Genomic DNA, 230,686 nt, shown 5'->3' with positions numbered 1-230,686 from the left:
TTCTTCCACATTGACGTTTACTTCTCGAAGTTCAGATTTATCTAGTTCTTCATATACTTTATCGACAGTATTCTTTGCATCAAAGTATACTTTTGCCACCAGACCAGCTACTGCCAAAATGAAAAGTCCTAACGTAATACCAACCCACTTCAGCACTTTTCGTTTTTTTGACTTCACTTTGTCTGTGCGTTTTTCTTTTACCACCTTTATGCCTCCTTTTAAATCTCCATATGTTGCTAATTAACTAGTGCTAAATGTAGCATATATTATTTTTTATCGATTGGCTACTCTTTTTGCAACCCCTTTTTTAATGTTTTTTAAAGGTTCTATGTCAAATGTTGGGGTGAAGTGATATTACACGGCACCCCGATTATCCTAAATGAATCCCAATTTTCTTAGATAAATTATTTAATAAAATTTTCGCTTTAAAGTGTTCATAGCTTCTAAAACCATAAGCATTACGCTTCAAAACTTTTGATTTATTATTAATTCCTTCTAAAAAACCATTTGAATATCCAAAACTTAAACTATTTAAAATTTCAACTTGCCAATTTTTTAGCGTTTGAATGGCCTTTAAAAATGCCGGAATATTTGCTTTTTCTACCTTTCGGTAAAAGGCTTCTAATCTTTTTTTTATTTCTATCAAATCATTTGAAGTTTTTGCCCAATCAAACCATTCGCAGTAAGCTTCTTTTAATTCATAGGCTTGCTTTAGTTCCTTCGACATTCCTATGTAACGATTTAAGTACCAACGATTCGTTTCTGTTAACTTATCAAATCGTTTATATAGTACATGACGCATTTTCTTACATTTCTTTCGATCATATGCATGCCATTCTTTTTGAACATTTCGACGTACTTCATCTAGTGCCCAGTAAATATAACGACAATAATGAAAGCGATCCGCAATAATAATCGGGCGATTTAACGCCTTCCTAACTGCTGCTTTAAAGCTTGGATTCATGTCCATAACCACAATTTCTACATCTGCACCGTATTTCATCAAGTAATCCTTAATGGTTTCTTTTCTACGATTTGGTAAAATATCAATTGGTTCATGTGTTTCCGCATTGGCAATAATTAATTGATAAGTTCCCGCATCGGTATCTGCTTTATATTCATCAATCGCGATACATTTTGGTAAATGAACCCCTTCATTTAATTGTTCCTTTACTACTTCTTTAAAGCGACGAATCACTGTTGAGCTTGATGTACCAAGTACTTCAGCTGCTTCTTTAAATGTTTTTGCCTTTATTGAACGGATTCGTACAACTTGATTCCATTCTTTCGAGAAACGTTGATATTTATCCACGAAAGGGGATTTTTCTGAAAAACGTTTCCCACATTGGCATACATAACGACGACGTTTATAAAAAAGGACGGTTAATCGTTCAAACCATTTTAAATGATTAATTTTTTGAATTCGATAATCATGGACTTTTGATGTTATATTCTTGCATGCTGGACATTGATGTTCTTTTTTTGGTATGGAAACGTGTAGAACAATACGTTCCCCCATCTCCTCCACCTTATGAACAGTTACACCTTTTAATCCTGGAATATTCATGTTAAAATTCATTTGCACGTATCACCTTTCATTGCTTGTTTCTCGACAATTCAAGTATATAGAAATCGGTGATTACGTGCTTTTTTATTTATGAAATTTTTTTAAACCCCAACAAATATTATAGAGCCTTTTTAAATTGTCTAACTAGATTATATAGAAATTTTCATCCAAAAGAAAAAGGGAGCCCCCAAAACGGAAGCTCCTTTTCATTTATTTTGCATATTCGACTGCTCGTGTTTCACGAATAACCGTCACTTTTATATGACCAGGATAATCTAATTCTTCTTCAATTCGTTTGCGAATATCGCGTGCTAAACGGTGGGAAGCAAGATCATCAATCTTCTCTGGTTGTACGATAATACGAATTTCACGGCCTGCTTGGATTGCGTATGACTTTTCTACGCCATCATAACCTTCAGAAATTTCTTCTAGTTTTTCTAAACGGCGAATGTAGTTTTCAAGGGTTTCACTACGGGCACCAGGTCTTGCTGCTGATAAAGCATCCGCAGCTGCCACAATAACCGCAATAACTGACGTTGCTTCTGTGTCACCATGGTGAGATGCGATACTGTTAATTACAACTGGGTGCTCCTTATATTTAGAAGCAAGCTCAACACCAATTTCCACGTGACTACCTTCCACTTCATGGTCAATAGCTTTCCCAATATCATGAAGTAATCCTGCCCGTTTTGCTAATGTTACGTCTTCTCCAAGCTCAGCTGCCAGGAGTCCTGCTAAATGTGCTACTTCGATGGAATGTTTTAACACATTTTGACCATAGCTTGTACGATATTTCATACGACCTAAGATCTTCATTAAATCTGGATGTAAATTGTGAATACCCACTTCGAAGATCGTTTGTTCTCCAGTTTCACGAATTTGTTCATCCATTTCACGACGGGATTTTTCAACCATTTCTTCGATTCGAGCCGGGTGAATACGTCCATCTTGTACTAATTTTTCAAGGGCAAGACGAGCTGTTTCACGACGGATAGGATCGAAACCAGATAAAATAACCGCTTCTGGTGTATCATCAATAATTAAATCGATACCAGTAAGTGTTTCAAGTGTTCGAATGTTACGACCTTCTCGACCGATGATGCGGCCCTTCATCTCGTCATTCGGTAAGTTTACAACGGACACGGTTGTTTCAGCAACGTGATCAGCTGCAAAACGTTGTAGTGCAAGTGATAATATTTCACGAGCTTTTTTGTCAGATTCCTCTTTCGCACGTGTTTCCGCTTCTTTCGTCATGACAGCGATATCTGTTGAAAGTTCATTTTCAACTTGTCTTAAAATGATGTCTTTTGCTTCTTCTCGAGTTAAAGCTGCGATGCGTTCAAGCTCTGACGTTTGTTCTCGTACTAACTCTTCCACTTTACTTTCCATCTGTTCAATATGCTGTTGTCTTTCAGCTAGAGCTTCTTCTTTACGCTCTAAGCCTGATTCTCTCTTGTTCAGAGCATCATCCTTGCGATCAAGATTTTCTTCTCTTTGCAATAACCGGTTTTCTTGTTTCTGAAGCTCGTACCGGCGTTCACGGATGTCTTTTTCTGCTTCAGTTCGAATTTTGTGAGTTTCATCTTTTGCTTCAAGTAGTGCTTCTTTCTTAAGCGCTTCCGCTTCCCGCTTAGCTTCATCTATGATAAGCTCAGCTGAGTGTTTCGCACCATTCACTTTTGATTCGTTCACTTTTTTCATATAGAAATAGATAACAGCGGCACCGACGATGAGTCCAAGCAAAGCGGAGATAATGTATTCCATCATTCGAACACCTCCTCTTGCTATATTCGTTTCATTTTCAGTCGGCTCATACATTGACGAAAGTTTTTATCCTATTCAATCGGTTTTTATTGATGATTGAATTGCAACTTAGTTTTCAACATACTGCCTATTTCATTTCATAATTTAGAAATTATACAATTTTAATTGTATAGGTCCATCCCAGCTATGTCAAGGACTCCCGCAAGTAGAGACCTTTTGACTACTAGATAATTCGATAGAGTTTTACCTCATTCCATGTAGCACTTTCGATAAAATACTTAAAAATTAAGATATTTCTTATTATTTTAGGCAATTTCATCTTATTGTATTCACTCTGAGGAGAAAAGGTAGGTATAAAAAAATAGCAGTTGGGAATAATGGACTGCTTTAAAAAATTTTTTCATCGAATAGTATTTTCAAAAAATTTCACTAACAAAAAAAGTTGGAGGAAACATTACTTTCCCTCCAACTTTAATATAGAAAATTAATTTGACGATTAATTATTCTTCATCTAAAAGTAATGCTAATTCTTCATCCATTTCTTCTTCTTCATCATGGGCACCAATTGTATAGGATGTTGCCGCCATGCCGAAGGATTCACGAATTTTGTTTGAAATGTGATCACGAATTTCAGGGTTTGCTTTTAAGAAAGCTTTCGCATTTTCGCGTCCTTGACCTATACGTTCATCACCATAAGCATACCAAGAGCCGCTTTTTTGGATAATGTCTAGTTCTGCACCAAGGTCAACGATTTCCCCTTCTTTCGAAATCCCTTCACCGTACATAATATCAACTTCAGCAGTACGGAAAGGAGGAGCTACTTTATTTTTTACTACTTTAATTTTTGTTTTGTTCCCTACCATTTCAGTACCTTGTTTAATTGTTTCAGCACGACGAACTTCAAGACGGATTGATGCGTAGAATTTTAATGCACGTCCACCAGTCGTTGTTTCAGGGTTACCGAACATAACACCGATTTTTTCACGAACTTGGTTAATGAAGATCGCTAGTGTGTTCGATTTATTAATAATACCGGATAATTTACGTAATGCTTGAGACATTAAGCGGGCTTGGAGACCCATGTGTGAGTCACCCATTTCGCCTTCAATCTCAGCTTTCGGTACTAATGCTGCTACAGAGTCAATAACGATAATGTCAATGGCACCACTTCGTACTAATGCTTCAGCGATTTCTAGTGCTTGTTCACCAGTATCAGGTTGTGAAAGTAATAATTCATCAATATTTACACCTAATTTTTGTGCATAGACTGGGTCTAATGCATGCTCCGCATCGATAAATGCAGCTTGTCCACCTTGGGCTTGAATTTCAGCAATAGCATGTAGCGCCACAGTTGTTTTACCTGAAGATTCAGGACCATAAATTTCTACAATACGTCCACGGGGATATCCACCAACACCTAACGCTGCATCAAGGGCAAGGGACCCGCTTGAAGATGTGGAAATTTGACGATCCGATTGTTCGCCTAATTTCATAACTGAACCTTTACCAAATTGCTTTTCAATTTGTTTTAACGCCATATCTAAGGCCGCTTTACGATCATTACTCAAAATATTTCCTCCTTATTCTATATCAGACCATTTCTATCTCTTTCTTATATTTCTACTATACTTCTTTTTGAGACAACTTTCAAGAAAAAAGCGAACATATTTTCGTTTTTTAACAAAATAAAAATTTGAGCTATTAAAATAGCTCAAATTTCACTTTCCCCAATTAAAAATATTATCTTATATTAAATCTTTTCATAGCCTTTCTCAACTAACAAACGCATTAAGTAGCTATAAGCTAATTTGACCGCGCGAATGCGATTAGAATTTCTCATACCTAAAAGTTGAAGCTTACGGGTAATTGGTTCAGAATTACCGATGCTAAAGCCTATCCAAATCGTTCCCGCAGGCTGATCACCATGAGGTTCCGGCCCAGCTGCACCTGTTAGTCCAACGCCAATATCGGTACCAAACTTTTCTCGAACTTTTAATGCCATTGCAGCTGCACATTCACTACTAACAACACCGTATTGATCAAGTAAAGATTGTTCGATACCTAATTGTTGAACTTTTGCTTGTTCAGTATACGTCACCATACCACCGACTAATGTTCCACTTACCCCTGGAATTTCCGCTAATTCAGACTGGAAAAGACCAGCAGTTAAACTTTCTGCTGCAGCAATCGTTAAGTTATGATGGAGTAACATTTCAACAATTTTCGATGCTAAGGAGTCGTCATTATTCCCATAATGATACTCCCCAACAATAGCTAAAATTTCTGCTTCCTTCGCTCTAATTAATGGCCAAGCTTCCTCTTCTGTAGCCGCTTTTGCGGTAATTCGTAGTGTAACTTCTCCATCTCCAGCAAGGGGAGCAACCGTTGGATTGGTTTGGTTATCTAAAATATCTTGAACTTGTACTTCCAATTCTGCTTCACCAATCCCATAAAATCGTAAAACATGGGAAAGAATGATGCCACCTTCATTTAAACGAGCAGCAAGTTTCGGTTTCGCTTCGAACTGGAACATCGGTTCAATTTCCTTCGGTGGACCTGGCAGTAGTATGTATATACGTCCATCCTTTTCTAGAAGCATTCCGGGAGCCATTCCGTGATGATTTGCTAATACTTCGCTACCTTCTAGTATAAGCGCCTGTTTACGATTGTTTTCAGTCATCGTGCGTCCCCATTGGGCAAAAAATTGCTCAATATAAGATAGTGCCACATCATCGAATACTAAAGGTAATCCTAAGTGGTTAGCAATCGTTTCTTTCGTTAAATCGTCTTTCGTAGGACCAAGGCCACCTGAGAAAATAATTAAATCTGCTCGAGATTCCGCAATTTCAATAGCTCTTTTTAAACGGTCCCCGTTATCTCCAACAACCGTATGATAAAACACATTAATACCGAGCTCAGATAATTGAGTAGAAATAAACTTTGCATTCGTATTGGCGATTTGCCCTAGTAACAATTCTGAGCCAACAGCTATTATTTCAGCATTCATGTTTTAACCTCACTTATTTTGAGTTTACAAAGACACGACGATTTAAATAGAAATATTCCCAACCAGACCAAACTGTAAAGATTAATGCCACATAAAGGGCAATCATATCAAAAGGTATGTTCATTAAAGTGAAAATTGTATTGTGTAATAGAAGGGATGAGATAGCAACAATTTGAGCCCAAGTTTTAATTTTCCCTAATTGGCTTGCAGCTACTACTTCCCCTTCTCCCGCTAAAATTGCCCGTAAACCAGTTACAGCAAATTCTCGACTTAAAATAATAATGATGATCCAAGCAGGAGCCATATGAAGATCTACTAATACAATAAAAGCAGCACTTACTAATAATTTATCTGCTAATGGGTCAAGAAATTTCCCAAGGGTAGTAACTAAATTATATTTCCGTGCAAAATGACCATCAATCCAGTCAGTAGTAGAAGCGATAATAAAGATTAATGCTGCTACAAAATGATTGACTGGCATTTCTGCGCCTAAAAACTCCATTTTTCCCCAGTCAAAATCAAATAGTATTACAATCACAAAGATTGGAATTAAACAGATTCTCGAGACTGTAATCTTATTCGGTAAGTTCATTTGCTAACACCTTTCATTCGAAAGAAAATAGTCATCTGATAAAGATGACTATTGTTCTTCTTGTTGTAATGTAATGATAATATTTTGAGTCGTAATCTTTTGTGCATATTGAAGTTCTACATCATTGATGAAAACTTTAGCAACGGTAGAATCTCCTAATCGAATACGAGCATAGGCATTTGCTGTAGCATCGAATTCCACTACTTCCCCAGCTTTGTATACACGGTCTTCGATTTGTTCACTTCCAGCTTCATCACGGATTCCAACCCATGTGTCACCTGAAACTTCAATACGAATATTCATCGTATCTGTTCCTGAAAGTTCGTAAGTAGTTGTTTCTCCATCGATAGTACCAGAAGAAATCGTTTGAGTTGGTTGTTCTGGCTCTTCTTGTACTGGTTGTTCTGTTTCTTCAGGTTGCTCTTCCTCTTCTACCGGCTCAACAGGAGTCGGCTCCTGTTGTTGATATTCGATTTCTGAATTATTTTCTTCTTCTTCGCCAGGTTGTTTAGCCTTTTGTTGATATAAAAACCAAATGGCTACTAAAATAACGATAATAAATAACGCAACGATGATTTTTGGCATCGTTTCCAATAACCTGCTAGTCGATCTTGAATTTAATTTACGCCGGGTTGGACTTTGGGAAATCGACTGGGCAACCTCTTCTTTTGGCTGGTTTGGAATTTCTTGTTTAAATTCCTCTAAAAGTTCCTCTATTTCCAGTCCAACTGCCTCTGCATATTGTTTAATGAATGCCCGAACATAAAAGCTTCCAGGCATAATGGAATAATTTCCTTCTTCAATTGCGACAAGATACCGCTTTTGAATTTTTGTAATTTCTTGAAGATCATCCAAACTGTAACCTTTAGATAATCTCGCTTCTTTAAGGCGAGCTCCGAGTTCTGTCAACAAAAACACCTACTTTTTTCTAATCAATTTCGTCTTTTGCAAAATCCTCTGACATGCTTTTAGACTGACAACTATCGCTTAGTAGTCAACATACTAACTAAACGAACAAAATGAAACAATGTTCCAAAAAAAGACATCCTTTTTTTGAACAATGTTTAAAAATCGAATCCTCCAAAACCTCCAAACGGGTTGTTTTGAATGTTCATTTCATTTTTTTCAACAAGTTCATACGTAATGATTTCATCTGGATGATGACGAAGTTCAATAATATAGTCAAAATCTTCAATTTTGTATTGGGAGTTTTGTACAAATAAATCAGGATGTTCAATTACTTTAATAGCAGGTACACTCATCACTTCTCGAACAAGCTGTTGATGACGTTCATCAGTAGTTCTTCGTGTGACTGCTCCATCAAGAATAAAAATATTATTGGCATTAAATTCGTCTCCAATTAGCTGATTACGAATTGTTTGTTTAATCATCGTAGACGATAGGAATATCCATTTTTTGTTGGCACAAACACTAGCAGCTACAACTGATTCCGTTTTCCCAACTCGTGGCATCCCTCGGATACCAATTAATTTATGACCGTCCTTTTTAAATAATTCAGCCATAAAATCAACTAAAATGCCTAGCTCATCTCGTACAAAGCGGAATGTATTTCTTTCGTCCTGATCCCGTTCTATATAGTGACCATGACGGACAGCTAAACGATCACGTACTTTCGGCTCTCGAAATTTTGTGACATGAATGTTTTCCATTGTCGAAACGATGGAAATGAAACGTTGAATCGTTTCATCATTCTCTGTTTTTAATAGCATTCCCCGTCTTGCTTCATCTACACCATTAATTGAAACAATATTCACACGTAACATACCTAGGAGTGATGCAATATCGCCTAATAAACCTGGACGATTTACTTGGATCTCATATTCAAAATACCATTCACCCACTAAAAACCGTCCCCTCACCAACGAAAAATATTATTTTTCTTATTAGTTTCATCATAGCGGATTTTATATGTATTGAAAAGTTAGAAAGTAATGATTTTCTCTTAAAATATTAAAATTTATTATACTTATATATGATAATGTAAAAAATAGTATGCTGGCAATGAAAATGTCGAAATTTAGGAAAAAAACAAGATAAGAAAAAAGGAGGGCTAGCCTCCTTAAAGAGAAGTTTGAAGAAATTAGACGATGAGAGTTTTATGATATCTAAATTAGCGGGATTAGGCTTGCCTACTTTAGGCTTAATAAGTAAACAAGCCACTTCGCTTTTTTCACTAAAAACTTATGATATTGACTACTGCATGCGATGATTTTGTACTAATTTAATAATACAATTCGCAAGCGCATGTTTTTCATCGTCAGAAGCTACTCCCCATAAGTCGGATAGTACGCGTTCTTGTTCGTTTTTAGGGTCAACGTTTTTCGCTAAATAATCACCGATTTGTACAGCTGATTTTTCAATCATACGTTTGGACATACCTTTTTCTTGGGCTTCATTAACTTGTTCGCCTAAAAATGATGTCCATCTTTCCCAGTTTTCTAATAGCGCCATTTATATCTCCTCCTCCTTTGCAATTTTATTATGTGCAAATTGGAGAATTATATGTACCATCCTCCATTTAATCGAATAATTTGACCAGTAACATAATTTGCCTGTCCACTTAAATAAAAACTGACTAGATTTGCGACCTCTTCAACTTCTCCAGCTCTTCCTAAAGGTATTTCTTCATTGATTTTCCTTTTTTCTTCTTCATTTAAATGGGCATTCATTCCGGTCTTAATCAGCCCAGGAGCGATGGCATTCACTAAAATACGATTGTATGCTACTTCTTTTGCATAGGACTTAACAAATGCATGTTGGGCACCTTTCACAGCACTATAAACTGTTTCAAAGGCAGCTCCAGCTTCTCCCCAAATTGATCCAATAAATAAAACATAACTTGTATCATGTTGACGGAGCTTATTGGATAATAACGCAAGTAAACGCATTGGGTTTTGAACATGCACTTTCCAAAGTTTATTCATTTCTTCCACTGGCGTATCTTCTATTAAACCGTAAAGTGCATGACCTCCTGCAAAAACAATTGCTTGTAATGAATAAATTTGTGTTGCAAGAATATCTGCTCCATTATCTTCTGAAAAATCCGATTGGACTTCGATAAATTCTTGCTCTGGGAAGTTACATCTCAACTGTTCCACTAACTGTTCCAATGCTTGACGATTTTGATGGAAATGCAAATAGAGCGACCAACCATCACTAGCTAGTCGCTGAGCTATTGCCTTTCCAATCGCACCAGAAGCTCCTACTACGAGTGCGAATTTTTTCATTATTCTTTCCTCTCACTTGAAGGTAAAACTTTAAATACGGTTTGCTGAGACTCTCCTTGAATCGATTCGAAAGCTTGTAACACATCATCAACCGTTAATTTTTCGATGACAGGTACTGCATCAAATAAATTCATTTCATTAAATTTATAACGGGTAAATTGATTTGCGATAAATTCCATAGAATTAAGAGCTCTTAGGAAGAAACCTATTTTTTTGCGTTTTACCCGCTCGATTTTTTCAGCCGTTAAGTTAGACTGAGCATTGTTTATTTCATTTTTAATTTTTTCCGCTAACTGATCCGGTTGACTTGAGTCAGAGCCGATTAATGCAAAGCCATAACCTTTTTCTAAAGAGAAATCATAAGCAAAGGTTTCATCGATTAACCCATTTTCATATACATCTGTATAAAAGTTTGATGCCCGACCAAATAGACACTCTAATGCAATTTGAATCGATAGCTCATGTTTAAGCATTTCCTCGCCGCTTAATTCTGTTTCCTTCGCCTTTAACCCTACATATACTTTTGGTTTTTGAACATCCATTGTCAGTTCGCGTTCTTTAATCGCGACTTCTTTTGGTTCTTCTTCAAAGTGACGCTCAATCGGCGTTGGTTCTGGAAATTCCTTTTCACTTTGATTTTTTTCAATAAACGCCATCATTTCAGTTGGATCGATGGCACCAACTACAAACAATAACATGTTGGATGGGTGATAAAACGTGTTGTAGCAAGTATATAAATGCTCTGCTGTAATTTTATCGATCGATTCTATCGTTCCAGCAATATCAATTTTAACGGGATGATTATGGTACATATTTTCAATCGCACCGAAATATAGTCGCCAATCTGGTTGATCATCGTACATCGTAATTTCTTGACCGATAATTCCTTTTTCTTTATTCACCGTTTGTTCCGTAAAATATGGCTCTTGAACGAAATTCAATAACGTTTCTGTACTTTTATAAATATGATCTGTTGCAGAGAACAAATAAGCTGTACGAGTAAAGGAAGTGAAAGCATTCGCTGATGCTCCAGCTTCGCTAAATTGTTGGAATACATCCCCGTCTTCCTTCTCGAACATTTTGTGCTCTAAAAAGTGGGCAATCCCATCCGGAACTGTTATAGCCTCTGATTCCCCCATTGGGACGAAGGTACGGTCAATCGAACCATATTTCGTTGTAAAAGTAACGAATGTTTTTGAAAAACCTTTCTTCGGTAAAATATATACATCTAATCCGTTTGGTAACTTTTTATAAAATAATGTCTCGTCTAGCTGTTTAAACTCAATCGTTTGCATTGGCTAGGCCTCCTTTCCACTTAAGAAATAAACTGCTTCAAGTTGTACTTGTGAAGCCATTTTTTGAACATCTTCTTTTGTAACCTTTTCCCAACGTTCTTTCCAAAGGTCCACTGAAAATTGTTCATCTAAATCTTTATATTGATCGTAAATATCAATTTGTCCGCGGGCTAAATCAAGGGCTTCTTTTAATTGGTTGATTAGCATTGCTCTAGTTTGCGTTAGTTCTAAATCAGAAATTTTTCCTTTTTTGATTGCTTCTAACTGTTCAAAAATAACGTCTGTTGCCTTTTTCTCATTTGCTGGTTCAATACCAGAGACAACATAAACTAAACCATAATGGGCAGAATAAGAACTTGACGCATAATAAGCTAAACTTTCCCGTTCACGGACATTCATGAACAATTTAGAGTGGGCATAACCACCAAAAACACCATTGAAAATTTGCATTTTCGGGAAATCCTCATCGCCAAAAGTTACAGGAGTACTAAACCCAATATGCAATTTCCCTTGTTTCATTTCTTGTTGTTCTTTTACATAATCTTTTTCAGGTTTTGAAACATCTTTCTTTTTCTCTGCTTGTTTTGGCGTCCGATCTTTGAATGATAGGGCTTCAGTAAATTTCTTTTGAACTGCCTCTACGTCAAAATCACCGACAACGTAAATATCAATTTTATCTTCATTAATCATTTTTTCATAAGCTTTTGTTAACGATGCTGGTGTAATTTCTTTTACCGCTTCAATCGTTCCATTAGCAGAAATGGAAGCCGGATGATTCGGGCGGATAATTTGAGTTAAACGATGTTGGGCATAACGAGTTTTATCATCAAAGATTGACTGGATTCGTTGAATGATCATTTCTTTTTCCCGCTCCACAATAGCAGGTACAAATGATCCATTTTCAAAATTTGGTTCGAAAACGACCGTGTTTAGTAATTCTAACACTTCATTAAATACTTTATTTTCTGCTAAATATTGGTCGTTTACAGTTTCAACATTTAATAAAAGGGTATGTTCATTGCCCCTTTTCGTCGCATCAAAATATAAAACCGTACCGAATAAGTCATCTAAATAACTTCTAAATTCGGCTGATTTTTTATATTTTCCATTACTATGTTGCAAAACGTTTGATAAAACAGCACGTTCTGCAGCATCCTTCGTCGTTAATGGGGTTCTCCATTTTATAGAAAAGTTTACTGTTTTGAATTGAGTTGTTTGTCGGATATGCAGCGTAACACCTTCTGCTAACTTGGTCGATAAAAACAAAAAAATTCCTCCTGACTTATACTCTTGTATAGGAAAACGTACAATCGCCATCAATAATTGGCTTTGTATGTTGTACCAATCGACTATTTTCTACTGTTTTTAACTATTTCTTTTGAAACAAACAGTCGCTATCACTACTATACATGTAGAATTGGTGATTATGCAAAAATAATCCAATTTTGTTTTTTCCCTTTTGAATTTATACATATATACAATAATTTACCCTTCTCAAGCAGATTGATTCATCAAATCGAACAGATTTTTTTCATATAAGTCGTGTCGAACATTAATTTTCGACAATAGAAAAAAGCACCTTTCAATTTGAAAGGCACTTTAATTAAAAAACATATTATCTTTTTCCTTTAATATACGGAACACCACTTGCTTTTGGTGCATGGGCTTTTCCGATGAATCCTGCTAAAGCAAAAATTGTTAAGACATAAGGTAAAATGTGTAAGTATACATCCGGAATATCTTGAATATACGGGATAGAACCACCTACTACACTTAGTGCTTGGGCAAAACCGAAGAATAAAGCTGCACCTAACGCACCTAGTGGATGCCATTTACCGAAAATCATTGCCGCAATCGCCATGAAACCTTGACCACTAATAGTTGATGCACCGAAGTTCCCAGCAATCGCTTGCGCATAAATCGCCCCACCGATACCACCTAGTGCTCCGGAAATCATAACAGCTACATAGCGCATTTTTGTTACATTAACACCCATCGTGTCTGCCGCCATTGGGTGTTCCCCTACAGCGCGTAGACGTAACCCGAATGGAGATTTATAAATAATAAACCAAGCGACAATTGCTACGGCAAAGGCTAATATTGATGTTGCATAAACGTCTACAAAGAACATTTTCCCAATGACAGGAATGTCACTTAATAACGGAATATCGAAACGAGAGAAACGTTCTGTAATCGAATCTGTTTGACCTTTGTCATAAATCATTTTAACTGTAAATACCGCTACAGCAAGCCCTAACAAATTCAGAGCAACTCCAGAAACGGTTTGATCCGCACGTAAAGATACTGCTGCAACTGCTAATATTAATGAAAAAATAATCCCGACCACCATTGCGACGATTAATCCGGCCCAAGGTGTGAAATTTCCTAATTGATCTGCAAAAAATAAGTTGAAAATAATACTACTTGCTGCACCTACAACCATGATCCCTTCAAGTCCAATATTGACAACCCCAGATCTTTCAGTAAATACGCCACCGATTGCTGTTAGAATTAATGGTGCTGCATAGAAAATGGCAGAAGGAATAATAAAATATAGCACTTCTAAAAAGCTCATGTTATTTTTCCTCCTTTCTTTTCTTACCAAAGCGTTCTAGGGCTACTCGAATGATATAACCTGATGCTACAAAGAAGATGATCAGTGCAATCACAATGGAAACTATCTCTGTTGGTACGCCCGCTTCACTTGGCATATTTAAACCACCGTTTTTCAATGATCCAAATAAAATCGCTCCTAAAAGAACACCAAATGGTTGGTTTGCTCCTAATAACGCTACGGCGATTCCATCAAAACCAATTCCTGTCATTGCATGAAGCTTAGACATATTTTCGAAAGTCCCTAACGCTTCCATCGCACCACCAAGACCGGCAAAGGCACCGGAAATAACCATTGCTAGAATAATATTTTTGTTTACATTCATACCCGCGTATTGGGAGGCGTTTTTATTGAACCCTACTGACTTTAATTCGTATCCAAGGGTTGTTTTTTCTAAAATAAACCACATGATGACTACAGCTATTAGAGCTAGTAAGAAGCCCCAGTGTAAACGGGAATAATCCGTAATAGATTCAAAGAATTGAGAACGTAATGAAGCTGACTCATGTATTCTCTCCGTTCTTTCTCCCCCATCAGCGATGACTTGGATTAATGCATTTGCCACATGTAAAGCTGTGTAGTTTAACATAATCGTTACAATAACTTCGTGAACTTGTAGTTTCGCTTTTAACAAACCAGGAATAAAAGCCCATAAAGCTCCTGCTAATGCAGCTGCAAGTAAAGCTAATGGAAGGTGAATAATTGCTGGTAAATCAAATGCTTGACCTACCCATGCAGCCGCTAACCAACCCATAATTAATTGTCCTTCTACCCCAATATTAAATAAACCTGTACGGAAAGCGAAGGCTACAGCTAAACCTGAGAATACATAAGGTGTGATTTGGCGAACCGTTTCACCCATTGTGTATGTATCCATAAAAATACCGTTCCATAATGCAATATAGCCATCAATCGGATTGAAACCACTGACAGCCATTACAATCGCTCCAATGACTAAACCTAATAAGATGGAGATAAGTGGAACAAGTATATTGACTAATCGTTTATTCATTTTCGCCACCTACCTTTTCTTTCTTCCGTTGTAGCGATTGTCCTGCCATTAATAACCCTAGTTCCTGTTCATTTGTTTCCTGCGGATTTACCGTATCAATGATATAACCATCATAAATAACAGCGATTTGGTCAGAAACGTTCATTACTTCATCTAATTCAAATGAAATTAATAGAACGGCTTTTCCTTTATCCCGTTGTTCAATTAAACGTTTATGAATAAATTCAATTGCCCCAACATCTAGACCACGAGTTGGTAATGCGGCAATGAGTAAATCTGGATTACGATCAATTTCTCGTCCGATAATCGCCTTTTGTTGGTTACCACCTGATAAAGAACGGGCTAGTGACATTTCACCTTCACCGGAACGAACATCATATTCTTCAATAATTTTTCGAGCGATTTCATTTACTTTTTTATAGTCGATGACGCCTGATTTAGATATTGGTTTTTTATAATAAGTTTGCAACGCAATATTATGTCCAATAGGAAAATCTAAAACTAGGCCATGTTTATGACGATCTTGAGGAATATGCCCTACGCCGGATTCCGTAATTTTTCTCGGTTTTAACCCTGTGATATCTTTGCCATTTAACGATATTTTTCCGCCTTTCACTTTGCGGAGACCTGTTATCGCTTCGATTAACTCGGATTGACCGTTTCCATCAATCCCGGCAATCCCTACAATTTCACCAGCACGAACGGTTAAATTTAAATTTTTCACTTTATCAATTCCGCGGTTATCTGCCACTGTCAATGAATCAATTTGAAGAACAACTTCCTTTGGATTTGCAGGAGCTTTCTCCGTTTTAAACACAACTTGACGACCTACCATTAGCTCGGCAAGTTCTGTTGGATTCGTTTCGGCAGTTGTAACAGTACCAATCCCTTTTCCTTTACGGATAACCGTTACTCGATCGGAAACTTCCATAATTTCATTTAACTTATGGGTAATTAAAATGATGGATTTTCCTTCTTCGATTAAACGTTTCATAATATGCATTAGTTCAGTAATTTCTTGTGGTGTTAAAGAAGCAGTTGGTTCATCGAAAATAATAATGTCTGCGCCACGATATAAAGTTTTTAAAATCTCTACCCGTTGTTGCATCCCAACTGAAATATCTTCAATTTTCGCATTTGCCTCAACATTCAAACTGTATTTTTCTGATAACGCTTGCACTTCTTTCGAAGCTTCTTTAATATTGATAGTTCCCATCTTTGTTGGTTCACTACCGAGAATGATATTTTCCGTCACCGTAAAATTTTCAACTAACATAAAGTGTTGATGCACCATACCGATTCCGAGATTATTAGCTACATTCGGATCTGTAATTTTTACTTCCTTGCCATGAACTCGGATAGTCCCCGCTTCAGGTTGATATAAACCAAAGAGGACATTCATCAACGTGGACTTCCCTGCACCATTTTCACCAAGAAGTGCATGAATCTCGCCTTTTTTAAGTTGAAGGGTGATGTTATCATTGGCTACAAAATCCCCAAATTGCTTACGGATTCCAAGCATTTCAATTACATATTCCAATGTGTTCACTCCCTTGGACACTTATTTTTCAAAATAGTTTGATAGACTTGTATTTTTAAATTAACACAAGAAAGGTTTTAATTTAACCGGTGATTTATGTAAATTTCTATTAACTTAAAACCTTTCATCTATTAATTCAAATCAGGCAAAAGCGAATGTTCGCACTTTTTTTATTTATCAGAATATTACTACTTTTATCTCTGAACAAAACATGAAGACTAGCGCTCGCTAGCCTTCATATTGCTAAATCTTATTCTGCAGGTTGTTCTGGAACTTTAATTGTTCCGTCGATAATTTGTTGTTTGTATTCTTCAACTTTCGCTAAAGTTTCTTCAGAAATTGCACCACGAGAATCGGCTAAGTCAACACCTTGGTCAGATAAACCGTAAGTAATTGTTTCGCCACCAGGGAATTTTCCTTCTTGCGCTAATTTTGCAACTTCTTGAGCCGCAACGTCAACACGTTTTAATACAGAAGTTAATACAACGTTTGTTGAGTCATCCACTTTACCTTCTTCATATTGGTCACGGTCAACACCGATTACCCATACGTTAGCATTAGGATCTTTTTGTTTACGTTCTTTTGCTTCTGTGAATAAACCGTTACCTACACCACCAGCTGCGTGGAAAATAATGTCTGCGCCAGAATCATACATTCTTTTTGCAATTTGTTGACCTTTTGCTGCATCAGTAAAGCTTTCTGCATATTCAACATCCACTTTAATATTAGGGTCTACTGCTGCTACACCTGCTTCGAAACCAGCTTGGAAACCTCCGATAATTTCACCAGTTACACCACCGATGAAACCAACTTTACCAGTTTTTGTTTCTAAAGCTGCTGCTACACCAGCAAGGTAAGATGCTTCGTTTGCACGGAACATAATTGAAGCTACGTTTTCTTTGTCAGGAACTACTTCGTCAATGATCGCAATTTTTGCGTCAGGTTGTTGATCTGCAACTTCTGCTACCGCATTATGTAATGCGAAACCAACTGCAAATACTAAATCAAAGTCACGACGAATTAAGCTATTTAAGTTTGTTACATAATCAGATTCTTGAGCAGATTGTAGGTAGTCAAAACCACCATCACCTTTTTTAAGGCCATTTTCTTCACCGAAAGCTTGGATACCTTCCCAAGTAGATTGGTTGAATGATTTGTCATCAACACCACCAGTATCTGTTACCATAGCAACTGAGAATGTATCTTCTGAACCTTTTTCAGAACTTTTTTCTCCAGTTTTTTCGCCTTCGCCACAAGCACCAAGGATTGTACCAAGTGCAAGTAAACCTGAAAGCGCAAATGCAAATTTACGTTTTTTCATTTGACTTACCCCCCAAAGGATTTAGTAATTAGCAGGAATTTCTCAGAAATGTTTTACACCCGTTTTCGAATTACATGGAAGCTGAATTTATCAGCTCTAAAGTAGTTTTTTGAATAAAGAACTACTCGATCATTATCATCATAATGAAGTTGCTTTAATACGAGCAATGCTGTTTCTCGGCCACAATTCAATATAGGAGATACTTGCTCATGATAACCTACTGGATCTATGTAAGTAACAGCGTAAGCAACATGAATATCACCTGATTGTTCAAGGGATGAGAATATGGAAACTTCCTTTTTTTGAACAAAGTTAACTGGAAGGTGTTTTGACAGTACTTTATCTATACAATAAACTACTGGTTCACCGTCGGCAGTTCTAACTCGTTCAATGGTTAATACTTGGTCATCTTTGTCACATTGGAAACGATCCATATCATCCTCTGTCGGAATATTCTCAGAGGCTTCAATAAAGATTGTCCCTGGAACCATTCCGGCATTTTCAATCATAGAGGAAATACTCGATAATTGTTCAATACCTGAAGTAAATACAGGTTTTGGATTCACGAATGTCCCTACTCCATGACGTCGAACGATGATATTTTCTTCTTCCAATAGTCGAAGAGCTTCTCTTAAAGTTGCTCGACTTACCCCTAGTTCTTTCGACAAATCGAATTCTGAAGGTAATTTTTCATTTTCTCTATAAATACCTTTTTCAATATCCTCTTTTAATCGATCGATTACTTGGAGATATAAATGACGATGATCAGCTTTTATTGACAATTTCATCACCACCAAACAACACAAGATCAGACATCTGATGTTGAACTTTCCTACTAATCGATTCATAATATACCACTTTTATTGAATAATGAAAATAGTTTTACAAAAAACTGTTGTGTAATAGAGAAAAAGTTTTGATTACTATTAACATTAATATGTCATTTTACATAATTTACCCATTTTCTACATTCGTTTTGTCAATTAGAACTTGTCTTGGACGACTTCCATCCGGCGGGCCAACAACGCCCCGCAATTCCATTTGATCAACGATACGTGCAGCCCTTGAATAGCCTATTCTAAAGCGTCTTTGCAGCATTGAAACCGATGCGGTTTGCATTTCCACTACTAACTGTACCGCTTCATCATATAAATCATCGGTTTCTTCCTCAAAGGATTTTTCTGGTTCATCTGTAGGAATCATACTTTCATCATATTGAGCTTTCTGTTGTTCTATAACAAAATCAACGACCGCTTCAACCTCTGAATCAGATAAAAATGAACCTTGTACACGAATCGGTTTAGATGAACCGGCAGGTAAAAATAACATATCTCCTCTACCTAATAAACGTTCAGCACCACCCATATCTAGAATTGTACGGGAGTCGATGGCAGACGAAACAGCAAAGGCAATTCGTGAAGGAATATTCGCTTTAATAACTCCTGTAATAACATCAACAGAAGGTCTTTGTGTTGCAATAATTAAATGAATTCCGGCTGCACGGGCCATTTGCGCTAAACGTGTAATGGAATCCTCTACATCATGGGAGGCGACCATCATTAAGTCGGCTAATTCATCAATAATGACAACGATATATGGTAATTTAGGATGTTTTTCTTCATTTTCCAAATTAAATTGTTCGATATGATCGTTATACCCCTTAATGTTTCGAGTCCCTGTATGGGAGAACAAATCATAACGGCGTTCCATTTCCGAAACGACTTTTTGTAATGCTTGGGATGCTTTCCGGGCATCTGTTACAACAGGAGCCAATAAATGGGGAATCCCATTATAGACATTTAACTCTACCATCTTTGGATCGATTAACATCATTTTCACTTCATGGGGAGCTGCCCGCATTAAAATCGACACGATAATCCCATTAATACATACACTTTTCCCACTACCAGTAGAACCGGCAACAAGTAAATGGGGCATTTTATTTAATTCCGCTAAAATTGCTTGTCCAGTAATATCACGTCCGAAACCTATCAACAACTTCGAATCAGGTTGGTTATTTTCTTTCGCCTCTAATACTTCTCGCAACGTTACCATCGCAATTTCACTATTCGGTACTTCTATTCCAATGGCCGATTTTCCTGGAATAGGAGCTTCCATCCGAATATCCTTAGCAGCTAAAGCTAAAGCTAAATCATCCTGGAGACTAACGATTTTACTAACCTTTACACCAACATCAGGCATGACTTCATATTTCGTAACAGCTGGACCAAGATGAACTTGAGTGACTCTTGCCTTTACACCAAAACTTAAAAAGGTTTGTTCTAACTTCTTCGCGTTAGCTTGAATCACCGTATATTCACCGCTTTGGTCATAGGCAGGAGGAAGTTGTAACAAATTCATGGAAGGTAATCGGTAATCTGCATTTTCAATGTTTGTTTCCACAGATTTTTGGATAACTTCTCCAATATTTTCCTTATCCACTTCCGGATTTTCTTCCGTAATACGAATTTGTTGCGTTTGCGGCTCTGGTTGTTCCTTCTTTATATTTTGTGTGAAAGCTGAAATAATCGGCTCTTCATCTTCTTCAAAATAGTCTTCAATCGGTTGTTGTTTTTTACGAACGGGTTCCTCCGTTGTTGCGGCTATTTCATTGGAAATCTTTTCGTCCTTCGATTTTGAACGTCTTGGTTTCTTTTCATCTTTGACGATCGTCTTTTTACTTCTTCTTCGTAAACTTCTTTTAGGAAATTTCTTTTTCATTTTCGGCGCATTTTCTACGATAATTGGGACAAGCGCCTTCCCTGTAATTAACACAATTCCGATAAATAAAATAAACCATGCAGCGACTTTAGCTCCCGTTGAATCAAATAATATATGAAACAAACTAAACAGTAATGCACCGATCATTCCACCACCAAGGGCACTACTACGATTATCGATTCCTTCCATTTCGATTAATAATCTCCATGTTTCTCGTAAAACCGAATCGGAAAGTAATTTATTGTTATTATATAATTCTTCAAAAAGTACACTATGGGCAAAAATAGATAAACTACAAATAATTAAAATAGAGCCTTGAATAATACGATCTTTAAAAGATACACCTTGCCTTTGAACCATTAATAATACTGCAATTAAAACTGCAAAAAATGGCACAATGATATGAAGATTTCCAAATAAAAACATCGAAACGGTTTTAATCATCCGCCCGACTACACCATATTCAAAAAATACAATAATGGCAAAAGCGATTAATAAAAGTCCTATAATTTCATATGCAAGGGGGTGTAGTCCCTTTTTTGCTTTCGTACTTGTTTTTTTCACTGCCATTTCCATCACCTACTTTAAAAGTTGTTTCATAGTCGTTTTAAAAGTTAAAAAAGGATTTCCTCGACCGTCAATCGGTTAAGAAAATCCTTTTTGGTTGCGGACAAATTCTTTCATCTATCATTTCCGACTAGAGAATTTATTATTTATTTGTCTACAACGCACCTTATACAGCTGCTTAGTATTCCATAATAATTGGGATAATCATTGGGCGGCGCTTTGTTTTTTGGAATAAATAAGCGTTTAGCGTATCACGGATTTCTTGTTTAATGTTTGTCCATTCAAACGTGTCTTTATTCACATACTTTTCAATAACAGAACGTGCAAGTTCAGTTGCTTCAAGTATTAATTCCTCTGATTCACGCACATAAACAAATCCGCGCGATAAAATTTCCGGGCCAGACGCAATTTTCTTTTGCGCTCGGTTCAATGTAACAACGACAATGAAAATTCCATCTTGGGAAAGTAGCTTACGATCCCTCAATACAATGTTTCCTACGTCGCCGACACCGATCCCGTCAATTAGGACGTTACCAGCTTGAACTCGGCCACTCATTCTCATTTTACCATTTTTATATTCTACGATATCACCTTTGTCGGCAATAAAAATTTGTGATTTTTGCATTCCAACTGATTGGGCAAGTTTAGAATGGGCAATGAGCATTCTATATTCACCTTGTATCGGGATAAGGTATTTTGGTTTCATTAAGTTCAGCATCATTTTTAAGTCTTCTTGACTACCGTGGCCAGATACATGAACTTTTTTATCAGCTGTTAGAACGGTTGCCCCCGCTTTTGCTAAACTATTCATCGCACCAGCCATTTGAATTTCCATTCCTGGTGATGGAGTGAATGTAATGAGAACTGTATCTGTATCTTTTATGCGAATATCGCGATGCTGTTTACGAACGATTTTATCAAGGGCTTCTAACGGCTCTCCTTGATTGCTTGTAACAAGAATGATCAGTTCATCATCTTCGTACTTTTGAATCGTATTAACAGGAATTAACGTCTCTTCATCAATCGTTAAATAGCCTAAGTTTACGCCAATATCGATGACTTTCTCTAAACTTTTTCCAACAACGGCAACTTTTCTTCCCGATTCTTGAGCATGATTAAATACTTGTTGAATTCTAATAAAGTTCGATGCATAAACCGCTACAATCATTCGAGCAGGTGCAGAGTGGAAATATTTAGCTAACTTCTCTTCAATCACGGTTTCACTTGTTGTATAACCTGGACGTTCTGCTTCCGTTGATTCAGAAAGTAAAATAAATACGCCTTCTTCACCTAACTGGGCCATTTTTGCTAAATCCGGTTTAAATTTCCCTTTGGCCGATTGATCAAACTTGAATTCACCTGTATGAACAATAGCACCTTCTGAAGTATGGAACACGATACCTAATGAATCAGGAATGCTATGTGTTGTGTGGAAGAAAGTCACATATGTTGTATTAAAATTCATACGACTTTTATTCGTTACTTCAAAAAACTTCACAGGATGAGGAACTGGTAAGCCTTTAATATGTTCTTTTGCCAATGCAATCGTTAATTTGGAACCATAAACTGGTGCTTTAATTTTTTGTAGTACGTATGCAATGGATCCAATCGCATCTTCGTGTCCGTGGGTTAAGAAAATCCCTTTTACACGATCTTTATTTTCTTCTAAGTAAGTAATGTCAGGAATGACGATATCTATTCCAAGCATCTCATCTTCTGGGAACATTAGCCCACTATCTACAATAAATAGTTCGTCATCGATTTCGATTACGTACATAGATTTTCCGATTTCTCCTACTCCGCCAAGAGGGATTATTCGGATTACTTCGTTTTTAGTTTTTGTCACTTGATTTCCTCCTATAATATCCCGAACGCACAACCACTTAAACCCATTATACGGTGTCCATGCATGAAGCACAAATAAAAAAAGAATATTTTTTATTTAATGCTAAATGCTGCTTATTTTAAATCAGCATGTGCTAGAGACTTCCTTCTACAAGATAAAATAAAGGAAAGAGAGTGCATTCAATAAAAGAAAATAAAAAAGCAAACACCGAAATGTTCGCTTTTTTAAATGAAATCTCTTTTTAAATGGAAAGGTTTAATTCACTTAGTTTTTCTTGGAACTTATTCCAAGTATGATCAAATTTCATTTTATCTTCTTCCAGAAGCTCTACTAATGGAAGTCTTACTTTTTCAACGTTAAAACCTACTTTGGATAAAGCATATTTCACTGGGACTGGATTTGGATTAGCAAATAATTGATGAACTACTGGTAAAAGCGCTTGATGTAATTTATACGCATCTTCATGTCGACCATCTTCAAACGCCCGAATCATCGCCTGCATTTCCTTACCTACCACATGGGCAGCAACAGAAATAACCCCCCTACCACCTATAGCAAGTAATGGTAATGTGAGACCGTCGTCACCACTATAAATATAAGTATCATCCGAAACTTCAGCGAGTATTTTTGTCATTTGATCTAAATTACCGCTAGCTTCTTTCACGATTCTTATATTCGGGATTTTACTTAAAGCGATGGTCGTTTCTGCATGAATATTAATACCTGTTCGACTCGGTATATTATAAACGACGATCGGCAAGGACGTTTCTTTCGCTATGGCTTCAAAATGCGCATAAATACCACGTTGATTTGGCTTATTATAGTATGGTGCAACGAGCATCACGCCATCAACACCTAAGGCATCCACTTTTTTTGTCATTTCAATTGAAAACTCGGTTTCATTATCACCTGTTCCAGCGATAACGGGTATACGTTTATTCACTTTCTTCACCGTAAAATCAATTAATTCGAGTTTTTCTTCAATCGTTAAAGTGGGAGATTCACCCGTTGTACCGCAAACTACAATAGTATCTGTTCCATTGGCTATTAAATGCTCAATTATTTGCTCTACTACATCATAAGCGATTGCGCCATTTTCTTGAAATGGGGTAATCATGGCAGTAGCAATACGACCTAAATCCACTATATACACCCCTTATAGTAAGTTATCCTCTAACATCGCTTCTGCAATTTGAATTGAGTTTAAAGCTGCACCTTTTAACAAGTTATCTGAAACGATCCATAAATGGAATCCTTTTTTATTTGATAGATCTTGGCGAATCCGTCCAACATAAACAGGATCTTCACCTTCTACAAATAGAGGCATTGGATAGTCTTGTGTCGTAATATCGTCTTGTAGCACAATTCCAGGAGCATTTTTCAATACTTCAAAAATCTCATTCACAGAAGCGTCATTTTCCACTTCTATATAAACAGACTCGGAATGTCCAGAAACGACCGGAACACGTACACATGTAGCCGCCACTGCTAGTTCAGGCATATGCATAATTTTTTTCGTTTCGTTTATCATTTTCATTTCTTCGTATGTAAAGCCATTTTCCGTAAATACATCAATTTGCGGAATGACATTACGTGCGATTGGATAATGTTTTTTATCTGATTTTGCTGGTAGAATTTTCGCTTCTACATTTTTTCCAGCTTCCCATTGTGCACTTTGCTCACGCAATTCTTCAATAGCTGAAACACCTGAACCGGATACAGCTTGGTAAGTAGAAACAATGACTTTCGTTAAACCAAATTTTTCACGAATTGGTTGAAGAGCTGCCACCATTTGAATAGTAGAACAATTTGGATTAGCAATAATTCCTTTATGTTCCTTTAAGTCTCCTCTATTCACTTCAGGTACAACTAGTGGTACTTCCGGATGCATGCGGAAGTGACTCGTATTATCAATTACTACCGCTCCACGTTTTGCAGCTTCTGGCGCTAATTTCGCAGAAACTGAACCACCAGCTGAGAATAGAGCTACATCTACTCCTTCAAAAGCGTCCGGTGTAGCTTCTTCAATTGTATAAGTCTTTCCATCGAATTCAATTTCTTTACCTGCTGATCTTGCTGAGGCTAAAAATTTTATATGTTTAATTGGAAAATTACGTTTGATTAGTTGTTCTTTCATCTTTGTTCCTACCGCACCTGTAGCACCTACAATTGCAACTGTTAATTCTTTAGCCATTTACTCATCTCTCCTCAAAAAACTAGTAACATAATGTTGAAAATTGTATCATAAAAAGGAGAAGCTGTGTTAGGATTTTTCATTATTTAGAATATTGTACAAACAAAGGCTGTAACTGCTTTTTATGCACAATTGCAGTTTCTACTGTTTCTACCATTTTTGTGAAATCGGCAATGAGTGAATTCGGTTTATTGTGTGGATCATCTTGACCAAATGGAATAAAGTAAATATTTTTGGAGTTTAATAATTTCATAATGTTTACACCGTTCAAACCTAAGGCATCGTTCGTTGAAATACCTAAAACAACCGGTGAACCATTACGAAGCGTAGCTTTTGCAGCCATCAAAACAGGGCTATCCGTTGAAGCATTTGCAAATTTACTAATCGAATTTCCTGTCATTGGTGCAATAACCATACAATCTAATGGATTTTTCGGCCCGAACGGTTCCGCCTCTACGATAGAAGAAACGACTTTTTCACCTGTTATGGACTCGATTTTTTTTATCCACTCTTCCCCTGTGCCAAATCGTGTAGCAGCTGTTAGCACGGAATGGGTAATGATAGGTACTACCGTTGCACCGGCATTGCGGAAATCCATAATTTTCGGAACTACATCTTCATACGTACAATGGGATGCCGTTATGCCTAGCCCTATTCGTTTACCTTCTAGCAACGATCTCTCCTCCTTAATTGTCCAACAATTGATTCATATAGTACATTTCCAGCATCTTCAGGGAAAAACTTTCCTGGTAATGCGGGTAACAGTTCATATTGCTTTCTTATAATTCCATCTTGTAAACACCCTGGATGGGAGGCTAAATCATATACTGGAATGGTAATCTTTTCGTTAAATTGTTCATCCAGCCATTTAGCGGGTATCGTGTTAATGAAAAAGTCCCCTACCACTTCACCCACTTCGTCTAAATAAACCGCTTCATAACGAAAGGCTTTTGCTTCACTTAATTGCACATCTGATCGTACTGCAATACTTACTTCAGCACCGATACTTTTTAAAATATGGGCAACCATTTTCGCAACGCGCCCGAATCCTGTAATGATAAATTTTTTTCCTTGAATCGCTTTTTTTGTATTGTAAAAGCTTGATACAAAAGCTTCTGCTGTTAATGCTGCATTATGCCAAATGAAGGCTTCATCTTGTAGATAAAAATGAATGTCGTTCTGTTGTAAAATATTACGCCACTCGTCATTCAACTTCCCAGCAAAAATTACTGCTTTAGAAAGCCCAAACACCATAGGTACTTCTATCGATAATGGATGAATCGGTAGCACAACAAAATGAGGTTGAAATTCAAGAACTGTTTTGTTTAGTTCCTCATCCCAAACGCTCAAACTTTTATAATATACGGTTCTATTTTCGTTCGTTAAATTTTTTGCTAACACTTTCATGCGCAAGTCCGTTCCAACGACTAACCATTTTTCTTCGGTCATGTCTCAAACTGCCTTCTTTTGGATGATGTGCGATGGAAAAGAATCCGATCTTCACCGATGAGATGAATTTCTTCCCAAGGAATGAATAACGGTGTTGTCGCCTTTTTCTTTTGGAATGGTATTTTCGCTGATTGTTCGTGCAATTCAAAGCCAAAAATTTTCCCAGTCTTTGGATCAAATAAACATTCCGTTTCTGACAAATAACCGTATCTTACGCCATTTTCCATCTCTATCAGTTCTTTCTCTGCAAGCTCCGATAGCAGCATTGTCTCCCTCCTCCATGAGCTTATTGATACTATATGCAACATAAGAAATGATGGTGACCCCTTTTCACGTATGCAGTTGACAACAACTGTATCAACTGTGTATAGTGTATATATACAGTTGTAAAGGGGTATTAAAATAATGCATATACGCTTAAGCAATGCCAGCGATAAACCAATTTACGAACAAATTACACAACAAATTAAACAAGCTATTTTAACTGGTGTATTAAAACCCGGCGAAGTACTACCTTCCATTCGAAGTCTAGCAAAAGAATTAAAAATTAGTGTAGTAACGACAAAACGGGCTTACAGCGATCTAGAAAATGATGGCTTCATCGAAACAGTTGCTGGAAAAGGTAGTTTTGTAGCAGAACGAAATCAAGATTTTTTACGGGAAGAGCTATTACGACAAGTGGAAGAATCTTTGCAGAAGGCAGTTCAAACTGCCAAATTAGCGGGTATGCCAAAGGAAGAATTAGTAGAATTGTTATCGCTTTTAGTAGAGGAGGAAATACAATGACAAATGCTATAGAAGTGTTGAACTTAAATAAAAAGCTACATCAGTTTCAATTACGAGATGTATCATTCACTTTACCGGCTGGTACGATTATGGGCTTTGTCGGAGAAAATGGTGCAGGTAAAACAACGACTATTAAGTGCCTGATCAATTTGTTAAAAAAAGAGCGTGGTTCAATTAAATTATTTGGCTTAAATCAAGAGTCAAACGACATTGCTATTAAGGAACAAATTGGTGTCGTATTCGATAATATCCATTTCCCAGAAATGCTAACCCCAAAACAAATCAATCAATTAATGGGTGCCGTTTATAAAACGTGGGACCATCATTATTTTTTAAAATTATTGGATCAATTAAAAGTACCCATTCATAAACCGATTAAACAATTGTCCAGCGGGATGAAAATGAAACTTTCCATTTCTACCGCATTAGCACACTATCCTAAATTGCTCATTTTAGATGAGCCAACGAGTGGACTAGACCCTATTGTTCGTGAAGAAATATTAGATTTATTTTTAGAGTTTATGCAAGATGAAGAACATAGTATTTTATTTTCTTCCCATATTACGAGTGATTTAGAAAAAATTGCTGATTATATTACTTTTATTCATGATGGAGAAATTTTATTTAGCGAAAATAAGGATGATTTATTATATCAATTTGGAATATGGAAAGGTTCCCTTGAACAATCAAAGGATTTACCTGATCATTCAAAAATCCGTATGAAAAAATCGCCCTTCGGAGTTGAAATTTTAGTTAAGCGGAATGAAGTGAATAATGCTTTTTATTTAGAAAAACCAACTATTGAAGACATCATGTTATTTTATGTGAAAGGAGACGACATCAAATGAAAGCATTATTATTAAAAGATTTTTTGGCTATGAAGTCCCAGCTTAAAATGATTATTACCATTCTATTATTATTCATTGCTGTCTCTTTCTTCTTACAAGATAGCTTTTACTTGGTCTTATCCATTTTTATATTTGGTACGATTCAAGTAACAGCTTCTTTTACTTATGATGAAATGAGCCATTGGGATCTATATGCAAATACATTGCCTTTGGAAAAATCAGAAATCGTAAAAAGTAAATATATTTTAAGTTTACTTTTAAGTATAGGTACATTATTACTCTTTAGCCCCATTTTACTTTTAATTAATTATTGGACAAATGGGATTCCTCTTATTGATTTTCTTCCAATCATTTGTTTAATGGCCACTGGATCCCTAATCATCATGTCCTTTTTATTACCGATTTACATTAAATTCGGACCTCAAAAGGGAAGACTCTTTTTGTTTTTAATCGTAATTCTTCCAATTATAGGATTTAATGCATCCCTTTCATTTATACTTGATAAGCTACCACCAGTAGAAACATTGCAAAAACTAAGCTATGTTTCACCTATTTTTGGAGCTATACTTTTCATCCTTTCATATATGCTTTCAGTTAAATTTTATGAAACGAAAGAGTTCTAATAAAGAGCGGTTGTTTCCTACACTTTAAGGAAACAACCGTTTCTTAATATTACTTCATCGATTCAAAAGAAAGTGAAGCGAATTTATTTTACCCCTTGCCCAATAATGGATACAGCCGGGTCCCCACTAAAGATGGATTCAATGAGACGGTCTACTTTATCCATTGATACTTGGTCAATTTCAGCTATCGTTTCATCTATTGTTTTATGACGACCATGAATTAACTCATTGCGTCCATTACGACTCATACGGGAATTCGTACTTTCTAAACCTAATACAAAGCTTCCCTTTAATTGTTCCTTTGCATTGGACAGTTCCGATTCCTTAATTCCTTCTGTACGAACTTTTTGTAATGTTTCATTAATCGTTTCGTGCATGATAGTTAGTTGTTGATTATTTGTACTTCCGTAAATAGTGAATGCCCCAACGTCTGCATAACAGGATTGATAAGAAAAGATTGTATAGGCTAAACCTCTCTCTTCCCTCACTTCCTGGAAAAGTCTCGAAGACATATTGCCACCAATAATATTGTTTAAGGCTATAAAACTATTTAAATCCGGATGCTTTATTCCTATAGCAGGATAGGAAATAGCTAAGTGGGATTGTTCCACATCCCTTTCCTTCACGAAGCGACCAGAATGAAATGTTGGATTCGTAAGTGCCGTTTCCATCGCTTTATCAGTACGTTCATAGCGACCGAACAATTTTTCGATATGTAGAAGCAAATCATTTGTTACATTCCCTGCGACCGATATCACAATATTTTCTGGGAAATAGTATTTTTCCATATATTGACGGATTGTATCAGACGTAAATGTGGACAACGTTTCGCTCGTACCTAAGATCGGTAAACCTAACGCATCTGTTGGATACATCACTCGCCATAATTGTTCGTGAACATCATCATCAGGTGCATCTTCACTCATTAAAATTTCTTCTAATACGACTTGTCGTTCTTTATCTAATTCGTTTTGATCAAAACTAGAGTTAAAAAACATATCTGCCAATATCGATACAGCTAATTGTCCATGATGATCTAATACTTTAGCATAATAACAAGTATTTTCCTTAGAAGTAAAAGCATTAATTTCTCCGCCAATTCGATCAAATTCTTCTGCGATTTGTCTAGCGGATCTCGTTTTCGTACCTTTAAACAACATATGTTCAATGAAATGGGTGATTCCATTTTCTTCCGGTAGTTCAAACCTTGAACCAGCACCTACCCAAATCCCTACGGAAATAGATCGAACATGGGGTATTTCTTCTGAAACGATTCGAACACCGTTTTGACATGTATATACTGTAACCAAACTATCTCCTCACCTCTATGATCAAATTCTCTCCAGCAAAATTCACAAATTCAATGTTTTCGCCAATCATTTTGCTAAAAGGCTGTTTCCTTTCTTACGTTCTACTTTTTTAAATAGAAAAACGTTATAGAACAAAGAAAAATATTCGTAGCATTTAATAATCATATGCTAATCTTCTCTAACCTTCAACTTTTGAAAACGAATTTTTCTTTCATACTTTTTATGAAACTATTAAGAAATTCTTCATAATTGTCCTTCCATTTTCTTCAGATTTTTTTCCTACAATGAATTTATCACTTAATAAAGGAATGAAAAACAATATGATTACTGTTCAATCATTACAACACACTTTTACTATTGGAAAAAAGGGTCAGGAAAAAAAGGTGGAAGTATTAAAGGATATCAACTTCCGTATTGAACAAGGAGAAATAGTGGCTATTGTAGGAAAAAGTGGTTCAGGAAAATCGACGTTACTACAAACGATTGCTGGTTTTATGAAACCTGATTCTGGATCGATCATTGTAAATAATACAGAAATTGCTGGTTTTACGGAAAAACAAAGTACTGCGTTCCGATTAGATCATTTCGGCTTCATTTTTCAAAACTTCCAACTGTTATCTTCTCAAACGGTATTTGAAAATGTTGAACTACCTTTAAAACTAAAAGGCATTAGTCCAGCAATACGGAAAAAGAAAGTTAGTGAAATCCTTACAAAGGTTGAACTGGCTGGAGTAGCAGATCATTACCCAAATGAACTTTCCGGCGGGCAGCAGCAACGGGTATCAATCGCTAGAGCTATGATTACAAACCCGCCTATTATATTGGCTGATGAACCAACTGGTAGTTTAGATTCACAAACGGAAAAGGAAATATTAACCCTTATTCAGCAATTGAATGAACAAGATAATATTACGTTTATTATCATTACCCATGATGAAGAAGTTGCTTCCATTGCAGATCGTAAATTTCGAATGGCAGATGGTGTATTAGTAGTAGGAGGTATGGCTCATGTTATTTAAAGATCAATTACAATTTGTATTTCAACATATGAAAAAAAATAAACTGCGCGTTACGATGACAATATTAGCTGCAATGATAGGATGTTCCTTTTTAATTGTACTAGCTTCAGTTGGGTTTGGTATTCAAGAAACTTTACGGAATGATATTCTTTCACAAGAGGAAATTACGAAAATTGAGCTTTATGGGGATGAAACCCTTTCAGAAAAGGATCGAGAATATATCGAGAGCGTTGATCATGTAAATGTCGTTTTAAATAAGGCTGAACTAGATGGTATTGTCTCCACATCCTTTGAAGATCGTAAAGGTGAATCAACGGGAGTTATTTATAATACGTCAGAACTCAAACAACTTCCATCGAATTTAAATGAAGGTCGCTTACCAGAGCAAGCGAACGAAATTGTCGTCGGTTATCATTTTGCTCAAAGTTTATTAAATGAAGAAGATAGAGCAATCATTGAGAAAAAATCAAAGGAGGCTGAAGAACAGGGATCCTATTACGATGGTTCTGAGGAAGGCTATAAAGGTGATATTTTAAATAAGGAAGTAAACCTTCAGTTTTACAATGCTGAGACTGAAGCATATACAGAGCCTTCTACCTTCAAAATTGTCGGTATATTAAAGAAACCGTCCTATGATTGGTATGTTGATTCTTCCATTCAGTTTAGTGATGCTTTATTGGACAAGTTTCCTAACTTAGTCACGTATCCATCCACTTTTATTTATGTAGATTCTGTCGAGAATGTTATGCCTGTTTTAGAGACATTAAAAGATCAAAACTATCAAGTATACTCGCAAATTGAACAATTAGAAGAAATGGATCTGTTCTTCCTTATTTTTAAAATAGGACTTATATTTATAGGAACAATCGCTATTCTTATTGCTTCTATTGGTATATTTAATACGATGACAATGGCTGTTACAGAAAGAACTCGTGAGATTGGTGTGTTAAAAGCAATAGGGGCTTCTCCGAATTTAATTCAACGATTATTTTTAATGGAAAGTACATTTATAGGCCTTTTAGGTACCGTATTAGCTGTTATTGTATCCTATGTAATTAGTTTTGCGGCAAATGCTATTTTACCTTATGTTGTATCCTTTGCTTTATCTGAAGAAGATTTATCAAATTACGAACTTACCTTCTCATTAATTCCAATTAGTCTTGTGTTAGTTGCAGGGAGTATTAGTTTACTAGTAGCCATTATTTCCGGTTGGCGCCCGGCACGTAATGCGACAAAAATTGAAGTCATTCAAGCATTACGTCAAGAATTGTAATACTTAAACGAAAAAATATTCATAAAAATAAGCGTAGACAAAGTATTAGTAACTTAGTCTACGCTTAACTTTTTTATAAGGGATTGTTTTAGGCTTGTTCAGCACGTTCTTTTTCTTCTTTTAGAACGACTTTGCGAGATAAATTTACGCGCCCTTGGTTATCAATTTCAATACATTTGACAAGTAATTGATCACCGATTTTTAACACGTCTTCCACTTTATTCGTACGTTCTTCTTGAATTTCCGAAATGTGTAATAAGCCATCTTTTCCTGGGAAGATTTCACAGAATGCACCGAATTTCTCGATACGTTTTACAGTTGCCATATAATATTCGCCAACTTTTGCTTCGCGTACGATGGATTCGATAATTTCTTTTGCACGTTTATTCATTTCTTCGTTAGCTGAAGAGATGTAAATTGTACCGTCTTGTTCTGTATCGATTTTTACGCCCGTTTCATCGATAATTTTGTTAATCGTTTTACCACCAGAACCGATGACATCACGGATTTTTTCTGGGTTAATATGAACGACTTCAATTTTCGGTGCATATTTAGATAAGTGAGTGCGTGGCGCATCTAATGTTGCAAGCATTGATTCTAGAATAATCATTCGTCCTACTTTTGCTTGTTGTAATGCCTCTTCTAAAATATTGCGGGATAAACCGTCAATTTTAATATCCATTTGAAGTGCTGTAACACCTTTGGCAGTACCAGCTACTTTAAAGTCCATATCTCCAAGGTGGTCTTCCATACCTTGAATGTCTGTTAAAATCGTGTAATGTTCCCCTTTTTTCACAAGACCCATTGCAATACCTGCTACTGGAGCTTTAATCGGAACACCAGCGTCCATCATCGCAAGAGTTGATGCACAAATGGATGCTTGAGAAGTAGAACCGTTAGATTCTAATACTTCCGATACACAACGAATCGCATATGGGAACTCAGACTCATCTGGAATAACAGCAAGTAATGCACGTTCTCCCAATGCTCCGTGTCCAATTTCACGACGTCCAGGTCCGCGCATCGGTCCTGTTTCCCCAACTGAGAATTGAGGGAAGTTATAGTGGTGCATGAAACGTTTAGATTCTTCAAGTCCTAAACCATCGATAATTTGTACGTCCCCTAATGGACCTAATGTACAGATGGAAAGTGCTTGAGTTTGTCCACGTGTAAACAATCCTGAACCATGGGCACGTTCTAATAAACCTACTTCAGAAGATAAAGGTCGAATTTCATCAACTTTACGGCCATCAGGACGGATTTTTTCCTCTGTAATTAAACGGCGAACTTCATCTTTAACCATCTTGTCTAAAATGGATTTTACTTGCTTTAATGTATCTTCATCTGCTTCTTGTTCTTCATAGTGGGCAATAACACGTTCTTTAACAGCATTAATCGCATCTTCACGAGCATGTTTTTCCACCGTTTGAATAGCAGCGTTCATGTCTTCTTCGCAAAGCCCTTTCACTTGAGATGAAAGTTCTTCATCGATTTCATATAATTCTACTGCTAATTTTTCTTTACCTACTTCTGCAACAATTTGTTCTTGGAACGCAATTAATTTCTTAATTTCTTCATGACCGAACATAATTGCTTCAAGCATGATTTCTTCTGGAACTTCTAACGCACCAGCTTCTACCATGTTAATTGCATCTTTGTTACCTGCCACAGTTAAGTGAACAGTACTTTTTTCAGATTGTTCTGTTGTTGGGTTAAGTACGAATTCACCATCGATATAACCAACATGTACACCTGCGATTGGACCATCAAATGGAATGTCCGAAACAGCCAATGCTAAAGATGAACCAAACATTGCTGCTACATCTGTTGGGCAGTCTGGATCTGATGACATGACCATAGAGATAACTTGTACTTCATTACGGAAGCCATCAGGGAACATTGGACGAATAGGACGGTCAATTAGACGAGAAACTAAAATCGCATGCTCTGATGGACGACCTTCCCGTTTAATGAATCCTCCTGGAATTTTACCTGCTGCGTATAGACGTTCTTCATAGTTAACTGTTAATGGGAAGAAATCTAATGCTTTTGGTGTTTTTGACATTGTTGCTGTCGCAAGTACTGCTGATTCACCGTAGCGAATTAATGTTGCGCCATTTGCTTGTTTAGCTAGCTGTCCTACTTCTACTACTAGTTGTCGGCCAGCCCATTCATATGAATAGACTTTCTTTTCGGTCATATAATGAACCCCTTTCTCTTGAAACACACTACGTCACGATTTTATCCCGCTATTTGCGGCACATCCAATGATTATGTAAGGAAGTGTCCGTAAAAAGCCCGATAATCACTTACAACCAACTGATATTTCCATCGATTGATTGTTTCATTCTTATATACCATTAGTAAGTGTATCAAAAAAGCAATTTCTATGCTAAATATTTTCAATATAATTATGGCTTTTTCGTATATTTTTTACAAATTATTTAGGAGATAATATTTCTATCCTTATTTATAAATATTTACTAACAACTTTATACATAAATAAAAAGCGGGAATGTTCCCGCTTTTTTTAAACAGAGTAAAGCTACTCTGCTTTTCTTATTATCGACGTAAACCTAGACGATTGATTAGTTCACGGTAACGTTGAACGTCAGTTTCGCGAAGATATTTTAATAAGTGACGACGACGACCTACTTTTTTAAGAAGACCACGTTGAGAGTGGAAATCTTTTTTATGAGTACCTAAGTGATCATTTAAAGCATTGATTTCAGCAGTTAATACTGCGATTTGTACTTCTGGAGAACCAGTATCTCCTTCGTGAGTACGGTACTCAGCGATAATTTCGTTTTTACGTTCTTTTGTAATTGCCATGTTGAATGGACCTCCTAAATAATAATTTACACCACTAGCACAGCAGTCGTTGGAGAATCGAAATGCCGAGCTAAGGTATAGTGCGCATAGCACTTAAAGAATAGTATCATACTTTTAGTTTACAATCAACTATTACGAAGTGTCTTGAAGTATTCAATTGCTTCGTTTTTATCTCGCTCGATTTGAGCTTTTAAAGATTCGATGCCGTCAAATTTTTGTTCGTTACGAATTCGTTTATACCAACCAACTTTTACTTCTTCACCGTAAATATTTTTTTCAAAGTTTAAAATGTGTACTTCGATCGATAATTGCTTATCGTCCGGATTTTTAAATGTCGGCTTATATCCAACATTACAAACTCCATCATACCATTTATTTTGAACTAAAATTTTGACTGCATACACACCGATTGCTGGAATAAAACTTCCTTCGATGGATTGAATATTAGCTGTAGGGAAACCGATTGTTCGACCACGTTTGTCACCATGAACAACAAGACCAGGTACTTCGTAAGCACGACCAAGTAAATTTGCAGCGCTCTCCATATCCCCTTCTTGTAAATAATGGCGAATTCGAGTAGAACTAATTTTTTCTTCTCCGTCCGTTTGTTTGCTAATAACGGACACGCCATAATCTCCATTACTATACTCTTTCATTATATCCATATTTCCCTTTCCTAAACTACCAAATGAAAAATCAAATCCTGCGGAAACGTGTTTTACATTTAAATCTCTTATAAAATATTGGATAAAATCTTCAGGAGATAGTTTCGCAAAATCGGATGTAAATTGAACGACAAAAACATTTTCCACACCGATTTCCTCAAGAATATCCAATTTTTGTTGCAAAGGCGTTATGTAAAATACCTTTTCTTTACGGCCTCCTAAAACAATAGATGGATGAGGATCAAAGGTCATAACGGCACTTTCAATCCCCAATTGTTCTGCCATATGAATCGCATTTTGAATAACCGCTTGATGCCCTCTATGTACACCATCAAAGAATCCTACTGCAAGAGAGTATGCAGTGGATTCATTTGCTAGATTTAATTGATGGGGGTATTTTAAATGAACAACCTTCATCTGAAAACTTGCCTCCTATAATTAGTTTGGGAACATTTTTTCTGGTTTCATAAAACCTTCTTTTGTTGGATGCTTTACATATACTGCAAGAGCCTTTCCATTCATGCTATATACAATTTTATCATTTTCTTTTAATAATGTATGTTTCGGAAGTACTTGTCCATTTAATATTTGCTTTTCATTAGATTCATCAACTTCAATAAACGGATAGGTAGATAGGGCATACTCAACGGGTAATATGATTTGATCTATCGTTACTTCCTTCATCATTTCTTGTACTTGTTGTAGTGTAACACAATTTTCTTTTTTGAAAGTACCAGAAGCTGTTCTTACAAGGGATGCCATGTGGGCAGGATAGCCTAATTTTTCTCCAATTTGCACAGCAAGGGTACGAATATATGTCCCTTTGCTACATGCAATACGAATGTGGAAAGTAATTTCTTCCCCTGCAAAACTCTCTTCATCATCCAACAATTGTAAGGAGTAAATGGTCACTTTTCTTGTTGGACGCTCAACTACTTCCCCTTTGCGGGCATATTCATATAATTTTTTACCGTTTACTTTTACGGCAGAATACATTGGTGGGGTTTGTTCAATAACGCCCGTTAAACTTTCCAATGTTTCTAACAACTGTTGTCTTGAAATTTTTTTGAAGGAAAGATCCTGATTAACCGTTTCACCTTCTGCATCCTCCGTTGTTGTTGTTTTTCCAATGGATACAACCGCTTCATAGACCTTTCCAGCATCTGTTAAATATTCTGCAATTCGTGTTGCCTGTCCAATGCATATAGGCAAGACACCTTCTACACCTGGGTCTAGCGTTCCAGTATGACCGACCTTTTTTGTTTTTAAAATTTTTCTTAATTGAAAGACGCAATCATGGCTTGTCATGCCTCTTTCCTTCCAGAGAGGTAAAATGCCGTTCATATTGTGCTCCTTAAACTATTTTTCTTGTATTTTTCTATCTATGCATGCTCATCATGATAAACAGAAAAAGTCTACATCGCACAACTTTATGCAGATGTAGACTTCACTAACTTTTATTCCTCATGAAGAGAACGTAACAATGCATCGATTTTGTTTCCATATTCCACAGCTGAATCAAATTCAAATGTGATTTCTGGAGTACGACGCAAACGAATTCGATGACCGATTTCTGTACGGATGAAACCTGATGCTTTTACTAAAGCCTTCAATGTCTCTTCCCGTTCCCGTTCACTACCTAGAGATGAGATGTAAACCGTTGCTTGTTGAAGATCACCAGTTACGGCTACATCAGTAATTGTAACAAACCCAACTCTTGGGTCTTTTAATTTACGAGTAATGATATCGCCAAGTTCTTTTTTCATTTGCTCAGCAATTCGATTTGAACGTAATGACATAATTGTGCCACCTCTTTTTTAAAGTAAGAATGATGCCCCTTTAGGTTCACGAAAATTAAGCCTTGTTTTACTTAATAGATAAGTGATGTAAGAAGGCATCGTTCTTACCTTAATATCATTTAAACTTGTACGCCTCGGCGTAATTTGTCCCTTTTCGGACGAATTATAAATAATCTTTCCAAACCTCGAGTTGTTCCCACGAAGGATTGGATTGAAGGAAGTGAAGTGCATGATTGATTTCTCGCTCTGCACTCATCTTTGATGATGACACACAGACAAGAGCAATTCTTGTCCGTTGCCATACATTTTGATGATCAATTTCTGCAACAGAAACATTAAATTTCTGTTTTGTCCGTGTAATCATTCGCTGGAGAACAGCTCGCTTTTCTTTTAACGAATGGGAATCAGAAATAATGAACTCAACTTCCGCATAGACGATCATTATCGTTTAATTTCTTCCATTATGAAGGCTTCGATAATATCGCCCTCTTTAATGTCATTAAAGTTTTTGATCGTCATTCCACATTCGTAACCTTTTGCCACTTCTTTAGCGTCGTCTTTGAAACGTTTTAATGAATCTAATTCACCTTCAAATACAACGATTCCGTCACGAATGACACGAACGCCAGAATCACGAGTTACTTTCCCTTCTGTTACGTAAGAACCAGCGATTGTTCCAACTTTAGAAACTTTAATTGTTTGACGAACTTCAGCTTGACCAATGATTTTTTCTTCATATTCAGGGTCAAGCATTCCTTTCATTGCCGCTTCGATTTCTTCAATTACTTTGTAAATAATACGGTGTAATCGAATATCTACGCCTTCTGCTTCCGCTGCACGTTTCGCATTCGTATCTGGGCGTACATTGAAACCAATAACGATTGCGTTTGAAGCAGCTGCTAATGAAATATCAGATTCTGTAATTGCGCCGGCACCAGTATGAATAATTTTTACGTTAACACCTTCAACGTCAATTTTCATTAATGATGCGGCCATTGCTTCTACAGTACCTTGAACGTCCGCTTTAACAATAATATTTAATTCTTTTACATCGCCTTGTGACATTTGCTCGAATAAGTTATCAAGTGTCACCCGTTGTTTTTCAGAACGACTAGCTTGAATAGCAGTCATAGCACGGGATTCACCCACTTGGCGAGCAGTTTTCTCGTCTTCGAAGACAACAAAACGGTCACCAGCTTGAGGTACTTCGTTAATACCTGTAATTTCAACAGGTGTAGCAGGACCTGCCTCTTTAACACGTCGGCCAATATCATTCACCATTGCACGGACACGTCCATAAGCATGGCCAACAACGATTGGATCACCAACACGTAAAGTACCATCCTGTACTAATAAAGTAGCAACAGAACCTCTACCTTTATCTAATTGGGCTTCGATCACTGTACCGATTGCTGAACGATTTGGGTTTGCTTTTAATTCTGCTACTTCCGACACTAATAGTATCATTTCTAATAGCGTATCAATACCTTCACCTTTAAGGGCAGATATTGGAACGAAAATCGTATCGCCGCCCCAATCTTCAGGAACTAATCCGTGTTCTGTTAATTCTTGCATTACACGGTCTGGATTTGCAGAAGGTTTATCCATTTTGTTTACTGCAACAATAATTGGAACTTCAGCCGCTTTCGCATGGTTAATTGCTTCTACTGTTTGAGGCATAACCCCATCATCAGCAGCGACAACAATAATTGCTAAATCGGTAATACTTGCACCACGGGCACGCATCGTTGTAAATGCTGCGTGTCCAGGCGTATCTAAAAATGTAATCTTTTTACCGTTAATATCAACTTGGTAAGCACCAATATGTTGAGTGATACCACCAGCTTCACCAGCTGTTACTTTTGTATGACGAATTGAGTCAAGTAATGTTGTTTTACCATGGTCAACGTGCCCCATAATTGTTACAACTGGAGGACGTTCTTCCATCGATTGTTCGTTTTCTTCATTTTGTTCAAAGTACGCATCTAAATCTGTAATATCAACGCGTACTTCTTCTTCTACTTCTACACCATAATCAGCACAGATTAACTCAATCGCATCTTTATCTAACTCTTGGTTAATTGTTGCCATGACACCAAGCATAAATAATTTTTTAATGATTTCTGATGGTTCGCGGTGTAATTTTTTTGCAAGCTCTGCAACAGATAAAGATTCATAAAACGTAATTTTTTCTGGTAATTCTTTAGGTGTTACCGGTGCTTGTGGTTGTTGATGTTTAGGCTGACGGCGTTTTCCCCCGTGAATACCAGGTTTTTTACGTTGATTAAATCCGCCTTTATTGTTGTTACGATTGTTATTATTGTTAGTTTGATTTTTATTATTATGATCCATATTTTTGTTATGGTTACCCTTATTCTTTGGTTTTTCGCCGTTCGATTGAGGCGATTGTCTTTGTTCATTGTTAGTTTGATTTGGTGATTTCTTTTGCGGTCTATTTTGCTCTTTCGTTTGAGACTTTTGAGCATTTGGTGTAGCTTGTTTCTTTTCTTTTGTCTCTTGTTTTGCTTGAGCTTGTGTTCCTTTATTAAACACTGAGTCTAATTTGGAAACAGCATCTCCTTCAAGCATTGACATATGATTCGAAACAGTGATGTTTAATTTTTTTAGTTCTTCTATAACTTCTTTACTTGATTTACTTACTTTTTTCGCATATTCATGAACTCTTATTTTGGTCATCTGCTCACCCCCGATTAATTTTCGTTGAGTAGACTAGACATCTTTTTCGCGAATCCGCTATCTGTAATAGCAAGTGCGACACGTGCTTCTTTACCAATTGCAGTCCCTAGCTGGTAGCGATCACCAAACACATGATACTCAACGTTGTAATACGTACATTTATCTTGAATTTTTTTACTAGAATTTTTTGAGGCGTCAGCGGCTAGTAGTACAAGCTTTGCTTTATTCGTACGTATTTCCTTTACTACTAACTCTTCCCCTGAGACTACTTTTCTTGCTCTTGCTGCCAATCCTAATAGTTGCAGTAGTCTCTGATTCATAAAATTGACTCCCGACGAATGAGTTTAATGAGTTCCTCATAAACTTCATCTGGAATTTTCACTTCTAATTGGCGCTCTAATATATTTTTCTTCCGCGCAGTTTCCACCGCTTCTTCCGATTTTGAAATATAAGCACCGCGTCCGGATTTTTTCCCTGTTACATCGACCGATACTTCTCCTTCTTTTGAGCGAACAATTCGTATCATAGATTTCTTAGGAAGCATCTCGCCCGTTACAACACATTTACGTAATGGAACCTTTTTTTTCGTTGACATGAGATATCACCTTCCCTATATAAAACGAGAAAATTAAAACTTATTCCTAACTGTGTCGTTATTCTTCTTCGTCTTGATAAAGGTCGTACCCAATATCTTCGAAGGAAGCATCTTTGTCTTCTTGAACAAAACGACTTGTCTCGTTCGGATAAATTCCTAATTCACGAGCATCCGTTTCACTTTTAATATCAATTTTCCAACCTGTTAATTTTGCAGCAAGACGTGCATTTTGACCACGCTTACCAATAGCAAGAGAAAGCTGATAATCAGGAACGACAACAGTAGTCGATTTTTCTTCTTCGTTTACGATCACATCTAATACTTGTGAAGGACTAAGTGCATTTGCAACGAAAACGACTGGATCTTCTGACCATTCTACAATGTCAATTTTTTCTCCATTTAATTCGTTGACAATCGTTTGCACTCGCGCACCTTTAGCACCAACGCATGCCCCTACTGCATCGATTTCTTCATTGTGAGCATAAACAGAAATTTTAGAGCGATCCCCTGCTTCGCGAGCAATGGATTTAATTTCTACAATACCTTCGAAAATTTCTGGAACTTCCATTTCGAATAGTCTGCGTAGTAATCCTGGATGTGTACGAGAAACAATGATTTGAGGTCCGCGTGTCGTACGCTCAACTTTTGTAATATAAACACGAATTCTTGATTGAGGTTTATATACTTCACCTTGAATTTGTTCATTAGTAGGTAGAGCAGCCTCCACCTTCCCTAAGCTAATGTAAATGTTACGAGCGTCTTGGCGTTCAATGACGCCATTGACAATATCATCTGTACGATCTACATATTCTTCGTAGATTAGTCCGCGCTCTGCTTCACGAACACGTTGTGTAACAACCTGCTTAGCTGTTTGCGCAGCAATACGACCAAAGTTGCGAGGAGTTACTTCTTGTTCTAATACGTCACCAATTTCATAAGCAGGGTTAATTTCTTTAGCATCTTCAAGAGAAATTTGAAGACGGTCATCTTCCACTTCTTCAACGACATCTTTACGAGAATATACGACCATTGAACCATTCTCTAAGTTTAAATCGACACGTACATTTTGTGCTTGATTAAAGTTTCGTTTATATGCAGTTACTAATGCAGCTTCGATTGCTTCAATTAAAATATCTCTTGAAATGCCTTTTTGCTGCTCCAGAGCAGTTAAAGCATCTAGTAAATCACTACTCATTTTTGTTTTCACTCCTAAATAGCTAGTTTGATGAAAAATCGATTGCAAGTCGTGCTTTAGCGATTTTTTCTTTTTCGATAAATATCGTCATTTTACGTGTTTTAATACGAATTTCAAGCTCTAAACCTTGTTCAGTATATGCTCTCAAATAGCCTTGGAATTCTTTCATGTCCTTAATCGGCTCATATGTTTTCACATAAATAAATTTACCTACTGCTTTTTTAAAATCAGATTCTTTTTTTAATGGTCGTTCCGCACCTGGTGAAGATACTTCTAAATAATAGTTTTGCTCGATTGGGTCCTTTTCATCCAGAACTAAACTTAGACGCTCACTTACAATGGCACATTGATCAATATCAATTCCGCCTTCAGGTGTATCTATATAGACACGAAGGAACCAATTGCGGCCCTCTTTCAGAAACTCTATATCGACTAATTCTAGGTTCAATTCTTCTAAAATTGGTGTAACAAGCTCTTCAATTACTGACGTTACTTTGCTCATAGTATCCTCCCTACGTAATTGTCTGTTGCTTATACATGTTAGATGACAGTAGTTAGTTAAAAAACAGAAATTCCACCAAAAATGGTGAAATTTTAAAGTAGTACCTAAAGGTAAGAAAAATTTGGATTAGCATAACAACAGAAAAGAGCGGGAAAGCCCCACTCTTTTGCTGCAAAACTATCAACAAATTATTACCATAACAATAGCACAAATTATTACTTAATGCAAATTTACGTAAATGTGTTACTCCATTGGTAATAAATCAATTAACTCCTAGCGTTATAGCATCTTTTCTAAAGACGCATAAAAGTAATGGTTCATTTTATTAGAATAAGGAAAGTTGATTCGCATCCGGTAGTCCTTCTAAACATCCTAAAGAATCCATATACTCAATTAATGTTTTCGAAACTCGACCCCGTTGTTGTAAATCTTCTTTCGATAAAAATTCACCATCCTCTCTAGCGGCAACAATTGCTTTCGCAACGTTAGTCCCTAGACCAGGAATCGCATCAAAGGGTGGAATTAATGAATTACCGTCTATTATAAACTCGCTTGCTTGTGAACGATAAAGGTCTACTTTTTTGAAGCTCATACCTCGCTCGCACATTTCTAAAGCAAGCTCTAAAACCGTCAGTAAGTCTTTTTCCTTTTTGGAAGCATCTAACCCTTTTGCATTGATTTCATCGATGCGAGAACGAATCATCGCCGAACCTTGAGTCATCGCAATTAAGTCAAAATCACTTGCACGAACGGTAAAATAGGCAGCGTAATATAAAATAGGATGATGCACTTTAAACCAAGCTATACGTACCGCCATTAAAACATAGGCTGCGGCATGGGCTTTCGGAAACATGTATTTAATTTTTTTACATGAATCGATATACCATTCCGGTACATTTTGCGCCCGCATTTCTACTTCCATTTCTTCGGTTAATCCTTTCCCTTTACGAACGGATTCCATTATTTTGAAAGCAAAACTTGGTTCTAACCCTTGATAAATTAAATACACCATAATATCGTCACGACAGCCAATTACTTCGGATAAAACACATGTACCGTTTTGAATTAATTCTTGAGCATTTCCTAACCAAACGTCAGTACCATGGGAAAGACCGGAAATTTGAACAAGTTCACTAAAGGTAGACGGTTTTGTATCCTCTAACATTTGACGAACGAATCTTGTACCAAACTCAGGAATACCTAAAGTACCAGTTTTACATCCAATTTGTTCTTCAGTTACCCCTAGTGATTCTGGAGAAGAGAAGATTTTCATTACTTCTGGATCATCGGTTGGGACTGTTTTCGGATCGATACCGGATAAATCCTGTAGCATCCTAATAACAGTCGGATCATCGTGTCCAAGTATATCGAGCTTTAACACGTTATCATGAATGGAGTGGAAGTCAAAATGGGTTGTTTTCCACTCGGCATCTTGGGCATCTGCCGGATATTGCACAGGTGTAAAATCATAAATATCCATATAATCTGGAACAACGATAATACCACCTGGGTGTTGACCCGTTGTCCGTTTTACACCAGTACAACCTTGTACAAGTCGGTCCACTTCTGCTCCACGGAACGTCACATTATTATCATTGGAATAACCTCTTACATAACCGTACGCTGTTTTTTCGGCTACAGTACCGATTGTACCCGCACGATAAACATAATCTTCCCCGAACAGTACCTTCGTATAATTATGGGCTTGAGGTTGGTATTCCCCAGAGAAGTTCAAGTCGATATCAGGTACTTTGTCCCCTTTAAATCCTAGGAACGTTTCAAAAGGAATGTCTTGTCCATCCTTTTTATAACGGGTACCGCATTTTGGACAGTCTTTGTTAGGTAAGTCAAATCCACTACCTACCGAACCATCATCGAAAAACTCTACATTTTTACAATTTGGACAAATGTAATGGGGTGGTAACGGATTTACCTCCGTTATTTCCATGAACGTTGCGACTAATGAAGAACCTACCGAACCACGGGAACCAACTAAGTATCCATCGGCAAGGGATTTTTTCACTAGTTTCGCAGAAATTAAATAAATTACGCCGAATCCGTTCCCTAAAATAGACTTCAACTCTTTTTCAATCCGCGCTTTCACAATTTCAGGTAATTCTTCTCCATAAATTTTATGGGCCATTTCATACGTTAAATTCGTAACTTCTTCATCAGAACCTTCAATTTTCGGCGTATAAAGCTCATCTTTAATCGGTTTCACATCACCGATCATATTAGCAATTTTTTGTGAGTTCGTCACAACAATTTCCTTTGCTATATCTGGCCCTAAAAAATCGAATTCCTTTAACATTTCATTTGTAGTACGGAAATGTACAGCAGGTAATTTATAGCGATTTAATGGATTAGCCCCACCTTGAGAACCGACTAAAATTTGTCTAAACACACTATCATTTTCATGTAAATAGTGTACATTACCTGTTGCTACGACCGGTTTTTCCAAACGTTTGCCAAGCTTCACTAATTTGCGAATTATATCTTCCAAATTCCATTCATCATGGATCGTTCCGCCTTCTATTAACGGGGCATAAACAGGTTTTGGATGTACTTCTATATAGTCATAAAATTTCGCAACTTTTTCTGCTTCTTCTGGAGATTTATTCATCATCGTTTCGAATAATTCCCCGTTACTACAACCAGAACCGACAATTAGCCCTTTACGATATTTAATTAGATCCGAACGGCGAATACGCGGAACTCGATAATACGTTTGGGTGTGGGCAATCGAAATTAATTTAAATAAGTTTTTCAACCCTTCATTGTCCATTGCTAAAATCGTGCAGTGGTAAGGTCGAGACTTTTTATAACTTTCGTTTTTATCAATATGTTGATTAAATTCATCGTGATAATGAATGCCTTTTTCTTTTGACTCTTTTAGTAAATGTAACAATAATTCCCCAGTTGCTTCTGTATCGTATATTGCCCGGTGATGTTGAGTTAATTCAATACCATACCGTTTACATAACGTATTTAAACGATGACTTTTTAAAGTTGGATTTAAGAAACGAGATAATTCTAACGTATCAATAACGGGATGTACGACGCCTTGAATACCCGCCTTTTCATAAGCGGTATATAAAAATCCCATATCAAAGGAAGCATTATGGGCTACTACAATCGCATCGCCAATAAACTCTCTAAATTCCGTTATGACCTCGTCCACTTCCGGTGCATCGCGCAACATATCGTCGGTAATATGGGTTAACTCGATAATTTTTGCTGACAACGGTTTATGAGGATTGGCGAATCGTTCAAATTTATCGATTACTTTACCTTCCTTCATTTTTACAGCAGCCAATTCGATAATTGTATCGTACGCTGTTGAAAGACCTGTTGTCTCTACGTCAAATACGACATAAGTTGCATCGTCTAAAGGGATATGTTGTTCGGCATAAGCAATTGGTGAACCGTCGTCCACTAAGTTTGCTTCAACCCCATATATAATTTTTATACCATGTTTTTTCCCTGCCGCATAAGCTTCTGGGAAACCTTGGGCTACTGCATGGTCCGTAATCGCTACTGCAGAATGACCCCACTTCGCCGCTTGTCCTACTAATTGATCAATAGGTGTAACGGCATCCATTTGACTCATTGGTGTATGTAAATGAAGCTCTACCCGTTTTTCCCCTTCAGGTGCTGTATCTTTACGTGATTCTTTATAAACTTCATTAATATCTTGAGCCATTACAACTAAATCCCGAACGAATGTATCATTTTGGACAGAGCCGCGTACTTTCACCCACATTCCTTTTTTCAGTTGGGCCATTCTCTCAGCATCTTCTTTATCCCGGGAGAACATTTTCACTAAAATGGAATCGGTATAATCGGTAATTTTTAATTCTAATAAAGAACGTCCACTTTTTAGTTCTTTTATATCGACAGCAAATACAAAACCTTCTAACACAACACGACGTTCTTCTTCAACAACCCGACGAATTTCCATAATTTCCGTATCTTTAATGATATTTCCTAATTGGAATGGACCGTTATTGACAACAGCTTCTGGATTATCACTTTTCGCTTTTTCACGACTTTGGAAATCTTCCATAGCTTGTTTTGCCAATTGGGCTTCTTCTAATTGGCGTTGTTCAATATATTGTTGTCTTGCCTCAATCATTTCTTCTGTTGCTTCAACAAGTTGGAAATCGACTGAGAAAGAAGGGAAACCTAAGTTTCCGTATGCCTCTACAATTTTTTGTGCATATTTCGATTTCAAAGTAAGCTGTTCCATTTCAGCCATACAATTGACAATCAATTTATTCCCCGTCCATTGAGGGATTTGGTTCATCAAACGATCTTTTAAAGGAGGTGAAGCATCCAATTGTTCCACCGCTGTTAACCAATAATCCGATATCAGTTGTTCTGTCACTTGCGGATTACGCGCTTCAATCATAATCGACGCTTGTGCGATATGAGAAAACTGTTCTGCCATCCTTGTGCGAAATAATTGATACAATTGGAACGGTAAAATATTGTTTAATGTAATGGAAAAACTCCAAATCCGATTTTTTTTATGAACAGTTAACCTAGAAAGTTCTCCTTGTTCAAAAAAAGACATGTAGACATCTTCCGTCAGCTGTAGTTGTTGCAACAAAGTTAAAAATCTTTCCCTTGCTTCTTGGTTGTCTACCACCATACTCACCACCTAGTTTTTACAAATAATTTCAAGTTAATTTTTATACCCGGTTTGAACGGTTTTCAATTTAATGGGAACGGAAATATTCGTTTAAGCGATCAATTAACTCTTCCTTTGCCCACTCAAATATTTCACCAGTCCGTCTTATTTTCACTTCCACAATTCCTTCACTTGCCCGTTTTCCAATCGTTACACGTACAGGTAATCCGATTAAATCCGAATCGATAAATTTCACCCCAGCCCGTTCATCCCGATCATCAAATAATACGTCAAAATGGTATGAAGTTAAAATATGATAAAGTTGAGAGGCTAAATCAAATTGAACTTCATCATGAATATTGACCGGTATAAGATGTATATCGTAAGGGGAGAATTGTTTTGGCCATACGAATCCATTCTCATCTTGATATATTTCAGCCATTACTGCTAGCAATCTAGATATCCCTAGTCCAAAGCTTCCCATATACATAGGTTTTGACTGACCATTTTCATCGATAAAATTCGCATTAAATTTTTCAGTTAACCAAGTTCCGGACATTCGAATATGACCGACTTCAATTCCTTTTTTTAAGCGAATTGTTCCATTTCCGTCTGGAGAAGGATCCCCTTCTTGGATATATCGTATATCTTCATAACTATTTACTGCAAAATCCCTTTCAGGATTGACATTGATATAATGATAGCCATCTTCATTCGCTCCGGCTATTCCATTACGAATCGACTGAATGGCTAAATCGGCAATGACTTTTACATTTACAGGCAACTTAATCGGTCCGATAGAACCTATTGTACAGCCTAGCAATTGCTCTATTTCCTCTTCCGTTGCCAATGTAAGGGATTGGGCTTTTAAAGCATTTCTCAATTTAATAGGATTAATTTGATGATCTCCCCGTACTAAAACAACGACAAACTCCCCATCAACTTTAAATACAATCGATTTCATACAATCCGTTTGTTCTTTCGTAAAGAATGAGCATACTTCCTCGATCGTCTTAACTTGAGGTGTTTCAACCTTTTCCAATGGGTTCATCGGTTTTTCAGAAGATGAATAACTCGTAACTACAGGAGTGATTTCGATATTCGATGCATAATTTGATTCATCGGAATAAGCAATCGTTGTTTCTCCAATATCCGATGCGACGATAAATTCATGGGCTTTTAATCCGTCCGCCGTTCGTGTATCGGCATCAATCATCTCATAATATAAACCAAGTCTACTTAAAATACTGGAATAGACGTCACTCATTTGAAGATAAGTCGCTTCTAAACTTTCTTCTGTAGCGTGGTAGGAATAAGCAGCCTTCATTAAAAACTCCTTACTCCGTAACAAACCGTATCGAGGACGACTTTCATCACGAAACTTCGACTGAATTTGATAGAAAGTAATTGGTAATTTTTTATAAGATTTTATTTCATCACGCATCAGTTGAGTCATAACTTCTTCATGACTAGGTGCAAGAATTAATTGGCGTTCGTTTCGGTCCTTTAATTGGAGCACTTCTTCATCCTTCTCATGAAATCGAAAGGAATGTTGTAAAATGTCCTTCGGCTGTAAGGAAGGTAACGTAATTTCAATTGCTCCTAACCTTTCCATTTCTTCACTTATCATTTTCTCCAACTTGTTTAACACTCGTTTTGCTAAAGGTAAATAGGAATAAACACCGCTTGTACTTTGACGTAAAAATCCAGCACGAAGAAGCATTTTATGAGACTTCACTTCTATATCAGAAGGCATTTCACGTAGTGTTGGGATAAGGGTTAAACTTTGTTTCATTGTGCCCACCTTCTTCTTATAAACTTAATGTACTTTTAAGCATATCATACAAACAACTAAGATAAATATAAACTAAAATTTACAAATCATTCTTACAAATAGATTAATAAAAAGATTTAACCTTATTCACTTTGGATTTTACCATACATGAATAAGGTTAAATTTCTTTAAAAACATTTTGTTGTATTTTCACATTCTTATTGGAATTTGTAACTATCCTATATGAACATTGTCATCTAATTGCCTAGAAGAAAAATCTTTGAATATCGTTCCACGTAACGACGACCATTAGAATCATTAGTAACACAATACCTACAAAATGAACAAGTCCTTCTTTTTGACGATCCACAGGTTTTCCGCGCAAGGCTTCAACACCGAAAAATAACAATCTACCACCATCTAATGCTGGTAATGGTAACAAGTTCATAATTCCTAGGTTAATACTTAATACGGCAGCCCAATTCATTAAGTTATATACTCCATATTGGGCAACGGTTTCAGTCGCTTTATATATGCCTACAGGACCAGATAATGCATCGATTGTAAATTGACCAGTAACTAAATCCCCTAACAGCCCTAAAATAAGAACTGTGTAATCATATGTTTGAGTTACACCGAAGGCGAGGGCTTTCAATGGATTTTTTTCAACTGGACTTTGATACATTACTCCAATTTGCCCATATTCCTTACCACTTTCCTCTAAAGCATCAGGCGTCATCGTTAACTCAATCTCTTGTCCACCTCGTTCGACTAAGAATGTTAACTCTTCACCTGGTTTTTCTTGAACAGTTCCGGAAAGTTCTTGCCAATCTTCAATCGGATCTCCATCAATCGCTTTTACAAAATCTCCCTTTTGCATTCCTGCTTCCGCAGCTGGCCCATTTTCTACGACATCATAAATAATTGGTTCGTAAGTAGGGACACCTTGCATCATTGCGATAAAAGCAAACACGAAGAATGCTAATATAAAGTTAAATAGCGGACCTGCAAAGATGGCCATCGCCCGTTGTCCTACAGTTTTCGAATTAAATTGACGATCAAGTGGAGCAATCATCAGTTCTGTTCCATTTTCCACAACAATAGCTTGTCTAGATACATTAATTCTTACAAATTGATTTTCTTCATCGTAGCCTTCAATCCATAATTCTTTTTCCAAGTCCGCCCGTTCTACTTCCATAAATAGAACATTCGGATTTTGAACATTTTGATTTAAATAAATCTTTTCAGCAACGTTATCACGATTTAATATCAATCCAACTCGATATCCTGGCTGTAATTCGATTTGATCTACATCTTCACCAGCCATACGAACATACCCGCCAAGGGGTAATAGTCGAATCGTATATAACGTCTCCCCTTTCATCATTCCAAAGATTTTGGGACCCATACCTATTGCAAATTCACGAACTAAAATGCCTGCTCGTTTCGCAAAAATAAAATGCCCTAGTTCATGGAAAAATACTAGAGAACCAAAAACAATAATAAACGCTATAACTGTTTGCATATCATCCCACCTTCAAGAGCAGTATACTTATTCTATGCTCGCTCTATCTATTTTACCATGCTCGCTACTGTTTTTCTTGTTTCACTATCTACATGAAGTATAGTTTCTAAATCTGGCATTAATATATTTTGATGATCGTTCATCACTTGTTCGATAATTTCTTCGATTTGTAAGAAAGTGATTTTTTCCTCTAAAAATAACGCTACTGCAGCTTCATTAGCAGCATTCATAGCTGTTAAAACACTTCCCCCTGCCCGTCCTGCGTCATAGGCTAGTTTTAAAGCACGGAATCGGTCAAAGTCGACTTCCTTAAAGTGTAATTGACCAATTTGCGCTAAATTCAATCGATTCCCTCCAACAAGTGGCAATCGATCCGGATAACTTAGAGCATACTGGATCGGCACTCGCATGTCAGGGGTACCAAGTTGTGCAATCACACTTGTATCATGATACTCAACTAAAGAGTGAATAATACTTTCTTTATGTAATAAAACATCGATTTTTTCAAAGGGCATATTAAATAATACATGGGCTTCAATGACTTCTAACCCTTTATTCATCATCGTTGCCGAATCGATTGTAATTTTAGCTCCCATCGACCAGTTCGGATGATTTAAAGCGTCTTTCACCGTAACATCTTTTAATTGTTCCCGTGTTTTATCTCGGAATGAGCCACCAGAAGCTGTTAAAACGAGCCGTTCAATTTGTTTTGGATTTTCACCGTTCATTGATTGGAAAATTGCCGAATGTTCACTATCAACTGGTAGAATCGCTACATTATATTTTCTCGCTTCAGCCATAACTAAATGTCCAGCTGTTACTAATGTCTCCTTATTCGCAATCGCAATTGTTTTTCCCATCCGAATAGCTGCTAAAGTAGATTCTAATCCTACACTTCCTAGAACTGCATTTACAAGAACAGTGGAATCCGAGTGTGTAGCAACTTCAACTAATCCTTTTGTTCCAAACGTAAAATGAATATGTGGGTATTCTTTTTGTAACTGTATGGCATCTTGTTCTTGTTGTACTGATACTAGCTCAGGTTGAAGATCATCGATGATTTCACGAGTTTTTTCGATATTTTTACCAGAGGATAAGGCAACAAGTTGAAAACTATCTTTATTATTCCGTAAAATATCAACTGTTTGAATTCCAATAGAACCTGTTGCTCCTAATAAACTAATTTTTTTCAACATTACTCTTCCCTTCAAGAACATTGTCTTTTATTAATAAGGTTTAACTTTGGTCAATAGGTATTCCTCAGTTTAAGAATACCTATTTGAACAAAGTTAAACAAAATGTATAAAGTGTAATAACGGTAATACAAATAGAAGACTATCAAAGCGGTCAAGAATTCCACCGTGACCAGGTAATAGTTTCCCTGAATCTTTCACTCCATAATGACGTTTAATAGCAGATTCAACTAAATCGCCTAACTGACCAAAGATGGAAGCGATAATCGAAATAAGTATTAACGCAAGCCAAGATGAGGATATCGGATAAATCCATTGCATAATACATGCGAAAATAACTGCCGTTACAATTCCACCGATAAAACCTTCAACCGTTTTATTAGGAGAAATTTCAGGCCATAATTTCTTTTTCCCTAGTTTTCGTCCAACAAAATAAGCCCCTGAATCGGTTGTCCAAACAATTAATAGGGCAAAAATAATGTAAACTAATCCATTTTCTGCGTTACGAGTTTCAATAAAATAATAAAAACCGATACCGACATATAATGCACTCGTTAAAATAAAGCCTACATCATCAAAGGTAAAACGATTTTTAATCATCACTGTATAAATTAATAACAGGATGACACCTATCATTAAAAATTCCAATTTTGAATAAGGGACGATCTCTTCTAACTCAACTGTAGAAAGAGGTAGAAGGATACAAAACATAATGAGGGCCCCGATCATACCTGGTATTGAAAAAATTGAAATATTTTTCATTCTGAGCAGTTCATATAGTCCTACTGCTGCGATCACATATACTAATAACGTAAAAGGTAAGTTGCCATAAATAACGAATGGAATGAATACTAATGCTGCAACTACCGCCGTTATAATTCTTTGCTTCACTTCATTTCTTCCCCTTTCAATCCACCGTAGCGTCGATTACGCTTTTGATAGGCGTGGATCGCTTCCATAAACGATTGATGGTCAAAATCAGGCCACAATATGTCTGTGAACCAAAATTCCGTATAAGCGAGTTGCCATAACATAAAATTACTTAATCGAACTTCACCGCTTGTTCGAATGAGTAAATCTGGTTCTGGTAGATTTGATGTCATTAAATATTGATCAATCATTGTTTCATCAATAGCGTCGATTGATATATTTCCATTATTCACTTCTATCATTATATCCTTCATTGCTCTTACAATTTCAGCACGACTACCATAATTCATTGCAAAATTTAATATTAACCCTGTATTATGTTTCGTTTTTTCCATCGCTTCATCTAAAGCTTTTTTCGTATTGTTAGGTAACCCTTCTTTATCACCGATCATTTGTATTCGAATGTTCCGTTCCATCAATTCAGGCATAAATGAATTTAAAAACATTTGCGGTAAACTCATTAAATAGTCTACTTCCGATTTCGGCCTTCTCCAATTTTCCGTTGAAAAAGCATATAAAGTTAACACTTTAATGCCTAAATCATCTGCAATACGCGCAATTTTCCGCACTGTTTGCATGCCTTCATGATGTCCTGCAATTCTAGGCATGGCTCTTTTTTTCGCCCAACGTCCGTTGCCATCCATTATGATTGCGATATGGGAAGGTAGACATTCATTATCTAGTAGAAATTCTTCAACCCTTGATGACTGCTTTCCTTTTTTTGATTTACTAAATAGTTTCTTTAACATCAGCAATTCCCCCACGTGACAACAATTTGGACGTTTTTTTTATCATAACAAAAACAAATGAATGTGTCTTAAGTTCTTTTTACCTTTTCTTAATTTATTTTGAAATATATGTATACGTATAAATTTATTATATCGTAAAACTAATTATACGAATATGACCAGTTACCTTATTATGTATACTAAACGATAAATTCAAATTTTCTCTCTCTAATGAATATACGAAAGAAAAAGACGTCCTAACTGATAGGACGCCCTACACCTGATTTTGTTCATTATTCAATCTGAAACTTAAAACTTACGTTCGCCAAGAAATAAGAACAAAGAAAGGTTTTCTTATACTGATAAGATTTCTTGTTCTTTATCTTTAGCAATTTGATCAATTTTCACGATAAAGTCATCAGTAAGTTTTTGAATATCGTCACTGTAACCACGTAAATCGTCTTCAGTTATGTCGCCATTTTTTTCTAATTTTTTCAATTCATCGTTTGCATCACGACGGACGTTACGGATTGCAACCTTTGCTTCCTCCGCTTCTTTTTTCACAACTTTTACAAGGTCTTTACGGCGTTCTTCTGTTAAAGCTGGAACTGTTAAGCGAATTACATTCCCATCATTTGTCGGTGTAATCCCGATATCTGACTTCATAATTGCTTTTTCAATTTCACCTAGAACAGATTTGTCATACGGTTGGATAACTAGTAAACGAGCTTCTGGTACAGAAATACCAGCCAATTGATTTACTGGAGTTGGAGCACCGTAGTAGTCAACAGTAATTCTGTCTAACAAAGATGCATTCGCACGACCTGCACGAATAGAAGCTAATTCGCGTGTAAATGCTGTAATCGATTTGTTCATTTTTTCCTGAGCTTGAGCTATTACTTGTTTAGGCATTAAAAATTCCTCCTAACAACTGTACCGATTTTATCACCGAGTACGGCACGTTTAATATTACCTTTATTCATTATAGAGAATACTATTAATGGGATGTCATTGTCCATACATAAAGTGGAAGCTGTAGAATCCATTACCTGTAATCCTTGTTGAATTACGTCTAAATATGTGAGTGTGTCATATTTAACAGCAGTATTATCAGTTTTTGGATCAGCAGAATAAACGCCATCAACATTATTTTTTGCCATTAAAATGGCATCTGCATCAATTTCAGCAGCACGTAATGCAGCTGTTGTATCTGTAGAGAAAAATGGATTTCCTGTACCAGCAGCAAAAATAACGACACGTTTTTTCTCTAAATGGCGCACCGCTTTTCGACGTATGTAAGGCTCCGCAACTTGTGTCATGACGATGGAAGACTGAACACGAGTTTCAATTTCCAATTTTTCAAGGGCATCTTGTAATGCTAATGAATTCATAACAGTCGCTAACATTCCCATGTAATCAGCAGAAGCACGGTCCATTCCCATTTCGCTTCCTACTTTCCCTCGCCAAATGTTACCGCCACCAACAACTACCGCTACTTCTACACCAAGTTCAACTACTTCTTTAATATCTTCTGCAACAGACTTAATAATTTTTGGTGATAATCCGAAGCCAGCTTCTCCTGCTAATGCCTCACCGCTAATTTTTATAACTACTCGATTATATTGTGGCACACTCATAGTAATCCTCCGCAACTCAATTTTATTTAACTAACGCAAGTCTTCCTCATTTTTGAGTCGCAACCTTCTCCATTGAAAAAGATGAGACAAAACTTTCGGAAAACGGCTCTAGCGTTAAAGATATATGCAAAAACTCTTGAAAAATAGGGAACACTGACTCCGTGTCCCCTATCTAACTTTATTGTGTTAAACACACAACCAAATTATTCCGTATGAACGGGCAGCAACACCACTACGATAAACGAGTTGGTATAACTGCCCGTAAAACTCAATAAGTCAACAAACCATACAATAATCGATTTGTTTTCTTATTTCTTATATTAGTTACCTTTAACTTGATTCATTACTTCTTCAGCGAAGTTATCTTCACGTTTTTCAATACCTTCACCAACAGCGTAACGTACGAATGAAGTTACATTACCACCTGTTGTTTTAACGAAGTCACGAACTTTTTGATCTGAATTTTTAACGAAAGTTTGGTCAAGTAAGCAAATTTCTTCGAAGTATTTACCAAGACGACCTTCAACCATTTTCGCTACGATGTTTTCTGGTTTACCTTCGTTTAAAGCTTGTTCTGTTAAAATTTTACGTTCGTGAGCAACCTCTTCTTGAGAAACTTCATCACGAGATACGTATTTAGGGTTAATTGCAGCGATGTGCATTGCAACATCTTTTGCAGCTTCTTCGTTAGTAGATCCTTCAAGAACTACTAATACACCGATTTTTCCGCCCATGTGTAAGTAAGAACCGAACGCATCGTTGTCAGTTTTTGTTTTTACTTCGAAACGACGAAGAGTAATTTTTTCACCAATTGTTGCAACAGCAGTTGAAATTTGGTCAGCGATTTTCACACCTTCAGCGTTAGCAATTTCTAAAGCAGCTTCAACTGATGCTGGTTTTGCAGCTAAAATTTGTTTTGCTAATTCTTCAACAAGTACTTGGAATTTTTCGTTTTTCGCAACGAAGTCCGTTTCAGCGTTTACTTCTAAAATAACCGCTTCATTTCCTTCAGTTAACACGTAAGTTGTACCTTCTGCAGCGATACGGTCAGCTTTTTTAGCAGCTGAAGAAAGACCTTTTTCACGTAAGAAGTCGATAGCAGCTTCGATGTCACCATCAGTTTGTACTAAAGCTTTTTTACAGTCCATCATACCTGCGCCAGTTTTTTCACGAAGTTCTTTTACTAATTGTGCAGTAATTGCCATTTGAAGTTTCCTCCTCGGGTTATCTAATATTAAATTTTTTGTAACATATGCTTTAAAAAAAGGTGATAAGAGGTTTCATCCACTTATCACCTTTTTGTAGGCAGCTAAGAAAGTTCAACACTTCCTTAGCTGCATAAGTGCAACTAAGGCTTATCATCAGAAAACCTGCTGTTTAAGCTAAGTTATCTAATAGTGAATTACTCAGCAGCAACTACTTCTTCAGCTGGAGCTTCAGATTCACCTTGTTTTGATTCAATAAGAGCATCAGCCATTTTTGCAGTTAATAATTTAACAGCGCGGATAGCATCATCGTTTGCAGGGATTACGTAGTCGATTTCATCTGGATCACAGTTTGTATCAACAATACCTACGATAGGAATATTTAATTTACGAGCTTCTGCAACAGCAATACGCTCTTTACGTGGGTCAACCACGAACATTACATCTGGAATACCAGCCATATCACGAATACCGCCTAAGAATTTAACAAGACGTTCGTGTTCTTTTTTAAGTTGAATAACTTCTTTTTTAGGAAGTACGTCGAAAGTACCGTCTTCTTCCATTTTTTCAATTGCTTTCATACGAGCAACACGTTTTTGGATTGTACCGAAGTTTGTTAAAGTACCACCTAACCAACGTTGGTTAATATAGTAGTTACCAGAACGTTCAGCTTCTTCTTTAATCGCTTCTTGCGCTTGTTTTTTAGTACCAACAAATAGTACTTTACCGCCATCTTGGCCAACTTGACGCATGAAGTCGTAAGCTTCTTCTAATTTCTTAACTGTTTTTTGTAAATCGATAATGTAGATACCGTTACGTTCAACAAAAATGTATTTTTTCATTTTTGGGTTCCAACGGCGAGTTTGGTGTCCGAAATGTACACCAGCTTCAAGTAATTGTTTCATTGAAATTACTGACATGAATAGTTCCTCCTAGATTTTTGGTTTTGTTCCTCCGCATTTTTCATCTGTAACAAGCAACTTTTTATTCAAAAAGCACCACTTACTACATCAAAATGCGTGTGTAATTAACACCAATTGATAATATAACACACTGAATATCTATATGCAACAAATTTTACGCATGAAACTTAATCAACAGCTCTATTTCAGTCTTTCCTTTTTGGGTAATTTTTGCGATTTCATCAATCGTCTTCCCTTCTTGATGCAAATTTAGTACCTTTTGCTCAAAATCTGGGAGACTAGATTTGTTGTTTTCCCCTTGATTTTCGACCTCTTTTTGAAAATCTTGAGAATCCTTTTGTTTTACCGTCATCGCTTTTTGTTTCTTATAAGCATTTTCTACTTTCATTTTCGGAATATATGTTTTGGTTTCAACGGCAGGTTGTTGATTTGCATTATCAACTGAACTTTTTTGCGAAGGTTCCTTTTCTTCCACCTTTTCCATCTTAGCCAATGTCGATTCGTTTATTTCATTATTTTTCAACTCTGTTTGTTTTACCTTCGTCAGTTCTTTAATAAAACGATCATTTTCTTCCTTTATCTCAACAAGATATAGGGCAAGGGCATCATCCATTTCCCGAATGAGTTGATCCTGTCGTTTTTCCAAATCTTTAAACTTTGAGACTTTTGTATTTAAAAGAATTATGAAATAAAAACAGATGAGCTGAGAAATTGTCAATATGATAAGTACTATAGCGACCATATTGTTCTCCTATCCACTAAAATCAATAATATTGCCTTTATAAGGATGCTTTGCTTGTTGTTCCTTTTCCTGCTGTTGCTTTTTATCCTTCGACATATCATGTTGATTGTGTTTTTCTTTTTTTTCTCTATCGGAAATTTTATCTGTTTTTTCCGTATCAACAACGGCTAGTTGTTTTCTTTCAATTTCTTTTTTTAATGCTTCATTCGCATTATATTGTTGTTGAATAACATTTTGCTGATGCTGTTCAACCATTTTTCCTGCATCGTAAGTTTTTGGAATAGCAATTTGTAGTTCAAGTCCTTTTAAACTCACAATATTCCCCCTTAGTCATGAATGACTTCGTTTGAAAGACACTTCCGTAATTTAAACAATGCCTTTGAATGAATTTGAGAAATACGGGAAGTAGATAATTCGAGTATCTCTCCAATTTCAGTTAGGGTTAATTCTTCTGTATAAAATAAACTTAAAACCAGTTGTTCTTTTTCATTTAATTTTTTTATATTTCTTTCTAAATCAGAAATCAATTCCGCATGCACAGCTTCTTGTTCAGGCGTTTTCGTTTGATTATCTCGAATAACGAATGCTTTTCCTTCTAACTCTTCTTGATCTTGTTGTTCGTTAATTGATAATACATTAGAAAAGAAATGTTCTTGCACTGTTTGGTATACTTCATCAATCGGTAAATCCATGAACTGAGCGAGCTCTTCAGGAGTCGCATGGCGCATTAGTTGCTGTTCTAATTTTTCAATTTGTGCTTCCATCTTTTTTGCTTTTTCCCTTGCCGAACGTGGTAACCAATCTTCTTTTCTTAAGCCGTCGATAATAGCACCGCGCACTCGGAAGGAAGCATATGTATCAAATTTCAAATCTCTATTTATGTCAAATTTATTTAAAGCATCAAAAAGTCCCATCATCCCCAAGCTCATCAAATCATCTCGAGATACATTTTTAGGAACACCTGCACCTATCCGTTGTACATGATAGGAAACAAGAGGCTTATATTTTTTAATAAGCATGTTACCTGCATGAGGATCTCGATCATTAAGCCAGCGATTCCAAAGGGTTTGTTCATTATCAATTTGCAGTTGTACCATCGAATCCACCTCTCTTACAAACGTTCCTTACTACCAATTATTATATCAAATGTCACAAAAAAACACACTCATATATTAGATAAAATACATTACCTTTTGGACTATTTTTTGCAATTAACTATGAAAAAAGAGCCGTTTCCCCGACTCTTTTCATTTAATTATCAATAATTTGTCTTTTTTATGACGAATTTCCAGGAACATTCTAAATTAGTTCCTTTGAGGTTCATCTCTCAATTCAATCGTCGACAAATCCTTTTCATCTTGAGGCTGTATTTGTATAGAATCATTTCTATCCGTAACCAAATTTTCTTCAGGTGTATGTAATATATAAGCGATTACAAATCGAAAGGCATACATAAGAAGAAATGAAATAATGGCAGCTATAAAAGAACCGATCAGGACCTTTAAAGGTACATCTTTAGATAGCGTACTAAAGAAATAGAGGGAAAACCCGATGATGGCAGCCCAAAAATTATAAAAAATAGATCCAAACATCATATTTCCATCACTCCTTGATTCACCGTTCGAATGTTCAACATACAAGTAGCGGGATTAAACTCAATTGTTCTTCCACTATTGCCTCCCGTATCTTCAGCAATTATCGGAATGCTATTTTTCTTCAGTTCCTTTTTGACAGCTTCGACATTTCTAGGACCAATTCTCATAGTATCTTTAGCAGAAGTAAATTTAAACATTTGTGCACCACCAGCTATTTTCGCCTTTAATCGAAAGGTTTGAACACCTTCAATTTTTAATCTCTCAATTAAAGCTTTTATGCCGGTATCGGCAAATTTAGCTGAATTCAACGTTTCGGCTCTAGCTAAATTGGAATCGGGTAACATTATATGAACTAACCCTGCAATTTTTTTAGTTTCATCATATAACACAACTCCAACGCAAGAGCCTAAACCGGATGTTCGAATTGTATCGGGCGTTTTTACTATATCTAATTCTGCAATTCCCACTTTAACGACTTGATGATTAATAGATTGAATCATGTTATGAAACTCCTAATGATTTAAAAATCGATGTAAAGGATTCAGGATCTGGTAATAAAAAGAAATGTCCTTGAACTTCATTTCGATGCTTTATATCTTCTTCAAAAATAGAAGTATTAATGGCAATAACATGGTCACTAACTTCAGAAATTTCAATTAACCCAATACTAATGATCGCCCCAAACATATCGACACTTAAACCTGGAACGGTTGGATAAATTTTTAAGCCAGTAAAATCAGACAAAGCCGACAAATAGGAACCAGACAATATATTTCCCAACTCTTGCATGGCGGATAAACCGATTTCTGAAATTGGATGTTCATTAAAATTAAAATGTGGATCGTTAATTAACCTTTGAATAAAACGATTTGCTTGTGCAATAGGCAGAATGAAAAACATACTACCGTCCACATCACCTTCTATGCGAAGATAAATACCAACAACGACCGTTTCAGCGCCACCAACATGCTCCATCATGTCATTAAACGACACCATTTCCACCTTTGGCACATGCATATCGATTTTCTTTCTTAACAACTCAGAAAGGGACGTCGCAGCATGTGCAGCACCTATATTTCCTATCTCCTTTAAAACATCTAAGTGCAGCGACGTAATTTTTTCAATTTGTCCCATTACTTTATCCCCACTTTTAACTGAAACATCATTTACTCAGCTGGATTTAATACTTTATCTAGATGCAATAATATTAATAATCGATTTTCCAATTTTGCTACACCAGATATAAAATCAACTTCATTGGAGCCTACTACTTCCGGTTGTTGTTCAATGGCGTTGACCGGTATATCAATTACATCATTTGCTGAATCGACTACAAATCCAACTTCCATCTCATCCGTCGTAATAATAATAATTCGAGTTGTTTCTTCGTTATCAGATACAGGTATTCCGAATCGTTCACGTAAATCAATAATAGGTGTGACAACTCCACGTAAATTAATAACACCCTTTACATATTTCTCCGTCTTAGGAACCCGCGTAATATGCATTAGTTTTTCAATTCCTTGTACATTCGATAAAGGAATGGCATATTCCTTATCTGCTAATTGAAAGACAATGACCTTTAAAATCTCTTGTTCAACAGCATGCATGACCAACACCTCTTTCATTCATCTTCATTATTTCATTAACGCATTGCAATCAACGATTAATGCTACTTTACCGTTTCCTAAAATAGTCGCTCCAGAAATAGCAAATATGTTTGTTAAGTAGTTTCCTAATGACTTCAGAACGATTTCTTGTTGACCGATAAAGGAATCTACTACTAAACCTGCAAGTTTTTCACCTTTACGAACAATGACTACCGAATGGTAATCTTGATCAATTTGTTCTTTTCTCGGTACTTCAAAAATTTCCTCTAAGAAGATAAGTGGCACTACCTTGCCTCGGAAATCAATTACTTTTTGGTTATGAGCATTTAAAATGTCACTGTTTTTAATAATCGACGTTTCAATAATTGATGATAAAGGAATCGCATACGTTTCTTGTTCAATTTCTACTAACATAACGGAAATAATCGACAACGTTAATGGCAATTGAATCGAGAAGATTGATCCTACTCCTTCAGTTGATTCAATTGAAATATTTCCACCTAATGATTCAATCGTCGTTTTTACAACATCAAGACCTACACCACGTCCTGAAATATCAGAAATGACATCTGCTGTAGAGAAGCCTGATGCAAAAATAAGCTCGTTAATTTGTTTATCAGATAAAGTAGAAGCTATTTCCTTCGAAACAATCCCTTTCGAAATCGCTTTATTTAATACTTTGTCCCGGTTAATTCCTGCACCATCATCTTCAATTTCAATGAATACATAGTTTCCACTATGGTAGGCACGTAACGTTACATTTCCTTCTTCCGGTTTCCCGTTAGCACGGCGAACTTCAGGACTTTCAATACCGTGATCTACAGAATTTCGAATTAAATGGACTAATGGATCTCCAATTTCATCGATTACTGTACGATCAAGTTCCGTTTCAGCACCAATGACTTCCAGATTGATTTTTTTCTTTAAATCACGGGATAGTGTCCGAACCATTTTCGGGAATCGATTAAATACCGTTTCAATCGGAATCATTCGCATTGTTAACACTATATTTTGTAAATCGCCCATTGTGCGGCTCATACGCTCAACAGTCTCGTTCAATTCAGCATGTTTCACTTCCGTAGAGATCGATTGAAGTCTTCCTCTATCAATTACTAGTTCTTCGAATAGATTCATTAAAATATCTAGACGTTCAATACTTACTCGAATCGTTTTACTCGTTGCATGTTTTGTAGGAGAAGAAGTTTTTTGGCTAACAGATTCTTCTTGTCCCTTTTGTTGAGGAACGATTGGATTTTCGTTTTCACGAACTTCTTCTATAGTAGTTGCGGCTTCTGCTGAAGCTGATGTAATGAATTTATCCTTCGTTAACTGTGTAATCGTAACTTTCTCAACCTCAGAAACTTTTAAAATTTTACTATGCAGTTCATCTACACTTGTTTGAGTAATTAATGCTACTTTGAAATCTTGATCAAACTGTTCTTCTTCTAATTTGTCTACAGTTGGTCTTGATTTTACAACATCGCCATTTTTTTCTAAAATATCAAAAACCATATATACGCGTGCTGCTTTCAATAAACAATCCGCACGTAATGTAACCGAGATTTCATATGCATTGAATCCTTGTTCGGTTGATTGTAGTATTACAGTCTTTTCAAAGCTGTCATAATCCAATTCGAGACTATTTTGCTCTACTAAAGTCGTAGTAGCCACTTCGGCCGCAGCTAGTTCAACAGCATTTTGTTGAACCGGTTCACCAGATTCAATTCTTTTTAATTTCGCAACAGTGTTCGAAACATCTCTTTTTCCATCTCCACCGTCCGCAATATTCATAACCATCGCTTCCAAATGATCGACCGATTCAAACACAACATCTAGTACATCAGGAGTAACTAGTATTTTTTCGTTACGAATAGCATCTAAAACATTTTCCATTTTATGGGTCAAATCTGCTAAATCTTCGTAGCCCATTGTTGCAGACATCCCTTTTAATGTATGGGCTGAACGAAATATTTCGTTTACAATCGCAATGTCTTCCGGATTTTTTTCAAGCTCTAACAAATTGTCACTGCATGATTGTAAATGTTCTTTACTTTCTTCGATGAACATTTCTAAATATTGATTTAGTTCCACTAGAAAACACTCCCTTTAAGGCATATATTTCATAATCGCTTGAGCAATATCGTCAACATCTACTACTTCATCGACAAGTTTTGTTTCAATGGCAGCTTTTGGCATACCGTACACAATACATGTATTCGCTGACTCCGCAATTGCAATTACATTTCCATTTTGTTTTAAATCGACTAATCCCTTTGAGCCATCGGATCCCATTCCCGTCATAACCACAGCAACTTTATCAAAGTCTTTTATTTTACTCACACTTTCGAACATGACATCTACAGCTGGTCGATGGCCTGAACGTGGTGGTTCATCATTATCCAAAACAATTTCAAAAATTGAACCGACTTTTTTTAGTTTTAAGTGATAACCACCAGGAGCGATATAAGCAACACCTTCTTGTAGTTGCTCACCATGTTCAGCTTCTTTTACATTTATTTGACTTAACTGATTCAAACGATCTGCAAGAGATTTAGTAAATCCTGCCGGCATATGTTGAACGATTAAAATCGGTGCTTTTATCGTTTTCGGTATTTTTGTGATGACCTCTTGTAATGCCCGTGGACCACCCGTTGATGTACCTATTAGTAGTATCTTTTTCGACGAGTTCAAAGGTTGTTTTTGATGATATAACCTATCCACATCGCTAAATCTTTCACTTATTTTAGGTAGAGTAATAGTTGATTGACGGAAAGTCATATCTCGTTTTAAAAGACTCGTTGTAGCATTACCTACAGATGTATTTGGTTGTCCAATCGGTTTTTTTAATTTAGCAACGGAAACATGCACAGCTTGCTCTACTTTATGTACTAATTCTTCTTTAACTTTATGTAAGTCGAGAGAGATTGTTCCACTTGGTTTTGCAACAAAATCTACTGCTCCATTTTCCATAGCTTTTAATGTTGTCTCAGCACCACTTTTAGTTGTACTGGAAAGCATAATAACCGGAACTGGGCATTGCTTCATAATTTCCTTCAATGCATCTAACCCGTTCATTTCAGGCATTTCTACATCCATTGTCACAACATTTGGTTTTAATGATTGGATTTTTTGAATGGCGTCCTTACCATTACGAGCTGTGCCAATCACTTCAATTTTTGAATTATCTGCAAAAAAGTCGCTAATTAGCTTTCTCATAAAAGCCGAGTCATCTACTATTAATAGTTTGCTTTTTGGTGAGAATTCCAATTAATCACGCCCTTTCGAAAAAATACTTCGCAATTTCGATAAGAAGGTAGTCGTTTTTGCTTGACCATGTACTTCTATCATTTGACGATCTACAAATTGTTGCACCATCACTTTCAAAGTTGTTGCAATAGGACTATTAGGGTAAGCAATGGAAAAGGGCACTTGTTCTCGAACAGCTTTTCTTACAGATGTATCTTCAGGTAAAGAACCTAAAATTGAAACTTGTTTATTTAAAAATTTCATCATCGTATTTTCTAGTCTACTCAACGTTTCTATTCCTTCTTCTTTAGAGAAGGCTCGATTACATAATAGATAAAATGTTTTACTTTGATCCCTTAAATGGATAAACTTCATCATCGAATATGCATCCGTTATAGCAGTTGGTTCCGCTGTTGTAATGACAATTATTTCATCAATAGAAGTAAGTAGATCCAAAGACCAACTAGTAGCACCAGCACCCATATCAAACAAAATATAATCGAAGGACTTTTGCAATTGTTCGAAGGCATCGATTAACCCATTAAACATTTCTTCGGACCATTCTATGATAGAAGCCATACCCGAACCGCCGGAAATGTATTGCAAGTTATGGGGACCTTCATACATGACTTCCTTCAATGAAACTTCTCCGAACAAGTAATCTTTCAAACTATAACGGGCCGTTTTACCTATGATAATATGGACATTTCCCATTCCTATGTCCATATCAATCACAACAACCTTTTTACCTAGTTTGGCGAGATTAATTGCAAAGTTGGTAGAAAAATTACTTTTACCTACTCCTCCTTTCCCACTAACTACAGCGATGGACCTTCCTAAAGCACCTTGACTTTCCAGCATTTTCATTCTTAACTTTTCAGCTTGATCTCTCATGAAAATTCTCCTTGAAAGAACAATTCTAGGACTTTTTCAAGATTAGCTTCTTCCATATCTTCTGGTACTTCTTGTCCATTTGTATAGTAAGCAAGTCCTTTATTATATTTAATCATTAAATTGAACATAGTTCCAATAGAATTTGTTTCATCTATCTTCGTAAAGATAAATTTACCTATATTTATCCCATTAAACTGTCGAGTAATTGTATCCATATCCCCTTCCTTTGCCGTTAAAGCAAGGACTAAATAGGATTCAACTTCCTCATCGAAGTTAATCATTTTTTTTAGATCTTCTACATATTTCGCTTCTTTATAATTCCGTCCTGCGGTATCAATGAACACTAAATCGAGATGGGCAAACTTTTCAATGGCAGCTTTATAATCGTTGTCGTTATATACAATTTCAACCGGTGCTTGTAGAAGATTGGCATAGGTTTTTAATTGTTCTATAGCCGCGATTCGGTACGTATCCGTTGTAATGAAGCCGATTTTTTTCTTTTTTTCCAATACCGAACGGGCTGCCATTTTGGCAATGGTAGTTGTTTTTCCTACACCAGTTGGCCCTAATACATTGATATATTTCCGCTCATAGGACAATCCACCCATCGGTAAGTCAGATAAACGGTTCCGAAGGGTGTTCATTGCTATTTCTTTCATCTGTTCCTTTGTTAAAGGTTGATTGGAATGTTTTTGGTGCACAAAAAGCTCATCACTAATTGCCGTGATGAGCTCTCCGTTAAGCTCTTGACGTTTTAAAAAGTCAATAAGGGGCACAACATGCTCCGGTACATCTGATTGAATCGTATGCCTATGCATTGACTGCAACATAGTCTTTAAATCTGCTATTTCATTTTTCAGTTCATTTGTTACTGAATCGTCAATTTGTCCTTGCAAAGGTTGCACTGGCCCTTTTAAATTTTTCATTTGAACTGGTAAATCAGGTAGACTTGAAGAATTTGATTGCAATTCTACCTGGTCCACCCCTGCAAGTACTTCAAAATTCTTTTGTTTAATTAAACCGAATAATTTTTTTGTCACAACAACTTTTGAGTTAATGATGACGGCATCTTCGCCTAAATCTGCACGTACCAATTTCATCGCTTCTGCAATTGAAGGTGCTGTATATTTTTTCATTTTCATTCTACATTCACCACTCCAACACTTTGAATTTCTACATTTGCATCTAATTCATTATAGGACAAAATCGGTATTTGAGAGAAATAACGTTCTGTTAATTGTCTTAAATACATCCGTATTCCTGGTGAGCATAGAATGATAGGAGATTGTTCCATAAAGGATACTCTCTCAACTTCTTTAGCAATTGCTTCTAAAACTGCTTGGGAATCTTGAGGGTTCATTGCTAAGTAATTTCCATGATCCGTTTGTTGAATACTATCTGCGATTAGTTTTTCTATTTTTCCAGGAATCGTTATCACTTTTAAATTTGGACCATCTGAAACATATTGGGACGTTATTTGCTTAGCTAAAGCTTGACGAACATACTCTGTCAATACATCCGGGTCACTCGTTAATTTTGCATAGTCCGCCAATGTTTCAAAAATAATTGGTAAATTACGAATCGAAACATTTTCTTTTAACAGTTTTGCTAACACTTTTTGAATCTCACCAATCGATAAAGGTGTTGGTGTTAATTCGTCTACAAGTATTGGATAATTTTCACGTAAATGATCAACTAATTGTTTTGTTTCTTGACGACCTAGTAATTCATGGGCATTTGCACGAATAATTTCAGTTAAATGAGTAGAAACAACACTCGGTGGATCAACGACTGTATATCCGAGCATTTCCGCATCTTCCTTCGTTTTTTCAGTAATCCATTTTGCAGGAAGACCAAAGGATGGCTCAATCGTATCGATTCCGTCGATGGAATCATCTTCACCTGGACTCATTGCTAAATAATGATCTAGTAATAACTCCCCTTTTGCCATTTCATTCCCTTTAATTTTAATGCGATATTCATTCGGTTGGAGTTGAATATTATCACGTATTCGTACAACAGGAATAACAATACCTAATTCCAATGCTAATTGCCGCCTGATCATGACAACCCGGTCTAATAAATCGCCACCTTGAGCTGCATCGACTAACGGAATTAATCCATAGCCAAATTCAAATTCAATTGGATCGACATTTAATAAATTCACTACATTTTCAGGACTCTTCATTGTATCTGTTGCTACTTCTTCTTCAATTTCAAGTAATTCTTCCGGATCTTCTTGCTTTTTATTATGAATCATATAAGCTCCGCCAATTAAAATAAGTGCAATAGGAATTGTAATCCAATCCGGAATTGGCGTGAATAATCCTAAAAGGAATATCGTTCCCCCAGCGATATATAGAAGTTTCGATTGGGCAAACAATTGTTTTGTAATATCTTCTCCTAAATTTCCATCTGATGCTGCACGGGTTACGACAATACCCGTCGCTGTTGAAACGAGTAAAGCTGGAATTTGGGCAACAAGACCGTCACCGACTGTCAGTTTTGAGAAATGGGAAGCAGCATCTGTTAACGAATAATCAAGCTGGAGCATCCCAATGATAATACCAAACAACAGGTTGATAAAAACCATAATAATCGACGCTATCGCATCACCTTTAACAAATTTCGTTGCACCATCCATTGCACCGTAAAAATCCGATTCCTTTGAAACTTTTTCTCGGCGCTCTCTTGCTTCTTTTTCAGAAATCATCCCGGCATTCAAATCCGCATCAATACTCATTTGTTTACCAGGCATTGCATCTAATGTAAATCGTGCTGCCACTTCAGCGACACGTTCTGAACCTTTTGTAATGACGATGAAGTTTATAATCACTAACAACATGAAAATGACTAAACCGACTAATACATTCCCACCTGTAACAAATTCACCAAAGGTTTCGACCACATCCCCCGCATCCCCATTCGCTAAAATGGCACGGGTTGTCGATATACTTAACCCTAATCGGAATAATGTTAATAACAAAATAATCGAAGGGAATATGGCAAAGTCTAATGCTTCTTTCATATTCATTGTTACTAATAAAACGAGTAAAGATAACGTGATATTAATAATAATTAAAAAGCTTAATAACCATGTCGGTAGAGGGATAATGAGCATGGCTACAATCATTATTACTGCAGCTAGTACCCCTAAGTCGCGAATCTTCATGTTTTTCCCTCCTACTATGGTTTAAATTTTGCGCTTAATACGGTATACATACGCAAGTATTTCGGCAACTGCTTTAAAAAATTCCTCTGGAACTTGTTGTCCAATTTCCACTTGATCATACATCGCCCGAGCTAGTGGTCGATTTTCAACCATGACGACATCATTTTCTTTCGCAATCAGTTTAATCTTTTGAGCGATAAAATCTGTTCCTTTTGCTACAACTGTAGGTGCTTCCATGTTTTGCTCATCGTATTTTAAGGCAATTGCAAAATGGGTTGGGTTTGTAATAACAACGTCTGCATTTGGGATTTCCTGCATCATTCTTCGCATTGCCATTTCACGTTGACGTTGCTTAATTTTCGATTTTATTTTAGGGTCACCTTCAGAATTTTTATATTCATCTTTTATATCTTGCTTCGACATTTTTAATTGTTTTTCATATTCATATTTTTCATAAAAATAATCAAACAATGCAATGAGTACAAGTACAATAGAAGCAGCAATCCCCATCATACCCGTTAACTTTGCAACGGTAGTTAAAGTATCCCATGGACTCTGGAACGATAATGAAAGTACCTCTTCTAAATTCATCCAAATAACAACCGTTGTTACGGTCCCAATAAATGATATTTTCAATAGAGATTTTAATAGATTTACGATTGCTCTAACGGAAATAATTCGTTTAATTCCTTTTATCGGATCAATTTTCTTTAAATCTAATTTCATACTTTCCATTGTAAATAGAAAACCAAATTGTAAATAGTTCGCTGCTATTGCCCCAACTACTGCAATTAACATAAAGGGTAAAAGTATTTTTGCCATCTCTTTTAAAGAATCCGAATACATTTTCATGACAGTTTCTACCGTTAGCGATTCAATGAGCATATTTTTTTGAAAAGCTTGGTTAAGAAAGCCGAATATGCTTTCAATCATTGTTGGCGCAAACATGTATAGAAACAGAAAAAGAATTAATAGCACAAATGCTGCTGTTACATCTTGACTTTTAAGTACTTGACCTTTTTTCCTTGCATCTTGTCTCTTTTTAGGTGTTGCTTTTTCCGTCTTTTCACCAGCAAAAAACTGAATGTCTAATGGGAGTAATAATTTCAAATTAAGCACCACCTAACAATCGCATTAAATCTCGCATTGAAAGTATCATTAATTCTACTAATTTTTCCATAACTTCAATCATTACACCGAGGGAAACGATTAAAACAAGAAAGCCAATGGCGATTTTGACCGGAAACCCAATAACAAAAATATTTAATTGGGGTACCGTCTTAGCTGTTATCCCTAAAGCTAATGTCACTAAAAATAAGGTAGCAACAATAGGTGCTGACATTTGAAAGGCGATGGCAAATACCGAAGCAAATACTTTCATTATAAATTCCACTGTATTTTCATCTCCGAACTTCGGAAACAATTGGTCGATTGGCATAAACTGATAGCTGTAAAAAATGCCATCTAAAATCAGGTGGTGTCCATTAATGGAAAGTAACACAAACAAAATTAAAAAATTTAAAAATTGACCCATTAATGGTGTTTGGGCACCCGTTTGTGGATCGATAATGTTCGCCATAGCAAAACCCATTTCAAAGTCAATAAAACCACCTGCAATTTGAACAGCGGATAAAATGATATGAGCAATCAAACCGATCATTAACCCAATAATTGCTTCTTTTAAAACGAGTAATATGTAATTTCCATCAATCGGAATAGCTGCCGCACTCATCGTGTAATACATCATCCAAGATAATACACATGCTAGAGCAATTCTCAATTGAGGAGGAATGGTACGATACGAAAAAAAAGGGACTGACACAAAAAAAGCAGATACTCTGACTAAAATTAACAATAAGACGGATAATTTAGGGATAATTTCTGTCATTTTATCACCCTATATATCGAGTCAAATTGTTCAAAATGTCAGTAACATATGCTGTCATTTGAGAAATCATCCAAGGCCCGAAAAAAATAATGGCTACTAAAACCGCGATAATTTTCGGAACAAAAGATAGAGTTTGCTCTTGAATTGATGTTGTTGCTTGGAATATACTGACAATCAAACCTGAAATAAGCGCAATCAGTAACAATGGTCCTGAAACGATAAGGACAATCCATATAGCTCTCTCTGCAATTGCAATGACCATTTCTTGGCTCATTCGTATCATCCCCTAAAAACTTTGAAGTAGAGACTTGATGACTAAATACCATCCATCTACTAAAACAAATAATAATATTTTAAACGGTAGTGATATCATAACTGGTGGCAACATCATCATCCCCATTGACATCAGAACGCTAGCTACTACCATATCAATCACAATAAAGGGAATAAAAATCATAAACCCTATTTGAAAGGCAGTTTTTATTTCACTTAAAGCAAAGGCTGGAACAAGCATCGTTAACGGAATTTCTTCCACTGAAGCTGGTCGCTCTGCCTCATTGTAATCTAAAAACAACTCTAAATCTTTTTGTCTAGTATGTTCGGCCATAAACTCCTTAAAAGGTAAGGAAGCTCTATCATAGGCCTCTTCTAAACCAATTTCTTCATTAAATAATGGTTGTAATGCTTGTTCATTTACCTCTTGAAATGTAGGTGCCATAATGAAAAACGTTAAAAATAACGCTAATCCGATAATGACTTGGTTTGGCGGCGATGTGTTTGTCGCTAATGCGGTTCTTGTAAAGGATAAAACGATCACTATTCGCGCAAAGGAAGTCATTAAAATTAAAATACTTGGTGCCAACGATAAAACGGTTAAAACTAAAAGTAATTTAACGGAAGTGGAAACATTCGTTGGATCACTTTCAGAAAAGAATGAAATAAAATCTTGCATTATTTATCTTTCTCCTTTTCCTTCCATTTTTCCAACTCTGTCTGACGGTTTTGTTGCATCTCATTCAACCGTTTAGTTAACAAAGATTTAAAATTACTATTCATCGATTGATCACCATTGGTGGATTCCACTTGTTGTTTATCGTTACTTTTCAACTTATTTATTAACTCTAAAAAGTACGGTTTTGTCGTGGCAAAGCTTTGTTTTTCATTAAAATATTGCACCAATTGTTGCACTTCTTCTTCATCATGAATTTCTTTCAGAAGTTGAACATCCTCACCAACACCAACTATGTATAATTTATCGCCAATATGGAGAAGTTGTACGGATTTTTGAGGTCCGACTGTAATTCCCCCAATATTGCGAACAAGACTATTTTGTTGATAAGTGCTACTTTTTTTATTAATAAATTTTAAGACAAAGACAAGTAACCCTAGTACGAATATTAGGCAGATTAACATTTTAAAGTATTCCCACAGCCCTAATCCAACATCTGCCGAATCAGATTGTTCTTCATCGGCAGATGACTTTGAATCATCACAAAGCTCTGGATTTTGTAAACATTCGTCGGTAATCATTTGATTACCTTGACTTGCATAGGCAAAATTCGCTGGTGTAATAAACAATAATACCAATAAGATAGGAATCAATATCCGAAATTTTGCTAATTGTTTTTCATTCATACGATCAACCTAATGCTTTTTGTATAGCTTCAATTACACGATCAGCTTGGAATGGTTTTACGATAAAGTCTTTCGCACCCGCTTGAATAGCATCGATAACCATTGCTTGTTGTCCCATCGCTGAACACATAATAACTGTTGCTTTTGGGTCGGCGGATTTAATTGCTTTTAATGCTGCTATCCCGTCCATTTCAGGCATTGTAATATCCATTGTTACTAAGTCTGGTTGTAATTCGTTGTATTTTTCTACCGCTTGTGCACCATCAGCAGCTTCTCCAACTACTTCAAAACCGTTTTTTGTCAAAATGTCTTTAATCATCATACGCATGAATGCAGCATCGTCAACTATTAATATTTTTTTAGACATATAATTTCCCTCCAAATAATACTATTTTAAATGATTTAATCGTTCGCTTTGACTCATAATATCCGTAATGCGAACTCCGAAGTTTTCATCGATTACGACAACTTCACCTTTCGCAATTAAACGGCTATTTACTAAAATATCTACTGGTTCCCCTGCTAACTTATCTAATTCAATAATAGAACCAGAAGCAAGCTGTAGAATTTCTTTTACCGAATGTTTAGTACGGCCAAGTTCAACCGTTACTTGTAAAGGAATATCTAGTAACATATTTAAATTGCGAGCTTCATGTTGTGTCATATTCGCATTTTCAAAGGATGCGAATTGGGCTTGTTGCACATTAACCGGCTGTTGCGGTGGCTGATAAGGTGGCATTCCATAGTTATAGTTTGCCGGTTCCTGATAAGTTGTAGCAGCTTGTTGTTCATATACAGGTGGCTGCTGATAAACGGGTTGTTGCGACGATATTGGTTGTTGTGGCGCAACAGGTGGTGCTTCTTGTACAACCGGTTGTTGTACCTGAGGTTGACTAACGGATTCTTCCTGTTCCTCATTCAGCAATGTTTTGACAATTTTCTTCCCAAAATCAAGTGGGAATAATTGCATTAAGTTGGAATCGATTAATTCACCGATTTTTAATCTAAATGAAACTTTCACTAATAGATCTTCGTCCGGTATTCGTTCATTCCCCTCATTTTGAGGAATGTTTAAAATATCAATTGTTGGTGGCGAAATATCTACCTTTTTATTGAATACGGTTGACATTGATGTTGCAGCAGAACCCATCATTTGATTCATTGCTTCTTGTACAGCGCTTAATTGAATTTCACTTAAATCTTGATTTGGATGTAAACCATCGCCACCAAGCATCAAGTCTGCAATGATCGCAGCATCTGATTGTTTAATAACTAATAGGTTCATGCCAGATAAACCTGTAGTATATTCCACTTGTACCGCCACATATGGTTGTGGAAATTCTTCTTCTAATCGATTTCTATTAATCATTGAAACGACAGGAGTTGTAATATCTACTTTCTGACCTAATAAGGCAGATAAGGCTGTTGCTGAACTTCCAAAGGATATATTCCCTACTTCTCCTAAAGCATCTTGTTCGATTGAACTTAAGTAGTCTTCAACACGAAGTGGTGTCCCATCTGTAGTAATCTCAGTTGCAGAGTCGTTATCGTCTAACGATTCGCCCCTTAATAATGCCTCAATTTCTTCTTGGGAGAGCATACCATCACTCATCTTCGTCTCCTCCTTCCAAAGGGTCGATAATTTGGATTGCCATTTTTTTGTTTCGTTTTCCTGGTTGTACTGTAAATTTAGGAATACTGCCAACCTTTAAAATGAGAGGTTCATCTATTTTTTGATCTAATTGAATAACATCCCCTCTACTCATATAAAGGAAATCTTCAACGGTTATATGAGTTGAGCCAAGCTCCGCTATAACCGGTAACTCCGCTTGTTTAATTCGTTTTTCTAACATTTGTGACTGTTCAGGGGAAGCTTCTTTTGTATTCGATTGCATCCAATATTGAACAGACAAATTATGAATAATCGGTTCAAGGACAACATGGGGGATACAAATGTTAATCATCCCTGTTGTTTCTCCTATAATCGTATTTAAAGAAATTACTACGACCGTTTCGTTTGGTGATACCATTTGTAAAAATTGCGGATTCACTTCAAGTTCCACTAACGTAGGATCAATTTCAGCAATCGTACTCCAAGCTTCCCGCAAATTATCAAAGGAACGTTCAAATAAACTTGTCATAATTTTTTGTTCTATTTCTGTTAAATTGTCGACATTACTATAGCTTGAACCACTTCCCCCCATTAAACGATCTAACATGGAGTAAGCGATATTTGGATTAATCTCCATCAAGATATTACCATCTAACGGCGGTACTTCAAATACATTAATTAAAGTCATATTCGGAATTGACCTAACAAACTCTTCGAATGGAATTTGGTCTGCCGATGCAACGGTAATTTGCACATATGTTCTTAACTGTGCTGAAAAATAAGTCGTTAATAATCTCGCAAAGTTTTCATGTATTCGGGTCAAACTTCGGATTTGATCCTTCGAAAAACGAAGAGCACGTTTGAAATCGTAAACTTTCACTTTTCTAGTCTCTTCTTCTTTTTTCATGTCATCCGCGGACATTTCACCCGTTGATATTGCTGAGAGCAGCGCGTCAATTTCGGATTGGGATAATACATCTCCTGCCATTTGCCCACCTCCATTTCAAGATTTACATAGTTCTAATGAATCCCATTTACTGGATGATGTAGGAGGTAATGTAAACTTGTTGAACTTCACCATCTTGCATCAATTCATTTATTTGGGTTTTAATTGTCGATTCAAAGGTTGCTTTCCCTTGCTTCCCATTTAAATCATCTTTTTTCATTTCTGAAAGCTGTTCAATCACTAAATTTTTCGTTTGGAAATCTCTTTTTGTTAGTTCTTCTGCAGCTTCCTTACTATCTGTTTGGATTTTTAGAGATAATCTAACAACACTATTATCAGCTAAGTTTGTCGTTAACTCCGGTACATCCACAGATGCCTCCAAAATTTCATCAATGGAAGGTTCTTCAGATGCTGCTGTTTGTTTATTCAATTGTGTTAATACGACAAACAGGACAACACCTATTAACGTAATCGTTACTAAAATAATAAGCATTATGGTTAATAACTTATTTTTCTTCATCGTTATCACCTCGTAAATGGGGGTTGGATAATACTTGAATATTTTTATAAAAATGAGCTACTCTATTTCGTATTTCTTCTTCACTTTCTAACACGATAAATTTCCGTCCAGTCGTGAGCGTTATCGTTGTGTCAGGAAAGGCTTCCACTGATTCTATGTATAAAGCATTTAATGAAAAAGGTTTACCATTCAATCTTGTCAATTCAATCATTGAAATGGGGCCGGGTCTTTTTTAAAGAGTGCCGGCCCGACCCTCCTTTACAATGAAATTAGTTTTCTATCTTTATCGTTTTAAGTTTACAAGTTCTTGTAAAATTTCATCGGAAGTTGTAATAATACGAGAGTTCGCTTGGAAACCACGTTGTGTAACGATCATTTCCGTAAATTCTTCAGATAGGTCTACATTTGACATTTCTAATGCGCCTGAAACAACTGCTCCAATACCTTGTTGAGTTGCGATTTGTACGCTTGGATCACCAGAGTTTTGTGTCATTTGGTAATAGTTATTCCCAGTCTTTTCTAAACCACCAGCATTCGGGAATTTTGCCAATAACAATTGACCTGCAAATTGAAGTTTACCATTTACATCAACATATGTAACGGTACCATCTTGTCCAATACTCATCGATTGTGCATTTGTTGGAACTTTAATTGGTCCGTAGCCATCCACATCTATTGCACCATCTGCATAAAGACTATCAGTCCCAATTGCGGCAGTTGCTTCCGCTTTGTCCGTTTCTGCATTACTTACAGATTCTTCAACTACTTGATCATAAAGTTGATCATTTGAAACACCTACTAAATATTTACCATCTGAATTTACTAAGTATCCGTTACGATCCATATAGAAATTCCCTGCACGTGTATATAGGACATTATTGAAACCAGAATCCGCAGCGATTTCGCCATCCGCATTTGGTGCTTGTGTTGAATCACCTACCATAAAGAATCCGTCGCCTGAAATCGCTAAATCAAGAGTTCTTGCAGTCGTTTGAAGGGAGCCAGTTCCATGGATTGTATCGATCGCAGCAATTTGTGCACCTAATCCGATTTGTTTCGCATTCGTACCACCTGTTGCTCCTGTAGGACCAGATGCACCAGCAGTCGTTTGTGAAATTAAATCTTTAAATACGACTCTCCCTTTTTTGAAACCGTATGTATTTACGTTTGAAATATTGTTCCCGATTACGTCAAGCTTTGTTTGGAAGTTTTTTAAACCAGAAATACCTGAATACATAGAACGTAACATAAGTAATTGTTCTCCTCTCGTTTTCCAATTATTTTTCATGTGTTGCCTCTGTCATTCAGCAACACTAGGCATCCCTAACCTTTAGTTAAAAACTAACTCGGTCCTGCCTATCATTTAAAGTACAATTGTCCCATCAATATTCGTAAACAATTGCTCCTTTGCTTCTGTGCGTTCCATCGCTGTAATAACGGTTGCATTTTTTGCACTTACAATCAACGCAGCTTGCTCCATCAAGACTAATGGTTGATTCACACCTTTTGAACGGGCTTCAAAAACTTTGTCCGTTACAACTTGCCATTGTTGTTCAGAAATTTGAATATTTCTTTCTGTTAATCTTTCATTTGCGTGTTTACTAATTTTAAGCTCTCGATTGCTCGTTGCTTCTTGTAAATGACTTACAAAAGATTGTTTTATTTGGGGCGAAGTTGTTTTATTAGGTTGAATTTGAACTGTTGGTTGTAATGGCAAGTGTTGAATTCCAATACGATTCACCTTTGTCACCAACCTTATTCATTTATCAATTCAAATTCATCTCTTTGTAATCTTTCACCATTGTTTAAAATGTACTCAATTAATGTATTATTTGTTGTTACTGATTCGATTGTCGCTTGTATCATTTTTCCATTAGATGAGTATTGAATCGTTTGACCGATTAATTGGCTTGCTTTCACTAATGGATTTTCTTCTTCTGTACTTGAGGTAGCATCCGTATTTAGGATAGATGAAATATTGCCAGCTGTAATTTCTTTCCCATCATCGAGAATGAAGACAGCTTGTCCATCAACAAATTTCATTTCATTAATAATGCCTGTACCTTCATTAATGATATAATTACCTTCTTCATCTTTTTCATCTGTTATTTCATGCCATTTTACTTCTTTTCCTACAAATGTTGTATATGACATCAATTGCGTTTGAATTTGAGACATTAATAAATCTTCCATTGCTGTTGTCATATTTTGCATTTGTTCTAAAGAAGAGAATTGAGCCATTTGCGAAATAAACTCTTTATCATCCATTGGTTGAGTCGGATCTTGGTTTTGTAATTGGGTGATTAATATTTTTAAAAAGGCGTCTTTACCTAGACTGGAATTATCACCCGTTTCACTATATTTTGTAGTCGGGGTTGGTGTTAAATAATAATCATTTGTAATACCCGTTGTAGCCAATTGTTACACCTCCTCATTTATTAAATAATCTTGAAAGGATTTTTTATCTTGGTCGTCTTGCTCATCTTGATCGGTATCATCTTGTTCAGATTGTTGCTGTTTAAACAAATTGTCAAATTGATTTTGATCGCGGGAGTTACGGTCTGTTTCTTGTAAACTTTGGGCGATATCAATTCGATCCATTTGGATATTTTGTTGAGCAAAGGCTGTTTTTAATTGTTGCAACTGACTATCCAGCAATTCCTTTCCGACTGCGGTTGATGTTAGTAATCTAGCAGATAAAACACCGTCTTGTTGCATCAGTTCAATTCGAATAGATCCTAAGTTTTCAGGATAAAGCTTTAATAGTAATTTCATTGTCCCTTGACTATTAGAAAATTGACTTCGATTGATTAAATTTTGAATCTCTTTTGCTAAAGCCTCCGATTGAGCTCCCTTCTCTACAGGAAGTTGAATATTGAAGGTTTTAGTAGTATTTGTCGATGTTGTTACTGTTGAAATCGAACTTTGGGCTGTTTCATGAAGTTGAGTGTTCTTCGTTACTTGTTTAACAACCTGTTCAAATCCTTCTATTGACACTTTGTTCGCCACAGTTGTTTCTGTCCTTTGTGTCATGAAAGGTTGAGTTGTAGTTTGCTTATTAGCCAGTTCTTTTATTTGTTCATTGAACAATTTTAGAAATTCCGTCAATTGGGTAATTTTAGTTGATTGCACACCTAACAAATCGGAATGCCTTCCAACGACTTCGGATAATTTTAGTAATTCCAATAATTTTTCAGCTTGTTTCGATGTCACTTGATGATCACCTTGAAACGCAGCTATTAACTGTTGAATAAGCACAGGGCCTTCCTCTACTACAGTATCTATTAACTCCCATAGATTATTAGTATCGGTCATGTCATTCCCTTTTACTTGTTGCATCATTTCTAGCAATTCATTTACATCAATATTTAATACAGCAAGTAAATCGTCTAAATTCATTAGTTCATCCATGGCTACCGCTTTTCCATCCTCACCAACTTGAACCATCAATAGCCCTTCATCATGGGAGATTCCTAATAAATCCATAACCTCGTTAGGTGATTGGGAATTTAATAATTCAGCTATTTTTTGTAAGTCCACACCTTCTGTTACTTCCTCTAGAGTACCCATATCCTCTGCTGTAGATAAAACTGCTTTTTGGAATATATCACCAAAGTTATTATTTTTTACCCCTTCTAATTGGGAAGTAGATACTGTTTTAGCTGATGATGACGTCACCAAATTTGCACTCTTTGTTGGCACAGTAAGCTGCATTATTCCAATATTCATTGTTTCACCTCCTTTGACTACAGCTACTTATTATTTCGATAAAAGTTCCGTGTAGCGCGCCGCATCAGCTGGTTCCATTTTTGATAAAATGGCAGATAACGTTTCTGGTTGCATATTTGATAAAATCTTCAACGCTTCATCATCACTCATTTCAACAATAATTGGCGCTGCCGATTTGGCTGACATTTCCTCATAGGATTTTAAAATGTCTTCAAATTCCTTTTTAGTTTCACTTTGTTCCTGCTGCAATTTTTCAATTTCATATTGTAATTGCTCTTTTTCAGCTTCATCGGTTTGTTTTTCATCTTTTGCTGTTTGCAATTGGGATTGGAGCTGTTCAATTTCTGCCTCTTTTTCTTTCACTTGCGCTTCCAATTCAACAATTTTTTGATCATAATTTTTTGTTGTTTCTTCCGTAGAAGCTTCCTCTGACTTGAATGAATCAATCAGTTCCGATGCTTTTTCAAAAACATTGAAATTCGTAAATGAAGCAATCCCTAGTAATATCGCAATAACAAATAACAATGGAATAAAAACTAAATAAAATAATTTTTGAAAAATTCCAGGGGATTTTTCTTCTTCTATTAGTTGATTTGTTGGTTTGTTTTTATTCAATTTTTCTTTTGCCATGAAATCACCTGATTTCTTTCTTAAAATACTGTAGGGAGGAGAGTTCATCTAATTGAAGCATCTCCATTCTCTCTTCATGCGTCTTATAGGTTTCATAATCTTTATCACGCATTTTTTCAAACTTTCGTACTTCCAAGTTTTTTTCGAGCAACTTTTGTTCATACCAATTCATTTTGGCACGAGCTTGAACGACTTTCTTTTGTACGTCTGCAATCGTATGCTCCAAACTATCGATGAAAATTGAAAAGTGATAAATTTCATCAATCGTAGCCCCTACTGTTAGCCGTTCATTTTGATAAGTAATTAAGTCTTCTTTTTTCTTTAACAATTCATATAATCTTGTAGCAACTTCTTCAAAATCTCTTACCGATTCTTTATAGGCTACTTCTGTTTGTTGTTTTTCTTGTTCCCGTAAAGTTAATACTTTTTCGAAACGATATGTATATTGAACCATTACTTACCACCACCATTTGATAAAGCGATCATTTCATTAACAGTACGTTGAAGTGAGACTTTCTCTTTATAACTTTGTTTTAAAAAGTTTGTAATAAGTGGCTCATATTGAATGGCTTCATCTATTTCCTTCGATGTACCTTTTTTATATGCTCCAATATTGATTAAATCTTCTGATTTGGCATACGTATAGTAAAGTTCTCTTAATCGTTCAGCCGCTTTTACATGTTCTGGATGGGAAATATGATTCATTAAACGACTGACACTTTTCAAGACGTTAATAGCAGGATACTGACCTTTATTTGCCAAGGAGCGATCTAAAACGATATGTCCATCCAATATTCCTCGTACTGTATCAGCAATTGGCTCGTTCATATCATCTCCATCAACTAATACAGTGTAAAAGGCTGTAATCGTCCCGTTTAAATTGGTACCTGTACGCTCCAAAAGTTTCGGCAATATGGAAAAGACGGAAGGGGTATACCCTTTCTGAGCAGGGGGTTCCCCTGTAGCTAGTCCAATTTCCCTCTGTGCCATAGCAACCCGAGTAACGGAATCCATCATCAGCATGACATTTAAACCCCGATCTCTAAAGTACTCAGCGATAGCCGTTGCAGTAAAAGCACCTTTTATACGCATTAAAGCCGGTTGATCGCCTGTGGCTGCTACGACAATAGACCGTTTTAACCCTTCTTCCCCTAAATCTCTTTCGATAAATTCTCGAACTTCCCGTCCACGCTCACCAATTAGAGCTATTACATTAATATCTGCTTGGGTATTGCGTGCAATCATTCCAAGTAAAGTACTTTTCCCTACACCGGAACCAGCGAATATCCCAACCCGTTGACCACTACCTACCGTTAACATACCATCAATGGCCTTCACACCGACTTCAAGCTGTTCATGAATTGGCGGTCTTGTTAATGGATTTGGTGGTTCTTTTTCCGTTTGAACGGTAACTAACCCTTTCGGCAAGTTTGATCCATCAAATGGGTTCCCCATCGAATCTAATACTTTCCCTATTAATTCAGGGCCTACTTTAATTTCAAGGGGTTTCCCAGTTCCTTCTACAAGACATCCAATCGAAATTTCCCGAATGGACGTGTAGGGCATTAAAATGACAAATTCATTATTAAAGCCAACTACCTCAGCTAAAATGACTTGGTGTCCGTTTTTTGATGAGTTTACATGAATTTTACAAACATCTCCGATAGAACTTTCAGGACCTTGGGACTCAATCATTAATCCTACAACACGGTTCACTTTACCAAACTTCTTGAATGTTTCAACATTTGGAATTTTCTTTATTAATTGAGCCGCTTTCATCCTATCATTCCTTACCTTCTAAAATTTCGTTCAACTTTATGCGAAGTACGTTTAACTGCTCATCAATTGACACAACAATTCGTCCGTGATTTGTTTCAATATAACCATCAGTATCGTTTAGATCCTCATCTACGAAAATAAGAAATGGAACATCGGTTGGAAACATTGCTACTAGCTCATCTCGATTTTGTGTTACTAATCGATGATAAGTTGGTGGAACGTATAATTTAATTTCCTTCATTTCACGAGCTTCTTTTAGCCCCCGTTTAATGATGGATAAATACACATTTTCATCTTTTTCTAATGCCGAACCTATAATTCGTTCAGCTGATGTTAAAGCAATGTCTAAAATAACTTGCTCTTGTTCTTCGATGTACTTTTGAGCATTAAGGCGAGAATCTTCCACTACTTCATTGGCTACTTTCAAGGAAAGTTCCATATCCGCTTGGGCTTTTTTCATTCCCTCTTCATAACCTTTTTGGAATCCTGAGTCATAAGCATTTTGTTCAAGAACTAATTTTTCTTCATCCCATAATTGCTTCGCTTGTTCCAGCTTTTCCAACTGAGCTTGACGATATTGTTCAAACTCCTGTTTCTGTTGTTCGATTTGCTCCATTGCTTGGGAAATTAATCTTTCTCTCTCAGAGTAAACGTCTGAAATGGTCATTGTATGTTGATGAATTGAATTTCCATCTTCGAAATCAACAGTAAATAAATTTCGAAGTTGGATTTCAACATCTTTTTTCTCTGGTTGGACGGCATTTGAACGGATGATTCTAGACAATGACGTCATCTCCTCCACCACGAGCGATAATGATTTCCCCTGCATCTTCTAATCGGCGAATAACTCCAACAATTCGTGATTGAGCATCCTCCACATCACGAAGACGAACAGGTCCCATTATTTCCATTTCTTCTTTAAATGTCTCAGCCATACGTTGGGACATATTATTGAAAATAATTTCCTTCACTTCTTCACTACTTACTTTCATAGACAGAAGTAAGTCTTCATTTTCACAATCCCGGATAACTCGTTGAATCGAACGATTATCCAACGTAACGATATCTTCGAAGACAAACATTCTCTTTTTAATTTCTTCAGCAAGTTCTGGATCTTGAATTTCAAGCGCATCGAGAATTGTTTTTTCCGTTTGACGATCAACACCATTTAACACTTCTACTACTGCATCTACGCCACCAGTTTCTGTGTAGTCTTGAGTAACAGTAGAAGAAAGTTTACGTTCTAATACAGATTCAATTTCGCTAATTACTTCAGGTGAAGTCGAATCCATCATCGCAATACGTTTCGCGATATCCGCCTGTACCTCTTGGGGCAAGGAGGATAAGATAACTCCGGCTTGCCCTGGATCCAAGTATGATAAAATTAACGCAATTGTTTGCGGATGTTCATTTTGAATAAAGTTGAAAATTTGGGCAGGATCGGCCTTTCTAGCAAAATCAAAAGGTCTTACTTGTAAAGAAGAAGTTAAACGGTTAATAATTGCTTGCGCTTGTTCTTCTCCTAGTGCCTTTTCTAAAACGGTTTTTGCGTAACCGATTCCACCTTGTGAAATGTAATCTTGAGCTAATGCGATATTATGAAATTCTTCTATTATATCTTCTTTAATACTAGGTTCAACTTTTTTTACACTTGAGATTTCTAACGTAAGACGTTCGATTTCTTCTTCATTTAAATGTTTATAGACAGAAGCAGAAACTTCTGGTCCTAGAGAAATTAACAGTAAAGCTGCCTTTTGTTTCCCTGTTAACCCTTTTTCTTTCTTGGACAAGGTCGAACCCCCCATTAATCTTCAGTAATCCAACTTCGCAATAGTTTAGCAAAGTCTTCTGGTTTTTCTTTCGCCATTTTTTCCAGTTGTTTACGGCGAATTGTACCTTCTGTTTCTTTTTCTTCATTGATATCATCTACGATTAAATCTTCTTGTTCTTCAATAATCGTATATTGTTCTTCTTCTTCTCTTTTCTTTTTCGAACGAATAATGAAGAATACTAACAATAAAATAACCGCTACTAATATTCCACCAACAACCCAGATCCACCAAGGAATCGTAGGAGTTTCTTCAACAGCTGTAGCGTCATTACCATAAAACGGCTGAACGGAAACGACAATTTTTTCATCGATTTGCTCATCAGTTAATTCACCAGCCGCTTCTTTATCAATCGTTGTACGTACAATTGTTGAAAGTATTTGTTCGATATCTCCTCTGACATCTTCAGATAAAGATGTAGCATCATCTGGTACTGGTGGTTCAACCATTACTTGAATGCCGAGGTCACGGATTTTATATGGACTTTCTTGGATTTCTTTTGTAATACGATTCACATCGTTATTAATCGTTTCTTCTACCCGTTCGTAAGTTCCGTCTCCACCAGTAACTTCATCATAATTTACGAAATTATCTGTTCCTGTTTCCGCTTCTGGTGTCCCCGAAGCTGCACCTGTACCGGAATAAGTTTCAGTAATACGTTGAGCACTAATTTCAATACCTTCCATATTTTCTTCATTTACAGGCTCAACAATATTTTCTTGGCGATTTTCTTGTTTAAAGTCTATATCCGTCGTAACAGAAACGACGATTTTGTCATTCCCCATTAACGTGCCTAACATTTGTTGAACTTGTCTTTGTAAATCACGTTCAATCGACTTTTTCACTTGCATTTGTCCTTCAACAGAATCAACAGAACCTGAACCATTCGAAGCTTGTTCTAAATCAAAATACTCGGAGTATTGGTTAGTAATTACGATGTTATCTGTACTTAAATTTGGAATACTTTTTGATACGAGATTATATAAAGTTTTAATTTGTTCATCCGTAAATTGATGACCTGGTTCTGTATCCAATACGATGGATGCACTTGCCTGTTGTGTAGCATCGTTTACAAACACACCTTGCTCAGGCATTGTAATCATTACATTGGCATTTTTGATACCATCAATTGTTTTGATTAAGTTTTCTAATTCAGTTTGTGTAGCCGCAAGATTAATGACATTGAATTCATTGTCCGTCATCCCAAAACCAGCATTTGAAGTAAAGAATGAAGTATTAATTTCACCTGAATCTGGATATCCTTGAGCTGCAAGGGAAACTGTTAATGAATCCACTTGATCTTCCGGCACTAAAATATTCGTACCACCAGGGGCAATTTCGTATGTAACTCCTTGGGCACTTAATACTTCTGCTATTTCACCAGCTTCACTAGCTGATAGTTCCGTAAAAAGTGGCACCATCGTTGTTCTAGTTAAGAAATATGTAAGTATACCTGCTAGGGCAACAACACCGATTAATGTACCGAATATTGCCCCCTTCTGTTTTTTTGTTCGACTCTTCCAAAATTGGGTAGAGTCTGATTTCACTTTTGAAAGTCGTTCATTCATTATGTATCCTCCGATTATTGTGTATACACCAACAATTTATCGTCAAGATTTAAATAGTCATGCGCATAATTTCTTGGTATGCTTCAACTGCCTTGTTGCGTACCTCCATTGTTGCGTTTAAACTAACACTCGCTTTTTGTGCAGCAATCATCACTTCATGTAGTTCAACATCTTCACCTTTGATCAGTTTTTCCGTCATAGCATCAGATGTAATTTGTTGATTGTTTACAGATGCAATCGCATCCTTTAATGTATTTGCAAAAGATTGTTGTGCCTCATATGACGTTGTCGGAGTTGTTAACTTAGTTTCATTTACTTGTGATTGTGTAGGCATAATCGATACTGGATTTATCGCCATCATAACCACCCCTTTCTACTCAACTTATTTCCCTATTTCTAATGCTTTTGTCAACATTGATTTATTAGCATTAAACACTGTGACATTTGCTTCGTAAGAACGAGTTGCTGATACTAGATCAACCATTTCCGTTAATAAGTCAACATTCGGCATTTCTACATATCCTTCTTCGTTTGCATCTGGATGTGTAGGGTTAAAAACTAATTTAAAAGGAGTTTCAGTATCTTCATTAATTCTCGTTACCTTCACTCCATTACCAGCATTATCCTTTTTCCCCATTGCAATATTCAGAAAACTAGAGAACTGACCATTATCCTCTGTTAACGTCACCGATTTACGACGGTAAGGTTCCCATTCTCCATTTACTTGTCTTGCACGAGTCGTATCAACATTGGCAATGTTGGATGAGATTACGTCCATTCGTAAACGTTGTGCAGTTAATGCGGATGCCGTTGTATTCATACTTGAGAATATAGACATCGTTATTTACCTCCCTTGATGACATTATTTAACGTATTAAATTTACTCGATATACGTTCAACTAGCGCATTATAGTAAATTGTGTTTTCCGCTAAACTTGCCTGTTCCGCATCCATATCTACACCATTTCCATTACTACGATAGTTAAAATTTTCATAACTATAGACACCTGGAGTAGACGTTTTTATATCAAAATCGTAATGTCTTGCATCCGTACGATAAGCGGAAATTGTTTCACTTTTGGCGTCCGTCAACATTTGCTTAAAACTGACATTTTTCGCCTTATAGTTCGGTGTATCAACATTTGCTATATTTTGAGCAATCGTTTTATTTTTTAACGATGCGTAATTTAGACCATTTTCTAAACTACTAATAGTTCCTCCGAATAAGCTCAAACTCTTCACCTCAAGTTTTAAATTTATGTTACAAAACATTTCAATTTAATAACTTCATTTTAATGTATACTATTACTTAAGTCTATTAACATTTAGTGTTTTTTTATAGTAAATAGGGACTATTTTTATTTAAAAACCGCAACAAAATATTTACAAATTACTAACTTACTACTTAATTCGACATTTTTTACGTGAAATTCCACCCAATTAATAATATTATCACTTTTTTGAAAATTAGTATATTAATTGTACTACTAGTAAAATTTCCATATAAAAAATAAGGTTTTGTCTCTTTTTTGAGACAAAACCTTATTTTTTTATTTACGTTTATTTCATTTTAATTTCAGCTAATGCTGCTAAAAATTTATCATTCAATACTTTTATATAAGTCCCTTTCATACCTAACGAACGAGACTCGATAACACCAGCTGATTCCAATTTACGTAAAGCATTAACGATTACTGAACGTGTAATTCCAACGCGATCTGCAATTTTAGAAGCAACTAATAAACCTTCATTTCCATCAAGTTCTTCAAAGATATGTTCAATTGCTTCTAATTCACTGTACGATAATGAATTAATCGCCATTTGAACAACAGCTCTGCTACGTGCTTCCTCTTCAATTTCCTCAGATTTCTCACGTAAAATTTCCATACCTACTACTGTCGCACCATATTCAGCTAAGATTAAATCGTCATCTTCAAAGCTATCAGTTAATCTTCCTAAAATTAAAGTACCTAAACGTTCTCCGCCACCGATGATCGGAACAATTGTAGTTAAACCATTTTCAAATAAATCACGGTTTTCTGTTGGGAAAACAGTATGTTCACTATTAATGTCGATATTAGGTGATGTTTCTGTAATTTCGAATAAGTGTTGAGTATAGTCTTCAGGGAATTGACGTTCTTCAAACATTTTTTTCATACGAGCATTTTCAATTTGTTGATGAATTGAAATACCTAAAAGTTTCCCTTTGCGGCTTACAATAAATACATTACAGTCTATTATATCTCCAAGTGTTTCTGCCATTTCTTTAAAGTTTACCGGCTTCCCAGCTGACGCTTGCAACATAGAGTTAATCTTACGAGTTTTTGCTAATAAATTCATTTTTAAAAAATCCTCCTAATAGGGTACATAAATTAATTCACTTAATATTCTAAAGGTTCCTAAAATTTATTGTAACTAATTCAGCTTGAATTATAAGATAAATTGTGACAAATCTTTGTTTTTCGATATTTTTTCCAGCTTTTTATCGACATACGCTGCCGTAATTTCGATATGGGCTGGCGAAATTTCGGATGCTTCGAAAGATAATTCTTCTAATAAACGTTCCATAATTGTATGAAGTCTTCTAGCACCTATATTATCTGTTTCCTGATTGACTTCCGTAGCAATTTCAGCAATTCGGTCAATCGCATCATCTGTAAAGTTAATCGTAACGTCTTCCGTTTCTAATAATGCCTTATATTGCTGGATAAGAGATTGATCCGGCTCTTTTAGTATGCGAATAAAATCTTCCTTCGTTAACTTATCGAGTTCAACACGGATTGGGAAACGCCCTTGTAATTCAGGAATTAAATCACTAGGCTTCGACATATGAAAAGCACCTGCAGCAATAAATAACATAAAGTCTGTTTTAACCGTGCCGTATTTTGTCGTTACCGTTGAACCTTCCACTATCGGTAAAATATCTCGCTGTACACCTTCACGGGATACATCTGCCGAAGATGATCCACGACTGGCAATTTTGTCTATCTCATCGATAAAGATAATCCCTGATTGCTCTGCACGACGAATCGCCTCTTGGGCTAACTCATCAGAATCAATCAATTTGTTGGCTTCCTCTACCGTTAAAATTCGACGGGCGTCCTTTACTTTCATTTTACGTTTTTTTACTTTTTTCGGCATAAGATTAGATAACATGTCTTGCATACCTGACGAGCCCATGTCCATTCCCATTCCCGGCATTAATTCAAAGAAAGGTGTGTTTTGTTCTGTCACTTCCACCGTAACGAAGTTATCTTCCAGTTTACCCGCTTTTAAGTCTTCTGAAACTTGGGAACGTTTTGTACGAATTTCTGCTTCTTCATGACTAGAGTCTTCATCAGACTTGTCATTTTTTTGACCAAAAAGCATTTCCAATGGATTTTGAGCCATTTTGGATTTCACTTTTGAAGGGACTAACAATTTTACCAGTGCCTCATTTGCATTTTGCTCAGCTACATCTTTTACCGCTTCCATCATTTCATCTTTTACAAGTCTTCTTGATGCTTCTACGAGGTCTCTTACCATCGATTCTACATCACGACCTACATAACCCACTTCCGTGAATTTTGTCGCCTCTACTTTAATGAAGGGAGCATTCGTTAACTTCGCAATTCTGCGAGCTATTTCTGTTTTCCCAACACCAGTTGGTCCAATCATTAAAATGTTTTTCGGGATAATCTCATTTTGCATTTCTTCACTTAATAAAGAACGGCGGTATCGATTTCGAAGAGCGATAGCTACTGCACGCTTCGCATTATGTTGTCCAACTATATGACGATTTAATTGTTCTGTAATTTGTCTTGGCGTTAAATGTTGTTGTGTCATTCTTCAAGCGCCTCCACGATAATATTATGGTTTGTAAACACACATATATCTGCTGCTACAGTTAAGGCAGCTTTTGCAATTTCACTAGCCGTTAAATGATCCCCTGCGTGTTGTTTTAATGCTCGCCCAGCAGCAAGAGCATAATTACCACCAGAACCAATTGCTAAAATACCATCATCAGGTTCGATAACTTCCCCAGTACCTGAAATAAGTAATAAAGTAGATTTGTCCATGACAAGAAGAAGGGCTTCCAATTGACGTAACATTTTATCGCCGCGCCATTGTTTTGCAACTTCTACAGCTGCCCGTTGTAGGTTGCCGTTATATTCATTCAACTTCGCTTCGAACATTTCAAATAACGTAAATGCGTCAGCAACAGAACCTGCAAACCCAGCCAACACTTTACCATTGAATAGACGTCTGACCTTTCTAGCAGTATGTTTCATTACAACTGAATTTCCTAACGTTACTTGACCATCTCCTGCCATCGCACAATGTCCATTGTGGTGAATCGCAAAGATGGTGGTCGCATGAAATTGTTCCATTATGGTTCCTCCTCAATTCTAAGCTCGTGGATGAGTATTCATATAAGTATTTCGTAAATGTTCTTTTGTTACATGAGTATAAACTTGTGTTGACGATAAACTGGAATGTCCAAGTAATTCTTGAACTGTTCTTAAATCAGCTCCATGATTTAATAAATGGGTCGCAAAGGAATGTCGTAACATATGCGGATATATTTTTGTGTGCATGGAAGCATTTTTAATCATCTCTTCAAGTATGTAACGTACACCACGAGGAGTAAGTTCGCCTCCGCGCATATTTACAAATAACTTATTATGCTTTTCATTCTTCATAAGTTTCGGACGCACTTCCTCAATATACTTACTTAATGCTTCATGTGCATATTGTCCGAACGGAATAATTCGTTCTTTCCGACCTTTCCCCATAACTCGAATGATTGAATAGTGAAAATCAAGATCTTCTAGTTCAATTGAAGTACATTCACTAACACGAATCCCTGTTGCATAGAGTAATTCAAGCAAGGCCATATTGCGAATTGATTTATTGTCGTTCCCAACATTTCTATCGAACAGTTGGGAAAGCTCCTCTTCGTAGAAAAAATTAGGTAAGCGCTTTTCTTTTTTAGGATGGTATAGTGATCGGAATGGAGAATCATCTAAGTTGAACTCACGATTTAAAAATTTAAAGAACGAGCGAATCGATGAGATTTTTCTAGAGATTGATGTTCGAGCTTTCTTTTCATCATATAGCTTTGTGATATAAAGTCGAGCATGGATATATTCCACATCTTCTAAGTTCGTTATACCTTCTGAATACAAAAAGCTTAGAAAATCTTTTAAATCAAACTCATACTCCCGAACAGTATGTACGGAAAAGTTTTTTTCAAGTTGAATATAACGGAGAAACTGATCCAAAGCGTCTGTGAATTTGACCTGCATCGCAATACACCTCCAATCAAATAAGTGGAAAAGCCATTTGTTTATCTGTATCGCGTCTGCATAAATAAAGAAGGTTATAAACGTCCAACTACAACTTTTTCATATTTTATAAAAAACGTCCAACAATGAGACTATACCTAACTCGGAAATATATCAAGTATTTTATTAAATAAAATTTGTAAAAATTGCGTGTATCATTAACAATTTAGTAACAAAAGGATAGATACTTATTGTGTCGTTAATAATATACCCAAAAGAAAATACCTCATAAATTATAACAATTTATGAGGTATATAAGCAATTATATGGTTTGAGAATTCACAAAATTTTGAATTGTTGCCAAAGCTCGGTTAGCGTGGCGTTCTGCCCGCTCTTGTTTTGATTTAATTTTTTCTCCTAATTCAGGGAAAATACCAAAATTCACGTTCATCGGTTGGAAGTTTTTAGAATCGGCTTCTGTAATATAGCGAGCCATACTTCCTAAAGCTGTTTCGAACGGGAATATAATCGGCTCTTGTCCTAAAGCAAGTCTTGCTGCATTAACACCCGCAATCAAGCCGCTCCCTGCTGATTCCACATACCCTTCAACACCCGTCATTTGGCCAGCAAAGAAAATATTTTCATTTGCACGTAATTGGTACGTTTTATTTAGTACAGTCGGAGAATTAATAAAAGTGTTTCGATGCATTACACCATAACGGACAATTTCAACATTTTCAAGACCTGGAATCATTGAAAACACTCTTTTTTGTTCTCCCCATTTTAAATGGGTTTGGAATCCTACAATATTATATAAAGTTCCAGCTGCATCGTCTTGACGTAATTGTACAACCGCGTATGGACGTTTTCCTGTTCTTGGATCCTCAAGACCTACTGGTTTCATCGGACCGAATAACATCGTTTTTTCTCCTCGGGAAGCCATTACTTCAATCGGCATACATCCTTCAAAATACTTTTCTTTTTCAAATTCTTTTAACGGTGCACATTCAGCGGAAATTAAAGCTTCACGAAAAGCATCAAATTCTTCCTTCGTCATCGGACAATTTAAGTAAGCTGCTTCCCCTTTATCATAGCGAGATTTCAAATAAACTTTGTCCATGTTGATGCTGTCTTTTTCAACTATTGGAGCAGCTGCGTCATAGAAGTATAAATATTCTTGACCAGTTAGTTCTTTAATTTTCTCCGCTAAAGCAGGGGAAGTTAATGGGCCAGTAGCCACTACTGTTATACCTTCAGGAATTTCTGTTACTTCTTCATTAATCACTTCCACTAAAGGATGATTTTTCACAGTTTCTGTCACATATCCAGCAAATTCATGACGGTCTACTGCTAGTGCTCCACCAGCAGGGACAGATGCATTATCCGCCGCTTTAATAATGACAGAGTCCATTATACGCATTTCCTCTTTAATTACGCCAACAGCATTTGTTAAAGCGTTGGCCCTTAATGAATTTGAACAAACTAGTTCGGCAAATTTATCTGTATGATGTGCAGGTGTTTGTTTGACAGGACGCATTTCATATAAACGTACCTTTACACCTCTTTTAGCAATCTGCCAAGCCGCTTCACTACCTGCAAGACCTGCGCCGATTACGTTTACAATTTGTTGTGTCATGTTACTACCATCTTTCTATCATTGTGTCGGTGCTTCTTCATAGTCACAATTTGTACAATGAATTTGAATACCTTTTTTAATTTTTTTCTCTACTAATAATGCACTACATTTTGGACAAGGTCTACTAATTGGCTTATCCCATGAGACAAAATCACACTCTGGATAAGTGTTGCATCCGTAGAATATTCGTTTCGTTTTACTTTTACGCTCTACGATTTCTCCCGTTTCACAATTTGGACATTTTACGCCAATTGGTTTCATAATCGCCTTTGTATTGCGACATTCAGGGAAATTAGAACAAGCCATAAACTTACCATATCTACCTAATTTATAAACCATTGGTGAACCACAGTTTTCACAATCTTCACCAGCTGGTTCATCTTTTATTTCAATTTTTTCCATTACCTCATCGGCATGTTTTAAATGTTTTTCAAATTCTTTATAAAAATCATCAATAATTTTTACCCAGTTGATTTGCCCTTCTTCAATTTTATCGAGATCTTCTTCCATTTTGGCAGTAAACTCGATATTAATAATTTCAGGGAAGAATTCTACCATAAACTGATGAACAATTTCACCAAGTTCCGTTGGGACAAATCGTTTTGCATCTAACTGAACATAGCCCCGTTTTTGAATAACATCCAACGTAGGTGCATAGGTCGACGGACGACCGATTCCTAGTTCTTCCAACTCTTTTACAAGACGAGCCTCTGTAAAACGAGGTGGCGGCTGTGTGAAATGTTGTTTCGGTTCAATTTCTAACGATTTTACCGTATCGCCAACTTCCATTTCAGGCAACAATTTTGTTGTTTCTTCCGATTGGTCATCTGTTCCTTCAATATATAGCTTCATAAAACCAGGGAATTTTACATAGGAACCATTTGCACGGAATTGAACATCACCATTTACTAAATCAACCGAAACAGTGTCTAAAATAGCTGGAGCCATTTGACTAGCGATAAAACGTTCCCAAATTAGACGATAAAGTCGTAATTGATCTCGACTTAACACTTCTTTTAATTGCTCCGGGGATCTCATCACACTTGTCGGTCGAATGGCTTCATGGGCATCTTGAGCATTCGTTGATTTTTTTCCTTGTTTTTGTTCGGAGGCAATATAGTCTTTCCCATACTTCTCGTTAATATAGTTCGTTGCTTCCGCTTTCGCACTGTCGGATATCCGAGTTGAGTCAGTTCGCATATATGTAATTAACCCGACCGTACCTTCTTTTTTGCCTATATCGATACCTTCATATAGTTGTTGTGCTAGCATCATCGTTTTCTTAGCACGGAAATTTAATTTCCTTGCAGCCTCTTGTTGTAGAGAGGACGTTGTGAAAGCAGGCGCCGCATTACGTTTACGTTCCTTTTTCACGACATTTGCTACTTGGAATTCGTCATTTTTCAAACTACTTAAAACAGCTTTTACTTGTTCTTCATTGGAAAGTTTTACTTTTTCTTTGCCATTTCCGAAATATAATGCGTCAAACTGTTTTTTGCCTTTTTCGAAATTCCCTTCAATTGTCCAATATTCTTCCGGAACGAAATTTTTGATTTCCTCTTCTCGATCAATAATCAGTCGAAGGGCTACGGATTGAACTCGTCCTGCCGACAATCCTTTTTTAACTTTTTTCCAAAGAATTGGACTAATGTTATAACCAACAAGACGATCTAAAATACGTCTTGCTTGTTGGGCATCCACTAAATCCATGTTAATCGCCCGAGGATGTTTAAAGGAATCAAGAATGGCGTCCTTTGTTATTTCATTAAATACGACACGACATTCTGAATCCATATCAATATTTAAAGCTGATGCTAAGTGCCACGCAATTGCTTCCCCTTCGCGGTCTGGATCGGCTGCGAGATACACTTTTTTAGCTTTTTTTGCAGCTGATTTTAATTCCTGTAGCACAGGACCTTTACCGCGAATGGTAATATATTTCGGTTTATAATTATTTTCCGTATCGATGCCTGTTTGACTTTTTGGTAAATCAATAACATGACCGATCGATGCTTTTACTGTATATTTTTTCCCTAAATATCTTTCGATTGTTTTTGCTTTTGCTGGTGATTCTACAATCACTAAATAATCTGCCATCTATATACTTCCCCCTTGTAGAGGTAAATTGTTCATATTGAATGCGTTTTAAACGCAGAATGTTTATTCCTCAAAAATAATACCTGTTGCAAAATGTATAACAGTTTTTCTAAGAATGCAACTTTTTTTCAATATTTACCTAAAAACAATTTTAACTCCTCTATAATTTGTTGGCCGTTCCAAATCGGAATTGCTCCTTCTCGTAACAAACTATTGGTACCCTTCGACTGCTCAGAATCAATGGGTCCAGGTACAACAAATATATCCTTCCCATGTTCTAAGGCGTGCTCGGTTGTAATTAATGTTCCACTTTTAAGGGACGCTTCTGTTACAACAATTGCATTACTAATACCGCTAATAATACGATTTCTCATCGGAAAATGCCATTTCTGAACCCCAACATAAGGAGGATATTCTGTTATAAGCAAATGATTTCCTTCCATTTGTTCTGCAAGTTTTTTATTTTCTTTCGGATAAAGGTGGGAAAAACCGTGTCCAAGTATTCCAATTGTTTTACCACCATATTTGATCGTAGTAGAATGAGCTAAACTATCCGCCCCTTTTGCCAGCCCACTAACAATGACAATATTTTGTTCAACTAATGGCGGGATAATACAATTCATTGCTAAAGAGGAATAATTTGTCGCTTTTCTAGAACCAATAATAGCAATCTTAAATGGTTGGGTTAACAATGAAACGTCTCCCTTTGCATATAAAATGGTTGGAGGGTCTGTTAATTGTAATAAATTACTTGGATAATATTTACTGTAATAAGGAATAATTTTTATATTAGCAGAATCGTAGACATTTTTTAAATTCTTTTTTACTACCCTGTGATAACGTGTTAATAGCTTTTCTGCAGAATTTGTCGAAATGATTAATATCTCCGCTAATTCTGTCGGATGGAGTTTGCCGATATTTCGTATAGAACCGAGAGTTTTCGCTAATTTTTGGAATTTGTTTAAAGTGAGAGGATAAACATAATGGAGAGAAAGTAGTTCTTGTGAATACTCCACTTAATCACTCCTTTTATCCATATTCCATAAGTAGTAGGTTTCAAAAAGTTGAGCTGAAGATGCAGGGAAATATACTACTTTGAAGAAGTCCAAATAGCCCCATTCCTAATTAATAAGATAGAAATTCGGCTATTTATGAGGGAAGGCTATTCTTAAAAAACGTGACCGCAAAATAGAAAGGTGTAGCGTGAGGACGCTACACCTTGTATTTTAATTGGTTTTACATTTGTCGTATAGGCCTTTTTCTTTTAACACTTTTATTAAAGTCTCACCAATTACAGATGGTGTTGCAGCGACTTCAATACTGGCATTATTCATTGCCTTAATTTTTTCCTTCGCTGTTCCTTTACCACCTGAAATAATCGCACCTGCGTGTCCCATTCGTTTGCCAGGAGGGGCAGTTTGTCCACCAATAAAGCCAACAACCGGTTTTGTCATGTTTGCTTTAATCCATTCTGCCGCTTCTTCTTCTGCAGTACCACCGATTTCACCAATCATTACGACTGCATACGTTTCAGGGTCATTATTAAATTCACTTAATACATCGATAAAGTTTGTACCATTAACCGGGTCACCGCCTATTCCAACAGCTGTTGATTGACCGATACCCGCTTGCGTTAATTGATGTACAGCTTCATATGTTAATGTTCCGGAACGGGAAACGACGCCGACATGACCTTTTGTATGAATATAGCCAGGCATAATTCCTATTTTGCATTCATCAGCGGTAATCACCCCAGGACAGTTCGGACCAACTAGGCGTGTTTTCTTGCCTTCCATATAGCGTTTTACCTTCACCATATCCAATACCGGAATATGTTCCGTAATACAAATCGTTAAGTCTAATTCCGCATCTACTGCTTCCATAATCGCATCTGCCGCAAAAGGTGCTGGTACATAAATAACCGATACATTAGCGCCAGTTTCTTGAACAGCCTCTTGTACTGTATTAAAAACCGGTACTCCTTCGATTTCTTGTCCTCCTTTACCAGGAGTTACACCAGCTACAATTTTCGTGCCGTATTCTAACATTTGTTTCGTATGGAAAAGAGCTGTTTCCCCTGTAATACCTTGAACAATTACTTTTGTGTCTGCATTAATATAAACACTCATGTATTCTCCCTGCCTTCCTTAACCTACGAGTTCCACAATTTTTTCAGCGCCATCAGCCATTGAATCTGCCGCCACTATATTTAAACCAGATGCATTTAATAATTCTTTTCCTAAATCCACATTCGTTCCTTCTAAACGTACAACTAAAGGTACTTTCAAACCTAGTTGTTTAGCAGCAGTGATAACCCCTTCTGCGATTACATCGCACTTCATAATGCCGCCGAAAATGTTAACAAAAATACCTTTTACGTTTGGATCCGATAAAATAATTTTAAATGCTTCCGTTACTTTTTCTGTTGTTGCACCGCCGCCAACGTCAAGGAAGTTTGCAGGTTTCCCACCGTAGTAACTAATCGTATCCATTGTAGCCATTGCAAGGCCTGCACCATTTACCATACAACCGATATTGCCATCTAACGGAATATAACTTAGATCGTATTTTGATGCTTCGATTTCTTTTGGATCTTCTTCATCATAATCTCGTAGTTCAACAATATCTTTATGGCGATATAATGCATTTGCATCGAAATTGAATTTAGCATCTAGCGCTACGACTTCTTCATTACCAGTTACGACCAATGGATTAATTTCTAGAATGGATGCATCTTTTTCAACAAAGGCTTCATAAAGTCCTAACATTAATTTTGCCGCTTTATTCACAAGCTTTGCTGGTATATTCATATTAAACGCCATTCGTCGAGCTTGGAATGGAAGTAATCCTGTAACAGGGTCGATCACTTCTTTGAAAATTTTTTCTGGAGAAGTTTCAGCTACCTCCTCAATATCCATACCGCCTTCTTCTGAGCCCATTAAAGTAACTCGTGAAGTTGCTCTATCTAAAACAAAACTTAAGTAATATTCTTTTTTAATATCTGATCCTTCTTCAATGTAAAGTCGTTTTACTTCTTTACCTTCCGGACCCGTTTGATGAGTAACTAAAATTTTCCCTAGTAACTCTTTCGCGTAAGTACGAACTTCTTCTAAGTTCTTCGCGATTTTGACACCCCCTGCTTTACCTCGACCCCCAGCATGAATTTGGGCTTTGACAACGATTACATTTGAACCGAGCTCTTTCGCCACTTTTACTGCTTCTTCGGGTGAAAAGGCAACTTTTCCATTTGGAACAGCTACTCCATATTTTCTAAGGATTTCCTTCCCTTGATACTCATGGATATTCATGATACATCCTCCCATCAATCTTGTGGAAATAATTTTGTTAACCATAACCATTCTATACAAATATTCTGATAAAGTCTATATTAGTATTATTTGTATGATATTAGTTATTTTATTACAATATTAGTTATTTTATTACAATATTATCTATTTTATCGCTATCAGTCTATCTATATTTTCTATTTTTTTATAACAATTTTTTATCATTATTCTCTTGATAGTTGCGATCAAGTCTATAAATGAAAGCAAATACTTCAGCAACTGCTTCGTATAATTCTTCCGGTATTGATTCGTTTAAATCTAGATTTCCTAATAGTTCGACAAGATTTTTATCCTCATAAATAGGAACATTATGGGAAGATGCTTTTTCTAAAATATTATCTGCTATCTTCCCTTTCCCTTTTGCAATAACTTTTGGACTTTGTTTTCCTTCAGGATTATAAGAAAGGGCAATAGCCTCTTTTCGAACAAACTTTTTTTCCCTCATATCCGAATATCGACTCCATTTTGACTTTTAGCTTCCTTGCTCTTTTCAATCGTATTAGCTGAAACTAGGCGGGAAACTGTTTTTTCAAAAGGTTTAATAAATATTCCTGAAAGATGATAATTTTTTTCTAAAAGTCCTGTTTTTAACATTTCTTTTAATGGCTCCGCTAATTGCTCTAATTGAGGATGATCATTATATAAATGTAGTGTGATGATACGATTTTGCACTTGCATGTCAACAACCGTTTCCTTTATTGCATCCATATTTAAATAAAATAAAATTCTTGCGTAATTAGCATCAATTTTTCCATTTTCCTTCATGCGACCATTCCACTGGATAGTTGCTTCCGTTTGTTTTCCTAAAAAATGAAGGGGAATTTGCATAATAAGTTGATGTTGATGTCCATTTTCCCCTGAAAGTAGTTGCATCCCATTTAATCTTGAAACAATATTGTCAGCAGCATCTTTTAAAGCTTGAGAGGTTTGCGAATCGTTTATAATCGTTAACAATTGTGGTTTTAATGATTGTACTGCTTCTTGAAAATCTTGAACTTTACTATTGAAAGATGCTTCATAACTCATCCCTAAACCTTTTAAAATCATTTTAAGAGCTTGTTCTATTGCCTTACTATCAATCGCTTTTTGAACCTCTGCTTCTGCTTGAAGAAGCATATTTTGTAATACGGGTTGAGACGATTCATTCATGATTTTAACTAAGTTTAACAACGGAGATGAAGTATTTATCATTTCCGGTTTCAATAAGGATAAAAGTTGATCTTTTATCGTGATACTATTTTGTTCTTTTGAAAAAATAGGCATTGTATTTTCAGAAAAAGCTATAATCAATTGTTTGTGAAGTTGTTGTGCAAACCATTCAACTGTCCCTTTATTTAAAGGGAGGGTTTCAAAACGGGATATTAAATGTTGTAACTCAATTTTTTGGGTGCTTTGCAATTGATTTTGATTCGAAATCCATGATTCAACTTCTTTTACCATTTGAGACATTTCATTTGGTTTAGCATTTACCACATTGTGGATGAGTTGACTTGCAGAAGATTGATTGGAATAATTCGCTAACGTTTTAATTTGCTGAAAGCTTTCTGATATCCAATTTTCTATCGTTGCATTTTTAGGGAAAATTTCCGCCGCTTTTAAAAAATTGACTAATTGAGTCTTTTGAATAGAATTGGCATCAGTTACTAAAGTTTGAATAGCTTTTGATAATACAACACCTCCAGTTTCTAAACTAAAAGGTTTTGAAATTGTTTGTAATTGTTGCATTAATTGGGATTTTACTGAACTTGGAATGGTCTGATTTTCCATTACTAAGGTAGTGAAATTTAAAATGGCATTGGACATCCCAGTCGTTTTACTACCAAAAAGAAATCCTTTAAATATTTCGTTTGTAAAGGGCATTTTCATTTCCACCATTTTTTGTATAGCTTGTAACCCCTCTTGTTTTGAAGTATTTGCAGGTAGATTATTTAACCAATTTTCCGCTTGTATCAATTGTTCTTTTGATAACGGTAGTTGATTTCTTAAAAAATGGGCAACTAATTGTTGCATTTCAGCCGTTTTTGGCAAGTTCATCATTTCAAGTAATTGATTCACTTGCTGGGCTACCGTTTGAGATTGCTGAATTGGACCTGAAACTACTTTTAACTCTGCTTGAGGGTTCATCCCCGTTACTTGAAAAAAATGCGAATCTCCAGCTTTTAAAGGGGTTTCAAGCTTGGCAAAAAATTTCGTTTGCCCAATTTGTACCTCTGCCATTTGATCTGGATATAATTTCTTAATCGTTCCATGAAAAACTTGTCCTTGTTTCAATACGAGGGGCTGTTGTTGTGTACGATTCGTTTGTTGGATTTGTATCGGACTAAACGAGGTGAATGTCATATCGGTAACCTCTCCTTACTTTCCATCATCGATTTAATTGGTTCAAAACTTTTCCGGTGTTCTTTTATCGGCCCATATTGCTTAAGGGCTTCAAGATGTTGTTTCGTTCCATATCCTGCATTTTGATCAAAGCCATATGCGGGATATTGAAGATGAAGCTTTTCCATATATTCATCCCGAGCATTTTTAGCTAATATTGAAGCTGCTGCAATCGATAAACTTTTGGCATCCCCTTTAATAATTGATTGTTGAGGGATATCGATTGGCAAAACAAGGGCATCTACAATACAAAAGTCTGGACGAATTGTTAAACTTTCCACACATTTTTTCATCGATTGTTTTGTTGCTTCGTATATATTGATTTCATCAATGACTTGGGCACTTTGAAAATGAATCGAATAGGCAAGGGCATGCCCTTTAATAATTTGAGCAAATTCCTCCCTTACTTTTTTTGAAAGTTGTTTCGAATCATTGATTCCTAAAAAAGGTTCACAATCCTTTGGAAGAATGACCGCAGCGGTAACGACTGGTCCTGCTAACGGCCCCCTTCCTGCTTCATCTAGACCTACTAACAACTGTTGATCCGAAGACAAAAAGGAACGATCAAACTGTATTTTTTTCTCGTGCTCTTCTCGCTTTTTCTTCTCCTTTTCCCTACGACTAACCCATTGTTTCCAAGCTTTTTGAACTCCAGCCCGCTCATCCTTTTCGATATCCTTCATCCAGCTGGCATAAACTTTCGCAGCTTGTAAAGCTTCCGTAATCTCTTTCACTGTTTTTGTCATATGTATTACACTTCCCTAAATAAATCTATTTTTTATATCGGCATCTTTTATAAACATACAAGAGTTCGATTCAATATGTATTTATACTTACCCATTATTAATTTAACATAGTTGTCATTGTTCTTTCATACTTAGTGAGATTATAATGAAATGGATTGAATGGAGGAGACGATAATATGAAAAAAATATTTCCTCTTTTTGCTAGCATTCTCCTTCTTTTATCCGCTTGTGGAAATGCTACAAAAGATGAACAACATACGGAAGAACATACAGCTGAACATACTGATCAACATCTAGAGAACGATTCAACAACTAGCCACAACCATCTTTCTGGGGACCTTCAAGAAGTGACTGATTCTGTGAAACAATTACCTTCTTTTTTAAACTCCCAACCGGAAGATATTCGACTTGTTTATGAAGTAGCAGGACAAGCTACCGATATATTAAAATGGATTCCTTGTTATTGTGGGTGCGGGGAAAGTGCAGGTCATCGCAATAATTTAAATTGCTTCATTGCAGAAAAACGGGATGATGGATCCGTTGTATGGGATGACCACGGCACTCGTTGCCAAGTCTGTTTAGAAATTGCAGTAGCATCTGTCCAAATGTATCAACAAGGAAAGTCTTTAAAAGAGATACGAAATGCAATTGATGCGACATATGAACAAGGTTACGCAACGCCTACTTCTACGGACATGCCTGCATAATCATTTTTTCTTTTAGCATCTATTACCTAATAATAGCTTAGATAGCACTACTTAAACCACGCTATTGATTTTAAAACAAAAAGGGAACCCCGTTATTTGGGAGTTCCCTTTTAAAGTATTTTATTTACAAAAACCAAATTAATGGACACTGTTAATTGAAGAATACTTATTAGTTCTACTTAAGTATCTTTCAACAACCTTCCAAATACTATAACCTATAAAAGCACCGAGCATATTTAAAATGACATCATCAATATCAAAACTTCCTCTTCTTGTAACTAATTGTATGAATTCAATAACAAATAACAGTAAAAACATAAAAATAGAAAACCCACTTATTATGTTTACTTTTCTTATAAAATATGGAAGATAAATTCCCATAGGTAAAAACAAAATTAAATTACCAAAAAGATTTTTTATAGGTATATCCATATTCATACTTCCATCAAATATAGCCATGATATATGTATTTATTGTTTTGAAGGGAACAATATTAGATGATTTTTTTATATATTCAAACAGCGAAAAATCTGTATATACATAACCTCTCCTTGTCCCTAAAAACAAAGTAACAACCAATGCTAGTAGATAGATAATAAAGCTAATGCTTAGTGCTATTTTAATTACTTTTTGCATGTATCCTCCTTTCCGACCCAATTTCTCTTTAACTATCTAGCTAAGGAAAAACTAATCATTTGGGAAATTTTGATAACTATAGTTTATCATTGGTCGTATCCTTAGAAAACAGATAGCTTTATATTCTCATCTTAACGGTTGATTTGGTCTGAAAATTGGAACTAAGTCAAATAATGAACGATACCAACATTGCTTAAAAAAGAACTATCCCTCATTTTTCCATTAGAAGGGATAGTTCTTCGTTTACACAAAGTTCAATTGTAATAGCTTTTAACTTTCAGCTACTGCTTCCTTTTCTAATTGCTCATCAACGATATCAAAGCTTAATTTGCCAAAATGTTGATTGCGTATATCACGAACGATAATTTCTGCCACTTGGTCATAGTCGATTTCTCCACCTGGACCAAATACATTTCTTCGTTTTCCAATATGATCAAAGGTTTCAACTAAATTTTCATGAACAAAGGTAATTCCATAACGTTCTTCCATTCGTTTCGGATAATGGATCGATAAAAAGCGTAATCCGTACACTGCTAAATCTTCCATATTGATAATCGTATCTTTAATGGCACCTGTTAAAGCAAGTTTTAACCCTACCTCTTGATCTTCAAATTTCGGCCATAAAATTCCTGGCGTATCTAGCAACTCTAACTCTTTTCCTACTTTAATCCATTGTTGGGACTTCGTTACCCCAGGTGTATTTCCTGTTTTTGCAATATTTTTCTTTGCTAAACGGTTAATTAATGTTGATTTACCGACGTTAGGGATGCCTACAATCATTGCTCGGATTGCTCTAGGCTTCATTCCTTTTGCTTTCATGCGTGCCCATTTATCAGCTAAAATTTCTTGAGCAGCTTTTGTCACCTTTTGCAGCCCTTTTCCATCTAATGAATTGATAGCAACAGCCATATGACCTTTATTTGCAAAATACTGAACCCATTTATGCGTTTCCGTTTCATCGGCCATATCAGCCTTATTTAAAATGAGAAGTCGAGGTTTTTGATTAATCACCTCGTCAATCATCGGATTTCTCGAAGAAAGAGGTAATCGGGCATCGATTAGTTCAAAAATAATATCAACAAGCTTTAGTTTTTCTTGAACTTCACGTCTAGCTTTCGCCATATGTCCTGGAAACCATTGAATCGTCATGTTGTTTTCCTCCTTATGTAATCTTGATGTTTACTACTTTTTTCTTATGTATCAAAAAGAAAAGGAGATTGCATAGAACCTCCTTCAATCGAAAAATTAATCTACAATTTTCATTTCGCTTAATGGCCAAAATACGATACTTGTATCTCCGATAATTTCATCTTGACTAACAACCCCAATATGGCGGCTATCTTTACTATAACGACGATTATCCCCCATGACAAATACGTATCCTTCTGGCACAACTTCTAAATTTGGATCAATTTCTTCTAAAGTGAAGTCTTGTGTTAGTGTACCCTCAGTTATTTGGGATTTATACTCGTCTAAATAAGGCTCATCAATTGGTTCTCCATTAATATAGAGCTGATCGTCTTTATATTCGATATGATCCCCTGGAAGTCCAATTACCCGTTTAATGTAATCCTTACCTTCTGGTGCATGGAATACTACAATATCAAATCGATCCGGTTCCCCGATTTTATAACCAATTTTGTTTACAATCATTCGGTCACCATTTTTTAATGTAGGCATCATGGATTCACCATCAACTACAATTGGTGTAAAGAATACATAGCGAATAATAAGAGCTATTCCAAAGGCAATAACGAGTGCTTTAATCCATTCCCAAAGTTCATTTTTTTCTTTTTTTGTTTTCTCCACGAGAGAAATCCCCCCATCTAACACTATTTTATTGTAAATGGATGATCTATGACAAGCAAAAAGAAAAGGGAGCTTGCAAACAAGCCCCCTTTCTTAAAAAGTGATTATCGAATTTCTTTAATACGAGCTGCTTTACCACGTAGGTTACGTAGGTAGTAAAGTTTAGCACGACGTACTTTACCACGACGGATAACTTCTAATTTAGCGATTTTTGGAGTGTGTACAGGGAATGTACGTTCAACACCAACACCGTAAGAAATTTTACGAACTGTGAAAGTTTCGCTAATTCCGCCACCACGACGTTTAATAACAACACCTTCGAAAACTTGGATACGTTCACGAGTACCCTCTACTACTTTCACGTGTACACGTACAGTGTCACCAGGACGGAAAGTTGGTAGATCAGAACGAAGTTGTTCTTTTGTAATTTCTGCAATAATATTTGACATTGTTTTTCTCTCCTTAGACAGATGCTCTTGCAGTCCTCTTTGGCCACAGCGGAACACCGTAATTCAGCACTTCATAAAAGAAGCACAGATTGAATATTACCATAAAACTATTGATTTATGCAAGTAATATATAAATTATTTTTGGTTCTTTAAAGCTTCAATAAAAGCTTGTTGGTCCTTTGTTAATTCCATTTGTTCTAGTAAGTCAGGACGTCTTTCAAACGTACGTTTTAATGACTGTTCTTGTCGCCATTTTTCAATGTTTGCATGATTACCAGATAATAAAACGTCAGGCACTTTCATCCCTCTAAACTCTGCTGGACGTGTATAGTGAGGGTGTTCAAGTAACCCCGTGGAAAAGGAGTCATGGATATGGGAATCTTCTTGTCCTAAAACGCCAGGCAGTAGTCTTACAACAGCATCAATAACCGTCATCGCAGGTAATTCTCCACCCGTTAAAACAAAATCACCGATGGAAATTTCATCTGTAACAAGATGTTGTCGTATTCGTTCATCATACCCTTCATAATGCCCACATAAGAAAACAAGTTCTTCCTCTTTAGCAAGCTCTTCTGCCTTCTTTTGAGTAAATCGTTCACCTTGAGGGCACATGAGGATAATTCGCGGTTTACGGCCTTCTGTAATCGTCTCTACCGCTTGAAACATTGGTTCCGGTTTTAATACCATCCCCGCTCCTCCACCGTAAGGATAATCATCGACTTGTTTATGTTTATTATTACTAAATTCACGAATATCCGATACGGATAATGTTACAGCTTCTTTTTCTTGAGCTTTTTTCAAAATAGATGAACCGAAAACACCTGTAAACATCTCTGGGAATAAACTTAAAACATGTATATTCATCATAAAAGCCCTTCCATAACGTGAATCGTAATCTTTTTCTCATCTACATCTATTTCTTTTACAATATCCTCAATGTACGGAATATAATGTTTTTTCCCGTTTGGTGCTTTAATCTCCCATACATCATTGGCACCAGTTTGTAAAATATCTGAAACCGTTCCGATTTTTTCTCCCTCTTCAGAGAACACTTCACAGTCCATGATTTCAAAGTAGTAATATTCATTTTCCTCTAATTCGTCATCCGCAAGTTGATCTTTCGTTACTTTTAGAAGACCTTCTTTAAATGGCTCTACAAGATTAATGTTATCGTAACCTTTAAACATTAATAATATAAAGTTTTTATGGCGACGAGAGCTTTCTACCGTAACCCACGTTGGTTTATTTTCATCTTTTTTGAATACCGCCAGTTTACTCCCTGGGGCAAACCGAACTTCTTCAAAATCTGTAGAAGAAAGAACCCGAACTTCACCACGAATTCCATGTGTATTCACGATTCTACCTACATTAAACCATTCCATAGTCATTATTCCACCCTTCAATCCGTTCTACTTCAGAATAACTGTCCCCTAATCCGCTCACATTTCTTACTTAAAGGGAACTGCCAAAACTGAAGTATTTACATGTAGTCGATTATTTTTCTATATTTATATCCTTCACTCTATCGACTTTATCATACTAAAAAGAGTAATAAAAAAGAAGGGATAGCCTAGGCTCCCTCCTATTTTATGTCCAGCTTTGGTGGTTAGCTGTTACGGTCACTTCAGTATGAACTAACCTATGCGAGTCGCATGCTAGAATCAAATCTTCAAGCACCTTCATAGCTCATCAAGCCACCTTCGCTTTTCTTTTAATCCAATATATCGACGTAAGTCTTTTTCTTATGGTGACTGCCTGCAGCTGAATAAACAATTGTACGAATTGCCTTTGCAACACGACCTTGCTTGCCTATGACTTTCCCTCTGTCTTGTGGATGGACAAAAAGTTTATAAACAATTCGACTCGAATTCTCATCCGTCTCAATACGAACTTCCTCCGGATAATCGACTAACGGTTTTACGATTGTTTCAATCAGCTTCTGCATGACGCCACCTCCGATTATTTACTGAATTTTTGGTTGTGGAATTTTTCCATAATACCTTGTTCTGAGAACAGGTTACGTACAGTATCAGATGGTTTTGCTCCATTAGCTAACCATTTAAGAGCTTTCTCTTCATCGATGTTTAATGTAGCTGGTGAAGTAAGTGGGTTGTAAGTACCAACTGTTTCAATTTGACGTCCGTCACGTGGTGAACGAGAGTCAGCTACTACGATACGATAGAAAGGAGATTTTTTAGCTCCCATACGTTTTAAACGAATTTTAACTGCCATTTTTTCTTGCACCTCCGAATAAGTTTCACACAAGATAGTATATTATCAATGTTTCTGTAGTTTGTAAAGTGTTTTTTCTTAACAGTAAAAAAAACCTTCAACTTTTTACTTAAATAATGAATCTAAACCAGGTAATTTCATCTTTTTCTTCCCTTTTCCTTGGGACATTCCTGTCATTTGTTTCATCATTTTTTTCATATCTTCAAATTGCTTCAGTAAACGGTTCACTTCTTGAATCGAAGTACCTGACCCTTGCGCAATCCGTTTTTTACGGCTTGCATTGATAATATCAGGATGTTTTTTCTCTGCAGATGTCATGGAATAAATGATTGCTTCAATTCGTCCCATTTGTTTTTCATCTACTTTAACGTTATCAAGACCTTTAATTTTATTGGCACCTGGTAACATTTTCAAAATTTCATCAAGGGGCCCCATTTTTTTCACTGCTTGAAGCTGCTCAACAAAGTCATCAAAGGTAAAGCTTTGGTTCATGAATTTCTCTTCCAATTCCTTCGCCTTTTCCATATCAACATTTGCTTGTGCTTTTTCAATTAATGAAAGAACGTCACCCATCCCTAATATACGAGAAGCCATTCGTTCTGGATGGAATGGTTCAAGGGCATCCATTTTTTCACCCATACCGACGAATTTAATCGGTTTTTCTGTTACAGCACGAATAGATAGCGCAGCACCACCGCGCGTATCACCATCAAGCTTCGTTAAAACAACGCCTGTAATTCCAATTGTTTCGTTAAAACTTTGGGCTACGTTAACGGCGTCTTGCCCAGTCATCGCATCAACAACTAAAAATACTTCATCAGGCTCTTTTAACGCTTTAATATTTTTCAATTCATCCATTAGTTCTTCATCAATATGCAAACGACCGGCCGTATCGATAATGACAACATCATGGTGTTCCTCTTTTGCTTGCTCTATCGCTTGGCGTGCAATCTCCACAGGGGAAACTTGATCGCCCAAGGCAAATACAGGAATGGAAAGTTGCTTCCCTAATGTTTGAAGTTGTTGTATGGCAGCTGGTCGATAAATATCCGCAGCTACTAATAAAGGTTTACGATTATATTTTTTTCGTAATACGTTCGCTAATTTACCAGTAGTTGTCGTTTTACCGGCACCTTGTAAACCGACCATCATAATAACTGTCGGTGGTTTTGTATTAAATTTAATTGGGCTTTGTTCGCCACCCATTAATGATGTTAACTCATCTTGAACGATTTTAATTACTTGTTGACCTGGCGTTAAGCTTTTCATCACTTCAGTGCCAACTGCACGTTCACTTACTTTTTTAACAAACTCTTTAACAACCTTTAAGTTAACGTCTGCCTCGATCAATGCAAGTCGAACTTCTCGCATCATCGCTTTAACGTCTTGTTCGGTAACGAGACCTTTACCTTTAATCTTTTGGATTGTTCCTTGGAGTCGTTCTGCTAACCCTTCAAATGCCATGTTTAGTTTAGCCTCCTAATCCGTTTCTTTTAGTTGATTAATTAATGTAAGACGATCTTCAACCGTTTTCGTTTCGTCTTTTATTGCAATTGTTAATTGCTCTAAGATTTGCTGACGTTCACCAAATTTTTCAAATAATCTTAGTTTATCTTCATATTCCTCAAGCATCGCCTCTGTACGACGGATATTATCATATACAGCTTGACGGGAAACTTTATAGCTTTCAGCAATTTCACCTAACGAAAGATCATCTAAATAATAAAGTTCCATATAACTTCTTTGTTTATCTGTTAATAATGCTTGATAAAAGTCGAAGAGAAAGTTCATGCGTGTTGTTTTTTCAATAAGCATCAAAATATCTCTCCAATCATAATTTGTCTACTGTATCATATATGTTTTCAAATATACTGTCAAGGAAATTTCCTTGTCCAAAAAGGTTTTCTATGTAGAATTTATTCGCTAGTTTTCTAACGGTAGATGTTGGCGAATACTCGCTTTACGACCATGGAATACAAAATAAACAACGATAGAAAGTAAAATCCAAATTACCGTCAAACTATACACCGAACGATAACTCATTTGCCCTAATAATAACCCATAAATATATGGCCCTACTCCAATTGCCAAATCCATAAAGATGAAAAAGGTTGAAGTTGCCGTCGCTTTCCGGTGTGAATCAGCTTCCTTAATAGCAATAGCTAAATAATTGGATTGAACTGTCCCGTAACCAATTCCGATGAAGACACTAGATAGCAAAATCATCCAACTACTATTTGCTTGACTGAGGACAAAAAAACCGACTACTAATATCGTAAGCATTGGATACGTTAATTTATTTTCCCCTAAACGGTCAAATAACCGTCCAGTAATTGGTCTTGTCAAAACTAATGCAATCGCGTACACAACAAAAAAATATGTTCCTACTGATGCATAACCAATATCGGCTGTATAAAGGGATAAAAAAGAAAGTAAACTCGAGTAACCAAGTGCTAACGTAAAAATACAAAGGGCAATCGGTAATGCTTTTTTCTCAAATACATCATTCCATGTAAAGGTTAATGATACCTTTTGATCCCCTTTTTGTTGTATTGGCGTAGCAACGGTTAAAAATATACCGATTAAATTACAAAAGGCTACTATAACTAAAATCCATATCAACATTTCAAAAGTAGCCGTTCTCATAATGATTATCCCGATAAAAGGTCCAATCGCCATCGCAATGTTCATTGCGGTTGCATAATAGCCCGTTCCTTCTCCACGACGTTCATCCGGCACTACATCGGCCATAATCGCGCCAGCTGCTGTCATTAAAAAGCCAAAGGTAAACCCATGCATTGCTCGAATGATCATGAGGAGGGAAAAGGATGAGGCGAATTGGTGGGCTAAAACCGCTATAAAGAAAAAGATTGCCGAAATAACAAGAATTTTTTTACTCCCAACTACTTCTACGATTTTCCCTGCAAATAAACGTGCAATGAGCGCCGTCAAAACATAAATCCCAACGGCTAATCCCGCTGCTCCTTGACTCATTCCAAAATTGGTAGTCACATGTAGAGTAACAGTAGCTAACAAGCTATAAAACACAATATGTGTAAAAAAATTAATACCCCATATCATAACGAAATTTTTCGTCCATAATTTTGGACGCTCCATATTGTAATCCCCCTTACGTTTCACCCAACATTATACTAAATCTTCTGTCAACAATCAGCATTACTTAAAACAAAATATTTCGGGTAAATATAAAAAGTGTAGATAAAGCAATACAACACTTTATCTACACTCAAGGTAAATTCATTTTTTAATCGTCAATTTTCTCTAATTCTTTTTCTAAACCTTCAGCAAATAACCCGTAAACATAACGTTCTGCATCAAATGGTTGAAGATCATCCATTTTTTCCCCTAGACCAACAAATTTAACTGGGATATGAAGTTTGTTACGAATCGCTAGTACGATACCACCCTTAGCTGTCCCGTCTAGTTTCGTTAATACAATACCCGTTACATTCGTCGCTTCTTTAAATGTTTGGGCTTGAACAAGGGCATTTTGTCCAGTTGTTGCATCAAGGGCTAATAACACTTCATGAGGTGCATTCGGAATTTCTCGGGAAATAACACGATGTACTTTTTCCAGCTCTTTCATTAAATTAACTTTGTTTTGTAAACGTCCCGCTGTATCACAAATTAATACATCCGCTCCACGTTTTCTAGCAGCCCCAATTGCATCATAAATAACTGCAGCTGGATCAGACCCTTCTGATTGTTTAATTACTTCACAACCAACTCGATCTCCCCAAACTTGAAGCTGATCAATAGCACCTGCACGGAATGTATCTCCTGCAGCAAGAATAACCGACTTCCCTTGGGACTTTAAACGATGGGCTAATTTACCAATCGTTGTTGTTTTACCAACACCGTTTACCCCTACAAATAAAATAACGGTTAATTCGCCATCCGGTTGTAAATTTAATTCTGCGATATCTTCCTCTCCTGCTTCGTAAATTTCAACAAGCTTCTCAGAAATAATCGCTTGAATACCTTCTGTATCTTTTATGTTTTTACGTTGTACTTCGAAACGTAATTTATCCATTAATTCCATTACTGTATCGAAGCCAACATCTGCTTGAAGTAATACTTCTTCTAATTCCTCGAAGAAGTCTTCATCTACTTTTCGGTAACGGGCAACTAAATCGTTTACTTTAGATGTAAAAGTATCACGAGTTTTAGAAAGTCCCTGTTTAAATTTTTGTGTAATAGACCATGCTGAAGGTTTTTTCTCAACTACTTCCGCTACAGGCTCGAGTTCATTTTCACGATTCGTATCAGATTGAGCTTTGTTTTCAGCCTCTTCAATTTCCTCGATTACTTCATCTACTATTTCTTCAACCGATTTTATTTGTTCACCCTCTTCAATTAACAGGGATGAATCATCGGATTTAACTTCTACCTCGGAATTTTCCAACTCTTGTTGAACTTTTTCTTCTTCGGTATTTCCAATAAGTTTTTCCTTCAATCGTTTAAAAAAGCTCATTTTCTTCCGCTCCTTTGTCCTACAATACAGCTTCCTCTTCAAGTTTTACTGAAACAAGTTTTGATACACCGGACTCTTGCATCGTAATACCATACAATACATCTGCCCCTTCCATCGTCCCTTTCCGATGGGTTATGACGATAAATTGTGTATCACTACTTAATTTTCGTAAATATTCACTATAACGTTGTACATTTGCCTCATCCAGCGCTGCCTCAACCTCATCGAGGATAACAAATGGAACTGGACGAGTGTTTAAAATAGCGAACAATAGCGCAATCGCCGTTAACGCCCTTTCCCCACCGGATAAAAGACTTAAATTTTGAAGTTTTTTCCCTGGTGGTTGTGCAACGATTTCGATTCCAGTTTCAAGTAAATTTTCAGGATCCAATAATACTAGATCTGCTTGTCCACCACCAAAAAGTTCTCGGAATACGTGTCTAAATTGAGTTTGAATCATTGTGAACGACTCTCTAAAACGAATAGACATTTCCTCATCCATTTCTCGAATCGCTTCATGCAATGTCTCTTGAGCTTCTAATAAATCATTACGTTGTTCTGATAAAAACGTATGACGTTCTAAAACTCTTTCATATTCTTCGATGGCTGTTAAATTTACCGGACCTAATTCTTCGATTGATTGCTTTAACAATTTTACTTTTCGACGTACTTGATCAACGTTTTCAAGTTCAATTGCATGTTGCTGAGCTTCTTCAAAATCAAGCTCATACTGTTCTTCCAACAATGTATGTAAACGATTGATTTCAAATTCTACTCTACTTCGTTTTACTTCAACTGCTCGTAAACTTTCTAAGTAACCTTTATGAAGTCTTTGCAGCTCTTTTAGTTGTTCTTCTAGTCGAGATAAAGTTTGTTGATGCCCTAAACGTAATCCACGATTTTTTTGGATTTCTTTTGTTAACAAATCCTTTTTAATCGACCATTGTTGAACAGTTGCTTCTATTTCCTCTTCAGAAGGACCGTTTACCTCGTCGTTTTGAATCCATTGAATTTCTTGCGTAATGGAAGTTACTTGTTCCTTCGCTTTAGAACGTTGCAGGGCGAGTTCAGCAGTCGCAATTTGAAGCTGACTTAACTGTTCTTGTACAACGGCAAGTTCAGAACGTTTTTGGGCCGACGTTTCTCGAAGAACATCCTTTTCTGTTTCCACTTGAGATTTTAACTGGGTAAGTTGATCAACGGTTTGATTCACTTCCTCCAGTTCCGTTTTCAGCTGTTCAAGCCGCTCCATCGCCTCTTCTTTTTGTTGTAGAAGTGTCGATTTTCTAGTCGTCATAGAAGTTTGTTCTGAAGAAGCAACATTTACTGTTGCCTTCAATGATCTTTCTTCCACTTCAATTGCGTGTAACTTTGCCTTTTGCTCGATTTCCTCGCTACGTAGGGCATCACCTTCCAGCTTCAATTCTTCTAATTTTTCCCGTAAAACCGTTAACGTCTCTTTTTCAACTGAAACAGATTTTTCTGCTTGCATAATGGAATTTTCCATTTGTTCAAGCTTCACTGTTAATTGATCAAGTTCAGCTTTTCGGGTAAACAATGAAGATTGCTGCTTGGAAGCACCACCAGTTAACGAACCACCAGCATTGACAATATCCCCATCAAGGGTTACAACTCTATATCTAAAGCCACAACTTCTTGCAATTTGACTAGCCCCTTCTAGATTCGAGGCGACAATTACATTTCCAAGTAGATTTTCTACAATGGAGCGATTAGATTCATCGAACTCGACTAGTTCATAAGCAAGACTGACGAAGGATGGATGATCAAGTGCTGATGCATATTGCGTATGCTGAAGTTTACGGGATTTCATTACCGTTTTCGGTAAAAAAGTTGCCCTTCCTGCTCGTTTTGCTTTTAACCAACCGATCGCTTTTTGAGCATGTTGCTCCGTTTCTGTGACGATATGTTGGGATGCTGCTCCTAAAGCTGTTTCAATCGCTTTTGAATATTTTGCGTCAACATGAACTAATTCTGCTACAGCACCTTCAATACCGCTTAGTTCTCCCCGTTCACGGGCTAACAAAATTTCCTTAACCCCTTGGAAGAAACCAGAAAAGTCTGCTTCAAGCTCTGCTAATGTTTCTTTTCTTGCTTTTAACTGTTGCTGATGTTGATAAGCTTGATATAACAATTGTTGCTTTTCTTCAAAGGATGATGAAGTGCTCTTCAATTTTTGTTGCATTACTTCATATTGTTCAAGCTTTTCTTTCAGTTTGTGCTCTAAATTTTGAACGATGGATTGAAGCTCCTGTCTTTGGGCAGTTACTTGTTCTAGTTTTTTAGCCATTTCTGCAGAACGATCATTCATCCGTTCAGCTGTTTCCAGCTGTTGTGTTAATTGCTGTTCAATATGCTTTAATTCATTTTTAACTGTAGCTTCTTCATTCAATAAATCAATGTATTTATCCTTTGATTGTTCAATTTCTTTTTCAATTTCTACTGCAGAAGAATTTAGCGTTAACTCTAATTGCTTAATTTCACTTTTTAGCTTTTGGACTTCCTTTTGCTTTTCAGCAAATTGTAATTTTTTCTCTTCTTCACTTACTGCTAATTCTTTCTCTTCGTTTTTAGCTTGTTGTAATGCTTGTTCCAATTGGGATAGTTGTTTTAATACATTGGATCGCTTTTCCTTTGTGAGGGCTTTCCGACCTTCCCAACGTTCTACCTCTGAGCTAGCTTCCACTAGTTGTTCTTGGGCACTGTCTAAAACTGTATCGATATCTTTTAATTTTCCACGGATATCATCAATCTGCCCTTCGTAATTAGCAATTTCTAAAGCATGTTGTTGTTCCGTCGATTGTAATTGTTTATGTTCTTCATTGATTTGCTCTAAATCTTTCCCATTATTCAATAAATCGTGGACCGTTAAAGCTATGTCGGACTCCCTTAATTCTTCCGTCATCCGTACATAGTCATTGGCAGCAGATGCTTGCATTTGTAATGGTTCAAGACGACCATCTAATTCATGGAGAATATCTAATACCCGATGTAAGTTTTCATCGGTTTCCACTAATTTATGTTCTGCTTTTTTCTTACGAATTTTATATTTTAAAACTCCTGCTGCTTCTTCAAAAATCGTTCTTCGATCATCTGGTCGGCTATTTAATATTTCATCGACTCGTCCTTGAGAAATAATCGAAAATGCTTCTTTCCCAAGTCCCGAATCCATAAACAAGTCCGTAATATCCTTCAGGCGACATTGCTGATTGTTCAGCAAATATTCGCTATCACCTGAACGATACACACGTCTCGTTACACTAATTTCCGAATATGGTGTTGCTACTTGCTCATCTTCATTATTTAATACAAGGGTTACTTCAGCAAAATTGAGTGGTTTCCTTGATTGACTACCTGCAAAGATAACATCTTCCATTTTCGCACCACGTAAACTTTTTGCCGATTGTTCTCCTAATACCCATCGAATGGCATCGGTTACATTACTTTTGCCACTTCCATTCGGACCAACTACCGCTGTAACACCTGGTACGAAATCAATACCAATACGATCAGCAAACGATTTAAAGCCTATTACTTCAAGTCGTTTAAGGAACATACTACTCCTCCTTAAAACTAGACTGATTTAATGCAACCATCGCATTTTGCGCCGCTTGTTGTTCAGCCTCTTTCTTCGATTTCCCACGTCCTATTCCTAGTTCTTTGTCGTTTAATAAAACGCGCGAAACAAAGGTACGGTTATGTGCTGGTCCTTTTTCATCGACAATTTCATAATGCAATACACCATTGTTTGATTGTTGAACCATTTCTTGCAATTGACTTTTGAAATCCATCACATGCGAAAAAGCACCGACTTCTACTTTTGGGAACACGATTCGTTCTAAAAATGCTACAACGATTTCTAACCCTTGATCTAAATAAAGAGCACCAATGAAGGATTCAAAAACATCCGCTAAAAGGGCAGGACGTTCACGACCACCTGTAAGCTCTTCCCCTTTCCCTAAAAGAACATATTTACCGAAATTTAATTCGTTGGCAAAAATAACAAGGGACGGCTCACATACGATCGATGCCCGTAATTTTGTTAACTCTCCCTCACTCATATGGGGATATCGCTCAAAAAGGTATTTAGATACAGAAAGTTCAAGAACAGCGTCTCCTAAAAATTCTAGTCTTTCGTTGTCTGTAAATAATTTGCGACGATGCTCATTCACATAAGATGAATGGATAAATGCTTGATAAAGTAAACTTTTGTTTCGAAAATAAATATTTAATTCCTCTTGTAAATATTCAAATTGATGTCTTACCTTTTCAGGTAATACCCCAACTTTTTGATGATTCCCTTTTTTTCTTATTGTCATGAACAATCTGCCTTCCTAATAGATTCTACCGTTTAGTTTACCTTGTTCAGTGATAGAAATTCAACTTTTCTTTGTATAATCAGTAAACTAATATAAAAAGAGGCACAAATTAACGCTTTACTTAGAATGCGAAATGTGTGCCTCTTTAAATTTTTAGCTTATTTTACTTTCAATGTAACTGATAGCATCGCCAACAGTTCCAATTTTTTCAGCATCATCATCTGAAATTTCCATATCAAACTCATCTTCAAGTTCCATTACTAATTCAACAACGTCTAATGAGTCTGCACCTAAATCCTCACGGAAAGAAGCTTCTAATTTCACTTCGCTTTCGTCAACGCCTAAACGGTCAACGACTACTTTTGTAACACGTTCTAATACTGTAGCCAAGTCGGTCACCTCCCCTCAAATAGTATATTCGAAATAGCTAATTTATCGCAAATGGATAAATTCGATATTTTCGTTATACAAATTTAAAAGTTTATATGAAGTTATTCATACAATCAACAATAAATTGTAAAGAAGTAAACTATTAATTACTTTCGTATTAATAATATTTTACTAACTTCAGTTTTTTATTACATATACATTCCACCGTCAATATGAAGAGTTTGACCTGTCATATAACTTGCATCATTAGAAGCTAAGAATACAACCGCCTTCGCGATGTCTTCTGGTTGTCCTAATTTAGCTAATGGAATTTGATTTAACATTGAGCTTTTAATGTCTTCTGGCAATTCATCAGTCATTTCCGTTGTAATAAAGCCTGGAGCAATGGCGTTTACTAAAATGTTACGGGATGCTAATTCTCTCGCCGTTGTTTTTGTTAACCCGATAACACCAGCTTTTGCAGCAACGTAGTTTGCTTGACCGGCATTACCCATTACACCTACGATGGATGAAATATTAATGATACGACCTGAGCGTTGTTTCATCATTTGACGAGTAACAGCTTTTGTACAAAGGAATACGCCTTTTAAGTTCGTATTCATTACTTCATCCCACTCTTCTTCTTTCATACGCATAAGTAGGTTATCTCTCGTTATACCAGCGTTATTTACTAAAACGTCAATGGAACCAAATTGTTCAATTGCAGCCGACATTAAATTTTGTACAGACTCAGTATCTGAAACATTCGCTTGTACTGCAATAGCTTTTGTACCAAGTTGTTCGATTTCATTTACTACTTCCTGTGCTTTTTGTTCACTTCCACTATAGTTTACAACTACATTCGCACCTTCAGAAGCAAGTTGCAATGCGATTGCACGTCCAATTCCACGGGAAGCACCTGTTACTACTGCCGTTTTTCCTACTAGTTTACCCAATTAGCTCTCCTCCAATAGCTTCCACTACTTCGTTAAAAGAAGCTTCATCATAAACACAATATGTTTTAACTGAGCGGTCTATTTTTTTCACTAAACCTGATAATACTTTACCTGGTCCACATTCGATAAAAATAGAAACTCCTTGTTCAATCATATATTTAACGGAATTTTCCCACTGTACCGGAGAATATACTTGTTCAACTAATTCATGTTGGATTGAAGAAACATCTTTCAACTCTTGTGCCCATACATTTCCTACAACAGGAATTTGAGGGTCAGTTAGTTGAACATTTTTTAATTCTTCTCCTAATTTTTCGGAAGCACCGCGCATCAACTCTGAATGGAATGGACCACTTACTACTAATGGAATAGCACGTTTTGCACCAGCTTCTTTTGCTGCTACACAAGCTTTTTCCACCCCATCTTTAGTGCCAGAAATTACAATTTGACCAGGACAATTTAAATTAGCAAGCTGTACTGGATCACCTTCGCTAGTAATTTTGTCGCAAACTTCCTTTAAAGGTTCTGCCGCTAAACCTAAAATCGCCGCCATCGCACCTTGACCAGCAGGAACTGCTTCATTCATATATAGTCCACGTTTATGAACGATTTGAACAGCGTCTTCAAAGGAAATGGCTCCAGAAATCACTAATGATCCATATTCACCTAGAGAGTGACCAGCTGTGTAATCTGGTTGAATACCTGCATCCATTAATTTTTTTGCAACCATCACACCAGTTGTTAATAAAGCTGGTTGTGCGTTATAAGTCAATGTTAATTCCTCTACCGGACCATTTAACATTAATTTGGATAACTCAAATTGTAAAACTTTATCTGCTTGATCGTAATACGCTTTACTCTCTTCACTATTTTGAACAAACTCCTGTCCCATCCCTACTTGTTGAGAGCCTTGTCCTGGAAAAATAAAAGCTATTTTCGTCATGTTAATCCCCTTTTCTAACATCCCTTTTGTTATTACTTTTGGCTTTCCGCAATTGTCTCTTTAATAACTTCCGTAACATGGTGTTCCACCATAATTGAAGCTTGACGAATAGCGCTATAGATTGCCCTTGCATCGGAAGAACCGTGGGCTTTAATGACTGGTGCTTGTAACCCAAAGAGCGCTGCGCCGCCATACTCTGAATAATCTAATTTACCTTTTAAGTTTTTCAATTCATTTTTCATGAGCAATGCACTGATTTTCGTTTTTCCTGAAGACATGAATGCTTCTTTTAACATCGTCATCATTGCACCAGCTGTACCTTCGATGGATTTTAAAACCATATTCCCTGTGAAACCATCTGTTACAACGACATCGGCCACATTATTTAATAAATCACGCGCTTCCACATTGCCGATAAAATGAATGTTGGATTCTTTTAATAAAGTGAACGCTTGTTTCGTTAAGTCATTCCCCTTTTTATCTTCTGTTCCGATATTTAATAATCCTACTCGAGGATTGTCGATACCTCTTACTTTTTTTGCATAAACATAGCCCATAATGGCGTATTGTAAAATATTTTCTGGTTTTGCATCGGCGTTTGCACCTAAATCTAGCATTAAAAATCCTTGGCCATCAATTGTCGGTAAAGTTGTCGCTAATGCCGGACGAGCTACCCCTTCAATACGACCGACTTTAAATAAGCCACCTGCCATTAAAGCACCGGTATTGCCTGCCGATAAACAAGCGTCCGCACGTTTCTCAGTGACCGCTTCTAAAATTTTCGCCATAGAAGAATCCTTTTTACGACGTACAGCCCGAGCTGGGTCATCATCTCCTTCGACAACTTCTTCACAGTGGATTACTTGTAAACGCTCATGTTGTTTTAAATACGGTTGCAACTCTTGTTGTTTCCCGTATAGTTGAATTTCAATATTTGGAAAGTCTTCTAATGCTAACAATACACCTTCAACGATTGACTTCGGTGCATGATCGCCACCCATACCATCAATTGCTATTTTCATTTTGGTCACCTAAACCTTTCGTGCGATACATCTCAAATTCACCTTTAAAAACAGTTTCATTATTTACAGTTGATACAACATCTATATATGTACGATTTTTTTGATCGTCTTGGCCGCGTACTGTTGCTTTCGTTATCACACGGTCACCTGCTTTCACAGGTTTTACAAAGATGACATTTGATTTTACAGTCAATGCCAGTTCATCATTAATTACCGCAACCGCTAACGAGTTTGCTTGTGCAAATAAATGATGTCCCCTCGCAATGCCATTACGTTGGAAAACATGCTCCTCTTTCACATCAAAAATAGATAGGGCACGTTGATCTAATTCAATATCAATAATTTCTCCAATTACTTCATCAATTGGTAGAGCCTTTACTTCGTTCTCATAATTTTTAGCAGCTACGTCTTTTATACGTTCACGCAATTCAGGAATAGAAAGTTCCATCCTATCTAGACGTATGGTTTGAACGCTGACTCCAAACTCGGAAGCTAACTGTTCATCGGTGACGAATGGGTTCTGTTCAATTGTTTCCGTTAGTAGTCGTTGACGTTCTTTTTTTGTTCGCTTCAATCCCTCGTCACCTACTTCTAATTTTTTTAGCACTTGGTACTAATACCAGTATACATTTCAAAAAAAAAGAACGCAACAAAAAATGTTACGTTCATAAAAAAGCATTTATTTAGTCAATTCGTTCTCCCGTTAAAACTCCGGATTCCTCTAACATTTCACGCAAATAACGATATTCCGCATCTTGCCAAAACTGCTCATCATAAATAAGCTTTGCAGCATCCTGCCTTGCTACTTCTAACGTTCGATAATCATGGACTAAATCAGCCATTTTAAAATCTGGCAATCCACTCTGTTTCTTTCCAAAGAAATCTCCTGGTCCCCGCAATTCCAAGTCCTTTTCAGCAAGTTTAAAACCATCGTTTGTTTGGGTCATGGACAACATTCGCTCTTTCCCTTCATCTGTTTTCGGGTCTGCGAGCAAAATACAATAGGACTGATGCTGGCCACGCCCAACCCGGCCGCGTAATTGATGAAGCTGAGACAATCCAAATCGGTCGGCATCATAAATAGCCATAAAAGTAGCGTTTGGAACATTTACCCCTACTTCCACGACGGTTGTAGAAACAAGTACATCGATCTTACCTTCTGTAAATGCTCGCATCACTTCATCCTTTTCTTCTGAAAGAAGTCTGCCGTGCATTAAACCTACATTATAGCGACCATTAAAAATCGTCGCCAATTGTTCATATACTTCCACTGCATTTTGAACGTCCAATTTCTCCGATTCTTCAATAAGGGGACAGATTACATAGGCTTGTCTTCCCTGTCGTATTTCTAATTCCATTTTTGAAATGACAGCATTTAATTGTTCTTTCTTCAACCAATGGGTCTCGATTTCTTTACGTCCAGCTGGTAATTCATCGATTATCGAAACGTCCATTTCACCGAATGCAGTAATTGCTAACGTTCTTGGGATTGGAGTTGCAGTCATAAAAAGTACGTCGGGATTCATCCCTTTGTCTCTAAGAATTCTACGCTGTTCTACTCCGAACCGATGTTGCTCATCGGTAATGACAAATCCAAGATTAGAAAAAATAACATCCGGTTGTATTAACGCATGGGTCCCTATTAAAATATTAATTTCTCCATTTTGTAATTGTTCTAATAAAAGCCGTCTTTCTTTCGTTTTAGTAGAACCTGAAAGCAGTGCAATTTTCACCCCAATCGGTTCAAACAACGATTGTAAAGACTTAGCATGTTGTTCAGCTAAAATTTCTGTAGGTGCCATTAAAGCTCCTTGATAGCCCGCTGTAACGGCAGCATAAAGACAAATGGCAGCAACAATCGTCTTACCAGAACCAACATCCCCTTGTAATAGACGATTCATACGATGGGGCTCTTTTAAATCTTTACAAATTTCATTTACGACTCTTTTTTGAGCATTCGTAAGCTCAAATGGAATCCTTTGTATAAATTGACGCACTTTTTGTAAATCATAGGCAATGGCAATGCCCTTTTCATTTTCTTTCCTTGCCTTACGCAAAGATTGAATACGTAATTGGAAATGCAACAGTTCCTCATATACAAAACGTCTTCTAGCCTGTTTCGCCTGGTTTGCATCTTTCGGGAAATGAACTCCTTCCAAAGCATCTAAAATCGGGAGCAACTGATATTGCTCCAAAAGATGCTTCGGAAGTGTTTCATCCATGTCGCCACCGATTACATCTAACGCTTGTCGCATATATTTACGAAACTTATTTTGGTGAATGGATCCCTTTAAACTGTATACCGGTTCAAAATCTGCATTATCGGTTTTCGGGCCAAATTTGATGGATGTACCATTGATGACCTGTCTTCCTCTATCCCATTTCCCTGATACGGTTACGATTGTACCTGGCGTTAATTTTGTTTTTAAATAATTTTGATTAAAAAAAACAACTTTTACGAGATGTCTTCCTGCTAAAACGGTTACTTGAATTCGTGACTTATTTTTCCCTAAATAAAGGACAGAAGGGACACTTTCTACCCTTGCTTCAATGGTTACTTTCTCATTGTGAGGTGTTGTAGCCAAATCCTTCAAACGATAATCTTCATGTCGATATGGAAATGTCCAAATTAAATCTTCTATCGTATAAATTCCCATATCACCGAGGTGATCAGCCGTTTCTTTCCCAATTCCTTTTAAAGCTATAACCGGATCAGTAATACTAGTCAACTTTTACCGCGCTCCCAAAGATTTTCGCAGCAAGAGCCTGACCAGTAGGCGTTGCAGCTAAACCACCACGGGCTGTTTCTTTTAAGCTCGGGTGCATCGTTTGACCGATTCTAAACATCGCTCCAATTACTTCATCACAAGGAATCCGACTTGTTATCCCAGCAAGTGCCATATCAGCGGCAACCATTGCGTTGGCAGCACCCATCGCATTACGTTTTACACACGGCACTTCAACGAGTCCTGCAACGGGGTCACAAACTAATCCAAGCATGTTTTTCAACGTAATAGCAAAGGCTTCTGCACTTTGAGCTGGTGTTCCACCCGCCATTTCTACAATAGCAGCAGCTGCCATCCCTGCAGCAGAACCGACTTCAGCTTGGCAGCCTCCAGCTGCACCAGAAATAAAAGCGTTGTTCGCTACAACAAATCCAAAAGCACCAGAAGTAAATAAAAAGCGAATCATTTGCTCTCTGCTAGGATTCAATTTATTTTTCACGGCAAATAGAGTTCCCGGAACAACTCCAGCTGATCCCGCAGTTGGTGTTGCACAAATTGTTCCCATAGCAGCATTGACTTCATTTGTGGCAACCGCTTTACTTACTGCATCTAACAGTAAGTCTCCAGATAAACTTTTACCTGATGATATATATTTTTGTAGTAATACAGCATCTCCACCTGTTAAACCAGATACGGATTGAACACCATTTAACCCCCGTTCAACCGCCTGCTCCATTACAACTAAGTTTTTATCCATTTGTTCAAAAATGGCTTCCCTTGAACGTCCACTCATGTTCATTTCTTGTTCAATCATAATATCAGAGATGAGCTTATTTTCTTTATCCGCAAGTTCAACCAATTCTCGTACGTTTCGAAATAATACGTCCATCTAGCTCACTCCTAATTGTTAATTTTAGATACTTTCGTAATGTTTGGTATCATTGAAATTTGTTTTATGATGCGATCATCAACATTTTGGTCCACTTCGATGACCATTAATGCGGTTAAACCACGCTCAATTCGCGATACTTCCATATGACCGATGTTGACATGATGCATTGCCAAACAATTGGCAACGTTTGCAATACAACCGGCACGGTCGTCATGAACAACTAGTAAAGCCGGCATACCCCCCGTTAAACGTAGCTTAAATCCATTTACTTCACTGATTTCAATTTTTCCACCACCGATAGAAATTCCTTCAACCGACAACTCATCTATTTCATCCCCTAAAACAATGCGTGCCGTATTCGGATGCTCCTTATTAGCCGTCTCTGGAATAATTTCAAATTCTAACCCCGCTTCTTTTGCAAGCTCAAAGGACGTTTTAATACGTTCATCAAAAGTATCAAAATCCAGCAATCCACCTACAATCGCTACGTCCGTTCCATGTCCTTTATACGTCTCTGCAAAAGAGCCATATAGATGAATTTTTGCCCATTTAGGTTTTCGACCAAATAAATCTCTCGCCACTCGTCCGATGCGTGCTGCACCAGCCGTATGAGAAGATGAAGGGCCAATCATAACCGGTCCTATGATGTCAAATACAGATGTGAATTTCAACCTATCTCCCCCTTAAACGATTATTCTATTCCAGATTCATAGAAAATCATTTCGATAATGTCTTTTAATTTAAGCCTAGTTTATCATGAACATTCTATGACATTCAAAATAAATAGTTTTCTAAAAATTTGTACACCCACGGTTGTCTTTATAAAAAATATAGCCTTCCCTATAATTTATGAGAAGGCTATCAAGATGGATTATTCGATTGATAAAATAAACGGATATAAGGATTGTTTTCCCTCTACAATTTCTACTTCAGCATCTGGATAATGACTTTCGATAAAGCTTGAAAGTTCATTCGCTTGCTCTGCTGTTGCATCTTCTCCGTATAAAATAGTAATAATTTCTGAATCTTCATCAACTAATTCAGAAACGACCTTTTTTGCTGCCTCTAACATTTTAGGCGTTGATAAAATGATTTTTCCTTCTGCTAAAGCCATATAATCATCTTTGCGAATTTCGACACCATCAATGGAAGTATCACGTACCGCAAAAGTTACCTGGCCAGTCTTCACATGGGAAAACGCCTCAGTCATTCCTTCTTTATTATCTTCTACGGAAGCTTCAGGATTGAAGGCTAAAATAGCAGCCATTCCTTGAGGAATTGTTTTCGTCGGTACGACTGCAGCTTCTATATCTAATAATTCTACAGCCTGCTCAGCAGCCATTAAAATATTTTTGTTATTCGGTAAAATTAATACACGTTCAGCTTCAATTTCTTTCACCGCTTTAACAATATCTTCTGTAGAAGGGTTCATCGTTTGTCCACCTTCTATAACATAAGAAGCGCCGATGCTGCGTAAAAGATTCGCTATTCCTTCACCCATGGCAATCGTTACAACCGCATATGGATGTTTTTCTTTTTTCTTTGCTGGAACCACTGCTGAATCGGAATGGTCATTGACAATAGCAGAATGTTGCTCTCGCATGTTATCTACTTTAATTTTAATTAAGCTACCATATTTTTGACCTGCAGAAAGTACAGCTCCCGGTGTTTCAGAGTGAATATGTACCTTTGCAATTTCGTCATCGGAAACAACTAGTAAAGAATCTCCCATGACATTTAACTCTTCACGGAACTTCATTTCATCAAACGGCTCTTTATCTTTTTCTAATCGAACCATAATTTCAGTACAATAGCCAAAAACAATCTCTTCCGTACTCATAAAATCTTGTGCCCGGTGATGTTCAGCACTAATTAAATCATCAAGGGATGCATCGTTACGTTCTGGAAGCGCTTCACCTTTTAGAGATGCAAGAAAGCCTTCATAAACGAAAAGTAAACCTTGTCCACCACTATCTACTACACCAACTTCTTTTAAAACCGGCAGTAAGTCAGGGGTACGATCCAATGATTTTTTCCCTTCAGCAACTAATGCTTCCACCACTTTAATAATATCAGTTTCCGTTTCTGCAACTTCTACTGCTTTTGCAGCAGCTTCACGGGCAACGGTTAAAATTGTACCTTCTACAGGTTTCATTACAGCTTTATAGGCCGTATCAACACCCGCTTGAAACGCATTTGCTAAGCGATAGGCATCAATTTCTTCTTCTTTTTCTATCGCTTTTCCGAATCCACGGAATAACTGGGACAAAATAACCCCCGAATTTCCTCGGGCTCCCATTAATAATCCTTTTGATAAGCTCTGGGCAGTTTTCCCAATATGTTTTTGTGCATTTACTTCTGTTTCTTTAGCACCAGATGTCATGGACAAATTCATATTCGTACCAGTATCTCCATCGGGAACTGGAAAAACATTTAAAGAGTCAACATAACTTGCATTTTGTGATAGGTGATGGGCACCCATCTGCACCATTTCGGCAAATTTGATTCCGTCTAGTGACTTCATCCGATTTAAATCCTCCTCTTACACATTCATAACACGAACGCCTTGAACAAAAATGTTAACTGATTTAACGCTCATACCTAATGTTTTATTTACTGTGTATTTTACTTTTGATTGAACTTGATAGGCTACTTCAGAAATTTTCGTTCCATAACTAACTATAATATACATGTCAATATGAAGGTCTTGTCCTTCTTGACGAATAATAACGCCTTTAGTAAAGTTTTCTTTTCGTAAAATATCTGTTAAACCATCTCGAATTTGGTGTTTTGATGCCATACCAACAATACCGTAGCATTCAATTGCAGCTCCACCAGCTATTTGTGCAATTACATCATTTGAAATATCAATTTGTCCGAAATCATTATTAATTTCTACTGACATAAATTTGCCCCCTTGGCTCTTTTTGACTAATCTATATTGTACTACACAAAAATTCATTATAAAAGAAAACGTTAGCATCCGTCTACTTAATTACTGGAATCCGTCGATTTCCCTTCTATTCCAATATGCTTTATGTATACTATGATAGTGCTTTTATATAGCATTTCCATTTTCTCCGACTTTTTTCTAACTGTAAAGGATTTTTTCTTGAAAGGTTATGTGAAATAGGTTGCAACGATTTGTTGTCTATGTTAAATTATTATAGTATGTGAAATAAAGAACTGAAAAACAATCTTTCAGATTCATCTGTAAGGAGGGAATATACATGCCTAAACAATGTGTAGTAACTGGTCGTAAAACTCGTTCAGGCAACAACCGTTCACACGCTATGAACGCTAACAAACGTACTTGGGGTGCAAACTTACAAAAAGTTCGTATTCTAGTGAATGGTAAACCAAAACGTGTATGGGTATCTGCTCGTGCTCTTAAATCTGGTAAAGTTGAACGCGTATAATCAACTTCCATCATTGAAAACATCGGTTTTTACAAATTATGTAAAAGTCGATGTTTTTTTATGTACTAGAAAAAACTATATTAAAAAGGTTCTAAGTCAAATGTTGGGGTGAGCATTTAGCTCACTCCTAATTTATGCGACCCGAACATCTATATTTTTATATTGATGGTGTAATAACACCTTTAATCTGAATCGATCAAATCGTTTAAACCCAAACGCATTTCTTTTAATAACCTTCGTTTGGTTATTAATGCCTTCGACATAACCATTATTCAAGTTATAGGCAAAGCTATTCATAATCTCCTTCTGCCAATTTTGAAAGGTTTCTATTGCCTTTTTAAATTCAACTAATCCGGAAGACTTTACTAAATCATAATAGCTATATAATCTTTCTTTTACTTCTTTTAAATTATTCGGTGCTAATTGTTTAGCTATTTCAAACCATAATCGATAAGCCTCTTTCAATTCATAAGCCTTTTTTAATTCAGGTGACTTTTCTAAAAAGTAATTTAAATACCATAATTGCTTTTCGGTTAAATCCTCATAGTGCTTATAAAAGACATGACGCATTCTTTTACATTTCTTACGTTGGTAATCGTCAAAGGCTTTCTGTTCCTTCCTTCTCACTTTTTCTAAAGCCCAGTATATATAACGACAAAAATGAAATCGGTCAGCTACGACAACAGGGCGTCCTAATGCTTGATCAACAGCTGCTTTGAAAGAATGACTCATATCCATAACGACAACGTTTACGTTATCTCCATGTTTTCTTAAATAAGCTACCAGCGTTTCTTTTTTACGATCTTTTAAAATATCTAATGGTCTCCTATTAATAGGGTCAGCAATGACCGTTTGATACTTTTCACCACCTGCATCCCCTTTATATTCATCTATTGCGATGACTTCTGGTAACTGTTTAGTCTCCGTTAACATAGAAGAACTAATTTTATCAAAATGGCGCATTACGGTTGTCGGTGAAGTGTCAAAACGATCAGCCACATCCTTAAAATTTTTACCATGGATGATTTCAATCGCCAACGCCTGTTTGTACTCTATGGACTGTCTTTGATACCACTCTACTAAGGAATTATCTTCGTAAAATCGTTTCCTACAATCTTTGACTTCACAAACATACCGACGTTTTCGATAGAATAGGAATGTTCTTCTACTAAAAATACTATTATGTTTGATCTTCTGAATTCGATAATCATGTACGCGTTCGGTTAATTGACCACAACACGGACAACGATGAGCTTTCCTCTCCAACTCCAAATGAAGTTCATAGTAACCGTCTTTTTCCAATGATTTCGTAATGATAAACTCTTCTAATCCTGGTAAAGTCATGTTAAAATTCAATTACACGCATCTCCCTTTTGTTTTGTTTATTGGTCTAAACAAAGTCTAACAAAATTAGGAGATTGCGTGTTTATTTTTTCTGAATTTTATCTGTACCCCAACAAATATTTTAGAGCCATTAAAAAAGAACTGCCCTATCAATTTTAGAGGACAGTTCCTTCTTTTTTACTGAAAGTATTCCCAAATGCATTTGTTTTAATTTATAGGCGTTTTGGAAAATCAAATAAGTAATGAAATAAAAATTATTCCTTTTTCTTCTTCTTCCCGCCGCCTGTAAATAAATTAATGCAACTACGTGTAAGGCTACTAACAATTTTCGGCAATTGAAATGTATAAACTCTCAAACGCTGGCCTCCTTTTTAATCACTGCTTCTTATCATTAAACATATGCCTGATGAAAAAGAGATATACCCAAGCTCAGAAATCAATTCATTACTAGTAAAGCGAGATGTACCAATTTCAATTGTTTCATTTGTAGTCTCGTATTTTACACCACGTAATGTCACATTTTCTACTTCCTTTTCATAAGCAAAAAATGAAATATATCGATACTTTTCATCTCGTAATATAGTATGTTTGCCAGGCAATAGTATGCAAATTTCGTTATGGGAGTTTATAATTTTTATTTTTGTTTTTTGATTTAACATTTGAAAGCGATACATGGAACGAATGGCTGCCTCAAAATGATCTAAACGTCCACCTGTTACACCCGTTAAATAGATTTCTGACGGGTCGTATTTCATTGCCTTTAATAAAGCTAAATCGGTGTCCGTTTCATCTTTCTCAGCTTGAACTTTTTCAACGTTTTCAACGAGTGTAGATACTTTGATCCATTCTTCTTCTGATAACGAATCAAAATCTCCGACAATTTCCTTTGGCATAATTCCTTCTTCAATTAAATAAAGAGACCCTCTGTCAGCACCAATAAATATGACATCTTTTAATTGAAACGGTTTAAAAGAACATAGCTCCTGCTTCGGTCCACTAGAACAAATTACAACAGTTGTCATACTATTGAACAACGGCCTCGCCAGCTAATTTAATCTCTTGCAAAGCCTTCGTGCGATCTTCTTTGTTAAATATTGCTGAACCTGCCACAATCATCGTTGCTCCTGCTTTAGCACAAGGTACAACCGTTTCTGCCGTAATTCCACCATCAACTTCAATTTCAATGTTTAATCCACGTTCTTTAATGATTTTAAATAATGCCTCAATTTTTGGAACGACTGAAGAAATAAACTTTTGACCACCAAATCCAGGATTAACGGTCATAAATAATACAAAATCAATATCCTCCAAAATATGTTGAATCGATTCGATTGGTGTATGAGGATTTAATACAACGCCCGGTTTCACATTAAAGGATCGAATCAATTGAATCGTGCGATGCAAATGTCGACATGCTTCCACATGTATTGAGATATAATCAGCACCAGCTTTCGCAAATTGTTCGATATAACTTTCTGGGTTTTCAATCATTAAATGAACATCAAGAGGTAAGTTCGTAATCGGACGTAAAGCTTCCACAACGATAGGACCCATTGTAATATTCGGAACAAAATGGCCGTCCATTACATCGATATGAATGAGTTCAGCTCCTGCCTTTTCTACTTCTTTTACGTCTTGTCCTAATTTTGCAAAATCGGCTGCAAGAATGGATGGTGCAATTTTAATCATCATTAGTACCTCGGCTTTCGATCAAGTATTTCTTGTAAAAATTGTTGATAATGTTCATAGCGGTAAGAAGGAACTTCTTCCCTTTCTAGCGCTCCCTTTACAGCACATTTCGGCTCTTTTATATGCAAGCAACCTCTAAACTTACATCCTTCACTAAGCCGCTCAAATTCAGGGAAACAAGAAGTTAACTCTTCTTTTTCAATTGTATCAAAATCAAAGGAGCTAAAACCAGGTGTATCAGCTAATAACCCACCACAAACTTCAATTAGCTCTACATGGCGGGTTGTATGTTTTCCTCGACCAAGACTGTGGGAAATATCACTTGTTTGTAACTTTAATTCTGGTAATAACGTATTTAGCAAAGTAGATTTACCAACTCCAGATTGACCGGCTAAAACAGAAGTTTTCCCTTCTAAAACCGGTTGCAATCGTTCAAGTAAAGTTTTGTCATTTTTATAAGTTTCAATGATTTCATATCCAATGGATTTGTAATCATCGATATATTTTGTTAACTTAACCCGTTCTTCTTCATCCAATAAATCCATTTTTGTCAAACAAATAATTGGATTTACACGGAATGATTCCAGTACAACTAAAAATCGATCCAATAATATCGTATTAAAATCTGGTTCTTTTACTGAAAAAACTAAAATTGCTTGATCAACGTTAGCAATAGGGGGGCGTACTAATTCGTTCATTCTCGGATGAATTTTCATTATGTAGCCATCCGATTCCCCTTCTTTTGTATAATCGACAAAGTCGCCGACAAGCGGTGATTCCCCTCGATTTCGGAAAACACCGCGCCCTCGGCATTGAATTAACTCACCGTTTTGGTAAACATAATAATAACCGCTTAACGCTTTACGGATTTGGCCTTCAGCCATTTTTTCACTCCTTATTCTGCCCTATCATAGGGTATTGTCTCTTCTGCAATGTTAGTGGAATCACGTTCAATTCGATAGGCCGCTGTTTCTCCCTCAGCAATTTCTAATTGAATTCGATAATTCGTATCCTCCGTTATCGTGAATTCGTCATAAGGCTCCACCATCGAATGGGTCTTGTCTTCAATGAAAATTCGAACTGATTGTATTTCACCTAATTGAAACGGTTCGTAAGGAATTACAATATCTTTATAATACATTTTTACTTGTTTTTCAGCAGGACCTTTAGAAAGAACGACTTCAATTGTTCCGCCTTCTTCTAAACTTGAATTCGCCTTTGGATTTTGGGAAATTACTTCACCAGCGGGAACCGTATCAGAGTTTTCTTCACTATCTATTTCAACATTAAAGCCTGAGCTTTTTTCATACTCTTCTAATTCCGCCTCATCATACCCTGTTAAGTCTGAAACAGTTACTTCATTTTTTCCTTGACTTACTTTTAAAATAATTGTCGTTTCACTCGGAACAACCTCTTCTCCAGCAGAAGGCTGTTGTTCAACAATTGTACCTTCCGGCTCATCCGAATAGACTTGTTGAATATCAAAATCTTGATAATCGCTATTCTCTAAAATTGAAGTGACTTGATTAATTTGTTTTCCAACATAATCATCCACTTCAATTTTTTCATTACCTAAGCTAACAACTAATTCGATTTCTGTCCCTTCAAGACGGCTTAAACCAGCCTTCGGATTCGTTTTTATTACTAACCCTTCTTCTACTTCATCAGAATGGGCTTCTTTTTGTTCACCTATAGCAAATCCTTCACTTTCAAGTATTTCAATGGCTTCTTCAACTTCCATATTCGATACATCAGGAATTTCTATTTTCTTTGGACTTAACAAATTAAAGGCAAGGACAGAACCTAGAATAATAATGGCAATAATGGCCACAATAATGGCTACCATTTTTCGACGATTCTTTTTCTTAATGTTGTTCTTATTATTTTTCTTATCTTTTTCTTTAACAGGTACTTCTTTTTGAGCTTTTTCCGGCTTTACTCGTTCTGCCTTTTCCGTTTTTTGAGAATTCACCTTCGTATTAGCAATGTCGCTAAACGGTAAAGAATCTTTAATAATAGGAATTGCCTTTGTTTCATCATCATCAACGGGTGGTTGGAATTTCTTTTCCGACAAACGTTCTGGAGATAATACTGTTTGTAAGTCCTCTTCCATTTCCTCTACAGAAGAATAACGATGCAGGGGATTTTTAGCTGTTGCCTTCAAAATAACATTTTCCAAACTTTGTGGAATGGATGCGTCCAAAGCTCTTACAGAAGGTGTTTCCGTTTGTAAATGTTTTAAAGCGATAGATACTGCCGATTCACCAGAAAACGGTAATTCCCCCGTTAATAACTCATACAACACAATCCCTAACGAATAAATATCCGATTGATTCGTCGCAGTACCACCCCGTGCTTGTTCAGGAGATAAATAATGGACTGTTCCAATAACAGAGTTTGTTTTCGTATAGCTTGTAGCACTTAAAGAAGTTGCGATCCCAAAGTCTGTTACTTTCACATTTCCTTCATTATCCACTAAAATGTTTTGCGGTTTAATATCACGATGAATAATTTGATTTTCATGGGCATGGGCAATGGCAGAAGTTAATTGTTTCATAATTTGAACACTTCTAGCTGGTGATAAAGGCGAAAACTCATTTATGTATTGTTTTAATGTTTTGCCTTTTATATATTCCATGACGATGTAGTGCATATCTTGATCTTCCCCAACATCGTAAATACTAACGATATTTGGATGAGTTAAACTTGTCGCCGATAATGCTTCCCTTTGAAAACGCCGATGAAATTCTTCTTCGTTTGACGCATCATAACGTAAAACTTTAACCGCCACATCACGATTTAAAATCATATCATGAGCCAAATAAACATTCGACATTCCACCGCCGCCGATAAGCTCCAGTATTTTATAACGGTCATTAATTCTTTTTCCCTTTAGCATAGTTACACCTCCTCATCGTTCATTGATAATAAAATGACCGATATATTATCTTCTCCACCTGAATCGTTTGCTAACTGCACTAGTTTTTTTCCTTTATTTTCAATTGAAAGGGGTAAAGTTAGAATAGCAGCCATTTCATCAGTTGAAATTTTATTACTTAAACCGTCTGAACAAATTAATAAATAGGACGGTTGAAATAGGCTTAATTCGTAAAAATCAGGTTCTATCGTCGATTCAGTTCCAAGGGATTTTACGATAAAGTTTTTTTGCGGATGGTTTTCTGCTTCCTCTTCACTAATTTCTCCATTCTCAACTAGTAAATTAACGTAAGAATGATCTCTTGTAACAAGAGATACATTTTCAGAAGTAAAATAATAAACTCTACTATCTCCGATATGGCCAATTAAACATTGATTACCGTCGATTAAAACCGCGATTAATGTTGTCCCCATACCTTGGCAACCTTCAGTAATGAGAGAGTGATTATATATTTTTTCATTGATTGCTTTAATCACTTCCAACATCCATTGTTTTTTTGCTTCAATCGTGTTTAATTGTGTGACATTTACATTAAGAAAGTGGGTTTTCATTTCCTCAATCGCCATTTCACTGGCCACATCACCAGCATTATGTCCACCCATACCATCTGCTAATATCGCAAGTTTAAAGGAATCGGGATGCTCTAAAAAAGCAACCCGATCTTCATTTACCATCCGTTTTCGTCCAATATCACTTTCGACTGTATACTTCACAGTAGTCACCCACCTACTTTATTTCATCTTGGCGTTCTTGCGCTCGTAACTGGCCGCATGCTGCTGCAATATCAGCACCTTGTTCACGACGAATTGTTACGTTAATTCCACGTTTCTTCAAAGTTTTTTCAAAGGCAAATATACTGCTACGTGAAGTTCTTACATAATCACGCTCTGGTACATAGTTAATAGGAATTAAATTAACATGACACTTAATCCCTTTAATTAAATCCGCTAATTCCTCTGCCACTTCAACAGAATCATTTTCACCTGACATTAAACCATATTCAAAACTTACACGACGACCCGTTTTCTTCGTATAATAACGTACCGCTTCTAAAAGTTCATCAAGTTTATAGGCGCGAGCAATAGGCATTAATTTTTGACGTGCTTCTTGGTTTGGTGCGTGTAAAGAAACAGCGAAATTAATTTGTAATTCTTCATCTGCAAATTTGTAAATCTTCGGTACGATTCCTGATGTGGAAACGGTAATATGACGAGCACCGATATTTAATCCTTTATCATTATTGATGACCTTTAAGAAATTCATCATCGCATCATAGTTATCAAACGGTTCCCCAATTCCCATGATAACGATATGGGATACCCGTTCACCTGCTTCATCTAATTCTTTTTGTACTTTTACAACTTGCTCTACAATTTCACCTGCTAATAAATGACGTTTTAAACCACCAAGGGTTGATGCACAAAATGTACAGCCAATACGACAGCCAACTTGCGTTGTTACACAAACAGAATTTCCATAATCATGGCGCATTAATACCGTTTCAATGGAATAACCATCTTGAAGTTGGAATAAAAACTTAATCGTTCCATCTTTCGATTCTTGTTTAATGATGGTTGATAGTGTTGTTAAAGCAAAGTTTTCTTTTAATTTTTCACGAAGGGATTTTGATAGATTCGACATTTCGTCGAAGGTTTTCACTCGTTTATCATATAACCATTCATAAATTTGACCAGCTCGGAAAGGTTTCTCCCCATTCTCTTTCAACCATTCTTGTAACTCATCAATTCTTAACGAATAAATGGATTCCTTTAGTTGAGGTTTTTCTTTTTTCACACGTCGAGCTGGCTTTTGTTCAGCCTCTTCTACTAGGTCTTGAATACGTTCATTAAATTTATTTTGATCCATTTGTGTTAGGATTCTCCTTTTTTATTTCTAACTAATCTTGCTTTTTTCTAAAAGTTGCTACAAAGAAACCATCGCTGCCGAAATCTTGAGGGAATACTTGTAGCATTCCACTTTGACTGCGATCTACAAGTTCCTTCGGTAAATTTTCTATTTCAATCGATTCCATTTCTGGATGGGTCGCTAAAAATGCCGATACAGTGTCTTCATTTTCTTCCTTATTGACTGTACAAGTGCTATAAACTAATCGCCCACCTTTTTTAAGGACTTTCACAGCATTGTTTAATAGTTCAAGCTGAATCGTATGGAGGCGAGACAAGTCTTCTTCCCGTTTTGTATATTTAATGTCCGGTTTACGTCTCATCACACCTAATCCTGAGCAAGGAGCATCAACTAAAACGGCATCAAAGGATTCAGCTTGTAAAAGTTCCGCAGCCTTCCGACCATCGATTGGTGCCGTTTGAATAATATCTAACCCTAAGCGGACACTTGTTTCGTCGATTAAATCTAATTTATGTGGGTGTAAATCTGTTGCTAAAATAGAACCTTCATTGGCCATTAATTCAGCCATATGAGTTGTTTTTCCGCCTGGTGCCGCACACATATCAAGGACACGCCATCCTCGTTTTGGATTTAACGCATTTGCCGGCATCATCGAACTTTCATCTTGAATCGTAATAAAACCATCTTTAAATGCTTTTGTCCTCGATGGTTGACCTGTTAAGAAATGTAAACACTCAGGCATTATTTTACTTTGTTTTGCTGAAACACCTTCTTGTTCCAGCATTAAAAGTACTTCTTGAACCGATGCTTTTGTCATATTCACTCGAACGGTTGGAATTGGTGGAACATTGTTTTCTTGTAACATTTCTGTTGTGCGCTCAAGACCATAAGAATTAATAAATCGCTCGACTAGCCATTTTGGATGACTCGTTTCAATAGCTAATCGATGAATAGGATCCGTAATCCCCTCTGTTGAACGTACACCTTGACGTAAAATCGACCGGAGGATGCCATTTACTAATGAAGCGATTCCTTTATGTCCTCTACGTTTTGCAATTTCCACTGATTCATTCACGACCGCATGATCAGGAACCCTGTCTAAGTACAGCATTTGATATAGGGAAAGGCGAAGAAGCCAATTTACCCAAAGGTCTATTTTCCCGCGGATAAAAGGCTCTAAATAATAATCTAATGTATATTTATGTTGCAAGGTTCCGTAAGTTAATTCGGTTAGAAGGGCTCGATCTTTTGCTTCAATTTTATATTTATTAATCGTTTGATTAAGTAGTAAATTACTGTATGCTTGATCTTTATCAACTGCTAAAAGGATGGCTAATGCGGCATCGCGCACATTACCGTTCCAAATTGGTACTTTCTTTTTTGTCATTCAAATTGGTCCCCTATCACAAGTTTTGACCCCGTTCCGCGCAAGTAATCTTGCGCCGTCATCCGTTTTTTGCCCGCTGGTTGAAGTTCAAAAACAATGATTGTTTTTCCGTCACCACAAGCGACCTCAAAACTATCTTTATTAATTTTCACAACTTTACCTGGCGCATCCTTTGTTAAAGTATCTCCCTCTTTAACTAACCAAATTTTCACATTCTCACCTTGAAAAGTTGTGTAAGCGGTTGGCCATGGCGTTAATCCACGAACTTGATTAAAAACAGTTCTTGCACTATTGGACCAATGAATTCGTTCTTGCTCCCTTGAAATATTATGGGCAAAGGTTACCTTTTCTTCATCTTGGGGAATACGTTCATTTTTCCCTTCAATAATAAGGGGTAACGTAGATTTTAAAAGATCTCTTCCGACAAGGCTTAATTTTTCAAACATAGTACCTGTATTATCAGTATCCTCAATAGCAATCTCAGCCTGAGAAATAATATCCCCCGCATCTAATTTTTCCGCCATGTACATAATCGTTACGCCGGTTTTCTCTTCCCCATCTATAATTGCTTGATGGATTGGTGCTCCACCACGATATTTCGGTAATAAAGATGCATGAACATTAATACAACCGAAACGAGGTGCATCAAGTAAAGTCTTTGGTAAAATTTGACCAAAGGCAGCAGTTATGACAATATCAGGATTTAACGATAAAATTTGTTCCAATTCTTGAGAACCACGTAATTTTTCTGGTTGGATGACAGGTAAACCTAAACGTAATGCTTCTTCTTTTACAGGAGGAGGTGTTAATACCTTTTTCCGGCCGACCGGGCGATCGGGTTGAGTGACGACTGCTAATACGTCATACCCTTCCTCATGAATCATTCGTAATATAGGTACTGAAAAAGAAGGTGTCCCCATAAATACAACTGAAGTCATTTTTACTCCTCCTCACCATACATTTCTGCTAGCTCTTCCTCCGGTACAACACGAATTAATTTTGAATCAAATAAAACCCCATCTAAATGGTCAATTTCGTGTAAAATGGCACGAGCATCAAAACCGCCAGCTTCCAATTCGTATACTCTTCCTTCACGATCACAAGCTTCAATTTTTACATATGTCGGTCTTTCTACTTCTCCAAAAAGATTTGGAAAGCTTAAACACCCTTCTATATCAACTTCTGACCCAGAAGTTTCTAAAATAGTTGGATTAATCATTTCTAATATATCTCGTTCTCCACCTAATTCAACAATTGCTACACGTAATGGAACATTAATTTGAGGCGCCGCTATTCCAACACCATCATATTCCACCATTGTGTCGTATAGGTCATCAAGAAGTGTAATAATTTCTTCGTTAATTACTGTAACTTCTTTACATTTTTCTGTTAGTACCTTTGCAGGATGTTTTACAACTTCTTTAATTGCCATTATTTTACCTCTTTCTACACTTCTTTAAGCAGCAAGGAAATATTCCTAACCAAAAAATCGTTTAAATCATTGTTGGATCTAAATCAACAGTCAGGATAATTCCCTTTTTAATCCAATCCGAACGGTATAACTTAATAAGTTGTAATAATGTCGGGATTAAATTTGGTTCTATTTTGTATTTTATCAAACATTGATAGCGATATCTATTTTGGAGACGACTGATTCCAGCTGTAGTCGGCCCAATGATGGAAATGTTAAAGGACAGTTTTGAACGTAACCAATCAGCAGCTTTTCCAGCATATTCCGCCGCCATCATGACATCATGATGGGATATTTGAATTAACGCTAAATAGTAATATGGAGGGTATCCAGCTTGATGACGCATATGCATTTCCCGTTCATAAAACGGTTCATACTCCTGGGACTTAGCTAATTCAATAGCATAATGTTCTGGTGTATATGTTTGAATGACTACTTCCCCTGGCTTACTATGTCGTCCAGCTCGTCCACTTACTTGAGTTAATAATTGGAATGTCTTTTCCGCAGCACGGAAATCTGGTAAATGGAGAGATGTATCCGCACTTAACACCCCTACTAATGTAATATTTGGATAATCAAGTCCTTTAGCAATCATTTGAGTGCCTAATAAAATATCCGCTTCCCCGTCACCAAAGGCTTGCAATAGTTGCTCGTGGGACCCCTTAGTTTTCGTCGTATCCACATCCATTCTTAACACTCTAGCTTCAGGAAATAATTTTGCAATCTCTTCTTCCACTTTTTGTGTTCCTGTACCAAAAAATCGGATATGATCACTTTGACATTGGGGGCATGTTTTAGGGACATGAATTTCATAGCCACAATAATGACATTTACATTTTTCATTACTACGATGGTAAGTTAATGAAATGTCACAGTTTTCACATTGGAGAACCGTTCCACAGTCTCTACAAAGAACAAAGGCCGAATAACCTCTACGATTTAAAAATAAAACGATTTGTTCTTTTCTTTCTAATCGAATTCGAATGGATTCTACTAATTGTTGAGAAAACATCGAACGATTTCCCTGTTTCAATTCATCTCGCATATCGACTACTTGAACAGTTGGTAACGACTGTTTTAAAGCACGTTCTTTTAATGTTAATAATGTATAAACCTTTTTCTTTGAGCGGGCAAAGGATTCTAATGATGGTGTGGCACTGCCTAATATAACTGGACATGAGTGGTAATTACTACGCCAAATCGCTACGTCTCTTGCATGATATCGTGGTGAATCTTCTTGTTTGTAAGTGGACTCATGCTCTTCATCTAAAATAATGATACCTACATTTTCAAAAGGAGCAAAAATAGCGGAACGGGCCCCGACAACAACTTTTACTTTCCCTTGATGTACCTTTCTCCACTCATCATATTTTTCACCAACGGATAATTCGCTGTGCATGACCGCAACTAGCTCTCCAAAACGGGAACGGAATCGCTCCGTCATTTGAGGGGTTAAGGAAATTTCCGGAACAAGTACAATCGCTTCTTTTCCTTCTTCTAAACATTTAGCAATCGCTTGTAAATATACTTCCGTTTTCCCACTACCTGTAATACCGTGCAATAAAAAGGTTTCAGGTTGTTTACGGTTCATTGCATCAGTTATTTTATAAAGGGCCGTAGACTGCTCATCTGTTAAATTTAAAAAATCTGTTTTTTTCACATCTTTTGTAAATGGATCACGGTACACTTCTTGTTGAATAAAAGAAGCGGCACCTAATTCAATTACAGCCTGTAACACTTGAGAAGATGTATTTAATTCTTTATAAATAATATCGGGCTCCATTATTTCCCCTACATGATTGAACATCCACTCCACAAGGAGCTTTTGTTTTTTAGCCCGTTTCGAAATGTTGTTAAAGATTTCAGTTAATGTTTCACGTTCTGGACAAATTCGTACTTTTCTTACTTCCTTCACTTTTCCCTTTTGTTGCACGACATTTTCCAAAGAAACCATTTTTTCTTTTAATGCTTTCTTAATGTCCGGAAGTAGATTATTTTTTTCAAATTGTTTCAAATATACCCGTTCAGATTTCTCAAACCATTCTTTTAATGAAGATGGTAAATGTTCAACATCCGTTTGCAATGTAATAACCTTTTCATATTTTGCACGCAAAGCAGAAGGTAGCATAACTTGCAAAGCATCAATTTCGTAACAAATTGTTTCATTTTTTAACCATTTGGCCAACTGTAACATTTCACCCGTTAAAACAGGTTCAATATCAAGTATTTGAGTAATAGGCTTAATCTTTTCAAGAGGAACATCTGTATCGTTTTTTAACGCCACAACAAATCCAAGTACATTTCGTGGTCCAAATGGTACTTTTACTCGACTACCGCACTCCATAATATTTGTCATTTCTGCAGGGACTAAATAATCGAAGGGGCGATCGACAGGATAGGCTGCGACATCTACGATTACCTCCGCAACGGTTATCATCCCTTTTTCGCTTCCCCTTCAAAAAATTCGACCACAATTTGTGTAATTTTTTCTGGTTCTTCTAAACGACCCTTTCCAACATACCCACACGCTAAAAAACCTTCCGACGGTTCGATAAATGAACAACCATCTTCTGCTAATTGAGCAATATTTCGTTTCACAGCTGGATGATCATACATATGTACATTCATGGCTGGAGCAAGCCAAACGGGACAAGTTGCTGCAAGTAAAGTAGTTGTGACCATATCGTCTGCAATACCATTTGCCAATTTTCCGATGACATTAGCCGTTGCTGGCGCTACTAAAATTAAATCAGCCCAATCCGCTAAATCAATATGGGCTATGACCTTTGAATCTTTTTCATCAAATGTATCGTAATAAACGTCGTTTTTAGACATCACTTGAAAACTTAATGGTGTGACAAATTTACGAGCTGACTCTGTCATAATGACTTTCACATTAAAATTTGCCTGTGTTAGTTTACTTACAAGGGCTACCGCTTTATAAACCGCAATGCCACCTGACACACATAATAATATATTTTTTTGCATGACTCACTCATCCTTTCAAATGACAAGCTCCCAAAGAATAATTCTCCGGGAGCTAATAGATCGTCATATCTTCAACTAATTATAAACAAAAAACCATTTAGAACTTCAATGAAAACGACTTAAACAAATAGAAGTTACTTCGTAAACTTTCTGAAATTAAATTTCGTCCTCGTAAATTGTAGAAGCATCTTGTTTCTCTTTCTTTAATAGACCAGCTGCTACTTCTTCTAAAGCTTTCCCTACTGGTTTATGGGAAACGTAGGATTCTAATTGCTCGTCACCTTGTTCTTGCATTTGACGAGCACGTTTTGATGCAAGACTTACTAAAGAATATTTTGAATCGATTTTACTTTTTAAAGCATCAACAGATGGGTACAACATAAAATTATTCTCCTCTCAACATAGACAAATATCTTTTTTCAACACGGTCACGACGACAATGTTCCGCAACAATGATAGCATTTATTTTATCACATGCATTCTGAATTTCATCATTTTCTACAACGTAATCATATAAACTCATCATTTCGAGCTCTTCCCGTGCTGTTTCAATTCTTTTTTTAATAATTTCCTCTGTTTCAGTACCGCGTCCAATTAAACGATTCTGTAACTCGGTAATACTTGGGGGTGCTAAAAATATAAAGAGGGCTTCAGGAGCTTTTTCACGAATTTGTGCCGCTCCTTGAACTTCTATTTCTAAAAATACATCTCGGCCTGCATCCAATGTTTCATTGACATAAGCAAGCGGAGTCCCATAGTAGTTACCAACAAACTCGGCATGTTCTAACAAACCGCCTTCTTCGATAAGCGTTTCAAACTCTTCCCGAGTTTTAAAAAAGTAATCCACACCATCGACTTCACCTTCACGCGGAGCACGAGTTGTCATTGAAATCGAATATTCATAATTTGTGCCGGCCTTTGAAAAAAGTTCTTTACGTACTGTCCCTTTACCGACACCGGATGGGCCCGATAGAACAATTAATAAGCCTCGTTCTTTTCTCATTGTTCTCAACTTCTCCCTTGCTAAACTACTATTACAATTATTTTATGATGTTCCTTATTAGAAACATTAGAAATGACTGGAGTAGTCGAATCGTCTAAACGTTAATTCGACTCCATTCACAAACTTCAATGAGCATGAAAACTCGTTCCTAAAAAAATTCCATATAACAGCATAAACCAATTATTCAATATTTTGTACTTGTTCTCGCATTTTTTCTAAAATTGTTTTTGCTTGAACAACTTCAATTGAAATATCAGCATTTTGATTTTTAGAGCCAATTGTATTAATTTCACGATGCATCTCTTGCATTAAAAAGTCTAGCTTGCGGCCAACTGAATTCGCTTCTTCCAGCGTTCCTTCTAATTGTTTAAAATGACTTTCAAGGCGATCCAATTCTTCTGCAATATCTACTTTTTCTGCGAAAATAGCGACTTCTGCAAGTATACGTTCATCTATACTATCTAAATGAACAACTTCCATAATTCGTTCATTTAATTTCGCTCGATATTTATTTACCGAATCAGTGGATAGAGCACGAATTTGCTGAATATGTTCTTTTAATTGAGTATTATAGCACAATAAAGCGTTTTTTAACTGATTACCTTCTAACTCACGCATTTCAACTAATTTTTCGGCTGCTTCTTTTACAGCATCTTCAATAGCTTCTTTTATTTCTTCTGGCGTCAACTCTTGTTTTTCATACGTCAACGCATTTTCCAAAGAAAGCAGTTCTTGCATAGACCATTTTTCATCAAAGGGGACTACTGAGCTTAATTGCTCCTTTGCCTGTTTATAAGCTTCAATTAATGGCCAATTGATTTGAATAGATAGAGAATCGTTCCCTAAGGATTTCAAATTTACAACGACATCTAATTTTCCCCGCTGTACATATTGGGATAATAGTTTTTTAGTAGCTATTTCAGCTTCTAGCCAGTCCTTAGGAAATTTTGTATAAACTTCTAAAAAACGATGATTTACAGAACGAACTTCAACAGTTAGTTGATAGTTATTCGTAGTTGTGACACCTCTGCCAAAACCAGTCATACTACGCACCAAGGTTCGTCACACCTTTCTTTGCATACTATTTTTAGTATAACACATCCTGAGCCTTAATTTAATGTTAGACGTATGCAAAAAGTAAATGTTGAATGCAACGATAAAGAACTATAGTATAATATGTTATATATTTTTGTCTTTGAACTACATTTTATAATGAAATATCGTTGTAAATGAAGTCTTACTAATTTTTATATGGATTTCTAACCATATAGGATTGATCGAAGATTACGTGAAAGAAGAAAAGAGGAAATAACATGGCTTTTGATGGCTTATTTACAATAGCAATGGCAAATGAATTAAAACAATTAGAAACAGGTCGTATTACGAAAATTCATCAGCCAAACGCCCTTGAAATTATGTTACATATTCGTGCTAAAGGGGAGAATTATAAACTATTATGTTCGATTCACCCGGCCTATGCGCGGGTTCATTTAACAGAACATTCGATTGATAACCCAGCTGAACCACCAATGTTTTGTATGCTTTTAAGAAAACATATTGAAGGCGGTATTATTCATACAATTTCAACCGATTCCTTTGAACGAATTTTAACTTTTAATATCGAAAGTAAAAATGAAATTGGAGATCAAGTTTTTCGCAAGTTGACAGTCGAGATTATGGGGCGTCACAGCAATATTATGTTAATCGATGATGAAAACGATAAAATTATTGATAGTTTAAAACATCTACCACCATCTGTTAATAGTTATCGTACCGTCTTACCCGGTCAACCGTATATTGCCCCTCCAAAACAAAATAAAGTCAATCCAGCTACGATGACCGATGACGAAATACAACAATTTTTCGCAGAAGAAAAAACAGCAAAACACGTTGTTGAGCATTTAAAAGGGTTTTCACCTATTCATGCAAACGAACTTTTATATCGTATAAAACAAAATGATATACTTCCTACTTTTAAAACTTTTTTAGAAGAAATTGTTGCTGGTGCACATCCCACTTATATAGAAGTAGATAAAAAAACTTATTTTTCACCAACAACATTAACCCACTTGAAAGGTCAAAAAACCCAATATGAGTCATTAAGCACCTTATTAGATCGGGTATTTTATGCCCGGGCTGAACGGGATCGGGTAAAGCAGCAGGCTGGAGATTTGGAACGTTGGCTTCAAAACGAACGCAATAAATTAACTTTAAAATTAAAAAAACTTCAAAAAGATTTGGATAATGCTTCGAATCTAGATAAATTTCAACTTTATGGTGAACTCTTAATGGCCCATTTATATCAATTCGAAAAGGGTATGAAAGAAGTAACCGTAACGAACTACTACAGTGAGAACGGGGAGCAAATAACAATACCTTTAAGCGTTAGAAAAACACCAGTTGAAAATGCCCAAAGTTATTACACGAAATATAATAAAGCAAAAAATGCTTTAGTTATGGTAAAAGAACAAATCGAAAAAACGGAAGATGAAATTCAGTACTTTGATATGTTAATGGCACAAGTGCATCAAGCATCCCCTTCGGATATAGAGGAAATTCGCGAAGAATTAGCGGAACAAGGTTACTTAAAAATGCGCAATAGTAAACGGAAGAAAAAGCCGACTAAACCTTCTCCAGAACAATTTGTATCCTCTTCTGGAATCCCCATTTCCGTTGGGAAAAATAATAAACAAAATGATTATTTAACTTTTAAAATAGCAAAAAAGACAGACATTTGGTTGCATACAAAAGATATTCCAGGATCCCATGTCGTTATCCATTCCAATGAACCAGATGACAAAACTTTATTTGAGGCTGCCACTTTAAGTGCTTATTTTAGTAAAGCTCGCGATTCTTCTTCAGTTCCCGTTGACTATACGGAAATTCGGCAAGTGAAAAAACCGAATGGAGCAAAGCCTGGCTTCGTTATTTATTTCGAACAAAAAACCCTTTTTGTAACACCCGACGAAGAGCTCGTACTAAAACTAAAAAAATAACTTTACAAAGATGAAGGCGATTGGTGGAGAATTCAATTTATTCTTACCAATCCCTTTTTGTTTTACCGTAATAACTCCCCTATTTCTTTCTATTTATCTATCTACCATTCCCCAAAATAGAAATGTCGAATTTTGAAAACTAAAAAACTACAAATTTCGATTTAAAAGTAACTATTTTGTAATGTATTCCCAATCTATTATCATATATTATTAAAATTAGAAAAAGTTGACTAAATATTATATTTATTCTATTTTTTCAGACTAATAGAATACTAAGAGGAGTGGATTTATGAAACTTAGAAAAATAGTACTTGTGGCAATTGCTTTCTTTTTGGCATTCAGTACACCACTGTTCGGCGTGAACAGTACGAGCGCAAAAAGTTTAAAAAACTTGCCTACCATTCAACAAGAAAAAAATGAACCAAACATCTCAAAATCTCTAGCAAATCCAAAAAACCCCGACAAAAAAGTTCGAATCGTCGTTGAACTTGACGGGGAGCCTGCTATTGAAAAAGCAACAAAAAAAGGCGTTTTATATAAGCAATTAAAACGGTCAGAAAAAGAATCCATTGAAACTGCCGTTACGGAAGAACAAGAAAGTGTTCAAGATACATTAAAAAAACAAGTGCCTTCCGTCAAATATATTGAAAACTTTTCAGTTGTATTTAATGGATTCTCAGCAGAAGTAGAAGCAAAATATGTTGAAAAAATCGCAGCTACATCTGGTGTTAAAGCTGTCTATGAATCTACTGAATATGAACGACCAGAAGTAAAACCGGATATGATTCATTCGAAGGAATTAGTTCAAGCTCAACGCGCATGGAATGAATACGGTTTTGAAGGTGAAGGTATGGTTGTCGGTATTATTGATACTGGTATCGATCCGAGCCATAAAGACATGGTTTTATCTGATGAAAGTACAGCCGAACTAACTGAAGAAGAAGTAAATGCTCTGCGATCAGATGGATCCATTAAAAATGGTCAATATTATACGACAAAAGTTCCTTTTGGATATAACTATATGGACGGTAATGATGAAATTTTAGATTTAGGTCCAGGTGCATCGATGCATGGTATGCATGTTGGTGGTACAGTTGCAGCCAATGGAGATGAAGAAGACGGTGGTATTAAAGGAGTAGCTCCTGAAGCGCAACTTTTAGCTTTAAAAGTATTCGGAAATGATCCAAACTTTTCATCCACTTATGGTGATATTTATATAAAGGCAATTGATGATGCCATCAAGTTAAATGCCGACGTTTTAAACATGTCACTAGGTTCTCCTGCGGGATATGTAGATGAATCTAGCCCGGAACAACAAGCCGTATCTAGAGCTACAGAAAATGGTATTATCGTTTCGATTTCTTCAGGAAACTCGGATATGTATGGCTCTGGATATTTTTATCCTTATGCTGAAAACCAAGACTACGGTGTGACAGGATCGCCGGGTATATCCTATGACTCAATCAGCGTTGCTTCCGTTGAAAATTCGATGATTACTGCATATAGTTTTTCTTATCAAGTCGATGGAGCGCCATCAGGAGAAGCCCTTTATTTATTAGCAAATGACGCCAACCCAATTGAAACATTTAGCGGACCAGTAGAAGTCATGGATGCTGGTTTCGGAACAGCTGCTGATTTTGAAGGAAAAGATTTCACAGGAAAAGTCGCTTTAATTTCCCGTGGTTCTAATGCGTTTGTTGAAAAGGGACTGAATGCTCAAGCTGCAGGTGCAGTAGCAGCCATTATTTACAACAATACTGAAGGTACAATTAATATGGCAACTGACCCTGGTATTACGATTCCATTCATGTCCATTGTAAAAGTGGATGGAGAATCATTAAAAGCTGCTTTAGATAACAATCAAAGTGTGACAGTCTCCTTCGATGGAAACTTTATTGAAACACAAAATCCGAGCGCAGGACAATTAAGTAGTTTTACTTCTTGGGGTCCAACGCCTAACTTAGATTTCAAACCGGAAATTACAGCTCCAGGTGGAAATATCTTCTCAACATTAAATGATGATAAGTATGGATTAATGAGCGGAACTTCTATGGCGGCACCTCATGTAGCGGGTGGTAGTGCCCTTGTTTTAGAAAGGGTAGACCAAGAATTTGATGCAACTGGTGCGGATAGAGTTCAAATAGCGAAGAATTTATTAATGAATACAGCTCTTCCAATGGAAACAACTCCAGGTGAGTATGTTTCACCACGTCGACAAGGGGCTGGATTAATGCAACTTGCAAATGCTCTATCAACGGATGTTATTGTAACAAATTCAGAAACGGGAGAAGCAAAAGTTGCTTTAAAGGAAATTGAAAATGACCAATTTACCTTTACTTTAGTTGCTGAAAACTTCTCAAATGAGGAAAAAACATATAATGTTGAAACACAACTTCAAATCGACATGCCTGTTAATGCCGGTGATGGATTATATGTAACGGTTCCAAACACATATGGTCAATATGTTCTTACGGATGAAGATGCAGATATCAATACTCCAGAATCGGTTACAATTCCTGCAAATGGTACAAAGGAAATTACTGTATCAGTTGACGTTTCCAATTTACCAGAAGAGATTCGTTCCATTTATTCTAACGGCTTCTTTGTTGATGGTTTCGTTCGATTAATTGATCCAAATGAAGAAGTAACAAATAATGTACCATTAACTGTCCCATTCTTTGGATTTAACGGCGGTTGGGATGATGCAAGAATCTTTGATTACTTTGCTTGGGACAATTTAACTTATTGGGGTTATACTGCTTTAGCAGATGAACAAGGTTCCTTCATTACAGGAGCAGGCGAACAATTTGATTCTTCTCGATTTGGTTTCTCTCCAAATGGAGATGGTATTCGTGATCAAGCAATTCCTGTCTTTTCTTTATTCCGTAATGCGAAGCAATTGAAAGTGGAAGTTGTCGATATGAACGGGAAAGTTTTACGTACTTTAAGAACTGCTAACAACTTAACGAAACATTATACATCTGACAACCCATACACTTATAATACGAACTATGGTTGGGATGGGAAAATTAATAATGCAATCGCTAAAGATGGAGACTATATTATTCGTGTAAGTGGGGTTATCGATTATGAAGGAGCACAATGGCAATCCATTGAATTCCCTGTTAAGGTCGATACGGCAGCCCCTAGCGCTAAAGTAACTTTCGATGCTTCAACTAAGACAGTTGTTGTCTCAAATCCTACCGATAATAAAGGTGGAACAGGTGCAGAATACTGGCAAGTATATGTAAATGGAGAAGCTGTTTCAGAAACTCTTCCTCTAACTACATCAACATTTACAATTAGTGGAGAATTAACGAATAAAGATAAAATTTCGGTACAATTAGTAGACGTTGCACGAAATGCTCAAACCTATGACTTCCAACTAAATAGTAATGAAGAAACAACACCTCCTGTTATTTATATTGAAAGTCCAAATTACTTTGATATATTTAACACGAACGAAATCGAAGTGAATGGAACAATTGAAGATGATTCAAAAATCACTTCAGTTACGGTGAACGATGAAGAAGCATCATTCGATGGTGTTCAATTCTCTCATACTTTAAATCTTGAAGATGGTTTCCAAGACATTCGTGTCAAAGCAATTGATGAATTCTCAAATGAAATGCAAATCTCTCGTAAAGTTTTCGTTGATACACAATTCCCAACAATTTCTTTTGGAAAAATTCCTAAAAACACAAAAGAAAGTGTGATTGTAGTTCCAGTTACTTTAAAAGACAATTTTGATGAAGTTCGATTAACGGTAAATGGAGACGAAAAATTCTTACACGAGTTATCAGAACCATACGAAATGAAAGGTTTTGAAGAACAAGTGGAAGTAGAACTTCCATTAGTAAATGGAAATAATGAGTTCATTTTTGAAGTAGAAGATTTAGCAGGAAATGTAACAACGAAAACGATTCAAATTAAAAAGAGTGGGAAACCTGGCAAGGGAAAAAATAAATAAACTTAAAACCGAAAAAGCCTATGATGGTATCATCCATTATAGGCTTTTATCTATAAAAAGTTTTATAAGAGAGTAGCTTACTTTATTTAAGTTCTCCTGCCTTTAGTTTACTATGCCAATCTTGTAAGAAAGGAATATCGTTCCCTTCAATTATTCCCGTTTCTGATGCAGCTTCCACAAGATAATCAAAGTTTGTTAATGAAACATACTTCACTCCTATTTCCTCAAAAGCCTGTTCTGCGTGAGGTAAATTATATGTATATACACATACGACACCAACAACTTCACAACCAGCGGCACGTAATGCTTCGACTGCAGTAATGGATGAACCGCCAGTAGAAATAATATCCTCCACTACAACAACCTTTTGACCAGGTTGAATTTTCCCTTCAATTTGATTACCTCGACCATGTTCCTTTGCTTTTGAACGAACATATACCATTGGCAACTCTAAAAGGTCTGAAACCCATGCTGCATGTGGAATCCCAGCAGTAGCTGTACCAGCAACAACTTCTGTTTCACCAAAATGTTTTTTTATGTTTTCTGCAAGACCTCGAGCAATTTGTTTACGTACAGAGACATCTGAAATGGTTAATCGTGTATCACAATAAATTGGTGATTTAATACCTGACGCCCATGTAAATAATTCTGTTGGATTTAATTCAACTGCTCCAACCTTTAACATACCTTTTGCAATTTCCTTTTGTACTGACATTTAGTTTCCCTCCCATAATGAACAAACTTCTTTATATGCAGCAAGTGGATCCCTCGAGCCCGTTATAGCTCGGCCAACAACGATAAGAGATGATCCATCCGCGCGAGCTCCATCTGGTGTCGCAATCCGTTTTTGATCATGAACATCTCCACCAGCTAAACGAATGCCAGGCGTTACACGTAAAAATTCTTCTCCACATTCGTTCGCAATCATTTTTGCTTCATGAACTGAACATACAACGCCATCAAGTTGTGCTTGTTTAGCTATTTTTGCGTAATGCAATACTGATTCTAATAGAGATAAATGAATTTGTTGTTCGCTTTTCATTTGTTCTTCCGTTGTGGAGGTAAGCTGGGTTACTGCAATTAATTTTGCTCTTTTTTTGCCAACTGGAGTACCTGCTTCCAAACCTTCCAATGCCGCTTCCATCATCTGAATACCTCCGGCAGCATGAACATTAACAAGATCTACTCCTAAATGAGCTAACCCTTTCATTGCCGATTTAACCGTATTCGGAATATCATGAAGCTTTAAATCTAGAAAAATATCATGGCCCTGTTCCTTCACTTTTCGAACAATGTCAGGGCCTTCCTGTAAATAAAGTTCCATCCCAATTTTAACGAACAACGGCTCTTGAAAGTGTTGCAAAAAATGAAATACTTCATGCTCTCCAGGAAAATCTAAAGCAATAATTGGTTTGTTATTCATTTATCGGTGGCTCCTTCCGATGATTTCTTTAATATGTTTCACACCAAGTTCTTCTAATTTAGCAGGTAATGCATCAATAATATTCGGGCACACAAATGGATCGACAAAGTTTGCTGTGCCAACTGCAACAGCAGAAGCTCCTGCCGACATAAAATCAATGACGTCTTGGGCACAAGAAACACCACCCATTCCAATTATCGGAATCGAAACCGCCTTGTACACATCGTATACCATACGAATGGCAATGGGTTTTACAGCAGGTCCAGATAGTCCGCCAGTTCCATTCGCAATGACCGGTTTCCCTGTTCGTTCATCGAGTCGCATACCAATTAACGTATTGATCATTGTAATACCGTCTGCCCCACCAGCTTCAACGGCTTTTGCAATTTCAACAATGTCTGTTACATTTGGTGAAAGTTTTACATAAACAGGTACAGTCGAAGCTGCTTTTACAGCTTCGACTAGTTCTCGGGCAACAACTGGATCTGTTCCGAAAGTTATCCCACCATGCTTTACATTTGGACAAGAAATATTTAGTTCTAAAGCTTTCACATTTGGAGCAGTTGATATTTTTTTTGCCACTTCTACATAGTCTTCCGTAGTTGTACCAGCAACGTTCGCAATAATCGGTACGTCAAAACGCTCTAGCCATGGAAGTTCATTTGCCATTACCTTTTCTAAACCTGGATTTTGTAATCCAATCGCATTTAGCATCCCAGCAGGTGTTTCAGCAACCCGTGGAGTCGGATTTCCTAAACGCGTTTCCACCGTAGTTGCTTTAATCATAATGGCTCCTAGTTTAGAGAGATCATATAGCCCACCATATTCTTTACCAAAACCAAAACAACCAGAAGCAGGCATGATTGGATTTTTTAATTCTAAACCTGGGAGTTGAATCGTTAAATGTCTCATAGTTGTACAACTCCTTTCGGGAATACCGGTCCATCTGAACATACTTTCACATAATCTTTATCCGCACTATCAGTCGTTTTACAAACACATGCAAAACAAGCACCTATACCACAACCCATCCGTTCTTCAAAGGAAAGATATCCTTGTTTATCCGGATAAAATTGTTCTAATGCTCTAAGCATCGGCATTGGACCACAAGCATAGAAAACATCAAATTCAGGTTTTAACTCCTCTAGTAAATCTGTTACAAAACCTTTCGTTCCCTTCGTTCCGTCCACTGTAACGAAATGGGTATCGCCTAAAGTTGAAAACTGTTCTTCATAAAAAGTCACTTCTTCCGTTGCAAAGCCGAAGACGTGGATCGTTCGAATACCTCGTGCATTTAACTGTTTAGATAGTTCATATAACGGTGGTACACCAATTCCACCACCAACTAGTAAAGCTGTTCCACCTTCTGGAGCTGTTTCCACGGAAAAACCATTACCTAAAGGACCGAGAACGTCAACTTCATCGCCAACTTGCCTTTGAGATAGGAGGTTTGTTCCTCTCCCTTCTGCACGATAGATGAGCGTTACTTCTCCTGTTTCTTTATCAATATTTGCAATACTTATAGGTCGTCGAAGAAGTGGCTCAAAGGTTTCTGACACTCGAATATGGACAAATTGTCCAGGATTCATGTCCTGAACAATTTGTCCTTGTAAAGTTAGTTCAAAAATATGATGAGCAATTTCACTTTGACGAACGACGATCATTCGCTCTTGTTGAATCATTAATGAAATACCTCCGCTTTTGGCATTTCTTCTGCCGTAAATGTCATCGATTCGATTACTTCTAACATAGCTTCAGCTGTATCTAAGGATGTTAAACATGCAACCCCATTTTCAACGGATTCACGTCGAATACGGAAGCCGTCACGAGCAGGTTGTTTCCCTTTTGTTAATGTATTCACTACTAGTTGAGCTTCACCGTTTTGAATGACATCTAACAATGTTTTTTCCTTAGAACCGATTTTTCCTACTACATCGACTTGAATACCAGCTTCTGCAAAACTGCGTGCAGTACCTTCAGTTGCCATAATTCGATAGCCAACTGTGTTAAAACGTTTAGCTAAGCCAATTGCCTCTTCTTTATCTTTATCGGAAACTGTAAATAAAACCGTTCCGTGGCTTTTAATTTCCATACCGGATGCTACAAAACCTTTATATAATGCTTTTTCAAAGGTAGCATCTTTCCCCATTACTTCCCCTGTTGATTTCATTTCAGGTCCTAACGTAATGTCTACACGGCGAAGTTTTGCAAAACTAAATACCGGTACTTTTACGAAAACGCCTTTTTGCTCTTTAGCAAGGCCAGTTGTATAACCCTGTTCTATTATCGATTGACCAAGAATTGCCTTAGTTGCAATGTTAGCCATCGGTATGTTTGTAATTTTACTTAAGAATGGTACAGTACGACTTGAACGTGGGTTTACTTCAATTACGTAAATTTCTCCTTTTGAAAGAACGTATTGAATGTTCATTAATCCTACAATGTTTAACCCTTTTGCTAATCGAGTCGTGTAATCAACTAAAGTAGCTTTTTGTTCTTCTGTTAATTTTTGCGGCGGATAAACCGAAATTGAATCACCAGAGTGAACCCCTGCTCGTTCAACGTGTTCCATAATACCTGGAATTAATACGTTCTCTCCATCGCAAATGGCATCTACTTCTAACTCTTGACCAGTTAAATAGCGGTCAACTAATACAGGATGATCCGGAGATGCTTCTACAGCATTTTCCATGTAATGCTTCAATTCCTGTTCATTATAAACAATTTCCATTGCACGCCCACCAAGTACGTAAGAAGGGCGAACTAAAACTGGGAAGCCAAGTTTTTTACCGATTTCTAGTGCTTCTTCTGTAGATACTGCCGTTTCCCCTGCTGGCTGTGGAATACCTAGTTCGTGTAAAGCTTGTTCAAATTTATCACGATTTTCCGCGCGATCAATCGCCTCTAAACTAGTACCTAAAATGTTCACACCATTTTCAGCTAGTTTATTTGCTAAGTTAATTGCCGTTTGACCACCAAATTGAACTACTACTCCAATTGGTTTTTCTAAATCAATAATATGCATAACATCTTCAATTGTTAGTGGTTCAAAGTACAGCTTATCTGAAATTGAAAAGTCTGTTGAAACTGTTTCAGGGTTCGAGTTAATAATAATCGCTTCATAACCTGCTTCTTGGATTGCCCATACGGAGTGTACAGTTGCATAGTCAAACTCAACCCCTTGACCGATTCGAATCGGACCAGAACCTAATACAACAACAGACGGTTTATCCGTTACGATTGATTCGTTTTCATCTTCATAAGTTCCGTAGAAGTATGGTGTTGTTGATTCAAATTCCGCTGCACAAGTATCCACCATTTTATAAACTGGAATGATTCCTTGTTCTTTTCTATATTCGTAAAGTTCCTTTTCCGTTGTTTGCCAAAGTTCCGCAATTTTCTTATCAGCAAAGCCCATACGTTTAGCTTGGCGTAAAACGACAGGATTATTTACGTTTTCTGTTAAAGTTGATTCCATTTGTATAATGTTTTGAAGTTTATTTAAGAACCATAAGTCAATTTGGGACCATTCATGGATTTGTTCAATCGTTACCCCACGACGAAGGGCTTCAGCTATGAAGAATAGACGTTCATCTCCAGCTTTACGTATACGTTTTTCAATCCAGTTATCCGAATTGTCGTCTGCATGTTTTAATTCGATATGGACTTGACCCGTTTCTAAAGAACGTACCGCTTTTAAAATCGCTTCTTCAAACGTACGTCCTAATGCCATTACTTCTCCAGTCGCCTTCATTTGCGTTCCTAAATTACGTTTTGCAGATTCAAATTTGTCAAAAGGCCAACGTGGAATTTTAGCTACGATATAGTCAAGGGCGGGTTCGAAGTCTGCGTAAGTTGAACCTGTTACAGGGTTAATAATTTCATCTAAAGTTAAACCTACTGCAATTTTAGCTGCGAGTTTCGCAATTGGATAACCCGTTGCTTTTGACGCTAATGCTGACGAACGAGATACCCTTGGATTTACTTCAATAACATAGTAATTAAAACTATTTGGATCAAGGGCTAATTGAACGTTACATCCACCTTCAATTTTTAGCGCACGAATAATGTCCAATGAAATGTTACGCAACATTTGATATTCGCGATCCGATAACGTTTGGGAAGGAGCCACAACGATGGAATCCCCTGTATGGATGCCCACTGGGTCGAAGTTCTCCATGTTACATACAACAATCGCATTATCGATAGAATCACGCATTACTTCGTATTCAATTTCTTTGTAACCAGCAATCGATTTTTCAAGTAAACATTGAGTTACTGGGCTATATTTTAAACCGCTCGTTACGATTTCCTCTAATTCTTGATCGTTATGACAAATACCTCCCCCTGTTCCTCCTAGGGTAAAGGCAGGGCGAACGATTACTGGGTAACCGATTTTTTCAACAAAGTTCTTTGCTTCCTGTAAGTTATGAATAATATCTGATTCCGGTACAGGTGCACCAAGCTCATACATTAAGTTACGGAATTGGTCTCGGTCTTCCGCTTTATGAATCGCATCAAGTTTTGTTCCTAAAATCTCGATTCCTAACTCATCTAAAATACCCGAGTTGTTTAATTCAATCGCCATATTTAACCCTGTTTGACCGCCAAGGGTAGGTAGGATGGCATCTGGACGTTCCTTACGTAAAATTCGAGAAACAAATTCTAAAGAGATTGGTTCAAGATAAACTTTGTCCGCAATTTGCGTATCCGTCATGATGGTTGCAGGGTTCGAATTAATTAAAATTACACGGTAGCCTTCCTCTTTTAATGAAAGACAAGCTTGTGTTCCTGCGTAGTCAAATTCTGCTGCTTGCCCAATAATGATAGGACCTGATCCGATTACTAAAATAGTTTCTATATCTGTACGTTTAGGCATGTTGTTTCTCCTTCCCTGCATAGGCTTCCATTAATTCAATAAACTCATCAAATAAATGATTTGAATCCTCTGGCCCCGGTGAGGCTTCTGGGTGATATTGTACGGTAAACACCGGATATTTTTTATGGCGTAACCCTTCTACTGTTCCATCATTTAAAGCGACATGGGTTACTTCTAAATCCGTTCCTTCTAAAGAATTTTCATCGATGGCATATCCGTGGTTTTGAGACGTTAACTCTGTACGTCCAGTACGTAAGTCTTTTACTGGGTGATTCGCTCCACGGTGTCCGAATGGTAATTTGAAACTTTTTGCACCACAAGCTAGAGCAAATAGTTGGTGACCTAAACAAATACCGAAAATTGGCACTTTTCCGATTAATCGACAGATTGTTTCAATCCCTTCCGTAACATCTGCTGGGTCCCCAGGTCCGTTAGAAAGCATAATTCCATCTGGATGCCAAGCTAAAATTTGTTCTGCGGACGTGTTATAAGGGACAACTAAAACGTCACAATCCCTTTTATTTAATTCACGTAAAATTCCATGTTTCATGCCGAAATCCATCAACACGACCCGTTTTCCTCTACCTGGACTTGGATATGCCGCTTTTGGTGACACTTCTTTCACATGGTTCGTCATAAGAGGCGTTGCTTTTAACGTATTCACAATTTCCTCTACATTTACGTCTTCATCTGCAGCAGTTAACATTGCTTTTACTGCACCTTTAGATCGGATAATGCGAGTTAATTTTCGTGTATCGATTCCTTCAATTCCAGGAATGTCCTGTGATAGTAAGTAATCGTTTAATGATAAATCACTACGGAAGTTGGAAGGTTCCTTTGCCAACTCTCTACAAACCATCCCTTTAATAGCCGGCGTAATTGATTCAAAGTCATCACGGTTAATTCCGTAGTTGCCGATTAATGGGTAAGTAAATGTAACGATTTGTCCATAGAACGACGGATCTGATAAAGTTTCTTGATATCCAGTCATCCCTGTCGTAAAAACCACTTCCCCTCGAGATGCTTTATCACTTCCGAAAGCTTCCCCATTAAAAACTGTTCCATCTTCTAAAATCAATAGTCGTTTTTTCATTATTTTGCCTCCTCATAGACGATGTTGCCTTCTACCATTGTTAATACTGGCCATCCTTTTGCAGTCCAACCGTTAAATGGCGTATTGCGCCCTTTTGATGCGAACTCTTCTGCGTTGATTGTTTGTTCTTTTTGCAAATCGATTAAAATCAAGTCAGCCGAACCACCTACTTCAATTTTTCCGTATGGAAGGTTAAAAATTTCAGCAGGTTTTACAGTCATCCAATCGATTAATTGTTTTAACGTCCATTTCCCCGTCTCTACAAATTGGGTATATAAAAGGGGAAAGGCTGTTTCAAAACCAACAATTCCAAAGGGTGCTCCTACCATCCCACAGCATTTTTCTTCAACTGTATGAGGTGCATGATCTGTAGCGATACAGTCAATTGTGCCATCAAGTAATGCTTGATGTAAGGAATCTTGATCATCCTTTGCTCGTAACGGTGGGTTCATTTTCCAATTCGCATCGTCACTCGGAATATCCATTTCTTCTAATAATAAATGATGAGGACAAACTTCAGCTGTCACTCGAATGCCAGCACGTTTTGCATCCCTTACAGCCCGCACAGATTCCTTTGTTGAAACGTGACATACATGATATCTTGCTCCAGCTGCTTCTGCTAAAAGGACATCGCGGGCAATTTGTACTGATTCACAGATGGAAGGAATCCCTGGTAAGCCAAGCTCTTTGTTGCGTTTTCCTTCGTGCATTACTCCGTCATAAATTAAGGAATTATCTTCACAGTGGGCAACAACTACCATGTCAAGCTTCGCTGCATCTTGCATTTGTTCATACATAGTAGAAGCGAGTTGAACACCGACTCCATCATCCGAAAAGGCTACGGCACCGTGGGCTTTTAATTCCGCTAAATTCGTTCTGGCATCGCCAGACTGGGCAACTGTTAAAGAACCGTAAGGAAGAACACGAACTTTTGCATTTTCTTTAATTAAGTGATTAATGAGTTCTAAATTTTCAACCGAATCGGGCACTGGTTTCGTATTCGGCATCGCACATATTGTCGTAAACCCACCCTTTGCAGCGGAGGCTGTACCTGTTTCGATTGTTTCTTTATGCTCAAATCCAGGTTCACGTAAATGGACATGAACATCGACAAAGCCAGGCGCTAGCAGATGGCCATTTCCATCGATCACTTCAGCATTAATTGGTTGTTTTCCACCAATGGCTAAAATTTTTCCATTTTCAATCGTTATTGTTGTATCCACTAGTTCACTTTGGTCATTTAGCATTTTGATATTTAGTATAAATTTCGTCATGTTTATCTTCCTTTCAGAATCATTTCTAAAATCGCCATTCTCACATAAACGCCATTTCTTACTTGATCAAATATTCTAGAGCGATGACATTCGACTAATTCAGAAACAATTTCTACATCCCGATTAACAGGTGCCGGGTGCATAATGATTGCATTTTGCTTCATCTTCCCTTCCCGTTCAAAGGTCAAACCGTATTGCTCGTGGTAGCTTTCCTTTGAAAAGCTTTTATTGATTAAATGTCGTTCATGTTGAATTCGCAGTAGCATAATGACATCACTATCTTCTAAAAGGCCATCCCATGAGTGGTGGGCTTCAAATTCTCCTGCCCACTCCGGCGGACATAAAAACCGAACATTGACTCCTAACCGTTTTAAGGAGGTTGCGTTGGACCTTGCTACACGACTATGGGAAATATCACCGACAATCGTTACATTTAATCCTTCAAAGGATCCGAATTCCTTATAAATCGTATATAAATCTAATAGACTTTGAGAAGGATGTTGCCCTGCTCCGTCCCCTGCATTTATGACAGCCACTTCAATTCCTTCAAGTAATTCGTTGTAGTATTCATCTTCTTTTGCTCGTATAACAACAGCATCCAACCCAATCATCTCTAGCGTTTTCACAGTGTCATACATCGTTTCTCCCTTTAGAGCACTTGAAAAGCCTGCATCAAACGGAATGACCGTACATCCTACTTTTCTTTCAGCCATTTCAAAACTTGTTTTCGTTCTTGTACTTGGTTCGAAGAAAAGATTTGCTACGTTGTAAGATTTCGCTAATTTACTAGGCTCCCCTGCTTCAAATTGAGCTGCCCGTTCAATAATCGCCATAACATCTTCATTTGATAAATGTTCCATTGAAAGTAAATTTTTCATTGTCTTTTCCTCCAAATACACTTAATAAAAAGGCCTCGCAATCGTTTGCGAGGCTTAGGAGGTATGACAAGCTAAGGCTACGTTAAACAACGTACCTAGGTCTGTCTATTCCCCTTCTTTGCCTCTCTGGACAATTCATTAAAAGGTATCTTTATTCTTCTAAATTATTCACTTCTTTTTCTCTTCCCGGTAAAACAAGGTTTAATATAACCCCTACAATTGCAGCCAACGCCATCCCTTCAATGGCAAAGGATTCATTAAATCTTAGAGCCGCTCCTCCAATTCCTACTACTAAAATGACAGAGGCAATGACCATATTTCGGTTATTTCCGAAATCAATTTTGTTTTCAACAAGCATTCGTAACCCACTAGAAGCGATAATACCGAATAACAAAATGGAAATTCCACCAAGTACTGCTGTAGGAATCGTTTGTACTAATGCCATTGCTTTACCGAAGAAGGAGAACAGTATTGCTAATACCGCTGCACCTAAAATGACATACACGGAAAAGACTCTTGTTATTGCAAGCACACCAATGTTTTCACCATATGTCGTTTTCGGTGGACCGCCTAGAAAGGCACTAATAAATGTTCCTAATCCATCACCTAGTAAAGATCTATGCAAACCAGGTTCTTTTATATAATTTCGATTGACAACTTTACCTAAAACTAATTGGTGACCGATATGTTCTGAAATCGTTACAATAACAATTGGTACCATTGCAAGTAAAATCGGTGATGTAACATTGAAGTCATAATGTACACCTGGAATTAAGAAGTCTGGAACTTGAAAAAGTTTTGCATCTTTTACCGGTGTAAAGTCTACAATACCGATGATGGTTGAATATATGTAGCCAACGATTAACCCAAGGAGAATTGGCATCGTACTTAAAATATTTTTGAAATATACATTAAAGATAATCGCAGCGAATAAAGTAACCAAAGCTGCAGTAAAGTGTAGGAAACTATATTCTTCATTAACGTTCATCGCCATATCAACTGCTGTTCCTGCTAAACCAAGACCGATTACGATAATTACTGGCGCTACTACAATTGGTGGTAATAAACGCATGAGCCATTTATAACCTGTTTTCCAAATTAGCAGTGAAACGATTCCGTATACAATCCCAACCGCCATAGCTCCAATCATGGCATTACCCGGATGAACACTTTCTCCGTTTTCTATACCACCGGCTGCTATTAAAATCGGTGTAATGAAAGCAAAGGATGAACCTAAATAAGCTGGAACTTTAAATTGAGTTATTAATAAAAATACGATTGTTGCAATCCCGCTTGTTAGTAATGCAATGGAAGGACTTAACCCTACAAGTTGCGGTACTAAAATCGTTGATCCGAACATTGCAAACATATGTTGGAAACTAAGAGTAATAAGTTGTCCTGTTGTTGGTTTATCTTGGATGTCCAAAACTGCTTTTGACATGTTTATCCCCCACTGTCCTTTAATCTACTTTGTGTAGTGTTACATTATCTTCTCTATCAACCTCTGTTAAGCGAACGACGATTTTTTCTGAACTGGAAGTTGGAATGTTTTTCCCAACATAATCAGCTCGAATTGGTAATTCTCGGTGTCCTCTATCCACTAATACCGCAAGCTGAATTTGTGCAGGGCGTCCTAAATCCATAATCGCATCAAGGGCAGCTCGAACTGTCCGTCCTGTATAAAGCACATCATCAACAAGAACAATTTTTTGATTATTCACAACGTAGTCAATATCTACTTGTTGTACGAGGGCTTCCCCATTTTCATTTTTTGTCGATAAATCATCCCGATATAACGTAATGTCCAGTTCACCCGTCCGAATTGGTTTCCCTTCAATTTTTGTGATCTTTTCTGCAAGTCTTCGTGCTAAATAAGCACCACGTGTCTTAATACCAACTAAAATACATTCGTCGATTCCTTTGTTTCGTTCAATAATTTCGTGGGCAATTCTCGTCAATGCTCGATTCATTGAAGGTGCATCTAAAAGTTCTGTAATTTGTCCCATTTGAATTCCTCCTCCCATTCTTATTTCAAAAGCAGTATAAATAGCGTTCCATTTTCGTTAATGACTAAACAGAGAGTATACTTTAAGACATAAAAAAACCTCCTAAGCACCAGCTTAAGAGGTTGGATATACGTGTTGAAAAAACATGTTTGGACATTTTAATGGGTCAACAACATAGACACCATCGCCATTTTCCGTACTACGATTACAAGTCAATCAGTAGCAGTAAATGTCATCAAATTTCCATAACAATTCTACATGTACCTTCTCAGCCTCTCTGGACTGCCATTAAAGGTGAATATTTTATTTTTTAAGTTACTTTCCCATCACGGTGGGTTATTCACTGTTGTCAGTATAGACTTAAAACGACAGGAAGTCAACAACGTTTATTAAATTAATTACATAATGTTAAGCTTCTTTTCGTAGTTGTTCTAATAATTCCACATAATCTTGAGGAAGTGGAACTTCAAATTCTAAATATTCCTCTGTTGTCGGATGAACGAATCCTAAAACACCTGCATGAAGAACTTGTCCTCCAAAATCAATCGTTTTCTTTGGTCCATACTTAGGGTCCCCAACTAATGGGTAACCAATATAGTTCATGTGGACACGAATTTGATGGGTACGTCCCGTCTCTAAACGACATTCCACTAAAGTAAACTTTCCGCTAATACGTTCCTTTACATGGAAATGGGTAACAGCATGCTTGCCATTATCGACAATTGCTTGTTTTTGACGATCTTTCGGATCACGTCCAATCGGTGCATCAATCGTTCCTTTATCATGGGCAATATGGCCATGTACTAACGCTGTATACTTTCTTGTTACAGTTTTATTAACAAGTTGTTCCACTAAAGAATGATGGGCATGATCGTTTTTAGCAACCATTAATAATCCAGAAGTATCTTTGTCAATTCGATGAACAATACCTGGTCTTAGAACACCATTAATACCTGATAAATCTTTACAATGGTACATTAAGCCATTTACTAAAGTACCTGTCATATGTCCTGGAGCTGGATGTACGACCATCCCTTTAGGTTTATTTACGACAAGTACATCTTGATCTTCATAAATAATTTCTAAATGTAAATTTTCCGGAATTACTTCTAACGGTTCCGCTTCCGGGACATCCACTTCAATGATGTCTCCTTCTTTTACTTTATATTTCGCTTTTACTTCTTCACCATTTACTTTAACAATTCCATCTCCAACCCAAGTTGCCACTTGTGTTCTCGACCAATCTTCTTGAATGGTTGATAGCGCTTTATCAATACGTTCTCCTGCATTGTTTTCGTCTATTGTAATTGTTACAACTGTCATTCTTTCACCTTTTTCTTTTCATCCCGCTCTTCTTTGAGCATTACTAAAATAAGCATAATAACTGAAATTGTTAACGCTGCATCAGCAATGTTAAATATTGGGAAATCATAATTAATAATTGGAATAAGGATATCAACAAAATCGACAACTTCACCACGGAACAGTCGATCGATAAAATTCCCTAATGCGCCACCTAATAAAATCATAAGGCTAATGGCAAATAAAGGCTTCCCCTTCGCCTGTTTATGGAAATAATAAATAACACCTGCGATAACAACGAGCGTTACGATGATAAAAATCCACATTTGACCTTGTAGCATACCCCATGCGGCTCCACGGTTTCGATGGGAAAGAATCGCAAACCATGGGTCCCAAACAGAAATACGTTCACCATACTCCATATTTTTCACGATTAACCATTTAGTCCATTGATCTAATAACACAACAATTGCAGCTAAACTATAGTATTTATACACAGTATTCCCCCGTTTGCCAATAATCTTTACCAGAAAGTAATGTTATATTTCCTTTTACAATCAGTATAAAACAACCGCCCCCGGGAATCGAGAGCGGTGATTCATCTAATTAAACGTAATATTTTTCTACCACATCAGCACAACGGCTACATAATGTTGGATGGGATTCATTTTGACCAACTGTTTCCGAATAGGACCAGCAACGTTCACATTTTTCCCCTTCTGCTTTCTCCACTACAATAGCAGTTTTTTCAAGAACAAGGGCATTTTCAGGAGCACCTTCTTTATTTGCTACCACTTGAAGTTGAGAAACGATACAGCTTTGAGCAAAATCAATAGCTGGATCATTTAGAAGTTCAGTAATTTCATTATCGGCATAAATTGTTACTTTCGCTTCTAACGATTTACCAATTGTTTTTGCATTACGTGCTTCTTCAAGAGCTTTTAACACTTCATCGCGGATAGCAATTACTTTATCCCATTTTGCTCGGAGTTCTGTAAAGTTATTACGTTCATCAACCTCAGGGAAATCCGTTAATTGTACAGATACTTCCTCTTCATTTAAGTAAGACCATAATTCATCCGTTGTATGCGGAAGGATTGGTGTTAATACTTTAAGTAAAGTTAACAAAGTATCATACATAACCGTTTGCATTGCACGGCGATCTTTATTATCTTTTGCTTCAATATAAACAACGTCTTTAGCAACATCTAAATAGAATGCTGATAATTCAACCGCAACAAAGTTATTGATTGTATGGTAAACAGATGCGAATTCATAACGGTCATAAGCTTTACGCACTGCTTTTAAGACATCTTGTAAGCGCATATACATGTATTGGTCCATTTCCCGCAATTGTTCATACGCAACTCGATCTGTTTTTGGATCAAAATCAGATACGTTACCGTGTAGGAAACGAAGGGTATTACGAATTTTACGATACACTTCTGAAATTTGTTTTAACATATCCATCGAAATGCGAACATCACCAGTATAATCAACAGACGCTACCCATAAACGGAGGATGTCAGCACCATATTGATTCATCACTTTTTCAGGAATAATGACGTTTCCTAATGATTTACTCATTTTGCGACCTTCTCCATCTAATACAAAGCCGTGGGTTAATAACCCTTTGTAAGGTGCGTATCCGTTAATGGCAACAGAAGTGATTAATGATGAATTGAACCATCCACGGTGTTGGTCAGATCCTTCAAGATAAAGATCAGCCGGATATTTCATTCCTCTTTCTACAAGGACACCTTGGTGGGATGAACCGGAGTCAAACCATACATCCATAATATCGTTTTCTTTAGTAAATTTACCATTTGGACTACCTGGGTGAGTAAATCCTTCTGGTAGAAGGTCTTTTGCTTCCCTTTGGAACCAAATATTTGAACCATGCTCACGGAATAATTTTGAAACATGGGCAATCGTTTCTGGTGTAATAATTTCTTCTCCATTTTCAGCATAGAATACTGGAATTGGAACACCCCAAGCTCGTTGTCTTGAAATACACCAGTCTCCACGATCACGAAGCATATTGTAAAGACGTGTCTCACCCCAAGATGGTGTGAAAGCTGTTTCTTCAACTGCTTGTAATAATTCATCACGGAAAGCTTCTACCGAACAGAACCATTGTGGCGTAGCACGATAAATAACAGGTTTTTTTGTACGCCAGTCATGTGGGTAAGAATGGGTGATGAATGATAATTTTTCTAAAGCGCCTACTTCTTTTAATTTCTCTGTCATCACTTTGTTAGCATCATCATAAAATAACCCTTCGAATCCAGGGGCCTCATGAGTATAGCAACCTTGGTCGTTAATTGGGCTAAGTACATCTAAACCATATCTTTTCCCCACTAGGAAGTCATCTTCCCCGTGACCAGGAGCTGTATGAACACACCCAGTACCTGCTTCTGTCGTTACGTGGTCACCAACCATCACTAATGAATCGCGACCATAAATTGGATGTTTAGCCACAACATATTCAAGTTCTGCACCTTTTACTTCTTGAATTACTTCCGCATTTTCCCATTCTAAATTTTGGGAAACTGTTTCAAGTAAGTCTTTTGCGATAATGAATTTATTATCATTGACTGATACTACAACATACGTAATTTCAGCATTTAAAGAAATTCCTAAGTTCGCTGGAATCGTCCATGGTGTTGTCGTCCAAATAATAAATTTAGCATCTTGTGGTACAACACCTTTTGCATCTTTAATTTCAAAGCTTACATAAATAGATGGTGATTTAATATCTTTATATTCAATTTCCGCTTCTGCTAATGCTGATTCAGAAGAAGGGGACCAATAAACCGGTTTTAACCCTTTATAAATATATCCCTTTTCAGCCATTTTTCCGAACACTTCAATTTGACGTGATTCGAATTCTGGCTTCAATGTAATATAAGGGTCATTCCAATCACCACGAACTCCTAGACGTTTAAATTGAGTTTTTTGGTTTTCAATTTGTTCATAAGCGTATTTTTCACAAAGCTCACGGAATTCAGCAATTGTTAATTCTTTACGCTTTACTCCTTTATTTGTTAACGCTTGCTCAATTGGTAAACCGTGCGTATCCCAACCTGGAACATACGGTGCATGGTAACCAGTCATTGAACGATGGCGGGTAATCATATCTTTCAATACTTTATTTAAAGCATGACCGATGTGAATGTCACCATTTGCGTAGGGAGGTCCATCATGTAAAACGAAGTGAGGTCGATCTTTTGTCCGCTCATTTACTAGAGTGTTAATGTCCATTTCTTCCCATTTTTCTTGCATTTTTGGTTCATTAGCTGGTAAATTTCCGCGCATGGGGAAATCAGTTTTTGGCATTAGCAATGTATCTTTGTACTCTACCATAGTAAAATCCTCCTTTAATGTTTCCTTAAGTCTAATTGTTAAGCACCTAAAAAATAAAAAAAGCTTCACATCCCTGAAGGGACGAGAAGCTATTACTCGTGGTACCACCCTAATTTGCGGAAAACGAAATGGTTAACCGCCTCTTAGACACTGTAACGTCGTGTGAAACGAAATCACTTAATCAAAAATCGTCCACCTATTTTAATTATAGGTTAACGGGTGTGTTACCGTTCTAACACCTTTTCAGTGATTTAGCTCAGGAGTGATCTTCTTTTTTGAATGTTTCGTTCGAGCTTTCACCATCCTCGAATCGCTTTTATCCACTTTCAAAAAATACTGTCTCCTTCAACGCCCAAAATATCAATTTTTCATACTCGTGTATATCAGTATATGGAAATGAAGAAATTCAGTCAAGTAAATCGATGAAGATTGACAGAAATTAACCTTCCGTTGTTATTTCTAAATCATCATCTTCTTGTCGTGCATGGTTTTGGATTTCCGTTAACCCAATTTCATATTCTAATAAATGTTCCCAATCATCCGTGTTTAATAAATCTAATTGGGCTTCTACTAACATTTTGAAACGATTACGGAAAACTTTCGATTGTTTTTTCAACGCATCAATTTCAATAGCAATTTTACGAGCTTTTGATAATGCTTCATTTACAATTCGATCTGCATTTTTCTCAGCTTCTTTAATAATTAATTTTGCTTCTTGTTGTGAGTTACGACGAACTTCTTCAGCTGCTTCTTGTGCAACTACAATCGATTTTTGTAACGTTTCTTCAAGTGTATTGTAATGACTCATTTGCTCAGTCATTGTTTTTACTTTATTTTCTAATTCCTTCTTTTCACGAATAAGAATTTCATAATCTTTTATGATTTGATCTAAAAATTCATTCACTTCGTCTTCTGCATATCCTCTGAAGCCTCTAGTAAATTCTTTATTATGTATATCGAGAGGTGATAATGGCATTCGTCAACACTCCTTCTTCATTTAAATATATAAATCTATTATACAGCTTGTCGTTGAAACATGACATCAAAATTTCGTAATTTTTTACTTTAATCTACTATTTTTTCTCTAATCGGCCTATTTGAAGTCGAAGTTTATCCTTTTTCGTCCGTCCTTCAGACATTATCACTTTTAATCTGCCAAATCCACGAGCCGAAAGAATATCACCTTCTTGTACTTCAAAGGAAGCATCCTCTCTTATCGTCCAATTGACTTTAACTTTGCCTGCTTTAATTAAACTTTGAGATTTTTGTCTCGATATATTAAGAACTGTGGCAATAATAACGTCTAATCGCATAGAAGATACTGTATAGGTTTTATCGAACCATTCTTCTTCTAGTTTAATTAATTGATGAGAATCGATTTGTTCCAACTTCACTTTTGATTTACCAATAGAAGTTAAATTCACTAATACGTAATCTTGGACTTCTTTAGCGACTGCAAATTGAATTATATCCTCTTCAATCCGAATATCACCGAACTTACTACGTCCAATGCCTAACGATAATAAAGCTCCTAATACATCTGGATGTTTTAACTGAACAAACTTAGAAGGATAATTCACTGCAAAAAAGGAAATTTCAAAATCATTCTTCGTTGGTTGAAAATAATTGGGACAAATAAAAAGTCTTTGTCTTTCTGCTTCATCAAACCCTCCAAAATGTTGAACGGATAGTTCGTTATTTTGACCAACAATAGAAGAAACAATAAATCTTTCCCGAGGATCAAGAAAATCCGTTAATTTTGGTGCAAATCGATCTTCTACCTCCCTTTGCCACCCGATGACTTTTTCGATGAAAGTTTGTTCGTCTTTTCTAAAATGTTGAATTAAATGCTCCATTTTCTCAGCTCACTTTGAATAACTATATATTTATATACTGCCCAATTTATCGTATTAAAAAAGGGACGTTTCAAAATTGTTGGAAACGTCTCCTTAAATATCGAAAGAATGACTTCTTTTTTTAGTATTTGACTTAAGTTAACATGTTATATAGATTGAAAACGACAATTTTTATCCCACGTTCGATGAAAGTCAGTAATAAAATCGCAATAATAGGCGAAAAATCAATCATACCGATAGGTGGGATGAATTTTCTAAAGAAACCTAAATATGGTTCACATAATTTTGCAAGAAGTCGTCCAAAGGCCGAACCTTGTGCGGCCGGAACCCAAGACATTAAAATGTAAATGATAAGCATAAACGAATAAATCGAAAAGGCCATTGTAATAACTGTACTGATTGAATAGATCATCATATAAATTAATTACCCTCTCTAAATTAAAGTTCCTCTTGTAGCAAAGTAGCCTTTATAAAAAGTTAGTATGTACCTATAGAAATAAAATACTTCTACATTGCTTGAGGGTCACTTCATCCCCCATTTAGGGGAATGAAGTTAAAATTCCTCATATAAATAATTTGATATTTCCCCAGATACTTCCACATTATCCGGTGTACATAAGAAAATATCTGTACCGATACGTTGAATATCTCCACCTAGAGCATAAACCGTACCGCTTAGGAAATCGATAATACGAATTCCCGCTTCACGATCGATGCGCTGTAGATTTACGATAATTGCCCGTTTATTTTTCAAATGCTCAGAAATATCTTGCGCCTCTGCATATACACGTGGCTCAACAATTACAACTTTTGAATTTTTTAGTGAGTTTGCCGCCTGTAAGCTGACAACATTGCGTGGTTGTGACTGTTGGGGTTCAACCTCAGCAAGCTTTCTTTCCTTTTTAGGTCGTGACTTTACAACGGGTTGCTCTTTAGAAATATGAACTGGTTTACTTGATGCTTCGATTTCTACTGATTCATCTTCTTCTTCTAAATAAAAGAAATTTTTAATTTTATTTTTCATACTCATCTAGTATCCCTCATTTCTATCCAACAAGAGCTGTTCCTATTCTTACAAACGTTGCACCTTCTTCTACTGCAATGTCGAAATCATTTGACATCCCCATTGACAGTTCTTGGCAAGGTGCAAAGGGCAAGTTCAACTCAACAACGTCCTGCTGTAATTTTTTTAGTTCACGAAATACATGGCGAATAATCGTTTCATCTTCTGTATTTGGAGCCATCGTCATTAATCCAACTACTTGAATTTTATCGAATTGTTGTAAAGATTGAATGAATGGAATAACTTCTTCCTTCGATAATCCATGTTTCGTTTGTTCTCCTGAAACGTTAACCTGTACAAAACATTTTATCGTTTTTTCAGCCCGTTTATTAATTTCTTCCGCTAGACTAAAACGATCCAATGAATGTAAGTAGTCGATTTCATTTATCACTTGTTTCACTTTTCTTGATTGTAATGACCCGATGTAATGCCATATCGCTTGATTATTCATTTCGCCCTTTTTACTTAATAATCCTTCTGGACGATTTTCACCTAAATGATTTAATCCAGCTTCAACGGCTTCAACCGCTCTTTCTGTAGACACTTGTTTCGTTACAGCAATAATCGTTACATCTTGTGTCGCTTGTGTGCGTTTTTTGGCTTCATCAATTTTTTTCGATATAGTATTTAAATTATCAATTATTCTTGCCATTTTAAACCCAACTTTACATCAATAGTTTCCTTCATTGTATCAATCTAGTAAGTAATTTTCAATGAATAGTACTGCTTTAACTATCTTCACGCACTAAAATAACATCTTTCCCTACGACGAGAATATCAGTAATTGGTACTTTTCTTACATGTTCTTCATTTTGCATAAAAGACATAAACTTTTTAGGCTCTGCAACGAGAAAAGCAATAATACTTCCTGTCTTTTCGCAAACTTCCGCATCAATGATATATCCGATAAATCTTCCATTCCCCGCTTCTATAATTTCCTTTTGTTGTACATCTGAAAATCGCAAGAAAATCTCCTTTCCTCTACTTTTTAATGGGATGAAATTATATAAATTCTCTTTTCTACTTAAAAATAAAAACGCACTTAAAATAAGTGCGCTGCATTTGTTATCCTAGTTTATAGTCTTTTTGCATTGTCTCAATGGCATTTTTCTCTAATCTCGAAATTTGCGCTTGAGAAATACCGAGTGATTTTGCAATTTCAGTTTGTGTTTCGCCATAATAGAATCGTTTAGATAGAATCATTTGTTGTCGTTCGTCTAATTTTTGCATACTTTCTTTTACACTAACATACGCAACCCATTGGTCTTCCGACACATCATCATCTCTTAATTGATCCATAATATATACTGCATCACCGCCATCTGAATAAATAGGCTCCTGTAAGGATAAAGGATCCTGAATGGCATCTAATGCATATAATACATCTTCTTTTTTCATTTCAATTGCTTCAGCTAACTGTTCGATTGTCGGTTCATATAAATTTTCCGAAATAAATTTTTCCTTTGCCTGCATTGCTTTATAAGCAATGTCTCTTAATGATCTAGATACTCTTAATGCGTGATGATCTCGTAAATGTCTTCGAATTTCACCAATGATCATCGGTACAGCATATGTTGAAAAACGCACATTATGCTTCAAATCGAAATGATCTATAGCTTTTAATAATCCGATGCATCCTACTTGGAAAAGGTCATCTGCTTGTTCACCACGATAAGAAAATCTACCGACAATACTTAATACAAGCCTTAAATTACAAATAACAAGTTCATCTCTTACCCATTCTTCTCCTGACTGTAAGCGAACGAACAGCTCTCTCATCTCTTCATGTTTTAGCACTGGCAAAGAAGCAGTATCTACACCACAAAGTTCTACTTTTGTACGAACCATCTTCTTTTCCTCCGAACTGTCTGTTTTTTATCTCTGAACTGTTTTTTAAGTTTGTCCGGAAAAAAGAAGAATATGCACAAAATCCTTGTCCAATTTCATCCAATCAATTAGAGAAAGGAGCGTTCTAATTTGAACTTCATACGTTGTTCAATTACTTCGAAATAGCTTCATTCGCATATTTAACAGAAGAAAATGTAGGCCAATATGAGCTTATGAAATTGGTTGGTTTAAATGTTCTCGAAGATCTAATATAATTTTCTTTTCTAATCTTGATATATAGGATTGGGAAATTCCTAAATGGTCAGCCACTTCTTTTTGCGTCATTTCTTGCTTTCCATTTAAGCCAAAACGGCATTCCATAATATATCTTTCCCTTTCACTTAAGCCATTAATTGCTTGAAACATATGTTGCCGTTCGATTTTCTTTTCAACATCATTCATAATAATTTGTTCTTCCGTTCCTAATATATCTGAAAGGAGTAATTCATTTCCGTCAGGATCTGAATTCAAAGGTTCATCTAACGAAACTTCTCCCTTCATGCGGCTCGTCTTTCTTAAATGCATTAAAATTTCATTTTCAATACATCTAGAAGCATAAGTCGCTAATTTTATATTCTTTTCTGTATTAAATGTTTCAATTGCTTTAATTAAGCCAATGGATCCAATACTAATTAAATCCTCTATAGGCGTACCAGTATTATCGAATCGTCTTGCAATATAAACAACAAGACGTAAATTTCTTTCAATTAGTGTGTCTCTTGCTCTCAAATCACCATTCATAAAGGCTTCAATAACTGTCATCTCTTCTTCTCTAGTTAATGGTACTGGCAATGAATCGTGCCCTCCTATATAGTAAGTTCCTTTGAGTCGAAACTTACTCCAAATTTTTCTAAATAAGTCGATTAATTTATTAAACAATCATTTTCCCCCTTTATGTGTAAATTTGATGAATACGAATACGCTTATATTCGCTGTCCAGATTAGTTGCCTTCAAGTAATCTGTGACATCCGTCGGAGCATTTACTACTATGAAACTTTTAAAAAACAAGTAGTTATAGTGCCAAAACGTGAAGAATCATTTGTGCGTCTTGAGGATACCTCGCATCATTTCTAGTTAAAACAACATATTGATCAACAATTTCCTTTGAAACACTACCACTAATTTTTAATTTATCAAATCGGAAGGCAAGTACTAATGAACGTTCTTGTTGGACTGTCGATAAAGAAAGCACCCGCACTTTTGGATAAACGTAAGTAGGAAACATTTTTAATTGATAAGGGTTTTTATCATCCCACGTAAGTAATGCTTCTTGGAAATCACTCGGGAGCTCCTTACTTATTGCTGTATAGGAGAGAAAATGAACCGGTTTTCCACTAATTGGTTCAATACATTCGTTTCCCGTATCAATAAAACCCTTTAAACGATATGTTTTTTTAAATAGCTCAAGGTCACAATCCACTACAAATGAATGTTGAATTTTTTCTTGCATCATATTTCTCCACTTTGTGTGAATCGTTGTTAAACTTAAAAAGGCGATGGCTATGCATAAAATAAAAAAAGCAACCTCGGATTGATTTAGTAAAAAAGGAAGTAGGCTTGTTAAAACACCACCAAGAAAGAAAGTAGTAATAAATAAGACTGTTCCTTGTTTTAACAACGATTGGAGTCGAAAAGAAAATGCAAGTCCAATTAATACAATGAAACTTAGTACAGCTCCAAATAACGTTTGATAAAAAATTGCTGCGATGAATCCACTACAAAACGCACTAAGGAGCAATCTACTCCTTTTTACATACAATCCCGTTATTTCTTGTGTGAACTTTAATAAAAAATAGTTAAACAACGTATTGTATAGTATGAGTAATTCTCCAATCATTTCAGCGTCCTCCTAAAAATAGATTACCATTCGTCTGTTAAAGAAAATGTCAAAACATTGTATGAAATCTAAATTTCTTTTTGACAAAATTTTCGATTAAAGGAGAAAATATGACACGAAAAACAGAAACGTTTTAATTATTAAAATTCCTTTAATCATTGGTAATAAAGGAATGAAAGAAAATATCATGAAGTATTTTTACATAAAAAAAGGAGACTCATAAACTATGAGTCTCCTTTTTGTCGAATTATGTTCATTACCCTCTATTTCGACGATTTCGTAAAAATGTCGGAATGTCTAATAAATCATCTAATTGCTGAGCCTGTCTTTGTGGTTCATGTTGTACATTTTGTTGTTGTTGCTGTTGTTCTTGTACTCGTTCACGAATTGGTACTTGCGGTTGCTGTGTTTGTCCACCACGTACAGTTCCCATCGGACGAGAATTTTGTTGACGTTGCTGTTGTGAAATTACATCTTCAGAAAAACCAGTTGCGATTACTGTTACGATAATTTCATCATTTAAGTTTTCGTTAATAACCGAACCGAAAATCATATTCACTTCTTCATCAGATGCAGAAGCGACAATATCAGCAGCCTCTTGAACTTCAAATAAACTTAAGTTAGAGCCACCTGTAATATTCATAATAACACCTTTAGCTCCATCAATTGAAGTCTCAAGAAGTGGACTTGAAATTGCTTTTTTAGCTGCTTCCGTTGCACGATTTTCACCTGTTGCAATCCCGATTCCCATAAGAGCAGAACCTTTGTCAGACATTATCGTTTTAACGTCAGCAAAGTCTAGGTTAATAAGACCTGGTGTTGCGATAAGATCGGATATACCTTGTACACCTTGACGTAATACATTATCTGCTTCACGGAAAGCTTCAAGCATTGGTGTACTTTTATCAACAATTTGTAATAATTTATCATTCGGAATGACGATTAAAGTATCAACAGCTTCTTTCATTGCTGCAATACCACCAATTGCTTGAGTTTGACGTTTACGGCCTTCAAAGGAAAAAGGACGTGTTACGACACCTACAGTTAATGCTCCTAAATCACGGGCAATAGAAGCAATAACAGGAGCCGCACCTGTACCAGTTCCTCCACCCATACCAGCAGTTACGAACACCATATCTGCGCCACGTAGAACTTCTTCAATTTGTTCGCGACTTTCTTCTGCTGCTTTTTTTCCTACTTCCGGGTTAGCACCTGCACCTAGCCCTCTTGTTAACTTGTTACCAATCTGTAATTTATATTCAGCTTTTGATAGATTTAAAGCTTGTGCATCTGTATTTACAGCGATAAAATCCACGCCTTGTACACCGTGCTCAATCATTCTATTTACTGCATTGTTACCGCCACCACCAACACCAATGACTTTGATGTTAGCCAGTTGGTCTATACTCGTATCAAATTCTAACATAGTTTCTCCTCCTGCCACATTTATCTCGAAATATTATTCAAAGAACTTATCAAATAGTTTCTTAGCTTTATTGATTACGCTTGTTTTATTCGTACTGTTGCTTACTTTTTCCGGTGCGTTTGATTGTTTTTTAGGAGGTGTTGATCCGACACCAGTTGTTGCTAATGCAGGTGTCTGATTTGTACTTCGACCATAAAACTCATCATCTAAATGCGCATATCGTATTAAACCAACAGCAGTTGTATAAGCAGGTTCTCGAACTCCTATATAGTCTGGAGTATAAATTCTTACACGTGTTTGCATAATTTGTCTAGCAAGCTGTGCAATACCTTCTAATTGAGCAACGCCACCTGTAAGGACTACTCCACCTGGTAAGTCACGAACTCCTAATCGAGCTAATTCATCTAAAACGAGTTCGAATAACTCTTCAAGACGTACTCCGATCACTTCGGAAATAAATTTTTGACTATATTGATCCATTGCATCTGTACCTGATACCGGAACTTCAAAAATTTCTTCATCCGAAGCATCATCGTAAAATGCATGTCCAAACTGTTTTTTTATTATTTCGGCTTGTTCTGTTGGGGTTTTTAATACTATTGATAAATCTTTAGTTAAATGTTCGCCACCGACTGGAATTACTCCTGTTCTAGTCAGCAAACCATCTTCAAAAACCGCAACTGTTGTAGAGCCTCCCCCTATATCAATATAGGCAGTTCCTTGATTTTTCTCATCTTCAGTAAGTGCGAAAAATCCTGCTGCTAATGGTTGTAAATAAATTTCCCTTATTTGTAACCCAGCACGCTCTACACAGCGAAGTACATTGTGTACTAATGTCTTTGAAGTTGTAATCATTGTAGCATCCATTTCTAAACGAATACCAATCATACCTCGAGGGTCTTTGATTTCATCTAGATTATCTACAATAAATTGACGTGGAATTAAGTTAACAAGTTCTCTCTCTGGTGGAATTGACATCACTTGTGCGGATTCAATTACTCTTTCTAAATCTTCATCTGTAATTTCACGGTTTTCACTATTGACTGCAACAACCCCTTTCACAGGTTGAAGAGTCGTTTGATTTGCAGGAATACCGAGCACCACTTCATCTATTTTGATGCCAGTCATTCTTTCTGCTTGATCTACGGCTTTTTTAATTGATTGTACGGTTGCATCTATATCAACAATAGCACCTTTACGGATACCGTTTGATTTTACATTACCTACACCAATCACATGTAATTGATTGTCAGTAATATCTCCTATCAAAACTTTAATAGAGGATGAACCAATATCGAGTGAAATATAAATATCTTGGTGATTCATCATTCCGCACCTCCTTCGTTTACTACTATATTTTATTCTATTGTAATTCCCAGCTATTGTCTAAATAATTCCGTGTATACTCTTTAATTTTACAGCTATTATACTGTATTTTCATCCTTTTTTATATGTCTCTCTTCCCATTTTGTTATCAAAATCCGTCGAATTACTGCAATATTTTGGAATAATCGAACACCAAAGGCGAAAATGGCTGCTAAATATAAGTCTACGCCTAGATGAACACCTAAAAATGCTAATCCAGCAGCTAAAGCGATATTAAAGAAGAAACCGGATAAAAATACTTTATCATCATAAACTTGTTGTAAATTTGCACGGATTCCACCAAAAATTGTATCAAGGGCTGCAAGCACAGCAATGGATAAATAATTTTCATAGACTGTAGGAATTTGAATATCCGCTAATAACCCTAATCCTAGACCTAAAATTAATCCTAATAATGGTAACCACATACTTTCTTTATTCCCCTTTATTGTCTTCAACTATATATTGACTTGATAATTTCCCGTCATAGGGAGCAATAGTAATGTCTGATTGTGCTTTATTAATCGTTAAATTTAAATTATCCAAGTAAAAATCATCTTTGAATGTTGAAGCAAATAAATAACCATAAAGTTTTTCGGCTTTCTCATAAGAATCGGTGATTACCTTCATTTCAACTTCAGTATCAATAGGAACACTATTCACCGTCGTGTCTCCATTAATTTCGCGGATTGCTGAAGTATGGGTAAGTCGTTGTCCATCGATTTCCACGTAAAGACCATTATAATGATAAATTTCGTTTACTAAGCGAATTAAAAGGTCCGGTGATATATTTTCAATGGAATAACCGGAATTTATAAGCTCAATCGCCGGTGATATATTTAAAATTACACCCGGTCCAGTGACAGATGTAAGTCCAACCTGTTCATTTAGATCTTCCACTGTATTTTCTAAAAGATCGGCTTGTTGTTCTTTTTCATTATTTTCATATTCCTCAATCAAATCGTTGTAGCTTTCGATTTCGGATAACAATTCCGAATGACGTTTTTTTTCTTCAGATAATTCTTGTCTTATTGCCCAAATGTCTCGTGTATCTCTCGTTGTTGGATTTTGTACTGTATTGTATTGAACAGCAATCATCAAACCTACAATAAATGATACAATCGTTATTCGGGTAACTATTTTTTTATTCAATCGTTTCCCCTCCTAAACAATTCTCTTATTTTTAGGCTTGTCCCCGAATAATACTATATTTCATTATTAATGGAAGACATTTGGATCCGATCGCTTTGTTCCATTGTTACGACAATATTATCCATCAATAATTGATCGAAAACACCACCAACAATTTTTAAAGAAGCCATTAAAGTTTCAGCATTTCCAATTGCTTCTATAACAAATGGTGCTGGAAATTGGTGACCGTCAATTGTTATGACTGGTCCATTACATTTAATATAGGAATTGGACTTTAATCTTTGGCCATTAATGGAAATAGCCTCCGCGCCAGAAATTTTCAATTCATTAATCACTGATAAAACATGACTTTCATGAACAATATAGTCATTTGGATTAGTAGAATTTGGATCGTATACGTTATCTTTTAACGTTACTTTAATGCCTTCCCCTTTAACTGGTATCAAGCCCAGTTGCAATCGAAGTTTTTCAGCATCTTCTATTAAATCCTCATATTGGTCTTCATTTTTAGCAATGCTTTTTTCATAGTCTCTAATTTGATTTTGCAAATCGTTTAATTCTTCAGCCAGCTCTTTATTTCTTTCCTGTTGTTCAATCAGGTCTTCCCGGTAGGATTCTTCTTGATCTACATATGAATTGTTCATTTTTGCTTTATCTTTTGTCAAATTATAGGAATAGCCAATAATAAATCCTGTTGCGATACATACAATGAGTACGATGAACTGCTTTTTTGTAAATTTATTATTGTGAAGTGGTTTCTTCATCCGCCATCACTTCCTGTTCTTCGATATCTTGTCCTTCTGTCCCATCGATATCAAAGTCAAATTGAGCATATTCATCTTGATAGGATTTGTAATATGAACCAACTTCAATATCTATTATGCCCTTTTCAAATTGGCCAGCCCCTTCAATTTGTGCAACAATCGAAGGATAATAATTTAATTTTTTCGCTAGAGATGTAATTTCAGCTCTAACTTCGTAACCATCATTCATATAGAGGGTAATAGCATAAGGATCAGCACTCGAAGGCGTTGAATTGATTTGAGAAATTAACGAAAGAACTGTGGGGTCTAACTTTGAAAGCTCAACTAACAATTTTTTTCGTAACTTTTCATCTTCAAAATTTAAAAATAATGGAGCATCAATTGGACCTGAAAAACTTGATTCTTTGAAAATTTCTCCATTTTCCAACATCGGGTACAGATCATTATCTATTGAAATATAGGCGACCTTCTCATATTCTTCAACTTCAATTTCAACAGAGGAAAGCCATTTTCTTTTTACATTCACATCTTTTACCCAGTATTCTTCAAGAATCTTCTCCTCAACATCACTTGTTTTAAAGCCCCACAACGAGTCTCCAGCTTTTAAATCCGATTGTTTTAAATACACATCTTCCTCTACTAATTCGGACCCGGTAATATTAATATTCTTAATATCACTATAGGAAGATTGAAAGTAAAGGAGTAAAAATAATGTTAAAAAGAACAATAAAAGTAGTGTGATAAATTTTTTATTTGTTCTCTTTCTACGTTTTTCTCGTAATGTTGGGATGCGTTCTTCTATGTCAATGACTTTATCCATAATTTTTACTCCCCCTCTCCTTTTCCCATTTATATCCATCGCCTCATTATAAGTCAATCTGTTTAAAAGACTTATTCTTTATAAACTTCTGATTGATTTGAGAAACAAACGACAATGGCTACAACAAACCAGATAATCATGAGTGACGTCCCACCATAACTAATAAACGGTAATGTCACCCCTGTTACAGGGATAAGACCAATGACAACGCCGATATTTAATGCAGCTTGAAACCCAACCATCCCTACTAAAGCTGAAATAGCATAAAAGTCGGAACTTCTTACAGTTTGAATGGCCAGTCCACAACCGGAATAAATGAAAATTCCAAATAACACTAAAACGAAACAACCGCCTAGAAACCCAATTTCCTCCAATATGATGGAGAAAATAAAATCATTTTGTGGCTCTGGTAAATATAAAAATTTTTGACGGCTTTCTTGAAACCCATGTCCAAGTATTCCTGCTGGTCCGATTGCGAGCAAAGATTGAACAGCTTGGAAGCCACTTCCTAAAGGATCTTCCCAAGGATTTATAAAGGCTTCGATTCTTTTTAATCGATAGGGGGCAGAGGCTATTAAACCAATTAACCCAACAACTCCTAGTACAATAAATCCAACGTATAATTTAATAGGGTATCTGGCGATAAACAATAAAATAAATGCAGATACAACTAAAATAAATACGGAACCAAAATCAGGCTGTAACATGATTAATGCACAAGGAAGAATAATGATTAAAAAGTGCTTTATTTGAACAACTCTCTCACTGTTTTTTACTTTACTCAATAAAAAACTTAAATACATTAATGTTGTAATTTTAACTAACTCAGCAGGTTGAATAGTTAAAGGACCAAGCCCTATCCAGCTACGTGAACCGTTTCGAACAATACCAATCCCAGGGATTAAAACAAGTACTAATAAAATTAAAGATAGTACATATAGAGTAATCCATGTTTTTTCACGAGTAAAAACCGGCATATTTGCTACAAATATAAAGACGATAATCGCAAGCAAAAGATACATACTTTGTTTAATATAAAACGGCAATTCGCCTTCATAATGAATAGAACTCCAATATGTACCGGCAGAAAAAATAAACACAATTCCTATTAATGACAACAAGAAAGCAGAAATAATGAAGAGCCTCTTATAAGTAAATTTCAGTTAAGGCATCCTTTCCTCTTATGAACTAAGAAATCAAAAAAACAAAAGAGGTGTGCTTAGAAAATCTTAATTCCTAAGCACTAATGTTATTACAATTTGGAGGGATTAAAACTAAAGTTTCATGACAGCTTCAATGAACAAGTCGCCTCTAACTTCAAAACTTTTATATTGATCCCAACTAGCGCAAGCAGGTGAAAGTAGAATGACATCACCACTTTCTGATATGGAGGCAGCTTTTGGAACTGCATCCTCCACATTTTCCGCTAGTATTGTCTCGCTTATTCCACAAGATTGAGCAAATTCTATAAAGCGTTTACCAGTTTCTCCAAATGCAACTACACCTTTTACATGATTCATGGCTAGACGTAATTCTTCAAAAGAGTGTCCTCGTTCTAATCCACCAGCTATTAAAACAGTTGGTTGATCGAATGCTTCTAACGCCACTTTCGTTGCTAAACAATTCGTTGCCTTTGAATCGTTGTATATTTTACGGCCATTCCATTCCCGTACAAATTGAGTACGGTGTCGAACACCAGTAAAGGTTTTTAATACTTCTTCAATAGCCTGTTTATCACATCCATATAAAATGCATGTAGCGACGGCAGCTAAAATGTTTTCTAAATTATGTTTTCCTGGAAGAGCAATGGATGCTCGATCCAAGTAAAATTCACCTTGCCAATAAATCGCCGTTTCATCTGCACTAATTCCCTCTTCTGAACGTCCATTCGTACTAAAAGGAACTTTTTTAGCTCTCGATTTCATAGCAAGCTGATTAACAATTTCTTGATCGGCATTATAAATAAACCAATCTTCCTCATCTTGATTGTTTGTAATGGCATATTTCGCTTCAACATATTGTTCAAAAGTACCATGATAATCTAAATGGGCATCATATAAATTCATTAAAATAGCGATGTCCGGTTTAAATTCAATTGTCCCCATTAATTGGAAAGAAGATAGTTCCGTAACGATAACATTTTCTTTCGTTGCTTCTGCTGCAACGCCACAAGCAACGGTGCCGATATTCCCCGCAATTAAGGGATTTCTTGAACCACGATTTAACATTTCAAATATTAACGTTGTCGTCGTTGTTTTTCCGTTTGTGCCTGTTATCCCAATGATTGGTGCTTCACTTACTAAATAAGCAAGTTCTACTTCCGTAATAACCGGAATTCCACGATGGATAGCATCCGATACAATCGGATTTGAATAAGGAATACCTGGATTTTTTACAAGCAACTCAAAACCTTCATCTAATAAATCTTCAGGGTGACGACCACAAATGACGGTAATTCCCTTTTTTAATAACCCTTGGGCTTGGGGATTTTCATCAAAGGATTTGGAATCATTTACTGTTACAAAAGCTCCTAACTGATGTAGTAACTCTGCAGCAGCTACGCCACTTTTTGCTAATCCTAAAACTAATACTTTTTTATGCTGTAATTTTGAATATGGAATCATAGTAATGCCTCCGATACAACTGCAATTAATGCTACAACTAAAGCTGTCGTCCAAAATACGCCGACTACTTTACGTTCTGACCATCCTGACAATTCAAAATGGTGGTGAATTGGACTCATTTTGAAAATACGTTTGCCACGTAACTTGAAACTTGCAACTTGTAAAATGACAGATAACGTTTCAATGACAAAAACTAATCCAACTAAAAGAAGTAGCAATTCTTCTTTTACAAGTATCGAAACGAGGGCAAGGGCTCCACCTAATGCTAAGGAGCCCGTATCCCCCATAAATACTTTTGCTGGGTTTGCATTAAAAAGTAAGAACCCTAGCAATGCGCCGGTAACTGCAAAAGTAAATAGCGCTACATCAGCTTGTTCATTATAAAGGGCAATAACTCCATATGCCGCAAAGGCGATGGATGCTGTGCCTGCCACTAATCCGTCTAATCCGTCTGTTAAGTTGACTGCATTTGAAAAGCCTACTAACCAGAATATTAAGAAGGCTACATATAAAATTCCTAAATCAATTGACCAGTCTGTAAACGGTATACCGACGGAAGTATCAAATGAACCTAAACGTAATAATAGGAATGCAGCAATTGAAATAATAATTTGACCGATTAATTTTTGTAAAGATGTTAAACCTAAGTTTCGTTTAAAGATAACTTTAATGCCATCATCTAAAAATCCGATTAAACCAAAACCAGCTAATACAAGTATCATTACGATTGATTGTGTTGTAAATAGATTAAATATATTTCCAACAATTACCGTCGTAGCAATAATCGATATTAAAAAGATTATCCCACCCATAGTTGGGGTACCGGCCTTTTTCATATGAGACTGGGGACCTTCTTCTCGAATACTCTGTCCAAATTTTAATCGTCTAAGTATTGGGATTAATATTGGAGCTAGAACCACAGAAGCGATAAATGAAATTGCTAGAATGGTTATTGTTGTTGTAATTGTCATGATAAATCTCCTTTAATTCTGTTCATTCTTAAATGATTCATCCTAATAATAGATGTTTTCTTTCCATTTTTAAAGATTAGTTTTCTTCTAAATAAAGATGGATTGTACCATCTTGTTGAATAATATTCTCTGCTTCTGGTAATTGGGAAGTAACTTTCTTTCCATCTCCGTGTATTTCAATATTGAATGGATATTGTAATTCCATGATTTCATCTAATGTGTAACCGACTAAATTAGGAACTCGCTCCGTAATTGGATCTCCCCAACGATATTGTTTTTCAAGTTGTCCTTCTCGATCTACTTCTAATCCGATTTCAGGTGCAATGTCCTCAATGATTTGACCAACGATTGGAGCTGCAATTGTACTACCAAATACAACTGAACTTTTTGGATTATCAATCGCAACATACACAACAACTTCCGGATTATCCGCAGGGGCAAATCCTATAAATGATACGATATATTCACCGTCTTTATAACGTCCATCCTCAACTTTTTGGGCAGTCCCCGTTTTGCCACCAATACGTAGACCATCCCGGTAAGCTTGACGACCTGAACCATTAGCAACGACAGACTCAAGGGCTTCCCGGACTTTTTTTGACGTTTCTTCACTTATAACGTTTCTTTTTAATTCAGGTTTACTTTCAAGTATTGTGTTACCAGACTCCGAATCATACACTCGTGATACAACATAAGGTGTAAAAAGTTTCCCACCGTTTACAGCTGCTGCAACGGCTTGTACTTGCTGGATTGGTGTGACGGCAATCCCTTGACCGAAGGAGGTCGTGGCATGCTCCACTGGTCCGAAAGATTCTTCTGAGAATAAAATTCCAGATGCCTCACCAGCAATGTTCGATCCAGTAGGTTCCCCAAAGCCAAAATCTTTAATATATTGAAGTAATTTTGTCGCCCCTACCCGTTGTCCCATTTCAATAAATCCAGGGTTACAAGAATTTTCGACGACTTCTAAAAATGTTTCACTACCATGTCCTTCCCTTTTCCAACAACGAAGTCTTGAATCTTCCACGATTGTATAACCTTTGTCATAAAACATATCATTTTCTAAATCAACTACATCTTCTTCCAAGGCAGCACTTAACGTAATGATTTTAAAAGTCGAACCTGGTTCATAGGTCATCCAAACAGGTAAGTTGCGATTGTATATCGATTGATCTGTTTCTTCAAAATTTGAAGGATCGTATGTAGGATAAGATGAAAGTGCTAGTATTTCTCCAGTATTGACATCCATCGCAATTGCTAGTGCTTGATCTGCATTGTATTTTTCCATCGCCTGGGATAATTCCCGCTCAACAACTTCTTGAACTTCCAAATCAATCGTCAGCTCAACGGTAGCACCTTGCTCGCCTTCCCGCCACTCATCATCAACGTGGGGTAAGGAATTCCCCTGTGCATCTGTAAAAAGACGAATTGCCGCATCTTTTGATGTGAGTAGTTTATCGTATTGATATTCAATACCAGCTAGCCCCTGTGTATCATACCCTGTAAAACCTAAAAATCTAGATAGTAAACTCCCATATGGATAATGTCGTACATAATCGACACCACTATATAAGCCATCAATTTTAAGGCCTTGAATTTGTACAGCTTGTTCATACGTAATGTTTTTTGCTTCAGGGGCTAGTTTCACCAAGTAATCTCTAGTGTTCATTTTTTCGTATAATTTTTTCGGATCTAACTTTAAAACGGAAGCAATTTGATTTGCTGCTTCTTCGATATTATCATTTTGAGCTGGCATAAAATAAAGGGTTGGAGCCAGTTTATTCGTAACGATAACTTTTCCAGTACGATCTACAATTTCCCCTCTTTCAGATGCAAAGGGAATTTCCCGGTCCCAGTTTTCTTTCGCCAATTCTGTTAGTTTGTCATGCTGGATGACTTGGACATAAAACAATCGAACGACAACTGCTAAACCAAAAAGTACAAAACCAAATATGATTAACTTTAACCTTTTTTTTGAAATGGTAGAAATCCACTTCATTCGACATTCACACCTCGTTTTTAACAAAGTATGAAATAAAAACAACTTCTATTCGAAAAGGTTTTGTTAATCTTGCGGTAAGTCTTCACCTTCCTCCGTTTTTTCCTCTTTCGCTGAGTATACTTCTTCTGGTGTCTTCAACTGAATAACAATTGGTGAATCATCAGCTATTACAGTATTTGGAGAAACACTTTGACTTGTTACAAACCCTTCTCCTGCAACTTCTATTCGTAAACCGGACATTTGTTTATAGACTAATACATTTCGTAAAGACCAATTATCAAAGGACGGAAGGGTAATGGCTCCATCAGTCTTTAAAAATATTAAACTACCTTTTGGAATAGATAAACCTTCTTTAGGATATTGGTCGGTTATTTTTCCACCTTCACCAATAATAATCGGTGTTAACCCTTCATTCGTTAATGCTGTCTGAACTTTTTCCGCATCATTACCAACATAATTTCCCATTGATTCTGTTTGTACTTCTACTGCATCTTCAGGATTAATATTTAAATATTTTAAACTATTTTCCATAACCGAAGTGAATACTTTTGCTACTGGTTCAGAACCAGCCTCGGTTAATTTTAATTTAGGTCGTTTCACGGCTACATAGACAATGAGTTGCGGGTCATCGGCAGGTGCCATTCCTAAGAAGGAATATAAATAATTGTTTTTTCCTGTTAAATATCCAGAGCCATCGGTATCAGCAATCCATGCAGTCCCAGTTTTACCTGCTACCTCATAGCCTTCAATGGCAAATCGTTTTGCCGTCCCTGCTTCAGCTGTAACCGTAGAAGCTAGTACTTCACGAACTTGTTTTGCCGTCTCTTTCGAAATAGGTTCACCTTTTACTTTTGACTTTTCTTCTTGAATCACTTTACCTGTATTGGAATCTACTATTTTATCAATCACATATGGTTGCATCATTTTGCCGTCATTTGCAATGGCCGTCATTGCCTGGACAAGCTGTATAGGAGTTGCTGTTGAACCTTGACCATAGGATGTTGTCACATAGTTTACTGGATAATTCGTTAGTAGTGTACCTGATGCCTCATTTGGTAACCCAATATCAGTCTTTTTACCAAAACCGAATTTTTTAAAATAATCAATTAGCGTTTCGTTTCCGATATCTTCTAATAAGTTAGCCATAGCTGTATTAGATGAACGTTGAAATCCTTCTAAATAGCTAATTTTCCCCCAACCTACTTGGTTATGGTCACGAATCGTTCTATCTAAAATGGTATAACTACCAGACTGGTATTGTGCATTTGGTTTCCATTTTCCAGTCTCTATGGCAGTCGCTAGTGTGAAAGTTTTCATCGTTGAACCAGGTTCTATAGCAGACTCAATTACTTCATTTGTCCAAGAATCTAACCCCCCTCTTGTATCCGGGTCAAAGGTTGGCCGTTGGGACATTGCTAATATTTCACCCGTTTTCGGATCTGCGACTATAGCTACCATCGACTCAGGGTTGTAGTCTTTATACACGTCTGTCATCGCTTCTTCTAAAAAATTTTGAATCGTTTTATCTAAAGTAAGATAGATATCATCTCCGTCTTTCGCCGGTTGAACCATCTTTTCAGAGTTTGGAAGTAAGTATCCAAATAGATCACTTTCATAATGAACGGAGCCGTTTTCCCCTTGTAACTCCTTATCATAAATATATTCTAAGCCCATTTTACCTACTGTTTTAAAGGAACCATCCTTTTGTTCTTCTTTTAAGGCAAAACCAATTAAATGGGAAGCAAAAGGACCATTTGGATAATATCGATTAGTATCGCTGGCAAAAACAATGCCTGGTAAATCTTCTTTTTTAATCGCATTCATTACTTCATGGCTAATACTACGACCAGCTGAACCAAACTCTACTTGCCATCTTTCTTTTGAAACTCCTTCTTTCAAAATTTCATAGATATCCGATTCTTCCATAGCTATATGTTCAGATAATACTTTAGCTGTCTTTTCAAGATCTACTACATGTTGTGGGTCGTCTTTTTTCGTAGTTGCTTTCGGACTGACAACTGCAATTAACCTGTAACTTAATGTATCTTCTGCTATGACACTGCCATTACGATCTAATATTTTTCCCCGATCTGCCGTTAGAACCGCTTCCTTTTCATATAATGCTGCAGCCCTTGCTTCTAATTGATGTCCATTCACTTCTCCCGTTGCTTGGATAGTAAAAATTCGTATAAATAATGAAAAAAAGAGCCCTCCATAAATAATAAACATTAGAAAGGCTCCCCATTGGAATCGAAATCTCTTTTTTTTCATTCTCCCGGCACTACCTTTACATTGTTCTCATTAAGAGTCAAACCGAGTGCTTTTGCTTTTTCCCAAATTCGTTCATACGTAGATAACTCACTAACTTGAACTTTCAAGTCAACATTTTGTTTTTCAATTTCAGAAATTTGAGATTCAATCTCCTGTATTTCCATCGACGTTTGCTGGATTGAACTTTGCTTATGTAATATCGAAACAGCCAATACAGCAACGATGGCAACAAATGCAATATATAAAAACTTTTCTTTAGCCGTAATTCTTGATTTTTTTCTTTTACTTTGTTGTTTTTGGGGCTGTTGATGTTCAGGAACTACTGGCTGTTGAATATACGAATCTTGCCTAACACGTACTGCCATTTACCCACGTCCTTTTTCATTTATTTTTTCAGCGATTCGAAGCTTGGCCGAGCGTGAACGATTATTTGCCTCAAGTTCCTCCTCTGAAGGGACAATCGGCTTTCTAGTCACCAGTTTTAATGTTGGTTTAAACTCTTCTGGAATAACAGGTAAACCAGGTGGTAAATCAGGAAGTGATGAAGCCTCTTTAAAAATCGATTTTGTTAAACGGTCTTCTAAAGAATGGAAAGTGATGACACTTATTCTTCCACCAACTTTCAACAATTCGATTGCATCTACAAGTGAATCTTCAGCTGCACCTAGCTCATCATTTACAGCTATACGTATAGCTTGAAAAACTCGTTTAGCTGGATGTCCACCCTTTCTTCGGGCTGGGGCTGGAATTCCTTCTTTAATTAGTTCAACAAGCTGACCCGTTGTTTCAATTGGAGCAACTTTTCTAGCTTCTTCAATTTTGCGAGCAATTTGTTTCGAAAACTTTTCTTCCCCGTAACGGAAAAAAATACGAACTAAATCTTCATAAGACCACTTATTTACTACATGAAAGGCAGTAAGTTCCGCCGTTTGATCCATACGCATATCTAAAGGTGCATCATGATGATAACTAAACCCGCGTTCAGGTGTATCTAACTGGGGTGAAGAAACACCTAGGTCATATAAAATACCATCAATTTTTTCAATATTAATTTTTTTCAATTCCTCTTTGACATAGCGGAAGTTTGAATGAACAAAGATAATACGATCCAAATAATTTGCTAATCGAATTTTCGCATTTTCAATCGCTATCATATCTTGGTCAAAACAAATAAGTCTTCCTTCTGATGATAATTGCTGTACTAAGTATTCGCTATGTCCAGCGCCTCCTAAAGTACAATCCACATAGTAACCATGTGGATTGATGTTCAATCCATCAACAGTTTCTTTTAATAATACGGTTGTATGATCGAACATAAACCATTACTCCTTTTTGGCTCATACCTTAACTAGAAGTCAAAGCCAATTAAATTTTCTGCAATTTCATTAAAAGAATCCTCTGCTTCGTTGAAATAAGATTCCCAAGAATCCTTTGCCCAAATCTCAATTTTACTTGATACACCTAGTACAACACATTCTTTTTCAAGTTTTGCGTAAGTAGCGAGTGTGGATGGGATATTAATTCTTCCTTGTTTATCAATTTCAACTTCTGTTGCACCTGAAAAGAAGAAACGTGCAAAGGCACGAGCATCTTTTTTTGTCATAGGCAATTCTTTTAATTTTTCTTCGAGTTTTCGCCATTCATCCATAGGATATCCAAATAGACAGTTATCAAGTCCGCGAGTAATAACAAAAGTATTCCCTAATTCTTCACGGAATTTGGAAGGTATAATTAGTCGTCCTTTTGCATCAACGGAATGTTGATATTCTCCCATGAACATGCTACTCACCCCACTTTAGTAAATAATGTACCACATTCCCCCACTTTCCTCCACATTTTTAAAGAGATTGTTAAGAACTTTTTATAATTTATGTATATAGTACTTTTCTACATTTTCCGTTTTATGAAATTCGACTCAACAATCTAAGACATTTCAACATTCATAGACAACTTTTTACTTATCAAATCCATTCCACCTCTGCAAATTAGGTCCGTTTTTAGGTATTTAGACATAAAAAAACTGTTCCAAAAGTTAAAATGCTAACTTTTGGAACAGTATCATAAAAAAAGGATCGTATATTACAGATGAATGACATAATGATTACGTGAAATCGACAAAGGTAAAGCACATAAATCCTGTATAAAATTCGGTCCATAACTGTTCAAATATTGATAAGGGTTATAAACTCTTTCTTGGAAATTATCATTCGGATAGATCTCTGCGTTGATTAAATCAAACTGACGAATGATCTTTTCGTGTTTATTGAACACTTGCTGCTCAATTTTTTTACTTAAATAGTTCAGTTGTACTTTATGATATTTTAAATTTTTCTCTACAATCGCATGTAAATTTAAATCCTGGGTATTCAAATGGCTATTTAATTTTTCATATTGTTCTTTTAATAATTGGTGTACATGTTCAATTTGCTTTTTTGCTTCCAAATCTTGAACACTTTCGATATATTGCGCCTTCAAACTTTGCGCTTTTCCTAATAGAACTTCTGGGACAGATAATTCATACGCTGATAGTAGTTGATCTACTTTTCGATCCACTAAAGTAATATTTAACCTCGGTGCCAATATAGGCATTTGTAAATCCATTGCATAAAATGCATCTTTCAAAGTTCCCCAATATGCTAATTCTCCAGGGCCCCCAACGAAAGCTAATACAGGAATGGTCATTTCTTGCATTAAAGGTCTTGTCACAACGTTATTACTTAACTGTTCCGGTTTTGTTTTCGCAACATTTAAGAGTTGTTCTTCAGAAAGTTTTATAAGTCCAGTTGAATCTTGGTAATAATGGTCCTTTCTTTCTAATAAATAGCGCTCACCTTCTTGCACATAAAAAAGGTTGGCATTCGTTACCGTTGCATTAATTGGAGTACCAAAACCTTCATTATGTAATAACCGTTCCTTGTCCACTACTGCCTTTGCAATTTTCTCGTTTTGCTCAATGATTTTCACAAAATAAGACGATTCATATTGGCGGAATGGTGTGTATGCGGCATCAACCATTAAAAGGCCTTCGGTTTTAAAAAATTCATTCATCAGTCGCGCAAAGAAATCAGTGAATGTTTCACTTTTTTCGAGTTGTTGAAGACATGATTTATATAGATCATGTGTATATGCCGTTTCACCGAAATCTTGGAAAATTTTATTCAACAATTGACGCATTTCATCTTGGCGAATCGGAGTTGTTGAGGCCATCGTCTTTTTATTTGATCGTTCATGATAAACCCTTTTCTTCGGAGCCCCATTGACGATTGTATAAGTATGATTAATTTCATCTAAATCGTGATCCTCGCCAGCAATCCAAAAAATCGGCACAACTCTTTCGTTTAATTTTTCACTTTGCTCTTTCGCTAACAAAATAACGGAAATTGCTTTATGAATAGAGTATAAGGGACCTGTTAATATTCCAGCTTGTTGTCCACCTACTATAGCAACTGAACCATTTTCAAGGGCACTTAAATTTTCTTCAATTTTATTGGAAATACCTAGAGGTTCCATATAAGAGCGAATAATTTTACTTAACTCTTTTGTTTCGTAATATTTTGATTTTAAATAATTGAATCGAGTAATAAATGATTCATCATTATACTCATACTCATAAAATGGTTTTAATTTTTCACTTCCAGACCAATAATCATCTAATAATTGATTATTAACTGGTAGTTCAATCTGTTCCAGCCTCATAAAAAATATCTCCTCTATTCATTGAACAGTTATCTAAAAGATGTTCTAATTTCTATCTAATCTGTTATATTTATAATTCACTTTCTATATTGTAAACCTTCCATCAAGTTCTTCAAAAGAAAATGCTTATTTTAAATCATGACATAGTTTATTATACTTTGAATTAATCCTACAATCCAAATAACGAAATAGGAAAGGGTTAATAAAATGAAGAATAATCGCCATATTTTTTTAAACAACGATAAAATTTTTATTTCCTTTTTCGTACGCCAATCTATGTATGTAAAAATTATGGCAATAAAAATAGCCACTATAAAGACGATTCCACTATAATTTCCTCCCCATAAACTAGAAATCGAAAGGGGAACTGAGAAAAACAATACGAAGGTCGTAACATCCGATGCCCTTCCTATCGATTGAATATTACTCTTTTTACGTTTTCGCCAAATAACATATGTAAAGAAAAACAAAATGATAGGGAAAAATATAATTGTACTTACGATGTATTGAATCATTGTTTTCACATTTTCTCACCGCTCTCTTCTATCGCTACTATTAAATGATATAGTGTAGTTAATATCGGTAAAGTTTTCCCTCTTTTTGCTGCTCTTTTTAAAACCGCTCCAACAATTGTATCAATTTCCGTCGGTCTTTTATGTAAAATGTCCGCTAACATGGATGAAGTGTTTATAGCTGTTTTCCTACATAACTTTTCCACTTCTTCAAAAGGAAATATGGCTTTTTTCTCCGGAAAAGCAATCATAAGCTCATTATATAATTTCTCCAATAATTTATAGGTATGTGGATTTTCTATTAACATACCATTTTTCACTCGCAAAATTGCGGTTAACGGATTGATAAAACAATTCAATAAAGCTTTTTCGAATAGCATGTCTTCTACATTTTCTACAAAAGTAACTTGAAATAATTCATTCGTTTTTTGTGAAAATAAATGAAACGGTGTTGCCGTGCCCCTTTCCATAGCAATTTTTAAAACACCTTGTCCTCGATGTACGATCGTATAATCATTTTCCCTTTCAGCACCGAACTGACAAGAACCAAAGGCGATTGTTTTCTGTGGTAGTTGAACTGCTTCTTCTAAGTGGGCTAAACCATTTTGTAAAAAGAGGAGTGGGATATCTTCATGGATGGTACGAAGTATAGGATAAATTTGATTTAATTCCCCATATTTCACTGCAATTATAACAATCGATTGTTTTGAAATACCTTCTAAATCCATTGCTACTTGGACTTTTGTTTTGGTCATTGTACCATCTAAATTTTTCCGTACTAAGCCATGCCGTAAAAGTTGTTCTGCTTGGTTTTCTCTACGAACGATTAACTTTACAGTGTCATTGCATTCTGATAAAAAGCTGGCAACTAACATACCGACCGAACCAGCTCCAATCACAATAATATCCAAATCGTCACCTCCTATTACGAACGAAAAGTAAAGGTCTACCCGATGAGGCAGACCTTGTATTTTTTACTATTATACCGGATTTTTTCGATACGGTAATGTAATTTGTTTGTTATTCCTTTTTAAATGCATAGATAAATCAGTAGACAAACTATTCCGATGAAACTTTTTGTCTACTATTAATAAAGTAAATAAATCCATGAATGCATGAACCTGTTGCAATCTCTTTTGCCAAAAAGAACAAAAGAAAATACATATTTCCCTCTTAATGTTCTCAAATAAAAGATTGGAATAAAAATCCGGTATTGCCTATCTATTCAACATTTTATTTAATTCAAAAATAAATTTTCAAACATTTATTTTTGATGTTCGATGAAGCTTGCCCCTTGTTGTAGCCATTTTAAAATTCTTTCATGTTCAGTTTGTAATTCCCGATATTTTATTTCTAGTTCATTATATGCTTCTGTTAATTCATCAAAACTACTAAGTGCTAGTTTTAAATGGCTGCGCATTAATTGCTTCGGACGCTTTCTCACACTATTTAACATTTGGCCATATTGTTGACGTAATGTTTTATTCCATCGAAAACCGCACGCTTGTTTTGTACGATTTAATACACTCGCCGCTTCAGCAAATGCTTCAAGTTGTGTTTTACCATTTTGAACAGCTTGAATAACGATTTCAGCTAATTTTTCATCGTCATCTGCTGTCCACTGATCTTTACGTCTTTTTCCATCCATTTCTATCACCTCTCATTTTTTACTACTATATGCAGGTCAATAGATTAAATAGAATAACAATCATAGAAAAATAGGTTGAGACCTATTAATTTCTTTCTACTCCCTTTCTATATAAAAACAAAAAATAAAAACGCCTCTCTACACGAGGGCGCATTCACTATTTTGATTTATTTAAAAAGCGTTGAACAGCTTCATTATGAGCGTCACTTTCCCATAGTTTTGCACATAATCGAATCTCTTCCATCACGCGTTCATACATATTTTTTTCTTTCCAATTTCGAAGTTGTATCTCTTTATACGCTTGGTGGACGGATGGATGTATTTCCCTCATATCAACAATGAAATTTTCAAGGGCTTTTTCCTTTGAACCTTCAAATACGACTGACGCCCAACCCATTTCATATAAACGTTGTGCGTTATAACTTTTAGCGTCTATTAGCATTTTTAAAGCGTGGTCATGTCGTAAACCTCTTTCAAATAGATAAGTTCCTCCACCCCAACCACTTGTGATCGATAGAGTTCCTTGAATAAATCCACATTTAACATGACTAGCAACGAGACGAAAATCACAAGCCGTTGCAATTTCACACCCTCCACCAACCGCCGCTCCGTTAACAAGGGCAATCGTTGGCACACGTAAAGTAGCTAAGTCATATAAAATATGTCCCATTTTACTAAGCATACTAAAGGCTTCTTCTTCAGTATGAAGACTATGAAATTCAGACAAATCTCCACCAGAGCAAAAGGCTTTTTCACCGCTACCCGTTACGACTAAAAAACGAACATCTTGTTGATGTTTGATATATGAAATCGTTTCTTTTAATCCTTCCATCACTTTATCATTGACCGCATTTCTTTTTTCTTGTCGATCAATCGTAAAGGTTACAATCCCATCATTGTTCTCCATTTTGTAAGCCACAACTAAACATCCCCTTTAAAATGAACCTATTCCATTAAAATAGTAAAGGAGCTGTCTATAATTTACAAGGGAGTTTCTAATATAGGAATTCCTTTTGTTTTATACTTTCATTTATTTAAACAACTAAAAAAGGCTATTAGAGAGCCATGGTCTCTCTAATAGCCTTATCATTAGTAAATACTGAATTATTTACTAACTACTTCTTTACCTTTGTAGTGTCCACAAGCTTTACAAACGTGGTGAGCTAATGTTGCTTCGCCACAGTTTGGGCATGCTACCATACCAGGTACAGATAATTTGAAATGCGTACGACGCTTTCTTTTTGCAGTTTTAGAAGTTCTTCTAAATGGTACAGCCATTATTGGCACCTCCTTACAGATTATCTATTCATCTGTTTGATCAAAATACTTAGCTAAATCAGCAAGTCTTGGATCCACTTTTGGTTCGTCATTTTCCTTTTGACGAGCAACATCTTCATCAGTTGAATAGCTCCAGCCTTTACCGCCTTGTACTTTTCCTTCCGTATCCTCTTTAAATACTTGCATCGGTACTTCAAGAAGTACAAGTTCTTCTAGTACTGGTTTTAAGTCGATTACTTCACCATCAATATAATGTATATCTTCATCGTCATGACCACGATGTTCAGGATCTATCCAGCTGAAAACCTCAACTGCATCGACTTCAATTGGATATTCAACATCTTCCCAAGTTCTAGATTCAGGAAGAGTTAATGTCGCTGTCATCGTAAATTGACATGTCATTTGCGATGCACCGAAAGTACAGTGTCCTTTTACATGAACGGGTGAAATATGACGAATATCTTTGTTTCGTTTCATTACATCATCCAATTGTACTTCTGCATCTATCGGCATCCCATTTTGGCGATACTTCGATAATTGATGAATTGACCATTTCATTCATTAATCACCTCGAGACAACAATGTTGATTATATAATGTGTATTTTTAGATGTCAAGATATTTTCTTGTCACTAGACAAAATGAGTACTATAATTTTTATAAATTGATAGTAGGAAAAAATGATTTTTAGGAGTGTAGCAAATGAAAGCAGTCGGCGTTGTTGTTGAATATAATCCGTTTCATAACGGACACCTTTATCATGCAAAACAATCAAAAAATCAATCCAATGCCGATGTCGTCATTGCTGTGATGAGTGGACATTTTTTACAACGAGGTGAGCCGTCTCTCGTTGATAAATGGCATCGAACAAAAATGGCATTACAAAATGGTATAGATCTTGTTATCGAACTTCCTTATGTTTTTAGCACTGGACATGCTACCCACTTTGCAGAAGGGGCTATAACGCTTTTAAATGCAATTGGATGTGAAACTTTTACTTTCGGAAGTGAAGAAGGCACTATTGAACCATTTTTCAATACGTATCATTTAATTAAAGCCCATGAAGAGGAATACAACTCGCTAATAAAACAGTTTGTTACAACTGGGATTAGTTATCCCCAAAGTTTATATATGGCATACGAGCAACTGCGACAAAAAGTATCAAAAGCAACAATTGATTTATCTCAGCCAAATAACATTTTAGGCTATCACTACATCGAAGCGGCGAAACGATTGAATTTATCCATTGAACCGTCAACCATTCAACGTATTCAAGCAGGCTATCACGATAGCATCAATGTCAATTCATCCATTGCTAGTGCAACTGGAATTCGAAAAGCCATTTTTGAAGAACAATTATTACAAAGGGTGAAAAAATACGTCCCTTCTGAAACCTATTTACAACTGGAAAATTGGAACAATCAATATCATACATTTATCCATTGGGAATCATTATGGTCATACTTGCGTTACGCTATTTTGAGAAATACCCCAGAACAGTTAACCCAATTCGCCGATGTATCTGAAGGAATTGAACATGCACTAATAAAAGCTGCTAAAAAAAGTGATTCCTTTTTCGACTTTATGAACAATGTGAAATCAAAAAGGTACACTTGGACAAGGCTTCAAAGAATGCTTACTCATATTTATACTGGGATAACGAAGGAACAGCTTCATCAATCTTCTAAACCATCTTATATTCGCTTATTAGGTATGACAACAACTGGACAAGCTTATTTATCGGAAAAGAAAAAACAATTCACCCTTCCATTAATAAGCCGAGTTGCTTCTGTTAAAGACCCAATGCTTGCATTAGACATCCGCGCAACCGATATGTATGCACTAGGAGTGGAATTATCAACGAAAGAAAAGATAGCAAAGGATTATCAAACTCCCCCTATTCGTTTATAAAAAATATTAAAAAGGGATGACAATAATGTCATCCTTTTTTTGGTTTTAGTTGTTCTAAATATTCTAAAGCATCATCAATCGTTTTAACTGGTACAATTTCCATATCTGTACCGATTGTTTTAGCTGTTTCAACAGCAGCTTCATAATTTGATTTTATATCCGGATCGGCATGACGCATTTCATCGGTTATTTCATCATCAGGAGCAAAAAAGATTTCGATTCCGTCTTCATCTGCTGCTACTACTTTCTTCTCAATACCACCTATACGTCCAACAGTGCCATCTTCATTCATTTCACCGGTACCCGCAATATGATAACCTTTTGTTAAATCTTCATCGAGCAGTTGGTTTAATATTTCCAATGTAAACATTAACCCCGCTGAAGGACCACCAATATTTTCAGTATTTACTTTCACATTCGGTTCAGTTTTAATAAGTTTACTTTCAGAATAAGTAATTCCAATCCCGACCCGATTATTTTCTGCACCAGGAATTGGTTTTAATGAAACAGTCCGATCCAATAATTCATCGTTACGATCGATGACAAGATGTACTTTGTCATTTTCTTTCTTCTTACTTAATATATTTGTAAGTTCCTGTGCCTTTTCAATTAACTGACCATCCACTTCAACAATTTCATCACCTGCATGTAATTCACCATCTGCTGCTCCATCTTTTAAAACATTTAATACCGTTACCCCATGATACTCGATCGTATAAGGTAATTTTGCTCTTTGAAAAGCAATATAAAGGGCATTAAATTGAGAATCCGTCATTAACTTAAGCTGCCGAACACTATATTCTTCATCGTCCTCTTCCTCTTGTCGAACTTCTTCTTCTTTGTAAATTTCTTCAAAGTCTTTGAAATAGGCGATCGCATATGTAAGAGGTGTTGCTGGAGCCATTGCTACCGTCATTAAGCTCATTGTTCCTTCATGATTTTTATCTCCGTCTTCCACCGTAACAAATTCACTTACATCATAGGCACTTCCAGGTTTCATAATATAGTAGTCCAGCTTATAGAAGCTGAGAAAAAACACAATGATAAGCGAGATAATTAAATAAACAAGGGATTTATTCAATATGTATGGCACCTCCTGAAGTTACCTTTTATAGACTATTTTATTCAAGTGTCGCATATATTAGTTTAGCATTTGCTTAAATGGAAAACAAAAATTTGAAAAGAGATGATGCTTATTCCACTACTTTATCTATTGATTTGTATATTGTTGATTTGCTTGCTACTACTTTTCCCAGGAATCGCCCATGAAGGTACGGATTTAGGGGTAGAACTTTTTATGGAGGCACTCTTTCCATATCTATTGCCATATTTAATATTAACCCAATGGTTTATACGATTAACACCAACAAAAAGTAAATCTTCTTCTAGATTCAAATTATATTTTAAAACTTATGGTATTAGTGCCCTTGGTGGTTTTCCAACTGGTGCTGCGACTATTACTTATTTGAAAAAAAGCAATCAAATTTCCCTTCGTGAAGCAAACATCCTTTTAAGTATTTGTCATAGTCCAAGCCCATTATTCGTTTTAGGCTTTGTTGGGAACGATTTATTAAATAATACTGCATTTAGCTGGAAATTTTTAATTTTATATCATGCCGTTTCGATCATTATTTTAACCGGAGCTTACTATTACTGTCGTCGAGAAAAGGAAAGCGACTTTACTTCTGCTGTTCCACCTAGTAACCAATTGAATCCTTTTACTAGCAGTATTAAAGATAGTATACCGACTGTATTAGTCGTTGGATCTACCATTATTTTTTTCACGACGATTTACACGGTTGTCATGCATTCTGTTAAAAGCTTTTTCCCAGACATACATAATAATCTGATGCTTCTTATAGCAGCAATGCTAGAGATGACAAACGGTTTAAAAATTGGACAAGAACTATTTTCGAATCAACCAACCTTACTTCTAGTAATTTTAGCAACTTTTTTAACTAGTCAAAGTTTAAGCATTCATATGCAAGTTGCTGTTATTGCAAAAACGGAGAAACTGTCGTTAAAACCATACTTTTTCATGAGACTTTGCTATACCCTTCTTATTCCAACCCTTTTCTACCTACTATTTCTATAAAAAAATCGACAAAATCATCTTTGTGATTTTGTCGATTTTATTTATTGTTGACTATATTTTTCGATTAATGCCTTTTCAATGACTTCAGGAACTAGTCCAGAGACAACTCCACCATAGCGGGCTACTTCTTTCACAATACTTGAACTTAAAAATGAATATTGATTTTTTGTCATAATGAAAAAGGTTTCAATCGATTCATCTAAAAACTTATTCATCGAAGTAATTTGCATCTCATACTCAAAATCTGATATAGCCCGTAAACCACGAACAATGGCCTTCGCATTTTTTGCTCGGGCGTAATCGATTAGTAATCCAGATGAACTTTCAATGCGCACATTCGGAATATCCTTTGTTACCTCTTGAATAAGGTCCATTCTTTCATCAATTGAAAAAAGTGGATTTTTTGATGAATTGTTTAAAACGGCTACATAAATAATATCAAATACATCCGCTGCCCGTTTAATAATATCTAAATGTCCATTCGTAATCGGATCAAAACTACCTGGTACAACTGCAATTTTTTCAGACAATGGTTTCTCCTTCTTCCCTTTATCAATTACATATGAGTAGACCGATAAATTGAAATGATCGTACTACCATATGTTTCTTGACGAGTTAATTGATATGGACCATAATTCGATGGCAAACTTACTTCAACTGCATGTTCACATACGATAATGGCATCTTTTGATAATTTATCATTTTCTATTAATGTACTTAATAAATCGTAATATTCTGTTTTACGGTAAGGGGGATCTAAAAAGATATAATCAATTTGAAGATCCCTTTTTATTAATCCTTTCACAGCACGGGTTGCGTCGGTTTTGTATGTTTCAGAAACCTCTTCATAACGACATTTTTTTATATTGTCCTGCAACGTTTGAAAGGCCCGTCCATCCTTTTCAACGAAAATTGCTTTACTCGCACCTCTACTTAATGTTTCGATGCCTAAGCCTCCACTACCTGCAAATAAGTCTAAAACGATACCACCATCAAAAAACGGTCCAATAATATTGAAAATAGACTCTTTCACTTTATCGGTTGTTGGTCTTGTCGTCGTACCTGTTACAGCCTTTAAAGGCATTCCTTTTCTTTCACCTGCTACAACTCTCATATGATCACCTTGCCTTTATTGTTAATTGCTGTAGCTATTTATCGTAATGGTTGTATCATTCTTAGTAATTTCCACATTGAATAATTTTTTTAACCAGTTTTCTTCAATATAATATGTCCCAGCAATGATTGTGATTGGCTCTGACGTTGTATTATACCGTTGTTCATTATAAACATAAAATCCATAGTTTTGTGGGAATCTGTATCGATTCGATTCATTTTCTACGTAGTATCCATTTTTCCCCACTGAAGTTTTAAAGCCGAGCTTTTTCAGAACAGCATCTGCTGGATAGAACAACATACTATCTTTATACACGATATCCCCATCAAGTATTTTTTCAGAGTTCAAATAAATTTCTCTACTATCAAGAAATAGTAAAGGATAAACCCCATCCATTTTCTCATTCATTGTAAAATATTTTGTATGAAGGTCAAAAATAGATGATAATTCTTTATCTAATATTTCTGAAGAAATTTTTTCACCTTTTAACGATTTTAACTTCTCCACCCAACTTGTTAATTGATCATCTGACATGTTAGTTGTTAAAGTATTAACCATTTCCTTTGCCTTGTCCCCACCGATTGTAGAATCGGTTAAAAATGAAGTAACCACTTCCCGTAACCATCTTGGTTTTTCATTTAATTGATAGTTTTTAGCCACTTGGAATAGAGGAATATTTTCCAAAATTGATTCCAACGAAAAATCTTCTAGAAATAAAATTCTTTCTCCTTGTCCATCCACATTTTTAGCTTGTACAATGGCAATATGTTCATCTGATAATAACTTCGAAGATTTTAATTGCTTCGTAAGATCTGGTGACAAAGGATTAGAAGAATAAAAAGAGAAATGATCAGATAGTTGTTGTACCGTTAAATCACCAACTTGCCAATAGAGCTCATGAACTCCACCAGCACCACTAAACATTGAATAATTAACAAGGGACAAGGATTGTTCTCCGATTAACGGTAACCCAGTTACCCAACTACCTTTTACATCATTATCAGTTGAAATATGTACTGTTGAATATGTAGCCTCACCATTGGAAAGGTTGACAAATATATCTTTTAAAAACTGTTGAGAAGTTAAATCACCTTCCAAAGGAATTATGTATGATAAAGCTTGACTATGTCCTTCTCCCGATTCAAACTTCGTCTTATCTTCGCTTAAACGATTACAACTATTAGCAGAATCCATAAAACAATCAGGGCTTACAGCTAAATTTGGCCATTGAATGTTAATCGTTCCACTTGGTAAATTGTGAAACTGATGACGAATATCTAAGTTTCCGCTCCGGTAGGTGATATCAATTTCTTGAGTATATGAGAAATTACCATCCCCTGACTCGAGCTTGTCGGAATAAACTTGATACTGAAAAAAAAGCATCACACTTATTGAAGCAATAAGCACTCCAAAAAAACTTATTGCATATTTCATGTGCCTAACCCCCTACATCGTGATACTATTGTTATCGGAAAGGATGTGTGAAAGTTGATTCAACAATTTATTGAATTAGGACAAGGTTATGGAGATATTTATGAACTTTGCGAACTCATTAAAACAAACGAAAACAGATTCCATAATGCTTTTATTTTTATTTCAACTAAAGGCGACAAAAAAGTCGCATCAATTGCTGTAGCATTGAAACCTGTTGGGGATAGCAAATTTATGCCTATTTATATTTGTCGTGAAGGGATTCCATATACACCGGAAAACCCTTCTAAAAGACTTGAAATATTTGAAGAAACATTAAGTGAAATAGGAAAAAAAGCTATTCCAATGGAAATTAAGCATTCTTCATTCTACTCTGAAACCGTTTTGTTCTATCAACATTTAATCGGTATTTTAAGAATGAATCATTTCATCCCACCAAAGCAATAAGAATGATCTTGGTTTCCTCGCAATTATAAACCTACTTTATAATCATATTCTTTTGCTTTATCCGGTTTCGCATTTTCAAACTCAGTTTTTAAAAATGGACGAAACGATTCAACAACGTCTTTCACAAATGGAAGACGTTGTATTTTATTCAACGTTGATTGTATCTCATCCCGATTACAATAAATGACGACATATTTTAACTTTCGAGAAATATAATGAACATGTCCATATTTTCTTAAACTTTTTGCATGTTTTAGCTGATGAACATAAACAATTAAACCTTGTCGTTCCTGCATTTCAATTCCCTCATTTCTTACATAAAAGCATACCATAATGTTAATTTTGATAGCAACAGAGTTTAGTGACACGGGAGAAGAATTTCCGTTATAATCATCTTTATAGAGTTAACTTGTTTTTAACTATTCATTCACAAAAATAAAATAGAATGGTATTCATCTGAAATATGAAATTATATAATTGAACTGTTCCATTATGAAGGAGGATCTCAATGGGAAAGAAAACGAAAGTTGCGATTGCAATTGCTGCTGCCAGTGCAGCAGCATGGGCCGGAAGCAAAGCGATATCAAAGCCACAAAAAAGAGAAGATAAGGAAGTTTTACAACATACTCATCCAATCGTTCTTGCACATCGTGGCGGCTCTCACCTAGCCCCTGAACATACAATGATTGCCTTTGAAAAAGCTGTATCTTTAGGTGTCGATGGTTTCGAAATCGATATTCGTTTAACAAAAGATGAGGAAATTGTTGTCTTTCATGATGAAACAGTAGACCGTACAAGTAATGGTGCCGGTTTTGTTAAAGATTTAACAATTGAAGAGTTAAAACAATTAAACTTCGGATATCACTTCGAAGATTTAGAGGGAAACTTCCCTTATCGTGAACAAAAAGTTGAAATCGTAACATTACGGGAATTATTTGAAATTTATCCGAATATGTACATTAATATTGACATTAAAGATGGACCAGATAGTTACGAAGGTAGTTTAATGCCATCAAAATTATGGCGTCTTATTGAGGAATTCGGAGCTGAAAACCGTATTGTTGTGACAAGCTTCTATAGTGAGCAAGTTGATCGTTTTAATTTATATGCCCAAAATCAAGTTGCTTTAGGGGCTGGAGAAAATGATGTAAGAAAAGCGTTTACAGCATTTACTAGTCAATTTGGCCATTTATATCATCCAAAGGTGGATGTTTTTCAAATTCCAACAAAATTTGGTGTCGTCTCTTTAGAGTCATCAAAATTTATTCAATTTCTTGGAAAACTGAATATCCCAGTTCATTTTTGGACGATTAACGATCCTAATACGATGGAACGTTTAATTAAATTAGGGGCAAAAGGAATTGTAACTGATCGACCGGATATCGCCGTACCATTATTACAGCAATTAGAAGAGGAACGAAATAAAGACAAAAAAGAGTAGATGAAGTCAAAAAGACTGGTTCTATGTCAAATGTTGGGGTGAAGTGATATTACACGGCACCCCGATTATCCTAAATGAATCCCAATTTTCTTAGATAAATTATTTAATAAAATTTTCGCTTTAAAGTGTTCATAGCTTCTAAAACCATAAGCATTACGCTTCAAAACTTTTGATTTATTATTAATTCCTTCTAAAAAACCATTTGAATATCCAAAACTTAAACTATTTAAAATTTCAACTTGCCAATTTTTTAGCGTTTGAATGGCCTTTAAAAATGCCGGAATATTTGCTTTTTCTACCTTTCGGTAAAAGGCTTCTAATCTTTTTTTTATTTCTATCAAATCATTTGAAGTTTTTGCCCAATCAAACCATTCGCAGTAAGCTTCTTTTAATTCATAGGCTTGCTTTAGTTCCTTCGACATTCCTATGTAACGATTTAAGTACCAACGATTCGTTTCTGTTAACTTATCAAATCGTTTATATAGTACATGACGCATTTTCTTACATTTCTTTCGATCATATGCATGCCATTCTTTTTGAACATTTCGACGTACTTCATCTAGTGCCCAGTAAATATAACGACAATAATGAAAGCGATCCGCAATAATAATCGGGCGATTTAACGCCTTCCTAACTGCTGCTTTAAAGCTTGGATTCATGTCCATAACCACAATTTCTACATCTGCACCGTATTTCATCAAGTAATCCTTAATGGTTTCTTTTCTACGATTTGGTAAAATATCAATTGGTTCATGTGTTTCCGCATTGGCAATAATTAATTGATAAGTTCCCGCATCGGTATCTGCTTTATATTCATCAATCGCGATACATTTTGGTAAATGAACCCCTTCATTTAATTGTTCCTTTACTACTTCTTTAAAGCGACGAATCACTGTTGAGCTTGATGTACCAAGTACTTCAGCTGCTTCTTTAAATGTTTTTGCCTTTATTGAACGGATTCGTACAACTTGATTCCATTCTTTCGAGAAACGTTGATATTTATCCACGAAAGGGGATTTTTCTGAAAAACGTTTCCCACATTGGCATACATAACGACGACGTTTATAAAAAAGGACGGTTAATCGTTCAAACCATTTTAAATGATTAATTTTTTGAATTCGATAATCATGGACTTTTGATGTTATATTCTTGCATGCTGGACATTGATGTTCTTTTTTTGGTATGGAAACGTGTAGAACAATACGTTCCCCCATCTCCTCCACCTTATGAACAGTTACACCTTTTAATCCTGGAATATTCATGTTAAAATTCATTTGCACGTATCACCTTTCATTGCTTGTTTCTCGACAATTCAAGTATATAGAAATCGGTGATTACGTGCTTTTTTATTTATGAAATTTTTTTAAACCCCAACAAATATTATAGAGCCAAAAGACTTAATCTACTCTTAAAAAAGGGCAACTTTTCGAAGTTACCCTTTTTCCATTATGCTGAGCAAGAACAGTTTCCTCCGCTACCACAACCACTTCCACAGGAAGAATTTGTTGCAAAGAAAGGGTTACTTACAGGTACTTTAACTGCTTCAGAAACAGATTTTCCAATAATTAAACTAATTTCATCCAATAAATCTTGGAAATCGTTCTCTGCTAGTTTTAAACTCGCAACACGTTTATCTAAATCAAGATTTCGTTTTTGTTCGCGAATTTTTTTCATGATTGTATGATAATCAGGATGATATTTACCAAAACGTTGTACATCCTCATATTGTTCTTTCATTCGTGTAAATGCTCGTATTTGCTCTACAAGATCTTCATTACTATAAACATCATGATAAGCATTACGTAACTTTTGAGCTTGTTCTGAAGAGAGGAGCATTGCACTCAATTCATCTGCTTCATCTAAAATGAAGGCCCATTCTGATGTCATTATCACCATTATTTCCTCCAATCTGATATTATCATAGCAGAATTTGAATCATGTTTGTATAACAATGGCTTATAATTATGTTATTAGTATATTTTAACATGTTAATTGCGTTGTATCGAATTGTTTGAATGATTAATAATAGAGAAGAAAGTTGAACGAAAAAATAGTTATTCTACATGATCGGTAAGACGTTTTTCGAGAACAGCCTTGACACATTCGTAATCGGAGAATTGTATTTCTTTAGTACCAATTGTTTGTGTCGTCTCATGCCCTTTCCCAGCAATTAATATTGTATCCCCTTCTTTTGCATTAAGGATAGCTGTTTCAATCGCCTTTGCTCGATCCAATATCATTTCATATTGCTGTTTTGGAGAAAATCCAGCTGCAATTTGTGAATTAATCAGTTCTGGATCCTCACTTCTTGGATTATCAGTCGTTAAATAAATGAAATTCGCATATTTCGAAGCAACTGCGCCCATTTTAATCCGTTTATGTTTATCCCTATCTCCACCACAACTAAAGACAACAATTAAATCTCTCTTTACAGTTTTATTTAACGTTTGCAATACTGCTCGTAAAGCAGCCTCGGTATGGGCATAATCAATATATATATCTAAATTAAAATCATTTGGAATTGCTTCAAGCCTACCTTTTGGTAAAGTAAGCTTTTCAGCTGCTTCGCAAATGTCTGCAATCGGAAATCCGAGTTCACTTACCGATGTAATCGCAGCAATCGTATTTTGCAAATGATGTTCACCAACAAATGGAACGGAAAATACCTTTTGCCCTTTATTACTTTGAAGACAGCAAGTTGATGTTGTTACCCCTTCTGCAAGAAGCTGCAATTGATAATCGACCCGATTTCCTAGACCAAAATAGGCTTTTTTCTTTTTAGCTTGAAGCCCAACTGTACGACAAAACGAATCGTCCCCATTTAAAACAAGTCGTTCAGATAATGTGGAAAGGATTTGTTTTGCTGCTTTATATTTATCATAGGACCCGTGATCTTCAATATGATCCTCTGCTAAGTTTAAGAAAACACCTATATTAATAGCACAATCATCTAGTCGATGCTTTGCAAGTCCCATGGAGGATGCTTCAAGTACAACATATTCCACTCCACGACTTACGGCAATTTTTAAAATTCTGTGTAAATGTTTCGGTTGTAAAGTTGTTAAATGTTCATAATCTAATAGTAACTCTACTCCATTAATATAAATTCCATTCGTTCCAATCACTATTACATTTTTATGTAGTGCGTGTAGTAGTTGACCGATAAAATGACTGACGGTTGTTTTTCCATTTGTTCCTGTAATAGCAATAACTTGCATTGCTTCAGCTGGGAAATGATTTAGTTTAGCAGCACTATACGACATGAATTTTAAAACATTTGGAACCCATATTACTGGAACTGATAGCTTTAATGTATCTAATTGTTTTTCATCTTCAATTACTATACCGACTGCTCCATTTTCAATTGCCGTATCAACATATTTTAGTCCATCCGATTTTCTACCTTTACGAACGATAAATAAATCGCCTTTTTTTACACCTTGTGCATAATCCTCTATTCCAGTTACTTCAACTCGAATTGAGCCACCTTTTACTGTACATGGCCATTCTTTTAAAAGTTCTGCCAGTTGCAAGTTGTCACTCCTTTTCCCTATTTTATGCCTAGGTTTTTATCGTGACACTAAAAAGTGAAAGGCTAAGAAAAGACTGGACACAACGAAAAACCCTTTAGTCCAACTCGACTAAAGGGCGACTTTATTCATCTTCATTTTTTTGAATAAATATTTGTGTATAGTAATTGATAAAAACTCCTGAACCGACGTGGGTATAATCACTACTAAGCATATACTCCCGGTGCGTTCTAGAATTTAGCCAACCATGGGCAGCTTCTATCGAATCAATATAAGCCGTCGCAATATTTTCTTCAGCTTCTTCATAAAGAATCCCTTCTTCCTCTAATCGGTCCTTTAATGACCCATTTGTCGGCGAATCATGGGATAAATAATTTTCTGTATACATATCTTCACTATGTTGCATAGCAACTACTGATACATACACATCATAATTAATAATTGGTATATCGTTGTTCACACGAAAAACGTTTAACAAATCGAAAAGCTGTGCTGCACTGTCTTTATTACTTTCTTCTATTAAATAGGAATTCGGGCTTGGAGGTGATATTAACTCACCTACAAAGGACATTTCATAAGGGCGGTGTAAAACTAAAGTTTGACTATCTAAAAAACGTATACCACTCAATTTTCCACTTTCACTATCGATATATAGTTGAGCAAAAATGTCACCTAATTTAGTTAAGATCCGTGTATTCATATCATCTTCGCTCAATGTAAAGGTATAAATGTTTTCACCAATTGTAGCTGTAATCTCTGACTCCATAATCGTCATTTGGTAAATTTCCGCCAATGATTGACCCATTTTATACGGAGAGACATCTGCTAATTCACCACTACTATAAGCTTGGGTAACCTTATTATCTTTCACTGCAAACATACTAAATTTGTTATAATCCTCGTTATATACCCACCAATCGTAACCATATGGCGAACGGTCATAACGAGATGGCTCTCCAAATAGCTTTAATAATTCATTACTTTGTTTACCGATAAGTGTTGATATTCCTGTTTCAGGACGTGGTAGTGCATCTTGAATTTCTTTCGGCTCGCTATCCGTTTTGGGTATAACTTGTGATGATGAATTGGGTCCTTCTAATGGTTCATAATTATCTTCCATGTTTGAAGAGTAAAAAAAGATAATTGCAAGCAAGGACAGGACGATTAAGATTCGAAAAAGAGTTTTCATGCGTTCTTTATCCTTTATTTTTATTAGTACTATTATATCAATAATATCGTGGTTGACACAATGTTGCCATTGCAACAAAAGATATTTTGCTCTATTATAAAAATTGAGCGTATACTTCATGTACGATTTTGCTAAAGGAGGATTTATTAATGTATTTTGAGAACAAAACACTTGAAAATATAACAGCTGAACAAGAACTTCTTGTAAGTGTTATGGGAAAAAACGGTCTTGAATGTGACGGTGCTTGGGACTACGATCGTATGACTTTCGATAAACGCTTTGATTTAAAAGAAGGTCGCTATTATTTACGCGTATTTTGCAGTGCCATTTCTGGGGATGTTGGTAATCGTAGCGCTGTATTAAAAATTGGTAAACCAGCTCTTGGTAAATACTATTATCCACACGGTGTTGAATACGGTGAAGATGAAGTTTTCCCAAAACATTTAGTAAATGAATGCGAACAAATTTTAGCGAACGTTAAAAAAGATTTTGCAGCATATGGTATCGAAGCTTAATTTCAACATTTAAGGTAAGACACTTTGTCTTACCTTTTTTATATTATTTAAAACAAAAAGGGCAATCAGTTAGATTGCCCTTTCGTTCCCATTAAAATCCTAAGATTGCTTTTATTAAAGATGTCGTTTGTCCACCTTCATAAATAACATATAACAGTAAATAAACTGCTACCCCTGTTATTGCTACGAAAAACCAAATAATACTCGTGATTGGTCCGATTCGACGATGGATCGTTAATTTTGTTTTCAATCCTGTAATTATGCTTACAAGTCCAAATACTGCTCCCACTGTCGCTAAAACAATATGGAAAACTAAAAAGAACGTGTAATAACCTTTTAATTCCTCTGGTCCACCAAAGGAAGTGTTTCCGATAAAAATCGTTCTAGAAGCGTAAATGATAAAGAAGATTGACGCCGCTACGCCAGCAGCTAACATTACTTTTTTATGTGCTTCAATTTTTCTTTTATAAATTAGACCCCATCCAATTGCAACTAAAACGGCACTTATAACAATAAATGAAGTACTAATCGTAGGTAGAATAGGTACACCCATTAAACATTCTCCTATCTTTTAGTAATCTATATTTTCTTTATATAAACAATTTAATTAAAATTGTTGCTCTGTTGCTTTGCTGCTTGAAAATCTCTTAATGCCTTTTCGTTAATATCCTTCTCATCTGCTTTTTCAACTCTCCACCATTCAAAAAATACTTTAAACAATACAATACCAAAAATAATTTCTTGAATGATTTTCATTAAAACCCCACCTAATTGTTGATCAGATAGAGGGCTCATATTATTAAATAGCTCTGGTCCAGACAGTGATAACCCTGCTAATGTTGTAGAAGGAACACAAAGCTCCATCGCTTTTAACCAAGTTTCTCCATCCGTATATGTGGCGTACATTGGATTTGGATTAAAGATGATTAATGCACAGGCAGGAGTAATTAAAACCGCATTGGCGATAATATAACCTAATTTTGATAGATGTTTCATTTTTCGCTGCCCCGGAACATTACCTACTAATGGCCAGTTCATAAAGAAGGCTGCAGCAAATAAAAGGAAAGTAAAAATAACATGATACGTTTCATTCAGCTTAATAACATCAAAAATACCAGGCATATGATACAAAGAAAACATCAATGCAAACACAAAGGCTGCAACAATCGGTTGTGTAAATACTTTAAAAATATTACGTACAACCGGCGCTTCAATCATGACTTTCCAAACCCACCATGGAACACCTTTGATCAAGAACATTGGAACTAATAAAAGTAGAAAAGCCATTTGAACCATATGATATGTAAACATAATATGTGACATTAAATCAATGGGCGAGCCTTTTAGTACATATAATAAAATCATTGCTAATATAAAGTATACTGCTTCATTTCTCTTTAAGGGCTCACTTACTTTAAACGATTTTCTCCAAGTAGTTGTTAATAAAAAATAGAGAACGGTTAACAATACGATAAACCCAATTAAATAAGGACTCCATAATGCTTGAAATCCAAATATACTTAACGGCATAAATCATGCGCTCCTTTAAACTTCAGTAGTTCTATTATAGAACGCTTACATCATAACATCAATGAACGAACTATGACAATTAACTATATTTGCGGTAAAAAAAAGCACTTCTAGATTGCCTAGAAGCGCTTTTTTCAATCTTACCACCAAATGATCGTTAAGAAAGTTAAGAAGAATGTAAATGCAATTACAGCTCCAAACCATACGAATGTTTGGATAACACCGATATGGTGTCCTTTCTTATCATCCATATGCATGAAAGAATATAGTTGTAATACAACTTGTACTGCAGCTAGTAGTAGAATAAAAGGCTTAATGAAATAAGCGGAAAAATCAGCAACTACTACAGTAAATGCTAGAAATGTTAAGAAAATCATAATCGCAAAATTGATTACTTGCTTACGCATGTGCACGGCGTTATGATGACGCTCATACTCAAACTGTGCTTTTGTTTTAGCTTGAACTTGTGTATCGTGTCCCATATTATCCTAACACCCCCATCAAGTAAACAACAGTAAAGATAAATACCCAAACTACATCAATAAAGTGCCAGAAAATAGAAGCGGCATAGTATTTTGGAGCGTTGTATAAGTTTAGTCCACGTCTTGCGTTACGAACTAGTAAGCAAATGATCCAAACTAAACCGATAACAACGTGCAATCCGTGAGTCCCTACTAATGTAAAGAATGCTGAAGAGAACGCGGATTGAGTATAACCAAAACCAATGTGTACATAGTGATAGAACTCATAAATTTCAAGGGCAAGGAATCCAAGACCTAAAAGAACTGTAATTGTCATCCATAATTGAACGCCTTTGAAGTTATAGTTTTTCATATGATACATTGCATAAACGGATGTTAATGATGATGTTAAAAGTAACATTGTCATAACAAATGCTAACGGTAATTCAAAAAGTTCTGCAGCTGAAAATTCCATACCAGCAGGACCTTTGTCTTTTAAAGAAAGGTAAGTAGCAAATACACTGGCAAAAAGCGTAATATCACTACAAATAAAAATCCAAATTCCTACGAATTTATTTTTAGCTTCCGGAGTAGCTTGTTCCGGTTTATCTGGCCAAGTTTGTGGGGTGAATTTAGTTTCTTCCATTATTTGTTACCCCCTTTTCCATAAAGTTGCTCTTCAGTAGCAACAATTTCCTCAACATGTACATGGAAACCAAGATCATCTTTCATTGAGCGAACAATCATAGCTCCAACTGTAATCGCTAAACCAATAATAATAACTGGAATAGACCATGCTTCACCATCTGGGTGATATAGTGCACCGAAGGCAGCAACGAATAAACCAATTGACATAACTAAAGGTAAAATTGAGTTATTTGGCATATGGATTTCACCAAGTGGTTCAGCATATGTCATACCTTCTTCATTACCTTCATGTTTTTCTAACCAATAAGGGTCGTATCCACGTACTAGTGGAGTTTGTTTAAAGTTATAGAACGGTACTGGTGTTTTAAGAGCCCACTCAAGTGAACGTCCATCGCCCCAGTAATCACGACAATTTAATGGTTTAGATTTTGCAGAAATAATGATATTAAATACTAAAATTAGAACACCAATGGCCATCATAATCGCACCGATTGATGAAATAAAGTTAAATAAATCCCATCCTTGGTCTGCCTGGTAAGTGAATACACGACGAGGCATACCCATTAAACCTAAGAAATGCTGAATGAAGAATGTTAAATGGAATCCGATAAAGAAGAACCAGAAAGTCCATTTCCCTAATGTTTCATTTAAAGCACGGTTAAACATAATTGGCCAATAGAAATGCATTGAACCAAAGATTGCTAATACGATACCACCAACGATTACGTAGTGGAAGTGAGCTACGATAAAGTAAGAATCATGTAATTGATAGTCAAGTGGTGCAGTTGCCTGCATAACACCTGTAACACCACCAGCTACGAATGATGGAATAAATCCAAGGGCATATAGCATTGGAACTGTTACTTTAATCGAACCGCCCCAAATTGTTAAGATCCAGTTGAATACTTTCATCCCTGTTGGAACGGCAATCGCCATTGTTGAAACGGCAAAAATAGCGTTTGCAGTTGGCCCAAGTCCAGTTGTAAACATGTGGTGAGCCCAAACCATGAATCCTAAGAAACCGATTAAAATTGTAGCGAATACCATTGAAGAGTATCCGAATAAACGTTTACGAGCAAATACCGGAATAATCTCAGAGAATAAACCGAATGCAGGTAAAACTAAGATATATACTTCAGGGTGACCAAAAATCCAGAATAAATGCTCCCAAATAATTGTATTACCACCCATTACATGGTCGAAGAAATTAGCTCCGAACATGCGGTCAACTAACATAAAGAATAAAGCCACTGTTAGTGGAGGGAATGCGAATAAAATTAATGCACTTGTAATTAAAGTAGTCCAAGTAAATAATGGCATACGCATAAATGTCATACCTGGTGCACGCATCGTAATGATCGTAACGATGAAGTTAATACCTGAAATCAATGTACCAGCACCAGAAATTTGTAAACCTAATACATAAAAGTCAATACCATGACCAGGTGAATATAAAGATAATGATGCATAAGAAGTCCATCCAGCATCAGGTGCTCCACCTAAAAAGAATGATAGGTGTAAAAAGATTGCACCTAGGAAGAATAACCAAAATCCTAAAGAGTTTAGGAATGGGAATGCAACGTCACGTGCACCAATTTGTAAAGGTACAACGGCGTTCATAAAGCCAAATAGTAATGGTGTTGCTGCTAAAAATAGCATCGTCGTACCATGCATTGTTAATAATTCATTGAATGTACCGGCTGAAACAAAATCATTATTTGGTAACATTAACTGAATACGCATTAAAAGCGCTTCTAAACCTGCGATTGCGAAAAACAAAGTCCCGGCTAATAAATACATAACGCCTAGTTTTTTATGATCGACAGTTGTTAAGTAGTCCCATAATGTTGCTCCAAAGCCCTTTTTCTTTGCAACTGCAACAGAGCTCACAACTTTAACCTCCTTCAAGTGTTTCTATCGAAGTAGAAATTATTCTTCTACAGATAAACTCATAATGTAATCAGCAACTGCACTTATTTCTTCTTCAGACAGTTCACCATATTTACCAGTCATTAAGTTACCTGGTTTAACGCTTTCTGGATCTGTAATCCATTTTTCTAAGCTTTCTTTATTGTGTTCTAATACACCAGCAACACGGTTACGGTCACCAAATGTTGTTAAGTTTGGCCCCATAGCACCTGAAGCACCAACGCCAGATACTGCGTGACAAGCTAAACAGCTATTCGCAAATGTTGCTTCCCCTAAATCGGCAGAATCAGCAGATGCTGTTTGACCTTCTGTTGCTTGCATAGAAGCAACCCAATTTTCAAACTCTTCAGGAGCAAGTGTTTTTACTTTGAAGTCCATTAACGCATGGGAAGGACCACAAAGTTCAGCACATTTACCGAAGAATACGCCTTCTTCAAGATCTTTTGACTCTTCGTCAAACTGTAAATAGAATTTGTTCACGTTTTCTACATTAGTATCCATTTTACCACCGATAGATGGAATCCAGAATGAGTGCTTAACGTCTGCAGCTTTTAAGTTAAAGTAAACTTTTTCACCAGTAGGAACAACAAGTTCTTGTGCTGTTACAATACCTTGTTCTGGATATTCAAATTCCCACCAATATAATTTCGCAGTAACATTAACAGTTAATGCTGATTTGTTTCCTTCTTCGTCAACCTCATCCATTGCTTTTACGTCAGCAAGTTTATAAGTAGAAATTAAAGTAGGAACAGCTAAGATTAAAAGTAAAATGATTGGAATAACTGTCCAAATTACTTCTAATGTATGACTTCCTTCTACTTGTTTTGGCATGTGGTTCTCGCCTTGTTTTGAACGACGGAACTTAACGAAAGCATATAAATAAAGGAATGATACTACTATTACTACTAAAGCCATAATTGTGATGGAGAATAATAGTAAGTTTAATTGTTCTTTTCCCACTGCTCCAGCTGGTTTAAGTGTTGAAATATAATCTTCACCACATGCAGAAAGAAAAACTGTCATTACCGCTAACAGCGAGAAAAGACGCCATTTTTTAAGCCCTTTCATCATAGCTTAATTAACCCCTCTTTCTTTGTTGTATTTTCATGTGTAACTAGGACGTTGGTTTTATAGTTCTATGTGAATCCCTTTTCAAAGAAGAATTCCAAAAATAACAAAAGTCAATTGATCATAATAAATCATCGTTTGTATTAAAAGTTGAACCACATGAGCAAGTTATCCATATTCAATATAATAGCTAAAATAATAAAGCATGACCAACTTTCCTAAAGTTAAAAGCACTAAGTTTTATAATACCATAAAACAATTAGTCATTTTAAAACTTTTCCTATAGTAGCATTGGTATATTTGCTATTCGATATTCCTCACTATGGGTTCATATGTAAAGTAAATATCCTGTGGATGCCATACAAACTTGAAAAAAGCTAGCGCTTCCATACCGAAAGGATTTTATCCGCTACTACTTATTAGCAGTACGAAGTTGTCAAATAAACTTTTTCAACAGTATCGATACTGCCCTGTTCTAAACTATAGTTTGACTATAGAACACTATGCTCTTATCCCAACTCGTCCCCACATGACGGCGTAAAGATGCCGTAATAACAAAAATTTACCTACAATTTTAAGGAATGGAAACAAAATGTCCGATGCTTCGTTTATTGTTATGAGATTGATTACTCTTTAAATGAAATAAATTTGTGTATTTACCCATGTAAAAAATAGTTCGTACTATGTTTCAATCTACAATCCCTATCATAAAATAAGTGCAGAAATTTTTATCAACGAAGTTTTTAGGACATATCATCAATTCAATGCACGCCCTATAACATTTTGCCTCTCCTTTCATTTTTGTAAGCATATTCCGCTAACAATAACTATATCGAAATTTGTCCTTTATTTCTAGATATTAAGTAAAATTTCGATAAGTTGACCAAAATGCAATTTGGGTTAGCTACATTGTTTTAAAAGAACATCTATATAGTAATCCATTTTAGGGGGGGAAATGTGAATGTAAAAGCACGAATTTATGAACAATTTGTGAAAAGACATAGCCCCAAACTAAGGTCTAACTGTTTGAAGTTGTCTTTTACCTATTTATTCGCTATTATCATAAAAGGCATAAAAGCTTTTTATAAGTTTATAGATAGAAAAAGTAGGTGGCTCTTAAAATGCAACATTATCAAAGTAAATTACTGAAATGGATTGCTTTTGCTACGACAATCGGTATGTTGCTTATTCTTATTGGAGGAGCACTTGTTACAAAAACTGAAAGCGGTTTAGGTTGTGGTCGAAACTGGCCAGATTGTAACGGTTCACTAATTCCAAAAGAAATAACAACTGAAGTTTTAATTGAATTTTCCCACCGATTAGTGACAGGTTCAGTATCTATCCTCGTTCTTATTTTAGTCATTTGGACATGGCGTAAACTTGGTTCTATTCGTGAAGTAAAATTTTTAGGAATTTTAGCAATCTTTTTCTTAGTAGCTCAAGCATTAATTGGAGCTGCTCAAGTACTTTGGGGACAAGGCGACTTCATTCTTGCACTTCATTTCGGTATTTCATTAATTTCATTTGCATCGGTTTTATTATTAGCGATGATTGTTTTCGAAGTAGATAAAAAATTCGATGCCGATAAAGTTTATATAAGTAAAAAACTTAAAATACACACTTTCGGTGTCACGTTATATTCATATATCGTAGTGTATACTGGTGCGTTAGTAAGACATACACAAGCAAGTTTAGTTTGTTCTGATTGGCCGTTTTGTAACAATGAAAATCCGTTCGCATTGCCAACGGGATTACATCAATGGGTTCAAATGGGACATCGTTTTGCGGTTTTATTAATATTCGTTTGGGTTACATATATTGCAATACATGTTATAAGACATTACAAAGAACAGCGAGTTATTTACTGGGGATGGATTATTGCCTTCTTCATTCTACTAGCACAAATGATGACGGGTATGTTAATTATTTTCACAAAGCTTAACTTAATCGTTTCTTTATTACATTCATTCTTTATTTCGTGTCTATTCGGTTTATTCTGTTACATGATTTTACTTGTATCTCGAAGCAACTATAATGAGAAAAATAGTAAATAAATTTAAAGGGGCAGTGGAAAATAAAATGTACCCTATAAGAAAGACACTTGAAAAAAGGTCTCTCTTATAGGGTACTTTTATTTATAATGAAATAAAATAAATGGTTGATGGAGCGGAAGAACATGTCGAAAAAGTTATTTACAGATCAAGAACAGAAATTACTCAAGAAACATCCTTATGTAAAAGCAGTGAGTGAAAAAGCAATAACATATACAGATGAATTTAAAGCAAGAGCCATTAAAGAATATGAGGAAGGGAAATTTCCACTTCAAATTTTTGAAGATGCAGGATTTGATATTGATATCGTAGGTAAAAAACGTGCAAAGTCTGCTTTAGAGCGATGGCGTGCTGCTTATCAAAAGAATGGTGTAGCTGGGCTTGTGGATACACGTAAACACTCTTCAGGACGTCCACTTGAGCGAGAATTAAGTATAGAAGAAAAGTACGCAAGGTTAGAGGCGCAAAATGCATTATTACGTGCAGAAAATGAACTACTAAAAAAGATCGATTTAGCAGAAAGGTTGTTGATAAAGAAAAAGAGAAATTAACAGCGGAACAAAAATTTCAGTTGATCCAGTATGTGATAGAAAAACACCGCTTAAAAAGAATGGTAAGCTACCTTTGTAAATTAGTTGGAGTCTCTCGATCGGGCTACTATCGTTATTTTTCAGAAGAAGCACAACTTAGTAGACAAGCTAGTGATCAGGCAGATGAGACAGTCAAAGAAATCATTTTAAAAGCGTTCAATTTCCGTGGTCGTAAGAAAGGTGCACGTCAAATTAAAATGACGTTAGAAAATCAGTATCAAATTACATATAACCTAAAGCGAATTCGTCGTATCATGAAAAAGTTTCAAATCATCTGCCCCATTCGAAAAGCAAATCCATATCGAAGAATGGCCAAAGCAACGAAAGAACATAGAACTTTACCAAATCTATTAAACCGTAAATTTAAGCAAGGAATCGCTAGAAAAGTATTATTAACAGACATTACATATTTGAGTTATGGAAAAGGAAAACGTGCCTACTTATCCGCTATAAAAGATGCCGAAACCAATGAAATTTTAGCATATGAGACATCGGATAAAATTACACTAGATATTGCATTAAATACATTAAAGATGTTGAAAAAGAATGGGATAAAATTGGCCGATGGCGCATTCATTCACTCTGATCAAGGGTTCCACTATACCAGCCCCCAATTTCAAAAGATGGTAAAGAAAATGGGACTAGAGCAATCTATGTCACGTCGTGGAAACTGTTGGGATAATGCCCCACAAGAATCGTTTTTTGGTCATTTTAAAGATGAAACAGACTTTAAATCGTGTGAAACATTAGAAGAAGTAAAAAGAGAGATTAAGAGTTATATGACTTATTACAATCATTACCGAGGTCAATGGAACTTAAAAAAGATGACGCCTGCACAATACAGTCACCATCTTCTTCAAGTTGCTTAAAAGCCTTTTTTAAAAATGTCCTTTACAAAGGGTACACTTTAAATTTCCACTGTCCCTTTCTTTTATTCTAATTCTATTAATAAATCTCCTGTTGAAATTGCATCTCCACTAGAAATGTAGACTTCTTTTACTACCCCGTCCTTCGGTGCTTGAACTGTTGTTTCCATTTTCATAGCTTCCGTAATTAATAGATGATCTCCACGTTTTACAGGACTACCTTTTGAAACAACAACTTTTAACACAGTTCCTGGCATTGTTGCACCGATTTGATTTGGATTACTTGGGTCTGCTTTTACTGCATTTGTCCCTTCCACTTCAACAGTTAAATCTTGAATGACTAATTCTCGAGATTGACCGTTTAGTTCAAAGTAGATAATGCGAGTACCATTTGGTTGCGGTTCACCAATTTCGATTAATTTAATAATTAACGTTTTCCCTTTTTCAATTTCTACTTCAATTTCTTCCCCTAACTTTAACCCATAAAGGAATGTCGGTGTGTCTAAAACTGAAATATCTCCGAACATGTCTGTCGCCGCTACATATTCTTCAAATACTTTAGGATATAACGCATAAGCTAAAACATCTTTTTTTGTTATAGTACGTCCAAATTTTTCAGTTAGAGTTTTTTCTAGTTCTTCAAAGTTAATCGGTTCCAATAACTCCCCTGGTCGAACCGTAATCGCTTCTCTATCTTTTAAAATCACCTTTTGTAACTCTTTCGGGAATCCGCCATGGACTTGCCCTAAATAACCTTGGAATAACTCCACAACGGAATCCGGGAAGTCCATTGTAAGTCCTCTTTCGAAAATATTTTCTTCGTCTAAATCATTTTGAACCATGAACAATGCCATGTCTCCTACAACTTTAGAGGAAGGTGTCACTTTAACAATATCTCCGAATAGTAAATTAACCCGTGAATACATTTTTTTCACTTCGTCCCAACGGTCGCCTAAGCCAACTGCTTTTGCTTGTTGTTGCAAATTACTATATTGCCCCCCTGGCATTTCGTGTACATAAATTTCAGAATGAGGGCTATTCATTCCACTTTCAAAATCGCTATAGAAAGCACGAACATCTTGCCAATAATAAGAAAGTTGTTCTAAAGCATCAATATCCGCACGTAGTTCCCGCTTGCCGCCTTTCATTGCATAATACAATGAGTTAGCACTTGGTTGTGAAGTTAAACCAGACATGGAACCAAGGGCTGTATCAATAATGTCAACACCGGCTTCGATCGCCTTTGCATAAGTATAAATACCATTTCCGCTTGTATCATGGGTATGCAGATGAATTGGTAGATCTGTTGAATCTTTCAATTCCGAAATCAAACGATAAGCCGCCTCTGGTTTTAATAACCCTGCCATATCTTTAATCGCTAAAATATGAGCTCCTGCCGCCTCTAATTCCTTGGCCATTTCCTTGTAATACTGTACGGAATATTTTGCTCGTGATTCATCGAAAATATCGCCTGTATAACAAATTGCCGCTTCAGCAATTTTTCCCGTTTGACGAACTTCATCAATTGCTACTTCCATTCCTTTAATCCAGTTCAAACTATCGAAAATTCTGAAAACATCTACTCCAGAAGAAGCCGACTCACGAATAAATTCTCTTATTAAATTATCAGGATAATTTTTATAACCTACCGCGTTAGCACCTCGGAATAGCATTTGGAATAACACGTTTGGCATTTGTTTACGAAGCTTTTCTAGACGAACCCATGGATCTTCCTTCAAAAATCTATAAGCTACATCAAATGTTGCTCCACCCCATAATTCAAAGGAGAAGAAATCATGTAACATACGTGCATTATAATCAGCAATTTGGAACATATCTTGGGACCGTACTCTAGTCGCAAGTAATGATTGGTGTGCATCACGGAAAGTTGTATCAGTCAGTAATACATCCTTTTGTTCTTTTACCCAAGAAACAAGACCTTCTGCACCGCGCTCATCTAAAATTTGTTTCGTTCCAGCTGGTATTTCAGTTTTTAGATCGATTTTCGGTTTGTTTGGTTGTACGAAAATTGGTTTCGTACGTTTTTCAATCCCTGGAAAACCATTTAAAGTAACGTTACCAATATAGTTTAATAATTTCGTCCCTCTATCTTTTCGTACTGGGAATTTAAATAATTCAGGCGTTGTATCGATAAAACTTGTATCAAATACACCCGTAATGAATTTATCATGCTGTACAACATTTTCTAAAAACGGAATGTTCGTTTTCACACCGCGAATACGGAACTCTCTTAAGTTACGATGCATTTTAGCCGCTGCTTCTTTAAACGTCATACCCCAAGTAGAGATTTTCACGAGTAATGAATCATAATAAGGTGTGACAACAGCACCTTGGAAACCATTCCCTGCATCTAATCGTACTCCAAAACCACCACTAGAACGATACACCATCAATTTACCAGTATCTGGCATGAAATCGTTTGCAGGATCTTCTGTCGTAACCCGAGATTGGATTGCATATCCGAACAATGGAATTTGATCTTGAGCTGGAATTCCGATTTCTTCCGAATGGATTGCATGTCCTTCAGCAATTTTAATTTGAGCATGTACGATATCAATACCTGTAATCATTTCTGTAATCGTATGTTCTACTTGAATTCGTGGATTAACTTCAATGAAATAAAAGTCATTTCCTGATACTAAAAACTCCACAGTACCTGCGTTTATGTACTGAACATTTTTCATTAATTGGACAGCTGCCTCACAAATTCGATTACGAAGTTCCTTTGAAATCGAATTGGAAGGAGCAATTTCCACTACCTTTTGGTGACGTCTTTGGATAGAACAATCCCGTTCATATAAATGAACAATATTCCCCGTCACATCTCCTAATATTTGTACTTCAATATGTTTTGGTTTAATGATAGCTTTCTCAACATAAACTTCATCAGAACCGAATGCTGCCTTCGCTTCTGACTTTGCTCGTTCAAATGCAGAGGCTAGTTCTTCCTTCGATTGAACTAAACGCATCCCACGTCCGCCACCACCAAGGGCAGCTTTAATCATTAGAGGATAGCCATATTTGTCCCCAAATGCTATGACTTCTTCTACAGTATTAACTGGACCATCACTACCAGGAATCACTGGAATTTTTGCAGCTACCGCTTGTTCTCTTGCTTTTACTTTATCTCCGAACATATCTAAATGTTCAGATGTTGGTCCAATAAAGATAATTCCTTCTTCTTCACAACGTCTAGCAAATTCAACATTTTCCGATAAGAAACCATAACCGGGATGGATTGCATCAACTTCCGCTTGTTTTGCAATTTCAATGATTCCTTCAATATCTAAATAAGCATCAATCGGTTTCTTTCCAACCCCAACTAAATAAGATTCATCCGATTTGTAACGATGATAAGAACCACTATCTTCCCTTGAATAAATTGCAACTGTTTTTAAGTTTAAATCATTACAAGCGCGAAAAATACGAATTGCAATTTCCCCACGGTTTGCTACTAAAATTTTGTTAATTTTCTTCACAATGATTCCCCCTTAGACCTTCTTTTTTCCAGCTTCACATACATGGAAATATTCACTAATATCCCCATTGCAAAAGATAGTAATAATATAGATGTCCCGCCATAACTAATGAATGGTAGCGTTACACCGGTTAACGGAATAAGTCCCGATAATCCCCCAAGATTAATAAATGTTTGAACAGCAATCCAACTACCTATACCTGCTGCAATCATTCTAGCAAGCGGATCCTTCGTTTTTAAGGCAATTGTTAAAGCTCTAAGGACAATGAATCCAAGACCACCTAGTACAATGATGACCCCTAGTATTCCAAGTTCCTCAGCAATAATCGCCATAATAAAATCGGTTTGCGGTTCTGGTAAATAGCCTAATTTTTGAATGGACTGACCTAAGCCAACCCCTTCTAATCCCCCTGAGCCAATCGCAATATACCCATTAATAACTTGATAGCTAGAGCCAGTTTCATATTCAAACGGGTTTAAAAAGGCTTTAATACGGCCAACTCGGTTTTGAGTTAGAATTTCTTCACCTTTAACTAATAAAATAAGCCCTATTAATGCTGAACCAAACCCACCTAATACAGCAAAAAATTTCATAAATTTTTTAAATTGAATCCCACTTGCTGCAACAACCGCAATGGCGATTCCAGATATAATCATAACGGCACCTAAATCGGTTTCGTTCGCAACACAGAAAATCACTAATAACCATACTAAAATCGGATAAATAATATTATTTGGTCCTAAGTTTTCCATTGAATTTTTTAAACTTTTTCGATAGAAGGCACCAGCAAAATATAAAATAATAAATAGTTTTGCAAACTCAGAAGGTTGGAAATTCATGATACCTAAATCAATCCAACTTTGGGAACCTGATTGTTCAGCACCAACCCCGAAATTCCATACCCAAAATAACAGAACTAACATAATGCCTAAAAGTGCCACCATAAGTTTTTTATTACTATAATGTTTATATGGGAAAAAGGCACCCACTATAAAAGCGACACCTGCTACACATAAATTTAATAATTGTTTATTGTAGTAAAAGTCTGGTCCTTGATCTTTGTTTACAATAGCAACCCACATACCGGCACTATAAATCATGACAAGACCGAATAAACATAAAAATACATAAGTAAAGAATAATGGATAATCAAAATTCCTCACATAATAAGCTAAATATTTTCTCATTTTCAATTTCCCCATTTTAGAAAAAAAACTCAAAGCGCTATTTCGCGTTTGAGTTTCTAATTATTTGTTTGTGTACGCTTCATGTAACAAAGAAAGTTCTTTCTCTAATGTGTCGAGAATTTCCTTTCCTCGTTCACGTTCAATTAATCCAAGCTTAACAGCAAAATCAATTTCCCGTGATAAGCCAAACATTTGTGTATCTAATACTTCTTCGTATAAAGGACATGATGGCATTGTTAAATGATCCATTTGAACTTTTATTAAACGTGCAATTTTATCTGCATCCTTAAGCAGTAATTCCAAAGCCTCTTCCTGGAAGGAAGACTGACGTTTCGTATCCATGAGGACGCCCCCATCATTGTGATATTTCTTCTATTCTATCTTATTAAAGTTTATCTTTAAGCTGATAAAAATGCAAGTCCATACATTAGAAAAGAGAACTTTTGATTTATATTTCTTTATTAATTAGTATGAGTAGCGTTATACTAAAAAATGATATATAGATTAGGGGGACTATAAAAATGGAAACGATTATACCAATTAAAGGTGCCGTTAAATATAAAATTACATTAGATCCAACTGTATGGATTTTTGATGATCGCCGATTAGACTTAACGACATATTTTACAGAACAAAAAGAAGATGACGATGAGGATTTAATGTATTTAAAAAATGCTGGTGCTCACTGGTCTAGAGAAATAATGGAAGGGGCAACTTACCCTCCAACTTTAAAAACAGAGCGAAAATTTGATCGACAAGGAATGAAAACTGGAACATTCGGGATGGAAATTAAACATTTCTTAAAAAATGCAGAAATTGAGGAAAATGCGGAACGTGTCGTGTTTGAACTTCAAGATGGTACAGAACACGCCTTCTCCATTGAAGAAGCGTTTACGATTATTTTTAAATATAGTCAAGATGGTAAACCAATTAATGATGGCGGACCTGTTCACCTTATTTTTGGAGACGGGTCAAATATCGACAACCCGATTAAAAATATTGCTGCAATCCGAGTTGAATAGTAGGAGGATTAATCATATGCGAGTCCAATGTGTCATTTGCGATACGATTAACGAACTTGATGACGATGCACCTTTAGCGAAGAAATTACGAAATCGTCCTATTCATACTTATATGTGTAACGAATGCTATGATCGTATAGCGAAAAATACGGATGCCCGAATCGCAACAGGAAACTTCCGTTTTTTCCGTACTTCTTCACCAATTGATGAAGAGTTTTAAAGCCTACTATAAACAAGTTATGTTAACATAACAAAGCATCATTCAAATGATTTTGAATGATGCTTCTTTTTATTCACTTTTAATTAACCGTTTTTCTAACAATTCCACCAGCTGATACATAATGGTTGCAAAGATCGCAATAATGAGCAATGACATTAACACGAGATTGAAATTAAACACTTGGAAGCCGTAAATAATTAAGTAACCTAATCCTTTAGATGATACGAGAAATTCTCCTACAATAACCCCTACCCACGATAATCCAACATTTACTTTTAACGTTGAAATAATTGTAGGAAAAGAAGCAGGTAAAATAGCTTCTTTAAACATTTGGAACCGTGATGCATTAAAGGTTTGCATCACTTTTAAATAGTTCCCATCGACGTTTTTAAAGGAAGTATAGATGACAATCGTTGAAATGATGACTGAAATAATGGCACCCATTGTAATAATCGAATTCATCCCCGGACCCATTGCAACGATTAAAATAGGACCTAAAGCTACTTTCGGCATCGCATTTAATATAACTAAGTATGGATCTAAGACCTTTGATAAAAATGGAGACCACCACAAGATTGCCGCTAAAATTGTTCCAAGTAATGTTCCAATGATAAATCCTAATACCGTTTCAAAGACAGTATACCCTATATGAACAAATATGGTGCCGTCTACTACATTTTCAACTAGTAACGTATAGATTTTTGAAGGCGAACTAAAAATTAATTGGTCAATCCATTTTGATCTTGAAGCGATTTCCCAGAGGGAAAAAAAGGCAATTAAAATTAATAGTTGGTAGAACCGGACCCATCTTTTTTCCTTAATAAGCGACTGTTTAAATTGTTCGTGGAGTTTATGATTGTTCAAGGTTTTCAAGCTCCTTCCAAATGATTTGGAATAGGGGGGAATAACTTGAATGGGACCTTACATCAAAGGGAGTTAATTGTCTTAAATCTTCTGGTACTTCAAAAATTTGATGTAACTTTCCTGGTCTAGGGGAAAATAAGAAAATTCGATCACTCATCGCAATCGCCTCCCCTAAATCATGGGTCACAAGTACTGCTGTTTTACCATACTCTTTTAATTTGTTTGCAACTAAATCTTCGAGTTTTAATTTCGATTGATAATCAAGAGCTGAGAAAGGTTCATCTAATAATAAAATCTTCGGGTCTACTGCAAGGGTTCGCGCTAAAGCAACCCTTTGGCGCATTCCACCAGACAATTCTCTAGGATATTTTTCTCCAATTGGAGGTAATCCAACATCATGTAACAAATCAGAAGTAACCTTTGAAAAGTTTTGGTTATCCTCTTTTAAAAGTTTTAAGCCGAGGGTAATGTTTTCTTCAATGGTCTTCCAAGGAAATAAATAATCTTGTTGAAGCATATATCCGATCGATAAGTCGGAATTTCCATAAACAGCTTGATTTTCAATTTTCACTGTCCCAGAAGTAGGTTGAAACAATCCGGCAATTATGGAGAGAAGTGTCGTTTTTCCACAACCGCTAGGGCCAATAAAAGAGACAAATTCTCCTTTATTAATTGTTAAATTAATATTTTGTAATGCCTCTGTTGCGGCTTCCTTTGAAAAATACGTATGGTGAACGTTGGTGACAGTTAAAAAGTCCATTTTACTCCAAAACCTTCTCTGCAAACGTTGTATCAACTAATTCTTTATAATCCATACGTTTCGGAAGTTCACCAGCTTCTTCCATAATATCTTGTAAATTGTTCCACTCTTCTTCATCTAAAACGGGATCTTTCGCAAAGGATTCTTGTTCACGGTAGCGTTCAACAACCGTTGCAATTAGCTCTATATCTGTATCTTCAAAAAATGGTTGAATCGCTTCGGCTACTTCTTCAACAGAACTTTCATAAACAAAATCTTGGGCTTTCTTTAACGCTCGTGTAAATTTCTCAATCACTTCTGGATTTTCGTTCATAAAGCTATCCTTTGTCATGAATACTGTATATGGTAAAGGACCAGATTCCGTACCAAATGAGGCAACGATATGGCCTTTGCCTTCTTGTTCGAATACGCTAGCAGTCGGTTCAAATAGTTGAACAAAGTCACCTGTACCAGATGCAAAGGCTGTAGATATATTAGCAAAATCTATATTTTGGATTAGCTCTAGATCTTCCTGGGGATCAATGCCATGTTTTTCCAACACATATTCCCCTGCCATTTGCGGCATACCACCTTTACGTTGTCCAAGAAATGTTGAATCTTTTAACATATCCCAAGAAAAGTTTTCAATTTTTTCTCTTGCAACTAAAAATGTTCCGTCTGTTTGTGTTAATTGTGCAAAATTTTTGATTGGATCATTGGCACCTTGAGCAGATACATAAATCGATGTTTCAGAACCAACTAAAGCAATGTCAATCCCATCGGATAAAAGGGCTGTCATCGTTTTATCTCCACCAGCTATTGTAGATAATTCTATTTCTAACCCTTCTTCTTCAAAGAAGCCTTGAGTAATAGCTACATATTGAGGCGCGTAGAATATGGAGCGTGTAACTTCACCGACTTTGACCGTTTGAAGATCCTCTTTATCATTACAAGCAGTTAAAACGATTATAGTAAAGCAAGCTAAAAAGAACAAAATACTGGACTTCACCCAATTTTTCAATGCTCCGACCTCCCCATTCATACTGTTTATCAAAGGTAGGTTATGCATTTAATAAAAAATGTGTGAATCCCTAGAAAATCGTTATTTCTTCGGTATATATTAGAAAATGGATTCTGTTATTATGCAATGATAGTTCATCACAACAATGAGGTGAATAAAGCAACTACCAGCATTGAAATTATGGCATCTTCCAAACCGATTATCGACGATTACGAATTAAATAAAGGATACATTGTCAAATACAATTTAGGTTTTTCGAAACTGGAAGACTACTATTATCATTTAGTGAAACATTTATTTACTATGCCTTATATTTATGAAGTATCAGGACTTCACTCAGGTGCATTTTATGAATATTTAGCTCAACATATGGATCACAACTTGAGCATAAAAAAAGGTAATCCAAAATTGGATTACCTTTTTCAAATCATATTATGAAGCTGCTCTTTTTTCTTCCCGTTTTTCACGCCACAAGCGGATTTTATAAAGAATTAAAATGAGGGAAGCTACAATTAGTCCTTCAATCATTGGTAAGAACAATGCTAAAAACGTTAAAACAATACATCCTATAAAAAGGAAAATATAGATAATCACATTTTTAATAAGGGATAAATCGTTTTTAGCGAAACCAAGTTTATACACAATTGCTGATAAAATAAATACTAATAAAAATACTACATAACCAGCAACAGCATAGCTTGGTAAATTTTCATATAAATAGCGAGTAATACCTGACATGCGTCCGAATACAAACTCATTTTCACTTGCATTCGTAGGTGCAGATGCTTGAATATAATTTAAAGTTCCAAACAAGTTCATCTTTTCCAACACCTTTCATCATTTCCCCAAAACAGTTATTATTGTTCTGCGTATTTTTTCTTTTTCGCCTGTTTCTCACGTTCGTTTTTATCTAAAATTTGTTTACGTAAGCGAATTGATTCTGGAGTTACTTCTAAATACTCATCATCATCTAAAAATTCTAAAGCTTCTTCAAGAGTTAAAATACGTGGACGTTTAATAACGTTTGTTTGGTCTTTTGTCGCTGAACGTACATTTGTTTTTTGTTTCGTTTTCGTAATATTAACCGTAATGTCATTATCACGATTATTTTCACCAACAATCATACCTTCATAAATTTCAGTACCTGGTTCAACAAATAATGTACCACGGTCTTCAATTTGCATCATACCATAAGTTGTCGCTTTACCTGTCTCCATTGACACAAGGGCACCTTGGTGACGTCCACCAACACGACCTGGTACAACAGGTTGGTAAGAATCGAACGTATGGTTAATAATACCAAAACCTTTTGTTAATGACATGAATTCCGTTGTATAACCAATTAATCCACGAGCAGGTACCATGAAGATTAGACGAACTTGTCCATTTCCTTCATTGACCATATCTAACATTTCACCTTTACGGTTACCAAGGGATTCAATGACTGAACCAACACTTTCTTCTGGTACATCAATTTGTACACGTTCGATTGGTTCACATTTTACACCATCGATTTCACGAATAATTACTTGTGGTTTAGACACTTGTAATTCATAACCTTCACGACGCATGTTTTCAATTAAAATAGATAAGTGAAGTTCTCCGCGTCCAGAAACAATCCAAGCGTCTGGTGAATCTGTATCTTCTACACGAAGGGATACGTCCGTCTGTAATTGGGAACGTAGACGTTCTTCAATTTTTCTTGACGTAATCCATTTTCCTTCTCGACCTGCAAATGGAGAATTATTTACTAAGAAAGTCATTTGTAATGTTGGCTCATCAATACGTAACGGCGTTAATGCTTCTTGATGATCAATCGGACATACCGTTTCACCAACATTGATCTCTTCCATTCCGGATACCGCTACTAAATCGCCTGCATACGCTTCTTGAATTTCCTCACGTTTTAAACCAAAGAATCCAAATAATTTTGTTACACGGAAATTTTTCACTGAACCGTCTAACTTCATTAAGGCTACTTGTTGCCCTACATGGATTGTACCGCGGAATACACGTCCGATACCAATACGACCTACGAAGTCATTATAATCTAATAATGCTACTTGGAATTGTAATGGCTCTTCTCGTGTATCAACTGGTGCTGGGATATGCTCGATAATCGATTCAAATAAGCATTGCATCGATTCTTCTTGTTTAGATGGGTCTGGATCAAGGGAGGCCGTACCATTTACACCAGATGCATAAACAACTGGGAATTCTAATTGTTCTTCATCTGCACCTAATTCGATTAATAAATCTAACACTTCATCTACTACTTCTTCAGGACGAGCTGAATCTTTGTCTACTTTATTCACGACAACGATTGGTGTTAATTTTTGCTCTAACGCTTTTTTCAAAACAAAGCGTGTTTGAGGCATACAACCTTCATATGCATCGACAACAAGTAATACACCATCAACCATTTTTAAAATACGTTCAACTTCTCCACCGAAATCGGCATGTCCTGGTGTATCCAGGATATTTATACGTGTACCGTTATAGTTTACTGCTGTATTTTTAGCAAGAATCGTAATACCACGTTCACGTTCAAGATCATTCGAGTCCATTGCTCTTTCTTCTACATGTTCATTTGAACGGAAAGTACCAGATTGTTTTAACAATTGGTCAACTAATGTTGTTTTCCCATGGTCAACGTGTGCGATAATTGCGATATTGCGTAAATCTTCGCGTAACTTTGTCATTATTCCACTCCACATTCTTTTTTCATATGATTAACTGTGTTATTATAGCACAAGAAGAGATACTTGTCTTTTTCATATTTTTACAATTTCGACAAACTTAGATCAATATTGATATTTTTCTATCAAGTAAGGAGGACTACTCTGCATGAATAAAGCAAAAATTGTTATGTTTATCTTTGCAGTAGCAGCAATGTTATCAATGATTTCTGTAGGTTACGCCATTGCAGCCAAAACGATTATTGGAGCTATTGCAGGATTAGTAGCATTATGTGTCGTAATGATGACAGGATTTAAAATGAAACGCAAATTTAGAGAACAAGGTTTACTTTAATTTAACCATTTTTTCTTAGATTGCCACATTTTTATTGGATAATTCAAAAATCGTAGGTAACAAAAATTTGCTACCTACGATTTTTTTCATTTTTCTTCAATATACTCATTTAATATTCGATGATGAATAGAAGGATTTGCGATGATAAATGTATCTTTTGATAGCAGATTACAATCTTCACCTTTTAAATTCGTTGTGATTGCACCAACTTCTTTCGCAATAATGGTTCCTCCACCAATATCCCATGGTGCCAATCTCATCGAAATATAAGCATCTAATTTCCCACTAACAACATAGGCAATTTCCATTGCTGCCGAACCGTAAGAACGTGTTCCGCGAATTGTATGAACAAGCTCAGTCATTTTTTCATGATTGACGAGCCTATTCGGCGTAACCCAAGTTGCATTGATGCCAATTACCGCTTCTTCCAATGGCACAGGTTGGAGTTGACGTAATGGTGAATCGTTGTACCAAGCACCTTGCCCTTCGATTGCATGAAATAGATCTTCTCTCATGACATCAAATATGTATCCGAGTTTTCCTACACCATCTACAAAAAAACCTATTGTAATCATAAAATGGCGATGCTGCTTCACGAAATTCATCGTTCCGTCAATCGGGTCGATAATCCATACTGGACCCTCAAGGGATTTCACATCTTCTCCCATTCCTTCTTCACCTAATATTTTATGTTGGGGGAAGGACGCTTTAATTTTTTCTATAAAAAACAATTCAGTTTCACGATCGATATTCGTAACTAGATCATTTGCTCCTGATTTTGTCTCCACCACTAAATCATAGGAAAAGGCTTCACGTATTCTTTTCCCTGCCTCAAAGATCATTTTTTTCGCAAACTCATCTAATTTATTTATATCCATATAACCCCCACCTTTTTAGTCAACATTTCCCTTTTATTAATTATAACAAAAATCACTTGCTGTCCGATATGGAGCAAGTGATTTTTAATGAATTATTAATTTTTTAAACATATGCGTGGAGACCATCTAGTTCGTCTTGAATTTCCTTTAGACGTTTTTTACTCTTTTCCATTTCCTTTTCATCATTCTCTTGCATCGCTGCATACAAGGAGGCTAGCTCGTAATCCAGCTCTAAACGTAAAATGTGTTCATATTGCTTTTCAATATCAACTTTACGTATAATTTTAATCATCTGTTTCATACTAAATCACTTCCCTTTCATTTTTTTAAAAATTTTTGTCTTATGAAAGAATGGTTGTTACAAAATTTTTCCCAAAAAACTGATAAAATAAACATGTAAATCAAAGAGGGGGCTATAATTAATGGACAAAATTAAATGGACAAACAAAGACTTCGAAGTATTCGAAATAGATGGTTTAGAACAACGGATGGAAGCTCTTTCTACTATTGTTCGCCCAAAGTTCCAACAATTAGGTGAACTGTTTTCTAGTTACTTTAGCTCAAAAACAGGCGATGAATTTTTCCCACATGTAGCTAAGCATGCTAGAAGAACAATCAATCCTCCTAAAGATTCATGGGTTGCGTTTGCTCCGTATAAACGTGGGTATAAATCGCTTCCTCATTTTCAAATTGGACTTTGGAATACACATTTATTCATTATTGTTGCAATTATTTATGAAGCACCACAAAAATCTGAAATGGCAACACGTTTATTAAACAATATGGAATACTTTAATCAGCTGCCGGAGGATTTCATCATTTCGGGTGATCATATGTCACAAGACGCAATATCTTTAAAATTAGGTCGTGAAGAACAGCTGGAAAATTTATTAATCCGATTACGAGACGTCAAAAAAGGAGAATTTTTAGTTGGACGCCACATTTCAAGAGAAGAAGCTGTAAATCTTTCATCGGAACAATTTTTACAACTTACTGAAGAAACTTTTGAAGCTCTTTTACCTATTTATAACATTATCATTGGTAAATAATTTATAAAGTGTTCATAAAGGCTAAAGTAAAAGTAACCATTTACTTGAACTTTAGCCTCTCCTTATTCTTTACGCTTCTTAATGAACTAAATCCTTTTTTTAAAAGGAATTTATTTAAGGATTGCTTTATTTTGGTGTGTTGTATCATTAATATGCACAAGATGACTACAAACATTACATATTTCTACTAATTTTCTTCCTACAATTTTTAACTATATACGGTATTATTTTAACAAAGAAACAATACCCTCCTACAATTGAGTAGGAAGGAGTGATTAACTCCCGACCTCTCACACCACCGTACGTACGGTTCCGTATACGGCGGTTCAATTAAGATGAATAACGCAAAGTTTCGTAACGAACTTTCAGACTTTTCAGCCCTTGGCTTTCCCAATAGGAATTGCCGAGGGTTCTGTGTAATATGGGGCTTTTAGAAATGCGCCAGTACTCTTTTCGGGTGTTTCCCACTCGTATGCTTTTCCATAAGGAACTTTCAACCGAGTAAGATTTCTGACTCTTGTTTGAGGTTTCTTCCAATTCTTCCATAACACATCCTTAATCTTCTTTTAATCCACCTATCTAGTGATTTGAATATGGAACTCGTATCTGCTAATGCAAAATAACCACACCACCCCATTAGATATTGGTTTAACTTCTAGATTCTGTATTTCATGGAGTATGGCATCTTTCTTGAGGTAATTTCTCGTATTTTCTTCTTCATTCGAACTAAGCTTGTTTTCGCAAGACGAACCTTTGGTTCTTTTAGATTCGTGAAACTAAAACCTAAGAACTTCCGGTTTAAAGGACGGTCTACTGCTGATTTCCTTTCGTTTATTTTTAAACGAAGTTTTCCTTCGATAAATCTTTGTACACTCGTCATTACTCTTAATCCCGCACGTTCTGTTTTCACATAAATATTACAATCATCTGCGTATCGAACGAATTTATGTCCACGTTCCTCCAACTCTTTATCGAGTTCATCTAGAACTATGTTTGAAAGTAAAGGACTTAAAGGTCCACCTTGTGGTGTTCCTTCTTCTGTACTTGAAACCACTCCATTTATCATGACACCGGCTTGGAGGTATTTACGAATAAGTTTTAATAAAGATTTATCTGAAATTTGTTTCGCTAATGTTGCCATTAGTCGGTCATGATTGACCTTATCGAAGAATTTCTCTAAATCCATATCAATCACCCATCGATAACCTTCCTTTATATAACCCTTTGCTTTCCGAACGGCGTCATGGGCGCTCCGGTTTGGACGGAATCCATAACTCTGGTCCGAAAATGTTTTGTCATATTCCTTCGATAAAATCTGCGAGATAGCTTGTTGAATCAAACGGTCTGTCACGGTTGGGATACCTAGTAAACGCACACCACCATCTGGTTTCGGGATTTCGACTCGACGTACTGGTTGCGGTTCATAGGTTCCATTCAAAATCTACGATTTAATGTTTTTCCAATTTTCGATAATGTGCTGTCGTAAGGTTTGTACGGGCATCATGTCTACTCCATGGCTTCCTTTATTCGCTTCAACTCGCTTTAGCGCTTGTATCATGTTTTGCCGTTCGAGAATTTGATCCAACATCACCATTTCGTACCTTTCCGTGATTAGCTTATCTTCTTATGTCCATCTGAACTCCACCCTCCGCAAATACCCTCGTGGGATTCACCACTACTTTCTAAGCGTGAGGTTTCTCTGTTTTCTGTGCTTATTCATTCTAGATGGAAAGCCAAGGGCTAATCTCTCTCAATTGTTCAGTCCTTCCGAGTAATTCTAGACCTACTCGTACTATGACCTCTGCTGACTTCTGACAGTTCAGCTACTTGTCTCCAAGTAGGTTATGAAGGGTACTTCACGTTTCTGTCAGACCTCCCCGGGTAAGCGTATGCACTTTCACACCATCTATCCGCCTCATTTACTTGATATGACCTTCGACAGAAGGAACTTTGTTTTGTAATGCAAACTCATTCAATCATACCTAGCCTTATATGAGATTCGTGTTCCTCGGACCGGTGTTTTGCCTCCAGCTTCCTTCTGATTCCGCGTCGCCACGGACACCCTTGCTCTTAGCTAACCTCTACTTCTGTCTTCGAGGTTCGGGACTTGCACCCTATAGTTCATACGCATGCCGGGCGCACATTAAAAAGGATTTGAAATGATAGCATTCCAAATCCTTTAAAATTCATACATACAATTTTTTAGTTACATTTTAATGATTGTACCGTCTTCTTTTTCTTTCGTTTGTTTTACTACTTTATAGCTTACATAACCACTAACTTCTTCAAACTCACGAAAGACTGTTTTTTCTTCCGCTTGAGAAGGGACGATCTCTTTAAAGCGACGATATCTAGCAAGCATATCTTCCCGTTTAATTCCTTTTTCATATGCTTGTTCTACCCCTTCAAAAAACTTTATCACATCAATAATTTCAGTTGTTGACCAATCTGGTGATAGTGGATAAGAATATTCCATACAAAACCCTACCTTTAAATTTTTAGTGACCCCATTTTACTCTTATTTGTTCAGCTTGCGCAACCATCCGCTCAATTAACTCCTGTACGGATGGCACATCTTTTATCATTCCCGTTACTTGTCCAGCCCATCCAAAACCATTTTGATTGTCCCCATCATAAATAAATTTTTTATTTGCCTCTCCACTAATATAATCTTTTAATGCCTCGTATGTAGGTGTTTTATTTTCTATTTCTAAAATTTTTTCTGTAAACTCATTTTTTAATACACGAGCAGGAGCGCCAATTGACCGTTTAATAATCGTCGTATCCGTTTCTGAACTTTGTAGGAGTGCTTCAATATACTCCCGTGAAGCATGGACGCATTCCTTCGTTGCAATAAACCTTGTCCCCATTTCAATACCTTCAGCCCCTAACGCATGGGCAGCCATCCATCCACGGCCATCTCCAATACCTCCAGAAGCGATTACAGGAATGGAAACACTATCTACTACTTGAGGAACAAGTACCATCGTTCCAACATCGTCCCGCCCTAAATGACCTCCCCCTTCTTGACCCACGACCATGATCGCGTCAGCTCCAAGTTGTTCAGCCTTTATGGCTTGTCTTTTTGCAGCAACTAATACTAACTTTTTTATTGTTGTCCCTTCTAATAATTGGAAGATTGGTGCCGGATTACCTCCCGTCATTGAAATGACAGGTACATTTTCTTCCACTGCAACCTCCACCATTTCTTCATATCCTTTACCATACATTCCGATAGCAAAATTTACTCCAAAGGGGCGATCAGTTTTTTCCCGAGTTTTATAAATTTCTTCCCTTAGTAATTCCGGCGATTTTAAACTCATTGCTGTAATTTGACCTAATCCCCCAGCATTCGATACTGCAGCAGCTAAATCAGAGTATGCTAAATAAGCTAACCCTCCTTGAATAATTGGATATTTTATCCCTAAAAGTCGTGTTATTCTTGTTTCCCAGTTCATAACGTCATCCCCTTTTTCACATTCTATTAATAATTTCTCTCACATTAGAAAAATTCCTTTAAATTTATGTAGTCATGAAGTTGAATAGGTGCTATAATTCTTCTTGTTTTCAAAATTTATATAAAGTGAGGTGGTACCTGCGTTGTCACAATTAGAGACTCCATTGTTCGACGTATTACTCAAACATCGAAATAGACATCCAATACAATTTCATATTCCTGGACATAAAAAAGGTCAAGGAATGGACCCAGCCTTTCGTGAGTTCGTCGGAGACAACGTTTTATCAATTGATTTAATCAATATTGCTCCACTAGATGATTTACATTCACCAAAAGGCGCTATTAAAGAAGCTCAAAAGTTAGCTGCTGAAGCCTTTGGTGCTGACCATACATTTTTTTCCGTTCAAGGTACTAGTGGCGCTATCATGGCGATGATTTTAACTGTCGTCGGTCCAGGTGATAAAATTTTGGTACCACGGAATGTTCATAAATCAACAATGTCTGCAATTGTTTTAGCTGGAGCCATCCCTATTTTTATCCATCCTGAAGTCGATGAAGAATATGGTA

224 protein-coding genes, 2 pseudogenes and 1 other annotated feature (2 of these 227 cut by a window edge) are annotated in these 230,686 nt (G+C 36.2%); of the genes and pseudogenes, 22 read left to right on the top strand and 204 right to left on the bottom strand.

The window, feature by feature from the left end:
* The 24 genes from MHH69_RS06080 to MHH69_RS05965 all read right to left on the bottom strand — a co-directional run.
* Positions 1-204: the 5' end (the start) of an LCP family glycopolymer transferase gene (locus MHH69_RS06080; RefSeq protein WP_174232626.1), read on the bottom strand. Its footprint begins 738 nt before the window's first position; 204 of the gene's 942 nt are visible here — the first part of the coding sequence; its start codon is at positions 202-204; its stop codon lies beyond the left edge, outside the window.
* A 166-nt stretch (positions 205-370) separates the two neighbouring features.
* Positions 371-1,585: an ISL3 family transposase gene (locus tag MHH69_RS06075; protein ID WP_136292374.1), complete on the bottom strand. Its 1,215-nt coding sequence runs from the start codon at positions 1,583-1,585 to the stop codon at positions 371-373.
* Positions 1,586-1,777: 192 nt separating this feature from the next.
* Positions 1,778-3,331 (bottom strand): ribonuclease Y, encoded by a 1,554-nt coding sequence (rny, locus tag MHH69_RS06070; RefSeq protein ID WP_122970503.1) that lies wholly within the window; start codon positions 3,329-3,331, stop codon positions 1,778-1,780.
* Between the two features lie 500 nt (positions 3,332-3,831).
* The gene (recA, locus tag MHH69_RS06065; protein WP_277749703.1) at positions 3,832-4,899 is read right to left on the bottom strand and encodes a recombinase RecA; all 1,068 of its coding nucleotides are present in this window, start codon (positions 4,897-4,899) and stop codon (positions 3,832-3,834) included.
* 182 nt (positions 4,900-5,081) lie between these two features.
* On the bottom strand, positions 5,082-6,338 hold the full coding sequence (locus tag MHH69_RS06060) for a competence/damage-inducible protein A (protein WP_122970430.1): 1,257 nt from the start codon (positions 6,336-6,338) through the stop codon (positions 5,082-5,084).
* Positions 6,339-6,351: 13 nt separating this feature from the next.
* Positions 6,352-6,930, bottom strand: coding sequence for a CDP-diacylglycerol--glycerol-3-phosphate 3-phosphatidyltransferase (pgsA, locus tag MHH69_RS06055; protein WP_122970429.1), 579 nt, complete (start codon positions 6,928-6,930; stop codon positions 6,352-6,354).
* A 48-nt stretch (positions 6,931-6,978) separates the two neighbouring features.
* Positions 6,979-7,848: a RodZ domain-containing protein gene (locus tag MHH69_RS06050; RefSeq protein WP_445954562.1), complete on the bottom strand. Its 870-nt coding sequence runs from the start codon at positions 7,846-7,848 to the stop codon at positions 6,979-6,981.
* Between the two features lie 146 nt (positions 7,849-7,994).
* Positions 7,995-8,792 carry a DUF3388 domain-containing protein gene (locus MHH69_RS06045; protein WP_122970427.1) on the bottom strand — a complete coding sequence of 266 codons (798 nt, stop codon included), beginning with the start codon at positions 8,790-8,792 and terminating at the stop codon, positions 7,995-7,997.
* A 352-nt stretch (positions 8,793-9,144) separates the two neighbouring features.
* Complete coding sequence (locus MHH69_RS06040) at positions 9,145-9,402, bottom strand: DUF3243 domain-containing protein (RefSeq protein WP_122970426.1); 258 nt, start codon at positions 9,400-9,402, stop codon at positions 9,145-9,147.
* A 47-nt stretch (positions 9,403-9,449) separates the two neighbouring features.
* Entirely contained in the window at positions 9,450-10,178 is a 729-nt protein-coding gene (ymfI, locus tag MHH69_RS06035; RefSeq protein WP_122970425.1) for an elongation factor P 5-aminopentanone reductase, read from the bottom strand.
* Entirely contained in the window at positions 10,178-11,473 is a 1,296-nt protein-coding gene (gene yfmH, locus MHH69_RS06030; protein ID WP_122970424.1) for an EF-P 5-aminopentanol modification-associated protein YfmH, read from the bottom strand. The genes ymfI and yfmH overlap by 1 nt, the downstream gene beginning before the upstream one ends.
* Positions 11,474-11,476: 3 nt before the next feature.
* A complete protein-coding gene (yfmF, locus tag MHH69_RS06025) occupies positions 11,477-12,739 on the bottom strand; it encodes an EF-P 5-aminopentanol modification-associated protein YfmF (protein ID WP_341361895.1) in 1,263 nt (420 codons plus the stop codon).
* Positions 12,740-13,088: 349 nt separating this feature from the next.
* On the bottom strand, positions 13,089-14,048 hold the full coding sequence (locus MHH69_RS06020) for an ABC transporter permease (RefSeq protein WP_122970422.1): 960 nt from the start codon (positions 14,046-14,048) through the stop codon (positions 13,089-13,091).
* Between the two features lies 1 nt (position 14,049).
* Positions 14,050-15,099: an ABC transporter permease gene (locus tag MHH69_RS06015; protein ID WP_122970421.1), complete on the bottom strand. Its 1,050-nt coding sequence runs from the start codon at positions 15,097-15,099 to the stop codon at positions 14,050-14,052.
* Complete coding sequence (locus MHH69_RS06010; protein WP_341361894.1) at positions 15,092-16,639, bottom strand: ABC transporter ATP-binding protein; 1,548 nt, start codon at positions 16,637-16,639, stop codon at positions 15,092-15,094. The genes MHH69_RS06015 and MHH69_RS06010 overlap by 8 nt, the downstream gene beginning before the upstream one ends.
* A gap of 250 nt (positions 16,640-16,889) precedes the next feature.
* Entirely contained in the window at positions 16,890-17,960 is a 1,071-nt protein-coding gene (locus MHH69_RS06005; RefSeq protein WP_122970419.1) for a BMP family lipoprotein, read from the bottom strand.
* Positions 17,961-18,013: 53 nt separating this feature from the next.
* Positions 18,014-18,742: a GntR family transcriptional regulator gene (locus tag MHH69_RS06000; protein WP_122970418.1), complete on the bottom strand. Its 729-nt coding sequence runs from the start codon at positions 18,740-18,742 to the stop codon at positions 18,014-18,016.
* A gap of 172 nt (positions 18,743-18,914) precedes the next feature.
* On the bottom strand, positions 18,915-21,251 hold the full coding sequence (locus MHH69_RS05995) for an FtsK/SpoIIIE family DNA translocase (protein ID WP_122970417.1): 2,337 nt from the start codon (positions 21,249-21,251) through the stop codon (positions 18,915-18,917).
* A 175-nt stretch (positions 21,252-21,426) separates the two neighbouring features.
* On the bottom strand, positions 21,427-23,094 hold the full coding sequence (locus tag MHH69_RS05990; protein ID WP_341361893.1) for a ribonuclease J: 1,668 nt from the start codon (positions 23,092-23,094) through the stop codon (positions 21,427-21,429).
* 241 nt (positions 23,095-23,335) lie between these two features.
* Positions 23,336-24,238: a 4-hydroxy-tetrahydrodipicolinate synthase gene (gene dapA, locus MHH69_RS05985; protein ID WP_341361892.1), complete on the bottom strand. Its 903-nt coding sequence runs from the start codon at positions 24,236-24,238 to the stop codon at positions 23,336-23,338.
* A gap of 12 nt (positions 24,239-24,250) precedes the next feature.
* A complete protein-coding gene (locus MHH69_RS05980; RefSeq protein ID WP_122970414.1) occupies positions 24,251-25,288 on the bottom strand; it encodes an aspartate-semialdehyde dehydrogenase in 1,038 nt (345 codons plus the stop codon).
* Between the two features lie 82 nt (positions 25,289-25,370).
* Positions 25,371-25,961 (bottom strand): dipicolinate synthase subunit B, encoded by a 591-nt coding sequence (locus MHH69_RS05975; RefSeq protein ID WP_341361891.1) that lies wholly within the window; start codon positions 25,959-25,961, stop codon positions 25,371-25,373.
* Positions 25,955-26,737 (bottom strand): NAD(P)-dependent oxidoreductase, encoded by a 783-nt coding sequence (locus MHH69_RS05970; protein ID WP_341361890.1) that lies wholly within the window; start codon positions 26,735-26,737, stop codon positions 25,955-25,957. Before MHH69_RS05970 ends, MHH69_RS05975 begins: the two co-directional genes overlap by 7 nt.
* Complete coding sequence (locus MHH69_RS05965) at positions 26,734-27,003, bottom strand: YlmC/YmxH family sporulation protein (protein ID WP_122970411.1); 270 nt, start codon at positions 27,001-27,003, stop codon at positions 26,734-26,736. Before MHH69_RS05965 ends, MHH69_RS05970 begins: the two co-directional genes overlap by 4 nt.
* A 139-nt stretch (positions 27,004-27,142) precedes the next feature.
* Here MHH69_RS05965 and MHH69_RS05960 point away from each other — a divergent pair, with 139 nt between their 5' ends.
* From MHH69_RS05960 to MHH69_RS05950, 3 genes are read left to right on the top strand one after another with little or no spacing between them, the layout of a single operon-like run.
* Positions 27,143-27,523, top strand: coding sequence for a GntR family transcriptional regulator (locus MHH69_RS05960; protein WP_341361889.1), 381 nt, complete (start codon positions 27,143-27,145; stop codon positions 27,521-27,523).
* Entirely contained in the window at positions 27,520-28,371 is an 852-nt protein-coding gene (locus tag MHH69_RS05955; protein ID WP_341361888.1) for an ABC transporter ATP-binding protein, read from the top strand. The genes MHH69_RS05960 and MHH69_RS05955 overlap by 4 nt, the downstream gene beginning before the upstream one ends.
* Positions 28,368-28,994: an ABC-2 transporter permease gene (locus MHH69_RS05950; protein ID WP_341361887.1), complete on the top strand. Its 627-nt coding sequence runs from the start codon at positions 28,368-28,370 to the stop codon at positions 28,992-28,994. The genes MHH69_RS05955 and MHH69_RS05950 overlap by 4 nt, the downstream gene beginning before the upstream one ends.
* Before the next feature lie 83 nt (positions 28,995-29,077).
* Here MHH69_RS05950 and MHH69_RS05945 read toward each other — a convergent pair whose 3' ends face one another.
* Positions 29,078-30,304: a M16 family metallopeptidase gene (locus tag MHH69_RS05945; RefSeq protein ID WP_122970407.1), complete on the bottom strand. Its 1,227-nt coding sequence runs from the start codon at positions 30,302-30,304 to the stop codon at positions 29,078-29,080.
* Positions 30,305-30,624: 320 nt separating this feature from the next.
* Here MHH69_RS05945 and MHH69_RS05940 point away from each other — a divergent pair, with 320 nt between their 5' ends.
* Together MHH69_RS05940 and MHH69_RS05935 are read left to right on the top strand one after the other, a co-directional pair.
* Positions 30,625-31,323 (top strand): ABC transporter ATP-binding protein, encoded by a 699-nt coding sequence (locus tag MHH69_RS05940; protein WP_341361886.1) that lies wholly within the window; start codon positions 30,625-30,627, stop codon positions 31,321-31,323.
* Positions 31,313-32,596 carry an ABC transporter permease gene (locus MHH69_RS05935; RefSeq protein ID WP_122970405.1) on the top strand — a complete coding sequence of 428 codons (1,284 nt, stop codon included), beginning with the start codon at positions 31,313-31,315 and terminating at the stop codon, positions 32,594-32,596. The genes MHH69_RS05940 and MHH69_RS05935 overlap by 11 nt, the downstream gene beginning before the upstream one ends.
* 88 nt (positions 32,597-32,684) lie before the next feature.
* Here MHH69_RS05935 and pnp read toward each other — a convergent pair whose 3' ends face one another.
* From pnp to MHH69_RS05595, 68 genes are all read right to left on the bottom strand, one after another.
* Positions 32,685-34,796 (bottom strand): polyribonucleotide nucleotidyltransferase, encoded by a 2,112-nt coding sequence (gene pnp, locus MHH69_RS05930; protein ID WP_341361885.1) that lies wholly within the window; start codon positions 34,794-34,796, stop codon positions 32,685-32,687.
* A 362-nt stretch (positions 34,797-35,158) separates the two neighbouring features.
* Positions 35,159-35,428, bottom strand: a complete 270-nt coding sequence (rpsO, locus tag MHH69_RS05925; RefSeq protein WP_122970403.1) for a 30S ribosomal protein S15 — start codon at positions 35,426-35,428, stop codon at positions 35,159-35,161.
* Between the two features lie 125 nt (positions 35,429-35,553).
* Positions 35,554-36,510, bottom strand: a complete 957-nt coding sequence (ribF, locus tag MHH69_RS05920) for a riboflavin biosynthesis protein RibF (protein WP_341361884.1) — start codon at positions 36,508-36,510, stop codon at positions 35,554-35,556.
* Between the two features lie 21 nt (positions 36,511-36,531).
* Positions 36,532-37,437, bottom strand: a complete 906-nt coding sequence (gene truB, locus MHH69_RS05915; RefSeq protein WP_341361883.1) for a tRNA pseudouridine(55) synthase TruB — start codon at positions 37,435-37,437, stop codon at positions 36,532-36,534.
* A gap of 113 nt (positions 37,438-37,550) precedes the next feature.
* Positions 37,551-37,892 (bottom strand): 30S ribosome-binding factor RbfA, encoded by a 342-nt coding sequence (rbfA, locus tag MHH69_RS05910; RefSeq protein WP_122970400.1) that lies wholly within the window; start codon positions 37,890-37,892, stop codon positions 37,551-37,553.
* A gap of 163 nt (positions 37,893-38,055) precedes the next feature.
* Positions 38,056-38,334, bottom strand: coding sequence for a DUF503 domain-containing protein (locus MHH69_RS05905; RefSeq protein WP_122970399.1), 279 nt, complete (start codon positions 38,332-38,334; stop codon positions 38,056-38,058).
* On the bottom strand, positions 38,334-40,589 hold the full coding sequence (gene infB / locus MHH69_RS05900) for a translation initiation factor IF-2 (RefSeq protein WP_341361882.1): 2,256 nt from the start codon (positions 40,587-40,589) through the stop codon (positions 38,334-38,336). The genes MHH69_RS05905 and infB overlap by 1 nt, the downstream gene beginning before the upstream one ends.
* 14 nt (positions 40,590-40,603) lie before the next feature.
* Positions 40,604-40,909, bottom strand: coding sequence for a YlxQ family RNA-binding protein (locus tag MHH69_RS05895; RefSeq protein ID WP_122970397.1), 306 nt, complete (start codon positions 40,907-40,909; stop codon positions 40,604-40,606).
* Positions 40,906-41,184, bottom strand: a complete 279-nt coding sequence (gene rnpM / locus MHH69_RS05890) for an RNase P modulator RnpM (protein WP_122970396.1) — start codon at positions 41,182-41,184, stop codon at positions 40,906-40,908. The genes MHH69_RS05895 and rnpM overlap by 4 nt, the downstream gene beginning before the upstream one ends.
* Before the next feature lie 58 nt (positions 41,185-41,242).
* Positions 41,243-42,379, bottom strand: a complete 1,137-nt coding sequence (gene nusA, locus MHH69_RS05885) for a transcription termination factor NusA (RefSeq protein ID WP_122970395.1) — start codon at positions 42,377-42,379, stop codon at positions 41,243-41,245.
* A 22-nt stretch (positions 42,380-42,401) separates the two neighbouring features.
* Positions 42,402-42,881, bottom strand: coding sequence for a ribosome maturation factor RimP (gene rimP / locus MHH69_RS05880; RefSeq protein ID WP_122970394.1), 480 nt, complete (start codon positions 42,879-42,881; stop codon positions 42,402-42,404).
* A gap of 325 nt (positions 42,882-43,206) precedes the next feature.
* Entirely contained in the window at positions 43,207-47,532 is a 4,326-nt protein-coding gene (locus MHH69_RS05875) for a PolC-type DNA polymerase III (RefSeq protein ID WP_122970393.1), read from the bottom strand.
* 70 nt (positions 47,533-47,602) lie between these two features.
* Entirely contained in the window at positions 47,603-49,309 is a 1,707-nt protein-coding gene (locus MHH69_RS05870) for a proline--tRNA ligase (protein ID WP_341361881.1), read from the bottom strand.
* A 244-nt stretch (positions 49,310-49,553) separates the two neighbouring features.
* A complete protein-coding gene (gene rseP / locus MHH69_RS05865) occupies positions 49,554-50,813 on the bottom strand; it encodes an RIP metalloprotease RseP (protein WP_122970391.1) in 1,260 nt (419 codons plus the stop codon).
* A 47-nt stretch (positions 50,814-50,860) separates the two neighbouring features.
* Positions 50,861-52,006 (bottom strand): 1-deoxy-D-xylulose-5-phosphate reductoisomerase, encoded by a 1,146-nt coding sequence (gene dxr / locus MHH69_RS05860; protein ID WP_341362954.1) that lies wholly within the window; start codon positions 52,004-52,006, stop codon positions 50,861-50,863.
* Between the two features lie 96 nt (positions 52,007-52,102).
* Positions 52,103-52,897, bottom strand: a complete 795-nt coding sequence (locus MHH69_RS05855; RefSeq protein WP_122970390.1) for a phosphatidate cytidylyltransferase — start codon at positions 52,895-52,897, stop codon at positions 52,103-52,105.
* Positions 52,894-53,685, bottom strand: coding sequence for an isoprenyl transferase (locus MHH69_RS05850; RefSeq protein WP_122970389.1), 792 nt, complete (start codon positions 53,683-53,685; stop codon positions 52,894-52,896). The genes MHH69_RS05855 and MHH69_RS05850 overlap by 4 nt, the downstream gene beginning before the upstream one ends.
* Before the next feature lie 333 nt (positions 53,686-54,018).
* Positions 54,019-54,576: a ribosome recycling factor gene (gene frr, locus MHH69_RS05845; RefSeq protein WP_122970388.1), complete on the bottom strand. Its 558-nt coding sequence runs from the start codon at positions 54,574-54,576 to the stop codon at positions 54,019-54,021.
* On the bottom strand, positions 54,576-55,301 hold the full coding sequence (gene pyrH, locus MHH69_RS05840; protein ID WP_122970387.1) for a UMP kinase: 726 nt from the start codon (positions 55,299-55,301) through the stop codon (positions 54,576-54,578). Before pyrH ends, frr begins: the two co-directional genes overlap by 1 nt.
* A 320-nt stretch (positions 55,302-55,621) precedes the next feature.
* Positions 55,622-56,506 (bottom strand): translation elongation factor Ts, encoded by an 885-nt coding sequence (gene tsf / locus MHH69_RS05835; protein ID WP_341361880.1) that lies wholly within the window; start codon positions 56,504-56,506, stop codon positions 55,622-55,624.
* A gap of 197 nt (positions 56,507-56,703) precedes the next feature.
* Entirely contained in the window at positions 56,704-57,426 is a 723-nt protein-coding gene (gene rpsB, locus MHH69_RS05830) for a 30S ribosomal protein S2 (protein ID WP_122970385.1), read from the bottom strand.
* A 157-nt stretch (positions 57,427-57,583) separates the two neighbouring features.
* The gene (locus MHH69_RS05825; RefSeq protein WP_341361879.1) at positions 57,584-58,075 is read right to left on the bottom strand and encodes a hypothetical protein; all 492 of its coding nucleotides are present in this window, start codon (positions 58,073-58,075) and stop codon (positions 57,584-57,586) included.
* Between the two features lie 105 nt (positions 58,076-58,180).
* Positions 58,181-58,486, bottom strand: coding sequence for an RNA polymerase subunit sigma (locus MHH69_RS05820; RefSeq protein ID WP_122970383.1), 306 nt, complete (start codon positions 58,484-58,486; stop codon positions 58,181-58,183).
* Positions 58,487-58,497: 11 nt separating this feature from the next.
* Positions 58,498-59,268 (bottom strand): FliA/WhiG family RNA polymerase sigma factor, encoded by a 771-nt coding sequence (locus MHH69_RS05815; RefSeq protein ID WP_122970382.1) that lies wholly within the window; start codon positions 59,266-59,268, stop codon positions 58,498-58,500.
* A 207-nt stretch (positions 59,269-59,475) separates the two neighbouring features.
* Complete coding sequence (locus tag MHH69_RS05810; protein WP_122970381.1) at positions 59,476-59,766, bottom strand: hypothetical protein; 291 nt, start codon at positions 59,764-59,766, stop codon at positions 59,476-59,478.
* Positions 59,763-60,266 carry a chemotaxis protein CheD gene (locus MHH69_RS05805; protein ID WP_341361878.1) on the bottom strand — a complete coding sequence of 168 codons (504 nt, stop codon included), beginning with the start codon at positions 60,264-60,266 and terminating at the stop codon, positions 59,763-59,765. Before MHH69_RS05805 ends, MHH69_RS05810 begins: the two co-directional genes overlap by 4 nt.
* A 1-nt stretch (position 60,267) precedes the next feature.
* Entirely contained in the window at positions 60,268-60,900 is a 633-nt protein-coding gene (locus tag MHH69_RS05800; protein WP_122970379.1) for a chemotaxis protein CheC, read from the bottom strand.
* 32 nt (positions 60,901-60,932) lie between these two features.
* Positions 60,933-61,376 carry a chemotaxis protein CheW gene (locus tag MHH69_RS05795; RefSeq protein WP_341361877.1) on the bottom strand — a complete coding sequence of 148 codons (444 nt, stop codon included), beginning with the start codon at positions 61,374-61,376 and terminating at the stop codon, positions 60,933-60,935.
* Positions 61,377-61,403: 27 nt separating this feature from the next.
* On the bottom strand, positions 61,404-63,467 hold the full coding sequence (locus MHH69_RS05790; protein WP_341361876.1) for a chemotaxis protein CheA: 2,064 nt from the start codon (positions 63,465-63,467) through the stop codon (positions 61,404-61,406).
* A 15-nt stretch (positions 63,468-63,482) separates the two neighbouring features.
* Positions 63,483-64,643 (bottom strand): protein-glutamate methylesterase/protein-glutamine glutaminase, encoded by a 1,161-nt coding sequence (locus tag MHH69_RS05785; protein ID WP_341361875.1) that lies wholly within the window; start codon positions 64,641-64,643, stop codon positions 63,483-63,485.
* Complete coding sequence (locus tag MHH69_RS05780) at positions 64,644-65,516, bottom strand: MinD/ParA family protein (RefSeq protein ID WP_122970375.1); 873 nt, start codon at positions 65,514-65,516, stop codon at positions 64,644-64,646.
* Positions 65,513-66,658: a flagellar biosynthesis protein FlhF gene (flhF, locus tag MHH69_RS05775; protein ID WP_122970374.1), complete on the bottom strand. Its 1,146-nt coding sequence runs from the start codon at positions 66,656-66,658 to the stop codon at positions 65,513-65,515. Before flhF ends, MHH69_RS05780 begins: the two co-directional genes overlap by 4 nt.
* Positions 66,655-68,688 (bottom strand): flagellar biosynthesis protein FlhA, encoded by a 2,034-nt coding sequence (gene flhA, locus MHH69_RS05770; protein WP_122970373.1) that lies wholly within the window; start codon positions 68,686-68,688, stop codon positions 66,655-66,657. The genes flhF and flhA overlap by 4 nt, the downstream gene beginning before the upstream one ends.
* 21 nt (positions 68,689-68,709) lie before the next feature.
* Positions 68,710-69,798 carry a flagellar biosynthesis protein FlhB gene (gene flhB / locus MHH69_RS05765; protein WP_122970372.1) on the bottom strand — a complete coding sequence of 363 codons (1,089 nt, stop codon included), beginning with the start codon at positions 69,796-69,798 and terminating at the stop codon, positions 68,710-68,712.
* A 1-nt stretch (position 69,799) separates the two neighbouring features.
* On the bottom strand, positions 69,800-70,576 hold the full coding sequence (gene fliR / locus MHH69_RS05760) for a flagellar biosynthetic protein FliR (protein WP_122970371.1): 777 nt from the start codon (positions 70,574-70,576) through the stop codon (positions 69,800-69,802).
* Positions 70,577-70,580: 4 nt separating this feature from the next.
* Positions 70,581-70,850 (bottom strand): flagellar biosynthesis protein FliQ, encoded by a 270-nt coding sequence (gene fliQ, locus MHH69_RS05755; RefSeq protein WP_122970370.1) that lies wholly within the window; start codon positions 70,848-70,850, stop codon positions 70,581-70,583.
* Positions 70,851-70,862: 12 nt separating this feature from the next.
* Positions 70,863-71,528 carry a flagellar type III secretion system pore protein FliP gene (gene fliP, locus MHH69_RS05750; RefSeq protein WP_122970369.1) on the bottom strand — a complete coding sequence of 222 codons (666 nt, stop codon included), beginning with the start codon at positions 71,526-71,528 and terminating at the stop codon, positions 70,863-70,865.
* Positions 71,528-72,211 (bottom strand): flagellar biosynthetic protein FliO, encoded by a 684-nt coding sequence (locus MHH69_RS05745; RefSeq protein WP_341361874.1) that lies wholly within the window; start codon positions 72,209-72,211, stop codon positions 71,528-71,530. The genes fliP and MHH69_RS05745 overlap by 1 nt, the downstream gene beginning before the upstream one ends.
* A 4-nt stretch (positions 72,212-72,215) precedes the next feature.
* Positions 72,216-72,578, bottom strand: a complete 363-nt coding sequence (locus tag MHH69_RS05740) for a response regulator (RefSeq protein ID WP_122970367.1) — start codon at positions 72,576-72,578, stop codon at positions 72,216-72,218.
* Between the two features lie 21 nt (positions 72,579-72,599).
* Positions 72,600-73,823, bottom strand: a complete 1,224-nt coding sequence (gene fliY, locus MHH69_RS05735) for a flagellar motor switch phosphatase FliY (RefSeq protein WP_122970366.1) — start codon at positions 73,821-73,823, stop codon at positions 72,600-72,602.
* Positions 73,816-74,811, bottom strand: coding sequence for a flagellar motor switch protein FliM (gene fliM, locus MHH69_RS05730; RefSeq protein WP_122970365.1), 996 nt, complete (start codon positions 74,809-74,811; stop codon positions 73,816-73,818). Before fliM ends, fliY begins: the two co-directional genes overlap by 8 nt.
* 46 nt (positions 74,812-74,857) lie before the next feature.
* A complete protein-coding gene (fliL, locus tag MHH69_RS05725) occupies positions 74,858-75,289 on the bottom strand; it encodes a flagellar basal body-associated protein FliL (RefSeq protein ID WP_122970364.1) in 432 nt (143 codons plus the stop codon).
* Positions 75,276-75,500: a flagellar FlbD family protein gene (locus tag MHH69_RS05720; protein ID WP_122970363.1), complete on the bottom strand. Its 225-nt coding sequence runs from the start codon at positions 75,498-75,500 to the stop codon at positions 75,276-75,278. Before MHH69_RS05720 ends, fliL begins: the two co-directional genes overlap by 14 nt.
* 72 nt (positions 75,501-75,572) lie before the next feature.
* On the bottom strand, positions 75,573-76,538 hold the full coding sequence (gene flgG / locus MHH69_RS05715) for a flagellar basal body rod protein FlgG (RefSeq protein ID WP_341362953.1): 966 nt from the start codon (positions 76,536-76,538) through the stop codon (positions 75,573-75,575).
* 114 nt (positions 76,539-76,652) lie between these two features.
* Entirely contained in the window at positions 76,653-77,030 is a 378-nt protein-coding gene (locus MHH69_RS05710; protein WP_122970499.1) for a TIGR02530 family flagellar biosynthesis protein, read from the bottom strand.
* Positions 77,031-77,044: 14 nt separating this feature from the next.
* Positions 77,045-77,707, bottom strand: coding sequence for a flagellar hook assembly protein FlgD (flgD, locus tag MHH69_RS05705; protein WP_122970362.1), 663 nt, complete (start codon positions 77,705-77,707; stop codon positions 77,045-77,047).
* 3 nt (positions 77,708-77,710) lie between these two features.
* Positions 77,711-79,018, bottom strand: a complete 1,308-nt coding sequence (locus tag MHH69_RS05700) for a flagellar hook-length control protein FliK (protein ID WP_341361873.1) — start codon at positions 79,016-79,018, stop codon at positions 77,711-77,713.
* A 30-nt stretch (positions 79,019-79,048) separates the two neighbouring features.
* Positions 79,049-79,648, bottom strand: coding sequence for a MotE family protein (locus MHH69_RS05695; RefSeq protein ID WP_122970360.1), 600 nt, complete (start codon positions 79,646-79,648; stop codon positions 79,049-79,051).
* Between the two features lie 4 nt (positions 79,649-79,652).
* Positions 79,653-80,102, bottom strand: a complete 450-nt coding sequence (fliJ, locus tag MHH69_RS05690; protein ID WP_341361872.1) for a flagellar export protein FliJ — start codon at positions 80,100-80,102, stop codon at positions 79,653-79,655.
* Positions 80,102-81,427 (bottom strand): flagellar protein export ATPase FliI, encoded by a 1,326-nt coding sequence (gene fliI, locus MHH69_RS05685; RefSeq protein ID WP_341361871.1) that lies wholly within the window; start codon positions 81,425-81,427, stop codon positions 80,102-80,104. Before fliI ends, fliJ begins: the two co-directional genes overlap by 1 nt.
* Before the next feature lie 4 nt (positions 81,428-81,431).
* Complete coding sequence (gene fliH / locus MHH69_RS05680) at positions 81,432-82,220, bottom strand: flagellar assembly protein FliH (RefSeq protein WP_338322875.1); 789 nt, start codon at positions 82,218-82,220, stop codon at positions 81,432-81,434.
* A complete protein-coding gene (gene fliG, locus MHH69_RS05675) occupies positions 82,204-83,217 on the bottom strand; it encodes a flagellar motor switch protein FliG (RefSeq protein ID WP_122970356.1) in 1,014 nt (337 codons plus the stop codon). Before fliG ends, fliH begins: the two co-directional genes overlap by 17 nt.
* Positions 83,218-83,231: 14 nt before the next feature.
* Entirely contained in the window at positions 83,232-84,824 is a 1,593-nt protein-coding gene (gene fliF / locus MHH69_RS05670; RefSeq protein ID WP_122970355.1) for a flagellar basal-body MS-ring/collar protein FliF, read from the bottom strand.
* A gap of 49 nt (positions 84,825-84,873) precedes the next feature.
* Positions 84,874-85,182, bottom strand: a complete 309-nt coding sequence (gene fliE / locus MHH69_RS05665; protein ID WP_341361870.1) for a flagellar hook-basal body complex protein FliE — start codon at positions 85,180-85,182, stop codon at positions 84,874-84,876.
* 24 nt (positions 85,183-85,206) lie between these two features.
* Positions 85,207-85,662 carry a flagellar basal body rod protein FlgC gene (gene flgC, locus MHH69_RS05660; protein WP_122970353.1) on the bottom strand — a complete coding sequence of 152 codons (456 nt, stop codon included), beginning with the start codon at positions 85,660-85,662 and terminating at the stop codon, positions 85,207-85,209.
* Positions 85,663-85,664: 2 nt separating this feature from the next.
* A complete protein-coding gene (flgB, locus tag MHH69_RS05655) occupies positions 85,665-86,057 on the bottom strand; it encodes a flagellar basal body rod protein FlgB (RefSeq protein ID WP_122970352.1) in 393 nt (130 codons plus the stop codon).
* 327 nt (positions 86,058-86,384) lie between these two features.
* Positions 86,385-87,164, bottom strand: a complete 780-nt coding sequence (gene codY / locus MHH69_RS05650) for a GTP-sensing pleiotropic transcriptional regulator CodY (RefSeq protein ID WP_122970351.1) — start codon at positions 87,162-87,164, stop codon at positions 86,385-86,387.
* A 90-nt stretch (positions 87,165-87,254) separates the two neighbouring features.
* The gene (hslU, locus tag MHH69_RS05645) at positions 87,255-88,649 is read right to left on the bottom strand and encodes an ATP-dependent protease ATPase subunit HslU (protein ID WP_122970350.1); all 1,395 of its coding nucleotides are present in this window, start codon (positions 88,647-88,649) and stop codon (positions 87,255-87,257) included.
* On the bottom strand, positions 88,646-89,194 hold the full coding sequence (hslV, locus tag MHH69_RS05640; protein ID WP_122970349.1) for an ATP-dependent protease subunit HslV: 549 nt from the start codon (positions 89,192-89,194) through the stop codon (positions 88,646-88,648). The genes hslU and hslV overlap by 4 nt, the downstream gene beginning before the upstream one ends.
* 18 nt (positions 89,195-89,212) lie before the next feature.
* Positions 89,213-90,112 (bottom strand): tyrosine recombinase XerC, encoded by a 900-nt coding sequence (xerC, locus tag MHH69_RS05635; protein ID WP_341361869.1) that lies wholly within the window; start codon positions 90,110-90,112, stop codon positions 89,213-89,215.
* Between the two features lie 301 nt (positions 90,113-90,413).
* Positions 90,414-91,727, bottom strand: a complete 1,314-nt coding sequence (gene trmFO, locus MHH69_RS05630) for an FADH(2)-oxidizing methylenetetrahydrofolate--tRNA-(uracil(54)-C(5))-methyltransferase TrmFO (RefSeq protein ID WP_122970347.1) — start codon at positions 91,725-91,727, stop codon at positions 90,414-90,416.
* Between the two features lie 18 nt (positions 91,728-91,745).
* Positions 91,746-93,824, bottom strand: a complete 2,079-nt coding sequence (gene topA / locus MHH69_RS05625) for a type I DNA topoisomerase (RefSeq protein WP_122970346.1) — start codon at positions 93,822-93,824, stop codon at positions 91,746-91,748.
* Between the two features lie 128 nt (positions 93,825-93,952).
* Complete coding sequence (gene dprA / locus MHH69_RS05620; RefSeq protein ID WP_122970345.1) at positions 93,953-94,840, bottom strand: DNA-processing protein DprA; 888 nt, start codon at positions 94,838-94,840, stop codon at positions 93,953-93,955.
* Between the two features lie 210 nt (positions 94,841-95,050).
* Entirely contained in the window at positions 95,051-95,953 is a 903-nt protein-coding gene (sucD, locus tag MHH69_RS05615) for a succinate--CoA ligase subunit alpha (protein ID WP_122970344.1), read from the bottom strand.
* An 18-nt stretch (positions 95,954-95,971) separates the two neighbouring features.
* The gene (sucC, locus tag MHH69_RS05610; protein WP_122970343.1) at positions 95,972-97,132 is read right to left on the bottom strand and encodes an ADP-forming succinate--CoA ligase subunit beta; all 1,161 of its coding nucleotides are present in this window, start codon (positions 97,130-97,132) and stop codon (positions 95,972-95,974) included.
* Between the two features lie 184 nt (positions 97,133-97,316).
* Positions 97,317-97,616, bottom strand: a complete 300-nt coding sequence (locus MHH69_RS05605; RefSeq protein WP_122970342.1) for an EscU/YscU/HrcU family type III secretion system export apparatus switch protein — start codon at positions 97,614-97,616, stop codon at positions 97,317-97,319.
* The gene (locus MHH69_RS05600) at positions 97,613-99,511 is read right to left on the bottom strand and encodes a hypothetical protein (RefSeq protein WP_341361868.1); all 1,899 of its coding nucleotides are present in this window, start codon (positions 99,509-99,511) and stop codon (positions 97,613-97,615) included. Before MHH69_RS05600 ends, MHH69_RS05605 begins: the two co-directional genes overlap by 4 nt.
* Positions 99,508-100,296 (bottom strand): ribonuclease HII, encoded by a 789-nt coding sequence (locus tag MHH69_RS05595; protein ID WP_122970340.1) that lies wholly within the window; start codon positions 100,294-100,296, stop codon positions 99,508-99,510. Before MHH69_RS05595 ends, MHH69_RS05600 begins: the two co-directional genes overlap by 4 nt.
* Before the next feature lie 176 nt (positions 100,297-100,472).
* Here MHH69_RS05595 and MHH69_RS05590 point away from each other — a divergent pair, with 176 nt between their 5' ends.
* Positions 100,473-101,003 carry a PCYCGC motif-containing (lipo)protein gene (locus tag MHH69_RS05590; protein ID WP_341361867.1) on the top strand — a complete coding sequence of 177 codons (531 nt, stop codon included), beginning with the start codon at positions 100,473-100,475 and terminating at the stop codon, positions 101,001-101,003.
* Between the two features lie 138 nt (positions 101,004-101,141).
* Here the strand turns inward: MHH69_RS05590 and MHH69_RS05585 are convergent, their stop codons facing one another.
* The 24 genes from MHH69_RS05585 to MHH69_RS05470 form a co-directional block, all read right to left on the bottom strand.
* Positions 101,142-101,639, bottom strand: coding sequence for a VanZ family protein (locus tag MHH69_RS05585; RefSeq protein ID WP_122970338.1), 498 nt, complete (start codon positions 101,637-101,639; stop codon positions 101,142-101,144).
* A gap of 270 nt (positions 101,640-101,909) precedes the next feature.
* Positions 101,910-102,788 (bottom strand): ribosome biogenesis GTPase YlqF, encoded by an 879-nt coding sequence (gene ylqF, locus MHH69_RS05580; RefSeq protein WP_122970337.1) that lies wholly within the window; start codon positions 102,786-102,788, stop codon positions 101,910-101,912.
* Positions 102,789-102,884: 96 nt separating this feature from the next.
* Positions 102,885-103,448 carry a signal peptidase I gene (gene lepB, locus MHH69_RS05575; RefSeq protein ID WP_122970336.1) on the bottom strand — a complete coding sequence of 188 codons (564 nt, stop codon included), beginning with the start codon at positions 103,446-103,448 and terminating at the stop codon, positions 102,885-102,887.
* A gap of 104 nt (positions 103,449-103,552) precedes the next feature.
* Positions 103,553-103,897, bottom strand: coding sequence for a 50S ribosomal protein L19 (gene rplS / locus MHH69_RS05570; protein ID WP_036171707.1), 345 nt, complete (start codon positions 103,895-103,897; stop codon positions 103,553-103,555).
* 135 nt (positions 103,898-104,032) lie between these two features.
* A complete protein-coding gene (gene trmD, locus MHH69_RS05565) occupies positions 104,033-104,761 on the bottom strand; it encodes a tRNA (guanosine(37)-N1)-methyltransferase TrmD (protein WP_122970498.1) in 729 nt (242 codons plus the stop codon).
* Positions 104,761-105,279 carry a ribosome maturation factor RimM gene (rimM, locus tag MHH69_RS05560; protein ID WP_122970335.1) on the bottom strand — a complete coding sequence of 173 codons (519 nt, stop codon included), beginning with the start codon at positions 105,277-105,279 and terminating at the stop codon, positions 104,761-104,763. Before rimM ends, trmD begins: the two co-directional genes overlap by 1 nt.
* Before the next feature lie 329 nt (positions 105,280-105,608).
* Positions 105,609-105,842, bottom strand: a complete 234-nt coding sequence (locus MHH69_RS05555) for a KH domain-containing protein (RefSeq protein WP_122970334.1) — start codon at positions 105,840-105,842, stop codon at positions 105,609-105,611.
* Positions 105,843-105,856: 14 nt separating this feature from the next.
* Positions 105,857-106,129 (bottom strand): 30S ribosomal protein S16, encoded by a 273-nt coding sequence (gene rpsP, locus MHH69_RS05550; protein WP_122970333.1) that lies wholly within the window; start codon positions 106,127-106,129, stop codon positions 105,857-105,859.
* Between the two features lie 105 nt (positions 106,130-106,234).
* The gene (ffh, locus tag MHH69_RS05545) at positions 106,235-107,593 is read right to left on the bottom strand and encodes a signal recognition particle protein (protein WP_122970332.1); all 1,359 of its coding nucleotides are present in this window, start codon (positions 107,591-107,593) and stop codon (positions 106,235-106,237) included.
* Between the two features lie 15 nt (positions 107,594-107,608).
* Positions 107,609-107,944 (bottom strand): putative DNA-binding protein, encoded by a 336-nt coding sequence (locus MHH69_RS05540; protein ID WP_122970331.1) that lies wholly within the window; start codon positions 107,942-107,944, stop codon positions 107,609-107,611.
* Positions 107,945-108,052: 108 nt separating this feature from the next.
* Entirely contained in the window at positions 108,053-109,246 is a 1,194-nt protein-coding gene (locus MHH69_RS05535) for an MFS transporter (protein WP_341361866.1), read from the bottom strand.
* Between the two features lie 148 nt (positions 109,247-109,394).
* Positions 109,395-110,624, bottom strand: a complete 1,230-nt coding sequence (gene ftsY, locus MHH69_RS05530) for a signal recognition particle-docking protein FtsY (protein ID WP_122970329.1) — start codon at positions 110,622-110,624, stop codon at positions 109,395-109,397.
* Between the two features lie 19 nt (positions 110,625-110,643).
* A complete protein-coding gene (gene smc / locus MHH69_RS05525; protein WP_122970328.1) occupies positions 110,644-114,198 on the bottom strand; it encodes a chromosome segregation protein SMC in 3,555 nt (1,184 codons plus the stop codon).
* A gap of 1 nt (position 114,199) precedes the next feature.
* Complete coding sequence (gene rnc, locus MHH69_RS05520; RefSeq protein WP_122970327.1) at positions 114,200-114,961, bottom strand: ribonuclease III; 762 nt, start codon at positions 114,959-114,961, stop codon at positions 114,200-114,202.
* Between the two features lie 153 nt (positions 114,962-115,114).
* The gene (gene acpP, locus MHH69_RS05515) at positions 115,115-115,351 is read right to left on the bottom strand and encodes an acyl carrier protein (RefSeq protein WP_122970326.1); all 237 of its coding nucleotides are present in this window, start codon (positions 115,349-115,351) and stop codon (positions 115,115-115,117) included.
* Positions 115,352-115,539: 188 nt separating this feature from the next.
* A complete protein-coding gene (fabG, locus tag MHH69_RS05510; RefSeq protein WP_122970325.1) occupies positions 115,540-116,286 on the bottom strand; it encodes a 3-oxoacyl-[acyl-carrier-protein] reductase in 747 nt (248 codons plus the stop codon).
* Positions 116,279-117,229 (bottom strand): ACP S-malonyltransferase, encoded by a 951-nt coding sequence (fabD, locus tag MHH69_RS05505; RefSeq protein WP_122970324.1) that lies wholly within the window; start codon positions 117,227-117,229, stop codon positions 116,279-116,281. The genes fabG and fabD overlap by 8 nt, the downstream gene beginning before the upstream one ends.
* 32 nt (positions 117,230-117,261) lie before the next feature.
* On the bottom strand, positions 117,262-118,251 hold the full coding sequence (plsX, locus tag MHH69_RS05500; RefSeq protein ID WP_122970323.1) for a phosphate acyltransferase PlsX: 990 nt from the start codon (positions 118,249-118,251) through the stop codon (positions 117,262-117,264).
* Positions 118,235-118,825, bottom strand: a complete 591-nt coding sequence (gene fapR / locus MHH69_RS05495; RefSeq protein WP_122970322.1) for a transcription factor FapR — start codon at positions 118,823-118,825, stop codon at positions 118,235-118,237. Before fapR ends, plsX begins: the two co-directional genes overlap by 17 nt.
* Before the next feature lie 109 nt (positions 118,826-118,934).
* The gene (recG, locus tag MHH69_RS05490; RefSeq protein WP_122970321.1) at positions 118,935-120,980 is read right to left on the bottom strand and encodes an ATP-dependent DNA helicase RecG; all 2,046 of its coding nucleotides are present in this window, start codon (positions 120,978-120,980) and stop codon (positions 118,935-118,937) included.
* On the bottom strand, positions 120,973-121,866 hold the full coding sequence (gene sdaAA / locus MHH69_RS05485) for an L-serine ammonia-lyase, iron-sulfur-dependent, subunit alpha (protein WP_122970320.1): 894 nt from the start codon (positions 121,864-121,866) through the stop codon (positions 120,973-120,975). The genes recG and sdaAA overlap by 8 nt, the downstream gene beginning before the upstream one ends.
* An 11-nt stretch (positions 121,867-121,877) precedes the next feature.
* The gene (sdaAB, locus tag MHH69_RS05480; protein WP_341361865.1) at positions 121,878-122,540 is read right to left on the bottom strand and encodes an L-serine ammonia-lyase, iron-sulfur-dependent subunit beta; all 663 of its coding nucleotides are present in this window, start codon (positions 122,538-122,540) and stop codon (positions 121,878-121,880) included.
* Between the two features lie 200 nt (positions 122,541-122,740).
* A complete protein-coding gene (locus MHH69_RS05475) occupies positions 122,741-124,393 on the bottom strand; it encodes a DAK2 domain-containing protein (protein WP_122970318.1) in 1,653 nt (550 codons plus the stop codon).
* An 18-nt stretch (positions 124,394-124,411) separates the two neighbouring features.
* Entirely contained in the window at positions 124,412-124,774 is a 363-nt protein-coding gene (locus tag MHH69_RS05470) for an Asp23/Gls24 family envelope stress response protein (RefSeq protein ID WP_122970317.1), read from the bottom strand.
* Positions 124,775-125,099: 325 nt separating this feature from the next.
* On the opposite strand from MHH69_RS05470, the gene rpmB reads away from it, so the two are divergent.
* Positions 125,100-125,288, top strand: a complete 189-nt coding sequence (rpmB, locus tag MHH69_RS05465; RefSeq protein ID WP_036202868.1) for a 50S ribosomal protein L28 — start codon at positions 125,100-125,102, stop codon at positions 125,286-125,288.
* A gap of 132 nt (positions 125,289-125,420) precedes the next feature.
* On the opposite strand, the gene MHH69_RS05460 is transcribed toward rpmB, so the two are convergent.
* From MHH69_RS05460 to MHH69_RS05385, 16 genes and pseudogenes are all read right to left on the bottom strand, one after another.
* A complete protein-coding gene (locus MHH69_RS05460) occupies positions 125,421-126,632 on the bottom strand; it encodes an ISL3 family transposase (protein ID WP_341362952.1) in 1,212 nt (403 codons plus the stop codon).
* 254 nt (positions 126,633-126,886) lie between these two features.
* Positions 126,887-126,988, bottom strand: a complete 102-nt coding sequence (locus MHH69_RS05455; RefSeq protein WP_122970316.1) for a stage V sporulation protein SpoVM — start codon at positions 126,986-126,988, stop codon at positions 126,887-126,889.
* Between the two features lie 15 nt (positions 126,989-127,003).
* Positions 127,004-127,654: a thiamine diphosphokinase gene (locus MHH69_RS05450; protein WP_122970315.1), complete on the bottom strand. Its 651-nt coding sequence runs from the start codon at positions 127,652-127,654 to the stop codon at positions 127,004-127,006.
* Position 127,655: 1 nt separating this feature from the next.
* Positions 127,656-128,321: a ribulose-phosphate 3-epimerase gene (rpe, locus tag MHH69_RS05445; RefSeq protein WP_122970314.1), complete on the bottom strand. Its 666-nt coding sequence runs from the start codon at positions 128,319-128,321 to the stop codon at positions 127,656-127,658.
* A gap of 2 nt (positions 128,322-128,323) precedes the next feature.
* On the bottom strand, positions 128,324-129,205 hold the full coding sequence (rsgA, locus tag MHH69_RS05440; RefSeq protein WP_122970313.1) for a ribosome small subunit-dependent GTPase A: 882 nt from the start codon (positions 129,203-129,205) through the stop codon (positions 128,324-128,326).
* 11 nt (positions 129,206-129,216) lie between these two features.
* Positions 129,217-131,220 (bottom strand): Stk1 family PASTA domain-containing Ser/Thr kinase, encoded by a 2,004-nt coding sequence (pknB, locus tag MHH69_RS05435; RefSeq protein WP_341361864.1) that lies wholly within the window; start codon positions 131,218-131,220, stop codon positions 129,217-129,219.
* 2 nt (positions 131,221-131,222) lie between these two features.
* Positions 131,223-131,972, bottom strand: a complete 750-nt coding sequence (locus tag MHH69_RS05430) for a Stp1/IreP family PP2C-type Ser/Thr phosphatase (RefSeq protein ID WP_122970311.1) — start codon at positions 131,970-131,972, stop codon at positions 131,223-131,225.
* 13 nt (positions 131,973-131,985) lie between these two features.
* Complete coding sequence (rlmN, locus tag MHH69_RS05425; protein WP_122970310.1) at positions 131,986-133,125, bottom strand: 23S rRNA (adenine(2503)-C(2))-methyltransferase RlmN; 1,140 nt, start codon at positions 133,123-133,125, stop codon at positions 131,986-131,988.
* Between the two features lie 31 nt (positions 133,126-133,156).
* A complete protein-coding gene (gene rsmB, locus MHH69_RS05420) occupies positions 133,157-134,512 on the bottom strand; it encodes a 16S rRNA (cytosine(967)-C(5))-methyltransferase RsmB (RefSeq protein ID WP_122970309.1) in 1,356 nt (451 codons plus the stop codon).
* The gene (gene fmt, locus MHH69_RS05415; RefSeq protein WP_122970308.1) at positions 134,509-135,450 is read right to left on the bottom strand and encodes a methionyl-tRNA formyltransferase; all 942 of its coding nucleotides are present in this window, start codon (positions 135,448-135,450) and stop codon (positions 134,509-134,511) included. The genes rsmB and fmt overlap by 4 nt, the downstream gene beginning before the upstream one ends.
* A gap of 2 nt (positions 135,451-135,452) precedes the next feature.
* Positions 135,453-135,944 carry a peptide deformylase gene (gene def / locus MHH69_RS05410; protein WP_122970307.1) on the bottom strand — a complete coding sequence of 164 codons (492 nt, stop codon included), beginning with the start codon at positions 135,942-135,944 and terminating at the stop codon, positions 135,453-135,455.
* Between the two features lie 61 nt (positions 135,945-136,005).
* Positions 136,006-138,420, bottom strand: a complete 2,415-nt coding sequence (gene priA / locus MHH69_RS05405) for a primosomal protein N' (RefSeq protein ID WP_341361863.1) — start codon at positions 138,418-138,420, stop codon at positions 136,006-136,008.
* A gap of 5 nt (positions 138,421-138,425) precedes the next feature.
* A pseudogene (gene coaBC / locus MHH69_RS05400) lies at positions 138,426-138,971 on the bottom strand (bifunctional phosphopantothenoylcysteine decarboxylase/phosphopantothenate--cysteine ligase CoaBC); the annotation flags it as partial.
* A 156-nt stretch (positions 138,972-139,127) separates the two neighbouring features.
* Positions 139,128-139,352, bottom strand: coding sequence for a DNA-directed RNA polymerase subunit omega (rpoZ, locus tag MHH69_RS05395; RefSeq protein ID WP_122970304.1), 225 nt, complete (start codon positions 139,350-139,352; stop codon positions 139,128-139,130).
* Between the two features lie 4 nt (positions 139,353-139,356).
* A complete protein-coding gene (gene gmk, locus MHH69_RS05390) occupies positions 139,357-139,974 on the bottom strand; it encodes a guanylate kinase (protein ID WP_122970303.1) in 618 nt (205 codons plus the stop codon).
* A gap of 180 nt (positions 139,975-140,154) precedes the next feature.
* Entirely contained in the window at positions 140,155-141,030 is an 876-nt protein-coding gene (locus MHH69_RS05385) for a YicC/YloC family endoribonuclease (protein WP_122970302.1), read from the bottom strand.
* A 257-nt stretch (positions 141,031-141,287) separates the two neighbouring features.
* Between MHH69_RS05385 and MHH69_RS05380 the strand changes: the two genes are divergently transcribed.
* Both MHH69_RS05380 and MHH69_RS05375 read left to right on the top strand, forming a co-directional pair.
* The gene (locus MHH69_RS05380) at positions 141,288-142,970 is read left to right on the top strand and encodes an Rqc2 family fibronectin-binding protein (RefSeq protein WP_122970301.1); all 1,683 of its coding nucleotides are present in this window, start codon (positions 141,288-141,290) and stop codon (positions 142,968-142,970) included.
* A 289-nt stretch (positions 142,971-143,259) separates the two neighbouring features.
* Complete coding sequence (locus MHH69_RS05375) at positions 143,260-146,940, top strand: S8 family serine peptidase (protein ID WP_341361862.1); 3,681 nt, start codon at positions 143,260-143,262, stop codon at positions 146,938-146,940.
* 82 nt (positions 146,941-147,022) lie between these two features.
* Here MHH69_RS05375 and pyrE read toward each other — a convergent pair whose 3' ends face one another.
* The 43 genes from pyrE to MHH69_RS05160 form a co-directional block, all read right to left on the bottom strand.
* Positions 147,023-147,655 carry an orotate phosphoribosyltransferase gene (gene pyrE / locus MHH69_RS05370; protein WP_122970299.1) on the bottom strand — a complete coding sequence of 211 codons (633 nt, stop codon included), beginning with the start codon at positions 147,653-147,655 and terminating at the stop codon, positions 147,023-147,025.
* Positions 147,656-148,363: an orotidine-5'-phosphate decarboxylase gene (pyrF, locus tag MHH69_RS05365; RefSeq protein ID WP_122970298.1), complete on the bottom strand. Its 708-nt coding sequence runs from the start codon at positions 148,361-148,363 to the stop codon at positions 147,656-147,658. It lies immediately after the preceding gene.
* Positions 148,364-149,275, bottom strand: coding sequence for a dihydroorotate dehydrogenase (locus MHH69_RS05360; protein WP_122970297.1), 912 nt, complete (start codon positions 149,273-149,275; stop codon positions 148,364-148,366). It abuts the gene before it with no gap.
* Entirely contained in the window at positions 149,272-150,045 is a 774-nt protein-coding gene (locus MHH69_RS05355; RefSeq protein WP_341361861.1) for a dihydroorotate dehydrogenase electron transfer subunit, read from the bottom strand. Before MHH69_RS05355 ends, MHH69_RS05360 begins: the two co-directional genes overlap by 4 nt.
* Positions 150,045-153,242, bottom strand: coding sequence for a carbamoyl-phosphate synthase large subunit (carB, locus tag MHH69_RS05350; RefSeq protein ID WP_122970295.1), 3,198 nt, complete (start codon positions 153,240-153,242; stop codon positions 150,045-150,047). Before carB ends, MHH69_RS05355 begins: the two co-directional genes overlap by 1 nt.
* Positions 153,235-154,335, bottom strand: a complete 1,101-nt coding sequence (locus tag MHH69_RS05345) for a carbamoyl phosphate synthase small subunit (RefSeq protein WP_122970294.1) — start codon at positions 154,333-154,335, stop codon at positions 153,235-153,237. The genes carB and MHH69_RS05345 overlap by 8 nt, the downstream gene beginning before the upstream one ends.
* A complete protein-coding gene (locus MHH69_RS05340; RefSeq protein ID WP_341361860.1) occupies positions 154,335-155,609 on the bottom strand; it encodes a dihydroorotase in 1,275 nt (424 codons plus the stop codon). The genes MHH69_RS05345 and MHH69_RS05340 overlap by 1 nt, the downstream gene beginning before the upstream one ends.
* A gap of 2 nt (positions 155,610-155,611) precedes the next feature.
* Positions 155,612-156,487: an aspartate carbamoyltransferase catalytic subunit gene (locus MHH69_RS05335; RefSeq protein WP_122970292.1), complete on the bottom strand. Its 876-nt coding sequence runs from the start codon at positions 156,485-156,487 to the stop codon at positions 155,612-155,614.
* A gap of 151 nt (positions 156,488-156,638) precedes the next feature.
* The gene (locus tag MHH69_RS05330; RefSeq protein WP_122970291.1) at positions 156,639-157,928 is read right to left on the bottom strand and encodes a solute carrier family 23 protein; all 1,290 of its coding nucleotides are present in this window, start codon (positions 157,926-157,928) and stop codon (positions 156,639-156,641) included.
* Positions 157,929-157,947: 19 nt separating this feature from the next.
* On the bottom strand, positions 157,948-158,493 hold the full coding sequence (gene pyrR / locus MHH69_RS05325; RefSeq protein WP_122970290.1) for a bifunctional pyr operon transcriptional regulator/uracil phosphoribosyltransferase PyrR: 546 nt from the start codon (positions 158,491-158,493) through the stop codon (positions 157,948-157,950).
* 408 nt (positions 158,494-158,901) lie between these two features.
* Positions 158,902-159,816 carry an RluA family pseudouridine synthase gene (locus MHH69_RS05320; protein ID WP_122970289.1) on the bottom strand — a complete coding sequence of 305 codons (915 nt, stop codon included), beginning with the start codon at positions 159,814-159,816 and terminating at the stop codon, positions 158,902-158,904.
* The gene (gene lspA, locus MHH69_RS05315) at positions 159,813-160,292 is read right to left on the bottom strand and encodes a signal peptidase II (protein WP_122970288.1); all 480 of its coding nucleotides are present in this window, start codon (positions 160,290-160,292) and stop codon (positions 159,813-159,815) included. The genes MHH69_RS05320 and lspA overlap by 4 nt, the downstream gene beginning before the upstream one ends.
* A gap of 109 nt (positions 160,293-160,401) precedes the next feature.
* Positions 160,402-163,161, bottom strand: a complete 2,760-nt coding sequence (gene ileS, locus MHH69_RS05310; RefSeq protein WP_341361859.1) for an isoleucine--tRNA ligase — start codon at positions 163,159-163,161, stop codon at positions 160,402-160,404.
* Between the two features lie 74 nt (positions 163,162-163,235).
* Positions 163,236-163,519, bottom strand: a binding site (T-box leader).
* Between the two features lie 81 nt (positions 163,520-163,600).
* Positions 163,601-164,137, bottom strand: coding sequence for a DivIVA domain-containing protein (locus tag MHH69_RS05305; RefSeq protein ID WP_122970286.1), 537 nt, complete (start codon positions 164,135-164,137; stop codon positions 163,601-163,603).
* Between the two features lie 97 nt (positions 164,138-164,234).
* On the bottom strand, positions 164,235-165,017 hold the full coding sequence (locus tag MHH69_RS05300; protein WP_122970285.1) for a YlmH family RNA-binding protein: 783 nt from the start codon (positions 165,015-165,017) through the stop codon (positions 164,235-164,237).
* A 133-nt stretch (positions 165,018-165,150) separates the two neighbouring features.
* A complete protein-coding gene (locus MHH69_RS05295; protein WP_122970284.1) occupies positions 165,151-165,432 on the bottom strand; it encodes a YggT family protein in 282 nt (93 codons plus the stop codon).
* A 138-nt stretch (positions 165,433-165,570) separates the two neighbouring features.
* On the bottom strand, positions 165,571-166,047 hold the full coding sequence (locus tag MHH69_RS05290; protein WP_122970283.1) for a cell division protein SepF: 477 nt from the start codon (positions 166,045-166,047) through the stop codon (positions 165,571-165,573).
* A 16-nt stretch (positions 166,048-166,063) separates the two neighbouring features.
* On the bottom strand, positions 166,064-166,732 hold the full coding sequence (locus MHH69_RS05285; RefSeq protein WP_122970282.1) for a YggS family pyridoxal phosphate-dependent enzyme: 669 nt from the start codon (positions 166,730-166,732) through the stop codon (positions 166,064-166,066).
* Between the two features lie 76 nt (positions 166,733-166,808).
* Positions 166,809-167,045, bottom strand: a complete 237-nt coding sequence (locus tag MHH69_RS05280) for a PRC-barrel domain-containing protein (protein ID WP_341361858.1) — start codon at positions 167,043-167,045, stop codon at positions 166,809-166,811.
* Positions 167,046-167,145: 100 nt separating this feature from the next.
* Entirely contained in the window at positions 167,146-167,928 is a 783-nt protein-coding gene (gene sigG / locus MHH69_RS05275; protein WP_097072057.1) for an RNA polymerase sporulation sigma factor SigG, read from the bottom strand.
* 210 nt (positions 167,929-168,138) lie between these two features.
* Positions 168,139-168,846 carry an RNA polymerase sporulation sigma factor SigE gene (gene sigE, locus MHH69_RS05270; RefSeq protein WP_122970280.1) on the bottom strand — a complete coding sequence of 236 codons (708 nt, stop codon included), beginning with the start codon at positions 168,844-168,846 and terminating at the stop codon, positions 168,139-168,141.
* 134 nt (positions 168,847-168,980) lie between these two features.
* On the bottom strand, positions 168,981-169,805 hold the full coding sequence (locus MHH69_RS05265) for a sigma-E processing peptidase SpoIIGA (RefSeq protein WP_122970279.1): 825 nt from the start codon (positions 169,803-169,805) through the stop codon (positions 168,981-168,983).
* Positions 169,806-170,061: 256 nt separating this feature from the next.
* Positions 170,062-171,231 carry a cell division protein FtsZ gene (gene ftsZ, locus MHH69_RS05260; RefSeq protein ID WP_341361857.1) on the bottom strand — a complete coding sequence of 390 codons (1,170 nt, stop codon included), beginning with the start codon at positions 171,229-171,231 and terminating at the stop codon, positions 170,062-170,064.
* 33 nt (positions 171,232-171,264) lie between these two features.
* Positions 171,265-172,557: a cell division protein FtsA gene (ftsA, locus tag MHH69_RS05255; protein WP_122970277.1), complete on the bottom strand. Its 1,293-nt coding sequence runs from the start codon at positions 172,555-172,557 to the stop codon at positions 171,265-171,267.
* Positions 172,558-172,655: 98 nt separating this feature from the next.
* A complete protein-coding gene (locus tag MHH69_RS05250; RefSeq protein WP_122970276.1) occupies positions 172,656-173,024 on the bottom strand; it encodes a small basic family protein in 369 nt (122 codons plus the stop codon).
* A 7-nt stretch (positions 173,025-173,031) separates the two neighbouring features.
* Positions 173,032-173,748, bottom strand: a complete 717-nt coding sequence (locus tag MHH69_RS05245) for a DUF881 domain-containing protein (protein WP_341361856.1) — start codon at positions 173,746-173,748, stop codon at positions 173,032-173,034.
* A gap of 53 nt (positions 173,749-173,801) precedes the next feature.
* Positions 173,802-174,512: a DUF881 domain-containing protein gene (locus MHH69_RS05240; RefSeq protein ID WP_341361855.1), complete on the bottom strand. Its 711-nt coding sequence runs from the start codon at positions 174,510-174,512 to the stop codon at positions 173,802-173,804.
* The gene (locus MHH69_RS05235; protein WP_341361854.1) at positions 174,490-175,332 is read right to left on the bottom strand and encodes a cell division protein FtsQ/DivIB; all 843 of its coding nucleotides are present in this window, start codon (positions 175,330-175,332) and stop codon (positions 174,490-174,492) included. Before MHH69_RS05235 ends, MHH69_RS05240 begins: the two co-directional genes overlap by 23 nt.
* A gap of 71 nt (positions 175,333-175,403) precedes the next feature.
* Positions 175,404-176,495, bottom strand: a complete 1,092-nt coding sequence (locus MHH69_RS05230) for an FtsW/RodA/SpoVE family cell cycle protein (RefSeq protein WP_445954576.1) — start codon at positions 176,493-176,495, stop codon at positions 175,404-175,406.
* Positions 176,496-176,606: 111 nt separating this feature from the next.
* Entirely contained in the window at positions 176,607-177,956 is a 1,350-nt protein-coding gene (gene murD, locus MHH69_RS05225) for a UDP-N-acetylmuramoyl-L-alanine--D-glutamate ligase (protein ID WP_341361853.1), read from the bottom strand.
* The gene (gene mraY, locus MHH69_RS05220; protein ID WP_122970270.1) at positions 177,953-178,927 is read right to left on the bottom strand and encodes a phospho-N-acetylmuramoyl-pentapeptide-transferase; all 975 of its coding nucleotides are present in this window, start codon (positions 178,925-178,927) and stop codon (positions 177,953-177,955) included. The genes murD and mraY overlap by 4 nt, the downstream gene beginning before the upstream one ends.
* Before the next feature lie 76 nt (positions 178,928-179,003).
* Positions 179,004-180,926 carry a stage V sporulation protein D gene (locus MHH69_RS05215; protein WP_122970269.1) on the bottom strand — a complete coding sequence of 641 codons (1,923 nt, stop codon included), beginning with the start codon at positions 180,924-180,926 and terminating at the stop codon, positions 179,004-179,006.
* 66 nt (positions 180,927-180,992) lie between these two features.
* A complete protein-coding gene (locus MHH69_RS05210; RefSeq protein WP_445954561.1) occupies positions 180,993-183,200 on the bottom strand; it encodes a penicillin-binding protein in 2,208 nt (735 codons plus the stop codon).
* A complete protein-coding gene (gene ftsL / locus MHH69_RS05205; protein WP_122970267.1) occupies positions 183,197-183,565 on the bottom strand; it encodes a cell division protein FtsL in 369 nt (122 codons plus the stop codon). The genes MHH69_RS05210 and ftsL overlap by 4 nt, the downstream gene beginning before the upstream one ends.
* Positions 183,566-184,516, bottom strand: a complete 951-nt coding sequence (gene rsmH, locus MHH69_RS05200) for a 16S rRNA (cytosine(1402)-N(4))-methyltransferase RsmH (RefSeq protein WP_122970266.1) — start codon at positions 184,514-184,516, stop codon at positions 183,566-183,568.
* 32 nt (positions 184,517-184,548) lie between these two features.
* On the bottom strand, positions 184,549-184,980 hold the full coding sequence (mraZ, locus tag MHH69_RS05195) for a division/cell wall cluster transcriptional repressor MraZ (RefSeq protein WP_122970265.1): 432 nt from the start codon (positions 184,978-184,980) through the stop codon (positions 184,549-184,551).
* 299 nt (positions 184,981-185,279) lie between these two features.
* Positions 185,280-186,896 (bottom strand): bacillithiol biosynthesis cysteine-adding enzyme BshC, encoded by a 1,617-nt coding sequence (gene bshC / locus MHH69_RS05190; protein ID WP_341361851.1) that lies wholly within the window; start codon positions 186,894-186,896, stop codon positions 185,280-185,282.
* A 131-nt stretch (positions 186,897-187,027) separates the two neighbouring features.
* On the bottom strand, positions 187,028-187,411 hold the full coding sequence (locus tag MHH69_RS05185) for a DUF3397 family protein (protein ID WP_241559244.1): 384 nt from the start codon (positions 187,409-187,411) through the stop codon (positions 187,028-187,030).
* A 5-nt stretch (positions 187,412-187,416) separates the two neighbouring features.
* The gene (locus MHH69_RS05180) at positions 187,417-188,319 is read right to left on the bottom strand and encodes a ketopantoate reductase family protein (protein ID WP_122970262.1); all 903 of its coding nucleotides are present in this window, start codon (positions 188,317-188,319) and stop codon (positions 187,417-187,419) included.
* A 353-nt stretch (positions 188,320-188,672) separates the two neighbouring features.
* Entirely contained in the window at positions 188,673-189,056 is a 384-nt protein-coding gene (locus MHH69_RS05175; protein ID WP_122970261.1) for a transcriptional regulator, read from the bottom strand.
* Positions 189,057-189,213: 157 nt separating this feature from the next.
* Positions 189,214-189,963 carry an enoyl-CoA hydratase/isomerase family protein gene (locus MHH69_RS05170; RefSeq protein ID WP_445954575.1) on the bottom strand — a complete coding sequence of 250 codons (750 nt, stop codon included), beginning with the start codon at positions 189,961-189,963 and terminating at the stop codon, positions 189,214-189,216.
* Positions 189,964-190,160: 197 nt separating this feature from the next.
* On the bottom strand, positions 190,161-190,334 hold the full coding sequence (rpmF, locus tag MHH69_RS05165) for a 50S ribosomal protein L32 (RefSeq protein ID WP_036202717.1): 174 nt from the start codon (positions 190,332-190,334) through the stop codon (positions 190,161-190,163).
* A 24-nt stretch (positions 190,335-190,358) separates the two neighbouring features.
* On the bottom strand, positions 190,359-190,892 hold the full coding sequence (locus MHH69_RS05160; RefSeq protein WP_122970259.1) for a YceD family protein: 534 nt from the start codon (positions 190,890-190,892) through the stop codon (positions 190,359-190,361).
* A gap of 143 nt (positions 190,893-191,035) precedes the next feature.
* Here MHH69_RS05160 and MHH69_RS05155 point away from each other — a divergent pair, with 143 nt between their 5' ends.
* Positions 191,036-192,244, top strand: coding sequence for a nucleotidyltransferase (locus MHH69_RS05155; protein ID WP_122970258.1), 1,209 nt, complete (start codon positions 191,036-191,038; stop codon positions 192,242-192,244).
* A gap of 28 nt (positions 192,245-192,272) precedes the next feature.
* On the opposite strand, the gene MHH69_RS05150 is transcribed toward MHH69_RS05155, so the two are convergent.
* Positions 192,273-193,328, bottom strand: a complete 1,056-nt coding sequence (locus tag MHH69_RS05150; protein ID WP_421930377.1) for a SepM family pheromone-processing serine protease — start codon at positions 193,326-193,328, stop codon at positions 192,273-192,275.
* 213 nt (positions 193,329-193,541) lie between these two features.
* Here MHH69_RS05150 and MHH69_RS05145 point away from each other — a divergent pair, with 213 nt between their 5' ends.
* Positions 193,542-194,339 carry a hypothetical protein gene (locus tag MHH69_RS05145; RefSeq protein WP_241559234.1) on the top strand — a complete coding sequence of 266 codons (798 nt, stop codon included), beginning with the start codon at positions 193,542-193,544 and terminating at the stop codon, positions 194,337-194,339.
* A gap of 41 nt (positions 194,340-194,380) precedes the next feature.
* Here MHH69_RS05145 and coaD read toward each other — a convergent pair whose 3' ends face one another.
* Genes coaD through MHH69_RS05130 form a run of 3 tightly spaced genes read right to left on the bottom strand, consistent with a single transcriptional unit; the run spans position 194,381 to position 196,887 of the window.
* Positions 194,381-194,869: a pantetheine-phosphate adenylyltransferase gene (coaD, locus tag MHH69_RS05140; protein WP_122970256.1), complete on the bottom strand. Its 489-nt coding sequence runs from the start codon at positions 194,867-194,869 to the stop codon at positions 194,381-194,383.
* Between the two features lie 26 nt (positions 194,870-194,895).
* Positions 194,896-195,453: a 16S rRNA (guanine(966)-N(2))-methyltransferase RsmD gene (gene rsmD, locus MHH69_RS05135; RefSeq protein WP_122970255.1), complete on the bottom strand. Its 558-nt coding sequence runs from the start codon at positions 195,451-195,453 to the stop codon at positions 194,896-194,898.
* A 21-nt stretch (positions 195,454-195,474) separates the two neighbouring features.
* Complete coding sequence (locus tag MHH69_RS05130; protein ID WP_341361849.1) at positions 195,475-196,887, bottom strand: RNA polymerase II; 1,413 nt, start codon at positions 196,885-196,887, stop codon at positions 195,475-195,477.
* 54 nt (positions 196,888-196,941) lie between these two features.
* Between MHH69_RS05130 and MHH69_RS05125 the strand changes: the two genes are divergently transcribed.
* A complete protein-coding gene (locus MHH69_RS05125) occupies positions 196,942-197,331 on the top strand; it encodes a DUF7147 family protein (RefSeq protein ID WP_122970253.1) in 390 nt (129 codons plus the stop codon).
* A gap of 23 nt (positions 197,332-197,354) precedes the next feature.
* Here MHH69_RS05125 and MHH69_RS05120 read toward each other — a convergent pair whose 3' ends face one another.
* Complete coding sequence (locus MHH69_RS05120; RefSeq protein ID WP_122970252.1) at positions 197,355-197,627, bottom strand: YlbG family protein; 273 nt, start codon at positions 197,625-197,627, stop codon at positions 197,355-197,357.
* Positions 197,628-197,839: 212 nt separating this feature from the next.
* On the opposite strand from MHH69_RS05120, the gene MHH69_RS05115 reads away from it, so the two are divergent.
* The gene (locus tag MHH69_RS05115) at positions 197,840-198,772 is read left to right on the top strand and encodes a glycerophosphodiester phosphodiesterase (RefSeq protein ID WP_122970251.1); all 933 of its coding nucleotides are present in this window, start codon (positions 197,840-197,842) and stop codon (positions 198,770-198,772) included.
* A gap of 65 nt (positions 198,773-198,837) precedes the next feature.
* On the opposite strand, the gene MHH69_RS05110 is transcribed toward MHH69_RS05115, so the two are convergent.
* The 4 genes from MHH69_RS05110 to MHH69_RS05095 all read right to left on the bottom strand — a co-directional run bounded on the left by MHH69_RS05110 (position 198,838) and on the right by MHH69_RS05095 (position 203,491).
* On the bottom strand, positions 198,838-200,052 hold the full coding sequence (locus MHH69_RS05110) for an ISL3 family transposase (protein ID WP_136292374.1): 1,215 nt from the start codon (positions 200,050-200,052) through the stop codon (positions 198,838-198,840).
* Positions 200,053-200,218: 166 nt separating this feature from the next.
* Positions 200,219-200,665, bottom strand: coding sequence for a YlbF family regulator (locus MHH69_RS05105; protein ID WP_341361848.1), 447 nt, complete (start codon positions 200,663-200,665; stop codon positions 200,219-200,221).
* A gap of 161 nt (positions 200,666-200,826) precedes the next feature.
* Positions 200,827-202,305, bottom strand: coding sequence for a UDP-N-acetylmuramoyl-L-alanyl-D-glutamate--2,6-diaminopimelate ligase (locus tag MHH69_RS05100; RefSeq protein ID WP_122970250.1), 1,479 nt, complete (start codon positions 202,303-202,305; stop codon positions 200,827-200,829).
* A 121-nt stretch (positions 202,306-202,426) separates the two neighbouring features.
* A complete protein-coding gene (locus MHH69_RS05095) occupies positions 202,427-203,491 on the bottom strand; it encodes a CAP domain-containing protein (RefSeq protein ID WP_122970249.1) in 1,065 nt (354 codons plus the stop codon).
* A gap of 149 nt (positions 203,492-203,640) precedes the next feature.
* On the opposite strand from MHH69_RS05095, the gene MHH69_RS05090 reads away from it, so the two are divergent.
* Complete coding sequence (locus MHH69_RS05090) at positions 203,641-204,006, top strand: YugN family protein (RefSeq protein ID WP_122970248.1); 366 nt, start codon at positions 203,641-203,643, stop codon at positions 204,004-204,006.
* Positions 204,007-204,097: 91 nt separating this feature from the next.
* Here MHH69_RS05090 and MHH69_RS05085 read toward each other — a convergent pair whose 3' ends face one another.
* From MHH69_RS05085 to coxB, 6 genes are all read right to left on the bottom strand, one after another.
* The gene (locus tag MHH69_RS05085) at positions 204,098-204,559 is read right to left on the bottom strand and encodes a DUF420 domain-containing protein (RefSeq protein WP_122970247.1); all 462 of its coding nucleotides are present in this window, start codon (positions 204,557-204,559) and stop codon (positions 204,098-204,100) included.
* A gap of 50 nt (positions 204,560-204,609) precedes the next feature.
* Positions 204,610-205,536 carry a cytochrome c oxidase assembly factor CtaG gene (gene ctaG, locus MHH69_RS05080; RefSeq protein WP_122970246.1) on the bottom strand — a complete coding sequence of 309 codons (927 nt, stop codon included), beginning with the start codon at positions 205,534-205,536 and terminating at the stop codon, positions 204,610-204,612.
* 140 nt (positions 205,537-205,676) lie between these two features.
* Positions 205,677-206,018, bottom strand: a complete 342-nt coding sequence (locus MHH69_RS05075) for a cytochrome C oxidase subunit IV family protein (protein WP_122970245.1) — start codon at positions 206,016-206,018, stop codon at positions 205,677-205,679.
* Between the two features lies 1 nt (position 206,019).
* Positions 206,020-206,643, bottom strand: coding sequence for a cytochrome (ubi)quinol oxidase subunit III (locus MHH69_RS05070; protein ID WP_122970244.1), 624 nt, complete (start codon positions 206,641-206,643; stop codon positions 206,020-206,022).
* Positions 206,643-208,535 (bottom strand): cytochrome c oxidase subunit I, encoded by a 1,893-nt coding sequence (ctaD, locus tag MHH69_RS05065; RefSeq protein WP_122970243.1) that lies wholly within the window; start codon positions 208,533-208,535, stop codon positions 206,643-206,645. The genes MHH69_RS05070 and ctaD overlap by 1 nt, the downstream gene beginning before the upstream one ends.
* Before the next feature lie 39 nt (positions 208,536-208,574).
* A complete protein-coding gene (gene coxB, locus MHH69_RS05060; protein WP_122970242.1) occupies positions 208,575-209,645 on the bottom strand; it encodes a cytochrome c oxidase subunit II in 1,071 nt (356 codons plus the stop codon).
* A 1,118-nt stretch (positions 209,646-210,763) separates the two neighbouring features.
* On the opposite strand from coxB, the gene MHH69_RS05055 reads away from it, so the two are divergent.
* Both MHH69_RS05055 and MHH69_RS05050 read left to right on the top strand, forming a co-directional pair.
* Positions 210,764-211,696, top strand: a complete 933-nt coding sequence (locus MHH69_RS05055) for a COX15/CtaA family protein (protein ID WP_341361847.1) — start codon at positions 210,764-210,766, stop codon at positions 211,694-211,696.
* 122 nt (positions 211,697-211,818) lie between these two features.
* A protein-coding gene (locus MHH69_RS05050; RefSeq protein ID WP_341361629.1) for an IS3 family transposase occupies positions 211,819-213,152 on the top strand; the annotation gives its coding sequence in 2 pieces (ribosomal slippage) (positions 211,819-212,206 and positions 212,206-213,152; 1,335 coding nt in all).
* 62 nt (positions 213,153-213,214) lie between these two features.
* On the opposite strand, the gene pyc is transcribed toward MHH69_RS05050, so the two are convergent.
* The 3 genes from pyc to MHH69_RS05035 are packed head-to-tail and all read right to left on the bottom strand — an operon-like array spanning position 213,215 to position 218,178.
* Positions 213,215-216,649, bottom strand: a complete 3,435-nt coding sequence (gene pyc / locus MHH69_RS05045) for a pyruvate carboxylase (RefSeq protein ID WP_122973507.1) — start codon at positions 216,647-216,649, stop codon at positions 213,215-213,217.
* Positions 216,646-217,836 (bottom strand): FtsW/RodA/SpoVE family cell cycle protein, encoded by a 1,191-nt coding sequence (locus tag MHH69_RS05040; protein ID WP_122973508.1) that lies wholly within the window; start codon positions 217,834-217,836, stop codon positions 216,646-216,648. Before MHH69_RS05040 ends, pyc begins: the two co-directional genes overlap by 4 nt.
* Positions 217,837-217,896: 60 nt before the next feature.
* On the bottom strand, positions 217,897-218,178 hold the full coding sequence (locus MHH69_RS05035; RefSeq protein ID WP_122973509.1) for a YlaN family protein: 282 nt from the start codon (positions 218,176-218,178) through the stop codon (positions 217,897-217,899).
* 179 nt (positions 218,179-218,357) lie between these two features.
* On the opposite strand from MHH69_RS05035, the gene MHH69_RS05030 reads away from it, so the two are divergent.
* The gene (locus tag MHH69_RS05030; protein WP_122973510.1) at positions 218,358-218,858 is read left to right on the top strand and encodes a peptidyl-prolyl cis-trans isomerase; all 501 of its coding nucleotides are present in this window, start codon (positions 218,358-218,360) and stop codon (positions 218,856-218,858) included.
* Between the two features lie 16 nt (positions 218,859-218,874).
* A complete protein-coding gene (locus tag MHH69_RS05025) occupies positions 218,875-219,078 on the top strand; it encodes a YlaI family protein (protein WP_122973511.1) in 204 nt (67 codons plus the stop codon).
* Positions 219,079-219,147: 69 nt separating this feature from the next.
* On the opposite strand, the gene MHH69_RS05020 is transcribed toward MHH69_RS05025, so the two are convergent.
* From MHH69_RS05020 to MHH69_RS05010, 3 genes are read right to left on the bottom strand one after another with little or no spacing between them, the layout of a single operon-like run.
* A complete protein-coding gene (locus MHH69_RS05020; protein ID WP_341361846.1) occupies positions 219,148-219,942 on the bottom strand; it encodes an ABC transporter permease in 795 nt (264 codons plus the stop codon).
* Positions 219,929-220,702 carry an ABC transporter ATP-binding protein gene (locus MHH69_RS05015; RefSeq protein ID WP_122973513.1) on the bottom strand — a complete coding sequence of 258 codons (774 nt, stop codon included), beginning with the start codon at positions 220,700-220,702 and terminating at the stop codon, positions 219,929-219,931. Before MHH69_RS05015 ends, MHH69_RS05020 begins: the two co-directional genes overlap by 14 nt.
* A 1-nt stretch (position 220,703) precedes the next feature.
* A complete protein-coding gene (locus tag MHH69_RS05010) occupies positions 220,704-221,702 on the bottom strand; it encodes an ABC transporter substrate-binding protein (protein WP_241559388.1) in 999 nt (332 codons plus the stop codon).
* A gap of 126 nt (positions 221,703-221,828) precedes the next feature.
* On the opposite strand from MHH69_RS05010, the gene MHH69_RS05005 reads away from it, so the two are divergent.
* Complete coding sequence (locus MHH69_RS05005; RefSeq protein ID WP_148037838.1) at positions 221,829-222,140, top strand: hypothetical protein; 312 nt, start codon at positions 221,829-221,831, stop codon at positions 222,138-222,140.
* On the opposite strand, the gene MHH69_RS05000 is transcribed toward MHH69_RS05005, so the two are convergent.
* Together MHH69_RS05000 and typA are read right to left on the bottom strand one after the other, a co-directional pair.
* Positions 222,135-222,521 (bottom strand): YlaH-like family protein, encoded by a 387-nt coding sequence (locus MHH69_RS05000; protein ID WP_122973516.1) that lies wholly within the window; start codon positions 222,519-222,521, stop codon positions 222,135-222,137. The genes MHH69_RS05005 and MHH69_RS05000 overlap by 6 nt on opposite strands.
* Before the next feature lie 38 nt (positions 222,522-222,559).
* On the bottom strand, positions 222,560-224,404 hold the full coding sequence (typA, locus tag MHH69_RS04995; protein ID WP_122973517.1) for a translational GTPase TypA: 1,845 nt from the start codon (positions 224,402-224,404) through the stop codon (positions 222,560-222,562).
* 145 nt (positions 224,405-224,549) lie between these two features.
* Here typA and MHH69_RS04990 point away from each other — a divergent pair, with 145 nt between their 5' ends.
* Positions 224,550-224,735, top strand: a complete 186-nt coding sequence (locus MHH69_RS04990) for a DUF5325 family protein (RefSeq protein ID WP_122973518.1) — start codon at positions 224,550-224,552, stop codon at positions 224,733-224,735.
* A gap of 86 nt (positions 224,736-224,821) precedes the next feature.
* Here MHH69_RS04990 and MHH69_RS04985 read toward each other — a convergent pair whose 3' ends face one another.
* Both MHH69_RS04985 and MHH69_RS04980 read right to left on the bottom strand, forming a co-directional pair.
* Positions 224,822-225,613 carry an inositol monophosphatase family protein gene (locus MHH69_RS04985; protein WP_122973519.1) on the bottom strand — a complete coding sequence of 264 codons (792 nt, stop codon included), beginning with the start codon at positions 225,611-225,613 and terminating at the stop codon, positions 224,822-224,824.
* 103 nt (positions 225,614-225,716) lie between these two features.
* A complete protein-coding gene (locus MHH69_RS04980; protein ID WP_122973520.1) occupies positions 225,717-225,914 on the bottom strand; it encodes a hypothetical protein in 198 nt (65 codons plus the stop codon).
* A 121-nt stretch (positions 225,915-226,035) separates the two neighbouring features.
* Here MHH69_RS04980 and MHH69_RS04975 point away from each other — a divergent pair, with 121 nt between their 5' ends.
* Positions 226,036-226,662, top strand: a complete 627-nt coding sequence (locus tag MHH69_RS04975) for a YktB family protein (protein WP_341361845.1) — start codon at positions 226,036-226,038, stop codon at positions 226,660-226,662.
* A 330-nt stretch (positions 226,663-226,992) separates the two neighbouring features.
* Here the strand turns inward: MHH69_RS04975 and ltrA are convergent.
* The 3 genes and pseudogenes from ltrA to MHH69_RS04960 all read right to left on the bottom strand — a co-directional run bounded on the left by ltrA (position 226,993) and on the right by MHH69_RS04960 (position 230,120).
* Positions 226,993-228,253 (bottom strand): annotated as a pseudogene (gene ltrA, locus MHH69_RS04970) (group II intron reverse transcriptase/maturase).
* Between the two features lie 615 nt (positions 228,254-228,868).
* A complete protein-coding gene (locus tag MHH69_RS04965; protein ID WP_122972368.1) occupies positions 228,869-229,138 on the bottom strand; it encodes a UPF0223 family protein in 270 nt (89 codons plus the stop codon).
* Positions 229,139-229,160: 22 nt separating this feature from the next.
* Positions 229,161-230,120, bottom strand: coding sequence for an NAD(P)H-dependent flavin oxidoreductase (locus MHH69_RS04960; RefSeq protein ID WP_122972369.1), 960 nt, complete (start codon positions 230,118-230,120; stop codon positions 229,161-229,163).
* A gap of 142 nt (positions 230,121-230,262) precedes the next feature.
* Here MHH69_RS04960 and MHH69_RS04955 point away from each other — a divergent pair, with 142 nt between their 5' ends.
* Positions 230,263-230,686 carry the beginning of an aminotransferase class I/II-fold pyridoxal phosphate-dependent enzyme gene (locus tag MHH69_RS04955; RefSeq protein WP_122972370.1) on the top strand. 1,046 nt of this gene lie beyond the right edge of the window, so the window shows 424 of its 1,470 coding nt (coding positions 1-424); it begins with the start codon at positions 230,263-230,265; its stop codon lies off the right edge, out of view.

This window comes from Ureibacillus sp. FSL E2-3493 (genome assembly GCF_038077515.1).
GTDB classification, from domain to species: Bacteria; Bacillota; Bacilli; order Bacillales_A; family Planococcaceae; genus Ureibacillus; species Ureibacillus halotolerans.
The sequence above is the reverse complement of the archived record's forward strand: the minus strand, read 5'-3'. Positions and strand labels throughout refer to the sequence as shown.

Bases quoted from the DNA above. Each gene is read 5' to 3' on its own strand.
- rny (WP_122970503.1), bottom strand. From the start codon at position 3,331: ATGGAATACATTATCTCCGCTTTGCTTGGACTCATCGTCGGTGCCGCT.
- MHH69_RS06060 (WP_122970430.1), bottom strand. From the start codon at position 6,338: ATGAATGCTGAAATAATAGCTGTTGGCTCAGAATTGTTACTAGGGCAA.
- pgsA (WP_122970429.1), bottom strand. From the start codon at position 6,930: ATGAACTTACCGAATAAGATTACAGTCTCGAGAATCTGTTTAATTCCA.
- MHH69_RS06040 (WP_122970426.1), bottom strand. From the start codon at position 9,402: ATGGCGCTATTAGAAAACTGGGAAAGATGGACATCATTTTTAGGCGAA.
- ymfI (WP_122970425.1), bottom strand. From the start codon at position 10,178: ATGAAAAAATTCGCACTCGTAGTAGGAGCTTCTGGTGCGATTGGAAAG.
- yfmH (WP_122970424.1), bottom strand. From the start codon at position 11,473: ATGCAAACGATTGAGTTTAAACAGCTAGACGAGACATTATTTTATAAA.
- MHH69_RS06020 (WP_122970422.1), bottom strand. From the start codon at position 14,048: ATGAGCTTTTTAGAAGTGCTATATTTTATTATTCCTTCTGCCATTTTC.
- MHH69_RS06015 (WP_122970421.1), bottom strand. From the start codon at position 15,099: ATGAATAAACGATTAGTCAATATACTTGTTCCACTTATCTCCATCTTA.
- MHH69_RS06005 (WP_122970419.1), bottom strand. From the start codon at position 17,960: ATGAAAAAACGTAAATTTGCATTTGCGCTTTCAGGTTTACTTGCACTT.
- MHH69_RS05995 (WP_122970417.1), bottom strand. From the start codon at position 21,251: ATGGCAGTGAAAAAAACAAGTACGAAAGCAAAAAAGGGACTACACCCC.
- MHH69_RS05980 (WP_122970414.1), bottom strand. From the start codon at position 25,288: ATGGCTAAAGAATTAACAGTTGCAATTGTAGGTGCTACAGGTGCGGTA.
- MHH69_RS05970 (WP_341361890.1), bottom strand. From the start codon at position 26,737: ATGACCGAAGAAAAATGGTTAGTCGTTGGAACGGACTTGCGCATGAAA.
- MHH69_RS05965 (WP_122970411.1), bottom strand. From the start codon at position 27,003: ATGCTGCTATCGGAGCTTGCAGAGAAAGAACTGATAGAGATGGAAAAT.
- MHH69_RS05960 (WP_341361889.1), top strand. From the start codon at position 27,143: ATGCATATACGCTTAAGCAATGCCAGCGATAAACCAATTTACGAACAA.
- MHH69_RS05955 (WP_341361888.1), top strand. From the start codon at position 27,520: ATGACAAATGCTATAGAAGTGTTGAACTTAAATAAAAAGCTACATCAG.
- MHH69_RS05950 (WP_341361887.1), top strand. From the start codon at position 28,368: ATGAAAGCATTATTATTAAAAGATTTTTTGGCTATGAAGTCCCAGCTT.
- MHH69_RS05940 (WP_341361886.1), top strand. From the start codon at position 30,625: ATGATTACTGTTCAATCATTACAACACACTTTTACTATTGGAAAAAAG.
- MHH69_RS05935 (WP_122970405.1), top strand. From the start codon at position 31,313: ATGTTATTTAAAGATCAATTACAATTTGTATTTCAACATATGAAAAAA.
- pnp (WP_341361885.1), bottom strand. From the start codon at position 34,796: ATGACCGAAAAGAAAGTCTATTCATATGAATGGGCTGGCCGACAACTA.
- rpsO (WP_122970403.1), bottom strand. From the start codon at position 35,428: ATGGCAATTACAAAAGAACGTAAAAACGAAATTATCGCTGAGTACCGT.
- ribF (WP_341361884.1), bottom strand. From the start codon at position 36,510: ATGAAGGTTGTTCATTTAAAATACCCCCATCAATTAAATCTAGCAAAT.
- truB (WP_341361883.1), bottom strand. From the start codon at position 37,437: ATGAACGGCATTTTACCTCTCTGGAAGGAAAGAGGCATGACAAGCCAT.
- rbfA (WP_122970400.1), bottom strand. From the start codon at position 37,892: ATGTCATTACGTTCAAATCGAATTGCTGAGCAAATGAAAAAAGAACTT.
- MHH69_RS05905 (WP_122970399.1), bottom strand. From the start codon at position 38,334: ATGATCGTCTATGCGGAAGTTGAGTTCATTATTTCTGATTCCCATTCG.
- infB (WP_341361882.1), bottom strand. From the start codon at position 40,589: ATGACCAAAATAAGAGTTCATGAATATGCGAAAAAAGTAAGTAAATCA.
- MHH69_RS05895 (WP_122970397.1), bottom strand. From the start codon at position 40,909: ATGAATCAGAGACTACTGCAACTATTAGGATTGGCAGCAAGAGCAAGA.
- rnpM (WP_122970396.1), bottom strand. From the start codon at position 41,184: ATGTCAACGAAAAAAAAGGTTCCATTACGTAAATGTGTTGTAACGGGC.
- nusA (WP_122970395.1), bottom strand. From the start codon at position 42,379: ATGAGTAGTGATTTACTAGATGCTTTAACTGCTCTGGAGCAGCAAAAA.
- rimP (WP_122970394.1), bottom strand. From the start codon at position 42,881: ATGAGCAAAGTAACGTCAGTAATTGAAGAGCTTGTTACACCAATTTTA.
- MHH69_RS05870 (WP_341361881.1), bottom strand. From the start codon at position 49,309: ATGAAACAAAGTTTAACCCTTATCCCAACACTACGTGAAATGCCTTCT.
- rseP (WP_122970391.1), bottom strand. From the start codon at position 50,813: ATGCAAACAGTTATAGCGTTTATTATTGTTTTTGGTTCTCTAGTATTT.
- MHH69_RS05850 (WP_122970389.1), bottom strand. From the start codon at position 53,685: ATGTTAAAGAAACTATTTAGTAAATCAAAAAAAGGAAAGCAGTCATCA.
- frr (WP_122970388.1), bottom strand. From the start codon at position 54,576: ATGCCTAAACAAGTAATAGCTCAAGCTCAGGAAAAAATGAACAAATCG.
- pyrH (WP_122970387.1), bottom strand. From the start codon at position 55,301: ATGAGTGTGCCACAATATAATCGAGTAGTTATAAAAATTAGCGGTGAG.
- tsf (WP_341361880.1), bottom strand. From the start codon at position 56,506: ATGGCAATTACTGCACAATTAGTAAAAGAACTTCGTGAAAAAACTGGC.
- rpsB (WP_122970385.1), bottom strand. From the start codon at position 57,426: ATGTCAGTAATTTCAATGAAACAATTACTTGAAGCTGGTGTACATTTC.
- MHH69_RS05815 (WP_122970382.1), bottom strand. From the start codon at position 59,268: ATGGTACAACTGCAAATTGATAATGAACAAACCCTTTGGAATCGCTGG.
- MHH69_RS05810 (WP_122970381.1), bottom strand. From the start codon at position 59,766: ATGATGTTTGGATCTATTTTTTATAATTTTTGGGCTGCCATCATCGGG.
- MHH69_RS05805 (WP_341361878.1), bottom strand. From the start codon at position 60,266: ATGATTCAATCTATTAATCATCAAGTCGTTAAAGTGGGAATTGCAGAA.
- MHH69_RS05800 (WP_122970379.1), bottom strand. From the start codon at position 60,900: ATGGGACAAATTGAAAAAATTACGTCGCTGCACTTAGATGTTTTAAAG.
- MHH69_RS05795 (WP_341361877.1), bottom strand. From the start codon at position 61,376: ATGCATGCTGTTGAACAAGAGATTTTAAAGGTCATTGTCTTTCAATTA.
- MHH69_RS05780 (WP_122970375.1), bottom strand. From the start codon at position 65,516: ATGAGAGATCAAGCTGAAAAGTTAAGAATGAAAATGCTGGAAAGTCAA.
- flhF (WP_122970374.1), bottom strand. From the start codon at position 66,658: ATGAAAATGAAAAAATATACAGCACCTTCAATTGCAGAAGCGATGAAA.
- flhA (WP_122970373.1), bottom strand. From the start codon at position 68,688: ATGAAGATTCGCGACTTAGGGGTACTAGCTGCAGTAATAATGATTGTA.
- fliR (WP_122970371.1), bottom strand. From the start codon at position 70,576: ATGACAGAAATTATCCCTAAATTATCCGTCTTATTGTTAATTTTAGTC.
- fliQ (WP_122970370.1), bottom strand. From the start codon at position 70,850: ATGAGCCAAGAAATGGTCATTGCAATTGCAGAGAGAGCTATATGGATT.
- fliP (WP_122970369.1), bottom strand. From the start codon at position 71,528: ATGCAAGATTTTATTTCATTCTTTTCTGAAAGTGATCCAACGAATGTT.
- MHH69_RS05745 (WP_341361874.1), bottom strand. From the start codon at position 72,211: ATGAATGAAAAACAATTAGCAAAATTTCGGATATTGATTCCTATCTTA.
- MHH69_RS05740 (WP_122970367.1), bottom strand. From the start codon at position 72,578: ATGTCTAAAAAAATATTAATAGTTGACGATGCTGCATTCATGCGTATG.
- fliY (WP_122970366.1), bottom strand. From the start codon at position 73,823: ATGAGTGATGGTATGCTCTCCCAAGAAGAAATTGAGGCATTATTAAGG.
- fliM (WP_122970365.1), bottom strand. From the start codon at position 74,811: ATGGCAGGAGATGTATTATCCCAATCCGAAATTGACGCGCTGCTCTCA.
- fliL (WP_122970364.1), bottom strand. From the start codon at position 75,289: ATGAAGAAAAATAAGTTATTAACCATAATGCTTATTATTTTAGTAACG.
- MHH69_RS05720 (WP_122970363.1), bottom strand. From the start codon at position 75,500: ATGATTGAATTGACAAGATTGAATGGTAAACCTTTTTCATTAAATGCT.
- flgG (WP_341362953.1), bottom strand. From the start codon at position 76,538: ATGTTACGTTCTATGTATTCAGGTATTTCTGGTTTAAAAAACTTCCAA.
- MHH69_RS05700 (WP_341361873.1), bottom strand. From the start codon at position 79,018: ATGAATATTGGAATAATGCAGCTTACTGTGCCAACAAAGAGTGCAAAT.
- MHH69_RS05695 (WP_122970360.1), bottom strand. From the start codon at position 79,648: ATGGCAAAAGAAAAATTGAATAAAAACAAACCAACAAATCAACTAATA.
- fliJ (WP_341361872.1), bottom strand. From the start codon at position 80,102: ATGGTTCAATATACATATCGTTTCGAAAAAGTATTAACTTTACGGGAA.
- fliI (WP_341361871.1), bottom strand. From the start codon at position 81,427: ATGAAAGCGGCTCAATTAATAAAGAAAATTCCAAATGTTGAAACATTC.
- fliH (WP_338322875.1), bottom strand. From the start codon at position 82,220: ATGACGTCATTGTCTAGAATCATCCGTTCAAATGCCGTCCAACCAGAG.
- fliF (WP_122970355.1), bottom strand. From the start codon at position 84,824: ATGAATGAACGACTTTCAAAAGTGAAATCAGACTCTACCCAATTTTGG.
- fliE (WP_341361870.1), bottom strand. From the start codon at position 85,182: ATGGCGATAAATCCAGTATCGATTATGCCTACACAATCACAAGTAAAT.
- flgC (WP_122970353.1), bottom strand. From the start codon at position 85,662: ATGTCTATATTCTCAAGTATGAATACAACGGCATCCGCATTAACTGCA.
- codY (WP_122970351.1), bottom strand. From the start codon at position 87,164: ATGAATTTATTAGCAAAAACTCGTAAGATTAACTCTATGTTGCAAGCG.
- hslU (WP_122970350.1), bottom strand. From the start codon at position 88,649: ATGACACAACAACATTTAACGCCAAGACAAATTACAGAACAATTAAAT.
- hslV (WP_122970349.1), bottom strand. From the start codon at position 89,194: ATGGAACAATTTCATGCGACCACCATCTTTGCGATTCACCACAATGGA.
- xerC (WP_341361869.1), bottom strand. From the start codon at position 90,112: ATGCAGGTCAAATTCACAGACGCTTTGGATCAGTTTCTCCGTTATATT.
- trmFO (WP_122970347.1), bottom strand. From the start codon at position 91,727: ATGACACAACAAATTGTAAACGTAATCGGCGCAGGTCTTGCAGGTAGT.
- topA (WP_122970346.1), bottom strand. From the start codon at position 93,824: ATGGCAGATTATTTAGTGATTGTAGAATCACCAGCAAAAGCAAAAACA.
- sucD (WP_122970344.1), bottom strand. From the start codon at position 95,953: ATGAGTGTTTATATTAATGCAGACACAAAAGTAATTGTTCAAGGTATT.
- sucC (WP_122970343.1), bottom strand. From the start codon at position 97,132: ATGAATATCCATGAGTATCAAGGGAAGGAAATCCTTAGAAAATATGGA.
- MHH69_RS05605 (WP_122970342.1), bottom strand. From the start codon at position 97,616: ATGAGGGAAAAAAAGTTTGTTCGAAAAGAGGCTATTGCCCTTTCTTAT.
- MHH69_RS05600 (WP_341361868.1), bottom strand. From the start codon at position 99,511: ATGACATTCACCTCGTTTAGTCCGATACAAATCCAACAAACGAATCGT.
- MHH69_RS05595 (WP_122970340.1), bottom strand. From the start codon at position 100,296: ATGACAAAAACAGTGAAAGAGATTACGGAAGCTTTACAAGCTGCGAAA.
- MHH69_RS05590 (WP_341361867.1), top strand. From the start codon at position 100,473: ATGAAAAAAATATTTCCTCTTTTTGCTAGCATTCTCCTTCTTTTATCC.
- MHH69_RS05585 (WP_122970338.1), bottom strand. From the start codon at position 101,639: ATGCAAAAAGTAATTAAAATAGCACTAAGCATTAGCTTTATTATCTAT.
- ylqF (WP_122970337.1), bottom strand. From the start codon at position 102,788: ATGACGATTCAATGGTTTCCAGGACATATGGCGAAAGCTAGACGTGAA.
- rplS (WP_036171707.1), bottom strand. From the start codon at position 103,897: ATGTCAAATATTATTGCAGAAATTACAAAAGAACAACTTCGTTCTGAT.
- trmD (WP_122970498.1), bottom strand. From the start codon at position 104,761: ATGAATATACATGTTTTAAGTTTATTCCCAGAGATGTTTACAGGTGTT.
- rimM (WP_122970335.1), bottom strand. From the start codon at position 105,279: ATGGAATGGTTTAATGTAGGTAGAATCGTGAATACACATGGAATTCGT.
- MHH69_RS05555 (WP_122970334.1), bottom strand. From the start codon at position 105,842: ATGCAGAAGCTGATTGAAACAATCGTAAAACCGTTAGTCGATTATCCG.
- rpsP (WP_122970333.1), bottom strand. From the start codon at position 106,129: ATGGCAGTTAAAATTCGTTTAAAACGTATGGGAGCTAAAAAATCTCCT.
- ffh (WP_122970332.1), bottom strand. From the start codon at position 107,593: ATGGCATTTGAAGGGTTAGCAGAACGACTCCAAGGAACAATCCAAAAG.
- MHH69_RS05540 (WP_122970331.1), bottom strand. From the start codon at position 107,944: ATGCTTATTGAAAAAACAACACGCATGAACTTTCTCTTCGACTTTTAT.
- MHH69_RS05535 (WP_341361866.1), bottom strand. From the start codon at position 109,246: ATGGAGCGTCCAAAATTATGGACGAAAAATTTCGTTATGATATGGGGT.
- ftsY (WP_122970329.1), bottom strand. From the start codon at position 110,624: ATGAGCTTTTTTAAACGATTGAAGGAAAAACTTATTGGAAATACCGAA.
- smc (WP_122970328.1), bottom strand. From the start codon at position 114,198: ATGTTCCTTAAACGACTTGAAGTAATAGGCTTTAAATCGTTTGCTGAT.
- rnc (WP_122970327.1), bottom strand. From the start codon at position 114,961: ATGACAATAAGAAAAAAAGGGAATCATCAAAAAGTTGGGGTATTACCT.
- fabD (WP_122970324.1), bottom strand. From the start codon at position 117,229: ATGACGAAAATAGCTTTTATTTTTCCAGGACAAGGCTCTCAACAAGTA.
- plsX (WP_122970323.1), bottom strand. From the start codon at position 118,251: ATGAAAATAGCAATTGATGGTATGGGTGGCGATCATGCACCGAAGTCA.
- sdaAA (WP_122970320.1), bottom strand. From the start codon at position 121,866: ATGGACGTATTATTTCGAAACGTACGAGAATTGGTTGAACTTGCGGAT.
- MHH69_RS05475 (WP_122970318.1), bottom strand. From the start codon at position 124,393: ATGAAGTCACTAGACGGAATCAAATTTGCCGAAATGGTGCAGATGGGT.
- MHH69_RS05470 (WP_122970317.1), bottom strand. From the start codon at position 124,774: ATGTCAGTAGAAATTAATAATGATTTCGGACAAATTGATATTTCAAAT.
- rpmB (WP_036202868.1), top strand. From the start codon at position 125,100: ATGCCTAAACAATGTGTAGTAACTGGTCGTAAAACTCGTTCAGGCAAC.
- MHH69_RS05460 (WP_341362952.1), bottom strand. From the start codon at position 126,632: ATGACTTTACCAGGATTAGAAGAGTTTATCATTACGAAATCATTGGAA.
- MHH69_RS05450 (WP_122970315.1), bottom strand. From the start codon at position 127,654: ATGACAACTGTTGTAATTTGTTCTAGTGGACCGAAGCAGGAGCTATGT.
- rpe (WP_122970314.1), bottom strand. From the start codon at position 128,321: ATGATTAAAATTGCACCATCCATTCTTGCAGCCGATTTTGCAAAATTA.
- rsgA (WP_122970313.1), bottom strand. From the start codon at position 129,205: ATGGCTGAAGGCCAAATCCGTAAAGCGTTAAGCGGTTATTATTATGTT.
- pknB (WP_341361864.1), bottom strand. From the start codon at position 131,220: ATGCTAAAGGGAAAAAGAATTAATGACCGTTATAAAATACTGGAGCTT.
- rlmN (WP_122970310.1), bottom strand. From the start codon at position 133,125: ATGGATCAAAATAAATTTAATGAACGTATTCAAGACCTAGTAGAAGAG.
- rsmB (WP_122970309.1), bottom strand. From the start codon at position 134,512: ATGACAAAAAAGAAAGTACCAATTTGGAACGGTAATGTGCGCGATGCC.
- fmt (WP_122970308.1), bottom strand. From the start codon at position 135,450: ATGACTTCAGTTGTATTTATGGGGACACCTTCTTTTTCAGTACCTATA.
- def (WP_122970307.1), bottom strand. From the start codon at position 135,944: ATGGCAATTAAAGAAGTTGTAAAACATCCTGCAAAGGTACTAACAGAA.
- priA (WP_341361863.1), bottom strand. From the start codon at position 138,420: ATGATAACCGTTGCGGAGGTAATCGTAGATGTCGCAGCCTATCCTGTC.
- rpoZ (WP_122970304.1), bottom strand. From the start codon at position 139,352: ATGTTGTACCCATCTGTTGATGCTTTAAAAAGTAAAATCGATTCAAAA.
- gmk (WP_122970303.1), bottom strand. From the start codon at position 139,974: ATGAGAAAAGAACGAGGCTTATTAATTGTTCTATCGGGCCCATCCGGT.
- MHH69_RS05380 (WP_122970301.1), top strand. From the start codon at position 141,288: ATGGCTTTTGATGGCTTATTTACAATAGCAATGGCAAATGAATTAAAA.
- MHH69_RS05375 (WP_341361862.1), top strand. From the start codon at position 143,260: ATGAAACTTAGAAAAATAGTACTTGTGGCAATTGCTTTCTTTTTGGCA.
- pyrE (WP_122970299.1), bottom strand. From the start codon at position 147,655: ATGTCAGTACAAAAGGAAATTGCAAAAGGTATGTTAAAGGTTGGAGCA.
- pyrF (WP_122970298.1), bottom strand. From the start codon at position 148,363: ATGAATAACAAACCAATTATTGCTTTAGATTTTCCTGGAGAGCATGAA.
- MHH69_RS05360 (WP_122970297.1), bottom strand. From the start codon at position 149,275: ATGAGACATTTAACGATTCAACTCCCAGGTTTAGAATTAAAAAATCCA.
- MHH69_RS05355 (WP_341361861.1), bottom strand. From the start codon at position 150,045: ATGATTCAACAAGAGCGAATGATCGTCGTTCGTCAAAGTGAAATTGCT.
- carB (WP_122970295.1), bottom strand. From the start codon at position 153,242: ATGCCTAAACGTACAGATATAGAAACTATTTTAGTAATCGGATCAGGT.
- MHH69_RS05345 (WP_122970294.1), bottom strand. From the start codon at position 154,335: ATGAAAAAACGACTATTGATTTTAGAAGATGGAACAGTTTTTAATGGG.
- MHH69_RS05340 (WP_341361860.1), bottom strand. From the start codon at position 155,609: ATGACGAAATTTATACTAAATATCAAAATGCTAAATGACCAAAGTGAA.
- MHH69_RS05335 (WP_122970292.1), bottom strand. From the start codon at position 156,487: ATGAAAAATTTACTTTCAATGGAACATTTATCAAATGAAGATGTTATG.
- MHH69_RS05330 (WP_122970291.1), bottom strand. From the start codon at position 157,928: ATGTCAAAAGCAGTTTTGGACATCCAAGATAAACCAACAACAGGACAA.
- pyrR (WP_122970290.1), bottom strand. From the start codon at position 158,493: ATGGGACAAATTACAGAACTTTTAGATGCACCTTCAATGAATCGAGCA.
- MHH69_RS05320 (WP_122970289.1), bottom strand. From the start codon at position 159,816: ATGACAGTTGTAACAATTACAATAGACGAAAACAATGCAGGAGAACGT.
- ileS (WP_341361859.1), bottom strand. From the start codon at position 163,161: ATGGTAGAGTACAAAGATACATTGCTAATGCCAAAAACTGATTTCCCC.
- MHH69_RS05305 (WP_122970286.1), bottom strand. From the start codon at position 164,137: ATGCCATTATCACCTCTCGATATACATAATAAAGAATTTACTAGAGGC.
- MHH69_RS05300 (WP_122970285.1), bottom strand. From the start codon at position 165,017: ATGGAGCATTTAATTCAACATTTTAGAAAAGACGAACAAACTTTCATC.
- MHH69_RS05295 (WP_122970284.1), bottom strand. From the start codon at position 165,432: ATGATGATCTATTCAATCAGTACAGTTATTACAATGGCCTTTTCGATT.
- MHH69_RS05290 (WP_122970283.1), bottom strand. From the start codon at position 166,047: ATGAGTATGAAAAATAAAATTAAAAATTTCTTTTATTTAGAAGAAGAA.
- MHH69_RS05285 (WP_122970282.1), bottom strand. From the start codon at position 166,732: ATGGCAAGAATAATTGATAATTTAAATACTATATCGAAAAAAATTGAT.
- sigG (WP_097072057.1), bottom strand. From the start codon at position 167,928: ATGGTTCGTACAAAAGTAGAACTTTGTGGTGTAGATACTGCTTCTTTG.
- MHH69_RS05265 (WP_122970279.1), bottom strand. From the start codon at position 169,805: ATGATTGGAGAATTACTCATACTATACAATACGTTGTTTAACTATTTT.
- ftsZ (WP_341361857.1), bottom strand. From the start codon at position 171,231: ATGTTAGAATTTGATACGAGTATAGACCAACTGGCTAACATCAAAGTC.
- ftsA (WP_122970277.1), bottom strand. From the start codon at position 172,557: ATGAATCACCAAGATATTTATATTTCACTCGATATTGGTTCATCCTCT.
- MHH69_RS05250 (WP_122970276.1), bottom strand. From the start codon at position 173,024: ATGTGGTTACCATTATTAGGATTAATTTTAGGTCTAGGATTAGGGTTA.
- MHH69_RS05240 (WP_341361855.1), bottom strand. From the start codon at position 174,512: ATGAAGAAACCACTTCACAATAATAAATTTACAAAAAAGCAGTTCATC.
- MHH69_RS05235 (WP_341361854.1), bottom strand. From the start codon at position 175,332: ATGGATAAAGTCATTGACATAGAAGAACGCATCCCAACATTACGAGAA.
- murD (WP_341361853.1), bottom strand. From the start codon at position 177,956: ATGATTCCATATTCAAAATTACAGCATAAAAAAGTATTAGTTTTAGGA.
- mraY (WP_122970270.1), bottom strand. From the start codon at position 178,927: ATGACAATTACAACAACAATAACCATTCTAGCAATTTCATTTATCGCT.
- MHH69_RS05215 (WP_122970269.1), bottom strand. From the start codon at position 180,926: ATGAAGTGGATTTCTACCATTTCAAAAAAAAGGTTAAAGTTAATCATA.
- MHH69_RS05210 (WP_445954561.1), bottom strand. From the start codon at position 183,200: ATGAAAAAAAAGAGATTTCGATTCCAATGGGGAGCCTTTCTAATGTTT.
- ftsL (WP_122970267.1), bottom strand. From the start codon at position 183,565: ATGGCAGTACGTGTTAGGCAAGATTCGTATATTCAACAGCCAGTAGTT.
- rsmH (WP_122970266.1), bottom strand. From the start codon at position 184,516: ATGTTCGATCATACAACCGTATTATTAAAAGAAACTGTTGATGGATTG.
- mraZ (WP_122970265.1), bottom strand. From the start codon at position 184,980: ATGTTCATGGGAGAATATCAACATTCCGTTGATGCAAAAGGACGACTA.
- bshC (WP_341361851.1), bottom strand. From the start codon at position 186,896: ATGAGGCTGGAACAGATTGAACTACCAGTTAATAATCAATTATTAGAT.
- MHH69_RS05185 (WP_241559244.1), bottom strand. From the start codon at position 187,411: ATGATTCAATACATCGTAAGTACAATTATATTTTTCCCTATCATTTTG.
- MHH69_RS05175 (WP_122970261.1), bottom strand. From the start codon at position 189,056: ATGGATGGAAAAAGACGTAAAGATCAGTGGACAGCAGATGACGATGAA.
- MHH69_RS05170 (WP_445954575.1), bottom strand. From the start codon at position 189,963: ATGGAGAACAATGATGGGATTGTAACCTTTACGATTGATCGACAAGAA.
- rpmF (WP_036202717.1), bottom strand. From the start codon at position 190,334: ATGGCTGTACCATTTAGAAGAACTTCTAAAACTGCAAAAAGAAAGCGT.
- MHH69_RS05160 (WP_122970259.1), bottom strand. From the start codon at position 190,892: ATGAAATGGTCAATTCATCAATTATCGAAGTATCGCCAAAATGGGATG.
- MHH69_RS05155 (WP_122970258.1), top strand. From the start codon at position 191,036: ATGAAAGCAGTCGGCGTTGTTGTTGAATATAATCCGTTTCATAACGGA.
- MHH69_RS05145 (WP_241559234.1), top strand. From the start codon at position 193,542: ATGGAGGCACTCTTTCCATATCTATTGCCATATTTAATATTAACCCAA.
- rsmD (WP_122970255.1), bottom strand. From the start codon at position 195,453: ATGAGAGTTGTAGCAGGTGAAAGAAAAGGAATGCCTTTAAAGGCTGTA.
- MHH69_RS05130 (WP_341361849.1), bottom strand. From the start codon at position 196,887: ATGAAATATGCAATAAGTTTTTTTGGAGTGCTTATTGCTTCAATAAGT.
- MHH69_RS05120 (WP_122970252.1), bottom strand. From the start codon at position 197,627: ATGCAGGAACGACAAGGTTTAATTGTTTATGTTCATCAGCTAAAACAT.
- MHH69_RS05115 (WP_122970251.1), top strand. From the start codon at position 197,840: ATGGGAAAGAAAACGAAAGTTGCGATTGCAATTGCTGCTGCCAGTGCA.
- MHH69_RS05095 (WP_122970249.1), bottom strand. From the start codon at position 203,491: ATGAAAACTCTTTTTCGAATCTTAATCGTCCTGTCCTTGCTTGCAATT.
- MHH69_RS05090 (WP_122970248.1), top strand. From the start codon at position 203,641: ATGTATTTTGAGAACAAAACACTTGAAAATATAACAGCTGAACAAGAA.
- MHH69_RS05085 (WP_122970247.1), bottom strand. From the start codon at position 204,559: ATGGGTGTACCTATTCTACCTACGATTAGTACTTCATTTATTGTTATA.
- ctaG (WP_122970246.1), bottom strand. From the start codon at position 205,536: ATGCCGTTAAGTATATTTGGATTTCAAGCATTATGGAGTCCTTATTTA.
- MHH69_RS05075 (WP_122970245.1), bottom strand. From the start codon at position 206,018: ATGGGACACGATACACAAGTTCAAGCTAAAACAAAAGCACAGTTTGAG.
- MHH69_RS05070 (WP_122970244.1), bottom strand. From the start codon at position 206,643: ATGGAAGAAACTAAATTCACCCCACAAACTTGGCCAGATAAACCGGAA.
- coxB (WP_122970242.1), bottom strand. From the start codon at position 209,645: ATGATGAAAGGGCTTAAAAAATGGCGTCTTTTCTCGCTGTTAGCGGTA.
- MHH69_RS05055 (WP_341361847.1), top strand. From the start codon at position 210,764: ATGCAACATTATCAAAGTAAATTACTGAAATGGATTGCTTTTGCTACG.
- MHH69_RS05040 (WP_122973508.1), bottom strand. From the start codon at position 217,836: ATGAGAAAATATTTAGCTTATTATGTGAGGAATTTTGATTATCCATTA.
- MHH69_RS05035 (WP_122973509.1), bottom strand. From the start codon at position 218,178: ATGGATACGAAACGTCAGTCTTCCTTCCAGGAAGAGGCTTTGGAATTA.
- MHH69_RS05030 (WP_122973510.1), top strand. From the start codon at position 218,358: ATGGAAACGATTATACCAATTAAAGGTGCCGTTAAATATAAAATTACA.
- MHH69_RS05025 (WP_122973511.1), top strand. From the start codon at position 218,875: ATGCGAGTCCAATGTGTCATTTGCGATACGATTAACGAACTTGATGAC.
- MHH69_RS05015 (WP_122973513.1), bottom strand. From the start codon at position 220,702: ATGGACTTTTTAACTGTCACCAACGTTCACCATACGTATTTTTCAAAG.
- MHH69_RS05005 (WP_148037838.1), top strand. From the start codon at position 221,829: ATGATAGTTCATCACAACAATGAGGTGAATAAAGCAACTACCAGCATT.
- MHH69_RS05000 (WP_122973516.1), bottom strand. From the start codon at position 222,521: ATGAACTTGTTTGGAACTTTAAATTATATTCAAGCATCTGCACCTACG.
- typA (WP_122973517.1), bottom strand. From the start codon at position 224,404: ATGACAAAGTTACGCGAAGATTTACGCAATATCGCAATTATCGCACAC.
- MHH69_RS04990 (WP_122973518.1), top strand. From the start codon at position 224,550: ATGAATAAAGCAAAAATTGTTATGTTTATCTTTGCAGTAGCAGCAATG.
- MHH69_RS04985 (WP_122973519.1), bottom strand. From the start codon at position 225,613: ATGGATATAAATAAATTAGATGAGTTTGCGAAAAAAATGATCTTTGAG.
- MHH69_RS04980 (WP_122973520.1), bottom strand. From the start codon at position 225,914: ATGAAACAGATGATTAAAATTATACGTAAAGTTGATATTGAAAAGCAA.
- MHH69_RS04975 (WP_341361845.1), top strand. From the start codon at position 226,036: ATGGACAAAATTAAATGGACAAACAAAGACTTCGAAGTATTCGAAATA.
- MHH69_RS04965 (WP_122972368.1), bottom strand. From the start codon at position 229,138: ATGGAATATTCTTATCCACTATCACCAGATTGGTCAACAACTGAAATT.
- MHH69_RS04960 (WP_122972369.1), bottom strand. From the start codon at position 230,120: ATGAACTGGGAAACAAGAATAACACGACTTTTAGGGATAAAATATCCA.